Genomic DNA, 172,905 nt, shown 5'->3' with positions numbered 1-172,905 from the left:
ATCGCGACGATGAAGAATATGAAGACCTACATGCTGACCATGTATCAGACCCAGAAGGGCATACAGGATCAGATGTCGGCGATGCAGGACAACTCGTCGGCGATGGGCGAAGCGTTCGACGCCTCACGCAACGACGATTCGTTCTACCTGCCGCCGGAAACCTTCGACAACCCCGAATTCAAGAGGGGCATGAAGAGTTTCATCTCCCCCGACGGCAAGTCGGTGCGCTTCATCATCAGCCACGACGGGGATCCGATGAGCCCCGAAGGCATCTCGCATATCGAGGCCATCAAGAAGGCCGCCAAGGAGGCGATCAAGGGCACCCCGCTGGAGGGTTCCAGGATCTACCTGGCCGGAACCGCCGCCACCTTCAAAGATATGGCCGACGCGTCCAAATACGACCTCATGATCGCGGGCATCGCCTCCCTGTGCCTGATTTTCATCATCATGCTGATCATCACCCGCGCCGTGGTCGCCGCCGCCGTCATCGTCGGCACCGTGTTGCTTTCGCTCGGTACATCATTCGGCCTGTCGGTGCTGATCTGGCAGCACATCATCGGCCAGCCGCTGCACTGGCTGGTGCTGGCCATGTCGGTGATCATCCTGTTGGCGGTGGGATCCGACTACAACCTGTTGTTGGTGTCCCGGTTCAAGGAGGAGATCCACGCCGGGCTGAACACCGGCATCATCCGGTCGATGGGCGGCACCGGATCGGTGGTCACCTCGGCCGGTCTGGTGTTCGCCTTCACCATGATCTCCATGTCGGTCAGCGACCTGATCGTGATCGGACAAGTCGGAACGACCATCGGTCTGGGTCTGTTGTTCGACACGTTGATCATCCGGTCGTTCATGACGCCGTCGATCGCGGCGCTGCTGGGCAAGTGGTTCTGGTGGCCGCAGCGGGTGCGTCAGCGTCCGTTGCCGGCACCGTGGCCGGCGCCCGCCCACAAGGAGTCTGAGGAGGTTTCGTCGTGAAGTCTGTCGTCACAGCCGTGATCGTCGGTGCAGCACTGGGATTGGCGGCCCCGGCGGCCGCGGACCCGGCATATGACCGCGATCCCGACACCAACTTCGCCCACGAGTTGCACACCTACGGCATCTACGGGCAGAAGGACTACAACGCCTGGATCGGCAAACTGGTCTGCACCGCCACAACACCACCGAGCAGAACTGGCAGTTCCTGGGCTCGGCACTGAACTACTACTGCCCCGACCAACGCGTCATCCTCGACCAGGTCGCGGCCGCCCAGCACTAGGAAGGAACACCACCATGCACACCACACTTCGCCTGGCCGCCGCCACCGCCGCCCTCGTCGGCGCCCTCGCCACCGGCATCGCCACCTCCGGCATCGCCTCAGCTGATGCCACCGACGACTACCCCATCCCCAACCGCATCCTGCGCACCCCGTGCACCGCCGAACAGATCATGGCCGCCGCCCGCGACGTCGAACCCGTCTACTACGAGCGCTACATGATCGACTACAACAACAAACCCGCCGCCGACCAACAAGGCACCCAAGACCGCATCCACGTCCTGGCGCTGGCCCAACTGGGCCAAACTGTTCTTCAACAACAAAGGCGTCGCCGCCCACACCACCGACATCTGCCAGAACTACCCGCCCAACGACATGTCCGTCTGGGACTGGCACTAGCCACGACCCGAAAGCCCGTGAATTCCCAAGGAATTCACGGGCTTTCGCGTGTTCCGAGGCACTCAGCGCACCGCCGTCGCCACCTCGGGCTCAGGCGTGTCGGCCGGTTCCGGCCGATGCCCGCGGGTGAAGACCATCAGTGCGATCGCGGCCAGCACGGCCGCACCGAACATGGCGATGCCCATGGGTACCGCACTGTGCTCACCGGCCAGGCCGACCAGAGGGGACGCCCCGGCGCCGAGGGCGTACTGCAGAAATCCCAGCACAGCCGAACCGGTCCCCGCCGCATAGCGGACCTCGGCGGTGGCCAGCGCCATGGCGTTGGCCACGATGAAACCCATACTGGCCATGAAACAGGCCATGAGTGCGATCGTCGGCACCGGCGCCACGCCGCCGGCGGTGACGGTGATCAACAGCAGTCCGGTGACGACGACCATTGCCGCCACGCCGGCCGCGAGGAGCGTGCGGGGCTCGACACGCGTCACCAACCTGGCCGACAGCGCGCTCATCACGGCCATCACCACCGCGCAGCCCCCAAAGGTCAGCGAGTACACCCGAGGGGACAGCCCGACGATGTTCTGCAGTACGAACGGAGAAGCAGATATATAGGAGAACAGCGCGGTGAATACGAAGGCCAGTGCCAGCGTGTAGCCGAGGTATCGACGGTTGGACAGCACGGTTCGGGCGCTCGACCGCAGCGCCGCCAGTCCGCCGGGCCGCCGCCGGTCACGAGGGAGCGATTCCGGGGTGAAGAAGACGACCCCGAGCAACATCAACGCGTTCAAGACAGCCAGCGCGGCGAACACCGCGCGCCAACCCAGGTCGGCGACGATGAATCCGCCGAGAACCGGCGCGATGACCGGTGCCAGCGCGCCGATGACCATCAGTACGCCGAACAGCCGGGCAGCCGCCGCCCCGGTGGCTCGGTCCGCCACGATGGCGCGGGAGATCACCACCCCGGCGGCGCCGCCGAAGCCCTGCGCAAACCGCAACGCGATGAGGACCGGCGCCGTCGGGCTGACGATGCAGAGCAGACTGGCGACAAGGCAGACCAGGCTGCCGACCAGCAGCGGTATGCGCCTGCCGTAGCGGTCGGACAACGGGCCGATCACCAGCTGACCGACCGCCAGGCCGATCAGCAGCGCGGTCAGCGTGAGCTGGATCATCGACGCCGACGTACCGAATTCGGCCGCCATCTCCGGAAACGCCGACAGATACATGTCGATGGACAACGGCGTGACGGCGGACAGCAGTGCCAGGACAGCGATCAACATCGCCGGGGTGGAACCACGAGTCGATGTGGTCAAGGAGGCACCTCAATCCCAAGTTGAATATTTATCGATATATATTGGAACATATGTATTGGAGAATATGTAATCTGACGTGATGGAGACCACTCCGATGACCGGCACCCGCACCCGAGAACTCGCCCTCGCGCTGCACGAGCTGTCCTGGCGGTTGACGCGCTTTGGCCCGCACCGCGCCGGCCTCGATCCCCTGCCGGCATCCGAGCTCGCGGTGCTGCGTGCCGTCGTGGACGAACCCGGCCTGAGCATCTCCGATGTCGCGAGCATCGTGGCCATGCAGTCGAGCAATGTCAGCGCCGCCGTCCGGGCCCTGATCAACCGCGGATTGGTCTCGAAATCGCCACACGAAGATGACCGGCGCGTATCGGTATTGCACCCAACGCCCAAGGCCCGCACCGATAAACGCGCGATCGACGACGCGCTCTCCGACGGCATCGCAGAAGTCCTGGCGGAATTGCCGACCGAAGCCGTCACGGCGCTACTGTCCGCCGCACCCGCCATGCACGCCCTGGCGGCCGCACTGGCCAAGTCCGGCGGATCCGCCAGAACTCCGATTGCCAGAATCGACAACCACGACGCAGATCTGTGAATCTCATTGTCCGGAAAGCGATTTGGAAGTGATCACGGACAACGCTCCAGGCCAACATGATTCACGGCATCGGCCCATTCCTCGCACCGCAGAGCAGGCAGTAGCCGTGGCCGACAACATCTTTGCGAAAACTCCATGCCACCTCCGCTAACAAGGTGAATTACGGCTCCCGCCAACACCGTTCACCAGCCGTTTTGTGAGTTTTCCGATAGGCTTGTTGAATTGTGAAGGGAGTCACAGAATTTTGCTCCCTTACAAAATGCTCTGTTACTGTCCGTCCGCATGTTTGCTCTTGCGTCGCTACTGGCGCTCGTCAACCAGGTTTCAGGAACGCCGTACATTCCGGGTGGGGACAGCCCAGCAGGAACGGATTGCTCGGGTCTGGCATCCTGGGTCAGCAACGCCGCGACCAACCGCCCGGTCTTCGGGGACCGCTTCCACACCGGGAACGAAGAACGTGCACTGCTGGCGCGCGGCTTCAAGTACGGCACCGCGCCCGGCACCCTGGTCATCGGCTGGAACGGCGGTCACACCGCGGTGACGCTGCCCGACGGCACGCCGGTCTCCTCCGGTGAAGGCGGCGGTGGAGTGCGGATCGGTGGCGGCGGCGCCTACCAGCCGCAGTTCACCCACCACATGTACCTGCCCATGCCCGCCGATGCGGCGCCGACCGACCCGAACGCTCCGGTCGACGCGCCGCCGATCCCGGTCGAATTCCTGCCGCCCGCTCCGGCGGACATCCCGGCGGTGCCCGTCGACTTCGCCCCGCCGGCGCCGCAGGATGCCGCGCCACCGGCGCCGGCCGATATGCCGCCTGCACCGGTGAACCCGCCGGCTCCGGACACCATCCCGGTCTAACCGGCGCGGGCTACACGTACCGGTTCCGGCCCGCCAGCGCGCCCGTCACCATCTGAACGGCATAAACCACCAGCACCACGGCCCAGGACACCGTCCAGCCGCCCGTCAGATCGTGCAGCAGGCCGAACAGGAACGGTCCGACCCCGGCCAGCAGATAGCCGATCCCCTGCACCATGCCGGACAGCGCGGCGGTGTCGGCGGCATCGCGGGAGCGCAGTGCGATGACCGTGAGGGCCAGCGAGAACACGCTCATCCCGAGGCCGAGCAGCACGCTCCACAACAACGGCGCCACGTCCGGCGCCACGGCCAGTCCGGTGACGCCGACGAAGCCCAGCGCGCCCAGACCGACGATCCAGCCGCTCTGGCTGGGTCTGCGGGCCGCAGCGGGTGCGATCACGATGCTCACCGGGACTGCCAGCACCGAGATCAGCCCGAGCAGTAACCCGGCGGTCGTCTTGCTCATCCCACTGTCGATGAACACCGCCGGCAGCCAGCCCATGACCACATAGGCCAGGAAGGCCTGGCAGCCGAAGAACAGCGTGATGATCCACGCCAGCGGACTGCGCAGCATCGATCGGCGCGGCGGCGGGTCCTCGTGGCCGGCCACCCGCGGCGCCACCGCGGCCGGGACCCCGCGTCGTCCGGTGGCGGCGAGCCACAGTGCCAACGCGAGCGCCGCCAGCGCCGCCCAGGCGCCAAGGGCGGTACGCCAGCCCGAGACCGCATCGAGCGCCGGCGTGACGGCCGAACCGAGGGCGCCGCCGCCCTGCAGCGCCGCGGTGTAGATACCCGTCATCGCACCGATCCGCGCTGCGAAGGACCGTTTGATGACGACGGGGATGAGCACATTGATCAACGCGATACCCGCGGTCGCGACGAGCGTGCCGCCGATGACCACCGCCGGCCCGTCGAGGACCCGTGCCAGCAGACCCACGCTGAGAACCACCAGCGCCACCGTGATCGCGCGGTCGACGCCGATCCTGGCGGCCAATCGCGGCGCTGCCAGGCCCGCGGCGGCGAAGCACAAACCGGGCAGGGTGGTGAGTAATCCGGCCCACGTCCCGGAAGCGCCCAGTGAATCACGCATATCGCCCAACAACGGACCCACACTGGTGATCGCGGGGCGAAGATTGAGGGCAGTGAGTACGACAGCCACCGTCAACAGCAGCCCACCGGCTGCCGGTTTCCTCTCCAGGACACCGGCCGCCGGCGGCCGGTCGATCGTGTTGCGGTGGCGAGAGTCGATCACCGGAATTAGCATGCCATACATCCCATGATTGGATGAAAGGGGCTTTGAGTGCCACTAGCCACCACACGTCGAACCGGATTGGTCGACCAGGTCATCGACCAACTGCGCGCGTCGGTGACCGCCGGCGAATACCCCATCGGCACCAAGATCCCCACCGAACCGGCGCTCTCCGAAACACTCGGGGTGGGACGTAACACCGTGCGGGAAGCCGTCCGGGCGTTGGCGCACGGCGGCATCCTGGAGGTCCGGCAAGGCGACGGCACCTATGTGCGGGCCACCAGCGAGGTATCGGGGGCACTACGCCGACTGTGCGGATCCGAGCTGCGGGAAGTACTGCAGGTCCGGCGATGCCTGGAAGTCGAGGGCGCCCGGCTGGCGGCGTCCGCCCGGACCGCGGACGATCTCGCCGAGCTCTGGCAGTTGTTGCACCGCCGCGATGAACTACAGCGGGAGAACGCCATCGAAGACTTCGTTCGCGCCGACGCCGATCTGCACTTCGCCGTGGTGCGCAGCGCCCACAACACCGTGCTGACCGAGCTCTATCGTGGCCTCACCGAGGTGGTACTCGCCAGCGTCGCCACCACTACCCACGAGACCGCAGCCGCCGCGCACATCAGGCACCGGGGGCTGGTCGAGGCGATCGACGCAGGGGACGTCGACCGCGCGGCGCAGGAAGCAGGCGGTTTCCTCGACGAATTGCTCGGCGAGTTACCCGACCAGGCCTGACCTCTACTCGGGACGCAGCGCGTCGCTGTTGACGAAGGTCAGTGACCCGCTGTCGAGCTGGACCGCCCAGCGGCGGGCCGGGTCGGCAATCACGTTATCGCCGACGGAAACCGCATAACCAGCTGCATCACCGAAGTCGTCGACGATGATCCCGCGCGCCTCATCGTCGGTATCCGGGTGGACCACCACCCGCACATTGACGCCGAGACCTCCTTCACGACCATCGTCCTCGGTATCGGCATCCACGAGTTCCTGAGCGGTCACCGGAGTTCCCCTGTCGTTCCTGGGGCTGACCAGAGCCAGCCGCGTTCTATAGCCTTTTCCGGAATCGAAGATTGCGGCACTTGTAATGCTAAACGATCAGGTATGTGAAGCGGCTAACGATCGAGATACCCGTGCGCTGGTCGACAGACAACGCACCGCACCGATTTTCGTGCGATTCCACCCGCCGCCCGGTTCGGTGCCGGGAGCCGTGCGGCGGCGTCCAGGAAATCGCAGGTCCGGCCAGTTTCATAGGGCGCGGCGGAAAATCGGCCGAACGGTCGATTGCACACCGATGTGTGTATTCTCAGCAAACCGCGCGGCGGTCGATTCGGAAATCGGTCACACGCCGCGCACATTCGGAAAATCATCCCGCAGCAACGCATGCTCAACCATTCCCGCGCTCACTGACACACCTGCGAGCCCGTCACAATTCGACGCACAAATGCGCCCGCGCCGGACCGTGGCGCTCCCGAGACGCCCACCCGGTGCCCCACCGGCACCGAAGTCGACTCGGCTACCCTCTCTGCGGTGATCGTGCTGTTACCTCCGTCGGAGACCAAACGTGCGGGGGGCGACGGCCCATCGCTGACCATCGACGCACTCAGCTCCCCCGCGCTACATTCACTGCGCGCCGCGCTGGTCGGCGAACTCGTCGCGCTGTCCGCCGATCGCGAGACCTGCCGCCGCGCGCTGGGCATCACGGCGGCGCAGGACGGCGAGATCGACCGCAATGCAGCACTTTTGACATCAGGGACTGTTCCGGCGATTCATCGCTACACCGGAGTCCTTTACGACGCACTGGATGTCGACTCCCTGCGTGGCGCCACCGCGGCCCGCGCCCGGGCGCGCCTGGCGGTCGGTTCGGCACTGTTCGGGCTGCTGCGGGCCGACGACCCGATACCCGCATATCGCCTCTCGGCGGGGTCCAAACTGCCCGGGCAACCGACGCTGGCCGCCCGCTGGCGACCTGTGCTCGAACCCGTACTGGCCGATATCGCCGCAGCCGAATTGGTGGTCGATCTGCGATCCGGATCGTACGCGGCGCTGGGCCGGCTGCCCGGTGCGGTCACGGTTGATGTGTTGTCGGAGAACAGTTCTGGCAAGCGGACCGTGGTGAGCCATTTCAACAAGGCCCACAAGGGCAGGCTGGCCCGGGCCCTGGTGTCCAGCCGGTCCGAACCCGACGATGCCGGCAAGGTCGCAGCGCTCGCCCGCCGGGCCGGGATGCGGGTCGAACGCAGCGGCAACGAGCTGACCATCGTGGTCGCGGCCTGAGCCGTCGGCCCGTCGATAAACCGTGACATCACAACGTGATCACGGCCCGCGTCGATGCGGTGCGGGCACCCGCCCGGCTGCTAGCTTGCGGTACATGCCCCTGCTCCGCCGCATCCTGGGACTGGTGACCACCGCCGTCCTATTGGCCGGATCGGTGTCCGTCGGCGCACCGAACGCTGCGGCGTTCTCCAGTGCCGGCGGGCCGATCGAACTGCTGCAGGTGCCCTCACCCTCGATGGGCCGCAACATCCCCGTGGGGTTCCAGGGCGGCGGACCGCATGCGGTGTACCTGCTGGACGGCCTGCGGGCCCAGGACGACTTCAGCGGCTGGGATATCAACACCCCGGTCTTCGACTGGTTCTACCGCTCCGGGCTGTCACTGGTGGTACCGGTCGGCGGGCAATCGAGCTTCTACACCGACTGGTATGCACCGGCGAAGGGCAATGCGGGCACGACCACCTACAAGTGGGAGACGTTCCTGACCCAAGAACTGCCCGCGTGGCTGGCGGCCAACCGCGGGATCAGTCCGACCGGCAATGCGGTGGTGGGATTGTCGATGTCGGGCGGGTCGGCCCTGACCCTGGCGATCTGGCATCCCACCCAGTTCATCTTCGCCGGCTCGTTGTCCGGTTTCGTCAATCCCTCACTGGGACTGTGGCCCACGCTGATCGGTGTGGCGATGCGAGATGCCGGCGGGTACCGGGCCACCGACATGTGGGGACAGAGCACCGACCCGGCGTGGCGGCGCAACGACCCGATGGTGAACGTCGCCACGCTGGCCGCCAACGGCACCGCGGTCTGGGTGTATTGCGGTAACGGCGCCCCGTCCGAACTGGACTCCGGATCCGACTTCGGCGGTCTGTACAGCGCCCAGTTCCTGGAGAACATCACGCTGAACACCAACAAGGAGTTCCAGAAGCGTTACGTCGCCGCCGGCGGCCGCAACGGGGTGTTCAACTTCCCCCCCGACGGGACACACAGCTGGGGCTACTGGGGGTCGCAGCTGCAGGCGATGAAGCCCGATCTGCAACGTGTGTTGGGTGCCACTCCGACTGCCTGAGCAAAGCGCGTCGGGCTCGCGGCCGGATCGGTAGCGTCATCCGCATGAAGTTGATCTCGCCAACCGATGCGATGTTCCTGCTCGGTGAGTCCCGCGAGCATCCGATGCATGTGGCCGGGCTGCAGCTGTACCGGCCACCCGAGGGGGCGGGCCCCGAGTTCGTCACCGACATCTACGAGTCGATCGCCAAATGCGACGAATTCCAGCCCGCCTTCCGTAAGCACCCCGCCAGCATGTTCGGCGGAATCAGCAATCTGACTTGGGCTTTCGACAACGACGTCGACATCGACTATCACCTGCGCAGGTCGGCGCTGCCCCGCCCGGGTCGAGTGCGTGAGCTGCTGGAGCTGACCTCACGACTGCACGGCACGCTGCTGGACCGGCACCGTCCGCTGTGGGAGGCGTATCTCGTCGAGGGTCTGCACGACGGACGATTCGGCGTCTACACCAAGATCCACCACTCCTTGTTGGACGGGGTTTCCGCGCAGCGGCTGATGATCCGCACCCTCTCCGCCGATCCCGACGACAGGCAAGTGCGGGTGCCCTGGGCACTGCCGCCGCGCACGCGCCCGGCCACGCCGGCGCGCCGCGGGTCGTCATTGCTGGGAGCCGCCACGGGTGCGGTCGGCGCGATGGCCGGACTGGCGCCCTCGGCGCTCACGCTGGCCCGTGCCGCTCTGGTGGAGCAGCAGCTGACGTTGCCGTTCCGTGCGCCCAAGACCATCTTCAACGTGCCGATCGGCGGCGCACGCCGGTGCGCGGCCCAGTCCTGGCCGTTGGCCAGGATCAAGGCCGTCAAGGACGCCGTCAGCGGCGCCACCGTCAACGACGCCGTGCTCGCGATGGCTGCCGGGGCGTTGCGCGCCTATCTGTTGGAGCAGCAGGCGCTGCCCGAAACTCCCTTGGTGGCAATGGTTCCGGTGAGTCTGCGCGGTGAGCACGAGCAGGACGCCGGGGGGAACATGGTCGGCACCATCCTGTGCAATCTGGCGACCGATATCGCCGATCCGCTCGAGCGACTGGAGAAGATCAGCGCATCCATGCGCGACAACAAGCAGGTGTTCGCCGAGCTGCCGCGGCTGGAGGCGCTGGCCCTGTCCGGCTTCCTGATGTCGGGTATCGCGCTGGGCCTGCTCCCCGGCTTCGTGTCCTCGGCGCCGCCCCCGTTCAATATCGTCATCTCGAATGTGCCCGGTGCCAGGCAGCCGATGTACTGGCAGGGAGCGCGCCTGGACGGCAACTATCCGCTGTCCATCGCGCTGGACGGCCAGGCACTGAACATCACGCTCACCAACAATGCCGACAACCTGGATTTCGGCTTGGTGGGGTGCCGGCGCAGCGTGCCGCATCTGCAGCGGCTGCTGACCCATCTGGAGGATTCGCTGGCCCTCATGGAACACGCTGCCGGTCAACGTTGACCCCGTAAATACCTGCCGTGTCACAGAATTGACTCTGCTTGACAACGGATCGACATCCACCGAATCGGCGCCTTGTGCGAATTCCGATTCGCGATAGGTTCTCTTTGTCGCCGCCGCAAGGAGAATCGGATTCCATGTCGCACGTCTCGAATCGCTCTGCGCTCACGGCGGTGGCGGCAGTCGGGCTCTACTGTTCGATGCTGATCATCAACCCCGCGGCGATCGCCGATGCGGAGTCCGCGGCGAGCCCCGGGGTGCCGTGCCTGGACATGGTGCAGCAGCTGGCGGCCTCCCCCGAGATCGTTCCGGAGGCGCTCATGGCGCCGCCGCCGGACGTCGTCGTGCCGCCGCCGCTTCCGGCTGCCCCGGCGCCGGCGGAGCCGCTGGTCGAGGCCTCGGCGGTGGTACCCGAAAGCGCCGCACCCGTCGTGGCTGCCGCACCCGATGCGGTGCCGGCGGTGCCCGTCGTCGCTATCCCGGCTCCCGAGGCGATGGCTCCTGAGGCACTAGTTCCTGAGGCGATAGCCCCCGCGGCCGTCCCCGCCGTCCTTCCGGCTGCGGACGTCGTTGCCGTCGATGCGGCACCCGCGGCAGCTGCCGCGGCGGCCCCCGCCGCTCTAGCCGCTCCTGTCGCGGCGCCGGCCGTGCCGCTCGCGGTCCCACCGGTACCGCTGGGCGTCCCGATTCCCCTTGGCGCTGCACCGATTCCGGCAACGGCACCCTTGATCGAAGCCGCCGCACCGGTACCCGATGCGGCGCCGGTGGCCGCGCCCGCGGTAGTCGACGCCACACCGGCGGCCAATGTGATCGCGGTGGCTCCCGCGCCCCCCGTCGTCGATGCCGCTCCTCCGCCCCCGCCCGTGGCAGCCGCACCGATGGTGGCGCCCCCGCCTGTCGAAGAGGTTCCCCCGGCGCCCGCGGCGGTGGCAGCGCCGCCTCCGCCCACCGATATCGCCGCGATCCCGGCACCACCTGCCGACGCGGCACCGTTGGGCGCCGCCGCGTCACCGGTCGATGCGGCGGCGATCGCCGTCCCGCCGGCCGTGGCCGCGCCGCCGGTAGCCGCCGCGTTACCGATTGATGCGATGGGAAGCGTGCTTCCGATGCTGGCTTCGGCGCCGGCGGTGGTCGCGGCCACCCCGCCACCCCCGCTGGCACTGCCGGCGGTGCCCGGCTTACCGGATTTCCCGACCGAACTGACGCTGCCACACGATCTGGTCTGCGCGGGCACGGCCTGGTCGGCGAATGCCGATGGCGCCCATCACGATACCGATCCGAGTATCAGCTCAGACCGTGCACGCTGGGACGACGGGCGCCATGAGGACGGCTGAGCGTCAGGCGCTCGGGGCGCGGACGACGACGGGCGCCGCCGGAAAGTAGATCGCCATCTCGGAGCGCGACTTGCGAAGGGCCGCAGTGCCGTAACCCTTCTTGCGATGCTCAGGGTGAATCCAGATCCGCACCTCGACCTCGTGGCCGTTGAGTTCACCGAACACCAACCCGACCTTCTGGTCCCCCTCCAGCGCGACAAACCACGCGGCTTCCTCGGCTTCGACCCTGGCCAGCGCCGAAGCGATCTCGTCGTCGAGTGCACCGGCAGGCGCACCGGAACCGTCGCCGGCGGCACCCTGGTCCTGGATGCGCACCTCGAAGATGTCACGGTCCTCGGCACCCGAAAACGCGCGCAGCGCCAGGGTTTCGGCCGAGGACGCGGGGCGCTCGTTGAGGGTGAACGTCAGCTGGCTGTTCAGATCGTCGAGTTCCTCGGCGATGATCCGGCGCGATTCCTTGGTGAGCCGGTCGAAGGACAGCCCGATGACCGCCTCGCCGCCGGCGTGGCTGGTGCCCAGCAGGGTTGCGATGGCGTCGACGGCAGCGTCGCGGTCTTCGGCGTCCACGATGATGTCGAGCACCTCGTGCCGGCGATCGAGCGCCTTCACCAGGGCATCGGCGATGTCACGACGGGCTGCGGCACGATCCAGATCGGTCATGCCACCAGCCTAGTCCAGCCTCACGTCGTGGCGAACTGCTTCGCGTCGTAGAGGCGCGCCCATTCCGCACGTGGCCGGATGGAGACGTCCACATCGGTGGCTTTCGCGCGCAGCGCCCCCGACGTGGCTTGATCTTTCGGGGTCAGCTTGAACGGATCCCAGCCGAAGAAGCGGCAGGAGTTCTCCCAGGTGATCTTGTTGATATCGGAGTCGGACGCGCCGGCCGCGTTCAGCTCGGCGAGCACCTGCTCGGGGGCGTCGGGCCAGAAGCAGTCCGAGTGCGGGTAGTCGCATTCCCAGGCGATGTTGTCGATACCGATCTCGTGCCGCAGTTTCAGCGAGGTCTTGTCGGTGACGTAGCAGGCCAGCGAGTGCTCGCGGAAGACATCGCTGGGCATCTTGTCGCCGAAGTCCCGGCGCAGCCATTTCTGGTTGGTGTAGTGCCGGTCGCTGCGGTCCAGATAGAACGGGATCCAGCCGATGCCCCCTTCGGAGAAGGCGAACTTCAGGTCCGGGTAGTTGCGCATCGCCGGGCCCCACAGCAGGTCCTGGGCGCACATGGCCGATACCTGGGTCGCGAGGATGATCAGATTGTCGATCGGGGCATCCTTGGCCATCGAGATCGCGCCGAAGCCGGTGCCGATGTGCAGGCACATCACCACGTTCTCCTCCGAGAGCGTGCGGAAGACCGGGCCCCAGTAGTCCTCGTCGAAATAGCTGGGCAGCCCTTCCAGGTGGGGCAGTTCCGGCATCGTCACCGCGCGGCAACCCTTGGCCGCCACCCGCCGGATCTCCTTGGTCATCGCCTCGGGATTCCAGGTGGGCAGGATGGAGATCGGGATGAACCGGTCCGGATACGATCCGGCCCACTCGTCGATGTGCCAGTCGTTGTAGGCCGACACCATCACCAGTGTCGCTTCTTCCCTGTGCATGTTGAGATGCCGGGCCGAGAAGCCGGTGAACGTCGGGAAACACATCGAGGCCAGGATGCCGTTGCGATTCATATCGCGGACCCGCTCGTGGACGTCGTAGACCCCGGGACGCATCTCGGCGAAGCCGGCGGGATCGCGACCCCATTCCTCGGGCGGCCAGGACACCACGGCGTTGAGTCCGCTGACACCCTGCGGCCGGCCCTGGTACATCCACTGGTCGACGCCCTTGTCATCGGTCACCACGATCGGCGCCTCCGGCTTGTACTTGGCCGGCACATGGTTGAGGAACATGTCGGGCGGTTCCACGACGTGGTCGTCGATGCTCACCAGGATGAGGTCGTCGGTCTTCATACCTAACTAGTACCCTCGGAACTCGTGACCGTCTCTGCGCTATCGGACAGACGTTTACCTGTTTCGGCCAATATCGACGCCCCGCGCCGGCCGGTGATCGAACTGCGCCGCGGCGGCCAGGCGCTGGCCGGGAGCTACCTGTACGAGGGCGACGGCCTGATCACCGGATGGCACTCCCATGAGGTCCACCAGATCGAATACGCCGTGGCCGGCGTGGTCGAGGTGGAGACGGACTGCGCGCACTATCTGCTGCCACCCCAGCAGGCCGCATGGATACCGGCCGGCCTGGAACATCAGGCGGTGATGAATCCGGACGTCAAAACCGTTGCGGTGATGTTCGATCCGTCGATGATTGCCGAGCCCGGTGATCGCGCCCGGATCATCGCGGTGTCGCCGTTGATCCGGGAGATGATGATCTACGCCCTTCGCTGGCCGATCGAGCGGCGCCCCGGCTCCGCCCAGGACGAGCGTGTCTCGGACGGCTTTTTCGCCACGCTGGCCCACATCGTCACCGACGCACTCGATCACGAGGCGCCGCTGAGCCTGCCGACCTCGGACCATCCGATCGTGGCGGCCGCGCTGGCGTACACGAAGGAGCACCTGGATTCGGTGACCGTCACGGATGTCAGCCGGGCGGTCGCGGTGTCGGAGCGCACCCTGCGCCGGCTGTTCTCCGACACCTTGGGACTGTCCTGGCGAACCTACCTGCTGCACGCCCGGATGCTGCGGGCCATGGCGCTGCTTGCCGGGCCGGGCCAGTCGGTCCAGGCGACTTCTTCCGCGGTCGGGTTCGACAACCTGAGCTCGTTCACCCGCTGCTTCACCCAGTTCTGTGGCGAAACGCCGTCGGCCTACCGGCGGCGCGTTGCGGGCAGTCCCGGCTGAGGTCCAGCGGCCGCGTTTTTCATGTTTCGGTCAGGTAAACGCTATAGTCAGGCCATGCGAGACAGAGCGGTCTCCGCCGAAACCGAGACCTTGTACGCGCGCCACATCGCGCGTGACATCACCCGCGAGGCCCTGCGTCTGCACGTGCTGGCCGTCGCACACAGTGTCCACACCGTGCACCCGCAATTCATCGCCGATATCGCCCTTGAGCGCATCGTGCCGGACGCGACCGTGCCCGCCTTCGAGCTGTGGGTGAACGGGCTGTGGGAACGCATCGACGGCGGCTACGCGATCATGGACTCCGAGTTCATCGACCACATGACCCAGCGCGCGGCCGGGCATCACCTCAGGTCGGTGCAATGGCGGCTGCGCCAGCGGGCCGTCGCGGCATGCCGGCGGTCCTGGCGGGCACTCAACAGCGAGAGCGTCATCCCGCTCTGACTGTTCACTGCGGCGGTGCGCCCGCACTGTCCGGATCGACCTGCACGGCATATGACGTGATGGCGGCGATCCGATTGTCGGCGAACTCGAAGATGTCGCAGCCTGCCACCGCCGTCACCCCATTGGGCCCGCTGTAGCGGGAGAACATGTCCACCGCGACGACGTCACCCTGGGCCGCCACCACACATCGGTCCACACTCGTGACGGTGTCGGCCAGGCCCTCCCGGGTTTCGCGGCACGTCCGGATGACGGCGTCGGAACCTTCGAGCACCATGAATCCCACGATCGTCCAGCGCACGTCTCTGGCCAGATGGCCGAGCGCCTCCTCGAAACGATGTGTGGAGAACGCCAGCGCGACAGCGCCTGGGTCGATCGGCTGATCGCTTGGCTCGGCCATGAGCTCCTCCTTGAACGTGATCGATCGATTAGACCAATGACCGCGAACCTTATCCGGTGGGTGCACAGCCGAGTGGTGAACCGCGGTGCTGCCGCAAATCCGTTGCGCCGGACTACCCGTCAGTCCGCCGCAGGCTCGGGTTGCCACCCACACCCCGGCACCGCAGGATGGACGGCCATGGATGCACGCACCGCGAGTGAACTGGCCGGGGTCGACGCGATCGGGCAGGCGGCGCTCGTGGCGGCCGGCGAGCTCTCGGCGACCGAACTGCTGGACGCGGCGATCCTGCGCCTGGAGTCGGCCCGGCAACTCAACGCCGTGATCACCGATCTGTTCGAGCGCGGCCGCGACCAGGCCGCTGCGCTGGATGCCGGTGGGACCCTGCGTGACGGCAGCGCGGGTCCGCTAACCGGAGTTCCGTTTCTGCTCAAGGATCTTGGAGCGTCGCTGGCCGGCGCCCCGGAAGCCATGGGGTCGCGCGCGCTGCGCACCCATGTCGCCGCGGAATCGGCGTGGATAGTCGAGCGCTACCTCGCGGCGGGACTGGTGGTGTTCGGCAAGACCAACACCCCGGAATGGGGTAACCACTGCACCACCGAGCCGTCTCTGTTCGGCCGCACCGTCAACCCGTGGTCACCGGATATCACTCCGGGTGGATCGAGCGGCGGATCAGCGGCGGCGGTGGCCGCCGGTGTGGTCCCGGCGGCCTCCGGTGGCGACGGCACCGGTTCCATCAGGGTGCCCGCCGCATGTTGTGGACTGGTCGGGCTCAAACCGCGGCGTGGCCGGACGTCCTTCGCCCCCGGTGCCGGGCACGGACTGGAGGGTCTGGTCAACGAGCACGCGCTGACCCGGACCGTGCGCGACAGCGCCGCACTGCTGGATGTGGTGGCCGGCGGCGCGCCCGGCGACCCGTACGGCGCTCCGGCTCCGGCGCAGCCGTATCTGACGGCGATCGGCCACGCACCCGATCCGGTGCGCATCCTGCTCGCGACGGAGTCACCGTTCCCCGGACCACGGACCGATCCCGAGGTCGTCGCGGCGGTGCAGGCCACCGGGGCACTGCTGACGGACCTCGGACACCACCTCGAATCCGGTGCGCCCACAATCGATCCGGATGCGGTCGCCGACGCCATCGCGGTGCTGCACACCGTGAGCAACGCAGAGTTGCACGCGCTGGCCACGGCGCATCTCGGCCGAGAACCGCGCGAGGACGAATTCGAGCCCAGCACCTGGGTGATGGTGCGCGAGGGTTTCCGGACCACCGGCGTCGAGTACGCAGCGGCGATCTCGGCCGTGCACGCCCAGACCCGCCGATTCGTGGCGGGCCTGGGCGCCCACGATGTGCTGTTGGTGCCGACACTGCTCACCGGTCCACCGCCCTACGGTCTGCTGGACCAGCCGCGGGGCACCACCCGCGCGTTCTTCGACGTCGAGTTCGCCACCACTGGATGGACCACACTGGCGAATGTGACGGGCTGGGCGGCGATCTCGTTGCCCCTGGGCACGACATCGACCGGTCTGCCGATCGGTGTGCAGTTGATGGCCCCCGACGAGACGGTGCTGCTGCAACTGGCTGCCCAACTCGAAGCGGCCGCCCCGTGGGCCGGCCGGTATCCGCCGGCCTGGTTCGGTCAGTGACCGGGCAGGTGCCCACCCTCTGATTGCTGGCCACCCTGCTGGAACTGACCGTTCTGCTGGGGACGTTCCTGGTGCGTCTGGGGAACCTGCACCGATGTGGTGACCGTCTCGGTCACCGTGGCCGGGGCCTCGATCCGCTGCGGCTCACAGTGGGATCCACAGACCAAGGAACCAGAAGCCCCACCCGTGGTGGTTGTCGTCCCACACCGGGTTCACGCGCTGGCCGTTGTAGTTGAACGGCTGGTGGTCCTGCCGGCCCTGGTCGATGCCACGACCGTTCCAGTCCGGCCCCGGGCCTTGATCCGGTCCCCCGCCGGGGCCGCGATTCGGTTCCTGGCCAGGATGCTGCTCGCAGGCCCCCGGCTGGGGTCCGCACGGACCAGGTCCGGGATCCGCGGCAGCGGTGCCGAGGCCGAGCAGCCCGCTGAGACCGACGCCGACCGTCAGTGCCGAAGCGGCGGCAATGTGCTTGAGATTCATCGTCAACTCCTGTTCGACGGGCACACCGTGGAAGCCGACCGCGAAACGAGTCTCAAAGCCCCAGCTTGTTTTTTGCTGTGCCGCCCGTGTGCCCCACATATAAAACGTTTGTGCAGCCGAACCGATCACGGTGTGACGTCGGATCGGAGTGTCTGGTTGACGTCTGACACCCGCACAGCTGGGGCGCGTAAGCGCGGCTCGCCAGGCGTGATGTGAACGATGATTGGGTTCCGCGGTGGCACATGACACACTCAGCTCATGGTTCCAGCTATTGCACGCCCGAAACTCGAGGGCAACATCGCGGTCGGTGCAGCCCGCCAGATCGGGTTTGCCGAGTTCGGCGACCCGCAGGGCCGGGCCGTCTTCTGGTTGCACGGCACTCCCGGGGCCCGCAGGCAGATTCCTGCCGAGGCCCGTGCGTTCGCCGAACTGGAGCGCATCCGGCTGATCGGCGTGGACCGCCCCGGAATCGGCTCGTCCACGCCCCACCAGTACCCGAACGTGCTGACCTTCGCCGAGGACCTGCGCGTCATCGCCGACACGCTGGGCATCGACAATTTCGCGGTCATCGGCCTGTCCGGCGGCGGGCCGTACACCCTGGCGACCGCGGCAGCCATGCCCGAACGCGTGATTGCGGCGGGCGTGCTGGGTGGGGTCGCGCCGTATGTGGGTCCGGACGCCATCAGCAGCGGACTGATGAATCTGGGATCGACGGTCGCCCCGGTGCTGGAGGTGGCCGGGCTGCCCATCCGTCTGGTGGCCGGCACGTTGATCAAACTGCTCAGTCCGGTCGCCTCCCCGGCGCTGGAGATCTACGCCAGGATCTCACCGGAGGGCGATCGCCGCCTGCTCGGCCGGCCGGAGTTCAAGGCCATGTTCCTCGACGACCTGCTCAACGGCACCCGCAAGCAGCTCGCCGCCCCGTTCGCCGATGTCATCGTGTTCGTGCGGGACTGGGGTTTCCGCCTCGACGAAGTCAAGGTGCCGGTGCATTGGTGGCACGGCGACAGGGACCACATCGTCCCGTTCGAGCACGGCGCGCACGTGGTGACCCGGCTGCCGGAAGCAGAGATGACGGTGCTGCCCGGCGAGAGTCACCTGGGCGGGCTGGGCCGGGCCGAGGAGATACTGCGTACGATGCTGGAGATCTGGGATCGCGACGGCCGCGCCTGACCTGAAAGGAACTCAGCCAGTGGATCTTTCGGGCATCGGAATCTGGAGCGCCCAGCTACGGTACGGCGACGCGGCCGCGGCCGCCGACGCGGCGGCGGAGCTCGAGGAACTCGGCTACACGGCGTTGTGGATCCCGGACGTCGGCGGCCCGGTGATCGACTCGGTGCAGAATCTGCTCGCCGCCACCACCCGCGTGGTGATCGCCACCGGCATCCTCAACCTGTGGATGCACTCCCCCGCCGACGTCGCGGCTGCGCACGCGCGGCTGTCCGCCGATCACGGCAGGCGTTTCCTGCTCGGCATCGGTGTCAGCCACGCTCCGCTGATCGACTCGAAAACTCCTGGCACATACCGCAAACCGCTCGCAGCGACGGCCGCCTTCCTGGATGGACTCGATGAGGCCGACGTGCCGGTGCCCGCCGGCGAACGGGTGCTCGCCGCGCTTGGGCCCAAGATGCTGGCGCTGGCCGCGCACCGCTCCCGCGGTGCGCATCCCTATCTGGTCACTCCCGAGCACACCGCCACCGCGCGGGCCGCGCTGGGTCCCGGCCCTCTGCTTCTGCCGGAGCAGACCGCGGTCCTCAGCACGGATGCCGAACACGCGCGCGCCATCGGGCGGGACTGGCTGCGCAGCTACCTGGCGATGCCCAACTACTACAACAACTTGCTGCGGTCCGGCTTCACCTCCGACGAACTCGATTCCGTCAGCGACCGACTCGTCGATGCGATCGTGGTGTGGGGTGACGAGGACGCCATCCTGGCGCGGATCGACGAGCACCGCGCGGCGGGGGCCGACCATGTGTGCGTGCAGGTCCTCGACAGCGATCCGCGCGCGCTTCCGCGCGAACAGTGGCGCAGGCTGGCCGCCGCACTGCAACGATGACCGGCGGGCTGGGGGCACCTCCCGCTTGTGAGGGAGAGCGTAGCGACCGGGGAGGTCGGCACAGCCTGGATATCGGGGTCTACGTTCCCCAGATGGGCATGGCGTATCCGGATGTCCTGCACCGCGCGCAGCGCTGCGAGGAACTCGGCATCGAGTCGCTGTGGCTCTACGACCACCTGTGTGGGCCCGGCGCGCCCGAGATCGACTCGCTGGAGGCCTGGACCCTGGCCACGGCACTGCTCAGCAGGACAGAACGACTGCGGGTCGGACATCTGGTGTTGTGCAACCAATTTCGCCATCCCGCGGTGCTGGCCAAGATGGCGACCACCCTGGATCAGATCTCGGCGGGCCGGCTGCAGCTGGGGCTGGGCAGCGGATCCATCGAGGACGAGCACCGGCGTACCGGGCTGGACTGGGGAACGTTCGCCGAGCGCTCCCGGCGGCTCGGCGAATCCCTGGAGATCCTCACCCAGGCGTTCGCAAGCGGTCGGGTCGACTTCGCCGGCGAGTACTACCAGGTCCGTGAGATGCCGTTCAGGCCCGGGCCGGTACAGCAGCCGCGTCCGCCCATCGTGGTCGGCGGCGTCGGGGAGAAATACACGCTGCCGTTGGTGGCCCGCTACGCCGACGTGTGGAATGTGCCGACCTATGCGCTCGGCGAACTCGAGCGCAAGCTGTCGGTGCTGCGGGCGCTGTGCGCCGATATCGGCCGGGATCCGGCGACGATCGTGATGTCGGTCGAAGCCGTGATGGCGTTGTCGCCCGATGAGGCCACCCTGCCGGAAGTGCGCGCACTTGCCGAAAAGCGGTTCGGCGGGCCGGGTTTCGGGTTACAGGAGGGCGGACTGATCGGCACCGCACCGATGATCGTCGAGCGCCTGCAGCACTGGCGTGAGCTCGGCTTCGGGCAGGTGGTGCTGTTCACGCACGACCGCGGCAGCGACCGCACCCTCGAGCTGCTCGCGTCGGGCGTGATCAGCGAATTCGCGCGTTAGTGGGGTCGTACAGCGCCTTGCGCGACACCGTGACCGGATACCGGGTGCCACCCACGTTCACCTCATACGCGCCCCCGTCGATCCATTCGGCGTCGATCACCCGACCGTCCTCGGCGCGCAGATAGGCCAGACCGACACAGGCTCCGGTCGTCGCGCCCCACGCCGCCGAGGTGACCTGACCCGCCACCACACCGTCGCGCAGGATCAGCTCGCCACCCCACAGCATCGGCTCCGGCGAGGACACCGCGAATCCGACCAGCCGGCGCCGAGGACCGTGCGCCCGCGCCTGTTCGACCGCGGCCCGGCCCAGGAAATCGATATCGGTGCCCAGCTTGCAAGTGAACAGCTGACCGGCTTCCACCGGACCGTCACCGGGCGTGAGCTCACGACCGAACGCCCGGTAGCCCTTCTCCAGCCGCAGCGACTCGATGGCGTAATAGCCTCCGCGCACCACTCCCAGCGCCTGCCCCGCCGCCAGGAGATCCTCGTACACACCGACCGCGAACTCGGCGGGTACGTAGAGCTCCCAGCCCAACTCGCCGACATAGGTGAGGCGGGTGGCGCGGACCGTCGCATATCCCAGCGAGATCCGCCGGCTGGTGCCGAACGAGAAGGCGGCATCGGCGAGGTCGGCGTCGGTGAGCACGGCGAGCAGGTCCCGCGAGCGCGGGCCCATCACACCGAAAACGGCCAGCGCCGAGGTGATGTCGACCAGATGAGCATTGACCCCGGCCGGCAGGTTGCGGCGGATGTGGTCCTGATCGCGCTCGGTGGTCGCCGCACTGCTCACGATCAGGAACTCGTCGGCAGCCGTACGGGTCACCGTCACGTCGGATTCGTAGGTGCCGCGGTCGTTGAGCATGCCGGTGTACACGGTGCGCCCCACATCCACGCCGATATCGGCGGTACACAACCACTGCAGGGCCGACTCCGCACCCGCACCCACCATCAGGTACTTGGAGAAGGAGGTCTGGTCGAAGACCGTGACCGCGGTGCGGGTGGCGATTTGTTCGGCAGCCGAGAACGGCAGCCAATTCTGTTTTCCCCATGAGTATTCGATGTCCGGAGCCACCCCGGGCGGGGCGAAGAAGTTGGCGCGCTCCCAGCCCATCCGACTGCCGAAGTTCGCCCCGGCCGCGGCCAGCAGGTGATGTACCGGTGAGCGCCGGAACGGTCGGGCACTGGCCAACTCCCGGTTCGGCCAGGGGATCTCATAGTGCAGGCCGAGGATCTCCCCGACCCTGTCGTGCAGCCATCGGGTGTTCCCGTTGAAGGACGCGAAACGCCGGATATCGACACTGGTGAGGTCGGAGGTCGGCGACCCGTTGACGATCCATTCGGCCAAGGCACGACCCGCCCCGCCGGCCGAGGCGATCCCCACCGAGTTGAACCCGGCAGCGACGAAGAAGTTCCGACACTCCGGGGCCTCGCCGAGGATGAACTGATTGTCCGGGGTGAAGCTCTCCGGTCCGTTGTAGAACTTCTTGATCCCGGTCTCCTCGAGAGCGGGGATCCGTAACATGGCGTTGTCCATGAGGATCTGGAAATGATCCCAATCCTCCTCCAGCAGCTGGAATTCGAAGGGGTAAGGCAACGCGTCGGGACTGACCCACGGCTTCGCTTCCGGCTCGAACCCGCCGATCACCAGACCGCCGACCTCCTCCTTGAAATACGTGTAGCCGTCCGGGTCGCGCAGAATCGGCATATCGGTGTGCACACCGGAAATGGTCTCGCTCACGACGTAGAAATGTTCGGCCGAATGCAGGGGCACGTTCACCCCGGCCAGTGCGCCCACCTGTTTGGCCCATTGGCCGGCGCAGTTCACGACGATCTCGGTCTCGATATCGCCGTGGTCGGTGCGGACGCCGGTGACCACACCGTCGCGCAGATCGACGCCGGTCACCCGGACATGCTCGAACACGCGCGCACCGCGCAGCCGAGCCCCCTTCGCCAGCGCGAGGGTCAGATCGGTCGGGTTGGCCTTACCGTCTCCGGGCAGCCAGATCGCCCCGGCCAGATCGTCCACCCGCATCACCGGATAGTGCGCCAAAGCCTCTTCGGGGGTGAGTATCTCGCATTCCATGTCGAATGCCGCCGCGTTCGCCGCGGTACGGCGCAGCTGGATCAACCGATCCTCGGTGCGCGCCACCGTGACACCACCACACCGTTTGTAGCCCGCCGACAGTCCGGTCTCGCGTTCCAGTTCGGCATACAACTGGGTCGAGTACTGCACCAACCGGGTTCCGCTCTCCGAGGCACGCAGCTGCCCGACCAGACCCGCGGCGTGCCAGGTGGTGCCGCACGACAACTGCCCCTGCTCCACCAGCACCACGTCGGTGTGACCGAGCTTGGTGAGGTGATAGGCCACGCTGGTGCCGATCACCCCGCCGCCGATGATCACCACCCGAGCCCGGTCCGGTAGCGGCTTGTTCGTCATCGTTGTCCCCTCATGGTCAATCGGTGGCCGCGACATCGTCGAGAAGTCGGTCGAAGTCGGGCCCGGCGAACTCCGCCACGGCCGCCTCATAACGCTGCATGGCCCATTCCCAGAAGTCGAATTCCAGCTCGCTGGAACCGTTCTGGATGCATCCCCACAATGTCCAGCCGTACTGGGAAACCGTGCCCTGCAAGCGGGCCCGGGCCAGCTTGTGCCGGAGGGACCGCCCGTAATACGCGGTGACGAGCTCTTCGAGCTGATCCAGCGAGAGCCGGCATTCGCGCCAGATATTGCCCAGTTCGAAACACGGGTCGTTGTTACCGGAGTACTCGTAGTCGATGATCCAGATCTGCTCTGGGCCCTCGACGAAGTTGGCGGCCAGCAGGTCGTTGTTGCACGGTACCGTCGCCGTGTCCGCGGCCCGGAGCACCCGGCGGATGTCGTCGAACCGGCCGGCGTGGTCCAGGTAGTCGGCAGGGATGCGGAATCCGTTGTCCGTCACCACCTTCAGATAGCCGGCCTGCAGCGCGAACATGTCGAAGTCATTGCAGAACCGCGGCCCGGCGTGCAGTTTCCTGCAGCTTTGCGCGACCTTCGCCACCAGACCCGGTCGTGCGAAATCCGCGTCGTGCAGGGCGTCACCCTCGAGATAGCCGATCAGCAGGACGCCCAGATCCGGGCGATAGTCCCACACCGGGGCCCCGACACCCGCCCGGTGCGCCGCGACGCTGTTGTGGAATTCCGCGTCCCGGTCGATGCCGAGGAGGTCACTGGAAGGACCCGAACAACGGGCGACGTACACCCCGTCCGCCGTGGTGATCTTGACGTTGCGATTGGTCAGCCCGCCCGGGAGGTCCTCGACGCGGCGGGAGCGACCGGACAGCAGCGGAAGCGCGTCGAGCAGCGCATCGAGCGCAGCATCACTGAGCCGGTACGCCATCGCTCGAACATAACGACTACCGCGACGGCGCGCGCCCCTAATCGAGTCCGAGCAGTTCCCGGCGCAACAGGTGCATGGCCACCGTGGTGGCGCGCTCGCGGACATCGCTGCGGTTACCGGGCAGCCGCAGCGTCCTGGTCAGCGGCTCACGGCCGGCCAGTGCGACGCTGAAACACACGGTGCCGACCGGCTTCTCGTCCGAACCGCCGCCCGGCCCCGCGATACCGGTGATACCGACAGCCGTGTCCGCGCCGAACCGGCTGAGTGCGCCCCGCGCCATGGCGATCGCCACCGGTTCGGATACCGCACCGTGGACGGCGATCAGCTCGGAATCCACCCCGAGCAGGTCCACCTTGGCCTCGTTGGAATACGACACCACACCCCCGGCCAGGTATGCCGAGGAGCCGGCGCGGTCGGCCAGCCGCGCGGCCAGCATGCCCGCCGTGCAGGATTCCGCGGTGGCGATGGTGCGCCCGGCCAGCAGCGCCGCGATCTGTTCGTCGATCAACACGCCGTCCTCGGAGAACAACTCGCGTGGGTAGCGCTCCCGCAGAAAGTCGATCAACGCCCGGTAGGCGGCGGCGTCCTGGGGCTCGTACCGGGTGACGATCTCCAACTCACCCCGGCGCAGACAGGTGGTGATCTCCAGCCCGGCGAACCCGGGGATGCGGGTTTCGGCTTCCCGCAAGGCTTCCGCCAGACCGGACTCGGCCAGCCCGAACATCCGGACGGTCGCCTGCCGGTACTCGGTGCGGCCCGCGATCGCGCGTTGCGCGGCGGCCGAGGCGATGGCCCGCGACCACATCGGCTGCAGTTCACGAGGCGGGCCGGGCAGCACGATGACGACGGGTTTGCCCTCGGCGCTGCCGTCGACCACCACACCGGGTGCGGTGCCCTCCGGCTCGAGGATCTCCGCACCCACGGGTACCAGCGCCTGTTTCCGGTTGGCCGCCAGGACCGCTTCGAAATCGACGCCGGCGGGCATCCGTGACATCAGTCCGCGCAGGATGTCGGCGATCCGCGCCTCCAGTTCGGTATCGAGTACCAACTCGCGCCCGCAGAACCGGGCCACCGTCGCGACCGTCAGATCGTCGGCGGTGGGCCCGAGACCGCCGCTCGTGATGATGAGGTCGACCCCCTCGGTGGCGAGGAAGCGAAGCTGGGCCTCGACATCGTCGGCGCGGTCACCGCAGATGGTGATATGCGCCAGCTCGACGCCGAGCTCGAGCAGCCGGTCGGCGATCCACGGGCCGTTGAGATCCTGGATCCGGCCGGTCAGCACCTCGGTGCCGGTGACGACGATTCCGGCACGCACCGTCACCGGGTCAACCAGCCCTGCACGGTGGCGAGGTCGCGCGAGTACTGCTCCATCACGTCGTCCTGATACCGAGAGCTGCCGCTGAGGTCATCTCCCGCCCAGATCACCCGCACCCTGGTCGCACCGCGCAGGTAGACGTCGGCCCGGTCCACGATGCGGCGTGACCAGCCCTGCTGTTCGGTGAGCTCGGCGAGTTGCTCTCGCGCACTGGTCTCTGACATCTGTCGTCCTCCTGATTTGTCCGGTCGCTTCGCTCGCCTGGGTCTGTACCCGGCATCTGGGATCAATCCTGCCCCACGCGCGCGATCACCCGACCGGCACCACCACGGGTGCGGTGTTGTACCCGGTGACCCGCACGAAGTTGCCCCGGTCACCACGGGCGATCACGGTGCCCCGCAGGTCGACGGTCTCACCGGGGAACACCGTGACGTAGTTGTCGGTGTACTCGATGGGCAAGATCTCGTCGCCGTCGGCGGTGTCGGTGATCTCGGCCCGTTCGAAGAAGGCGATCTGCTTGCCGGGGTTGTGCAGCCTGATCGCGATATCCCGATCGCCGGTGCGTGTGGCGCTGACCTCCAGCGGCGCCTTGGCCAGATAGTTCAGTGCGGTCATATCGGCCCAGCCGACCTGTTTGAGGTCGAAGGCGGTGTCGTTGACTGGGTCGCCGAGGTCATCGGGCTGCTGGGACTGCCAGTACACGTTCTGCGAGACGACCGCGCCGGCGGCGTCGAGCAGTTCGGCGCGGACGAAGAACACCCGGGAATCGCGCGCTTCCCGCGGCAGCGTCAGCACGGTATGGGCGCCCCCGGACCCGACGGCCACCCCGTCGACCGTGCGGTCGTCGCGGACCCGGCCGGCCAGATCGTAGATCCGCACGCGGGCCCGCAGATCGGACACGTCGTTCGGGGTCTGGTTGACCACTTTGACCTCGGCGGTGCTGTGATTGCCCAGCGCGTAGGAATCGAACACCAGCGACAGCGGGCGCAGACCCGCCTTCGCCCCGTAGTACGCGCCGCCGGGGCGCAGGTAGAAGTCGAAGATGTTGCCGAAGAACGACGGCCAGTGACTGTTGAGCATCCAGTAGATGGTCATCTTGTGGTTGGCCCAGCCGTTGGCCGCGAACGCCTCGAACTGCGCACGCGTCGATTCATAGTGGGCGAGTTGGGCTTTGCGGGTGAACTCCTCGACACCGGCGGACGGCCCGTAGCGACGGTTGATGGCCCGCTGGATGCTGCTCAGTTTCGCGTTGCCCGGGTTGGAGCCAGCGTGAAAGGACCACGTGTCGTTGATCGGCCACAGCTTGTCGGGCGGAATGAACTGCTTGATGCTCGCCAGCGGCGGGATGTGCTCGTTGTCGCCCTGTTCGGCATTGGAGCCGCGGGTGGCGCCGTATCGGCCGCTGAACCAGTAGCTCGGCGGCCGCCAGGTGTACGGGCCGGCCATATGGATACCGTCCCACTGCGGCCGGCCCTGCTCGTCGTCGTGCCCGAACGACGAGACCGTGTCCACCACCGCGTTCTGCCAGTGCAGATCCCGCAGTACCGCGTGGTACTGGCCGCGCAGCGGTTCCGGTGGTAGACCGTCGCTGCCGTTGGCCCAGATCGCGACGGAGGGGTGGGAGCGCAGCATCAGAATCTGGGACCGCAGGCTGTCCAGGGCCACGCTGCGGTCCTCGTCGTTCCACTGGGCCCATTTCTCCCACTGGTTGCAGCACATCCAGCCGACCATCAGTGGGATGCCCAGTTCGTCGGCCCGCTCGATCAGCCGCTCCCCCGGGATCTTCGCTTCCAGCCGCAGCAGATTCAGGCCCAGATCCTTGGCGTAGCCCAGGATCGCGTCCTCGCGGTCGGGGTCGTTGTCGAACAGCAGATCCGGCGTGTAGACCGCACCGCGCACCAGGAAGTCCCGGCCGTTCACGGTGAGATAGAAGCTGCCGCCGGAACCCAGTTCCGGGAACTGCTCGTCGGTGTCCCGATGCTGGACGATGGTGCGGATACCGAAGCGCTGGGTACTGGTGTCGATCACCCGGTTGTATTGGCGGAATTCCAGTTTCAGGTCGTACAGGCTGGGATCGCCCATGGTGTAGGGCCACCACAGATCGGGGTGCTCGACGGTCAGCTGGGTGAACCGCGCGGGACTGAAGGTGACTTCGCGTCGTTCACCCGGGGACAGCGTGACCGGCTGTTCGACCTCGATCTGAGGTTTGCCCGGCCGGCTGATGGTGGCCCGCACCACGCCGTTGATCCGCCGGTCCGAGGAGTTGTGCACGTTGGCGTACACCGTCAGTCGCGCGGAATCCGTTCTGGGCAGCGGTAGTTCGGTGTTGACGGTGGCGTAGCCGATCTCGGCCGCACCGGCGGTGCGCAGGTAGACGGGTTTGAAGATGCCGGCATTGCGGTCCGGGATGAACGAGTTGCCGGCCGCCGGGTTCTGGCCCGGCCCCTGGTAGCCGAGGTAACGCCAGTTGATCCAGTCCCACCAGCTGTCGGCCAGCTCGACACCGTCGACATCCTGCAGAGCGCGTTCCGGGATCACCTTGACCGCAAGCACGTTGGGCCCGGCGCGGATCCAGCGGGTGACATCGAGCTGATGGGCGGTGTACATGCCGACGATCTGGCTGCTGTCGGCGACCAGCTGCCCGTTGAGCCAGATCTCGGCCCGGTAGTTGATCCCGGGGAACTCCAGCTGATAGTTGCTGTGTCCGGCCGGTGCATCGAAGGTGGTGCGGTACCACCAGTCCTGTTTGTAGAGGTCCTGCGGAACCTTGTCGAGCAGGTTCGTCCCGTAGTACAGGTCCGGGTATGTGCCGTCTTTCTCCAGCACGTCGAGCACGGTGGCCGGCATGTGCTGCACCTGGTGCCACGCGCTGTCCTGGTAGCCGGGGGTGGAGATCGTCCGGCCGTCGGCGGGCAGGCCGGTCGCCGAGACCAGCTTCCAGCCCTGCGCGAGTTCGGTGGTGGTGGCCGCGGGCTCCGGCCGCGCGAAGGACGCGAAATCACCGGCGCCGAGCATCAGCACGATCAACAAGAGGGCGACGCTGAACAGGGCAGTACGACGCTTCGGTGCCCCGATGGTGCCGCTCCCTCCGGTGGCTGTGTGCTCAAAGTGGCTGCCGGCCCGCCGGCCGACACCACATTGTGCCTGCCCGCCGGGTCACCGGTCGGCCCGGGGAGCGGGACCGGCGGGCTGGAGCGAAGCGACCGGGGAATTTACATCACGCGGTCAGAAGACGTTGTCCTTGTGGTTGACGTCGGTGACCAGTCCGCCGTCGACGACGAACTCCGAACCGGTGGCGAACGACGACTCGTCGCTGATCAGGAAGACCACGAACGCGGCCACCTCCTCGGACTGCCCGGGCCGGCCCAGCGGCGCGGTGACCATGTCCTCGGGGAAATGCTCGGTCATCGGGGTGCGGATGAAACCGGGATGCAGCGAGTTGACCCGGATCTTGTGCCTGCCCAGTTCCAGGGCCGCCGACTTGGCCAGACCGCGCACCGCCCACTTTGACGCCACGTACGGGTGCACCATCGGGGCACCCCGCAGGCCCTCGACCGAGGACACGTTGATGATGGAGCCGCTGCCGGCGGCTTTCATCGATGCGACGCTGGCCTGCATGCCCAGGAAGGTCCCCGTCAGGTTGACGTCGATGACCTTCTGCCATTGGGCCATGTCGAACTTGCCGATCTTGCCCAGCGCGACGATGCCCGCGTTGTTGACCAATCCGGTGAGCCCACCGAAGGCCTCGTTGGCCGTGGCAACGGCGGCATCCCACTGGTCGGCCTGGGTGACGTCGAGGTGTACATAGCGGGCCGCGTCACCGAGTTCGTCGGCCAGCGCCTGCCCCGGCTCATCGAGGATGTCGCCGATGACGACCTTGCCGCCTTCGGCCACCAGCGCTCTGGCATGAGCCGCACCCATGCCCTGTGCACCGCCGCTGATCAGTACAACTTTGCCGTCCACGCGTCCCATGACGCGTGAGGCTACCCCATCAGGAACGCAAAACTAGAACCTGTTCCAATTCCCGTCCGGACCGCTCATACTGCGATAGACCAAACACCTGGAGGAGAATCGTATGGCCATTCGCGTGGCGCTCGTCGGCACCGGAAATTGCGGCCGGTTGGCCCTGATCCAGCTCATCGAGGATCCCCGGTTCGAGCTGGTCGCGGTCGGCGTCTCCACCGATGAGAAGGTCGGCACCGACGCCGGCGCACTGGCCGGACTCGACATCGTCACCGGTGTCACCGCGACGAAGGGCATCGACGCCGCCCTGGCCGCCCAACCGGACGCCCTGGTGTACTGCGCGATGGGCGACACCCGCCCGGTGGAGGCCACCCGTGACGTGATGGCAGCACTGTCGGCGGGCATCAACGTGGTGGGCTCCGCACCCGGTGGCCTGCAGTACCCATGGGGCGCCATGCCACAGAAGGCCATCGACCGCGTGGAAGAGGCGGCACGCAGCGGCAATTCGAGTGTCTACATCACCGGGGTGGATCCCGGCTTCGCGACCGACCTCGTACCGTTCGCCATCGCCAGCACCTGCCAGCGCATCGAACAGATCAAGACCATGGAGATCGCCGACTACGCCACCTACGACGGCGCGGAGGTGATGTCGATCGTGATGGGCTTCGGCAACCCGATGGACCAGCCCGGCATGTTGTTCTATCCCGGGATCCTCAGCGCCGCCTGGGGTACGGCGATCAAGATGCTGGCCGCCGGCCTTGGCGTCGAGGTGGACGAGATCACCGAGAGCTACGAGCTGGAACCGGCCCCGGAAGACATCGAGGTCGCCACCGGGGTGATCGCCAAGGGCACGGTGGCCGCCATGCGCTTCGAGATCAACGGCATGGTCGACGGCAAACCGGTGATCGTCGTCGAGCACATCACCCGGGTGCGCGAGGACCTGCGCCCCGACTGGGCCCAGCCGGCCCAGCCGGGCGGCTCCTACCGGGTCGAGATCACCGGCGAACCGTCCTACGTCGTCGACATCTGCCCGACCAGCAGTCGCGGCGACCACAACTACGCGGCGATCCTCGCCGCCGCCGGCCGGATCGTCAACGCCATCCCCGACGTGGTGGCCGCGGCGCCGGGCATCCGGACCACCCTCGACCTGCCGCTGGGGACCGGCAAGGGACTGGTGGCGCGCTAGGTCCGCACACATCGCCACAATGGAGTGGTGCCCGACCCGATCGAGGAAATCCGCAGCGCGCCCACCGGTCCGTCGGTGGGTGCGTTCTTCGATCTGGACGGCACCCTGGTCCGCGGATTCACCGCGACCGTGCACGCCGGGCACCGGTTCCGGCACGGCCAGGCCAGATTCGGTGAGCTGACCGGCATCATCGAGGCCTCGGTGCGCTACAAGCTGGGCCGGATGGAATTCGAGCGCCTGCTGCAGCGCGCCGGGGGCTATCTGGCCGGCGACGTCCTGACCGAACTCGACGACCTCGGCGAGGACCTGTTCCGGCGCCGGACCATCGGACGGTTGTTCCCGGTGATGCGCGAGGTGGTGGCAGCGCACCAGGAGTGCGGCCACACCGTCGTGATGAGTTCCTCGGCCATGACGCTGCACGCCGAGCCGGTGGCCCGTCACCTCGGGATCACCCACGTGCTGTGCAACCACTTCGAGACCGACGGCGACGGCAGGCTGACCGGACAGATCGTGAAGCCGATCATCTGGGGCAGGAACAAGGCCCGTGCGGTCCTGCAGTTCAGCGCCGCCCACGGTATCGATCTGCCGCAGAGCTTCGGCTACTCCGACGGCACCGAGGACCTGCCGGTACTGGAAGCTGTCGGACACCCTCGCGCGGTCAACCCGCGCCCGGGCCTGGCGGCGGCGGCCGCGCAACGGGCGTGGCCGGTGTTGCGCGTCAGTTCCGGCGAGGGTCGGCGCTGGACCGCGCGGATGCGGCGCGACGCGCATCGATGATGGCCCGCACCGTGCGCCGGCAGCGGCCGCAGTCGGCTCCGGCGCCACAGACCGATGCCACCTCATTGGTGGTGCACGCCCCGGCATCCACCGCATCAGCCACCGCATGGCTGGTGATCCCGTTGCACAGACAGACGAACATCAGTGCCGGGCGCCCGGGTCGGTGGGGAGGTCGATCGCCATCATGTGGCAGAACCTGCCGATGAACACCGGCGGGTAGGCACCGACGCCGGCCTCGGTCAACCAATCGGCCGCGTCATCGGAGTCGTGCAACCAGCGCCGCGCGCTGGACTCGTCGTCGACCTGCTGCAGGATCAGCATCTCGTGCGGGTCGTCGAAGGCCTTGAAGCTCCAGAATCTGCGCACCCCGGTCGCCCGGAACGCCGCAGCCGACTCGCGGACCCGTACGCTCAGCGCCGACACATCGTCGACCGGCGTCACCATCGACACGATGATCGGCGGTGCACCGGAGCGCAGATCGCCGTCCAGGTCGATGCGATCGAAGAGTTCGCCGGCGAAGACCGCGGGCAGATCGGTCACCCCGACCGCGTCGAACCAGTCGAAGAACGTCCGGGACCGAATCAGGTCGCGCAACGGTTCATGGGCGTGCAGGACCAGGATGACCAGAACGCGCTCGGGATCGGTGGTCGAGGTGTACACCAGAACGTGGTGGGCGCCGAGGTCGGCCAACGCGTCCACGCGGCGCTGCAACAGCGGCCACACCTGTGCCGGATCCGGTACCGAATAGTCCGAGACCAGGACGAGCGAACCCCTGAGCCAATCCGTCATGGCCGGCAGTCACCCCCAGTTCCCGACAGAACACGCACTGTTAATATGACTTTCAGAAAACGGTAATGCGATTCTCGGTCACTGTCGAGGCACGGAGCTACGCCAACGGTTGCCGGGGTCTTGCCCTGGGCACCCCGGCGTCGCCTAAACTAGAACACGTTTCAGTCGTCCGTTTCGCGATCGTCCCCAAGGAGAAGGCATGCATACCGCCCTCTGTGACCAACTCGGCATCGATCTGCCGATCTTTGCCTTCACCCATTGCCGCGATGTCGTCGTCGCCGTGAGCAAGGCCGGCGGCTTCGGCGTGCTCGGCGCCGTCGGCTTCACCCCCGAACAGCTCGAGATCGAGCTCAACTGGATCGACGAGCACATCGGCGACCACCCCTATGGTGTGGACATCGTCATCCCGAACAAGTACGAGGGCATGGACTCGAACATGTCCGCCGACGAGCTCAAGACCACCCTCAATTCACTCGTCCCGCAGGATCATCTGGACTTCGCCAAGAAGATCCTGGCCGATCACGGAGTGCCGGTCGATCACAGCGACGACGATGCGCTGCAGCTGCTGGGCTGGACCGAGGCGACCGCGACCCCGCAGGTCGAGGTGGCGCTGCGGCACCCCAAGATGACGCTGATCGCCAACGCGCTGGGCACCCCGCCCAAGGACATGATCGAACACATCCACGCCGAGGGCCGTAAGGTCGCCGCGCTGTGCGGATCCCCGTCGCAGGCCCGCAAGCACGCCGACGCCGGGGTGGACATCATCATCGCCCAGGGCGGCGAGGCCGGCGGGCACAGCGGTGAAGTGGGCTCGATCGTGCTGTGGCCACAGGTGGTCAAGGAGGTCGCCCCGGTACCGGTGCTGGCCGCCGGCGGTATCGGCAGCGGCCAGCAGATCGCCGCGGCGCTGGCGCTCGGCGCCCAGGGCGCGTGGACCGGTTCGCAGTGGGTGATGGTCGAAGAGTCCGAAAACACCCCGGTTCAGCACGCCGCGTACGCCAAGGCCAGCAGCCGCGACACCGTGCGCAGCCGGTCGTTCACCGGCAAGCCGGCCCGCATGCTGCGCAACGACTGGACCGAGGCCTGGGAGAACCCGGACAACCCGAAACCGCTGGGCATGCCGCTGCAGTACATGGTGTCCGGTATGGCCGTGGCCGCCACCCACAAGTACCCCAATGAGACCGTCGATGTGGCGTTCAACCCGATCGGCCAGGTCGTCGGTCAGTTCACCAAGGTGGAGAAGACCTCCGCCGTGATCGAACGCTGGGTGCAGGAATACCTCGAGGCCACCAGCACGCTGAATCAGATCAACGAGGTGGCCTCGGTCTAGCCCCGCCGAACCAACTCCCCGGGTCGCTGCGCCCCCGCCCGCCGAAACCCGCGAATCCCGCCGGCCTCCGTTCTCCCGGACCGGCGGGATTCGTGCATTTCGGGGACGGGTCGCGCACCGTTTTCCACGCCACGGTCGCGATTCCCGTGCAGCCACGACCCTCGTGCAGAAATCGGCGGACGCCGACTCTTGCCCGACGCCGTTCTATGTATGATGCTCTACATAATCGAACGTCCGAAAGGACTCCGGCGCTATGGCCAGCCCACGTGACCGCATGATCGTCTCCGCAGCGCTGCTGATCCGCGAACGTGGCGCGCATGCCACCGCCATCTCCGACGTGCTCGAACACAGCGGCGCGCCCCGCGGCTCGGCGTATCACCACTTCCCCGGCGGACGTACCCAACTGCTCTGCGAGGCCGTCGACTTCGCGGCCGAGCACATTGCGCGCCGGATATCGTCAGCCACCACTGCTCTCGAGGCACTCGACCTCATCGTCGAGGACTTCCGGAACCAGCTGACAGACAGCGGGTTCCGAGCCGGCTGCCCGGTGGTGGCCGTGGCCGTGGAAGCGGACAGCACCGATGTCATCGCCCGCGCCGGCGCCGCGTTCACCAGGTGGATCGCACTCATCGATGAGCTTCTGCAAGCTGACGGCGCGTCGCCGGACCATGCCGCCGAGCTCGCCATGCTGGTCACCACCTCGATCGAGGGCGCGGTACTGGTGGCCCGCACGACCGGCAACAGCACCGCGCTCGACCTCGTCCACCGGCAGTTACGCGCCCTCGTAACCGCCGCATCCGGCGAACGAAAGGCCTGATATGACCGACACAGCCGAGTGGCACCCCAGCGCCTGCATTCTCTGTGAGTGCAACTGCGGCATCGTGGTGCAGCTGGACGGCCGTACCCTGTCCAAGATCCGGGGCGACAAATCCCATCCCGCTTCGCAGGGGTACACGTGCAACAAGGCCCTGCGGCTGGACCACTATCAGAACAACCGGGCCCGGCTGACCACACCGATGCGCCGCCGGCCCGACGGCAGCTACGAGGAGATCGACTGGGACACGGCGATATCCGAGATCGCCGAAGGGTTCGCCCGAATCCGCGACACCGTGGGCGGGGACAAGATCTTCTACTACGGCGGCGGCGGACAGGGTAACCACCTGGGCGGCGCCTACAGCGGGGCGTTCCTCAAGGCGCTCGGCGCGCGGTATCGGTCGAATGCGCTGGCCCAGGAGAAGACCGGCGAGTTCTGGGTGGACAGCCAGCTCTACGGCGGGCACACCAGAGGCGAATTCGAGCACGCCGAAGTGTCGGTGTTCGTCGGGAAGAACCCGTGGATGTCACAGAGCTTCCCGCGGGCCCGCACCGTCCTGCAGGACATCGCCAAGGATCCGGACCGCGCGATGATCGTCATCGACCCCGTGATCACCGATACCGCCAAGCTCGCCGACTTCCACCTTCGCGTGCGCCCGGGTACCGACGCGTGGTGTCTGGCCGCGCTGGCCGCCGTCCTGGTGCAGGAAAACCTGTGCGACGAAACCTTTCTGGCCGAACACGTCACCGGCACCGAACCGGTGCGCCAGGCACTGGGCGCCGTCGACGTGGACGATTTCGCGACGCGCTGTGGCGTCGACGCGGACCTGCTGCGGGCCGCGGCGCGCCGGGTCGCAGCCGCGTCGAGCGTGTCGGTGTTCGAGGATCTCGGTATCCAGCAGGCACCCAACAGCACCCTGTGCTCCTACCTCAACAAGATGCTGTGGATCCTGACCGGCAACTTCGGCAAACGCGGTGGGCAGCACCTGCATTCGACGTTCGCGCCGCTGTTCGGTAGCGGCGGCGTCGGGCGCACCCCCGTCACCGGCGCCCCGATCATCGCCGGGCTGGTGCCCTCGAATGTGGTGGCCCAGGAGATCCTGACCGATCACCCCGACCGGTTCCGGGCCATGATCGTCGAGAGCAGCAACCCGGCGCATTCGGTCGCCGACTCGGCCGCGGTACGCGACGCGCTGTCCGCGCTGGAGCTGCTCGTCGTCGTCGATGTCGCGATGACCGAGACCGCCCGGCTGGCCCACTACGTGCTGCCTGCCGCCAGCCAATTCGAGAAGGCCGAGGCGACGTTCTTCAATCTGGAGTTCCCGCACAACACCTTTCACCTTCGCCATCCTCTGCTGCAACCGGCGCCCGGCACGCTGCCCGAACCGGAGATCTGGGCCCGGCTGGTGCGCGCTCTGGGCGTCGTCGACGACGCCGAGCTGCAGCCGTTGCGCCGGGCGGCCACCGAGGGACTGGATGCGTACACGCAGGCGTTCTTCACCGCCGTCGGGGCGAATCCGGCCTTGGGCCGGGTGCTGCCCTACGTCCTCTACGACACGCTCGGGCCCACCCTGCCCGACGGTCTCGCCGGCGCTGCCGCGCTGTGGGGGCTGGCGCAGAAAGCGGCGCTCACCTATCCCGAGGCGGTGCGCCGGGCCGGCCATGCCGACGGCAACGCGCTGTTCACCGCGATCCTGGCCAGCCCGTCCGGGCTGACCTTCACCGAGCACGAGTATGCCGACGACTGGGACCTGATCAGCCACGCCGACCACAGGATCGCGCTGACCATCCCCGAACTGCTCGAGGATCTGAAAGCGCTGGCGTCGGGCCCATCGCCACTGACCAGCGCCGAGTTCCCCATCGTCCTGTCGGCCGGCGAGCGCCGCGCGTTCACCGCCAACGACATCTTCCGCGACCCGGGCTGGCGCAAGCGCGATGCCGACGGAGCCTTGCGCCTCAGCGTGCAGGACGCCGATGTGCTCGGACTCGCCGACGGCGACCGGGCCAGGATCACCACCTCGGCCGGCAGTGCGGAGGCCTCGGTGGAGGTCAGTGCCGCGATGCTGCCCGGGCATGCAGCGCTGCCCAACGGGTTCGGTCTGGATTTCGTCGCGGCCGACGGCTCAGCGGTGGTGCCGGGCGTGGCACCCAACGCGCTGACCTCGGCGGACTGGCGCGACGCCTACGCGGGGACACCGTGGCACAAACATGTGCCGGCCCGCATCGAGGCCGTAGTAGCCGTCAGGGCGTGACAGGAGCCGGCGCGGCGGCCGGGTCGCCCGGGGTGAGCGGCGTGTTCGGGCCGGGCACCGGCGCCGGGTTCGGAGTGTCCATACCGCGCTGCGCGAGCCCCAGCACCAGCGCTTCCTTACCGCTGATCTCGCGGTTCTGCACCGCGTTCCACAGATCCCGCAGGTAGCTCACGCGCGGTGATTCGGCGCCGGCCATCACGCTCGGGTCCATCGTCGAACCCGGCGGAAGGGCATCGGGGCTGGCCAGGTGCGGCACCCCATCGCCGGACGCGCCCGACGCGACCGGCGCATCCGCGACGGGCACCGGCGGCTGCGGCGGTGCGTCCGTGGGATCGGCCGCGGCCGGCGCGGCCAGCAACAGTGCCGCCACGCCACCGACGAGCGCGGTCAGTATTTTCGTCTCGACGTCGATCGCCACCGATGCCCCCTTCCCCACTGCCGGACCGGACTGGTCTATGGGTAGTTCTCCCCGGGTACCGAAATTGTTACACCTGTGCCCCCTGTGACTTTGGGGATTCGGCTGGGAAATGCCGTTGTGTCAGGAGGTGCCACCTTGTCCGACTCCGAGACACCGGGGCGTCGCGTGGTGTCCAATGCGGGTAGGGGGACCCATTATCTACCGTCGCCATGGGAGTGCATCGATGCCGAGCCCGAATCTGCCGCCTGGGTTTGATTTCACCGATCCCGATATCTACGCCGACCGGCTACCGGTCGATGAGTTCGCCGAGATGCGCCGGGTGGCGCCGATCTGGTGGAACGAGCAGCCCGACGGTGTCGGCGGGTTCGGCGACGGCGGCTACTGGGTGGTGACCAAACACAAGGACGTCAAAGAGGTCTCGCGGCGCAGCGATGTCTTCTCCAGTCTGGAGAAGACGGCCCTGCCCCGGTACAAGGACGGCACCGTGCAGGCCCAGATCGACACCGGCAAGTTCGTCCTGCTGAACATGGATGCCCCGCATCACACCCATCTGCGCAAGATCGTGTCGCGTGCGTTCACGCCGCGCGCGGTGGAGCAACTGCGCGCCGACCTGGCCGAGCGGGCCCGCCAGATCGTGGCCGCGGCCGCCGCCGAGGGCAAGGGCGACTTCGTCGAGCAAGTGTCCTGTGAGCTGCCGCTGCAGGCCATTGCCGGTCTGATGGGCGTGCCGCAGGAGGACCGGATGAAGTTGTTCCACTGGTCCAACCAGATGGTGGGCGATATGGATCCGGAGTTCGCGAACAACGACGCGATCAGCGCGTCGGTCGAGCTCATCACCTACGGCATGCAGATGGCCGCTGAGCGGTCGGCGAAGCCGGGCGAGGACCTGGTCACCAAACTCGTCCAGGCCGATGTCGACGGGCACAAGCTCTCCGATGACGAGTTCGGGTTCTTCGTCATCCTGCTCGCGGTCGCCGGGAACGAGACGACGCGCAATTCGATCACCCAGGGCATGATGGCGTTCACCGATTTCCCGGACCAGTGGGAGCTGTTCAAGCGGGACCGGCCGGGTACCGCGGCCGACGAGATCGTCCGCTGGGCAACGCCTGTCACCTCGTTCCAGCGCACCGCACTCGTCGACACCGAGTTGGCCGGCGTGCCGATCAAGAAGGGCCAGCGGGTGGTGATGTTCTACCGCTCGGCCAATTTCGACGAGGAGGTTTTCGAGGAACCGCTGCGGTTCAATATCCTGCGCGACCCGAATCCCCACGTCGGCTTCGGCGGGACCGGCGCCCACTTCTGCATCGGGGCCAACTTGGCCCGGATGACGATCGATCTGATGTTCAACGCCATCGCCGACGCGATGCCCGACCTCACCTCGCTGGCGAAGCCGGAACGGTTACGTTCGGGCTGGCTCAACGGCATCAAACACTGGCAGGTCGACTACTCGGGGGCAGCCAAGCAGGCGGTGCCCACCTGAGCCTCAGCGTTCGAATTCCGCCGGGTCCGTCGTGGAGATGAGCTCATCGATGAGGTCCACCACCACCTCCGGCGCCTCCACCTGCGCGAAATGCCCGACATTGGGCAGGATTTCGAGCCGGCAATCGGGCCTGGCCTGCAACGCCGAGTAGGCGTGATCGACGGGGATGATGTCGTCCTTCTCGCCCCAGATGGCCAGGACGGGCAGCCCCTCGCGCAGGTTCAACCGATTCAAGGCACTGACGGACTGGCCGCGGTAGTCGACGACCGATCGCAGGGTGCGGATGAACGCCTCCCGGGTGCCGCGGTCGGCGAACGACGAATACGCGTTCCAGATCTCGGCGCCGCGCGGCGAGCGCAGTCCCATCGAACTGAACCACGACCTGGCCGCATTCCCCGCGCGCAGCACCGGGGCGGGCGCGATCACCGGCATCACGAACTCGGCCCCCGGCGCCGCCAGCAACCGCAGGATCCAGCCCACATCCGGGCCCAGTCCCCCACTGCTGATCAGCACCAGCCGGCGACAGTACTCGGGATGCTGGTAGAGAAACTGCATCGCGACACCGCCGCCCAGGGAATGTCCGACCACCGTCGCCGAAGCCACCCCGAGTTCGTCGAGCAGATCCCGCAACCCCACCGCGAACGCGCCGAGTGAATAGTCGGTGCGCGGCTTGGACGACTGACCGTGACCGATCAGATCGGGTGCGATCACCCGGTACTTCTTGGCCAGTTGGGGCAGCACCGCGCGCCAGGTGTGGGCACTGCCCGCCATCCCGTGGATCAGCAGCAGGACTTCCTCGCCCTCACCCACGTCCAGCACGGCCTGACGCATGCCATGGATCTCGACGAACTTCGGTTCGATCACTCCAGCTCCCGCCTGTTCCTCCCAAGCCTACTGATCGGTAACTTGATCTGACAGCCCCGGTCCGGCGTGGCGGCCGATGAGGGTGGGCGCGACGTCGGGATAGTCGATGATCGAGCGCCAATAATCCTCTCCGAGTTCGATATCCGAGCGCAGCACGATCGAGAGCCCGGCCGCCATCGCGATGCCGAGCAGCCCGAGCCACAGGCCGGCCAGGGCGATGACGACCCACAGCACCGACGTGAGCGTCGGCCACGGCGACACCACGGCCAGCGCGGGCGCGAAGAAGAAACCAGTACCGATGTACCAGGATGACCCGGCGCGATCGCATCGCAGGACGAACCTCAGCCAGCGTGGGACGGTCCTTCTCGGTCATACCCTCAGCGTGACCACCGCAGGTAAGTGCGGCAATTACCGCACAGGTAATGGTGCAGCGCGGTTGGTTGGCCGACACTGACAGTCGTGACCACCGCCCACGCGCAGAATCCGCCGTTCGGGACACTGATGCGGACCTGGCGGCAGCGCCGCCGACTCAGCCAGCTCGACCTCGCCCTGGAGGCCGACGTTTCGGCCCGGCACGTGAGCTTCATCGAGACGGGCCGGTCGGCCCCGAGCAGGTCTATGGTGCTCAAACTCGCCGCGGCACTCGACGTGCCCGCGCGTGAGCAGAACCAGCTGCTGCTGGCGGCCGGGCTGGCGCCGGTCTACACCGAACGCACCCTCGACGATCCCGGGATGTCAGCGGTGCGTTCCGGTGTCGAACGAGTTCTGGCCGCCTACAACCCGTTTCCCTGCCTCGCGGTGGATCGCGGCTGGAATGTGCTGCAGGTCAACGCCGGAACCGCACTGCTGCTCGAGGGCGTGGCGGCGCACCTGATGGAACACCCCAATGCGCTCCGGATCTCGCTGCACCCCGACGGCCTGGCACCGCGTATCCGCAACCTGGCCCAGTGGCGCCACCACGTCATCGGCCGGTTGCGGCGCGAGGCGGCGGTCAGCGGATCGGCGGAGTCGGCGACCCTGCTGGCGGAGATCGAGTCGTATCCGGGCGGGGATTCCGGCGCACCCGATCTCGGCGGGGTGGTCGTCCCACTGGAACTCGACGGTGACGACGGTGCGGTGCTGAGATTCCTGAGCACGGTGACCACCTTCGGCACCGCGCTCGATCTGACCGCCGCCGAGCTCAGCATCGAGGCATTCCTGCCCGCCGACGAGTCCACGGCAGAAGCCCTGCGCTGACGACGCGTTCATCGTGCGCCGCACATCGGCGTCCTGGATACCGAATGACTGGTCTTACCATTTGACCTCTGACCGCTTACCTGTGATGCTCGGGCCATGGCATTGCAGCCCATCAACCGCCGGTCGGTCTCCGAGGACGTGTTCGACCAGATCATCGCCGACGTCCTCAGCGGTGAGATGCAGCCAGGTGACGCGCTGCCCAGTGAACGTCGCCTGGCCGAAGTGCTCGGCGTGTCCCGGCCGGCCGTGCGCGAAGCGCTCAAACAGCTGACCGCCGCGGGCCTGGTCGACATCCGCCAGGGCGACGCCACCACGGTGCGCGACTTCCGCAAGCATGCCGGTCTGGACCTGCTCCCCCGACTGCTGCTACGCGGCGGGGAACTCGATCCGGCGGTCGTGCGGTCCATCCTGGAGACCCGCCTGCACAACGGTCCGAAAGTGGCCGAACTGGCCGCCTCCCGGCACCGGCCCGAACTGCGGGGGCTGCTCGATGACGCCATCGCGGCCCTGACCGTCGAATCCGATCCCGTCGAACAACAGCGCCACGCGCTGAACTTCTGGGACCACCTCGTCGACGGAGCCGACTCGATCGCGCTGCGGTTGATGTACAACACCCTGCGCGCCAGCTATGAGCCCGCGCTGCCGGCACTGGCCACCTTGATGGCCGCCGAGGTCGGCCGACCCGATGCCTATCGTGCCGTCGCGTCCGCCGTCACCGCAGGCGATACCGAAGCGGCAGCGCGGGCCGCTCACGAACTCCTCGAGCCCGCCACCACCGCACTGCTCGACGCGCTGGCAGCCCTGGAGGCAGCGGGGGCTCAGTCATGACCACCACCCCGACCCGGCGCGGGCCCACCCTCACCGGCGCCGCACGCGAGTTCGTCCGACACCCCTCCCCGTGGGTCCTCTGCGCGACCCTGCTGGCCGCGCTGACAATACGAATTCTGTACGGCCACTGGGGAATCGGCGATGCCGTCGTTCCATTGGCGATGCTGGCGCTGTTCCCGCTGCTGGAGTGGGCGATCCATGTGGTCATCCTGCACTGGCGGCCGCGTCGCCTCGCCGGTATCACCGTCGATCCCTTGCTGGCGCGCAAGCACCGCGAGCACCACGTCGAACCACGGGACATCCCACTGGTTTTCATCCCGTGGCAATCGCTGCTGTGGGTGCTTCCGCTGGTGGTGTTCCTCGCCGTCGTGGTCATCCCCGCCACCGGCGCCGGCCTCGGCCGCGGCCTGACCTTCCTGGCCTGGATGTCGCTTCTGGGCCTGGGCTACGAGTGGTGCCACTACCTCGTCCACACCGACTACAAGCCGAAAACCGCTCTGTACCGAGCCATCTGGCGCAACCACCGGCTACACCACTTCAAGAACGAGCACTACTGGTTCACCGTCACCACCAGCGGCACCGCCGACCGGCTGTTGGGCACCTACCCCGACCCGGCCACCGTCGCCACCTCACCGACGGCCAAGAACCTGCACGGTGTGGCGGATCAGGCCTGAATGATGATCGGGTCGCCGATGCTGACGTTGTTGTAGTACCAGGCCGCGTTGTCCGGACTCAGGTTGATGCAGCCATGGCTGACATTGGAATTGCCCTGGGAGCCCACCGACCAGGGCGCGGAGTGCACATACACGCCACCCCAGGTGACCCGCACGGCGTAGTTGACGGTGAGTTTGTAGCCCTCGGGATCGCTCAGCGGAATGCCGATGGTGCGTGAGTCCATGATGACGGGGTTCTGCTTTTCCAGCGCCGTGAACGTACCGACGGGCGTGGGGTGCTTGGGCTTACCCATCGAGGCCGGCATCTCCCGGACCACCTGACCGTCGATGCTGACGGTGAACGTGTGCGCACTGATGTCGGCGACACCGACCACCTGGGAGCCGGTCTCGAAGGTCGTCTTGAACCCGCCCACCGACATCGCGATGGTCGAATGGGCCGGCCAATAGTCACTGGGCGTGAAGCGCACCGTCGAATCATCCAGCCAGGCAAAGGATCCCGCGGGCACCTTGGCCGGCGCGAGCGAAGGGTCGGCCGCAGTGTCCACCGAGAACCTGATGCCGCGTTCGACCGCGTCGCGGTCGGACATGGGCCCGTCGAAGCTCAGGGTCACCGGATAGGCCACCCCGACGACTTCGCCAGCTTTGGGCGACACGGACACCAGGTGGGTGGATGTACCGGCCACCGCCGCACCGGACACGCCGGCCGAGGTCGTCGCCATCAAGGCGATCCCGGCGATGACGAGCACATACCGAAATACTCTGCGCAAGCTCCCAATCCTCCCTGGCGAACCAGAACGGCGATAGTGGACTACATCGTAGTTCGTTTCCGGCGGGACGAATGTTAGCCAGGTGCGCGGCGCGCGGGTCAGCCCTGCGGCGCGAGGATCACCGGGGCCGGGGCTTCGTTGTCCCCGCCGATCCGAAGCCGGTCACGGATCCGCTCCAGCAGCGGCTTCTTGGTGGGCGGGGCGATCACCTGCGGCGGCGCCGCGGGAATGATCGCCTGCGGCGGCACTGCGGCGGCAACCGCGGCATCCGGGGTCAGCTGTGACGGTGCGGCCTCCATCGGGGCGGCGGTGTTCACATCAGCAGGCGGCGCCGTGTCCGCGATATCGGCGGGAGCGGCCGCGGGCACGTCGGCGCTCACGTCGACCGGCGCCTGCGGTTCCGGCGCCGGGGGCGGTGCCTGCGGGGCCGGGGCCACCACGGCCATCGGTGCGGCCTCGGGCACCACCGCTTCGGGCAGCGCCGCAGACGCCGCCACCGGCCGCGGTGCTGCCACCGTCTGTTCGGGTGAGAGCGCGACCGCGAGCGCGACCGACGCCGACACCACGAAGGTGAGCACACCGGCTGCCAGCACACCGGTCAGCGCACCGGCCGGCGATACCCGGCGGGCGGGTGCGGCGTGCCGGCGGGCGCCCGCCGGCAGCAGGGCCAGTTCGTCGAACGGTTGGGACAGGCTGTATGACGAGGCCAGCGCGGCACCGCGAGCCAGCGCGAGTTGCGCCTCGGCGGGCGCGAAAACCGGGACCGACAGCGCCTCCTCCAGGCGCGGCAGCACCGACTCGAAACCACCGGAGGATCCCACCAGCACCAGAGCTTCGGGCTGCCAGTCGGCGCGCGTGAAGACGGTGCTCAACCAGCGGATGAGGGACTCGTCACTGTCGATCCCGTGATTGATCGCGGTCTGCACAGCGCCGTCGCCGGTGTGCACGATCAGCGCGATGACGGTGTCGGGCTCGACGACGCACACCGCGGTGGTCCGGTAGCCGATCACCTCGGCCGTGCCGCGGGCCAGCGCCTCGGTGGCTTCGGGCAGGCGGATCGGCACCACATTGCCGAATCCGCTCTCACTCAACGAGTCCATCAGCATGGACGCGTCGGCCCCGGCCTCATCGCTCCAGGTCACACCGATGGACTTGAGCCGGTGACCGCGCGCCGCCGAGATCGCCTCGACGGCCGCCGTCACCCGTTCGGTGGCTTCCCGCACGTCCGTCGTGCCGTCGACACTCAGCGAGAACGCGTCCCGGGCAGCACCGTCCTCGAGTGCGTCATCACCACCCACGACCACCAGACCCAGCGACGTAGGTGTCATCGACAAGCCGAGCACCGCGTCCACATGTACCCCTTCGGACCGAGACGGCCACAGAGCAAGGCGACCGCGCCGAGGCGATGCTGTCATCGTCTCGTTATCGGGCTGAGACTACCTCCGCGGCCCGCCTTCGGCCCAGCCCAAACCCGATCGCTTCCGAGTGCGCGTTTGCCCGCAGCCACCTCTGCTGTTATCAGCACCCGGTCGGTCCTTTGCTCGGCGAATGCCGCCAGGCGACACACGTGGCCGAACGGCGGTGCCGGCGACACCGCGCGTGGCAGGGTGACGACATGACGGGACAGCGAGAATTGCAGGCGCCGGGCACCCGAACCATCTTCGGGCACCCGATCGGGCTGACGAATCTGTTCGGCGTCGAGTTGTGGGAGCGGTTCTCGTTCTACGGGATGCTCACCATCCTCGGCTACTACCTCTACTACACAGCCGCAGAAGGCGGCTTGGGCCTGTCAAAGGCCACCGCCACCGGCATGGTCGGCGCGTACGGCGGGCTGGTCTATCTGTCGACGGTGCTCGGCGGCTGGATCGCCGACCGCCTGCTGGGGATGGAACGCACCGTCTTCTACGGCGGGGTCGTCGTGATGCTGGGTCACATCGCACTGGCGGTGCTGCCGGGGCTGAGCGGTGTCGGCGCGGGCCTGGTTCTGGTCGCGCTGGGTTCCGGGGCGTTGAAAGCGAATGCGTCATCACTGCTGGGCACGCTCTACGAGAAGGGCGATGCCCGCGCCGACGGCGGGTTCACGCTGTTCTACCTCGGCATCAACCTCGGTGCGTTCGCCGGCCCGCTGATCACCGGACTGCTGCAGACCAGGATCGGCTTCCACTACGGCTTCGGCGCCGCCGCCATCGGGATGGCGCTGGGTCTGACGCAGTACGTGGTGTTCCGCCGCAATCTCGACGGACACGGCCGGCATGTCCCGAACCCATTGCCCCGCAAAGCCATCGGAAAGACCGCCGGGGTCTTCGTGGCCGTCATCGTCGTCGTCGCCGCGGCGGTCGCGCTGAAACTGGTGACGCTTGCCAACCTGTCTCAGGTCACCACCGGTGTGATCGTCGTGGCCTCGGGCGCCTATTTCGCCATCATGCTCACCAGCGCCAAGGTGACCGGACCGGAAAAGGTGCGGGTGCGGTCGTTCATCCCGCTCTTCATCGCCAACGCGGTGTTCTGGTCGCTGTTCCAGCAGATCTTCACAGTGCTCGCGGTGTACTCCGACGAGCGGATGAACTGGTCGATCTTCGGGTGGACGGCACCGTCGAACTGGATCGGCTCGATCGAACCCGTATGGATCATCCTGCTGTCGCCGGTGTTCGCGGTGCTGTGGACCAAACTGGGCAACCGTGCGCCGACCACGCCACGCAAGTTCAGCTACGGCGTCATCGGCATGGGTGTCGCGTTCCTGTGTTTCGTCCCGCTGGCCGGTGTCAAGGCGGTACCCGCCCTGCTGATCGCCGTGATCCTGGGGGTGTTCGCGGTGTCCGAGCTGCTGCTGTCCCCGATCGGGTTGTCGGTCACCACCAAGCTGGCCCCGGATGCGTTCCGCGCACAGATGATGGCGCTGTACTTCTTCTCCGTGGGACTGGGCACCTCGATGTCGGGAGTGCTGGCCAAGTACTACGACCCGTCTCGCGAAGTGGCCTACTTCGGGATCCTCGGCATCGTGGCGATCGTCGTCGGAGTCGTCGTGTTCGCCGTGTCGCCGTGGATCAGCCGGCAGATGGACGGCGTGCACTGAGGCGTGTTCCTCGTCGCTTCGCTCGCCCCGCAACCAATCCCCCGTCGCTTCGCTCGCCCAGGATAGTTACGGCTACTCCACCCGATCTCTGCGAATCTGTGACCTTGCACGGCGCGGTTTCGGCGCGCGCTGCGGGAGAATCGAGTCACGGATCCCGTCCGGCCCAAGGAGGTGCCGATGAGCATATCCCTGCTTCACGACCCGACCGTCGACGTGCACGCGCACGGCTTGACCACGGTGTGCCGTCGCGGGATCGGACACTCCACGGCCTGCTGTTCATGCGGCTGGACCGGTACCCGACGCCGAATGAAAGCGGTTGCCGCACAGGATGCGTGGACGCACTGCCTGCAGCGGGGCTGCGACGTGTCAGTGCCGTTGGTCTTCGGCGGCTGACTGATCGAACAGGATATCCCGCAGCAGCGCCGGCTCGACATTGCCGCCGGACAGGATGATGACCGTGGGTCCCGGCGGTAAGGGGTGCCGACGGTAGGCGGCGAGTGCGACCGCGCCGCTCGGCTCACTGACCAGCTGCGCCTCGAACGTCAACTCCCGGACCGCCGAACGGATTTCGTCCTCGGTCACGGTGAGCACCCCAGACAGCACCTGTTGCAGATGCGCGAAGGTCAGCGCCGAAGGTTCCGACCGCAATCCGTCGGCGATGGTGCGGTTCCGATCGGCCACCGGCATCGACACGCGGTGCCCGGCCTGCAGGCCGGCCGCGGTGTCCGCGGCGAGTTCGGGCTCGACACCGAAGATCTGCGCGCGCGGGCACAGCGCTTTGACCGCCGTACCGATCCCCGAGGCGAGACCACCCCCGCTGACCGGGACGAGCACATTGGCGACATCGGGCAGATCCTCGGCGATCTCCAGACCGATGGTGCCCTGCCCGGCGATGACATCGGGGTGGTCGAACGGCGGGACGAGCGTCGCCCCGGTGCGCTCGACGAGTTCGGCGGCCACCGTCTCCCGTTGTCCCGCACCGCACAACACCACCTCGGCGCCGTACGCACGGGTCTTGCGAACCTTGATATCCGGCGTCTCCTGAGGCATCACGATCTGCGCGGTGATCCCGAAAGTCGCTGCAGCATAGGCCACGGCCTGTGCATGGTTGCCGCTCGAATAGGCCACCACGCCGCGCGACCGGACCGACTCGTCGATACGACCGACGGCGTTGAGGGCACCCCGCACCTTGAAGGCACCGATCACCTGCAGACTCTCCGGCTTGATCCACAACGGACGGTCGGGGTCACCCCACTGTGCGGGGACCAGCGGTGTGCGCACGATGCCGCCGTATAACCGCCGTGCCGCGGCGCGGATGTCCTCGAGTGTCACAAGGGTGGGGGGAGTCATCGGCGACCACGCTTCCATGGCGTCCTCACCTCAGGCAAGGTGAGCGGGTGAGTTCACCGACCGACCGGCCGTTCTCGTTTCCGATCGTGCCCCGCTATGCGGAGGTCGACCAGCAGGGCGTGGTGTTCAACGGCCACTATCTGACCTGGTTCGACGAGGCGTGCACGGCGTTCCTGGACCGGCTACCGGTGCACTACGAGGAACTGATGGCCGCAGGCTTCGATTTCAAAGTGGTGCACAGCGAGATCGACTACCTGGCATCGGTGCGCTGGCGCGACTCGGTGCGGATCGCCGTGGAGTGCGAGCAGATCGGCACCACCAGTTTCACCCTCGCATTCACCGTGTTACGCCACGGGACCGGCGAGGCCGAACATGCCGCGGTGCGCGGCCGCAACACCTACGTCGTGGTGTCGACCGACGACTGGACCAAGCGCCCCATCCCCGACGGGTTCCGTGCATCCCTGGCCTCTTGTGCGCGGGCGGCCACGCGCTCACAGTGAGAAGATGACCGAACAGTGGATCCAGGGGCACGTCCTGCAGCGGATCATGTTCCGCGACGGTCTGGTGCTCAACCTGGATCATTACAACGAACTCGTCATCTCCGCGCCGATGGAGCTGACGGTGCCCCCGATCGCGGGGGAAACGCGTGAAGTGTTCCCGATCGACCCGATGGCGGTGCGGCGGGAACAGAAGCCGCTCTTCGACTTCGCCGGCACCACCTGTACGCACGCCGAATGGGACGACGACGGCAGCCTGCACCTGCGGTTCTCCGGTGGGCAGGGTATCGATGTCCGCAGCGACGACCAGCACACCTCATGGGAGTTGTACGGCAAGTACCACGGCTATGCCGCATGCCTGCCGCACGGGCGCGTTCGGGTGGTCCGCCACGACCTCCCCGAATCGGAGACTGCTACACCCGGAGCGGGATGAGGTGTTGTCCCCCATCCCGCGTCCGGCTCAGTTGAAACCCACCCCGAAGATCGGGATCCACAACCCGAACAGCCAGATCCCCCATTGATGGAACCCGTTGTCCCATACCGGGTTCGCCTGGTAGCCCCAGTAGTTCACAGTCTGCGGGAGCGGGCCGCCGTTCCACTGGAACGCGGGCGGCGGGCCCCAGCCCCAGGGCGGCGGGCCCTGGCGGTCGTCCCACCAGTCGTGGCGGTTGTTGGCCCACCACACGCCCTTGTCCCAGTGATTGTCGAACCCCGGTCCGTTGCACCATGGACGGCAGTCGTTGCCGTGCCCATTCCCGTGCCCATTTCCGTGTCCGTTGCCATTTCCGTTCCCGGGTTGCGCCGACGCCACCGCACCCCCGAGGGTGGCGCCTCCCAATCCCAGGCTGCTGACGATCATGGCGCTCGCCACGATCTTTGCTACCTTCACCGTGCTCTCCCCACCGTGTTGCGTGCACCGTTCCAGGAAGGCGGCACACCGGCGACAGGCAGATCGAAGGCGGAGCAGGTCACTGCCGATCGGCCGCCATTCCTACCAAGGGTATCGGCGGTCGCCGCGGCGGTGTTACCCGCTCAGAAGTATCCACTGCCATCCGGCCGCGACGTCATGACGTCGCCAGGTAGCGGTTGCGCTCCCAATCGGTGACCTGGCTCGCGTACGCCAGCCACTCGCTGTGGGCGATGACAGCGAAATCGGCGACCGAATCCGCCCCGAGGATCTCGGTGATGGTGTCATCGCGGGTCGCCAGCGCGACCGCCACGGCAAGCGAATCGGGCAGTGGGGTGCCCGAGCCGTAGAGGTTGCCGGATCCGGCCGCGGTGGGCGGCCGACCCGCCTCGATCCCGGCCACGACGGCCGCCAGCGCGGCGGCCACCAACCAGTACGGATTGGCATCCGCGGACCCGGTCCGCAGCTCGATGCGGGTCGCCGCTGGGTCGGCTTCGATCAGCGAACGCACTGCGGCGCTGCGGTTGTCGCGACTCCAGGTGACCGTCGCCGGGGCGAATGAGTCGGGAACGAAACGGCGATACGCGTTCACCGAGTGCGCGCCGAACAAGGTGATCGACGGGAGGTGTTCCAGCAGGCCGGCGATCGCGTGCAGGGCGAGGTCGTTCTCCGCCCCGTTCACCGCGGCGAAGGCGGGCTCGCCGTCCCGCCACAACGAGATGTGCAGATGCGCAGAGCTTCCAGAGTGCTCGGCGAACGGTTTGGCCATGAAGCTGGCCAGTTTGCCGTGCTTACGGGCCACCTCCTTGGCCGCGTATTTGAGCCGGGCGCTGTCATCGGCGGCCTCCAGCGCGTCGGTGTAGACCAGATTGGTCTCCACCTGGCCTGGCCCGTACTCGGTCTGGATACCCTCCAAACGGGTGAAGGCACCGAGGACGTCGTAGAGGTCGGCCAGCACCGGATCCAGCGCGTTGGCATTCTCCAGCGAATAGGCGTGGATATCGTCCTGGTAGGTGGAACCGTCCGCACTGAGCAGGTAGAACTCGAGTTCCACGCCCACCTTGGCGGTGTAGCCCAGCCCGGACAGCCGGTCGAGCACCCGGCGCAGGACGGCACGGGGATCCAGCAGCGACGGCGACCGGTCGTGGCTGACGATATCGGAGATCACGTGCCCCACCCCGGGCCGCCACGGCACCGGGCGGAAAGTGGCGAGGTCAGGCACCGCGAACACATCCGGATAACCGCCGTCCCAATTGGTCAGCCGCAGACCGTCGATGACGGTGCCGTCGGCGTTCCAGCCCAGCGAAGCCTCGCAGAACGCGAACCCGCTGCCCTGGGCACGGTGCAGGAACTGCGCCGCCGGGATCCGTTTGCCCTGGGCGTGCCCGAACGGGTCGCTCCAGGCCACCTCGATCTCACGCAGCGACCCGTCGGCGAGCCGCCGCAACAGTTCTCGCTCGGCGGGGGCCTCGACGGTGCGGGTCACGACGGCACGACCTCGACCGGGTCGCCGACCCGACGGCCCACCACCGCGCCGACGAGGAACGACACCGCCAGCAGGCCGACGATGCCCCAGCCCAGCGCATTCGAGGTGGCCAGCCCCTCCAGATTCGTCAGGATCAACACCAGCGTGCCCACCAGTCCGACCAGGCCGATCGCGGGCGCGATGCGCACCCGCCACTGGGAGTAGCCGCGGCGGTCCCGGGCGAAGAACACCAGGACCGCCACGCTGGTGGCGATCAGCAGCACCACGAAACCGACCGTGGTCGCCGCCGCGAACCATGTGTAGAACTGCGTGATCGGATCGAGCTGGAACAACACTGCTGCCGCGATGCTGATCGCGACGACACCGGAGATCCACAGCGACGCCTTGTGCGGTGACCCGTGCGCGGCGTGCGCGACGCCGAGCGACTGCGGCAGCACGCGATGCTGCGAGAGCGCGAACACGTAGCGCGACGCCACATTGTGGAACGCCAGGATGCAGGCGAACAGGCTGGTGAAATAGAGCACGGTGATGATGTCATTGCCGGCGGTGCGGATGTAGGTCTGCGCGATATCGGACAGGAACGTGCCACCGGAGTCCGTCGCCTTGGCGACAGCCTGGCTGTCACCCCACGCCGAGATCAGTGCCCAGCTGGTGACGGCGTAGAAGGCGCCGATGAGGATGAGCGCAGCGTAGGTGGCGCGGGGAATGGTGCGTTCCGGGTCCTTCGCCTCATCGCGGAAGATCGCGGTGGCCTCGAAGCCGATGTAGCTGAGCATGGCGAACAACAGCCCGATCCCGAGCGATCCGGAGAACACCGTCGACGGCGTGAACACGCCGCCGGAAAGCCCGTGGTCGCCGCCGCCACGCACGACGATGACCAGGTCGAGGATGAGGATGATGGCGATCTCGGCCGTCAGCAACACACCCAGCACCCGGCTGGACAGCTCGATGTTGCGGTACCCGAGGTAGGTCGTCACCGCGAACGCGACCGCCGCGATGACCCACCACGGGATCTCGGGTCCGCCGAACAGCGTGACGACGCCGCCCCCGGCCGGCCCGAGCAGACCGTATACCCCGGCCTCCAGGGCGACATAGCTGACCAAGGCCAGGAAGCCGAAGCCGATGCCGATCGAGAAGCCAAGGGATTGGCGGATATAGGAGAAGAAGGCACCGGCCTCCTCGACGAACGGGGTCAGTGCGGTGAAGCCGACCGCGAACAGCAGCAGGATGACCGTCGACACGATGAAGGTCGCCGGGAACCCGGCTCCGTTGCCGTTGGCGATCCCCAGCGGAAAGACGCCGCCGACGACGCCGAGCGGGGCTGCCGCGGCGACCACCATGAACACGATGGAAGCCACGCCCAGATTGCCGCGCAGCTTGCGGGCCGACGGCGCCGGTCCGGTGAGATCGTCGGGTACCGCGGTGATTTCGGACATGCGTGACCGTGCTTTCGTGAGGTCTTCGATATTCGTTGAGCGGACCGTAGGCGGGGTCTTTCGCCGCGACCACGGCTGTGGTCAGCGTGCGTCAAAGGCCGTAACAATCGGACACAATCACGTGCCCGGGTGGCACATTGCGAACGGCGGCGGCATCAGTAGTGTTGCCGGACATGTCGACGAGTTCGGTGCGGTCGTTGGCCACCAAGGGTCTGCGACCGCTGCGGGTGGGTGCCACCCCGGTGCCGCACGCCGAGATCCTGGAGAATGTCCGTTCCGAACTCGCCGGCCACGGGATCGACCTCCAGGTCGCCGTGTTCGATTCCTTCGACGAGCCCAACGACTGGTTGGCGGCAGGACGGTTGCACGCCAACTACTTTCAGTACCTGCCGTTCCTCGAGGAGTTCAACCAGCGCACCGGCAGCGCGCTGGTGCCGGTGGTCCCGGTACATATCGAGCCGTTCGGCCTGTACTCCTCGCGATTCGACGCTGTCGCGGAGGTGGCCGAGTACGCCGAGGTGGCGCTGCCGTCCGATCCCGTCAACGCCGACCGGTCCCTGCGGATGCTGGACGGCCTGGGTCTGATCGAGTGCGCGGCCCGCCCGGGTGCGCTGGCCTCGGTCGCCGATGTGCGCGCCAACCCGCTGGGCCTGGTGTTCAAGGAACTGACCAGCTGGACGCTGCCCTCTGCGCGCGACGATTTCGATGTGGTGTTCCTGTTCGGGAACCAGGCGATGGAATCGAATGTCGACACCACCACCGCCCTGCACTGTGACCGCGCCAACCCGGCCTACGCCGAGTACCTGGTTGCGGCGGCCGATGGGGCGCGGCACCCCGATATCCAGGTGCTCGCGGCGGCCCTGAACAGCGCCTCCACCCGGGACTTCATCACGACGGCCTATGCCGGCCAGGTGATCGCCGCGTTCTGAGTTGGGAACATGGCGAGCCAAACCCTGGCGCGATCGCCACGCCGGCGGACACATTGGCACGATGTACCAAGCTGCCTCCCCGTCGCCTGAGGGTGTGGGCACGGTGCGGGTGGTGCTGACCTTTGAGGTGCCCGCCGGTTTCGTCGAACTTCCGATGCGCACGGCGCAGCTGGCCGACGAGTACGGCCGGATCATCGCGCGATCGGTACCAGGTGTGCGGGTGCGGCCCGCCGAGATCAGCACCGCCCGGTCCAGTCCACCCGTCGTGGTCACACCCCCGGCCGGTCTGGTCATCGGCCGCAATGACGCCTGGGTGGGCGGCGTCCGGCTACGGCTGACCCGTAGGGAGTTCGAGCTGCTGCGGCATCTGGCCGAGCGGCACGGACAGCCCGTTTCCCGCGGCGAGCTCATGGCGCAGGTATGGCGGGATCCGCAGGTGTCGGCCCGCACGGTGGACACCCATGTCCGCCGGCTGCGCACCAAACTCGGCGGCTACGCCCGGGCGCTGCGGACCGTCCGCGGATCCGGATACCGGTGGGAGCCGGCCGACCTGCCGGATCTCACGCATCACAACGTGACGGTCACCGGCCCGACGGCATTGCACACCGAAACCGTGGGACTGCCCGCCACCGCGCATCCGCGGCCGCTGGCCACGTAGGTCGCGCCGGGCCGATACGGCGCGAAGAAGACCTGGGCCGCGGCGGGGCCCTCGCTGGACACACACAGCGGCGCCGCGCCGGCACCCTTGAGCTCCAGGCACGCCACCTGCAACATTGCGTTGCTCTGGCGACAGGCCGCGACGGTGACCGTGGTGGTCACCATGGGGGTGCCCGACACCTGGGTCACCACCGGCTGCGCGAGCGTATAGGCGCAACCCGGTTGAGCCGGCGCAGCGGTTGCAGTGCCGACACCGCACACCCCCGCGCCGACCAGGAGCGGCAGAACACACGCAGCGCGACGTCTCACAGCTGGATCGTATGTCACTGCCAGGCATCGCGATCGACAATGAACAGCACCAGCGTGACGGCGAGAATCCCGGCGGCCACCCAGATGGCGTGCACCTCCCAGGCCCGGCTGAGCACCGCACCCAGGACCGCACCCGCGGCGAATGCGCCGATCAGCGCCGCATAAATGCCCCAGGCCTTCAGGGCGCCGGGCTTGTGGTCGACCAGTCCGTCATAGCCGGCCTCGACGAACCGCATCAGGTTTCCGGTGGTGGCCACCGGGAGGTAGGCCAGGTCGCCGATATTGCGGAACAACCCGATCTGCACGGCGGCCAGGAAGGAGATCGGCACGGTGACATAGCTGTGCGGCACCGACGACGGCACGAAGCCGATGATCACCAGCGCCAGCACCTGGACGCCCATCGTCCAGCGCAGCGGATGCGGAAGGTGACGTTCGGCGCGGCCGGACTTGATATGCGCCGCCACCGACACCCCGGCGATGAACGCCACGATCGGCCACACGTGGGCCATCGCCTCGGCGACGTGCCGTTGCGAGATGTCGAGTGCAAAGAAGATCACATTGCCGGTCTGCACGTTGGCGAACACGTGCCCGCGGACCGAGTAGGTGTGCGCGTCCATGAAGCCGTTCGTCACGGTGAGCAGCAGCGCGAACCACAGGGTGCGGGTACGTGCGGTGTCATCGATCCCCGGGTCGCTGCGCTCCTGCCCGCCGGGTGACATGGCGGTAAAACTACCCGCCGGCCGCGCCCAGCGCGTCGAGCATCCCCGCGGCCGAACGCGGCCAGGTGAACTGTTCGGCGCGGCGCCGCGCGCTGTGCCGGCGCAGCAGTTCCGGGCGGCTGATGACGGTGGCCACCGCGTCGGCGAGGGCATGCGGATCGTTGTCCGCGGTGGCACCGCTTTCGTCGGTGAGGATCTCGGCCAGTGCCGACGTCCGCGACACCACCGCCGGGGTCCCACACGCCAACGCCTCCAGCGCGGCGAGCCCGAAGGTCTCGTGCGGGCCTGGCGCCAGTGCGACGTCGGCGGACGCCAAGATGCCCGCCACCGTGTCCCGGCAACCGATGTACCCGGTGAAGTCGACCGGCAATCCCGCCGCCTGGCGTTGCAGCCGGGCTCGCAGCGGACCCTCGCCCACCACCACCAGCCTCGCGTCCAGTCCTGAATCACACAGTGCCGCAAGCGTATCGATGCTGCGGTGGGCATGCTTCTCCACCGACAGCCTGCCGCAGTGCACCAACAGGGTCTGCTGCGGCGCCGCCCACTGGCTGCGCACCTGCTCACTGCGCCGGCGCGGATGGAACTGCTCGAGGTCGACGCCGAGCGGGACGGTGACGACATTGCGGGCGCCGATCCGGTCGAACTCCGCGCGGGCGAATCCGGTGGTGCACACCACGGCGTCGTAGTTCGACGCGGTGCGACGGTTGGCGAAGTCGGCCACCCCACGGGCCGCACCGCTCGGAAGAACTTGCCCGACAAGGCGATCGAGCCGTTCGTGGGAGATCATCACTGTCGCGACGCCGTGCCGCCTACCCCACGGTCCGAGCGAGCGCAGGGTGAGCCGATCGGACACCTCCAGCGCATCCGGGGCCAGTTCCTCCAACAGTGCGGTCACCGGACCGGGCAGCACCGCGCGGTAGCCGCCGGTAAAGGGAATGAGCGCCGCCGGTAGGGAGAGCCGCACCACTCCCGACGCCAGCACCTGCCGGTCGCGGCGCGAACCCGGGACCACGAGGAAGACCTCGTGGCCGGCCGCGCAGTATTCGGCGCCGAGCCTGTCCACCGCGGTGCGCAGGCCCCCCGACCGGGGACCGTAGAAGTTCGCGACCTGGACAACCCGCATGTCACCATCAGATCGGCAGCCCGTGTGCGGACGAACACGCCCACTCGACGCGTCCCTTAACGGAGTGTGAACGCACCAGTTCAGGTGAGGTACTTCGAGAACCAGTCCTGTACCCGCTGCCAGGCGTCGGCGGCGGCCACCGCGTTGTAGCGCTCACCGGTGTCGTTGAAGAACGCGTGGTTCGCATCGGGTTCGGTGACCAGTTCGTGGACCATACCGGCCTTCTCCAGCGCCGCCCTGGCGATGGGTTCGGTCGCGTTCACCCGATCATCGAGGGCCCCGTAGAAGCCAAGTACCGCAGCTCCTTTGGAGCCGTCGAAATCAGCACCCTCGGGGGCCGGGCCGTAAAACGGCACGGCCGCCGCCAGGCGCGGCTCACCGGCGGCCAGCAACTGCCAGACCAGCCCGCCACCCATGCAGAATCCCACCGCGGCCAGTTTGCGCTCCGGTATGCGCCGGGCCAGTTCGTCGACGCCCGATTTGAGGTTGGCCACCAGGTCAGCGGCCGGGATCTTACCCAGGGCGGCGGTGGCCGCCGCCGGATCGGCGAAGCTGCCGGTACCGCCCTGCGGCGAGAGCAGATCGATCGCCAGCGCCGAGTACCCACTGCCCGCGAACCGGCCCGCCACCGATCGTGTCCAATCGTTGAGGCCCTTGTTCTCGTGCACGATCAGAACACCGCCCTTGGGTTCTGGTGCCTCGCTCCACGCCGCTTCGAGTTCGCCCTGCGGACCCGCCCAATTGACCGGCGCGGTGGGCAGGGTGTGCTCGGAGCCCGGCGGTGGGGCGATGGCGGCCGAAGTACCGGTGGCCGGCGTGCCCGCCGTGGTCGCCGGAGTGACCGCTTTCTTGTCGCTGCACGCGGCGATGAGCGCGCTCGCCGCGCCCGCACCGATGCCGAGCAGCGCCAGCCTGCGCAGTGCCTCGCGCCTCGACATGAGCCCGTCGACGTGGTCGGTGGCGATCTCTTCGGCGATGTATCGCTGCATCGGAGTCACCTCCGCGAGTATGCCCGCAGTTCCTTAAAGGCCACGAGCGATGGCACCGACGCGCGATACTCAGTCGATGACGCCTCGCTCGTTGCGCGGCCGGGTGGCGGTCGTCGCGGGCGCAACCCGGGGTGCCGGCCGCGGTATCGCCGCCGGGCTCGGCGAGGCCGGTGCCACCGTCATCTGCACCGGACGCAGCAGTGTGACCGGCAATGAAAGCTCCGATTACCGCCGACCCGAGACCATCGAACAGACCGCCGCACTGGTGACCAAGCTGGGCGGGACGGGACTGGCCATCCAGGTCGACCACCTCGATGCCACGCAGGTACGGGGCCTGGCTCGGCGGCTCGATGCGGAATTCGGCGCCATCGACATTCTGGTCAATGACATCTGGGGCGCCGAGGTGCTCAAGGGCCCGCCCTCGACATGGGGCAGACCGCTGTGGGAGCACGACCTCGATGACGGCTTGCGCATCCTGCGCCTGGGAATCGACACCCACCTGATCACCTCACACTGCCTGATGCCGCTGCTGGTCGCCCGACCCGGTGGGCTCGTCGTCGAAATCACCGACGGCACAGTGGAATACAATGCCGAGAACTACCGACTGTCGGTGTTCTACGACTTGGCCAAAGTCGCGGTGAACCGGCTCGCCTACAGCCAGGGCCACGAGTTGCGGGAATTCGGCGCCACCGCGGTGGCGGTCACCCCGGGATGGTTGCGTTCCGAGATGATGCTGGATGCCTACGGCGTGTCCGAGGCCGATTGGCTGCACGCCCTCGACATCGAACGCAGCGACGGATACCCGGCCGCACCGCCCGGCTTCGCGCAGTCCGAATCCCCCCGTTTCGTGGGCCGCGGCGTCGCCGCGATCGCTGCCGACCCGGCCCGGCAGCGGTGGAATCAGCAGTCGGTCACCTCGGCTGCCCTGGCCGCCGAATACGGTTTCACCGATATCGACGGCCGCCGGCCCGACGCCTGGGCGGTGTCCTGACCCGCGGCGATGTCCGGTCTGCGCGTTGACCGGCGGTTAGGGTGAGCCCGTGCCCGCCGACGCCTCATTCGCGGCCGGACCCGGGTTCGGCGCCCTGTTCCGGATGCGGCCGTCCCCGCCCCGTTGGCCGATGGGTGTGCGGGCCGCTGTCAGCGCCGCCGTCCCCATCCTGATCGGTTGGGCCACCGGCGATCTCGGCGCCGGCCTGATCGCCACCCTCGGCGCGTTCACCTGCCGCTTCGGTGGCGACCGGCCGTATCTCAACCGCGGCACACAGCTGGCCGTCATCGCGGTGACGCTCGCGGCCGCGGTGACGCTGGGCGCATGGGTGGCCCCGATCCCCTGGTTGGCGGTCACCGTCGTATCGGTCATCGCGGCGACGGCGGTGTGGTTGTGCGCAGCCCTGTCCGTCGGCCCTCCCGGTGCCTACATCTTCGTGATCGTCTGCGCCGCGGGAGTGGGGGTCTCGGCATCGCAGCTTCCGCCGTGGCAGATCGGATTGCTGGTGCTCGCCGGCGGCGCGCTCGCCTGGACCACGCAGATGGCCGGGGCGTTCCTCGATTTCCGCGGACCGGAGAAGGCCGCGGTGGCTGCGGCAGGAGATGCAGTGGCGGCCTGTGCCGAGCATCCCGAGGACCCCGCTGTGCGGGACCGCGCGGCAAGCGCCTTGTATCGGGCGTGGAACGTGCTGGTCAGCTACCAGCCGCTGGCGGCGCGCCCCGGTGGCACGCTGGACCGGCTGCGCGACGCCAATCATGCTCTGCACGTACTCTTCTCCACCACGCTGCGTGCCGCCGACGCGGCGCGGCCGGTACCACCGGAATGCGCGGCCACCGTACGGGCCGTGGCACGCCTGGACCTGGACCCTGCCGGTATCGCGGTCCGCGACCGTGACCGCCGCGCCCTGCGTCCGCCCCGCATTCCGGAGTTGCTGCGCCAGGCCCTCGCCCCCGGCGCGCACACCCGGCGGGTGATGTTGCGCGTGGCGGTGGCCGCTCCCCTGGCCGGCGCCACGGCGGCGATCACCGGTGTCGGGCACGTCTACTGGGCGGTTGCGGCGGCGGTGCTCGTCCTGCACACCGGTATCGACCGCACCGCGACCTTGCGACGCGGCACCGAACGGCTGGTCGGCACGTGGATCGGGTTGGTGCTGGCCGCCGCGGTCCTGGTGGTCCACCCGCAAGGTCCGTGGCTGGCCTTGGTGGTCGCCGCGCTGCAGTTCGTCATCGAGATCCTGGTGACCCGCAACTACACGCTGGCCAGTGTGTTCATCACCGCCGCCGCACTGACCGCCTCCACCGCGGCGCACCGCGTCGATGTCGGCCCGATCATCGTCGACCGCGGCTTGGACACCCTGATCGGCTGCGCGGTCGGGATCGCGGTGTACCTGTTCACCGCGCCGCGCCAGGAGGCGGGCCGCCTCGGCGCCGCGGTGGCCGACACCCTGGTTGAAGTGGCGGCCGTGGCCCGGTACCTGTGCGCCGACACCCCGGCCACCCTGGCCGCGCGCGCGGCCCGACGGGACCTGCAACGGGCCGTCCTCGACCTGGGTGCCGCATATGGCGCCGCACTCGGCGGGACCGCCGGCCAGACCGCGCTGGCACAGCAGCTCACCGCGACGGTCAGCGCCGCGGAGAGCCTGGGCTATCTCATGGTGACCAGCTGCTGGGCCGCCGAGGACGGCGCCACCACCCTGTTGGCCGAGGTCGACGGCGACAAGTATGTCGCCGCGCTGGGAGAACTCGCCCGAAAAGCGCGGACCGGAGCACCCATCGCGGAGGAACTGGCGCTGCTGACGCCGACGGTCAGCGCGGGTCCCGGCCACCCGGATGCCCCGCTCACCGAGTAGACAGGTTCTCAAATCTGTTCACGATTTTCGTTGACACCCGTCCGGTCGCGCTGTTGTGATGACGGGGTGAGCGTGAACGTGACCCACAACACTTTCGACACCATCATTCGCGGCGGCCGCTGGTTCGACGGAACCGGTGCCCCTTCGGCGGTGCGCAATATCGGCATCCGCGCCGGCCACGTCGTGGCCGTCAGCGCAGATGACCTCGACGCCACCGGGTGCGCCGAGGTCATCGACGCGGACGGCAAATGGGTGCTGCCCGGCATGCTCGATATCCATACCCACTACGACGTCGAGATCCTGGGCGGTCCCGCGCTCACCGAATCACTGCGCCACGGCGTGACGACGGTGATGCTGGGCTCCTGCTCGCTGTCGACCATCCACGTCGACGGGCAGGAGGCCGGTGACCTGTTCGGCCGGGTGGAGGCCATCCCCCGCGAACACGTCATCACCGCGGTCGACGGCAACAAAACCTGGGACAGCGCGGAGGGGTATGTCGAAGCGCTGGAGAAGCTGCCACTGGGCCCCAATGTGGCCGCGTTCCTCGGGCATTCCGATATGCGCACCGCGGTCATGGGTCTGGACCGGGCCACCCGCCACTCCGAGCGCCCGTCGCGGCGCGAGCAGGACCGGATGGAGCGGATGCTGGCCGAGGCGCTGAATGCCGGATTCGTCGGAATGTCTTCGCAACAACTTCTTTTCGACAAGATCGACGGCGAGGTGTGCCGGTCCCGCACGTTGCCGTCCACCTACGCCAAACCGCGCGAACTACGCCGACTCAAGTCGCTGCTACGACGCAGCGGACGCGTGTTGCAGTCGGGCCCCGATATCGCCAACCCGGTCAATCTGGCGTCGCAGCTGGCCCAGTCGCTGGGCCTGTTCCGCAACCCGCTCAAGACCAGCCTGCTCTCGGCCGCCGACGTGAAGTCCAATCCCTACGCCGTGAAGATCCTGGGCCCGCTCGCCCGGGCGGTGAACGCACTCGGCGGTAACTTCCGCTGGCAGCACCTGCCGGTCCCGTTCGAGGTGTACGCCGACGGAATCGACCTGGTGGTCTTCGAGGAGTTCGGCACCGGCGCCGCCGCCTTGCACCTACGCGATGAGGTGGAACGCAATGAGTTACTGCGTGACCCCGAGTACCGCAGGCAGTTCCGGAAGGACTACGAGAACAAGTTCGGCGTGCGGGTGTGGCAGCGTGACTTCTACGACGCCGATATCGTCGCCTGCCCGGATACGTCGGTGATCGGCAGATCCTTCGGACAGGTGGCCACCAACCGCGGGGTGCACCCCGTCGATGCGTTCCTCGACCTGGTACTCGAACACGGCCGGGCGCTGCGCTGGCGCACGACCATCTCCAACCATCGCCCCGATGTGCTCAAGAAGCTCGCCCGCGAGCCGGGGATCCAGATGGGCTTCTCCGATGCCGGAGCCCACCTGCGCAACATGGCCTTCTACAACATGGGTCTGCGACTGCTGCGGCATGTGTACGAGGCCGAGAAGGCCGGCCGGCCGTTCATGACGATCGAGGCAGCGGTGCACCGGCTCACCGGCGAGCTGGCCGATTGGTACCGCCTCGACGCCGGCCACCTGCGCGTCGGGGACCGCGCGGACGCCGTGATCATCGATCCGGCCCGGCTGGATGCCACGCTGGAGACCTATGCCGAGGAACCCGTCGAGCAGTACGGCGGGCTGTCCCGGATGGTGAACCGTAATGACGACACCGTATGCGCCGTGCTCGTCGGTGGCCGGTTGGTGTTCGCCGCCGGCGAGGCCACCGAGCTGGTCGGGCGGCGTCGCACCGGACGATTCCTGCGGGCCGCCCACCGTGCCCCCGCGCTGCCGGCCGAGAAGGGCGAATTGTCCAGTGTCAGCTGAGGATACCGTCCGCCAGATGTGGAAGGCGCTGTCCGAGCGGGACTGGGACACCGTCAAGTCACACCTGGCCGACGACTGCATCTACGCCGACATGCCGGTCGGCCCCGCCGCCGCGGCGCGCGGTCCCGAGGACATCGTCAAGCGGCTCAAGATCGGCCTTGAACCACTGGCCTCCTATGTCAACCACGACGGGCTGCTGGTCGCCGACGGCGCCACCGTGATGTACGAGCATTCCGAGACCTGGGAATGGCGCACCGGCGAGACCGCCGTTCTGCGGTTCGTCACCGTGCACCACGTCCAGAACGACCGGATCACCCTGTGGAAGGACTACTGGGACATGAGCGCGCTGGTGAACTTCGCGCCGTCGACGTGGTTGGACGACCTCGTCCGCGCCGATATGTCCTGGATCTACGACGCCACCGGCCAGATCTGACACTGCCGGGACTGAACCGGGCGGTATCCGGGTACGTGCATGCAGTATGACCTCTCGAATCCGCCACCTCGCGCTCATCGTCGCGTCAGCCGCGCTGCTGTTCGGTGTCACCGCTGCCCCGGCCCTGGCCGACGACCGCCTTCAGTTCACCGGGACCACGCTGTCGGGTAGTCCCTTCAACGGCGCCACCTTGCAGGGCCGCCCGGCCGTGCTCTGGTTCTGGACACCGTGGTGCCCGTTCTGCAATCAGGAAGCACCCAACGTCAGCCACGTCGCCGCGGCCAATCCCGGGGTGACGTTCGTCGGCGTGGCCGCCCGCTCCGATGTGGCCGCCATGCAGGGCTTCGTGTCCAAGTACAACCTCAACTTCACCAACCTCAACGATGCCGACGGATCCCTGTGGGCCCGGTTCAATGTGCCGTGGCAGCCCGCCTACCTGTTCGTGAAGCCCGATGGCACCTCGTCATTCGTCAACAACCCGACCTCGGCGATGTCCGAACAGGAACTCTCCGACCGGGTCGCCGCACTCAAGTCCTGATCGTATGAACCCAGACCTCGTCGGCCTGGCGTTCAGTGCCGGGCTGGTGGCCGCCCTGAATCCGTGCGGGTTCGCCATGCTGCCGGCGTACCTGGCGCTGGTGGTGCAGCGGGACGGGGGCCCCGGCCGGGCTGTCGGGAGGGCGCTGGGGGCCACGGCGGCGATGACGCTGGGTGTGGTGGTGGTGTTCGCGGGGTTCGGCACGCTCGCCGTGTCGGTGGCCTCCACCATCCAGCGTTATCTCCCCTACGCCACGGTGGTGATCGGAGTGGTGCTGCTGTTGCTGGGCCTCTGGATGCTGGCGGGCCGGCGAGTGGGTTTACCGATCGGCGCCGGTGCACGCTGGGCACCCACCGCCCGGGTCGGGTCCATGGTCGGCTACGGCGCGGGTTTCGCCCTCGCCTCACTGTCGTGCACGGTGGGACCGTTCCTGGCGGTGACGGCGGGTGCGGCGCGGGCGGGGTCGGCGCGTGACGCGTCCCTGGTGTACCTGGCGTACGCGGCCGGTTTCGCCCTCATCGTCGGGGCGCTGGCGGTGTCGGTGGCGCTGACAAGCTCTGCACTACTCGACCGAATGCGCCGAATTGTGCACTATGTCAACAGGATCGGCGGCGTGATACTCGTCGTCGTGGGTGCCTACGTGGCGTATTACGGCGTCTACGAGATCCGGTTGTTCACCTCCGGCGCGGGCCCTGCGGATCCGGTGATCACCGCGGCCGGCCGGGTCCAGTCCGCCGTGGCCGGCTGGGTGCATCAGCATGGCAGCTGGCCATGGTTACTTCTGCTCCTGGTGGGCGCGGTGCTCACCGCGACAACAGTGCGATACCGGCGACGATCAGACCGAGCACCTTGATCACCTCGAGCCCGACGTACGCGTGATGTGCGCGCGACCGGGGCACCTCGGCGCCGGCCAGCACCGCGTCGGAACGGCGGGTCAGGGGTGGACGCACGGCGATCAGCTGCACCACCAGCGCACCCGCCGCCGTCGCGGTCGCCACGACGGCGGCGACCGGCGGGTGCGACAGCGCGAGTGCGGCAATGACGACCAGGCCGAGCACCGACTCGGCCGCGTTGAGGGCACGGAACACCAACCGCCCGATTCCCAGTCCGATCGCCAGCGTGACACCGGGTGCCCGGAATTTCAGTGGCGCTTCCACGAACGAGATCGCCAGCACCATGCCCAGCCAGACGAACACGCCGGCGACCGCGGTCGCGACCCCACCGCTCATCTGGATCAGAGGGTGATCTTGCAGGCCTGGCCGATATCGAGGGTGCGCAGCATCCGGCCCATCCCAAGCCACATGGCGCAGGACAGCGCGAGATCGGTCAGCAGTTCGTCGTCGAATTCGGCCGAACAGCGCTGCCAGAACTGTTCATCGTCACGTAAGGCGGTGTGATCGCGCGCGAATCGTTCCGCGAACTCCGCGGCAACCCGCTCCTGTGCGCTGTAGCCGGGCCAGCTTCGCCACTCGTGGGCGTGGTCGTAGAGATCCTCGTCGACCCCGGCGGCGAGGCCATCCGAATCGCGCGTGTTCTGGCACACCACGCATTCGTTGTCCAGCGCGATCACCATCCGGGCCAGCTCGCGGACCCGCATCGGGAGACGGTTCTTGGTGTAGACCGCGTTCGTGAAACCGGCCATGGCGACCCCGATATCGGGAGATTTGCGCACCCATGCGGCGGCATCATCGTCGGCAAAATCTCCGATTCGACTCATCCTGCGAAGCGTACGCGCGCCGAGAGAGAATTGGAACATGTTCTAGTTTTTCGACGCCGCCGGCCGCCGACGGGATGTCGGCGGCCGGCGGGTGTCGGTATCGGGATTACTTGGGTGGACGCGACACGCACTGCGCCGAGTACAGCGCCTCGCCGAGCTTGTCCATCAGCTCCAGCTGCGTCTCCAGGTAGTCGATGTGCTTCTCCTCGTCGGCGAGGATGTCCTCGAAAAGCTTGGCCGACACCGCATCCTGCTTCTCACGGCACATGATGACGCCCGGCCGCAGTCGGGCCACCACCTCGTACTCGATCGCGAGGTCGGCCTCGAATTGCTCGCGCAGCGTCTGGCCCACTCGCAGGGAGAACAGTCGCTGATAATTCGGGAGACCGTCGAGGAGCAGAATGCGGTCGGTGATCCATTCCGCGTGGTGCATTTCCTCGATGGATTCTTCGCGCGTGTGTTGCGCTAATTCACTGAATCCCCAATTGTCCTGCATCTTCGAATGCAGAAAATACTGATTGATCGCCGTGAGTTCGCTTGTCAACTGCTCGTTGAGCAGTTTCAGAACTTCCGGATCGCCTTGCATATCACTCCTAAGCACCTTGAGGGCTGGTCAAGTGTTGCTATTGCCGTGCGCTTCGAATCTAGTGCAGCGCGAACACCGGGGCGAGGGCTTCGGCGGCGATTCCGCGCGACATCGGACGGGTTTGCGCTGCGCATAGGTGAGGCTAACCCTAGTCAGCGATACGGAGATGGACTGGCTTGCCTAACTAAGGCTACACTCACCTAACTATCAACGGCAGCGCCGGGAACCCGGCTGCCATGGCGGCGGAGGCGGTGTGCAGATGAGCGAATACCATTTGCATTCACTTATTCTGGCCGCCGACTATCGCGTCGCCGATCCCGAGTCGATGTGGAATTCGTTGAAAGGCCGCCAGCAATCGCTGGTGAATATCGACGCCCGTCATGTCGTTCTCTACACGTCGATTTGGGAACCGGGACGCATTCTGGTGACCATCGGCGTATCCCATCCCAATTCAGTGCGCGACGTTCTGCGTTCGCCGGCGATATTCGATCTCTTCGATGTCGCGGGCGTCGACGACATTCCGGCGATCTTCGCGGGCGAGGTCGTGGAGAAGATCGACCTGTTCGACACTGCGCCGGGCAGCGCCGGGGAAACCGTCGCCGGCGTGATCGTGGGCGTGGTCGCCACCGTGGACAGCGTGGAGGACCTGATGGTCAAGGTGCACGGCGCCTCAGACCGGTTCCGGCAGTCCGGCGTCCGCAAGATCTGGGTGTACCGCGCGTTCGACGACGGACACGAAGTGCTCATCCTGCAAGAGATCGAGAACGAGGCCAGTGCACGCCGCTGGATCGACCATCCCGACGCCGCCGCGGAGTGGCTGTCCCGAGCCGGATTCGGGGCCTACCCCGCCCTGTTCGTCGGAAAGTTCGCCCATCTGATGACGGTCGGGGGCTGAGCCGATGTTTGTCTGTCTGTGTACCGGCGCCACCACCCAGGCCGTCCACGACGCCGTGGCTGCGGGTGCCACCACGTCCAAACAGATCGCCGATGCGTGCGGGGCGGGATCGGACTGCGGACGCTGCCGCCGCACACTGCGCGCGATCCTCGCGGCCTCCCGCGAGTGCCCGGTGCATGCGGCCAGTTAGCCGCGCTTGTCGACGAACGAGGCCAGCGCGTCGACGTTGGCGGCCTGACCCAGAAGCTCGGCGAACAACGCGTTCTCCCGCTCACTGGCCTCGGCGATGCCAGGCCGAATCGGCTCCAGCATGGTCTTCTTCACCGCCAGCAGGCTGCCCAGCGGACGCGAGGCCAATACCTCGGCGTGCCTGCGCGCCTCGGCCAGGAGATCCTCGGGCTCACAGACCTTGAACACCAACCCCATTCGCTGCGCCTCGGCCGCGTCGATCCACTCCGAGGACAACAGCAGCCACGCCGCGTTCTGCCTGCCGATCAACCGCGGCAGCAGGTACGACGAAGCCGCCTCGGGCGGCACGCCGAGGCTGGTGAACGGGCACTTCAGCCGCGCCGTGGACGACATGAACGCCAGATCCGCGTAGCCGAGGATGGTCGTGCCGATACCCAGCCCGACGCCGTTGACCGCACAGATGAACGGTTTCGGGAAGGCGGCGAGGGCCTCGATCATGCCGCGGAAACCGTACTTGCCCGGCTTGTAGTCGGGGTCGGTGACCAGCTTCTGCATCTCCACCAGGTCGTTGCCCGCACTGAACGCGCGACCCGCTCCGGTCAGCAGCACGACCGACACCTCGGGGTCGTCCGCCGCTGCCCACAGCGCCTCGGTGGTGGCGTCGTACAGCGCCTCGCTGAAGGCGTTGAGCGCTTCGGGCCGGTTCAGGGTGAGCGTGCGTACCCGGTTGTCATCGGAGATCAATAATGTCACGCCGGTAGCGTATCCACCTGGCCCCACAGCGGGTACCGGCTGGTGGGCACCGTGTCGATATCTCGGTCTGCGCCGAACCGTGCCACGCTGGCCGCCATCTTCCCCATCCGGTCCCCGAGATCGGCATCGTCGGCCGCACCGAAGAACGCGTGCAGGTCGGAGACCGCCTCGATCGGGAAGAGCTCTTCGACGATGGCGTCGATCCGAGGTGCACCAGCGGTGAGGGGCCGCACCACCGTGTTCTGGGTATAGCCGAAAGTGGCCTGGGTGGCGATGGCCACCGGGGTGTGGTCGATATGCCATCGAGTGAGCCACGTGGCCTGGTCCAGGTCGGCGGGCCTGCGCAGCAGAGCCACGTTGGCCAGGCCGGGGGTACGCGCACTCGGCGGCCCCGCCGGTCCGGGCAGGGGCACCGACTCGGTCACCAAATATGCTGCCAGATCATCACATTCGGCGGCCAGCAGCTCGAGGGCCGCGGTGAGGGCCGCGCCGTAGTACTGGTGGGTCCAGATGCTCACGACCGCGGCCACCGGTGGATCCAGCGTGGTGAGCGTCATCAGCGAGGCCCGGACGGCGTCATCCCTGACGTTGACGGTCAGGCCGGGTAGGTCCAGTTCGGACAGCGCCGATGCCACCCCGGTCCGCAATCGCCGACACCATTGCTCATCCGCTTCGGCCCGCCGCAACGTGACCATCACCTTTTCCACTCCCCGAAAGTAACAACCGCCGGGACGCGATAGGGGCCGGATCACGTCGCGGTCAGGGCGCGATTTCGGGAACGCCTCAGTTACCCCCGGCGGGCCACGCGGGGGACAACAATGAGTAGGTGGCGAAGGGTAAGCCCCTGGGGCTGACACTCTACGAGTTCGGCGCGGTGATGCGCAGCCTGCTCGGCGTGCTGGGGGTGGCCGCCGTTGCGCTCTACCTCGACTCGCCGGGAGCGGCCATCGCCGCCGGGGGCGCCGCGGCAATGGCCGGTGCGACAGCCCTGCAGGACAGTCCGCGCAGCCGCTTACCACTGGTCGTCGCCGTGTCGGCGGAAATGGCCCTGGCGGTGGCTGCCGGCGGACTCAGCTCCACCTGGACACCGGTGTTCCTCGCGGTGGTCGCCGTGTGGTGCTTCGCGGCCGGCATGCAGTGGGCGCTGAGCGCCAACGCCGGAATGGTGGCCTCGGGTGCGGCAATTCTGCTCGTCACCGCCTCGCCCGCGGCAGTCAGCCTCACCACGGTGTCGACCGCGAGTGGCCTGGCTCTGGTCGGCGGGCTGGCTCAGGGGGTGCTGATCTCGCTCTGGCCGCAACGCCGATGGCGCGACCAGCGGGAGGCGCTTGCCGTCGCATACCGTTCGCTCGGCGCCGACGCCAAACGATTGGCGTCGGACCCGGGGGCACAGGTGGACCGGCAGCCGTTGATCCGGCTGCGGGAGGCGTTCACGCTCAGCGAGTCCCAGGCCCGACTCCGGCCACCGGCCTACCGCGGCTGGTACGGGTTGCCGGAGCGGATCATGGTGACACTCACCGCACTCGGTCGCGAGGGGCCCCGGGACGGGGCGGCCGCCGACGTGCTGCAGGCCGGCGCCGACCTCCTCGATCTCATCGCCCGGCGCGCGCACCGACGCCAGGTCGGTCCGGCGCTGGCACGGGTGGACGGGGCGGCCGAGCAGCTCAGCGGGGCGACCCGAATTGTCGCCCAACGACTTTCGCACCAGCTGGCGGAGGCCGTCGAGCTGCATCTCGGCCTGTTCGAGCCCGAACAGATCGCCCCGCTGCGTCGGCCCGGGCTTCCACATTCCTGGGCGGTGGCGGCCGGCCTGATCCGTGCGCAACTGAGCTGGCGGTCCCCCATCCTTCGGCACGCTGTGCGGCTGACGATCGCCGCGACCGCCGGGGTGGCGATGGGCCGCGCGGCCGGCGCCGAATCCGGTTACTGGATCGCGGTCACGGTCCTCATGGTGCTGCGCCCGGAGACTGCGCACACCTATACCCGGTGCATCGGCCGAATCACGGGCACCGCGATCGGCGTGGTCGCCGCCTCCACATTCACCGCACTGCTGCACCCGGGCGGGCCCGCTTCGGCCGCACTGGCGGTGACGTTTCTGGGAATCGCCTACCTGGCAGCGGACTTCGGTTACCTCGTGGTCAACGCCGCCCTGGCGGCCGCGATCATCTTCCTGCTGGACGTGAGCGGCGGGGTCGACACCAGTACGGTCGAGCAGCGCTGGTTCGCGACCATCATCGGCGGCGCGCTGGCGGTGATCGTGCATGTCGGCCTGCCCGACAGCGCCCTCGTGCGGCTGCACCAGCGGGCCGGCGAATTGCTGAAGACCGAGATCGATTACGCAGCCACGGTGATCAAGGCTTTCGTCCACGACCTCGACCATCCCGCCGAAATGCTGTCAGCCGCATGGCAGCGAGCGGCCAGCGCGCGCACCGCCTTCGAGGCCGCCGAAGGTGCCACCCGCACCGATGATCCCGAGATTCGACGGTGGTTGCGCACCTACCGCGCCTCGCTCAACGCCGTCACCACCAGTTGCGCCACTCTGGAATCAACCCTGCCCTCGCATCCGTCACCCACCCTGAACCGTGAGTTCACCAGTGCCATAGACGGTTACGTCAAAGCCCTGATGGGCAATCCGGCGACGCCGGCGGCGCCCTGGCGGGTGGATGCCGAGCAACTCGCCGCCGCTGCCGTCGCGGTACGCGACACCGCCCCGCTGCTCAGCTCCGATGACGGCCCCGCCCGCGTGCTGGTCGGCGAGTTGGCCACCATCACCCGGGTGGTGGTGGATATCGCCCATGTCAGACCGGTGGGTCAGTCAGCTGCTCATCCCTGGCCCACTTCGGCCGAATGAACACACCCTCGGCCTCGACGGTGGGACCGTGCGCGTCCGCGATGATTCCGGCCGCGAAGGTCTTGACCCCCTCGGTCCGCACGATCCTGGCCTCGGCGTGCAGCCGTCCGAGCGGGGTGGGTCGCAGGTACCGGACCGTGATGGTGCCGGTGAGCCGCGGACTGGTGGCCGGGCTGGCCACCTCGCCGAGGATGTGGTCGAGCAGCATCGCGGCCACACCGCCGTGCACGTGCCCCGGCGGCCCCTCGTAGGGCGCACCGAGCTCGAAGTCGGCGAACACGCTGCCGGTCTCGTCCCGTTGCACCGACAACGGCGGAGCGATCGGGTTGCGCAGCCCGATCACCGCGTTACCCCATGGCATCCGGTCGCCGTGTGCGGTGAACCGGACACCGAACGGGCCGTCGAGCTGACGGCCGCGCAGCGCCGCGGTCGCCGCGTCGATCTGCGCCTTCGCCTCGGCCACCACATCGGCGTCCACCTCGGACCTGATCGTGGCATCGATCAGTTCGCGGACGGCCTCGGTCAGTGGCCGGTAGACGGTGCGCAAGCGCTCGACGTCCTCGGCACTGAGGTCCTCGAGTGTGAAGTCCAGCATGGGAGAACTAGAACATGTTCTAGGTGTGGTGTCGACCCTGCACGACGCACTCGCCGGCAAAAGTTCCTACGATGGCGTGGCATGGCGGCACCCCGGGTGGACGGACCGAGGCAGAAGTTGCCTGCGACGCTCGTCGATGTCGCGGGCAACCGGCTGCGTGACGCCATCCTCAGCGGGACCCTGGGCCCCGGCGAGAAGATCGTCGAAGAGCAGCTGTGCGCCGATCTCGGCATCAGCCGCGCCCCGCTGCGCGAGGCCCTGCGACTGCTGGCACAACAAGGCCTGGTCGAGCATCTCCCCCGGCGTGGATCGCGGGTCACCGACTGGTCACCGGCCGATATCCTGCAGCTGTTCGCGTTACGCCATGTGCTGGAACGGCACGCCATCGAGATGGCCATGCCGCTCGCCGACCCGGTGTCGGAACTGGAGCCGGTGCGCCACGCCCTCCGCGAAATGACCTGTGCACGGACCGCACTGGACCGCGACGACGCTCATCGCCGTTTCCACGCCGCCGTGGTCGGGCTGGCGGCGAACCGGCAACTCGACATCGTCCTGGCGCCGATCCTGCTGAAACTGCAGCTGCCGATGGCGATGAACATGCGCGAGGAGGCCCGCCACCACCGCGCCGGCGACGGGATCGAACGGCACCGGGCCATCCTCACGGCACTCGAGTCCAACGACGCCGCCACGGTGATCGCCGCGCTGGAGGATCACGGACACCTGAGGTACCTGAATCTCCCCGCCGACCTCACCGAACATCGCTAACACGATCGACACACGCGCGTACCGCGATCGCCATCATTCTGTCGACAATCGACATTCATGGGTTCAGATGTACGCGGCGACCACGGGATCAGCAGGGGTCCGTCGATCGGGCCATCGATCGCCGAGATTCTCGATTCGCATGCCGGCGGCACCGGTTCCCCGGTCAAGACCGCGACCCGAGTCGCCGACGCCATCGCCGCACGCGGGGATGACGGAACCTGGTTGTCCACCGTTCCCCGCGACGAACTGCTGGCCGCCGCGGCCGCGATCGAAAGCCGGCCAGGGGCACGGACCTTGCCGCTCTACGGCGTCCCGTTCGGGGTCAAGGACAGCATCGACGTCGCCGGGGTTCCCACCACGCTGTCCTGCCCGGACTACGCCTATATCCCCGAGACCACCGCACCGGCCGTGCAGCGACTGCTGGACGCGGGGGCCTTGTACGTCGGGAAGACCAATCTGGACCAGTTCGCCACCGGCCTCAACGGCACCCGCACCCCGTATACGGTGCCCCGCAGCGTATTCGGCGGGGAACTCATCTCGGGCGGCTCCAGCTCGGGATCCGCGCTGGCCGTCGCGCTGGGACAGGTGCCGTTCGCCGTGGCCACCGACACCGCGGGATCAGGCCGGGTGCCCGCCGCCCTCAACGGCGTGGTGGGCTTCAAACCCTCGCGAGGACTGATCAGCACCGTCGGTCTGGTGCCGGCCTGCAAGTCCCTGGACTGCCTGAGCGTGATGGCCGGCTGCATCGACGATGTGGACCGTGTTTTCGATGTGATGGCGGCACGCGACGACGCGGACTCATGGTCCCGGGACCGCGGGCCGCGGCACGCGGGCGGACCCATCCGGGTCGGACTGCCGCCAGTGGCCGAGTTGGAGTTCTTCGGCGACGACGCGATGCGTGCGGCACATCTGGGGTTCCGGGAACAGCTGGAACGTCAGGCCGTCATCGTCGAGGTGTCACTCGCGCCGTTCCTGGCGGCGGGGGCGCTGCTGTATCAAGGTCCGTGGGTGGCCGAGAGATTGGTCGAATTCGGCGATTTCCTTGCCGAGAAACCGGATTCGATCCACCCCGTGGTCCGCGAGATCTTCCGCAGTGGACTCAACTACACCGCGGTGGATGCGTTCGCCGCGTTGCAGAAGCTGCAGGATCTCAAGGCCGAGGTGGCCCGGCTGTGGCAGCACATGGACATCCTCGTGGTCCCCACCATCGGCACCACCTTCACCGTCGAGCAGGTGCTCGAGCGACCCATCGACTGCAACACGATGCTCGGTCACTACACCCATTTCGGCAATCTGCTCGATCTGCTGGGCGTTGCCGTGCCGCTCGGCGTGACCAGCGACGGGCGGCCCTACAGCGCGATGCTGCTGGGCAACGCACTCTCCGATGACACGGCCTTGACGCTGGCCGCCCAGATCCTCGATGAGCCCCGGGCCGCCGCCGCGGCGGCCACTTCCGCGGTAAAGGAGCAGGTATGACCGTCCCCGTCCCCGCTGAACCGTCAGCCTTCTCACTGGTGCCGGGACAGACCGCCCTTGTCGTCATCGACATGCAACGGGATTTCCTGCTGCCCGGCGGGTTCGGTGAGAGCCTGGGCAATGACGTGGATCAGCTGCTCAAGGTGGTCCCTCCACTGGCCGCGCTGATCGCCGCGGCCCGCGAGGCGGGAATCCTGGTGATCCACACCCGGGAAGGCCACCGGCCCGATCTGTCGGATTGTCCGCCCGCCAAGCTGACGCGCGGTGCGCCGTCGAAGCGCATCGGCGATCCCGGCAAGTACGGACGCATCCTCATCCGCGGCGAGTACGGCCACGACATCGTCGACGAACTGGCCCCGATCGAGGGCGAAGTGGTGATCGACAAGCCGGGTAAGGGGGCGTTCTACGCCACCGAACTCCAGGACGTACTGACCGCCGCCGGTATCACGCAGCTGCTCGTCACCGGTGTCACGACGGAGGTGTGCGTGCACACCACGACCCGCGAAGCCAACGACCGCGGTTACGAGTGCCTGGTGGTATCCGACTGCGTCGGTTCGTATTTCCCGGAGTTCCAGCGGGTGGGGCTGGAGATGATCAAGGCCCAGGGGGGCATTTTCGGGTGGGTCGCCGACACCGCTGCGGTCATTCCCGCGTTGCAACAACTCACCACGAACGCCGCCTGAGCGTCCGCCCGAAAGGATCCAGCCATGTCCACCGACGTCACCGATCCCCCCGCCAGCTCCGATCCCCCCGCCGAAAAGGCCCAGCCGGGGTTGTCCATCCCCTGGTGGACGCGAGGCGACACCAACGCGTTCTTCGGACTCGGATTCAACATCCTGGTCAACGTCCTGACGTTGACCGGCTTGATGATCGGTGTCGTCAACGTGCCGCCGGGCGACGTGCTCGGCACCATCCTGCCCGCGCTGGGCGTGGCCCTGATCCTGGGCAATCTGTACTACACGTTCCTGGCCCGCCGGCTGGCCAAGCGCGAAAACCGAACCGATGTCACGGCTTTGCCGTACGGCCCCAGTGTGCCGCATATGTTCATCGTCGTATTCGTGGTGATGCTACCGGTGTACCTGAACACCAAGAACGCGATGGCGGCCTGGGAAGCCGGGCTGGCGTGGGCGTTCATGATCGGCGTCATCGTGATGATCGGCGCATTCGTCGGCCCCTATATCCGTAAACTGACCCCGCGTGCCGCGATGCTCGGCACGCTGGCCGGTATCTCGATCACCTTCATCTCCATGCGACCGGCCGCACAGATGTGGGAAGCGGCCTGGATCGGCCTACCGGTCATGGCGATCATCCTCATCGGCTTCTTCACCGATATGAAGCTGCCGTTCGGCATCCCCGTCGGCCTGGCCGCCCTGCTGGTCGGCACCGCGATCGGGTGGATCGGCGGGTTCATGTCGGCACCCGATGTGGGACAGGCGGTTTCGGATATCGCCATCGGCGTCCCCGACCTTCGGGTGGACATGTTGTTCTCCGGCCTGTCGCATCTGGCCCCGCTGCTGGGCACCGCGATACCGCTGGGCGTCTACAACTTCACCGAGGCGATGAGCAACGTGGAGAGCGCCGCAGCCGCCGGCGACAACTACAACCTGCGCAGTGTGCTGCTCGCCGACGGTGCCGGTGCGGTCATCGGGTCGGCGTTCGGTTCGCCGTTCCCGCCCGCGGTCTACATCGGCCACCCCGGCTGGAAGGACGCCGGCGGCCGCGCCGGTTACTCGCTGGCCAGCGGCGTGGTGATCGGTATCTTCTGCTTCCTCGGGCTGTTCGGGGTGTTGGATGCGCTGTTACCGGTTCCGGCGATCGTGCCGATCCTGCTGTACATCGGTCTGCTGATCGGCGCGCAGGCGTTCCAGGCGGTGCCGCGACTGCACGCCGTCGCGGTCGTCGCGGCCATCCTGCCCAACCTCGCGCAATGGGCCAGCGGGCTGATAGACAACGCCCTCAACGCGGCGGGCACGTCCGCATCGAAGGTCGGGTTGGAGGCACTCAACGGTGCGGGTGTCGTCTATGACGGCCTGTTGACCCTCGGCGAGGGTGCGGTGCTGGTGGGCCTGATCCTGGGCACGATGGTGACGTTCATCCTGGAGAAGAAGTTCCTCTACGCGGCGATCGCCTCGGTGGTCGGTGCGGCCCTGTCCTTCATCGGGCTGATCCACGCGCCGCAGGTGGCCTGGGCCGCGAATCCTCAAGTGGCCCTCGGCTATCTGTTCTTCGGCGTGGTGTGCGCGATCTACCACTTCCTACCCGGGGCGAAAGATCCCGTCGAGGTCGACGAGGCCGATATCGTCGCCGGCCACTAGCGAGAGGCGGCGACGAACGGGACCTCGGTGCCGGGCGCGAGCACGACGTACATCCGGCGCCACGGGTCGCTGTCGATCAGTTCCCACTGGTGGCCCGAGCCCGTCGTGTCCTCGGCGAGCAACACGTCGCCAGGCGCCAGTGTGAACTCCTCGCCGTCGCGGGTGCAGAACCGCAGCGTGCCCGCCAGCGTCACCACCAGCTGGCGCACGGGCGCGGTGTGCCAGGCGAGCGACCCACCGCCTGCGGTCTCCTCGACGGTGACGTGTGCGGCCGACATCGCCACCGACACCAGGTCGGCATTGCGGCCCGGCGCCATGTCCAGAGTTCCCACCTCCGCGTGGGATCCGCCGTCGTCACCGGTCCACAACCGGACACATCTGATCATGGGGTCACGCTAGTCGCAGGCCGGCCGGTTCGCCTCAGGCCTACACGCAACGCTTCTCGCTGCGGCCCCCGCTCAATTAACGTGCGTGCCATGAGCGCAGCCATCGAGCCGTACTACGACCTGGGCACCTACCACCGGCCGGTCGACTCCCCCGAACCGGAAGCCCAGGTGTGGTTCGACCGCGGCATGGTCTGGGCCTACGCGTTCAACCACGAGGAAGCCGTGCACTGTTTCGAACGGGCGCTGGCACTCGATCCCGAGCTGGCCATCGCCCGGTGGGGCATCGCCTACGCGGTCGGCCCCAACTACAACAAGGCATGGGAGGCTTTCGACCCGGTCGATCTGGCCACCTCGTTGGACCGGGCCCGCGCCGAGCTCGCCCGCGCCGGCACCGCCCGCGCCTCTGCGGTGGAACGCGCCCTGATCGACGCGCTGGCCGTGCGCTTCCCCACCGACGATCCGCAGGACACCGAGGCGCTGGTGGCCGGCCACGACGCCTACGCCGATGCGATGGCCCGAGTCGCCGCGGAACACCCCGGCGATATCGACGTCGCGGCGCTGGCGGCCGACGCACTGCTCAACGTCACCGCATGGGCGTTGTGGGACAGCGCAACCGGAGATCCGGCACCGGGCTCGCGGGTACTTGAGGCCATCCGAATCCTCGGCGATGCACTGACCACACCGGCCGGACGGGCACATCCGGGCGTGCTGCACCTCTACCTGCACGCGTGCGAGATGTCGGCGCACCCCGAGGACGCGTTGCCCGCCGCCGATCTGCTGCGCGGTCTGGTGCCCGATGCCGGCCACCTGCAACACATGCCCAGTCACATCGACGTGCTGTGCGGTGACTACCGTGCCTCGATCGTGGCCAACCAGGCCGCGGTGCGGGCCGACCGGCGCTTCGTGCAGCGCGAGGGCCCGCTGAACTTCTACTCCCTGTACCGGGCGCACGACCTGCATTTCGTCGTGTACTCGGCGATGTTCGAGGGGCAGTCCCGCGTGGCTCTCGATGCGGCCGACGAATTGTCGGGTCAGCTGACCCCGGAGCTGCTGGCCATCGAGTCCCCGCCGATGGCCGACTGGCTGGAGGCGTTCGTGCCGCTGCGCGTCCACGTACTGGTCCGGTTCGGACGCTGGGACGAGCTGATTGCCACCCCACTGCCCGAGGACCAGCAGCTGTACTGCACCACCACGGCCACCATCCACTACGGTCGCGGTGTCGCGCACGCCGCCAAGGGGCAGCTCGCCCAGGCGTATGCCGAACGCGAGGCACTGGCCGCCGCGTACGCCGGCATCCCGGAGACGCGCTATCTGTTCAACAACACCAGCCGTGACATCCTGGCTATCGCGGTGGCGATGCTGGACGGCGAAATCTCCTACCGCGAAGGGCATTTCGACGAGGCCTTCGCGCACCTGAGGACGGCGATCGCGCTCGACGACGCCCTGCCCTACGACGAACCGTGGGGCTGGATGCAGCCCACCCGGCACGCCTATGGCGCCTTGCTGCTGGAGCAGGGCCGTGTCGAGGAAGCGGCCGCGGCGTATGCGGCCGACCTGGGACTGGACGACACTCTGCGCCGGTCCTGCCAGCATCCCGGCAACGTGTGGAGCCTGCACGGCTACCACGAATGCCTGCAGCGGCTGGGCCGTGACGCCGAAGCCACGATCATCGGGCGTCAGCTCGACCTGGCGCGGGCACGCGCCGATGTCCCGGTTAACGCATCGTGTGCATGCCGTCTCGGTGCGGTAACAACTGGGAAAGACTGCTGCCACTGAGGCGCGTCCCGTGCGCGCGGACACGTCACGGTACTAAGGTGTTGGGCAGGCAGGGGTTTCGCGCCTCGCAACGGGGCGACTGCGCGACGGCCCCTCGCCGTTTGGGGGAACAGTGTCCATAGCCACGACGAGGTCCACACCTGTGTCGGACGAACCGTTGTCCGCTCTGGTCGACATCATCAAATTCGCCGTCGCGGAATCGGTCCGCTCAGCCGGCGGATCCCAACGAGACATCGATCGCGTCGCGGTTGCCGCCGCTTACGCAGCCTGGTGTTGGGGCTCCGCTGCGGCGTTCGAGACCGTTCCGCAGGTATGCCGTCAGACCTAGCCGGTAACCGCCTGCGCCGCTTCGTATTGAGCGCACCCTTCACCTTCTCCTGGTTGACGGTGCTGCTGATCACCACCGTGATTCAGCACAGCCTCAGCCAGCACGCGCTGAACCGGTTCCTGCAGGCGCGCTCGACCAACCTGCACCATCTGGCCGGCGACCCGTTGCGGGTGCTGTTCACCAGTCTGTTGTGGATTGACGGCCATCACTGGTGGCCGTATCTGCTGCTGTTCGCCGCCTTCGTCGCCCCCGCCGAGCGCTGGCTCGGCCCCCTGCGCTGGTTCACCGTCGGGATACTCGCCCACATCGGGGCCACGTACCTCAGCGAGGGCTACCTGTACTGGACCATCCAGGAGGCGATGGTGTCACCCCGGTACATCGACGCCAGGGATATCGGGGTCAGCTACTTCCTCGTGGGTCTGATCGGCGTCCTGACCTATCACGTCGTGCGGCCGTGGCGGTGGTTCTATCTCGCGGCGGCGGTATCGACGTTCGGCCTCGCGGTCGCCCTGCAGCTGCAGTTCACGCCGATCGGCCATGCCTGCGCCCTGCTGATCGGGTTGGCCTGCTATCCACTGACCCGCAATCGTCGCCGCCCGCCCTGGGATCCGGCGAAGCTGCTACACCGATGGCACCGTATCCGGGTTGAGTAGGCTCCCAAGCGTGGCGATCAGCGCGCGAGACCTCGAATGCCTGCGCCGCTGCGTCGAACTCGCCGCGGCGGCACTCGATGACGGCGACGAACCCTTCGGGTCCATCCTGGTCGACGCGACCGGGCAGACCGTGTTCGAGGATCGCAACCGCGTCAAGGACGGTGACGCCACCCAGCACCCGGAGTTCGCGATCGCCCGATGGGCCGTCGACCATCTGACATCCGAGCAACGCCGCGCCGCGACCGTCTACACCTCCGGCGAGCACTGCCCGATGTGCGCGGCCGCGCATGCCTGGGTCGGGCTCGGGCGCATCGTGTACGCCGCCTCGGCGGCCCAACTGAGCCGGTGGTCCACGGAGTGGGGCGCCCCGCCCTCGCCGGTCGCACCGCTGCCCATCGCCACCGTCGCCCCCGGCATCGTCACCGACGGTCCTGCCGGCGAACTCACCGACCGCATGCGTGCGCTCTACGAAGCGAAGTTCAAACCATGACCGATCCGGACTGGGTGACACACGCGATCTGGTGGCAGATCTACCCGCTGGGGTTCGTCGGCGCCTTTCCCGCCGACCCGCCACCACCACCGGACGAGCACCGTCTGTTACGCATCGTCGAATGGCTGGACCACGCCGTCGAACTCGGCTGCTCCGGCATCGCGCTCGGTCCGGTGTTCGCTTCCCGCACCCACGGTTACGACACCACCGACCACTACCGCATCGATCCGCGGCTGGGCGTGGAGGCCGATTTCGACCGGCTCGTCGAGGAATGCCATCGGCGCGGACTCCGGATCCTGCTCGACGGGGTCTTCAATCACGTCGGCACCGACTTTCCGCGGTACCGGGCGGCACTCGACGGTGGCGACACCGCCTGGTTCCGCAGGGCGCGCGACGGTTTCGCCACCTTCGAGGGGCACGGCGAGTTGATCGCGCTCAACCACGGCAACCCCGACGTCGTCGACTACACCGTCGAGGTGATGGCGCACTGGCTGGACCGTGGCGCCGACGGCTGGCGGCTGGACGCCGCCTACGCCGTGCCCGACCGGTTCTGGGCTTCGGTGCTGCCGGCCGTCCGCGAACGCCATCCACAGGCCTGGTTCGTGGGCGAGGTGATCCACGGCGACTACCCCGCGCAGGTGCGGTCCGCCGGGTTCGACTCCGTCACCCAATACGAGCTGTGGAAGGCGATCTGGAGCAGCCTGAACGACGGCAACTTCCACGAATTGGACTGGGCGCTGCAACGCCACAACGACTTCCTGGACACCTTCGTACCGCTCACCTTCGTCGGCAACCACGACGTGACCCGGATCGCCAGCCGGCTCGACGATTCCCGACACCTGGAGCATGCGCTCGTGCTGCTGCTCACCACCGGGGGCACGCCGTGCATCTACGCCGGCGACGAATGGGGGTGGCGCGCGGTCAAGGAGGAACGGGTGGGCGGCGACGACGCGGTCCGCCCCGAATTCGACCAGCGGCCGACCGGCGACAACGACATCCTGCAACTGCACCAATATCTGATCGGATTGCGGCGCCGCCAGTCCTGGCTGCACACCGCGCGTACCGACGCGGTCGAGGTGAGCAACACCGGCCACGTGTACCGGACCGTCGCAGACGGCCGCGAGCTGACGGTGGCGCTCAACATCGGCGACGATCCGTTGCCGGTCGCCTTGCCCCGGCCCGGCCGGATCACCGCCGGCTCGGGCGCCCCACCGCCGGATCACGTTGCCGACCTGGTGGTTCCGCCGCACGGATGGGTCATCGTCGAGCCGCAGTGAACTGGCCGCCGGGTGGCGCTGCACCCGGTGCGATCGCGGTCGGTGTGGCCGCCGGTGGGGTATCGATATCGGCCGAACCATTGCCGAATTGCGTTGGTGTGCAACATATATCGACAATCCCTCGGCCGACAGACTGCGCGCAGCCCCGGCCAGATCACGGCGGATCACGGCGAGGTCTCAGGGCTGAGTCTCAATCGTTAGCCAACCGCGATATCACGACGCGGCCGTGTTACACGTGTGGCATTTGGGGCGCGTGATTCACTACCGACGAAGAAAAAGCAGCGGCAATTGCTTTGGGTCCCGGACGGGACACGCAAGAGGAAAGGTGGGTTGGTTGCCGTTATGAAGTTCATCAGAAAGATTCGTGGAGAGTGGCTCCGTCGAGCGGCGGTGGTCGCCGCGACCGTCGCCGCACTGCCCGGGCTGATCGGCTTCGCGGGGGGTTCGGCGACGGCAGGAGCATTCTCGCGGCCGGGCCTTCCCGTCGAGTATCTCGACGTGCCCTCGGCATCCATGGGCCGCGACATCCGTATCCAGTTCCAGGGCGGCGGGCCGCACGCGGTGTACCTGCTCGACGGTCTGCGCGCCCAGGACGACTACAACGGCTGGGACATCAACACCCCGGCCTTCGAGTGGTACTACCAGTCCGGCCTGTCGACGATCATGCCGGTCGGCGGCCAGTCCAGCTTCTACACCGACTGGTACCAGCCGTCCAAGGGCAACGGGCAGAACTACACCTACAAGTGGGAGACGTTCCTGACTCAGGAACTGCCGGCCTACCTGGAGGCCAACAAGGGTGTGTCGCGCACCGGCAACGCCGTGGTCGGCCTGTCGATGGCGGGCAGCGCTGCCCTGACCTACGCGATCTACCATCCGCAGCAGTTCATCTACGCGGGCACGTTGTCGGGCTTCCTGAACCCGTCCGAGGGTTGGTGGCCGATGCTGATCGGCCTGGCCATGAACGACGCCGGCGGATTCAACGCCGAGAGCATGTGGGGCCCGGCCTCTGACCCGGCCTGGCGTCGCAACGACCCGATGGTCAACATCAACCAGCTGGTCGCCAACAACACCCGTATCTGGATCTACTGCGGTACCGGAACCCCGTCGGATCTCGACGCCGGCGCCAACGGCGCGAACCTGATGGCGGCCCAGTTCCTCGAAGGGTTCACGCTGCGCACCAACGTCACCTTCCGCGATCGCTACATCGCCGCAGGCGGCACCAACGGCGTGTTCAACTTCCCGCCCAACGGGACTCACACGTGGGCGTACTGGGGTCAGCAACTTCAGATGATGAAGCCGGACATCCAGCGTGTGCTCGGGGCGCAAGCCGCGACGTAACACACCAGAACCACAGGGAGCCTGCCGCAACCCCCCGAGCGGCAGGCTCCCTGCTTTTGTCTGATCAGTTCTGGACGGTCGGACGGATGGTGATATCGCCGATCTCGACATCCCGGGGCTGCTCGATCGCGAACGCGACCGCCCGAGCCACCGCCTCCGGGGCGATCGCCATCTCCGCCATCCTGGAACCGATTTCGGGATCACGATCCGGCCCGCCGAGTTCGGTGCGGACGTAGCCCGGCGAGATGCCGGTCGTCCGGATCACCCCGTCGGTGGACTCCTGACGCAACGCCTCCAGCAGCGTGCGCACCGCATTCTTGGTGGCCGCATACACACCCATGTTCGGCACGATCTTCAACCCCGCCGTCGAGACCGTCGTGACGAAGTCGCCGTGACCCTGGCGCAGGAACACCGGCATCGCCGCCGCGATCCCGTTGAGCACCCCCCGCAGATTCACATCGATCATGGCCGACCAGGCACCGAGGTCGCCGTCGGCCAACGGGCCGAGCGCCGCGATCCCGGCGTTGCTCACGAACACATCGAGTCGGCCGAAATGCTCGACCGCCGCCGCGACCAGTCGCTCGACCTCCTCAGGCCGCGTCACGTCGACAGCCACGTGCACCACGTCGGCGCCGTCGGCCCGCAGCGAATCCTGCAGCGCCGTCAGCAGATCGACACGCCGCGCGCCCAGCACCACCCGGGCCCCGCGTCGCGCCAGCAGCCGGGCCGTCGCTGCCCCGATCCCACTACTGGCCCCGGTGATCACCACGACCTTGCCCTCGATCGGGTTCACGGGCGCAGCACCAACTTGCCGCGAGTGTGCCGCTCCTCCAGATCGCGATATGCCGCGCGGACCTCAGCCAGCGGGTACACCTTCGCGATCGGGACCTCGAGCTCGCCGGATGCCACCAACGCGGCGAGTTCGGCCATGACCGCGGCAGTACTGGCCTCGGCACTGCCGACGCCGAGGACACCGAACTGCTCGATCGCCGCGAAATCGATGACGGTGTCCACCCGTTCGCGGGGTACGCCCAACTCGTCCACGGCGAGCGCGACGTAGCCGCCGCCGAAGAAATCGAGGAACGCGTCCACCCGGCCCGGCTCAGCTGCCGCCCGCAGCCGGTCCGCCAGACCATCGCCGTAATTCACCGGAGTCGCACCATGCTCACGTAGCCAGTCGTCGTTGGCCGGTCCCGCGATACCGAGCACCCTCGCCCCGGTCCGGGCCGCCAACTGCACGGCGATACTGCCGACACCACCGGCCGCGCCCGCGATCGCCACGGTCTCCCCGGCTTTCAGACCGACCGACCCGACGGCGGCGTAGGCGGTGGATCCGGCGACATACAGCGATCCGGCCACCTCCCAGGACACGCCGGCCGGTTTGACCGCGAGCTGATCGGCGGGCACCGTCACGTACTCGGCGTGGCTGGACCGTCGCATCGAGAACCCGAGGACTTCGTCGCCCACGGCGAACTCGGTGACACCGCTCCGTTTCCCGTCGCTTCGCTCGCCTCGGTCACCCAATTCGACGATCACTCCGGCCAGATCACTGCCCTCACCCGAGGGGAACGTCGCCGGCCAGATGTCGTGCAGAAAGCCCCTGCGGATCATCGCCTCGCCCGGATTGATACCCGCCGCCTTGACCTCGACGAGCACCTCACCAGGGGCGGGCTCGGGCCGTGGCACCTCGCGAACCTCCAGGACGTCGACGTCTCCGTACCGATCGAACTGCACAGCTCTGCTCATGAGGGCTACGACGACCCGTGGCCGGTGAGTATTCCGCCGCACCGCGATTTCTCGGCCGACACGCGGATACGCCCTTCAGCGACCTCACAGCTTCGCGACCTACCGTCGGCCCGGTGAGCGAGCCGCCCGCGCGACCACCGTCCCTGCGTCCGGTCCTGCGCGGCATGCTGCTCGACTTCGGGCCGCCGTTGGGCGCCTACTACGGACTGCGTGCCGCCGGGGTGTCCGAATATATTGCGCTCCTGACCGCGACCGTGCTGGCCGGGATCAAGGTGGCCTATGACGCGATCAGGGCGCGCCGGCTCGATCCCTTCGCCGGCTACCTGATGCTCAACTTCGGCCTGAGCCTCGCCGTCGGACTGGCGACCTCGAATGCCCGGATGCTGATGGTGGGCGACACCCTGGTGGGCGGGATCGGCGCCTTGATCTTCCTGGGCAGCTGCCTCATCGGTAAGCCCCTGACCCAGGTGGTCGCCGAGCGCGTCCAGCCCCCCGACGAGCGCTCAACCGAGCCGGGCGCGGCGGCCTACAGACACCGCGTGCACGTTCTGCTGTCAGCGATATGGGGAGTCGGCCTGCTACTGGGCATGTTCCTCAGTCTGGGCATCATCTTCTCGCTGTCCGTCGACGTCGGGAAGGGTGTGAACACGGTGGTGTCCCTTGCGCTGACCGGCCTGCTGATCCTGGCGACCGTGGTGGTGGCCAAGGCCGCCAGATCGCGGTGGGAACAAAGGATCGCCCCACAGGGTTGAGCCCATCAGGTTCAACTTTGGAGGATTGATGACTGAAGCCATCGCAGTCCCGGTGTTGTTTGTCAGCGAGCCGATCGTGCTGCCGGGCATGGTCGTGCCGATCGAACTCGACGATGCCGCCCGCGCGGCCGTCGACGCGGCGCAGGCAAGCGAATCCGGCAAGCTGCTGATCGCGCCACGCCTGGACGACCGCTACCCCACCTACGGTGTGATCGCGTCCATCGTGCAGGTCGGCCGCGTCCCGGGCGGCGGTGCCGCCGCCGTCGTGCGCGGTGAACGCCGCGCCCACATCGGTTCCGGGACCACCGGACCCGGTGCCGCGTTGTGGGTCGAGGTCGAAGAAGTCGCGGACGCCGAGTCCACCGATGAGACGAAAACCCTTGCCGCCGAATACAAGAAGCTGCTGTTGGCGATGCTGCAGCGGCGCGAGGCGTGGCAGATCGTCGATGTGGTCAACAAGATCACCGATCCGTCGCAGCTGGCCGACACGGCCGGATACGCGTCGTACCTCAGCGATGTGCGCAAGCGTGAGCTACTGGAGACCGAGGACGTGGCCGCGCGGCTGCGTCTGCTGATCGAGCTGACCGGGGAACACCTGGCCGAGGTCGAGGTCAACGACAAGATCGCCGAGGACGTCCGGGAGGGAATGGACAAGCAGCAGAAGGAGTTCCTGCTGCGCCAGCAGCTGAATGCGATCCGCAAGGAGCTCGGCGAAGGCGAGCCGGAAGGGTCCGATGATTACCGGGCCCGGGTCGAGGCCGCCGATCTGCCCGAGAAGGTCCGTGAGGCCGCGCTGCGCGAGGTCGGCAAGCTGGAGCGGTCCAGCGAGCAGAGCCCCGAGGGCGGCTGGATCCGGACCTGGCTGGACACCGTGCTCGAGCTGCCGTGGAACCTCACCACCGAGGACTCCACAGACCTCAAGTCGGCCAGGGAGATCCTGGATGCCGACCATCACGGGCTCGACGATGTGAAGGACCGCATCGTGGAGTACCTGGCGGTGCGGGCCCGGCGCGCGCAGCGCGGGATGGCCGTCGTCGGTGGACGCGGATCCGGTGCCGTCATGGTGCTGGCCGGTCCGCCCGGAGTCGGCAAGACCTCGCTGGGTGAATCGGTGGCCCGCGCCCTGGGCCGCAAGTTCGTCCGCGTCGCCCTCGGTGGCGTGCGCGACGAGGCCGAGATCCGTGGCCACCGGCGCACCTACGTCGGTGCCCTGCCGGGCCGCATCGTGCGGGCCATCGGCGAAGCGGGCTCGATGAACCCCGTCGTGCTGCTCGACGAGATCGACAAGGTCGGCTCGGACTACCGCGGCGATCCGTCGTCGGCGCTGCTGGAGGTGCTGGACCCAGCGCAGAACCACACGTTCCGCGACCACTACCTGGAGCTGGATCTGGACCTGTCCGATGTGGTGTTCCTGGCGACGGCCAACGTCATCGAGAACATCCCGTCGGCCCTGCTGGACCGCATGGAGCTGATCCAGATAGACGGGTACACCGAGGACGACAAGGTCGCGATCGCACGCGACTACCTGCTGCCCCGGCAGGCCGAGCGTGCGGCGCTCACCTCTGATGAGGTGACCTTGACCGACGCGGCGCTGCGCAAGATCGCCGCCGACTACACCCGCGAGCCGGGTGTGCGCCAGTTCGAGCGACTGCTGGCCAAGGCGCTGCGGAAGGTGACGACCAAGCTGGACTCCGGTCAGGCGTCGCTGACCATCGATGAACCCGATCTCGTCGAGTACCTGGGCCGTCCGCGGTTCACCCCGGAGTCGAACGAGCGCACGGCGGTGCCCGGTGTGGCCACCGGTCTGGCGGTCACCGGACTGGGCGGCGATGTGCTCTACATCGAGGCGGGCGCCACCGATGGCGATGCCGGGTTGAAGCTGACAGGTCAACTGGGTGACGTGATGAAGGAGTCGGCGCAGATCGCGCTGTCCTACGTCCGGGCGCACGCCGAGCAGCTGGGCGTCGACCCGAAGGCGCTGGACCGCCAGATCCACGTACACGTGCCCGCCGGCGCGGTGCCCAAGGACGGTCCGTCGGCCGGCGTCACGATGGTCACCGCACTCGTGTCCATGGCGACCGGCAGGCAGGTCCGCGGCGATGTCGGCATGACCGGTGAGGTCACGCTGAACGGCCGGGTGCTGCCGATCGGCGGTGTCAAGCAGAAACTGCTTGCGGCGCAACGGGCCGGGCTGAAGACCGTCTTCATCCCGCAGCGCAACGAGCCGGACCTCGACGACGTGCCGGCCGAGGTGCTGGCCGCACTGGAGGTCAAGCCGATGACCGATGTGGCCGAGATCGTGGCCCAGGCGCTGGAGCCGGTTGCCGAGGCGGCGACGGTCGCGGCATAACCACGCGAGCGTGCGTGTTTGTACGGCCTGACACGGTGTGTCGCGTGCAAACACGCACGCTCGTGTGAGGAGGAGAACATGCGCAAGCTCGGCTTCCTGACCATCGGCCGCTTCGACGTGGACCGTCCGGGTCCGGGTATCGAGGAAACGCTGCAGGTGATCGAACGGGCCGAGGCGCTCGGTTTCGACAGCGTCTGGTTGCGCTGCCGGCATTTCCAGCCCGGCATCTCCTCCCCCGTGGCGATCATGGCGGCGGCCACCCAGCGCACGTCCCGCATCGAGCTGGGTACCGCCGTCATCCCGCTCGGTCTGGAGAACCCGGTGCGGCTCGCCGAAGATCTGGCCACCGTCGACATCCTGTCCGGCGGCCGGATCAACCCGGGGGTCTCGGTGGGCACACCGATGCTCTACGACCACTACAAGACCGCGCTGTACCCGGAATCCCATGATGTGCAGGATTTCTCGAAGGAGCGGGTGCTGCGGCTGCTGCGCAGTCTGCGCGGGGACCCGGTCAGCGATTTCGAGGGCGTCACGGGGATCGAACAATTCGTGCGCCAGGTGCAACCGCACTCCCCCGGGCTGGCCGGGCGGGTCTGGTACGGCGGCGGCCGGGAGTCGGCGATCTGGGCCGGCCAACAGGGGATCAACTACATGACGAGTTCGGTGGTCAGCGTCGAGGGAACCGAATCCCGCGACTTCGCGACCATCCAGGCTGAACACATCGACGCCTACCGGGCACACCATCCCGAGCCCGGGAAATCCCGGGTGTCACAGGGATTGGTGGTCATCCCGACCGACTCGGCCACCGACGACCAGATCCGCCGCTACCGTGAGTACGCGGCGAGCCGGTTCGAGCGGACCAAGAGCCCGCAAGGCGCGCGCGGCATGCTGTTCTCCCCCGACTACGTCGGCACCTCCGACGAACTCGCCGACCAGCTGTTCGCACACGCCGGATTCACCCGGGCCGACGAGGTGACCTTCGCGTTGCCGTTCACCTTCGCGCCCGCGGATTACAACCAGATCATCACGGACATGGCGCAGAAGCTGGGACCTAGACTGGGTTGGACACCGACCCAGGAGGCCTGACGTGCCCGACCTGAACACGCTGAAACGCCGCATCGTGCACACCGCCCAGCGCTACCTCGTGAACCCCGTCGGCCGAAAACTCCCGGTCACCATGCTGGAGACCACGGGCCGCAAGTCCGGCCAGCCTCGGCGTACCGCCGTGGGTGGGCGCGTCGTCGGCAATGCCTTCTGGCTGGTCTCCGAGCACGGCGCCCAGTCCGACTACGTGAAGAACATCAAGGCCGATCCCGCGGTGCGGGTGCGGATCCATGGACACTGGCGCACCGGCACCGCGCATCTGCTGCCCGACGACGATGCAGTGGTCCGGCTGGGCGAACTGCCCCAGCTCAACAGCGCGGTGGTCCGCGTGATGGGCAGTGACCTGCTCACCATCCGAGTCGACCTGGACTGAGATGTCCTACGACGAGGACCTGGCCAACCGGATCCGCGAGATCCTGGCCACCACCGCGAATGTCGACGAGAAACGGATGTTCGGCGGACTGGCCTTCCTGGTGAACGGCAATATGGCAGTGGCCGCCAGCGGCGGGGGCGGGTTGATGGTGCGCGTGCCGCCGGAGGAGACGGCCGCGCTGCTCGACCGCGACCATGTCGAGCCCATGGTGATGGCCGGCCGCGAGACCCGCGGCTGGCTACGCGTGCGCGCCGACGGTGTCCGCACCACCCGCCAGCTCCACCCGTGGGTGAGTCGCGGGGTGGACTACGCGTCGGGACTGCCCGCCAAACAGCGCCGTTAGGCGGCAACAAGGAGCGGGTATGCCTGATCTCATGCCTGGCGCACACACCCTGGCTGCGCGGCTGCTCCGGCAAGCCGGAACCACGTTCGCCGACGAAGCCGGCATCACGTTGCGCGACAAACCCAAGCCGTTGTTCCAGCTCCTGGCGCTGGCCATGCTGGCGGGCAAACCGATCAGCGCGGAGGTCGCCGTGGCGGCCGCAAGCGAGGTGTTCCGCAGCGGCATCCGGACCCCTGCCTCGGTACTGCACGCCGATCGCGCGACGCTGATCGAGGCGTTCGGCCGGGCCGGCTACGCCCGTTACGACGAAAGCTCGGCGACCCGGCTGAGCGGGCTCGCCGCCCGGGTGCAGCAGCGGTATCGCGGTGATCTGCGCAGACTGGCCGACGAGGCCGCCGGCGATGTCGCGGCGGCGGCGCATGCCCTACAGGAATTCGACGGTATCGGGCCGGTGGGCGCCGACATCTTCCTGCGCGAGGTTCAGAACGTGTGGCCTTGGGTGCGGCCCTATTTCGACGATCGCGCCCTGGCCGGCGCACACGAACTGGGCCTGCCCGAGGACCCAGAAGCACTGCTCGACCTGTCCGGTGGCCACCCCGCCCAGTTGGCCGCCGCGCTGGTCCGCGTCTCGCTCGACCACCACCTGCGCGAACACGTCACGGCGTAGCCGCTCATCGAAGGAGAACTGCCATGACCACACCGACCTATGTCATCGTCGGCGCCGGCCTTGCCGGAGCCAAGGCCGCAGAAGCCTTGCGGGACCGGAACTTCGGCGGACAGATCATCCTGTTCGGCACCGAGGACCATCTGCCCTACGAACGTCCGCCGCTGTCGAAGGACTACCTGGCAGGCAAGAAGGAACCCGACGAGTTCACCGTGCAGCCCGCGGCCTGGTACCGCGAGCACGATATCGACCTGCGGCTGAACACCACGGTCAAGACCATCGATCGAGCGGCCCACGCCGTCGGCTACCAGGACGGCAAACTCGAGCACTACGACAAACTGCTGCTGGCCACCGGGTCGGCATCGCGCCGCCCACCCATTCCCGGATCCGACTCCGACGGGGTGCATTACCTGCGGACCGTCGATGACGCGGCAGCCCTGCGCGCGCTCCTCACCGGGGGTGCACGGCTGGCGGTGGTCGGCGCGGGCTGGATCGGGCTTGAGGTTGCCGCCGCCGCCCGCGAATTGGGCGCCGAGGTCACCGTCGTCGAATCGGCGGATCTGCCGTTGGCCGCGCTCGGCCGCGACGTCGCGCAGGTGTTCACCGACCTGCACCGCAACCACGGTGTCGACCTCCGGTTGGGCACCTCGGTCGAGGAGATCACCACGGCCGGGGGCCACGCGACCGGCCTGCGCCTCGGTGACGGTTCCACCGTGTCCGCGGACGTGGTGCTCGTGGCGGTGGGCGCCCGACCTCGTATCGAACTCGCCGAGAAGGCGGGGCTGACACTGGCCGACGGCGGCGTCGCCGTCGACGCGGCACTGCGCACCAGCGATCCCGACATCTTCGCCGTCGGCGATATCGCCGCGGCCCAGCATCCCCTGCTGGACACCAGGATTCGTACCGAGCACTGGGCCAACGCACTCAAACAGCCCGCCGTGGCCGCGGCCGGGATGCTCGGCACACCCGGCAGTTACGACGAGTTGCCGTACTTCTTCACCGATCAGTACGACCTCGGCATGGAGTACGTCGGACACGCCCCGCCGGACGCGCGGGTGGTATTCCGTGGCGACGTGCCCGGCCGCGAGTTCACCGCATTCTGGTTGGACGGCGACGCCCGGGTGCTGGCGGGGATGAACGTCAACATCTGGGAGGGCCTGGACGATATCAAGGCGCTGGTCCGCGGCCGGCAACCGGTGGACGCCGCGCAGTTGGCCGACGTCGACACACCGCTCGGTGAGGTCGGCGGCTAGGTCGTCGACATCGTCACTCGAGGGTGGCGATGCCTTCGGCGGTGACGGTGACCTTCAGCCCGGCGATGTCCTCGGTGACGGTGGCCGCGGCTTGCGAAGGGTCGGTGATCACGGCCAGGGCTCGACTGCCCGTCGGGGTCCGCACCGCCAGGAACGCCTTCTCCGCGGTGTCCTCGCGGGTGTAGGGCGTGGTCCAGGTCTCCACGGTGCCGACCCCGGCCCACACGTCCTCGGCCACCACGGTGGGCTCCGCATCCACGGCCGATTGCACGTCCTCCCAGCGGAATTCGCCGGTGGGCGGCTCGGTGCCGTAGATGCCGAAGCTGTGCTTGGTGAGGTAGCCGCCGTTGGCGGTGATGAGCCCGACCGTGCCCGGTTGCGCGGTGAGGCGTTCGGCCATGGTCGCGATGGAGTGCGAGACGTAGTTGTTCCACGGTCCGCCCGCGAAGGTCAGACCGCCGGTGACGGTCAGCGGCCGCTGCAGGTCGTCGGTGGGCAGGCCGAGTTCGTTGGCCGCGACCTGGACCGCGCACGGGAAGCACGAGTAGATGTCGATGAGGTCGATATCGTCGATGCCGCGGCCGGCCAGTTCCAGCGCACGGCGACCGCCGATGCGGATCGCCGGTGACCCGTCGAAGCGGGCCCGCTCCCCGATCAGGTAGGTGTCGTGGGCATCGGTGCCCGCGTAGGGGAAGACCCAGCGGTCCCGCGGAATCTGCAGGGCCTGCGCCTTCTCCACCGAGGTGAGGATCAGTGCCGCGCCCTGGTCGACCATATTGTTCGAGTTCATCAGCTTGGTGTAGGGCCAGCTGATCATGCGGTTGGTCGGACCCGGCTGCCAGATCTCCTCGGCAGACACCGCATTCCGGTTCCAGGCATGCGGATTGTCCTGTGCCACTTGGCTGAACCGCGACCACAGCGCACCGATCCGGCGACGGTGCTCCTCGGGCGACTCCCCCGAGGCGATGCGCAGTGCCTGCTCGAACATCGGGTACACGTAGGCGGGCCGGTCCAGTTTGATCCGGATCTCGGCGGGGCCCGACATCTGGAACTCGTCGTCGGCGCCGGCGGGTAGCGGCACAGAATCATCCTGGACGGTGCCGGTGAGCTTGTGTCCCTGCGCCCTGATCCGGGTGCGGCTGCGCCAGGTTTCACCGCCGGCGATGAGGACCACGTCATTGCGGCCCTGCTGGATGTCCAGGCAGGCCTGGTTCACCAGCGACTGCGGGATGTTGCCGCCGATGCTGGTATACCGGGTGGCCGCGGTGGGCGCGCCGATCCGTTGAGCCAGCAGCAGCCCCGGATCCCGGTAGCGCCAGGACAGCAGGTTGACGATGCGCACGGCGTCCACCGCTTCCAGCACGCGTGGGTCGGCGGCGGCGCGCGCGGCACGCTCCATCAGGTCGACGGGTTCGGTGGTGGCGCTCTCCTCGCGCTGGTTGACCTGGCCGTAGCCGACGAGGACCGGGGTGCGTGGATCGAGAGACATTTGGTGAATCATCCTGTCTTGTAGAGGTTTTCAGGCCGGGCCGACGCGGTAGATGGACTTCAGCTGCTGGTAGGCGGCCAGCCCCTCCGGGCCGAGCTCGCGGCCGAGACCGCTGGACTTGACCCCGCCGAACGGGGCCGCGACGTCCAGTTGGTAGTCATTGACGCCGATGGAGCCGGTGTGCACCCGGCGGGCGATCTCGGTCCCGCGATCGGCGTCGGTGGTCCACACGGTGCCGCCGAGGCCGAACTCGCTGTCGTTGGCGATCGCGACGGCCTGCTCCTCGGTGTCGTAGGGAATCACCGCCAGCACGGGACCGAAGACCTCTTCCTGAGCGATCCGCGACGAGTTGTCGACATCGGCGAAGACCGTCGGCGAGACGAACCAGCCGTGCGGCTGATCGGCCGGAACGGCGCCGCCGGCAACGAGTTTCGCCTCCGCTTTGCCGATGTCGATATAGTCGAGGACCCGCCGGCGCTGACGATCACTGACCAGCGGACCGACGTCGGTGGCCTTGTCCAGCGGATCACCCACCGTGAGCCCGTCGGCCAGGGCTGCCACCGCGTCGACCACCTCGGCATACCGTGAGCGGGGCGCCAGGATCCGCGAACTGAGGTGGCAGGTCTGGCCGTTGTTGACGAAGGATGCGTTCTTCAGTCCTTTGACCGTGGCGGCGAGGTCCGCATCGTCGAGGATGATCGCGGCGGACTTGCCGCCCAGCTCGAGGGTGACCGGACGCAGCAACCGGCCGCACATCTCGGCGATGGTGCGGCCCGCGCCGGTGGAGCCGGTGAAGGCGACCTTGTCCACGCCCGGGTGCGCCACCAGGTGCGCACCGGCGGCCGGGCCGCCCGCCACCACGTTGAGCACACCGGCGGGAAGCCCGGCCTCTGCGGCGGCTTCGGCGAAAACGAGTGCATCCAAGGCGGTTTCGGGCGCGGCTTTGAGCACCATGGTGCAGCCTGCGGCGAGCCCGGGGGCCAGCTTCATGGCCGCCAGGGCTTGGGGATAGTTCCACGGCGTGATGGCCGCCACCACACCGACGGCTTCCCGGCGCACGATGGTGTGCCCGATCAGCGCGGGCCGGATCTCCTCGTCACCGCCGGCGGCGATCAGGTCGGCGTAGTAGCGCAGCAGGACCGCCGGGAACATGCCATTGGCGCCCTTGGACAACCGGATCGGCATGCCGTTCTCGCGCGTACACAGTTCGTTGGTGGTCGCCGAGCGGGCCAACAGGGCGTCGGCGAAGCGCAGCAGCAGCGCCGCCCGTTCGCCGGCGGGGGTGGCACTCCAGGCCGGCAGCGCTGCGCGGGCCGCCGCCACCGCATCGTCGACCTCGGATTCGGTGGCCGAGGAACCGTGCCCCAGCAGCTCACCGGTGGCGGCCTCGAGTACCGGTTCGGTGCGTTCGGCGGTGCGGAACTGGCCGGCGATGAAGACAGAAGCGGTGCTCACAGCGAACTCCTCGGGTCGTTCGGGTCGGTTCCGGCGAACAGCACGCCGTCGGTGATCAAGCGGTCGATGGCGGTGTCGTCCAGCGCGAGCACCCGATGGCAGATATCGCGGGTGTGCTCGCCGGGCAACGGGGCCGGGCGTAACGGGGCGGGCGGGATGTGGTGGTAGCGAGCAGGTCCGGTTTCGGTGGGCATCGGTTCCTCGAACAGCGGATGTACCAGGTCCGTGTAGAGCCCGCGATGACGGACCTGCGGATCGATGAGGATGTCGGCGGCCCGGTTCATCGGGCCGGCCGGGACACCGGAGTGCTGGAGCACCTCGGCGACGTCGTGCTTGTCTCGTTGCATGGTGAACGCGCTGAGCACTGCGATCAGTTCCGGTGCAGCCGTGGGCATCTCGACGCCGACGATGCCGGCCAGGGCTGCCCGGTCGGCGTCATGGCGTACCGAGATGACGCACCATTCGTCCTCACCGGCGCACGGACATACCGCGTGTACGGCGGTGTCGGGTACGACGGGCAGACCGGCCACCCGGGCGGCCTCGATGACGTAGGCGGTGGCCAGTTGGTTCACCGCCACCTCTGCCTGCGAGATGTGCACGTGGGCGCCCTGTCCGGTGCGCTCCCGGCGGATCAGGGCGGCCAGCGTGGCGAGCGCGGTGATACGGGCGACCACGTGGTCGGGGAAAATGGTGGTGGCATCGAAGAACTGCGCGAGTTCGTCGTCAGAACCGCCGGGTGCCCGCCACAGTCGCGTCACCCCGGTCGTGGCGCGCACCAGCGGCCCGTATCCCATCCGCTGACTCCACGGTCCGCGGTCACCGAATGCGCTGCTCTCGGCCAGGACGATCCGTGCGTTGATGTCCGTCAGCTGCTGATACGAAAAGCCCAGGGCCGCCAGCGTTCCCGGCTTGAAGTTGGCGAACACGGCATCGGATCGGGCCACCAGCCCGGTGAAGATCTCCGCGCCGCGCGGGTGGCGCAGGTCCAAGCCGAGACTGGACTCGTTGCGGTGGGTCAGCGCCCAGGACCGGCTCATCGGCCGTCCCGGCGGGGCCTGGCGCAAGCCGTCGGGATAGGCGGCACTCTCCACCTTGATGACCTCGGCGCCCAAGTCGGCGAAGAGCCGGCCGAGTTCGCCGCCGGCGACGATGACGCCGAGATCGAGGATGCGCAGGCCGTCGAAGGGCCGGTCGGCGGCCGGGAGTTTCACCGCCGAGCGAGCGGACACCCATTCGGCCCGGTCGGCGCCCGGCTGCGGCGCGGTGCGCGCGAATCCGTGGTGGAGGTCGTCGATCACGAACGCGCCCACCGGGACGACAGTGTCGGTGCCCGGCGCGAGCTGCGCGTCGACCAGGGCGCCGACAGCGCGGAAATGATCGGAGGCCAGCGCTTCGGCGGGGCTCTGCACGGCCGCGATCGGTACCCCGCGGGCCTGCCCTTCGGCAACGAGGTCGGCCATCGTGCCGCGGGCGAACAGGTCGGCGATGACCGCGTTGAGCTCTCTCGTCGCCGCATAGCGTGCGCCGATGGAGTCGAATTTCGGGTCGGAGAACTCCTCGGGTTCGCCCAGCCAGGCCCGCATCCCGCGCCATTGCCGGGGGGACAGCAGGCAGATCCGGACGAAACCGTCGCGGCAACGGAAGGTCGGATAGATCTGTTGGTTGCGCGGTCGCCCACGCCAGGTGGAGCGCTTCTGCCCGGACGCGGCCTGGCCCTCGGAGCCGAAGGGCGGGTCGAGTGCCTGCAGGACCGCTTCGAACCGGGAGAAGTCGATGCACCCACCGCGGCCGGTACGCAGCCGGTGGTAGTAGGCCACCAAGATCGCCCAGGCCGCCTGGACTGCCGCGGTGGCCGACGCGATACCCGCCGGCGGCAGCACCGGGGTTCCGGTCGGCGGGCCACTGCGGGACAGCGCCGTCGACATCGCGTAGAGGACGGGGTCGGTGGCCGTCCACCATGCGTGTGGTCCGTCGGTCCCGAAGTCGGTGATCACGGCGGCCACCAGCTCGGGATGTCCTGACGCCAGTTCGGCGACGGTGGTGCCGAACGCCGAGACGAACTCGTCACCGATGAGGATGTCGGCACCTGAAGCGAGCTCGTCGAGCCGGCGCCGGTCGTCGGGGTCCAGCGGATCCAGGATTGCGCTGCGTTTGTTGGCATTGTCGAGGGCGAAGGACACCGATGCGCCGGCGAGTGTGGGGGCGCCCACGCGGGCCGCCCCGCCGCCCGGGCGTTCGATCTTGAGGATGTCGGCACCGAGGTCGGCGAACAGTCGGGCGATACCGTCGGCCGGCCCGTCGGTGAGTTCGAGGACCCGCACCCCGGCGAGTGGATGGCTCACTGCGTCATACCCCGGCACGACGGACACCTTAGTGCCCACTTCTATAACTTAGGTAGACAACCCACGCCAGTACACTGGAGAACGATGTCTGACCTCGGCGTGGTGGCCTCACCGCTCTCCCCTCCAGCCCATCCGCTGGCGGGAACTCTGTCGGCGTTGCACCACGCCCGCGTCTACATCGACCTGGCGGTGGTGGTGCTCGTCTTGGTCGCCACCAATCTCATCGCCCACTTCACGACACCCTGGGCCAATATCGCGACGGTGCCCGCCGCGGCGATCGCCCTGGTGGCGCTGGTGCGGGTGCGCGGGCTGGGCTGGACCGAGCTGGGCCTGGGGCGCGAGCACTGGCGCTCCGGCGCCCGCTACGCCGCGGCCGCGATCGGCATCGTGCTGGCGGTCATCGCCATCGGAGTCGCGCTGCCGTGGACCCGGCCGATGTTCATGAACAACCACTACGCGACTGTCTCGGGCGCCCTGATCGCCTCGATGATCATCATTCCGCTGCAGACCGTCATCCCCGAGGAACTGGCCTTCCGCGGTGTGCTGCACGGTGCACTGGACCGGGCCTGGGGTTTTCGCGGGGTGGCCGCCGCCGGATCGCTACTCTTCGGCCTGTGGCATATCGCCAGTTCACTCGGCCTGACCAGCGGTAATGCCGGATTCAGCCACCTTCTCGGTGGCGGCGTGTTCGGTATGGTCGCGGGTGTGGTCGGCGCCGTGGTGGCCACCAGTGCCGCCGGTTTCGTGTTCACCTGGCTGCGCCGGCGAAGCGGCAGCCTGCTCGCGCCGATCGCCCTGCACTGGTCCCTGAACGGGATGGGAGCGCTGGCCGCGGCGCTGGTCTGGCACGCGTCGTTCTAGCGGCTCCGCCGGCGCGCCCGGAACTCGCGGTTCTTGAGCTTGTTACCGCAGCTGGCCATATCGCACCACGTGCCGCCGTGGTTGCGCGAGCGGTCATAGAACGCCCACCGGCAGTCTTCGTTGGCGCAACTCTTCAGATGCACCCAGCTGCCGTCCCGCTGCGCGTCCGCCACGATCAGCAGCAGGCCCAGCAGCCGGTCCGGTACCGAGCCGCCCACCGGGGCCACCTCGACCGCACCGGCATCCCCGACGATGAGCCGGGCCGGCGCACTCGCCGCCAGCCGGCGCAGCGGATCCAGCTGCACAGCAGTCGGCGCCGGTCCACCGGTGTTGTGAATCACCAACGCCCGCAAGCTTTCCCGTACCTCCGCCAGGTCCGCGAGATCAGCCCTGCCCGGTACGGCACCGTTGTCGAGTAGACCCGCAGCGATCAGCCACTCCGCCGCGTCGGCCGGATCCGCCAGGCGGTCCTGCCCGCTCTCCCAGTCCAGGGTGTTGATGAACGCCTGCACCCGGAGCAACGGACCCGGGGCAGGTTTCGCCTCGACATCGCCATACCACTGCACGCTCGGCAGCTTACTCCCAAAGTGACCGGCAAAACATGTTGACTGGTCATTCATGACCGGTATAACGTCTTTGTAGGTCACGTTCGTGGGAAGGACACCGATGATGACGACCTCGGTTGAGCCGCGGACAAGCAGGCCCGTCCACATAGGAGTCGGGACGCGCATCCGCGCCCGGATGTTCGCCGCCCGGTGGGATCAGCAGATCGAACGCGCCGCCCCCGGCACCGCGGTGATCGCCGACAGCCCGCTGGCGGCGCACATGCGGCGGATCACGTCGCGCGGTGAGCGCGAGCAATTGGCCGACGCACTGAGCCCGACCCGGCGATCCAGCGCAGGCGGCGTCAGTTTTCGGGTCCCGGTGCACGCGGCAGCTTTGTCCGCCGCGGCGGACCTGATCGACGAGCTGACATTCCGGCTGCGTGGGCCGCAACCGGTACGCGTTCGCGGCATGGCCCGCTTGCGCATCCTGCTTGCCGACGGCCGCGGGCCGTTCTACCGACCCGGGCCGGCCAGTCTCAACGCCGCCCTGCGCGGCGTGCTGGCCGCCCTGTGAGTCAGTTCTTGCGGACCAAACCGACGATCCACAGCAGGATCACCGATCCGAGGACGGCGGTGAACAGCGTGAACCACCAGCCGCCCGCCGCGGTGTCGAGGAAGAAGCTCAGCAGGAATCCACCGATCAAGGCGCCGACGACACCGATGACGATGTTCAACAGAATCCCGGAGCCGCCGCCCTTGACGATCTTGCCGGCGATCCAGCCGGCGATCGCTCCGATGATGATGTAGCCGATCCAGCCCACGCTGGTCTGCGTGGTCGAACGGGCCAAGAACTCAGTAGCTGCAACGATTTCCATGTGCTGGTCTCCTGCCTACCACCGGCGGACCCGGCCGAATGCCGAGTCGCTCTCCGGTCTACCCGGATCAGGTCACGATTAGGCCTGTGAAACGGGCACATTCGTCACATATCAGCCCTGCGACTCAGCCCTGCGGCATCATCTCCGGCGGTGCGTTCGTCACGGGCACCGGCACGCCGACACCCGGCCTGGCCGGCGGCGCGTTGGGATCGACCGGCGCTGGCGGCGCATTCGGGTCCGGCGCCGGCGGCGGCGGCGGGCTCCAGGGGCGGATGGACTGCGCCAGAGCGGTGGCGGCAGCTTTGTCCACGGGATGGTTGGCGGTGCCCAGCCACACGACGAACCAGCGCGAGGGGGCACGCTGCCCGCGCGGCACGCCGGCCGGGGTGGGCGCACCGACGACGCCGGCCCAGATCTGACCGGTCGGCTTGGTCGTGTCGGTGAACTTCACCTCGTAGTAGGACGCGGAGCCGGTCAGATCACCCGCGGCCAGCGGTGTCGTCTCCTGGCCGATCCGGGTGCCGGGGAACGGCATGAAGAACTCGCCCATATCGGAAGCCAGCCGCGCGGCCGCCTTCCCGTTGTCGGATTCAGCGCCGGCGAAAAGCTTCAGGTCCAGCCGGCCGAGCAGCACGCTGGTGTCGTTGGCCGGCTGCGCCGCGGTGCCCTGCGCGGGCGCAGGCTCGGTGCCGGCGGGCGGAATCTTGGTCAGCAGCGCCTGGCCGTAGGACAGCTGGGTGGCGTCGGCCACCTTCCAGCCGGGCGGCACGACGTAGCTGAAACCACCGGCCGCATTGTCGACCCGGCCCGGCTCCGGTGCAGGGGGTGGCGGCGGGGCCGGCGCGTTCGGATCGACCGGGGGCGCGTTGGGATCGACGGGCGCGGGTGCCGGTGGGGCGTTCGGGTCGGCGGGCGCAGGCGCGGGCGCCGGTGTCGCATTCGGGTCCGCAGGTGCCGGCGCGGGCGTCGGGGCCGGGGGTACCGGGTCCGCATGGGACACCGCGATGGGGAGCGTCAGTGCGGCCGCAGCCGCAATCGCCAGTGCGGTCGATAGGCGCTTGCGGTGTGACGAGCGCACGTCCGGCTGATTCATGGGGACGAAAATACCGTGTTACAGCCGTGACGCAAGTGTGAGTTGCTCTTATAGTGCCCATCTGGGAAGTAGCTGACCGCAATGAAACTCGTGAGAAAGTGCACTACCACATGTAGCTGTCCGGATGCGGCCACGGCTACGCCACCCCGTGCCGGCGGGGTGGGTTTCATCCGGTATTTCGCCGCCATCGAGCGGGTTGTTACGACGCCGGCTGGATTCTCAGTTCCTGTGCCTTCACCGTGAAGTAGACCCGCTCCCCCGGCGCCAGGCGCAATTCGGCGGCCGCCTCTGCGGTGATATCGGCCGCCAGGCCAGGCGCGCCGTCGGGTTGCGGCGTGGCCCGCACCCGGATCGACGGTCCGCGGCTGTCCAGCTCGGCCACCGTCACCTCCACCGCATTGCGCGGGCTACCGTGCGGCACCTCGCGGTAGACGGCCACCGCCGCCGGCGCGAACACCGCCACCGCCGGATCACCGGCCGCCATCGCAGACTCCGGGCAGCCGTGCCAGTGCGTATCCCAGTCGGTACGCAGCGCCCCGTCCGCTTGCCAGCGCCCGCGGACCAGATTCACCCCGGCGAACCGGGCACCGAACACGCTGCGCGGAGCGGCCAGGATCTGCGCGACGGGACCGAACTCCACCAGCCGGCCCGCCTCCACCACCGCCACCTGATCGGCGAGCGCCACCACGTCCAGGAGGTCGTGGGTGACCAGGACCGCCGTCCGCCCGTCTCGGGTGAGCACCCGGCGAAGGACGGCGCGTATCGCCGTCGCCACCGAGACGTCCAGGCCGGCCATCGGCTCGTCGAGCAGCAGCAGGTCGGGTTCGGCGGCCAGTGCGCGTGCCAGCGCCACCCGCTGCGCCTGTCCCCCGGACAGCTGCCGCGGCATCCGCCCGGCCAGCTCACCGGCCCCCACCTCGGTCAGCCATGATTCGGCAACGCCCCGGGAATCCTTGCGGCTCAATCGTTTTCCACTGCACGGGCCGAACGCGACGTTGTCTCGCACGTTCAGGTGCGGGAACAGCAACGCCTCCTGCATCAGCAACCCGACCCGCCGGTCATGGGTGGCCACGTGGATACCGCCGGCACAGTCGGTCAGCGTCCGGGCACCGACGCGCACCGTCCCGTGGTCGGGCCGCACCACACCGGCCAGCACCTGCAGCAGCGTCGATTTACCCGCCCCGTTGGGGCCGAGAACGGCGAGTACCTGGCCCGCGGCGACGGTGAGGTCGAGCCGAACATCGCGGCCGGTGACCTGCACGCTGACCTCGAGCCCGCTCATGTGGCCTGCCATGAGCTGGGCCGCAACCGCCGTGCGCCGAGTCCGATCACCACCAGTGCCGCCACCAGCACCAGCAGCACCGACAGCGCCACGGCCGCGTCGGCATCGCTCTCTCGCTGCAGGTAGATCTCCAGCGGCAGGGTTCGGGTGACGCCCTCCCGCGATCCGGCGAAGGTCAGCGTCGCACCGAATTCACCCAGGGACCGCGCGAAGGCCAGCACCGAGCCGGACAGCAGACCGGGCGCGAGCAAGGGCAGTGTGACCCGCCGCCACACCGTGGTCGGGCGGGCCCCGAGGGTCGCCGCAACCACCTCGTAGTCGGCGCCCGTGGTGCGCACCGCCCCCTCCAGGGCGATCACGAGGAACGGCAGCGAGACAAAGGTCTGCGCCAGCACCACTGCCACGGTGGTGAACGCGATCTGGACACCGGCCGCCTCCAGATAGCGGCCGAGCAGACCCAGCCGGCCGAATGCGTACAGCAGCGCGATTCCGCCCACGACGGGTGGCAATACCAGCGGAAGCAAGATCACCGGCCGGAGCGCCCCGATCAGTCGAGACGAGCTCCGGGCCAGGACGAGCGCCATGGGGACGCCCAGCACCACGCATATCGCCGTGCTCGCGACCGAGGTGCGCAGGCTCAGTTCCAGCGCGGTCAGCGAGGCGTGGCTGCTGATCAGCGACCAGAAGTGCAGCCAATCGACCTTGGCCGCCATCGCCACCAGCGGCAGCAGCACGAACAGGGTGCCCACCGCGGCCGGGAGGTAGATCCAGCGCGGCAGCCCCATGGGCCAAACCCTAGGCGACCGACCAGCAGCCGGCGGGCTCATGTGGCGCGTCAGATTTCGCGGCCTAGCTACTGTCCAGTAACATCGTTTCGACTCGCTGCGTTCAGCGCTGAACAAGGAGGTAACCACATGGAGGTGCTGCTCACCGGCGGCGATACCGAGCTCGGCCGCGTGGTCGCCACCGGCTTCCGGGATGAGGGCCACAACGTGGTGCTCGCGGGTGTTCGCCGCGACGATCTCGAAGTCCTCGCCAAAGAGCTCGATGCGAACTTCGTGGTCGTCGACAACACCGATCCGGCCAGCCTCGAAGCAGCGCGCGAAGCGTTTCCCCTGCACCTGGACTGCATCGTCAACGTGCCCGCACCGGCACAGGTGGCCAAAGACCCGCGCACCTTCACCCTTGCCGACCGCGCCGCGGCCTGGCGCCAGACGCTCGACGCGACGCTGCTGTCCGCGGTGTTGACCGTCCAGGTGCTCGGCGATCAGCTGAGCTCGGGCGGATCGATCATCAACGTCGTTCCCGGCAATCCGGCCGAGGGCAGCGCCGACGCCGCGATCAAGGCCGCGCTGTCGAACTGGACCGCCGGCCAGGCAGCCCATTACGGGATCCGTGGGATCACCGTGAACGCGGTGGCCACGGGCAAGAGCGCCGAGCCAGGGTACGACGGTGCCGCCGAGACGACACCGTCGGTCGCCGACGAGATCACGCGGTTGGCGCTGTTCCTCACCACCCAGTCGGCCCGGCACATCACCGGACAGACGCTGCACGTGAGCCAGGGCGCGCTCGCCAACTTCGGCTGAGATATTCCCGCGTTCGCCCGCAGCTAAACGGGGTGCCCTCTCCGCTTCGGTGTGGTTACGTAAGTCCCATGGCGATTCGACTCGGACTTCAGATCCCCAATTTCTCCTACGGCACAGGCGTTTCCGAACTCTTCCCCACCGTCATCGCGCAGGCGCGCGAGGCCGAACAGGCCGGGTTCGACTCCGTCTTCGTGATGGACCACCTCTACCAACTACCCGGCCTCGGCGCGCCCGAGGAGCCGATGCTCGAGGCGTACACCACGCTCGGCGCCCTGGCCACCGCCACCGAGAAGGTGCAGCTGGGCACCTTGGTGACCGGCAACACCTACCGCAACCCCACGCTGCTGGCCAAAGCCATCACCACCCTGGACGTGATCAGCCAGGGCCGCGCCATCCTGGGCATCGGGACCGGCTGGTTCGAGTTGGAACACGACAGCCTCGGCTACGAGTTCGGTACGTTCACCGAGCGGTTCAAGAAGCTCGACGAGGCCCTCGAGATCATCCTGCCGATGCTCAAGGGCGACCGTGTCACATTCGACGGCACCTATTACAAAACCCAGGAAGCCTTCGCGAATCCCCGCTTCCGCGACCACATTCCGCTGATGATCGGCGGCAGCGGCGAGAAGAAGACGATCCCGCTGGCGGCCCGGCACTTCGACCACCTCAACATCATCGCCGGCTTCGACGAGTTGCCCCGCAAGGTGGCTGTGGTCAAGGAGAACTGCGAGAAGATCGACCGCGACCCGGCGACGCTGGAGACCAGTGTGCTGGCCATCGCCCTCATCGGCGAGCAGTACACCGCGGACATCATCCCTGACGAGTTCAAGCAGCAGGCGGTGTACGGCTCGCCCGATCAGGTGGCCGAGCAGCTCAAGGAGAAGGTGTACGACGCGGGCGTCGACGGCGTCATCCTGAGCGCCTTCACCATCGGTGGTTACACCCCCGGTGGCGTGGCGGCGGTGGGCGAGGCGCTGCGGCCGCTGATCGCGGGGTGAACAGTCCGGCGGGCAGGAGCGAAGCGACCCGGGGGGGTGAACAGTCCCGAGGGGCAGGAGCGAAGCGGCTCGGGGTGAACAGTCCGGCGGGCAGGAGCGAAGCGACTCGGGATGAACAGTTGGTGCAGTGCGCCATCTCACCGCACTGACTGAATCGGTACCGACTACCCTAGAGGTTGTATTGACAAAGTACGTCCGCTAGGAGCAGCAATGAGCCACCCCGGAGCTACGGCATCGGATCGGCATAAGGTCGTCATCGTCGGCTCGGGGTTCGGTGGATTGAACGCCGCGCAGGCGCTCAAGGGCGCCGACGTCGACATCAAGTTGATCGCGCGCACCACACATCACCTGTTTCAGCCGCTGCTCTACCAAGTCGCCACCGGCATCATCTCCGAGGGTGAGATCGCCCCGCCGACGCGCCTGATCCTGCGCAAGCAGGACAACGCGCAGGTGCTGCTCGGGGATGTCACGCATGTCGATCTCGAGCGCAAGACGGTCGAGTCGGTTCTGCTGGGCCACACCTACAGCACCCCCTACGACACGCTGATCCTGGCGGCCGGCGCGGGGCAGTCCTACTTCGGTAACGACCACTTCGCGGAGTGGGCGCCCGGCATGAAGACCATCGACGATGCGCTGGAATTGCGCGGCCGCATCCTCGGCGCCTTCGAGCAGGCCGAGCGGTCCAGCGACCCCGAACGCCGCAAGAAGTTGCTGACGTTCGTCGTCGTCGGCGCCGGCCCGACCGGAGTGGAGATGGCCGGCCAGATCCAGGAGCTGTCCGACCAGACACTCAAGGGCAGCTTCCGGCACATCGACCCGACCGAGGCGCACGTCATCCTGCTCGACGCCGCACCGGCCGTGCTCCCGCCGATGGGCGAGAAGCTGGGCCTGCGGGCCAAGGAGCGCCTGGAGAAGATGGGCGTCGAGATCCAGCTCAACGCGATGGTCACCGACGTCGACCGCAACGGCATCACCGTCAAGGACAAGGACGGGTCGATCCGGCGTATCGAGTCGGCGTGCAAGGTGTGGTCGGCCGGTGTGCAGGCCAGCCCGCTGGGCAAGGAGCTGGCTGCGCAGTCCGATACCGAGATCGACCGGGCCGGGCGCGTCAAGGTCAATCCCGACCTGTCGATCCCGGGCCACCCCAATGTCTTCGTCATCGGCGATATGGCCTTCGTCGAGGGCGTTCCCGGTATGGCGCAGGGCGCCATCCAGGGCGGCAAGTACGTCGCGGCCATCCTGAAGAACGAGGCGAAGGCCCGCCAGCACGGCACCATCCCCAAGCCGCGCGTGCCGTTCAAATACTTCGACAAGGGCTCGATGGCCACGGTGTCGAAGTGGAATGCGGTGGCCAAGGTCGGCAAGCTGGAGTTCAGCGGTTTCATCGCCTGGCTGGCCTGGCTGGGGCTGCACCTGATCTATCTGGTCGGCTTCAAGACCAAGGTCGCCACGCTGTTGTCGTGGGCGGTGACGTTCCTGAGCCGGCAGCGCGGCCAGCTGACCATCACCGAGCAGCAGGCCTACGCCCGCACCAGAATCGACCAGCTCGAGGAGATCGCCGCGGCGGTCGAACAGGAGCGGGCGAGCTAGCGACCCGGGAATCGGTCAGAGTCGCGCGCCCTGCCACGTCGCCAGGCAGCCACCCGCGGCGAGTTCGAGGACCGTCCCTGGGCTCTCGAAACTCGTTTGCGGGTACCGCAATTCGCTGACACATGCGCGGGGACTGCCGAGTTCGTCATCGGCCACCGTCGCCGCGCCCAACTCGACGCGGTGCCGCAGTAGCGGCACACCGTCGACATCGGCGTGCAGCGCTCCCGTCCAATACCCGTCGGACTCCCCCGATCGGCCGATCTGGACGCTTTCGCGCACCCTGGCCCGGCCCGTGGTTCCCAATCGGAGCCGGGTCCCCGCCGCATGGCGGGAGCCGCCCGCGATGACGGTGGGTTGCAGGTCCAGGTCGAGTTCGCCGTCCACCTGCAGGTCCCATGCACTGTGCGACTCGACGGTGGTCGCACTGGGGAGCACCATCGTGGCCGCCGCCGATCGCACCCTTAGCCGGGCCCCGGCCTCCACCACGATCCGCACCGAAATGGTGTCACCCCCGAGCGGGGTGGCCGCCGCGGACAGCAGATGCACGGTGTCGGCGGCGGTTCGACGGGCCGCCAGTGCGCCACTGCATTCGATGCGCGGACCACGGTCGGGCCGTGCCACCAGCAGGATGTCGGAATGCATGGGCTAGCTCGAGACCGGGACCTGCAGTTGCTCGTGCACCCAGCGCAGCACCGGCCCGGCGGTGGGGTCCTCGGTGAGCGAGATGAGGACGAACGGCCGGTCTCCCCGCACCGTGGTGGAGTCCCGGCGCATCACCTCCAGATCCGCGCCGACCATCGGAGCGAGATCAGTCTTGTTGATCACCAACAGATCTGAGAACGTCACCCCCGGGCCGCCCTTGCGCGGCACCTTGTCCCCACCGGCGACGTCGATGACGAAGATCTGCACGTCGATCAGACCTGAGGAGAAGGTGGCCGTGAGGTTGTCGCCGCCGGATTCGACGAGGATGAGATCGAGACCCGGATTCGTCTCGATCAGATCGTCGATCGCGTCGAGATTGGCGGTGATGTCGTCGCGGATGGCGGTGTGCGGGCAACCGCCGGTCTGCACGGCGGCGATGCGTTCGTCGGGCAGCACGGCGTGGCGGCGCAGGAAGTCGGCGTCCTCGGTGGTGTAGATGTCGTTGGTCAGCACCGCCAGCGACAGCTCGTCGCGCAGCTGCCGGCACAGGGCGGCGGTCAGCGCGGTCTTACCGGAGCCGACCGGGCCCCCGATGCCGATGCGCAGCGCCTCCCCCGCGTGCCGTACCCGCTTGGGCCGGTCGGAGTGACTGTGCGGTTGTCCGTCGATGAAATGCGGTGGCATATCGGTCCTCATCAGCTCTCGAACTTCAGGAAACAAACAGGGGTCGTTCGCGGGCGGCGTGCTGTTGTGCGAGCACGTCGAGCAGGGGGTCGGACAAGTCGGCGAGCTCCTTGACCGCCGCCGCTGCGGTCTGCTCACACAGTGGTGACAGTGCGAAGGTCAGTGCCGCGACGTCGGCCGGGTCCAGGGCCAGCAGTCGCTGTGCCGCGGTCGCCGAGCCGGTCATCGTCGTGTAGACCAGTGACAGCGCCGTGTGCTCGGGGGCCACCGACGCCGCGATGCCGACGACGCCGGCGGCCACCGCGAGATGCGGTTTGGTGCCCACCGGCCGCCAATCATGCTCGGGCCACACCCGTTTGGCCAGCCGGGTCAATCCGCGCCCTTGCGCCCGGGAGGCCGACCGCGCGGCCGGTGCCGGGGTGCGGGCGTCGGTTTCGGCATCGGCGGCCGCGACGGTCAGTGTGCCCGTCTGCACCGCCACCGCCAGCGACGCGGTCACCAGACCCTGGCTGCGGATCCGGCGCCGCAGGTAAGCCCGTAACGTCGCCAGGTCGATCACCAACCCCGCGGTGATCGCCTCTTCCATACCGCCGGAATGCACGTGCCCGCCGGTCGGCAACCGTGAATCCGCCAGTGCCAGAAGGGTTGCCAACCCGGGCGAGTGAAGCGACGGGAAATCGAAACTCATCAGAACAGGAAGTAGCGCTGCGCCATGGGTAGTTCGGCCGCGGGTTGTTCGGCCCACACGTCACCGTCGATACGCACCGTGAAGGTGTCCGGATCCACCTCGATGCGGGGCAGCGCATCGTTGAGCGGCATATCCGCCTTGCCGATCTTGCGGACGTTCTTGACCGCCACCAGGTTTCGTCGGATGTCCAGGCGGTCGGCCAGGCCGTCCTCGATGGCCTGGGGGGCCACGAAATGCACCGAGGTGGCGGCGGCCGCCACCGGAGTCGCACCGAACATCGGCCGGGGCAGCACGGGCTGCGGCGTCGGGATCGATGCATTGGCATCCCCCATCGCCGCCCAGGCGATCATCCCGCCCTTGAGCACCGCGTGCGGGCGCACCCCGAAGAACGCAGGTTCCCACAGCACCAGGTCGGCGAGCTTTCCGACCTCGACGGAGCCGATCTCGTCATCCAGGCCGTGCGCGACGGCCGGGCAGATCGTGTACTTGGCGATATAGCGCCGCGCACGGTTGTTGTCATTTCCCTTGGCACCGGCGATATCTCCGCTGATCGCACCGCGGCGCTTCTTCATCACATGGGCGGTCTGCCAGGTGCGCAGCACCACCTCGCCGATGCGGCCCATCGCCTGGGCGTCACTGCCGATCATCGAGATGGCGCCGATATCGTGCAGCAGATCTTCGGCGGCGATCGTCGACGGCCGGATCCGGCTCTCCGCGAAGGCCAGATCCTCCGGAATGCTGGGGTTCAGGTGGTGGCACACCATCAGCATGTCCAGATGCTCGTCGAGGGTGTTGACCGTGTGCGGCCGGGTGGGATTCGTCGAACTCGGCAGCACATTCGGGTGCGAGGCAACGGTGACGATATCGGGAGCGTGGCCGCCGCCGGCGCCTTCGGTGTGATACGCGTGGATACCTCGGCCCTTGATGGCGGCCAGCGTGTCCTCGACGAAGCCGGCCTCGTTGAGGGTGTCGGTGTGGATGTTGGCCTGCACGCCGGCGGCCTCGGACACCGTCAGGCAGGCATCGATCGCGGCCGGCGTGGTGCCCCAGTCCTCGTGCAGTTTGAACCCGGCTGCGCCACCGCGCAATTGCTCCCACATGGCCTCGGCGCTGACGGTGTTGCCCTTACCCAGCAGTGCCACGTTCAGCGGCCAGGAATCCAGCGATTCCAGCATCCGGGCCAGGTGCCAGGACCCGGGGGTGACGGTGGTCGCCTTGCTGCCCTCGGCAGGTCCGGTACCCCCGGCGATGATGGTGGTGATGCCCCCGCCGAGGGCTTCCTCCATGATCTGCGGGCAGATCAGGTGCACGTGACAGTCGATGGCCCCGGCGGTGAGGATGCGGCCGTTGCCCGCGATGATCTCGGTGGACGGACCGACGACAAGGTCCGGATGCACCCCGGACATGATGTCGGGGTTGCCCGCCTTCCCGATCGCCACGATGCGGCCGTCGCGAATGCCGATATCGGCCTTGATGATTCCCCAGTGGTCGAGGATGACCGCACCGGTGATGACGGTGTCGGGCGCCCCGTCGGCCCTGGTCGCCCTGGACTGCCCCATCGATTCGCGTAGCACCTTGCCGCCCCCGAACACGGCCTCGTCACCGGCCAGGCCGGGCCCACCGCTGCGATCCTCGGTGATCTCGATCAGCAGGTCGGTATCGGCCAGCCGGATCCGGTCGCCGGTGGTGGGACCGAACAGGGCGGCGTAGCGCTCGCGGGACAGTGAGCTCACTGGTGCGGGTCCAATCTGCCGGGCGGGGTCAGGGACAGCCCGTACACCTCGCGGGTGCCGCTCAGCGGGACCAGCGAAACCCGTTGGGCGATGCCGGGTTCGAATCGGACGGCGGTGCCGGCCGGGATGTCGAGTCGGTGCCCGTGTGCGGCGGCACGATCGAAGTCGAGTGCGGCGTTGGCCTGCGGCAGGTGCACGTGGCTGCCCACCTGGACCGGACGGTCACCGGTGTTGACCACGTCGAGGGTCAGCCGAGGCGCATCGGCGTTGAGCGCGATCTCGCCGTCGCCGTAGAAGAATTCGCCGGGAATCATGCGTGATCCGCCTTCGGCTTCTCACTTGCGGGAATCATGCGTGATCCGCCTCCGGCTTCTCACTTGCGAGAATCATGGGACCGCCTCACGGAATCGGATGGTGGACGGTGACCAGCTTGGTGCCGTCGGGGAAGGTCGCCTCGACCTGCACGTCGTGCAACATCTCCGGCACGCCCTCCATCACCTGCTCGCGGGTGAGCACATCGCGTCCGCTGACCATGAGTTCGGCCACCGAGCGCCCGTCGCGGGCACCTTCGAGGATGTGATCGGTGATCAGCGCCACCGTCTCGGGGTGGTTGAGCTTCAGACCGCGCGCCTGACGTCGCCGTGCCAGGTCGGCCGCGTAGGAGATGAGTAACCGCTCTTGTTCATGCGGCGTTAAACGCATAGTGCGCGATATTGCCATGGCGCGCGGCAATCAGCAGCGCTCATGGCAATCGATCGGGTTTGTCGCCCGCGTCTACCCTTCGACGTTCTGCAGCCGGACCTGCCCGCGGGCGACCAGCTTGTCGTTCTCGTCGGTGATGGTGATGAGCCACAGTTGCTGGCGTCGGCCCCGGTGGATCGGTGTGGAGACCGCGGTGACGGTGCCGGAGCTGATGGCGCGCAGGAAGTCGGTGTTGTTGTTGACCCCGACCACGGTGCCGCCGCCGTGCTCGGCGAGCCAGACGTGGCCGGACACACTGGCCAGGCTCTCCACGACCGCGCAGTACACACCACCGTGCACGATGCCCCATGGCTGGAGCACCTTGTCGGTGATCGTCAGCTGGGCGCGTCCGCCGTCGGGCGTGACCTCCAGATACTTCAGTCCGAGTTCGTTGTCGAAGCCCTTGCCGAGGGTGTCGAGTCCAGGTGCCGTCACAGCACTCTTGTCTACACGGGCCGCAGACCGAAATGCGGATGGGCCCCGCGCACGGTGTGCGCGGGGCCCATCCTTCGAGTGGACCGGGGGTCTCTGCAGCCCTCAGGACTCCGGCTCGGTCCGTTAGCCTCGCATGAACATAGTAGGCAAGGCTTGCCTAATTTTGCAAGGCCTTCCCGATCGACACCCGGCTCGTGCCGCGGACCGGCAGACCGAATCCGACGAGCGCGTCCAGGATGGCCTGGCTGCGACGCATGCTCGTCAGCTCACTGGAACCGGCCAGCAACGGCACCTGCGTGGCGGCACTGACCACGGCCGTGCCGACCACGTTCCACATGGCGGCCACGGACATCGCCCCCTCGGTCACCTCGACGAGCTTGGCGAACAGCGGGCTCAACGCGCGGTGACTGCGATGGGCCACCCATGTCGTGAGCGCCCCCTCGCTGGGCAGCATCACGATCCCGTCCCGGGTGGTGCGCACCGCGCCCACACTCGAGCGGGTGGCCAGGTGCGGGTCATCGGGCAGCGCGCGCAGCGTCGGATCGACCACGCCCACCCAGTCGATGGCACCCTCGGAGTCGACGTGCACCCACAGGTTCTCCAGTCCCGTGTCCCAGGCCCGGCCTTCCAGCACGATCAGCGGGACCACGCGGCCGACCACGACGTGGGCCAGGGTGGCGGCCAACTGCTGAGCCACCGCCGCACGGCTGTCGGTCTCGGCCACTGCCGCGTCGAACATGTGCTGCAAACGGTCGGTCGTGAGCACTTCCGCCAGCGGCCACCAGCGTCGCCGGGACAGGTCACCCATCACCGCGACGCCGTAGACACGCGGACACTCCGGATACAACTCGCGAAGCCGCCGGCTCGATTCATGCAGCGGCAGGGCCCGCCGAATCGACATCCGGGCAATCAGCGGGTCGTCGACCACGACCGTCATCCGCACCTCCTCGTTCAGTTAGGTTAGCCTTACTATAGTCACACCTAACAAGGAGGCCAAAAGCTGTGACTCGACTCACAGACCACACGGAAACGCCGCGTGACCGGGAACGGAGAGCGCAGTCCCACACGTTGGACCAGGCACGTAAATCGGATACGACGCTCGGTAGTAAACGCGTAGTAGGCTTGTTTGATTGCTCAGGAGTGGAACGGAATATGGCCAAGTTGACGCGGCTCGGTGAACTCGAGCGTGAGGTGATGGATCACCTCTGGACCTCGCGCGAGCCGCAGACGGTCCGGCAGGTGCACGAGGCGCTCGCGGCACGCCGCGATCTCGCCTATACGACGATCATGACCGTGCTGCAGCGGCTGGCGAAGAAGAATCTGGTCATCCAGCATCGCGATGACCGGGCGCACCGCTACGCCCCCACCCACGGTCGGGACGAGCTGGTCGCGGGCCTCATGGTCGATGCGCTGGACCAGGCCGCCGACTCCGGCAGCCGCGAGGCCGCACTGGTGCATTTCGTCGAACGAGTAGGCGCCGGTGAAGCCGCCGCGCTGCGCCGTGCGCTGGCCGAGTTGGAGGCCAAGCACGATATTGCGCCGCCCGCTGGTAATTCGACCACCGGCTGAGAGACACTAGCGGCGTGTCCGCGCTGGCCTTCTCCATCGTCGCGTTGTTGCTCGTCGGCCCCGTGCCGGCGCTGCTCGCGCGTGCGTCCTGGCCACAGCGCGCTCCCCGCGCCGCCATCGTGCTCTGGCAAGCCATCGCACTGGCCGCCGTCCTGTCGGCCTTCTCGGCGGGTATCGCGATCGCCAGCAGGCTGTTGGTGCCCGGACCGGACGGTAAGCCCACCGCCACCCTGACCAGCGAGATCGTCGCCCTGGGTTGGCCGCTGTGGCTGCTCTACGTCGCCGTGTTCGCCGTGACCCTGATGATCGGCGCCCGGCTCATCGTGTCGGTGCTCGCCGTCGCGGTCGCCACCCGGCGGCGCCGCGCGCACCACCGCATGCTGGTCGACCTGGTGGGCATGTCCCGCGACGCCATCCCGGCACCGGCTCGGCGCCCCAGTGGCCTGCGCGTACTCGGGGTGGCCCAGCCGATGGCCTACTGCCTGCCCGGCGTGCGCAGCCGGGTCGTCGTCAGCGAAGGCGCCCTGACCACCCTCTCCGAAGCCGAGATCGACGCCATCCTCAGCCACGAGAGTGCGCACCTGCGGGCCCGGCACGATCTGGTGCTGGAGATGTTCACCGCGGTGCACGCCGCGTTTCCGCGGTTCGTCCGTAGCGCCAATGCCCTCGACGCCGTCCGGCTGCTCATCGAACTGCTCGCCGACGACGCCGCCGTCCGCGTCACCGGGCCGACTCCCCTGGCCCGTGCGCTGGTCGCCTGCGCTGCCGGCCGGACCCCATCGGGTGCGCTGGCCGCCGGCGGACCGACGACGGTCCTGCGCGTCCGGCGGCTCGGCGGCGAGGGCAATAGTCTGGTGCTGGCGGTCGCGGCCTATCTGAGCGCGGCGGCCATCCTGGTACTGCCCACGCTCGCGCTGGCCATCCCGTGGCTGACCGAGTTGCATCGGTTGTTCGCCAACTAGGCATGAATTTCCGCGCAGCACTGCCCCTGTTCCATCGAGCGCGTCGTACAACAAAACAACGAAAGGCGTCTGCATGACCCAAACCGGCACCGCCCAAATTGGAGTCACCGGCCTGGCCGTGATGGGCTCCAATCTCGCCCGCAACTTCGCCCACCACGGCTACACCGTGGCGCTGCACAACCGGTCGATCGCCAAGACCGACGCGCTGCTGGCCGAGCACGGCTCCGAAGGCAAGTTCGTGCGCAGCGAGACGATCGCGGAATTCCTTGACGCCCTGGAAAAACCACGCCGGGTGATCATCATGGTCAAGGCCGGTGACCCGACCGATGCCGTCATCAACGAGCTCGCCGACGCCATGGAGCCGGGCGACATCATCATCGACGGCGGCAACGCGCTCTACACCGACACCATCCGCCGCGAGAAGGCTATCCGCGAACGCGGCCTGCACTTCGTCGGCGCCGGGATCTCCGGCGGCGAGGAAGGCGCCCTCAACGGGCCGTCGATCATGCCCGGCGGACCGGCCGAGTCCTACAAGTCGCTGGGCCCCCTGCTGGAGGAGATCTCCGCCCACGTCGACGGCGTGCCGTGCTGCACCCACATCGGTCCCGACGGGGCCGGTCACTTCGTCAAGATGGTGCACAACGGCATCGAGTACTCCGATATGCAGCTGATCGGCGAGGCCTACCAACTGCTGCGCGACGGGCTGGGCCTGGAGGCCGGCCAGATCGCCGATGTGTTCAGTGAGTGGAACAAGGGCGATCTGGACAGCTACCTGGTGGAGATCACCGCCGAAGTACTGCGCCAGGTGGACGCCAAGACCGGCAAGCCGCTGGTCGACGTCATCGTGGACGAGGCCGAGCAGAAGGGCACCGGACGCTGGACGGTGAAATCCGCGCTCGATCTCGGTGTGCCGGTGACCGGTATCGCCGAGGCGGTGTTCGCCCGCGCGCTGTCGGGTTCGGTCGCCCAGCGCAAGGCGACGACCGGCCTGGCGTCCGGCGAACTCGGGGCCGCACCCACCGATGCACCGCAGTTCATCGAGGACGTGCGCAAGGCGCTGTACGCCTCGAAGATCATCGCGTACGCCCAGGGGTTCAACCAGATTCAGGCCGGCAGCGCCGAATACAACTGGGGCATCACCCTGGGCGATATGGCCACCATCTGGCGCGGCGGCTGCATCATCCGGGCCAAGTTCCTCAACCGGATCAAGGAGGCCTACGACGACGATCCCGACCTGGCCACGCTGATCGCCGCGCCGTACTTCCGCGACGCGGTCGAGGCCGGGATCGACAGCTGGCGGCGGGTGGTGGTCAAGGCCACCGAACTGGGCATCCCGGTTCCCGGCTTCGCCTCGGCCCTGTCCTACTACGACGCGCTGCGCACCGAGCGGCTGCCCGCGGCCTTGACCCAGGGGCTGCGGGACTTCTTCGGCGCGCACACCTACGGCCGCACCGATGCGCCCGAGGGCCAGAAGTTCCACACCTTGTGGAGCGGGGACCGCAGCGAGGTCGAGGCCTGAGCGAGCGGAAACCTAGACTGGGCACGTGAGGTTTCGATGAAGTTCTTGCCTGGACACACGCCGCCCTATGACCTGACCTACAACGACGTCTTCGTCGTGCCGGGACGTACCGATGTCGCGTCCCGGTTCGACGTCGACCTGTCGACCGTCGACGGTTCGGGCACCACCATCCCGGTGGTGGTCGCCAACATGACCGCGGTCGCCGGTCGCCGGATGGCCGAGACGGTGGCCCGCCGCGGCGGAATCGTCGTGCTGCCACAGGATGTGCCGCTGGCCGCGGTCGCCGGGACGGTCGACTTCGTCAAGAGCCGGGACCTGGTGGCCGACACCCCGGTCACCCTGGCCCCCGACAGCGCGGTCTCGGATGCGATGGCGCTGATTCACAAGCGGGCCCACGGCGCCGCGGTCGTGGTCGACCGCAACCGCCCGGTCGGCCTGATCACCGAGGCCGGCTGTGCCGGCGTCGACAGGTTCGCCCGGGTCCAGGATGTCGCGCTGACCGATTTCGTCACCGCACCCGTGGGCACCGACCCCCGCAAGGTGTTCGATCTGCTGGAGCACGCACCCGTCGATGTCGCGGTGCTCACCGGGCCCGACGGCGAACTCGCCGGCGTACTCACCCGCACCGGAGCCATCCGCGCCGGGATCTACGCCCCCGCCGTCGACAGCCGCGGCCGGTTGCGCATCGCCGCCGCGGTCGGGATCAACGGTGACGTCGGCGCCAAGGCGCGCGGGCTGGCCGAGGTCGGGGCCGACCTGCTCGTCATCGATACCGCCCACGGCCACCAGGCCAAGATGCTGGACGCGATCGCGACGGTGGCGGCCCTCGACCTCGGTCTGCCCATCGTGGCGGGCAACGTGGTGTCCGCCTCCGGTACCCGCGACCTGATCAACGCCGGCGCCACCATCGTCAAGGTCGGGGTCGGTCCCGGCGCCATGTGCACCACCCGGATGATGACCGGCGTCGGGCGTCCCCAGTTCTCCGCTGTCGTCGAATGTGCGGCTGCAGCAAGGGAACTCGGCGCCCACGCGTGGGCCGACGGCGGTGTGCGGCATCCCCGCGACGTGGCGCTCGCGCTGGCCGCGGGCGCGTCCAACGTGATGATCGGTTCATGGTTCGCCGGCACCTACGAATCGCCGGGCGATCTGCTGCGCGACCGCGACGGCCTGCCGTACAAGGAGAGCTACGGCATGGCGTCCAAGCGGGCCGTCGCCGCGCGCACAGCCGGTGACGGCGCGTTCGACCGGGCCCGTAAAGCGTTGTTCGAGGAGGGCATCTCGACCTCGCGGATGGCGCTGGATCCGGCCCGCGGCGGTGTGGAGGACCTGCTCGACCACATCACCTCGGGGGTGCGCAGCACCTGCACCTACGTCGGCGCCGCGTCCCTGCCCGAGCTGCACGACAAGGTGATCCTCGGGGTGCAGTCCGCGGCCGGGTTCGCCGAGGGGCATCCGCTACCCAGCGGTTGGTGAGCCCGGGCCGCGGGCAGGGCACGCTACCATTGAGTCTTCCCGGCGCAATGCACAGTGCTGCGCCGATTTAGCGAAAGGGATCCCGTGCCACAGGCACCCGTGGAAGCCCACGGTCTCGACATGGGCTCGGGGGTTCCCGGGGCTCCAGACCCCGCCGGCGAATCCGGTGACGCCGACCCCTCCACTAGTCGGCCGGGCGCGTGGCCCGGCCTCAGTACGGTGAGATCGCGATGAGTCCCACCATCACGTTGTTGTCCCTGCTCGCGTTCATCGCGCTGACGGCCGGCACCGCGCTGTTCGTGGCGGCCGAGTTCTCCCTCACCGCGCTGGAGCGCAGCACCGTCGAGGAAAACGCCCGCACCGGCGGCCGGCGTGACGAGTTCATCCGCAAGGCCCATCGCACGCTGTCGTTCCAGCTGTCCGGTGCGCAGCTCGGTATCTCGATCACCACGCTGGCCACCGGTTACCTGGCCGAACCGGTCGTCGCCCGGCTGCTGCACGCCCCGCTCGCGGCGATCCGGATTCCCGCCGGAATGATCGACGGCATCGCGCTGGCGCTGGCGCTGCTGATCGCCACCTCCGTGTCGATGATCTTCGGCGAGCTGGTGCCCAAGAACCTCGCCGTCGCCAAGCCGTTGCCGACCGCACGCTTCGCCGCCGCCCCGCAGTGGTACTTCGCCAAAGCCCTGACCCCGGTGATAAACGCGACCAACGGCACCGCCAACTGGATCCTGCGCCGGCTCGGTATCGAACCGGCCGAGGAGCTGCGCTCGGCGCGCTCCCCGCAGGAACTCGTGTCGCTGGTACGCAACTCGGCGCGCAGTGGCTCGCTGGACCAGGACACCGCCTTGCTGGTCGACCGTTCCCTGCAATTCGGTGAGCGGTCGGCCGAAGAGCTGATGACCCCGCGCCAGTTGATCGAGACACTGGAAGCCGACGACACGGTGGCCGATCTCGTCGAGGCCGCGATGCGCACCGGGCACTCGAGATTCCCGATCGTCGAGGGTGACCTCGACCAGACCATCGGCATGGTGCACGTGAAGCAGATCTTCGAGGTGCCCCCGGGCGAACGAGCCGGTACCCGGCTCGCCACCTTGGCGCTCCCGGTGCCGACCGTCCCGTCCACCCTCGACGGTGACGCGGTGATGACCCAGATCCGCGCCAACGGCCTGCAGACCGCGATGGTGGTCGACGAATACGGTGGCACCGCAGGCATGGTCACCGTCGAAGACCTCATCGAGGAGATCGTCGGCGACGTCCGCGACGAACACGATGACGCCACCCCGGACGTGGTGCACGTGCGCACCGGATGGCAGGTGTCCGGCCTGCTGCGCATCGACGAGGTCGACTCGGAGACACCGTTCCGGGCCGCCGACGGCGACTACGAAACCATCGGCGGACTCGTACTGCAGGAACTGGGCCGCATCCCCGAAGTCGGCGACACCGTCGAGTTGCGCGCCTTCGATCCCGACAGCGTGGACGAACCGGTGCTCTGGCAGGCCACGGTGCTGCGGATGGACGGTCGACGGATCGACCTTCTCGAACTGACCGAACTGGGCCCCAAGGACGACACCGGAAACCGGGAGCCGCGCCATGGGTGATCTGCTTGCCGTCGTCCTCACCGTGCTGTTGCTGGGCGCCAACGCCTTCTTCGTGGGCGCCGAGTTCGCGCTGATCTCAGCCCGCCGTGACCGCCTGGAGGCGCTCGCCGAGCAGGGCAAGAAACGTGCGGTCACCGTGATGCACGCCGCGGAGAACCTGTCGCTGATGCTGGCGGGCGCGCAGCTGGGCATCACCATCTGCTCGATCCTGCTGGGCCGGGTGGGCGAGCCCGCCGTCGCGCACCTGCTGGAGAAACCGTTCACGCTGTTGGGCGTCGATGAGGCGGTGCTGCACACCGTTTCGTTCGTGGTGGCGCTGGCCGTGGTGGTGACCCTGCACGTGCTGCTCGGTGAGATGGTGCCGAAGAACATCGCGATCGCCGGGCCGGAGACGGCGGCGATGCTGCTCGTGCCGCCGTACCTGGCCTACATCCGGCTGGCCAAACCGTTCATCGCGTTCTACAACTGGGCGGCCAACACCACGCTGCGCACGCTCGGCGTGGAACCCAAGGACGAACTCGACGTCGCGGTGTCGACCGTCGAACTGTCGGCGATGATCGCCGAGTCCCGCTCCGAGGGTCTGCTCGACCACGAGGAGCACACGCGGCTCACCCGGGCCCTGCAGATCAGCAACCGCGTCATCGCCGATATCGCCATCCCGCTCAGCCGGATCCGCGCGATACCGGTGGCCGCCCCGGGATCCGGACCCACCGTGGGAGCGGTGCAGAGCGCGCTCGCCGAGACAGGCTATTCGCGCTTCCCGGTGACCGACCCCAGCGGGACCGTGCTCGGCTATCTGCACATCAAGGACGTGCTGGCGCTGATCGACGATCCGGACGCGGTGCTCGACGCGTCGATGGTGCGCCCGCTCATCAAGATGCCGGCCTCGCTGTCGGTGCCCGAAGCGCTGTCCCGGATGCGCCGCAACAAGAGCCATCTGGCCCTGGTCACGGTCGAGGACAGGATCACCGCGGTGGTGGCGCTGGAGGATCTGGTCGAGGACCTGGTCGGGACCGTGCGCGACGGAACCCACCGTGTCTGATGTGCTCGACGAGGCCGAATGGACTGCGCGCGAACGCCGGCACACCGACCGGGTCGACCGGCTGCTCGGCCCGCACCGCACCAGGGCACAGACCGGCCAGAGTCATCCGGTGTGGGATTTCCTGTTCACCTACTACAGCTTCCGGCCGCGTCAGCTGGCCCGATGGCATCCGGGGTATGGGACCGCACTCGACGGTGCGGCCGCCGGGAAATTCCTCCGGCGCACCGGGTACCGGCAGGCCGGGTCCGCGGTCGCGCTGAGCGCAGATGTCCTCGCGTCACGTCTGGGCACCGTCACCTTCATCGCCGATCTGTTGACCGCCACCGCGGACCGGCCGGCCCGGCTCAACTGTTTCGGGATGCACGAGTGGGCCATGGTGTATCGCAGCCGGGAGGTCCGCCACAACGGCGTCCCGCTTCGCTTGGACCCCCACCACACCGATCAGGTGCTGGAGTCGATGCCGTTGCGCTGCAGCCATTTCGACGCCTACCGGTTCTTCACCGACGCGGCCGTGGGACGCAACGCCGAACAGCTCAGCCGGGACGCGCAGCTGCGGCACGAGCAGCCGGGGTGTGTGCACGCCAACATGGATTTGTACAAGTGGTGCTACAAGCTCGGCCCGCTGGTCCCGTCGGAGATGCTGATGGACTGCTTCGAGCTCGCGTGTACGGCCCGGCTGCTGGACATGCGGGCCAGTCCGTATGACCTGACCGGGTACGGAATCACGCCGATCCGCATCGAGACCGCTTCCGGCAGAACCGATTACGTCCGACACCAGCAGGAGGTGGCCCGGCTGGCCGCCGAACTGCGGACGGCCTTGCGCGACCACTGCCGCGGGATGATCTCGGGCGACCGGGTGGAAAGGGTGCCGGGGTGAGGCGTACCCGCACGGCCGTGGCCGTGCTGATATCGGCGACCTTGCTGCTGGCCGGTTGCGGGCATCCGGCGCCCGCAGCCAAGCCGACACCGACGTTCGGCCCTGCACTGCCGGGTGATTTCGGCGGTTCCGGCCCGGGCACCCTGGTGTCGGCCAACACGCTGTCGAACCTCGATCCGGTGCTGCGCGAGAAGACCGCGCTCGCGGCCCGCATCGTGTACACCTCCACATCCGGTGTCGGCGACACCGGGGTGAACGTGTCCGGCACCGTCCTGGTGCCCAAAGGCACTGCGCCTCAGGGTGGCTGGCCGATCCTGGTGGTGGGCCACCCCAACACCGGCAGCGAGACCGAATGCGCGCCATCATGGTCCCCGACGCTGCGCGGTCTGGCGCCGACGGCCGAGACCTTCGTCGATGCCGGATACGTCGTCGCGGTGCCGGACTACCAGGGTCTCGGACTGGAGGGCTCTCCGCATCCATTCCTGGATTCGACCACCGCCGGCTACAACGTGATGGACGCGGTGCGCGCCACCGAGAAACTCGTGCCGGGCACCTCCGGACGCTGGGCCGGCTACGGGACCGGACAGGGCGGCCAGGCGGTATGGGCGGCCGACGAACTCGCGGCCGACTACGGCCTCGGCGGACAGTTGGTGGGCGTGGTGGCCGTGGCGCCCACCGCCGCCATCGAGGGTCTGGCCGACAGCGCTGCGGCGGGCAGCCTCACCAAAGACCAGATGCTGACCCTGCACCAATACCTGTCCGCGCTGGCCAACCAGTACAACGATTTCCACATCGACGACTACCGCCGCGGCGTGGTCAAGGCCGACTGGGACGCGCTCAGCGGCTGCACCGGCGGGTCGTCGGCGGAACGTACCAAGGTCATCTCGGAGATGACCCCGGACGATCTGCGCCCGGCCACCACCGACGCCGCGGACGCGTTGCGCGCCTATCTGAAGAAGACCTCGCTGCCGCAGGGACCCATCGCGGCACCGATGCTGGTGGTACCCGATGGGCCCGATGCGTTGATTCCGCAGGCGTGGACCGATCGCGCCCTGGCCCGCGCATGTGGGATAGGCGACACCGTGATGTTCGGCACACGCGCCCAGGCCGACCCCGCCCAGGCACTCGGTTGGCTTGCCGATCGTTTCAATTCGGTTGCCGCCCAAAATGAATGCCCACAGTAAACACCGAGCGACATCACAGCAGATCCGATGCCGGTGCACCGGCTGCTGCGCAAACCCTGTCGCTTTGCCGGGCTACCTTGGGCTAGGTGAATGACCTGCCTTTGACCCACGGATGGCTGCCGATCGTGATCCAGGCAGTCGCGGTGTTGGTCATCGTCGTCGTCATCTGGCGAACGCCGAGCAGGTTCTGGCTGCACTGGATCCTGCTCGGAATCACCTGCGGCGCCGCGCTGGCGGGCCTGACGTACTGGTTCATCCACTCCCAGGCCCTGGCCGACGGGCCCGCCGTTCCGGCGCTGTGGGTGTGGGTGGCCGCGACCGGCCTGGTGGTGGTGCTGGCGATCACCAACTGGCGCACCACCCGATGGGGCCGTCGTAGCGCCGCCCTGGCCGCCATCCCCCTGTGCGTGCTGTGCGTCGCGATGACCGTCAACGCATGGACGGGCTACCTTCCGACGGTCGGCGCCATGGCCGATCGGGTGACCGGAGCGCACCTACCCAACGAGGTCGACGAGGCGACGGTGCAGGACATGCTTCGCCGCGGGGAACGGCCGACGGCGGGAATCGTGGTCTCGGTCAAGATTCCCGACGACGCCTCCGGTTTCCGGCACCGCGACGAACTGGTCTATCTGCCACCCGCCTGGTTCGCCAGCAACCCTCCCCCGGCGCTGCCCGCCATCGTGATGGCCGGCGGCGAATTCGGGACGCCACGTGACTGGCCGACCACCGGCGAGGCCAGGGCCACCGCCGACGCCTTTGCCGACAAGCACGGCGGCAACGCGCCGATCCTCGTGTTCGTCGACACCAGCGGCGAATTCATCAACGACACGGAATGCGTCAACGGACCGCGCGGCAACGCGGCCGACCACCTGATCAAGGGTGTCGTGCCCTACGTCGTCGCCCATTTCGGCGCCAGACCACAAGCGGCGCACTGGGGTTTCGCCGGCTGGTCCGCCGGGGGCACCTGCGCGCTGACCACGACGCTGATGCACCCGGACATGTTCTCCACGTTCCTGGACATCGACGGCCAGATGGGACCCAATGCCGGCTCCAAGACGCAGACCGTGGCGCGGCTGTTCGGCAGTGACCTCGACGCCTACCTGGCTTTCGATCCGCAGACGGTGATGGCCCGGCACGGCCCATACGACGGTGTCGCGGCCTGGTTCGCGGTATCCGGGCCGGGGCAGCCGACGTACCGCCCGTCCGCGGTGACGGACACGCCGACCGCTCCGGTCGACCCGGACTCCCTCGATACCGAGCACGACGCCGTGGCGCAGCACCTGTGCTCGATGGCCGGCGGCTACGGCATCGAGTGCGCCGTGGTGCCCGGAAACGGTGGTCACAGCTTCACCACCGCGGCCCGGGTGTTCGCCGATGCACTGCCCTGGCTGGCCGGCCGGCTGGGAACGCCGGACGTTCCCGCCGTCGCCCTCCCCGGTGCTCCGCGATGACACCGGCGGTGTGACCACGGACTCAACGCAGGTCCTGCTTCTCTGGGTGCGGTTACTCACGGGTAAACTCGATCGACGTTTAAGGGAGGAAATATGACCGAGCGCGTGACCGTCGGGAATCTTCGGGTTGCCAAGGTGCTGCACGATTTCATCACCAACGAGGCGCTGCCCGGCACCGGAGTAGATCCCGACAGCTTCTGGGCCGGCGTCGACAAGGTCGTCACCGACCTGGCGCCGAAGAACCAGGATCTGCTGGCCCGTCGCGACGACCTGCAGGCGCAGATCGACAAGTGGCACCGCGCCCGGCTGATCGGCGAGTTCGACGCCGCCGGCTACAAGGCTTTCCTCGCCGAAATCGGTTATCTGCAGCCCGAACCCGCGGACTTCACCATCACCACCTCCGGGGTGGACACCGAGATCACCAGCACCGCCGGCCCGCAGCTGGTGGTGCCGATCCTCAACGCCCGGTTCGCGCTGAACGCCGCCAACGCCCGCTGGGGCTCCCTGTACGACGCGCTGTACGGCACCGATGTGATCAGTGAGGACGACGGCGCCGAGAAGGGCACCGGTTACAACCGCGTTCGCGGTGACAAGGTCATCGCCTACGCCCGCAACTTCCTCGATCAGGCCGTGCCGCTGGCGTCGGGCTCGTGGTCGGAGATCACGGGGCTCAAGATCGACGACGAGCACCAACTCGAGGCGACCCTCGGCGACGGCCTCTCGGTCGGCCTGGCCAACGCCGACCAGTTCGTCGGCTACACCGGTGAACTGGGTTCGCCGTCGTGGTCGGTGCTGCTGGTCAACCACGGCCTGCACATCGAGATCCTGGTGGACCCCGAATCGCCCGTCGGTTCCACCGACGCGGCCGGCATCAAGGATGTCGTGCTGGAGTCGGCGATCACCACGATCATGGACTTCGAGGACTCGGTGGCCGCCGTCGACGCCGACGACAAGGTGCTCGGGTACCGCAACTGGCTGGGGCTCAATCGCGGCGACCTGGCCGAAGAGGTGAGCAAGGGCGGCAAGTCCTTCACCCGCGTGCTGAACCCGGACCGCACCTTCACCCGCCCCGACGGTGCCGGCGAGTTGTCGCTGCCCGGGCGCAGCCTGCTGTTCGTCCGCAACGTGGGCCACCTGATGACCAATGACGCGATCGTCGATGCCGAGGGCAACGAGATCCCAGAAGGCATCCAGGACGCGTTGTTCACCGGTCTGATCGCCGTCCACGGCCTGAAGTCCTCGGACGAGAACGGACCACATCTCAACAGCCGCACCGGCTCGGTGTACATCGTCAAGCCCAAGATGCACGGGCCCGACGAGGTCGCGTTCACCTGCGAGCTGTTCAGCCGCGTCGAGGACGTGCTGGGCCTGCCGCAGGCCACCCTCAAAGTGGGCATCATGGACGAGGAACGCCGCACGACGCTCAACCTCAAGGCGTGTATCCAGGCGGCGGCCAACCGGGTGGTGTTCATCAACACCGGTTTCCTGGACCGCACCGGCGACGAGATCCACACCTCGATGGAGGCCGGCCCGATGATCCGCAAGGGCGCCATGAAGTCCCAGCCGTGGATCAAGGCCTACGAGGACGCCAACGTCGACACCGGCCTGGCCACCGGGCTGTCCGGCCGGGCCCAGATCGGCAAGGGTATGTGGGCCATGACCGACCTGATGGCCGATATGGTCGAGCAGAAGATCGGCCAGCCCAAGGCGGGCGCCACCACCGCGTGGGTGCCCTCCCCGACCGCAGCCACCCTGCACGCCATGCACTACCACGAGGTGGACGTCTACGCGGTGCAGGCCGAGCTCAAGGGCAAGACCCGGGCCACCATCGACGAGCTGCTGACCATCCCGCTGTCGGGCGAGCTGGCCTGGGCCCCGGAGGAGATCCGCGAGGAGGTCGACAACAACTGCCAGTCCATCCTCGGCTACGTGGTGCGCTGGATCGACGCCGGCGTCGGCTGCTCCAAGGTGCCCGACATCCACAACGTCGCTCTGATGGAGGACCGCGCCACGCTGCGCATCTCCAGCCAGCTGCTGGCCAACTGGCTGCGCCACGCTGTCATCACCGAAGAGGATGTGAAGGCCAGCCTGCGCCGGATGGCCGCCATCGTCGACGAGCAGAACGCCGGTGACGCCGACTACCTGCCGATGGCCCCGGACCCGGATGCCAGTATTGCCTTCCAGGCCGCTCAGGAGCTCGTGCTGTCCGGCTGCCAGCAGCCCAACGGCTATACCGAACCGATCCTGCACCGGCGCCGCCGCGAGTTCAAAGCCCGCGCTGCCAGTTCGTGATTCGATAGCGGCTTGCCCCGGAAGACTTTTCGGGGCAAGCGACGCGACGGGTAGCCGATCGACACGACGAGTACAAAGGTGAGGGATGGGCAGGCACAGCATTCCCGGACCGGACGATTCCGCCGACGACTACCAGGACCCCGGACGGCGGGACTCCGGACCCGTCGAGCCCGACGCGTCACCGCTGGGCAGGTTCGGGTACGAGGACGAGACCGGTGACGGCGGGGCTGCCCCGGGTGACGGCTTCTTCGCCGGCGGCCCGGGCGAGCCCGACGAGCCACCCACCCGTGCGCTGACGACGACGGGCTCGCAGCGCACCTGGGACTCCGGCGAATGGACCGGTAGCCACCGGGCCATCACACCCGGCCGGCGCAAGGTGAGCCCGGCCGTGATCGCCGCCCTGGTCGCCGTCGTCGTCGTGGTCGGAGCCTTCATCCTGTGGCGCTTCTTCGGCGACGCGCTGTCCAGCCGCAGTCAGCAGGCCGCGGCCCGGTGCGTGGAGGGCGAGGTCACCGTCGCGGTACTGGCTGATCCCACGATCGCCGATCAGGTGCGCACACTGGCCGACGCCTACAGCAAGACCGCCGCCCCGGTGGGCGACAAATGTGTGAAGGTCGCGGTGAAGCCGGCCGATTCCGACGCCGTCGTCAACGGCTTCGTCGGGCAGTGGCCCGGCGACCTCGGCGAGCGCCCGGCCTTGTGGATCCCGGCCAGCTCGGTATCGGAGGCCCGGCTGGAGAGTGCGGCAGGGGCCAAGACGGTGAGCAACAGCCGCCCGTTGGTCACCTCCCCTGTCCTGCTGGCGATCCGCCCGGAACTCAAAGCGGCCCTGTCCCAGCAGAACTGGTCGACGCTTCCGGCACTGCAGAACAACCCGTCCGGGCTGGACGAGCTGAACCTCCCCGGGTGGGGCGCACTCAAGTTGGCGCTTCCGCTGACGGGCAACGCCGACGCCACCTACCTGGCCGCGGAAGCCGTCGCGGCCGCCTCGGCACCGCAGGGTGCGCCGGCCACCGCCGGGGTGGGTGCGGTGCACACGCTGCTCGCCGGTCAGCCCAAGCTCGCCGATACGAATGCCACCACCGCGTTGGATGCGCTCGTGAACGCCGCCGACCCGGCCGGTGCCCCCGTGCACGCCGTGGTCACCACCGAACAGCAGTTGTTCAAGCGCGGCGCCGACCTGCCCGACGCGGCGCAGAAACTCGGCTCCTGGACACCCCCGGGACCGGCGGCGGTCGCGGACTATCCGGCGGTGCTGCTCGGCGGTGACTGGTTGTCGCAGGAGCAGATCAGCGCGGCCAGCGAATTCGACCGCTTCATGCGCAAACCGGACCAACTGGCCGAATTCGCCAAGGCCGGTTTCCGCGCCGAGGGCGCACCGGCCCCGCAGAGCCCGGTGACCGATTTCGCACCCGTGGCCCAGCCGCTGTCGGTCGGCGACAGCCAGACCAGGGCCACCATGGCTGCCGGGATCAGCGCACCCGCCCAGGGCCAGACCGTGACGATCATGCTGGACCAGTCGATGAACACCGACGAGGGCGGCAAGAGCAGGCTGGCCAATGTGACCAGCGCACTCGATGCGCGACTGCAGGCGCTGCCCGCCGGCTCGGCCGTCGGCTTGTGGACCTTCGACGGCGTGGCGGGCCGGTCGGAGGTCAGTACCGGACCTCTCTCCGACCCCGTCGCCGGCCAGCCCCGCTCGGCCGTCCTCAAATCCAGCCTGGAGGGGCAGACCGCATCCGGTGGCGGCGCAGTGTCGTTCACCACGCTGCGCCTGGTCTACGGGGAGGCGCTGTCCGCATTCCGGGACGGCCAGCCCAATTCGGTCCTGGTGATCACCGCCGGACCGCACACCGACCAGAGTCTGGACGGCTCCGGTCTGGTCGACTACATCAAGGGCGCCGCCAACCCGGCGAGGCCGGTCGCGGTGAACGTCATCGATTTCGGCTCCGACTCCGATCGCGCCACCTGGGAGGCCGTCGCCCAGGCCAGCGGTGGCCAGTATCAGAACGTGCCCAACTCCGCCGGCCCCGAGTTGGCGGCCGCAGTCGCCTCGGCCCTGGGCTAGGGAGCAAGCAGGTCGAGCGCGCTGCGGGCGAACAACTCCGGCACCTCGACCTGTGGGTAGTGCCCGACACCGGGCAGTTCGGTGACCCGCGCGGCGGGCCGCAGCTCACGCAGGCCGTCGAGCACATTGACGGTGGCCACCGGGTCCTGCAACCCCCAGAGGAAACTCAGCGGTTTCGGCCAGTCGGCAACTGCGCCGTGCCAGCGCCGGGCGTATCGCACCCGCTCGTCGAGGTAGGCGCAGAGCAGATGGGCGATGCGGTGACCGTCGTTGTAGGACAACAGCTCCCATTGCGCCCGGGCCTCGTCGGGGCTCAGCGGATGGGCCGCGCTGAACAGCCTGGCGAAACCACGGGTGAAACCGGACCGGTTGGTCAGCCGGGACACCAACGGCCCCAACGGGCCACGCAGCAGTTTCTGGGCCGGACGCAGGCTGGCGCGCTCGAGAATGACGCTGCCGTTGGTGAGCACCGCTCGCTGCAGATCGAACGGCAGCGCCCCCTCCATGTCGCGGGCCAGCAGTTCGGTGGCCACCGAGGTGCCCATATCGTGGGCGATCAGCACCACCGGACCGGTCGTGGTCGCCGCGACGACCCGCTCGACCAGGTCGGCCTGCTCGAACAACGAGTAGCGATGCGGGTGCGGCTTGTCCGACAGACCGAACCCGAGAAAGTCCAGCGTCACCCAGGCCCGGCCACCCAGGTGTCCGACGACCTCCCGGTAGTCGAACGAGCTGGACGGAAAGCCGTGCAGCAGCAGGACGGTCGGGCCGGTACCGGGTGCCGATCGGACGAAGATCCGGCCGGCCCGGGTGTCCAGTAACCGGCCGCCCTCACGCCACTGGGCGACGGTCGGCGACAACATGCGCTATCCGTCCTCCCGTCGCTACGCTCGCCGCCTCAGGCTAGGCGAACGCCTCGACGGGCGGGCAGGAACACACCAGGTTGCGGTCACCGTAGGCGGCATCGATGCGCCGCACCGGCGGCCACACCTTGGGCCGGAAGCCCTTGCCGAGCGGGTAGGCCGCCTGTTCCCTGGTGTAAGGGTGCGACCACTGCTCGGTCAGCAGGCATTCCGCGGTGTGCGGGGCGCCGCGCAGCGGGTTGTCGTCCGCGGGCCACACCCCCGAACCGACCTTGTCGATCTCGGCGCGGATGGCGATCATGGCGTCGCAGAAGGCGTCCACCTCGGCCAGGTTCTCGCTCTCGGTGGGCTCCACCATCAGCGTCCCGGCGACCGGGAAGCTCATGGTCGGGGCGTGGAAACCGAAGTCGGCCAACCGCTTCGCCACGTCGTCGACGGTGACGCCGGTGGTCTTGGTGATCGTGGTGAGATCCAGGATGCACTCGTGGGCCACCATGCCGTTCTCCCCGGTGTAGAGCACCGGGTAGTACTCGTCGAGCCGGCGGGCGATGTAGTTGGCCGAGGCGATCGCGGTCAGCGACGCCTTGCGCAGGCCCACACCGCCCATCATCCGGATGTAGGCCCAGGTGATCGGCAGGATCGAGGCCGACCCGTACGGTGCGGCCGACACGGTCAGCTCGTCACCGAGCTCGGCAGCCAGGGGATGTCCGGGCAGGTACGGCGCCAGGTGCGAACGCACCGCGACCGGCCCCACGCCGGGGCCCCCGCCGCCGTGCGGGATACAGAACGTCTTGTGCAGGTTCAGGTGACTGACATCGCCGCCGAACCTGCCCGGCCGGGCCAACCCGACCAGGGCGTTGAGGTTCGCGCCGTCGATGTACACCTGGCCGCCGGCGTCATGGGTGGCCGCGCAGATCTCGGCCACATCGTGTTCGTACACGCCGTGCGTCGAGGGGTACGTGATCATCAGGGCCGCAAGGTTTTCCGCGTGCTGGGCGATCTTGGCGCGCAGGTCGTCGAGGTCCACGTCACCGTTGCCGCGGCAGGCCACCACCACCACCCGCATACCCGCGAGCGCCGCCGAGGCCGCGTTCGTGCCGTGCGCACTGGACGGGATGAGGCACACGTCGCGCTGTGCCTGGCCCCGCTCGGCGTGATAGGCCTGGATGGCCAACAGGCCGGCGTACTCCCCCTGCGACCCGGCATTGGGCTGCAACGAGATCTCGTCGTAGCCGGTGACAGCCGTGAGCCAGTCCTGCAGATCGGCGATCAGCCTGCGCAGGCCGGGGGTGTCCGACGCCGGCGAAAAGGGATGCTGGCGCGCGAATTCCGGCCAGGTGATGGGTTCCATCTCCGCGGTCGCGTTGAGCTTCATGGTGCACGAGCCGAGCGGGATCATGGTGCGATCCAGGGCCAGGTCCTTGTCGGCGAGGCTGCGCAGGTAGCGCATCATCGCCGTCTCGGTGCGGTACGTCGTGAAGGCCGGGTGGGTCAGGAATTCCGTCGTGCGGGTGGCGATATCGGCTGCGCCTGGCTCGGCGGCCGGCACGCCGAATGACTCCAGCACCGCGGCGACGTGCGCCTCGGTGGTGACCTCGTCGCAGGCGACCGACACGTGGTCGGCGTCCACCCGCCACAGATTGATCCCTCGGTCCTTGGCCGCGGCCACGATCTCGTCGGCGCGGCCCGGCACCCGGGCCAGCACGGTGTCGAAGAAGTCCGGGTGCACCAGCGCCTCGCCCAGACCGGCGGCGATCGCGGAGGCCCGGCCGTGCACGCGGCGCGCGATGGCGGTGAGCCCGTCGGCGCCGTGGTAGCTGGCATACATGGCGGCCATCACCGCCAGCAACACCTGAGCGGTACAGATGTTGCTGGTGGCCTTGTCCCGGCGGATGTGCTGCTCGCGGGTCTGCAGGGAGAGCCGGTATGCCGCGTTCCCGTCCACGTCCTGCGAGACACCGACGAGGCGCCCGGGCAGCTGGCGAGCGTGCTTGGTGTGCACCGCGAGATAACCGGCGTGCGGGCCGCCGAAGCCCATCGGCACCCCGAATCGCTGGGTGGTGCCGAAGGCGACGTCAGCGCCGATCTCGCCGGGCGGGGCGATCAGGGTGAGCGCCAGCAGATCCGCCCCGACCGCGACCAGGGCGCCACGGTCGTGGGCCTCGGTCACCAGCGCGGTCCAGTCCCGCACCGCACCGCTGGCCCCCGGCTGCTGCACGATGACACCGAAGAAATCGCCGTCGGGCAGACCGTGCTGCAGGTCGGCGGTGACGATCTCGATGCCGAGCGGCCGGGCGCGGGTGGCCAGCACCGCCGCGGTCTGCGGGTAGACATCGGCATCGACGAGAAGTCGGGTGGCCGAGCCTTTCACCGCGCGGTGCATCAGCGTCATGGCCTCGGCGGCGGCGGTGCCCTCGTCGAGCATCGATGCGTTCGCCACGTCCAGCCCGGTCAGATCGCTGACCATGGTCTGGAAGTTGAGCAGTGCTTCGAGGCGGCCCTGACTGATCTCCGGCTGATACGGCGTGTACGCGGTGTACCAGGCCGGGTTTTCAAGAATGTTGCGGCGCAACACCGGTGGGGTGAAGGTGTCGAAGTAGCCCTGCCCGATCATCGACACGGCCACGGTATTGGAGTCGGCCAGCGCACGCAGTTCGGCGAGGGACTCCTCCTCGGTGGCGGGTGCGGGTAGCTGATCCAGCCCTGGCGCCAGCCCGTCCGCGCTCACCGCGTCGAGAATGCCGGCCGGCAGCGCCAAGCCGGCGAGTTCGTCCAGTGAGCCGACACCGATGACGTCCAGCATCGTGGCGATGGCGGCGGCGTCGGGTCCGATATGGCGATCGGCGAAGCCGAAGTGGTCGATAGACACGAGATCTCCCCTGGGTCGAGGGCGCAGGCGGGCGCGTAAAACCGCGTCCTCTCCCTCTGTCGGGGCGCCTGAGAGATTCGGCGGCGGCTCGCTGCCTTTCCCCATGGGCGGATGCGCAGGGCGCACCACTTTCCAGAGGCATCGGGGCCATGCGCGGTCCGGGGTGCCTGAGAGGTTGACGGAGAGGTATTGCTCCTTCGGCGTCCGTGACTGGCCGTCACGGAACTCTCCCGCACAAGGGCGATGCCCCGACAGCTTAGCCGATCTTGCGGTCGCGGCTCTTTCGCCGGGAAGCCAGTTCGTCCTCGGGGGCGGCGATCGACTCGCCGCCGTCGGCGCGTTCGCCCGGGAAGTCGGCGATGGCGCCGGTCAGTTCCCGCATGGCACCCGAGACCGCGATACCGAACACACCCTGACCACCCTGGAGGAGGTCGACGACCTCTTCGGCGGAGGTGCACTCGTAGACGGTGGTGCCGTCGGAGAACAGCGTGATGTTGGCCAGATCCTGCACACCGCGCTGACGCAGATGATCGACCGCGACGCGGATGTTGTGCAGGGAGATGCCGGTGTCGAGCAGGCGCTTGACGATCTTCAGGACCAGGATGTCCTTGAAGGAGTACAACCGCTGGCTGCCGGAACCGGCCGCACCGCGGATGGAGGGCACCACCAGCGAGGTGCGGGCCCAGTAGTCGAGCTGGCGGTAGGTGATACCCGCGATCTGGCAGGCGCTCGGACCGCGGTAGCCGACCAGCTCATCCGGTACCGAATCATCCGGGAACAGGCCACCCTGCACGGGTTCGCTGACGCTGCCGCTCACCGCCGGCACGGGGTCGCCACTGGTGGACAGATCCAACTCCCCCTGATGTGGCGTGCGTGGCGTGTCGCCCACAATCCATCCTCTCCGCCGATCGATTCCGGCCCCATGACCTGCACAGCGTCACGTTTGCCCAGTTTCGAATGTGTCGAGCATACGCTCAACACGCTCCTGTCACTGCTCGTCGTGTCAAAGTATGGCTGCCCGTTTCACAGTCGGCCCACACACGGCCCGCGTGTCGACGTCACGAGACGTATCCGTGATCTGGGCGACTCGCATGTGCCTCACCGACTTAGCGGGCGGCGACCCGGTGCGACGTCACAATGACACCGTGATACCCCGTGGGGTATCACGGAGATATGCCCGTTTTCCCGCACCACTCACCGTCGGCCGCGATCGGTGTCCGGCCATGAGCGGGGTCACCGCGCCTCTCGGAGTTGCTCTGCCGATCGGAGCCGCCTTCGGCATGGTCGCCGGGCTCTGGGGAATCGGTAACCCTGAGACCGTCATTCGCGCCGCCCGGTTGGTCGACCGGTTGTTACTGGGCTGCTTCTTGTTCGTCACGGCGGTGGGCGCGGTAGTGCTCTACGGCCTGCACGCACTGGGAGTGCCCATGCACTTCGCGCCGAAGCCGCTCTACGTCTTCGGTGTCATCGCAGGTGGCGTGCTGTTCGGCACCGGGGCGGCGATCAGCGGGTACTTCCCGGGCACCGCGCTGATCGCGCTGGGCGAAGGTCGGCGAGACGCGCTGGCCGCGGTCCCCGGCGGGTTGCTCGGAGCGGCGGCGTGGACGGCACTGTTCGGAACACCGGTCGGCCAGTGGCTGACGACGACCGCGAACTACGGCGGCCTGGTCGCGGGCGGATACCTGAATGCGCAGGCCACCGGCCGAATGCTGGCGGTCGCGGTCGGCTACGCGGCGCTGGCCTTCATGCTGCTGAAGTATCTGCCGCGGTTTCGCGGGGGGCAGCGGTGTTGCCTTCGTGAGCTCGGCGGGGCGACGCCCTCCGCATTCGAGCGCCGCATGATGCGCGACACCATCGCCTATCTCTACGAGGGCACGAAAGAACGGCCGGGCCGTCGCAGGCCGTGGTTCGAGCGGGTCTACCGCGCTCAGGTGGCGCACCCGGCCTTCTTCACCCGCACGATCGCCGTGGTCGCCACGGGAGTGGCCGCGCTCGTGGTGTTGTCGATATTTCTGCGCCAGCCGTTCGGCCAGTCCACCACCTACTCGTGGGTGGTCGGCGAGTTGTTCATGCCCCACTTCGCGTACTCACACCAGGTGATCCGCAGTATCGGCTGGGAACCGCTAAGCGACCTCGGAGTTCTGATCGGGGCCTTCCTCACGGCCAGGTTCCTCAGTGGCCGGTTCACCGCGTTCCGGCCGGTCGTCCCGCCGTCCTGGCGACACCGCTTCGGGCCGGGGCGCACCACGCGAGCGGCCGCGGTGTTCGTCGGCTCGTTCCTGACGTTGTTCGGCGCCAGGATGGCCGGCGGATGCACGAGCGGACACACCCTCAGCGGCGGTATCCAACTGTCGGTGAGCGCCTGGCTGTTCACCGCCTCGATGCTCGCGGCGATGGTCATCACCGCCCGACTCGTCTACCGGAATGCGGACTGGTCGATCACCCCGGAGACAGAAGACCACGCCGTGGGCAGCACGACCGGGTCCTAGGGAGTGCCCGGGTGGCGCCTAGGTGGCCTTGAAGTCGTCGGGCGACACGCTGTCGAGGAACTCCTTGAACTTCTCGACCTCGTCCTCGCGCACCGCGCCGGTGGGCTCTTCGTCGCTCTCGTCCGGGATCAGCAGTCCGGCCTCGGCCAGCACGGCTTCCTCGACGTAGATCGGGACGCCCACCCGCAGCGCGATGGCCACCGAGTCCGAGGGACGCGCCGAGACCTTGATATCCCGATCGAAGATCAGGTCGGCGTAGAAGGTGCCCTCCTGCAGATCGACGATGCGCACCTCTTTGAGCGAATGCCCAAGCGCAGCAATCAGATCCCGGATCAGATCATGGGTCAGCGGTCGTGTCGGCTCCACACCCTGCTGCTCGAGGGCGATGGCGGCCGCCTCGGACTGCCCGATCCAGATCGGCAGGTAACGGTCGCCATTGGACTCACGCAGCAGCAGCACAGGCTGATTCTGAGGTTGCTCAACGCGAATACCGACTACCCGAACCTCACCCATCTGCGTCTGCCCTCCATGACGATGTCGCCACCGAAAAGTCTAGTCCTCAGCGGTCGAGAACGTCGCGCACAGCCGACTTGATCAGCGACGTGTGCAACGTGATCGCGAGTGCGGCCACCTCGCGGGCCAGGTCATCGGCCCGGTCCCGGGCACCCGCGTTACCCGCGGCCGCCACCGGACCCGCGATCTGCGCGATCAGATCGGACTGCCGGTCGGCGGCCGACCGGAAGGCCCGTAGATGCCGCGGCTCGACTCCGTAATCAGCCAAGGCCCGCGCGCACTGGGCGATCAGCACGGAGTGCTCGTCGAAGAACCCCGCCGGGCCGGGCCGGATGATGCCGGCCGTCACCAGCGCCGCCAGCAGCGCGCCATCCACTCCGGAGCGGGCCAGCAGGTCCTCACGGCTGAGCCGGACCTGCGCCGGGGCGACCGCGGCGGCCACCTGTTCGGAATCGGCGGCGGTCGCCGCCTGCACGGCCACCGCCAAACGCGGTACCGCGTAAGCGGTTCCGCCGGAAGGCAGCTCACCGTCGGGCAGCGCGTCGAGCTGAGCCTTGATCACCTTCAGCGGCAGGTACTGATCCCGCTGCGCGGTCAGGATGAAGCGCAGGCGGGCGCAGTCGTATGCAGTGAACCGCCGGTACCCGGCCGCCGAGCGGTCCGGTGTGACCAGACCCTCGGCCTCAAGGAACCTGATCTTCGAGATGGTCACATCGGGGAAGTCGGGACGCAGCAGGTCGAGGACCGCTCCGATCGACATCCCGGTGAATCCCGGGTCCGGCTGGCTCATCTGCTCGTCGGGTGAGGGTCTCAGGCGTCGTCGGACTTGGGTCCGGTCAGGAACACCAGCCTGAACTTGCCGATCTGCACCTCGTCGCCGTTGGCCAGCACCGCCGAATCGACGGGCTCGCGGTTGACGTAGGTGCCGTTGAGGCTGCCGACGTCGACGACCTGGAACTCGCCGGTTTCCAGGCGGAACTCGGCATGGCGGCGGCTGACCGTCACGTCATCGAGGAAGATGTCGCTGTCGGGGTGGCGGCCCGCCGAGGTGGTGGGCTGGTCGAGCAGGAAGCGCGAGCCCGCATTGGGGCCGCGCTTGACGACCAGTAGCGCCGACCCGGCGGGAAGTCCCTCGACCCCCGACACCGAGCTGTCGCTGCTCGTCGCCGCCGGGGCATCCAGTTCGTTGAGGAAATCAGCGCGGAAAACCGAGGTCGTCTCCACGGTCACTTCGTCGGACGTCTGGTCGGCCCCGGTGTTGCTGTTCTCCGTCACCCGCTGCTCCTCTGCTGGCTGCTGTGGCGTGTTACACGGTGGCCGGGCGTTGCTTCCCAGCCGTGTCGCGTCGCGTCAAACTTCATTGTCGACCGTACCGCGCCGTGCGACCTGTTGGGTCCACCACGGCCGGATCCGGTCACGCGGACCTGGCCACGCCGATGTGTGCCTGTTGATGCCCGTCGGTCGTCTGGACCGACGGGCGAAACCCTAACAACTCGCTACTCGGACACGTTGCTTCGGTAGGCATCCGCGTCGAGCAACTCGGCCAAACCGCTGGCCAGAGCGGCGGCGTCGACCTCGAGTTCGACCAGCCAGCCGGCGCCGTAGGGATCGGAGTTGACCAGCTCGGGGCTGCCCTCCAGGTCGCCGTTCACCGCAACGACTTTCGCGGTCAGCGGGGCGTAGAGATCCGACAGCGATTTGGTCGACTCGACCTCACCGAAAGACTCGCCCGCGGTCACGTCGGCGCCGACCTCGGGCAGCTGCACGAAGACCACGTCACCGAGCGCCGACTGCGCGTAGTCGGTGATCCCGACCCGGACGGTGGTGTCACCGGTGCGCTGCACCCACTCGTGCTCGGTCGTGTACTGCAGGTCGGCTGGGATGTCGCTCACGGCGCTCCTTCGGTGCGGGCTGGTGGCGGGTACTGCTCATTTGACTGGCTGAGCGTATTGGCGTGGTTTCGGTTGTCGCAAGGCGGTCACGTCGACACGGTCGGATTGGGAGACCGTCATGGTGCCACCGACCCGCTCCACGCTGTCGATCGCGCCACCCGGAATGTTCAGCGCGGCGGCCAGGGTCGGTGGATCACCAATGGCCAGAACCGAATACGGCGGGCTCACGGTGGTGCTGTCGATGATCAACGCCCCGGGCGCTCCCACCACCCAGGTGTCCACACCCACCCGCACCGATCCGTTTCCCGCCTGCCCTCCGCCGCCGACCTGCATGGCCTCGGCGCCCGCGGCTCGTAATTCGTTGATCACGTCGAGCATGGTTTCCGGTGACACACCGCGCGCCGCGTCGTCGATGGTGATGCTCACACCGGGCCCGGTCGCGGCGACCGTGCCGATGAGGATGGACAGCGCCGCCAGCCGCGCCTGCGCGTTCTCGATGGCGGCCTGATCGCTGCTGCCGGACGCCTGCAACGACGACAGCGTCCGCTGCAGATCGCCGACCTCGGTGTTCAGTGCGGCCTCGCGCTGCTGCAGAGAATCGAGCAGCACCAGTAGATCCGCGGGCCGCGCCGTTTCCAGGGAATCACCCGACTCCGTCTGGCGCACCTGCGTGACAATCGCCACACCGAGGAGCAGCACCAGCAGCGCGGCCAGCGCACCGAACATCCGTTGCGAGCGGGTGCGGCGTCTGGGCGGCTCGGCACCGGGCGCCCGCTCGTGGCGTCCGTGTTCGGGTTGCTCGGCCGCCACGGTCATGCCCCGAACAGCCGGCGCCGCAGCGCGGCCGCATTGCCGAAGATGCGGATACCGAGCACCACGATGATCGCGGTGGACAGCTGGGTACCGACGCCGAGTTGATCACCGACGAAGACGATGAGCGCGGCCACCAGCACGTTGAACACGAACGACACGACGAACACCTTCGCGTCGAAGATCCGCTCCAGATAGGCGCGCATACCACCGAACACCGCGTCCAGCGCCGCCACCACCGCGATGGGCAGATACGGCTGGATCGCTTCCGGAACGCTGGGGTGGAACACCAGGCCCAGCACGATGCCGACGGCGAGTGCGGCGATTCCGATCATGGCTGTCCCTGGTTCGATCGCATGTTCTAGGGCCCAATCTGCTTGGCGAAGCGGAGCTCTCGGACCGAGCTGGCTGCGACGGTGAGCGCTTCTCCGGTACTGACCGTAACGCCGACACCGTAGGACTTCTCCAGCAACGCGAGCCGCTGCCGGCCCGTGCTGTGACCGAACGCCTCCTGCATCGCATGCGGCGGCCCGATCGCGATGACGGTGTACGGGCTGCCGATGGGCTGGTTGTCGACCAGGATGCCGCCGCCGGCCTGCCGAATGGTGACGTTCGGCCCGATCCGCACACCCCCCACCGCGATGGCTTCGGCGCCGCTGACCCACAACGAGTTCACCACCAATTGCAGATCGCGGTCCAGGATGACCTGCTGGCTGCCCGCCACCCGCTGCTTGGACACATCGGTGAGGTCGCGGGACACGCCCGGATCGGTGACGACCACCGTCACACCCGGTCCGATGACCGGGGTCGCGGCCGCCGCGAACGAATCCCGGTCCAGGTCGGCGAGCAACGCGCGGCCACGCTCGTCACCGGCCAGCCGGCTGCGACGCTCCCCCTCCACCCGCGAGGTGAGCGCGTCACGGCCGGCGGCCAGTGCGTCGGTACGGGATTCGGCGGCCCGGACGCTGCCGGAGAGGACCTGCTGGGCGGCCCGATTCGCCGGGGCCGCCGTCTGTGCCTGCGCCACCGCCACCGCGAACACCGTCGCCACGCCCAGACCGGCCAGCAACTGCCACGCCCAGTCCATTCGGCGGGTGCCGCCCTCGGCGCGCCGGCGGGCGGCCGCCGCGTAGCCGGGGTCGAGATGATCCGACAGCAGCGACCGCAGCAGCGAGGGGACCGGGATGCGTTGCGGCGCACCCGCTTCGTGGGTGTTGAGCCCCACGTGCGGCTCATACCCGCCGAGCGAGCGCGACGCCTCAGCCACGCCGGACCACCAGGACGACCTGGAACAGGTAGAGCACGGCCGACCACAGGTACAGGGCCATTCCCCAGATCAGGAAGGCCCATCCGATGGCCAGGATCACCCGGCTCCACAAGGCGTCGAACTGGCCGAGCAGCACCAGCGGAAAGCCCGACATGAGGGCGAAGGTGGCCGCCTTGCCGATATAGGTGACGGGCAGGGCGGTGAGACCGTACCGGCGCAGCACCGGCAAGGTCGCGGCCAGCATCAGGTCGCGGCCGATGAGCGTGACGACGAACCACCAGGGCACCACGCCGGCAGCGGCCAAGGCCAGTGGCGTCACCAGCATGTAGATGCGGTCCACCGCGGGGTCGAGCAACTCCCCCAGCCGCGACGACTGGTTGTCGAACAGGCGGGCGATCTTGCCGTCGGCCCAGTCGGAGAAGCCGCTGAACATCAGGACCGCCACCGCGAATCCGTTGGCGTGCAGCACCAGAAGCAGGTACAGGAACACCGGCACGAGGGCCAACCGCAGCACGCTCAGGGCGTTCGGGATCGTCAGTACCCGGTCCGAGCCTGCCGGCCGAGCGCTTTCCCGGGTCGCTTCACCGTCCCCCGCACGCGGGAGGTGCCCCTTGCCCTCCGGTGCCCCCATGCGCCAAACCTAGCGGAACACGCCAGGCAGGCTGAGCGCCGACATCGCGTTATCCGCCAGCGGGTCATCGTGAATCATGTACGTCCACGTCGAGGTCGGCCGGGCCAGCTTGGACAGGTCGAGACCGACATCGCCGCCGACGATGTCAGCGGTGTCGAACGTCTGCTGGGCGGCCTCGATGGCGTCGGCGGCCAGCGACGCGAACGCGTCGACCGCCATGCGGTGGAACTCGTCGAGCGGACTCTGGTTGCCCAGCGCGCGCAGGCTGATGCTCTCCCGGATATCGGCCAGATACGCCAGGTGGTCGGCCCAGCCGCGGTCCAGGTGGTACAGCATGATCAGCCGGGCGATCTCCTCCAGCCGCTCCTCCGACACCTGCTCGGCGATCTCCTCGTAACGCTTGGGTGAGCGCTCGGCGAGCTCCTCACGGGCGGCCGCCGTCCGCAGCAGCGTGTCGCGCCGGTCCACCAGGATTGCCCGCTGCTGCGCGGTCAGCTGGTTATAGCGCCACGTATTGGCATGCAGGTCAAGCAGTTTGCCCTCGGCGATGCGCTGTGCGTGGTCGAGCAGCGCGGCGGCCTTGGGGCTGGTGATCCGGCCGCTCTCATCGATCTGCAGCGGCAGCTTGTTCGGTTCCAGATGGGCGACCACCACATCGTCCTCCCAGCTGGCGAAGAACACCGACGACCCCGGGTCGCCCTGGCGCCCGGCGCGGCCGCGCAGCTGGTTGTCCAGCCGCTCGGTGTAGTGCCTGCCGGTGCCGATCACGTGCAGCCCGCCGAGTTCGGCGACCGGATCGTGCTCGGATTCGTCGGAACCACCGAGGCGGATATCGGTACCGCGGCCGGCCATCTGAGTCGACACGGTCACCGTGTTCAGGGTGCCGGCCTCGGCGATGACGGCCGCCTCCTCGGCGTCGTTCTTGGCGTTCAGGACGACGGCGGGCACCCCGGCCTTCACCAGCCGCTCGTGCAACTCCTCGGATTCGGCGACGTCGCGGGTGCCCACCAGAATGGGCTGGCCCGTCGCGTGCACCTCGGTGATGTGCTCCACCACGGCGTCGTTCTTGGCCGCGGCGGTGATGTACACCCGGTCCGACTCGTCCTCACGGATGTTGGGGGTGTTCGGCGGAATCGGTGACACACCCAGCTTGTAGAACTGGCGCAGCTGCTCGCCGGCCGCCAGGGCGGTACCGGTCATCCCGCACACCGTCGGGTAGCGGTTGATCAGCGCCTGCACCGTGATGGTGTCCAGCACCTCACCCGTCTCGGTGATCTCGATGCCCTCCTTGGCCTCGACCGCCGCCTGCAACCCGTCGGGCCAGCGTTGCAGCGAGGCGATCCGCCCGCGCGACGCGTTGATCAGGTGCACGGCCTTGTCCCGCACGATGTAGTGCACATCGCGCTCGAGCAGCACGTGCGCGTGCAGGGCGACGTTCACTTCGGTGAGCGTGCTGCCGACATGGTGCTCGGAATACAGGTCGATACCGCCGAGAGAGGCCTCCAGCTTGCGGGCGCCGGTATCGGTGAGCTGGACGTTGCGCCGTTCGGCGTCGGTCTCGTAGTCGACACCGGACTTCAGCTCGCCGACCAGCCGGATGATCTCCAGGCGCGGGGTCTCGCGGTGCGAGGTGCCGGCCAGCACCAACGGCACCAGCGCCTCGTCGACCAGCACCGAGTCGGCCTCGTCGATCAGTGCCACGTCCGGACTGGGCGACACCAGATCGTCGACGGAGGTCACCAGTTGGTCGCGCAACACGTCGAACCCGATCTCGTTGACCGAGCCGTAGGTGACATCGCAGGCGTAGGCCTCCCGGCGCTGCGCGGGCGTGGAGTCGGCGGTGAGCCAGCCGACCGTCAGGCCCATCGCCTCCAGCAGGGGGCCCATCCATTCGGCGTCGCGGCGGGCCAGGTAGTCGTTGACGGAGATGACGTGCACCTTGCGGCCTGCGATGGCGTAGCCGGCCGCGGCGATGGCACCGGCCAGCGTCTTGCCCTCGCCGGTGGCCATCTCCACCACATCGCCGGCCAGCATGCGCAACGCCCCGAGCAGCTGCACGTCGAACGGACGCAGCGCGATCGCCCGCTCACCCGCCTCCCTGGCGATGGCCAGGAACTGCGGGATGTCGGAGGATTCCGCGAGCTCGTCCAGATTCAGCAGGCCGGCAGCCTTGCGCAGCTGCTCGTCGTCGAGGCCCGCGGCCTTCTCCTCGAAGCTCTCCGACGCGCGGACCAGCGTCATCGACTTGGCCTGGTCCTTGTCGGTGCTGGCGCCCAACAGCTTCCAGAACCGGTTACTCAGTCGTCCGGACTTCGGAATGGCGGTCTTCGGGGTCTTAGCACTCACACGCACAGTCATACGGTACGCGGGCCTCCTGTCGGTGCGGACACGGCGCCACCTGCGGCGCTGGGGCCGCCGCGCGCGGTAATTTCACCCGATGGACGGGGTATTGCTCGGCCCGGCGATCGACTGGAGCACCGAATTCCTCCGTTCGTCGCTGTGGATCTGCAACGCCGCGGGGATCTCCGCGGTGAGCCTGCTGGTGGTCGCGATGCTCATCGGCCGGACCTGTGAATGGGGCCGGCAGTTCTGGCGCGTCACCGGCGCCTACTTCACCGGGCCCGGGCGCCTGCGGGTGTGGCTGGTGCTGGCCGCCCTGCTGGTCTCGACGGTCACGGCGGTGCGGATCAACATCCTGCTGAGCTACTACACCAACGACCTGTTCACCTCGCTGCAGCAGGCGTTCCGGGCCGACGGATCGGCCGAGACCGGGGTGCACGGTTTCTGGGCGGCGATGCTGATCTTCGCGATCCTGGCGTCGTTGTACGTGGCGCGGTTCTTCCTCGACCTGTACCTCACCCAGCGTTTCCTCATCGGCTGGCGGGTGTGGCTCACCCGGCGCACCCTCGGCGACTGGCTCGACGGGCATGCCTACTATCGGTGCCGTTTCAACCGGGATCCCGACGGACGCGCCGACAATCCGGATCAGCGCATCCAGGCCGATGTCGACATCGTGACGACCGGTTCCCGGGAACCGAACAACCCGACCTTCGGATCCGGGCACATGCTCGTCTTCGGTGCGGTCGAGGCGCTGCTGACGGTGGCGTCGTTCGGGGTGATCCTGTGGGGCCTGTCCGGCCCACTGACCGTGCTGGGCGTGACGGTGCCGCGGGCCCTGTTCTGGGTGGTGATCGGCTACGTGGCGGTGGCGACGCTGGTGGCCTTCGTCATCGGCCGGCCACTGATCCGGCTGAGCTTCCTCAACGAGGTCCGCAACGCGGGTTTCCGCTACGCGATGATCCGGATGCGCGAGGCCGGCGCGGCCGTGAGCCTGTACCGCGGGGAGGACGCCGAACGCGAGGCCCTGGTCGGGCGGCTGGGCTCGGTGATCGACAACTACCGCCACTGGCTGCACCGCAGCATGCTGTTCCTCGGCTGGAACGTGTCGGTGAGCCAGGCCATCAACCCGCTGCCCTATATCGTGCAGGCGCAACGCCTGTTCGCCGGTGAGATCTCGTTCGGCGGTGTCATGCAGTCGGCGACCGCGTTCCACGCCGTGCACGACGCGCTGTCGTTCTTCCGCAACGCCTACGACGAGTTCGCCGGGTTCCGGGCGGCGCTGATCCGGCTGGACGGGTTGTACGACGCCAACGCCCGGGCGCGGGCGCTGCCGGTGCTGCCCCGCACGGGCGCACCCGTCGGGGCGAGCGAAGCGACGGGAAACAGACCCGGGGCGAGCGAAGCGACGGGAAATAGACCCGGGGCGAGCGAAGCGACGGGGAATCGATGCGGCAGCCTGCGGCTGCACCATGTCGAGGTGCGCACCCCCGCGGGTGAACCGCTGATCGGCGGGATCGAGCTGAGCCTCGACCCCGGTGACTGGCTGGTGATCACCGGCCCGTCGGGCTGCGGGAAGACCGCCCTGTTGCAGAGCCTGGCGGGACTGTGGCCCTACACGTCGGGCCGGGTGGACTTCCCGGCCGGCGAGACGATGTTCGTCCCGCAGCTGCCCTACCTGCCGCTGGGATCGCTGCGCACCGTGCTGTGTTATCCCCGGCTTGCAGGGACCAGCCCCGACGACGAGATCCAGCGGGTGCTGCTCAAGGTGGCGCTGCCGCAGCTGGTCATCCGGCTCGGCGAGGTGGCCGACTGGGCCCGCACGCTGTCCCCCGGCGAGCAGCAGCGCATCGCCTTCGCCCGGGTGCTGCTGACCCGCCCGGATGTGGTGTTCCTCGACGAGGCCAGCTCGGCGCTCGACGAGGGCCTGGAGCTCACGCTCTATCAATTGCTGCGCACCGAGCTGCCGGGAGCCACGGTGGTGAGCGTGAGTCACCGCCGCAGCGTCGAACGGTTCCACGGCCACCGGCTGGAGCTGCTCGGCGGCGGGCGGTGGAAAACCGGCCGGCTCGTACCGAGCTGACCACCTATAAGCAGCCCGGCCAGGGTTGTGCGGGTACCTTGCCGGGATGGAGATGTTCACCCCATCGCTGGATTGGGGCGCCGAGCTACCGAAGTCACTGTGGTGGATCGCCACCGTCTGGGTGTACACCGCGATACCGACGCTGATCATCCTCACGCTGATCGGCCGGTACACCACCTGGGGCCGGCAGTTCTGGCGGATCACCGGCGGATACTTCACCGGCCGCGAGAGCGTCGTGGTGTGGGTGTGGTTGTCGGGAATCCTGCTCTCGGTGATCATCGGCGTGCGCCTGGACGTGCTGCTCAGCTATCAGGGCAACGACATGATGAGCGCCGCCCAGACCGCCTTCGAAGGCATCGGCGGGGGCGATCAGGCCGTCAAGGACTCGGGCGTGAGCGGTTTCTGGTGGGCCTGGGCGCATTTCGCCGTGCTGGCAACGGTGCACGTGACGCGCATGATGCTCGACCTGTTCGTGACACAGCGGTTCCTGATCCGGTGGCGCGCCTGGCTCACCGATCACCTGACCGGGGACTGGCTCGACGGCAAGGCGTACTACCGCAGCAGATTCATCGACGACACCATCGACAACCCGGATCAGCGTATCCAGTCCGATATCGACGTCTTCACCAACGGCGCGGGCCCCCTGCCGGCCAATCCGAACACCCTGAGCGCGAACATGTTGCTGTTCGGTGCCATCGAGGCCATCGTGAGCGTCGCGTCGTTCGCGGTCATCCTGTGGAATCTGTCCGGCGAGCTCACGATGTTCGACGTCACCCTGCCCAGGGCGATGTTCTGGATCGCCATCGTCTACGTCGTGGTCGCCACCATCATCGCGTTCTGGATCGGTCGGCCCCTCATTCAGTTGACCTTCAACAACGAGAAGTTCAACGCCGCCTTCCGGTATGCCCTGGTGCGACTGCGCGACGCCGCCGAATCGGTGGCCTTCTACCGCGGCGAGAACGCCGAGCGGGTGCAGCTGCGGCAGCGATTCGCCCCGATCGTGACGAACTACAAACGCTTCATCAACCGCTCGGTGAAGTTCTACGGCTGGAACGTCTCGATCAGCCAGATCATCGTGCCGCTGCCGTGGATCGTCCAGGCCCCGCGGATGTTCGCCGGCCAGATCAAACTGGGTGACATCTCGCAGACCTCCTCGGCCTTCAGCCAGATCCAGGGCGGGCTGTCGTATTTCCGCAACACCTATGACCAGTTCGCCGGGTGGCGGGCGTCGATCATCCGTCTGCACGGACTGGTGATCGCCAACGAGGAGGGTCGGGCGCTGCCCGAACTGACGGTCGAGCCGAGCCGGGACTGCCTGGTCGAACTCGACAACGTCGAGGTGCGCACCCCTCTGGGTGATCCCCTGGTCCAGGATCTGAACCTGCGCCTGGAAAGCGGTGACACGCTCATCGTCACCGGCCGCTCGGGGTCGGGTAAGACGACGCTGCTGCGCAGCCTGGCGCAGCTGTGGCCGTTCACCACGGGCACCTTCCGGTACCCGCAGGCCGGCCACGAGACCATGTTCCTGTCCCAGATGCCGTATGTGCCGCTGGGCGATCTGCGTGCGGTGGTGTCCTATCCGCAGGAGCCCGGCAGCATCCCCGACGAGCGGCTGCACTGGGCCTTGAACAAGGTGTCGCTGCCGCAGTGCTCCAAGCGACTGGGTGAGGTCGCCGACTGGGTGAAGGTGCTCTCCCCCGGTGAGCAGCAGCGGATCGCGTTCGCGCGGGTGCTGCTGACCCGGCCGCGCGCGGTGTTCCTCGACGAGGCCACCTCCGCTCTCGACGAGGGCTTGGAGTACACGATGTACGACCTGGTGCGCAAGGAGCTGCCGGAGACCATTCTGGTGAGCGTCACGCACCGCAGCACCGTGGGCCAGCACCACGAGAAGTACCTGCATCTGCACGGTGGCGGGCGCTGGTCCCTCGGCGATATGGACGACGCGGTCGAAGACGAAGTCAGCCCCGTCTGAGGACTGCGGTCGGGTAGCTTCCCGGCATGGAGATGTTCAGCCAGTCCCTGGACTGGGGAAACGAGATCCTCGCGTCGCTGTGGTGGATCACCAAGGCGTGGGTGATCAGCGCGGTAGTCGCGGTCGCGGTACTTGCGTTTCTCGCCCGGTTCACCACCTGGGGACGGCAGTTCTGGCATGTCACCCGCGGGTATTTCGTTGGGCGCCAGAGCATTCCGGTGTGGGGCCTGCTGGGTGTGCTGCTGTTGTCGGTCATGGTGTCCGTGCGGATGGACGTGCTGTTCAGCTATTACGCCAACGACCAGTACACCGCGCTGCAAGTCGCGTTCGAGGGGGCCGGGGCCGGGAACGAGGCCGTCCGCAACTCCGGTGTCGACGGATTCTGGAAGTCGATCCTGATCTTCGTCGGCCTGCTCATCGCCGATATCACGCGCACCGTGGCCGATCTGTATCTGATGCAGCACTTCATCATTCGCTGGCGGGTATGGCTGACCGATCACCTGACCGGTGATTGGCTCGGCGACCGCGCCTACTACCGCAACCGGTTCGTGGCGGCGTTCGGCGGCGTCCCCATCGACAATCCGGACCAGCGCATCCAGCAGGACATCGATGTGTTCACCACCGGGACCGGACCGGAGACCAACACCTTCACCGTCGGCACCGCGCAGACGCTGTTCTTCGGCACGGTGAACTCGGTTCTGTCGGTGGTCGCCTTTACCCCGATCCTGTGGAATCTGGCCGGCCCGCTGTCCTTGTTCGGGGTGACGATCCCCAAAGCGCTGTTCTGGCTGGCCCTGCTGTGGGTCGCGATGACCACCGTGGTGGCGTTCTGGATCGGTAAGCCGATCATCCGGCTGACGTTCCGCAACGAGCTCACCAACGCGGCGTTTCGCTATGCGCTGGTGCGCATCCGGGACGCCGCCGAGGCGGTCAGCCTCTACCGCGGCGAGGACACCGAGCGTCGCGCGCTGTCGGAGCGCTTCGGCCGGATCATCGCGAACTACCGCAGACTCGTGCTGCGGGGTGTCGCGTTCATGGGCTGGAACCGCTCGGTGAGCCAACTCGTCTCCCCGCTGCCGCTGATCGTGCAGGCGCCACGGCTGTTCGCCGGCGAGCTCAACCTCGGGGATGTCACGCAGTCGGCGGGGGCCTTCGGCTCGGTGCAGAGCTCGCTCAGTTTCTTCCGCGCCGTCTACGACTCGTTCGCCGGCTATCGCGCCGCCATCATCCGGCTGGACGGGCTGGTGACGGCGAACGAACAGGCCAGGGAGCTACCGCGGTTGGCCGCGACGGTGAGTGCCGATGGCGCCGTCGAGATCACCGATGTCGAGGTGCGCTCGCCGCACGGGGTGCCGCTCGTCGACGATCTTCAGGTGCGACTGCGCCCCGGCGACTCGCTGGTCATCACCGGACCGTCGGGCACCGGCAAGACGACGCTGCTCCGCAGCGTGGCGCAACTATGGCCGTACGCCACGGGTGCTGTCGCTCACCCGGCGGAGACGATGTTCCTGTCCCAGCTCCCCTACGCCCCGCTCGGAGATCTGCGCGCCGTGCTCAGTTATCCCGCCGCCGCGGGCACCTTCCCCGACGACGCGATCCGCGACACCCTGGCGGCCGTCACGCTGGGGCATCTGGCAACGCGACTCGACGAGGACTCCGACTGGGGTAAGGAACTCTCCCCCGGTGAACAGCAACGCATCGCCTTTGCCCGGGTGCTGCTGGCGCGCCCCAGAGCGGTGTTCCTCGATGAGGCCACCTCAGCACTGGACGCCGGGCAGGAGTTCGCGATGTACACCACGTTGCGAGACCGGTTGCCCGACACCATCGTCGTGAGCGTCAGCCATCGAGACAGCGTCGACCGCCATCACGAGCAGCGGCTGGAATTGCTCGGCGAGGGCCGCTGGAGTTTGACTCCGCTGGCCGCCGCCCCCTGACTCAGCGCGCCACGGCGTGCGCCGCGGCCCGGCGCGCGGCGTGCCCGCCGGCCCGCCGCCCGAAGAACGAACCCTCGCCCAACTGCGTACCGCTGGCGTAGCCCTCACCGTCCTGGGCGATGTTGGACGCGCACGCCCCGGCGGCGTACAGACCGGGCACGGCGCCGCCGTCCTCGCGCAACACCTCGCCATCCAGCGACACGACCAGCCCGCCCATGGTGAAACCGGAGTACATGGCGACCCCCAGGGACAGGTCGAAGGCGGCGAACGGCCCGGTGTCCTGTGCCGCGATGTAGTCGGGCTGCTTGTGGAAGTCGGGATCCTCGTGGTTCGCGGCGTTGGCGTTGTAGCGCTCCAGCGTCGCGGCCAGGTTCCCGGCCGGGATGCCCAGGGCCGCTTCGACTTCGGCGATGGTCTCGTAGCCGTCGATGAACTTGATCAGCGGCATCTCGGGCATCTGCATATGCGCCTCGTCCACGATCAGGTAGGCCTGCTGGTCGGGTTGCTGCAGCACGAAGGCCGAGGTGCGCGAATGGTAGGAGTCCTCGGCGACGAACCGCCGGCCCTGGTTGTTCACGATGACGCCGGTCAGCAGGATCTCCGGCGGGTAGGCGGCCGCGGTGATGAACAGGCCGTCGAGGTTCTTGGCGACCCCACCGGCGGAGACACCCAGCCCGATGGCGAGACCGTCGTCGTGCGGGTTGCCCAGGATGTAGGGCTCGACCTCACCGTGGTGCTTGGTCTTGCGCTTCTTGCCCAGCGCCGGGGTGTACTCGGCGACCATCTCGGGGTTCATCGCGAAACCGCCCGCCGCGATGACGACGGCCTTCGCCTTGACCGCGCCGGTGTTGCCGAAGTTCTTCCAGCGCACGCCGACGACCGCGCCGTCGTCGACGATCAGGTTGGTCGCCCCGGTCTCGTAGCGGATCTCGACGCCGAGTTCGGCGGCCCGCTTGAGCAGCAGCTGGATCACCATGTCGGCGCCGCCGAGTTCACCGGGCACGGGCACCGAATGCCCGCGCGGGGCCGGCTTGGCCTGTTCGTTGAACGGCCAGACCTTCTCGTTGCCGGTGTAGGAAAGTCCCTCGGTGCCCGGGGGCACCACCACCTTGCCCGGGTAGTAGCTGCGCTCGAACTGGAAGCCGAGGGCCTCGAGCCAGGTGAAGTGCTCGACGCTGCCGTCACAGTAGGCGCGGATCTTGTCCAGCTCGGGGTCCTTCGACACCGCGACGAGGTACTTGTACATCTCCTCGGCAGAATCCTCGTGCCCGGTGGCCTGCTGCACCGCGGTGCCCCCGCCGAGGTAGAAGTGGCCGCCGGCCATCGAGGTGGTGCCACCGGCCGCGGCGGCGCGCTCCAGCACCAGGACCCGGGCGCCGGCGGCGGCCGCGCTGACGGCCGCGCTTCCGCCCGCGATACCGAATCCGACGACCACGACGTCGAATTCGTCGGACCAGTCGGTGACATCGCCGGCGTCGACGGTGTTCGGGATGTCAGTCATGTGCTCTCCTGCTGCTGGCGTTTCACGTGGTCGAAGAATGCCTGGATCTCGGGTGGGATGAGGGCGATCTCGATGAACGGGACACCGGCCGCGCTGACGTAGGCGAACTTCATACCGCCGGGCATCACCCCCTGCTGCACGACGGGTGCGCCCGCGGCTGTGGCGTCGCGCAGGGCCGCCTCGTAGCCGTCCGCATCGGGCGCTGCCACGCAGATGTGGTGTAGTCCGGGGCCGACGGTGTCGAGGAATTCGGTGTAGATGCTGTCTCCCCGGACCGGGGTGATCAGCTCGAGCTGGGTGTCCCCGGCATAGCTCAGCGAGATGTCGGCGACGAAGTCAGCCGGCGCGCCACGGTACTCACAGCTGTCCGGCCCGAAGTGCACGCCGGGCATCCGGACCCAGCTACGGGCACCGAGCAGCGCGGTGAGCGTGCGTTCGGTGGTGTCGAGGTCACGCGTCACCCACGCAATCTGGACAGGTGTCTGATTGAGCATCGATGTGAGGATATCCCCACCGCGCCACCGTGGCTAGAACGTGTTCTAGTTCTGCCGCAGCGTGTCGATCACCAACCGGATCTGGCCGTCGAACACCAGGGCGGCATCCGACACCGTGCCGGGCCCGTACTGCCCGAAGACCTCCATGCTGATCGCACCCACCAGGGTGGCCCACAGCAGAAAGCACTTGAGCAGGGCGCGGTCACCGCCGGGAAAGCCGTACTCCGTCCGCAACGCCGCGAAATCCTCGGACAGCGGTTGCAGCAGAGCCTCTTTCGGGTCCGGAACATCCCCGGCCAGAATCCCCTCGGCCACCACGGCGAGCACCGACACGATCATCCGGGTGCCGGGGCCGACCGTGATGTCGGCCGGGGCGCGATACCCCGGCACCGGACTGCCGTAGAGCAGGGCCCACCGCGCGGGCTGATCGACGGCCCAGGACCGGGCGGCATGCGCCATCGCGACCATCCGGTCCGGCCAGTCGGCGCCGGAATCTGCGGCGGCGGCCTCCACGGCATCGGCGAGTTCGTCGTACGCGTCCACCAACAGCAGGGTCAGCAGATCGTCTCGACTGGCGACGTAGCGATAGATCGCCGAGGACACCATGCCCAGGTCACGGGCGACGGCGCGCAGCGACAGTCCCGCCGCCCCCTCGGTGATCAGGTGCCCCCTGCCGATCTCGATGATCTCGGCCTCGATCCGGTCACGTGCGTCCCGCCGCTTGCCCATGACGCCAGTCTGACACGAAACGAGATCACTGCTCTTGATTTATGCGGCGCGCCATGACATGGTGAAAACAAGAGCACCGCTCTCGAAAACTCGAAGGGACATCGCATGACGACTCGTTACGACGAACCGAACCGCATCGCCAAGGCGGCCAACACCGTGATTCGCCGCTTGGCCGAAGCAGGTATCAGCATTGCGGGCACCCGTGCCCTGCGGGTCCGCGGCAGAAGCACCGGTCGCTGGCAGGGCGTGGTGGTCAACGTCCTGACCGTGGACGGCCGCGACTACCTCATCTCACCCCGCGGCAACACCCAGTGGGCGCGTAATGCCCGCGCCGCCGGTTCGGTGCAGATGGGACCGTGGTGGCGCCGGCGGCAGGTGCAGGCGGTGGAGGTCGCCGACAGCGCCAAACCCGAACTGGTGCGGCGCTACATGGACCGCTGGTTCTGGGAGGTCAAGACTCACATCGGCGGTTTGACGCCGGACTCCACCGATGCCGAACTGCGGGTGAAGACCGTCGAGATCCCGGTGTTCGAATTGGTCGGCTGAACCGCCACCGCCTCGATGATCTGCTGACCGGTCGACTGGAACGAGACGGCGGCGGGCAGCTGGCCCCAGGTGCTGTTGAACAGGCCGATGATCGCGGCCCGGCCGTCGGCGGTCGGCACGTACACCGGCCCGCCGGAATCGCCCTTCTGACTCATCACCCCGTTGGTCATGGTGAACCAGCCGTTGTTCACCGAATCGATGGTGCCGCAGGTCTCCCCGGTGATGATGCCGAAGTGGCAGACCGTCTGGCCGGCCTTCTGGACGGCCAGTGCCGGATCCGAGATCAACGGGCGGCCGCCCGGCAGCACGTTGAGCATCTGGACGTCGGGTGCCAGCGCGATGGCCTCCCAGTCGGTGATCTGGTAGTCGGTGGTGACGGTCGTGCCGTCGGGGGTGTTGTCCCTGGACATGGTCACCACGCCGATGACGTTGCCGTCCCGGTCGGTCACCGGGCCATCGGCGCGGCAGTGACCGGCGGTCAGGGCGGACCGGGACGCCATGTCGACAAAGCCCAATGTGCACATTGTCGAGCCCTGCCGGATCTCCATCCCCGGATAGACCGTGGGACCGGGCGCCGGAGCCACCGGGCTCGCGCCGGCCGGCCCGGCGGCCAGCAAGGCCGGCCCGGCCATCAGCACACCCACAAGGACGCTGAACAGACGTGCGCGCATGACTTCCTCCCGATCCCTCCACCCTCGGTAAGTCTGACGCTACCGGGATGCTGAGGTGTAGATCGGGTAACGGTCCGATCCCGTTACAACAACGCCGGCCCGGATTTCAAGAATCCGGGCCGGCGTGTCGCGAAGAGAATTACGGGATGGTCAGGACCTGCCCCGGGTGGATCAGATCGGGGTTCGCCACCCCGCTCGCGTCGGCGATCCGCTGATACTGGTTGCCGTCGCCGTAGAACCGCTCCGAGATCGCCCACAGGGTGTCACCGGAGACCACAGTGTAGGTGCGCGGGGCGGGCGGGGCAGGCGGCGGTTCCGGCGCGGGAGCCTCGGGTGCCGGAGCCTCCGGGGCCGGCTCTGCCGCCGCGGCCAATTCCACCTCGGGTTCGGGGGCCGGAGCCTCCTCGGCCGGCGGGGCCGGCGGCGCCTCGTCGGTATCGGTACCCGACGCCCACGCCACACCGTCGAAGCCGTACAGCACCAGATTGCGATCGTCCTGCAGGATCAGCCGGACATCCTTGGCGCCCTTGGTGTCGGTGTGCCAGACCGGCTTGTCCGGGGTGTACAGCACGAAGTTGCCGTCCTCCTGCACCTCGGCACGCACGACGTCCTGCCCGTTGGTCTCGGTGGACCACACGGCGGTGTCCCCGCTGTAGAGCACGAAGTTGCCGTCGTCTTGCAGCGTCACCCGGTAGGCACCGTTGTCGGACGTCAGCGACTGGCCCCGCTCCAGCTTTTCGCCCTTGTGAAGTCTGTCTCCCATGCTGTTCTCCCCTGATCGACGTTGACTTCACCGAGCCTAGTGACCAACGTTTGCCGGCGGGGCGGTTGTGCTCGCGAAAATCAGAACACTTGGCGAACACTGCGTGTGCTCAGGAATCGAACCCGAGCCCCAGCCGGTCCAAGGTGCGCAGCAGGAGGTTGCGCCGGCCCGCCGAATGGTCCGCGCGGTCCAACGACCAGCGGGTGGCCTGGATACCCACGCTGGCCAGAGGCTCCGGCGGGAACGGCAGCGGCTTGCGCCGCACCATATCCAATTCTGTTCGCGGCGTGGGCTTTCCGTCCAGCAGGTCCAGACACACATCGGCGGCGAACCGGGCAGCGCCCACGCCCAGACCGGTAAATCCGTTGACGTAGGCGACCCGGCCGCCGCGGGCGGTGCCCCAGTGCGCGCAGAACCGGGTGTTGGTGTCGATAGCGCCGGCCCAGCGGTGCGTGAACCGGATGTCGTCGAGCTGCGGAAAGGTGAGGAAGAAGTGTTCGGCCAGCCGGCGATAGGTCTGCGGCCGGTCCTCGTATGCCGGGTCGACCCGGCGCCCGAAATGGTAGACGGCGTCGTAGCCGCCCCACACGATGCGGTTGTCGGCAGACAGCCGGTAGTAGTGGAATTGGTTGGCGCAATCGCCGACTCCCTGCCGATTGCGCCAGCCGATCCGGTCCAACTGGGCGTCGGTCAGTGGTTGGGTCGCCAGTACATAGTCGTACACCGGCACCGTGTACGGCCGGTTCCTGCGCAGCAGGCTTCGAAACACGTTGGTGGCCAACACCACCCGTTGCGCGGTGAGCACCGCGGCACCGGTGTCGACCCGAAGCCCGGCCCCCGACGAATCCAGGGACAGGGCGCGGGTGTGCTCGTGGATCACCACCCCGGCTTCGGTCGCCGCCCGGGCCAACTCGAGAGCCAGCTTGGCCGGGTGCACGATCGCCACACTGTGGGCCTCGAAGAGTCCGGCCAGATACGTCGGCGAGGCCACTTCCGCACGAACCTGTTCGCGGTCCAGGAACGTGCCCTTGTCCGCGGCCGCCAGCCCGCTCACCTGATGCGGTTCGGTGGCCACCGTCAGCATCCCGGTGCGCTCCCACTCCACATCGAGGCCCAGCCGTTCGATATCGGCCGCCATCCCGTCCAGGTTTGCCGTCCCCATGGTGTCGAGCAGGTCGATCTCGCCCGGCCACCGCGACTTTCCGTTGTCGTGTCCGTGGGTCAGGCTGGCGTCGACGAAGCCCCCGTTCCGGCCCGAGGCGGCCCAGCCGATCCGCTCGGCCTCGATCAGCACGATGCGCTGTCCGGGGTGGCGTTGCGCGGCGTGCACCGCCGCCCACAATCCGGTGTATCCGCCGCCGACGATCAGCAGGTCGCACGTCACCGCGCCGGACAGCGCGGGATGCTCGGGGCGGGGCAGGTCGAGCCACATCGAGCCGAATGCGCTCGCGGCCAGCGACCGCGTCACCAATCCGGAGTCGACATGCGCATCGAAGGCGGTTTTCACCCCTGCACACTACGCGGGGCGCGCCCACCGATAAACCTCGTCAGTACGGGTCCGGCGATGGCCAGGATGAACACGTAGGGGGTGGCGATCGCCTCGAGGGCGGGCAGCGTGGCGCCCACCAGACCGATGATGACAAGGGAGAACTCACCGCGCACGATCAGCGCCGTCCCGGCGCGCAACTGGCCGGGTCGGGCCACCTGGTCACGACGGGCGGCGAACATCCCGGTCGCGACCTTGGTGCCGGCGGTGACGACGGCCAGGGCCAGCGCGGCGGGCAGCATCGGGACCAGATCACCGGGGTTGACCGACACCCCGATGGCCAGGAAGAAGATGGCGGCGAACAGATCCCGCAGTGGGCTGAGCACCATGCGGGCACGATCGGCCGCCTCCCCGGTGAGGGTCAGCCCGACCAGGAAAGCCCCGACCGCCGCGGAGGCATGGATGAACTCGGCGAGCGCGGCCACGATCAACGTCAGCCCCATGATCCGCAGCAGCAACTGCTCGTTGTCCGGATGCGCGACCAGCCGGCCCACCAGATGTCCCCAGCGGTAGGACGCCACGAACGCCAGCACCAACGCCGAGACGGCGACGCCCATCCCGAACAGGGCGTGGGCCCAACTGCCCCCGGCCGCCAGGACGGCCAGCAGCGGCAGGTAGGCCGCCATCGCGAAATCCTCCAGCACCAGGATGGACAGCACCGCCGGCGTCTCGCGGTTACCGAGCCGGCGCAGGTCGTCGAGCAGGCGCGCGATCACCCCGGACGACGAGATGTAGGTGACCCCGGCCAGCGCCAGGATGCCGACGCCGTCCAGCCCGAGCAGCCAGCCGGCGATCGCACCGGGGACGGCGTTGAGCACGAGATCGACCCAGGCCGACGGCAGATGGCGGCGGAGGCTGGCGGCGAACTCACCGATGGAGAACTCCAGGCCAAGGGTCAACAGCAGCAGCACCACGCCGATCGACGCGCCGGTCGTCACGAACTCGTCGGCCGCCGGGATGTGGGCCACCCCGCCTTCGCCGAGCGCCAGGCCGGCGGCCAGGTACAGCGGGATCGGCGACAGTGCGAACCGGCGGGCGGCCGTGCCCAACACGGTGAGCACCGCCAGGACGATGCCGAGCTCGAGCAGCAGCGCGGCCGATACCTGCACGCCTTCAGCCCTTGTCGACGATGCGCTCGACGCCGGAGATCCCGTCCTCGGTACCGATCACCACCAACACATCGCCGGCACGCAGCGGCTCGGCCGGACCCGGTGAGGCCAGCACCTCCTCGTCTCGCACGATCGCGACGATCGATGCGCCGGTGCGGGTGCGCGCCCTGGTGTCACCGAGCGCCCGGTCGACGAACGGGCTGTCGGCGCGGATACGCACCTGGCCGGCGTCCAGCCCCGGCACCGCCCGGGTCAGATCGGCGAATCGTTCGGCGATCCGGGGCGCGCCGAGGATCTGGGCCAGCGCCTCGGCTTCCTCATCGCTGAGTCGGAACGCCTCCCTGGCCTGGTCCGGATCCTCCTTCGGGTACACCACCAGTTCGAAATCTCCGGTGCGCCGGGCCACCACACCGATCCGGTCACCGTCGCGGGTATCGAATTCGAAGCGCAGCCCGACGCCGGGGAGCAGGACCTCTTTGACATCCATCCGTCCATCCTGGACGAATGCTGTGGGCCGGCGTCGCTACTTCTGTAAAACGGGCGCGTCCCGGGGTGCCCAGCCGGGCGGGCCGAACGCGTAGCCGAGCTTGTCCCGCCAGCGCTTCGCGGCCCGGACATCTCGTCCGATGGCCACGTACTCGTGGGTCTGCAGTTTCCAGATGTTGTAGGTGTCCACCTGCTTGGTCAGGCCGTAGTGCGGGCGGAACTCCTCGTCGGCGTAGCTACCGAACAGTCGATCCCACAGGATGAGGATGCCGCCGTAGTTGCGGTCCAGGTACTGCTTGTCCATGCCGTGGTGCACCCGGTGGTGCGACGGGGTGTTGAACACGAATTCGAAGGGCCGCCAAAGCTTGTCGATGCGCTCGGTGTGCACCCAGAACTGGTAGATGAGGTTCACCGAAAAGCTCGCGAACACCATCCACGGCGGAACGCCCAACAGCGGCAACGGAATCCACATCAGGATCTCGCCGCTGTTGTTCCATTTCTGGCGCAGTGCGGTGGCGAAGTTGAAATACTGACTGGAGTGGTGGGCCTGGTGGGTGGCCCAGATCAGCCGCACCCGATGCGCGATGCGGTGGTAGGCGTAGAAAAGCAGGTCCACGCCGACCAACGCGATCACCCAGGTGTACCACTGCGTTGCCGGCAGATGCCACGGCGCGAGGTAGGCGTAGATGGCGGCATAACCGAACAGCGCCAGCAGCTTCCAGACCGCTGTCGTGAACACGGACACCAGGCCCATCGATACGCTGGCCCACGCGTCGCGGCGCAGATAGGCCCCGGGCCGCGTGCGCTCGCTCGCCCCGCGGACATCTCCCGTCGCTTCGCTCGCCCCGCGGACATTTCCCGTCGCTTCGCTCGCCCTGGTCAGCGACTCCAGTTTGCGGGCCGCGGTCCACTCCAACACGAGCAGCAGCAGGAAGAACGGGACGGCGAACAGCACCGGATCACGCATCTGCGGTGGCAGCGCGTCGAGTAACGCCCGGATACCGTCCATGCCGCTCAGCCTAAACCGGCCCGCTACCGGAAACTCAGCACCTCGGCACCCCAGGTCAGCCGCTGTTCACGGTCGGGGTCGGCGACCACCTCGTCCTCGCGGCCGATGATCAGGGTGGCCCGCTCGTCGGGCCGATACGCCGGCCAGACCGGTGCGCCCGGTCCCGCGCTCGGGTCGGCGCCGGCGGCGAAGCGGGTCCAGCGTGCCCGCATCCGCTCCGATACCGCGGTGCCGGCGGCCAGACCGCCGAGTTTGAACGTCGGGTCCTTCGGGCCCATCACCAGATTGCCCCAGACATAAGGCAACTCGGTGGCGTGCGCAGCATCCAGGCGCAGCAGTTTGAGCACCGGGGTGGCCCAGTCGAAGCGGTACATGTACACCGGTGCGACGGCGCTGTGCCCCTCGGCGAACCAGATGGACGGCATCCGGAAGCCGACGTCGCGGGCCACGCCGAGCGCGGGTTTGCGGCCCCGGCCCCGGTAGACGGCGGTGATCTCGGCCTCTGTCGGGATCTGAAGCCCCGGCTGTTCGCTGGCGATCGCGGCGAACATATCGCGCAGGGTGTGCGGGGCGATCGGCATCAGCGGGGAACGCATCCAGCGGAACAGCGCTGCCTCGTGCCGGTTCGTCCCGATGATGAGCGGTACCGGATGGGTGCGGCCGGCGCGGGCGGCCTGCACGGGGTAGTCCGGCACCAGGTCGCCGTCGACGATCGGCACGAAGGCCAGCGTCCCGGGAAAACGCCGCGGCACCTCGTTGTACAGGTGTTTGGAGGCGGCGATGATGCTCTCGATCGGGGCTTCGCGCAGGCGGTGCGTCTCACCGGGATGCACTCCGATCCGGTCCAGGAACTGCTCGGCGATCCTGCGGGCGCGGTCGCGGTCGTAGACCGACGTGACCGGGGCGCTCTGCGCGATGGCCCGGTGGAACAGTCCCGCCGCGGCGGGACTGGCCATCAGCGTGGTGAGAATGCCGGCGCCGGCGGATTCACCGAACAGGGTGACATTGTCGGGGTCACCACCGAACGCCGCGATATTGGCCTGCACCCAGTTCAAGGCCGAAAGTACGTCGCGCACACCGATATTGGTCTCGAATCCGGACCCGAATGACGACAGGTCCAGGAAACCCAGCGCACCCAGCCGATAGTTCATCGTCACCACCACGACGTCACCGCCGGCGGCGAGCTCGCGACCGCGGTACAGCGGCTGCGCCGACGAGCCCAGCGCATAGGCCCCGCCGTGCACCCACACCATCACCGGCTTCGGTCCCCCGGAGGTCGACGGCGCCCACACATTGAGGGTCAGGCAGTCACCACCCTGCGGGGCGCCCAGGTCGAGCGGGATGTGCGGATCGGTCTGCTGCGGGCAGACCGGGCCGAAGCGGGTCGCGTCGGCCGGTTCGGTCCAGCGCTGGGGCGGCTGCGGAGCCCGCCAGCGCAGCTCGCCGACCGGCGGCGCGGCATAGCGGATACCCAGCCACTGGCGCACGATGCCGTCATCGGTGCCACGGACCGGTCCGTACCCGGTGATGGTGTCGGTATCCGGGATCACACGTGCCTCCCTCGATCGAGTGCTGAACCATTCCACGCTACCGGCGTTCGTCGATTCCCAGTGCGGATGGAGATTCATTCGCCCTGGACACAACCCTGTCGGGGCTGTCACAGTGGCCCTAACGTCGCCGGTCATGGCCGTAGACATCGCTGAGCCGATCACCCACGTTCCCGTACTCGACTCCCCCGCCGCTGCCCTGGCCGCCGCCGATGCCGTGGCCACCGAGGTCGCGGTGGGCAGCGCCGAACGTGAGCGTTCCGGCGCATCGTTGCTGACGCAGCTGCGGGCGGTCGCCGAGGCCGGACTGCTGGCCGTGCCGGTACCCGCCAAACACGGCGGCCCCGGTTTCCCGGCGTCGGTTCAGGTCGAGGTGCTACGCCGGCTGTCCCGCGGCGACGGCGCGCTCGGCCAGTTGCTGCTGGCGCATTTCGTGATCTCCCAGGCGATTTCGGCGCTGGACGCCGACGCGCCGCAGGCCGTCCGGATCTACGGCGACGTTCTGGCCGGCGGACAGCTGGGCAATGCCACCGCCGAACGCGGAACCGCGTCGCCACTGCACCGCAACACGACGGTGCGCCGCCGCGACGACGGCTCATGGGAACTCAACGGCACCAAGTACTACGCCACCGGGGCGCTCGGCGCGACCTGGATCGCGGTCGCCGCCGGCATCGCCGGCACCGACGGGGAGACCGCGACCGTCTTCATCCGGCCGGATCAGGACGGTGTGACCCTCAACCTGGAGAAATGGTCGGCGTTCGGCCAGCGCGGCACCGCCAGCGGTGAGATCCGCCTGGAGGGCGTGCTCGTGGACGACGATCTGGTCATCGAGGAGGGCGCCCCGCCACACCCGGTCGACGGTCCGCCGACGGTGCTGGGCGCCTACGACCAGGCGCTGCACGCGGCCATCGACATCGGAATCGCCCGCGCCGCACTCGAAGACGGCGCGGAGTTCGTCCGCACCACATCGCGGCCCTGGAAGGAAGCCCTGGACGCGGGGATCGACCGCGCCGACCACGAGCCGCATATCGTGCGCCGTTTCGGCGAGCTGACCGCGCGGCTGTACGCGCTGGAGGCACTGCTCGCCGCGGGTGCGGCCGTCGTGGACGAGGGCCAGGCGCAGCCGGATCTGTCGCGGGACACCGCGGCGGCCGCCTCGCTGAAAGTGGCGGCGGCCAAGGCGCTGGCGCAGGAGTTCGCCGTCGAGATCGCGAGCGGCATCTTCGAACTCACGGGCACCTCGGGCACCGACGGCGAGGCGAATCTGGACCGGCACTGGCGCAACATCCGCACCCACTCCCTGCACGACCCGGCCCGGTGGAAGTACGTGCACCTGGGCAACCACACTCTGCACGGCACCCGGCCGCCCCGGCTCGGTCTCGTGCTCTGAACGCACGGAGCGAAAATTGAGCTACCACACCAGCTTCTATCTCACCGGCAGTATCAACGCACCCACCGTCGAGGACGCGCTGCGGTTCGTCGGGCAGCGGTTGCAGCCGTCGGTCACCCGGGTGCCCGACGGTGAGCCCGGTGACCGAGCGAACTGGGTACTCACCCAGACCCGGCATTTCCTGGAGAACCCGACCATGGACGTCGTGGAGAGCGACGGCCGCAAGGTGGCCCGGCTGCGGCCCGGAACCACGCGTCGGTGATCGTCGCGGTGTCCAACGGATTGTCCCGGCACGTGCCGCGCCGTATCGACGCCATCCAGGCGGCGACGGTGACCACGTGGAATCGGCTGACGCACTGGCAACCGCTGGCCGACCTCGCGACCGAGCCGGAGACCGAGTTCTATCTCGGGTTGGTGCACGCTGCAGATGGTGCGGTCGGTGCTCGTCACAGGGCCGCGCTCGCGGCAAGGTTCCTGCCCCGGTTCGGGCTGTCCACCGAGTGCGGCCTGGGCCGGCATTCGACCGACGAGCTCGACCTGGTGGAGGGCACGGTGGCCGAGCTGTTCGAGACCCGGGAGGCCGCGCCCGCGTGATCGCCCGATAGCGTCGTCGGCGTGCGTAAGTGGCTGCTGCTCAGCGCGGCGATCGTCGTCGAAGTCGCGGCGACGTTGTCGTTGCGAGCGTCTCAGGACGACTCCGCGTGGCTGGTGGTCGTGGTCGTCGGCTATACCGGTGCCTTCGCGTTGATGGCGGCGGTGATGAGGGCCGGGATGCCGGTGGGCGTCGCATACGGTATCTGGGGCGCGGTGGGCACCGCGGTGACGGCTTCGCTCGGCGCCGCGCTCTTCGGTGACCCGTTCACCTGGCCTATCGCGATCGGCATCGGGCTCATCATCGCCGGTGTGCTGCTCGTCGAATTCGGCTCGCACACAGAGTCTTCGACATGATGTGGTGGGCGCTGGCCGGCGCCATCGGCAGTGAGGTGCTGGCCACCCTGGCGCTGCGCGCATCCGATGGATTCCGCCGCAAGGCGTGGCTGTTGCCGATTGCCACGGGCTACGTGCTGTCGTTCTATCTGCTGTGGCTGACGCTGTCGCTCGGGATGCCGGTCGGTATCGCCTATGGCGTGTGGACGGCGTGCGGGGTGGCACTGGTGGCCGTCGTGGCCCGGGTGCTGTTCCGGGACCCACTCACCTGGCGGATGGGGCTGGGTATCGCGCTCATCATGGCGGGGGTGCTGACGATCGAGCTGGGAGCCGTCGCCCGCTGAGTGCCCCGGCCATCAGCAGCGCGACCACCCCGGCGACCGGCACCAGCACCAGGCCCGCCCGAAGTCCCGCGGCGTCGGCGATCAGCCCGACCACCGGAGGCGCGGCCACGAACCCGACCCGCATCAGCCAGGCCACGATCGTCAGCCCACTGCCGGGCCGCAGCCCGGGCAGACGGTCGGCCGCGTGCATGGCTGCGGGTACCGCGGTGGCCATCCCGAGGCCTGCCGCGGCGAATCCCGCGACGCTGGACACCACGGACGGGTAGGCCAGCGCCGCGCCCATTCCCACCGCGACGATCACCCCGCCACCGCGCACCACGGCGCGCTCACCGAACCGGTCCACCAGCCGGTCACCGAGCAACCTGCCGACGAACATCGCGCCGGCCAGCGCGATGTACCCGGACACCGCGACCGCGTCGGATGCGCCGAGGGATCGCAGATACAGCGTCGCCCATGAACTTCCGGCGTCCTCGACGATCGCGCCGGCGATGGCCAGCGCCACCAGCGCGGCCAGCACGGCGTACACAGCGGGTCCGGCGCGCGCACCGCTCCCCTGCCGGGCGCGGGCATGCTCATCGTGTTCGGCGCCCTTGAGCAGGAACGGCCACACGAGCAGGGCCACCGCGGCGAACAGCACCGCCGACAACCCCAGGTGTGCGGCCCGGCTCATGCCGAGCGCCAGCGATGCCGCGCCGAGCAGGCCGCCGAGCACCGCACCGGCGGCCCACACCGCGTGCAGCGAATTGATGATCGAGCGGCCGTAGCGGCGCTGCACCCACAACCCGTGCGAGTTCTGTCCGACATCGGCGAGGGCGTCACAGCAGCCGCCGGAAAACAGCACCACCGACACCAGCACCGGCGAGGGCGCCCAGCCGACCAGACCCACCAGCACCGCCAGCGCGGCCGAGGCGAGCACCGCAACGCGCGCCGAACCGAACCTCCGGATCACCACACCGGCGGCCAGACCCGCCACCAGCGCACCACCCGGGAACGCCGCCACCATCACGCCGTAGGCCGCATTGCTCAGCCCCAAGTCGGCCTTGATCTCGGGAAACCGCGGGAGCAGGTTGGCGAACGTGGCTCCGTTGATGAGGAACAGCGCAGCCACCGCGATCCTGGCGTGCCGCACTTCCCGTCCGGACTTCACGGACGCCGACGATACTGGGCTCATGTCGGCCGCCCCCTTGCTCGCCCTGTTCCCACCGGGCTCGACGCTGGATACCGACGGCACCCTGATGGTCGGCGGTTGCCGCCTGGACCTGGTGGCCGCGGAATTCGGAACGCCTGCCATCGTCGTGGACGAGGACGCCCTACGCGCCCAGGCGCGGGCCTACCTCGACGCGTTCCGCACTCGCTGGGCTCGCAGCGAGATCGCTTTCGCTTCGAAATCGTTCCCGTGCACCGCGGTTCAACGGGTGATGGTCGAAGAGGGACTGCATCTGGACGTCGCCGGCGGCGGGGAGATTCTCTCCGCCCTCAAGGCGGGCGCCGATCCCGCCCGATTGGTGCTGCACGGCAACGCCAAGACCGACGAGGAACTCACCATGGCGGTCGAGCACGGCGTGGGGCTGGTGGTGATCGACAACTTCGACGATATCGACAGGCTGGAGAACATCGTGCCGGCCGGTCGCAGGCAGCCCTGCCTGGTGCGGGTCATCCCCGGCGTGCAGGCCGATACCCACGCCTCACAAGCCACCGGGCACGCGGGGTCCAAGTTCGGGCTGGCTCCCGACGATGCCAGGCGGGCGATCGCCCGGGTCCAGGCCAGCCCGCGGCTACGGATGGACGGGGTGCACACCCACGTGGGTTCGCAGCTGCTGCACACCGAACAACTGGCTGCCGCAGTCGCCCCGATCGCCGCGCTCGGCACGTTCGACACCTACGACCTCGGTGGTGGGCTGGGCGTGCGCTACACCTACGCCGAGCACGCACCCACCATCGACGAGTACGCCGCCGCCATGGTCGAGCAGGCCCGCACCCTGCTGCCCACGGGCAGCCGCATCATCGTCGAGCCGGGACGCAGCATGGTCGCGGCGTCGGCCTGCACGCTGTACCGCGTCACCACCGTCAAGCGCGGGCAGATCACTCATGTCGCCGTCGACGGCGGGATGGGCGACAACCTCGAGGTGTCACTGACCGGGCAGCGGTTCGAGGCCACCGTCGTCAACCGAGTGGGTGGGGGCCAGACCGTCACCGTGGTGGGACGGCATTGCGAGTCCGGCGACCGGCTGGTCGATGGGGTGGCGCTGCGCGATCCCGTGGTGGGTGATCTGCTGGCCGTCCCGGTCACCGGTGCGTATTGCTACACCATGTCCAATCAATACAACGGCGCACGCCGAGTTCCGGTGGTGTTCACCCGCAACGGATATGCCCGCCTGGTCGTGCGCCGCGACACCTGGGCGGATCTGCTCGCCCGCGACGTGGAGCCGTGAATCCGGCAAGATTGCCGGCATGACTGAACTAGCCGACCTGGCCGTGCGGTACCGGGTGGCGACGGAGTTCGTGGACTGGACCGGGCAATGGCATCCGGTGCCGGAGTCGACGCTGGTATCAGTCCTTGACGCCCTCGGTGTGCCCGCCGGCACGGACGACGAACGCCGGGCCGCGTTACGCGCCCACGACCGCGAGTACTGGGAACGCACGCTGCCGCCGACCGTCGTCAGCACGGCAGGCACCGCAACACCGTTCTGGGTGCACGTCACCCACGGCGACCCGATCGGACTGTGGCTGCGACTGGAGGACGGATCGGTGCGCACCGGTCTACGTCAGCTCGAAAACAACCGCCCCCCATACGATCTGGATGGCCGGCTGATCGGGGAGGCCACCTTCGAGCTGCCTGCCGATCTGCCCCCGGGGTACCACCACCTGCACGCCCAGACCGGCGGCACCGACACCAGCACCCTGCTCATCGTCTCCCCCGCGTCGCTCACCCCGCCGCCGGGACGGCAGTGGGGCCTGGCCACCCAGCTCTACAGCGTGACATCGGAAAACTCTTGGGGAATCGGCGATCTGACCGACCTGACCGACCTCGCGGTGTGGTCCGCGACCCGCCACGATGCCGGGTTCATCCTGGTGAACCCGCTGCACGCCGCGGCTCCGGTGGCGCCGATGGAGCCGTCGCCGTACCTGCCGACCTCGCGGCGGTTCGTCAACCCGCTGTATCTGCGGATCGAGGCCATCCCGGAATACGCGTTCCTGCGCAAACGCGCCCCCCTCGGTAAGGCGCGCGCCGAACTCGCCGCCCGGTCGCGCCGCAAGAAGCGCATCGACCGCGATGCGGCGTGGAAGGTCAAACGGGCCGCACTCGCTCAGGTGTACCGGGTCAAGCGTTCGGCGGGCCGCGAACTGGCCTACGCCGCCTACGTCGCCCGGGAGGGCCGCAGCCTCGACGACTTCGCCACCTGGTGCGCCCTGGCCGAGGAGTACGGCGCCGACTGGCACACGTGGCCCGAAGCGCTACGGCATCCCGCGAACCCGGCCGTCGCCGAGTTCGCCGCCGGCCACGCCGCGGCCGTCGATTTCCATCGCTGGCTGCAGTGGCTCCTCGACGATCAGCTCACCGCCGCCCAGGCCACCGCCGAGCAGGCCGGGATGACGCTGGGCATCATGCACGACCTGGCGGTCGGGGTCGATCCCGACGGCGCAGACGCCTGGGCACTGCAGGATGTGCTGGCCCTCGGCGTCACCGCGGGCGCACCGCCCGACGAGTTCAACCAGCTGGGCCAGGACTGGTCGCAGCCGCCGTGGCGGCCCGACCAGCTGGAGCGCGCGGGCTACGCGCCGTTCCGGGCATTGGTCAATGCGGTGCTGCGGCACTCGGGCGGGGTGCGCATCGACCACATCATCGGTCTGTTCCGGCTGTGGTGGATCCCCAAGGGTGCCGCCCCCACCGAGGGCACCTATGTGCGCTACGACCACGAGGCGATGATCGGCATCGTGGCACTGGAGGCGCAGCGGGCAGGCGCGGTGGTGGTCGGCGAGGATCTGGGCACGGTGGAGCCGTGGGTGCGTGACTACCTGCGCGAGCGCGGACTGTTCGGTACCTCGATCCTGTGGTTCGAACTGGACCGCGACGGTTCCGGCGGGCAGGAGCGCAGCGACTCGGGGAATCATTCCGGTGAGAACACACCGCTGCCCGCGGAACGCTGGCGCGAGTACTGCCTGGCGTCGGTGACGACGCACGACCTGCCACCGACGGCGGGCTATCTGGCCGGTGAACATGTCCGGCTGCGCGACGAACTCGGGCTGCTGACCCGGCCCGTCGAGGAGGAGTTGGCGGACGACAAAGCCGAGCTGGCCGCCTGGCTGTCGGCGCTGCACCGGCTCGGGCTGGTCGGAACCGACCCGGACACCGACGAGATCATCCGCGGGCTGTACGCCTACCTGGGCCGGACGCCGTCGCGGCTGCTGGCCCTGGCTCTGCCCGACGCGGTCGGCGATATCCGCACCCAGAATCAGCCGGGGACCACCGACGAGTACCCGAACTGGCGGGTCCCGCTGGCCGGGCCGGCGGGCAATCGGCTGCTGCTGGAGGACGTGTTCACCGATCCGCGGGCCGCTGCCCTGGGCGAAGTAATGAAAGCGCAGGTACGGACGATCAACCCGTGACTGAAGTTTCTACGGGTGCTCAACTGCGATATCTTCGCAACGCACCGCGATAACCCGGAGGTCACGTGAAGAAGCAAGTTGTTCTCGGCATCGGCGGGTTCGCCGTGCTCACGGCGGCCGCCTCGGCCACCCTGGTCGGCGCCGGTGTCGCGAGTTCGGACCCCACCAGCGGAGCCAACCCCTACAGCGTGATCGGGGAACCGTACGGCAAGGCCGTGGCCATCCTGAAGAGCCAGGGTGTGCGCTCCAGCTTCGGCGGATCCATCGGCAGCGATGTTCCCCAGGCCCAGTGCATCGTCAGCGGGCAGAAGGCCACCTCCGCCGGAAAGATGATCCTGGAGCTGAACTGCACCCAGAAAGCGTATGAAGACGCTCAGGCCTCGACCCCGTCCCGAGGTGGTGGCGCATCCGCCGGCGTGCCCGGTGCGCCGAACGTCGGTGCCAACGGTGTCACCACGGTGACGCCGACCCCGGTCGGCCCGCAACCCGGAATGTCGGTCCCGGGGGCCTGATACCGCGGGTCGCGCGGCGGTGACGGGCTACCGTGACCACCGTGACATCTGCGAGCGACCGGTCCGGCTACTCCCATCCCCGTTCCCTGCAGGGTCGCGTGGCGATCGTCACCGGCGCCGCGCGGGGCGTCGGGAAAGGCATCGCGACCGCCTTGTTGCAGCGCGGGGCATCGGTGCTTCTCACCGATATCCTCGACGACGTCCTGGAAGCGACCACCGCTGGCTTCAAAGAGGCTGGGCTGCAGGCTCATTCGCTGGTCGCCGACCTTCGTGACGCCGACACGCCGCAACGGATCGTCGATACCGCGTCGCACACCTTCGGGGCCATCCACGCGCTGGTGAACAACGCCGTGGCATGCAACGAACCCAAGGCCTTCGGTGACATCAGTGCGGCCGACTACGACCTCGTCTATGACACCGGTCCACGTGTCACCTTTGCGCTGATGCAGGCCGTTCATCCGCACCTGCTCGCCGCGGGCGGTGGCGCGATCGTCAACATCGGGTCCGCCGCCGGCACCGCGGGCGAACGGAACTTCGGGGCGTACGCCGGCGCCAAGGAAGCTATCCGGGGCATGTCCAAAGTCGCCGCGCTCGAATGGGGCCGGGACGGCATCCGCGTCAACGTCGTGTGCCCATTGGCCGAGACGGACGGGCTGAAAGTACTGCGAGACCTGGATCCGAAGCGTTACCAGCAGGTGGTGAGCACGACCGCGCTGAAGCGTATCGGCGATCCGGCCACCGACATCGGCCCCGCCGTGGCGTTCCTGATCGGGGACGACGCGGCCTACATCACCGGACAGACCATCCTGCTCGACGGCGGCGCGGGTTCGTTCAGATAGCCGGCCCCGTTCCCGCAGCAGATCCGGTCAGCTCTTGGAGCAGCCAATCCAGCAGCGGCTGTTGACCTTTCAGAATTTTCAGCCGTGCCGTGGGCACATCGAACCAACCGACCCGGTCCAACTCCGGGTAATCCTTGAAATTCCCCGAACCCCGGGGCCATTCCAGGGTGAAGGTGTTGCTCACCGCGCGGCCGGTATCGAGGTCACCCTCGACCGCGAAGGCGGTGACGATCTTGCCGCCGGGCTGCTTCAACGGCGCGAACGCGATCGGCGGGCCGTCCGGCACCGCGACACCGACCTCCTCGGCGAACTCCCGGCGGGCCGCCGCCCAAGGGTCCTCCCCGTCGAGGTACTCCCCTTTGGGGATCGACCACGCGCCCTCGTCCTTCCGTGCCCAGAACGGCCCGCCCGGATGGCCCAACAGCACCTCCAGGACACCGCCGGTCGTGCGGTACAGCAGCAGGCCTGCACTCTGACGGGGCATCGCCTCACTGTAGGGACCGGGGTCAGCGTCCGCAGAACCGCCGTGACATCGCCCACACGGTCGGTGAACACGGGATGAATGCGCCGCCACCGGGCGGCGTCCATCTTCCGCATCGGGTGTGAAGCACCGCGTTGACCTGCACCGGAAGCGCGGTCCGCCCACGGCAGGTGTGGTGCGCCGCGGGCGAATCGGGGCGGCGGAGCACTACAGTCACCACCGTGGTCGACGTCCACTACTCACGTTATGTCGCCCTGGGTGACAGCCAGACCGAGGGACTCTGGGACACCGATGACACCGGCGCCCTCATCGGCTTCGCCGATCGGCTGGCCTGGCTGCTCGACGGCTACTCCCCGGGTATCGAGTACGCCAATCTCGCGGTCCGGGGCAAGCGGATCCGTGACGTGCTGGAGGTGCAGCTGCCCGAAGCCGTGGCCATGCGGCCGGACCTCATCACGATGTGCGTGGGCATGAACGACGTGACACGGCCGGGTCGCAAGTTCGACCAGGCCCTGGTCGATCTGGATATCCTGCACGACCGGCTGGCCCTCACCGGCGCGACCGTGGTGACGACGACCTTTCCAAATCTGGCCAGGGTCCTGCCCGCCGGCCGGATCCTGGTGGCGCGCGTGCTGCGGATCAACGACGTCATCCGCGCCGCGGCCGACCGGCACGGCTTCCGGCTCATCGATCTGTACCACGCCGATTCGATGACCGACCCCGAGAACTGGAGCACCGACCGCGTGCACGGCAGCACCAAGGGGCACCAGCTGTTCACCGCCGCAGCGGCGGAGGCGTTGGGATTACCGGGCAGCAGCCACGACTGGGCATACGCGGCGGCGGCGGACACCGAGCAGTCGCTGCGCTCGCGGCTGTACTCGCAGGCCATGTGGACTCAGAACATGCTGATGCCATGGATCTGGCGGCATCTGCGCGGGCGGTCGGCCAGTATCGGCGGCGGCCCCCGGCATCCGCAGCTGAGCCCCGTGGTGGCCCGGTCAGACGCCCGCTAATCCGGCTTTCGCGCTGAGCACGCGCGCAAGGGTACGGATCAGATACCGGTCCATGTCGAGTCGATCATCTCGGCGATGTTGATCACCTTGGCCTGCTGCGCCGCAGGGTTGTCGATCTCACCGCCCACGTGGATCGCGATGAACCGCTTGATCTCGGCATCGATACCGGCCATCACCCGCAATACCTCGGCGCGCAGGGTCCGCGAGGTGACGTGGATGGCGATGTCCCGGGAGTGCGGCTTGCGCACATCGAGCATGAGGACCAGCGGCTCGGCCGCCCGCGCGACGGCCTGCAACGCGATCTCGCCGAAGACGCTGAACTGCGGTTTGTCGATCTTCAGGTCGACGACCATGTTGATCTCCAGCGGGATCCTGATGTCGAACGTGAAGTTCTCCCCGAAATGGCGGGTGACGCGGGGGTTCTGGACCCTGACCTTCGCGGTGACCTTGGCGATCCCGCCCGGCCCCTGGCTGATCGGACCCATCTGGAACTCGTCACCGGCGATCGCGCTGATGGCGTCGCCGACGCGCCGCTCACTGACCGCGACATCGAAGAACTTTCGGCCGAACTCTTCGTAGGTCATGTACCCCATCGGGTACTCAATGTCAGACATGGTGAACCTACCGTCTCACGTCCGCGGTGCGGCGTCGCACAACCCACCCCGGTTATCGATCGTCGGCGAACACCCGAAGCCCGCGCAGCGCCGTCGGATGAGTGCCGAACTCCGCGATGAGCACCAGATCCCGACCTCCCCCGCTCAGGCGAGCCGCGACGGACCGACCCGCCGCCAGCAGCGTGCGGACCCGGGTGCCGGCCAGCAGACCGACCAGCTCCGACTGTGGCAGCACCGCATCGTCGCCGGCCGTCACCCGCGGTGTGGAGCCGAGCCGGCGTTTCACCGCCACCTCGTCGCCGGCTGCGGCGTCGGCCAGGAGATCCGAGACCAGCCGTTTACCGCGGGTTCCCACACCGGGTATGCCGGCCATGAACCCGGCAGCCCCCACCAGACCCTGATTGCGCAGCAGCGTGGCCGTCAGCCGCAGGCCTGCCGGCACCGCGGCCACCCCGCAGCGGGCGAACTGGACGGCCATCGCGGGCAGTTCCCAGTAGGCCCGCAGCGCGGCGATCCGCAGTTCACCGCCGTGTGATTGCACGTCGTAGCGCAGGATCGCCGGGATGTGCATGGTGACGGAGGCGCTGTCCCGGGAGCCCATCGCGACCTCCAGCACCAGATCGCGCAGCACCGTGGAACGCGTGCCGTTTCCCGGGTCGCTTCGCTCTCCCCCGCGAGCAAGAGGTGGCCCCAGCCCTCCGGTGACGATGTCCACGTCCCGGTGGAAGGTGATGGTCCGCGGACCGATGAAGGTGTCGTAGAACCGCGCCAGCTGATCCCGGCCGATATGCGGCCGCGAGCCGACCGGATCCTCCACCCGTCCGTCCGCGGTGAACAACCCCACCCAGGCCTGGCGATCGTGGCCGGCGACGGCAGCCGGGGAGCGCTCGACCGTGGCCAGAACCGCCGCTGGTGTTGTCGACATATCCTTTCCTTTACCACCCCGGTGTGAAGGAGGACGGCAATGAGCCAGAACGGGCCGTTCGGAATCGACCCCGAAGAATTCGATCGCCTCGCCCGCGAGGCCGGCGAAGGACTGCGCGACGCGCTCGACCGATTCGGCAAACGCGCCGGCTGGTCCACGCTGATCGATCAGTTCACCGCTCAGTCCCGCCCGGCCGGACCGGAGGCCACCGGGGAGACCGGGGACGGCGTCTGGGCCATCTACACCGTCGACGAGGCGGGCGGCGCCCACATCGAAGAGGTCTACCCCAGCGAACTCGAGGCACTGCGGGCCAACAAGAACAACACCGACGCGGCCCGCCGCGTGCGGTTCCTGCCGTACGGCATCGCCGTCAGCGTGCTCGACGCTCCCGAATAAGCCGTGACCGCCCCGCTTCGGGATTAAGCTTTGCCGCGGCGGGGTCGGGACGGCAACTTCGAGGGTGGGGACATGATTCGTGAACTGACCGTGGCGGCGACCATTGCATGTGCCGCGTTCGGGACGGCCGCACCGGCGCTCGCCGATGACGAGCCCGGCCGCTACCCCAGCGACGTGCCCGGGATGAGCTATGACGCCTCCTCGGGCGCACCGTGCGACAACTATCAGCTGTTCACCTTCGGGCGGGGCCCCGGCGGCCAGGCGATGATGTGCCGCTGGGTGCCCAACCAGTGGCCGCCGGTGTACACCGGATTCTGGATGCCGTCCTATCCGCTGTACGGCGTGCAGCAGACCGGTGCGCCGTGCCCGGGGCCGCAGGCGGCGGCCCAATCGCCGGACGGGAAGCCGATGCTGTGCCTCGGTGCGCAGGGCTGGCAGCCCGGCTTCTTCACCGGTGACGGGTTCTTCCCGGCCTGACCGTTCAGGCGATGCTGGCGGCGACCGCATCACTGACGTGGCGCGCCCACTCGTCGATGCTGCGGCGAATGCCCGGTGAGCACGCGCACACCGATACCTCCGGGTCGCTGGGAGCCACGATCGAGTAGTGCCGGGTCAGCACCGGTGCGAGTACGGCCCAGGCGAACAACCGCTCACCGTGATCGTCGGTGCTGGACATCTGACTCCTTGTCTGGGGATGCGGATTTCGGGCGTTCGACCAGTTTGGCGAGCGCGCGGATGACGCCGCCGAGGACGATCGCACCCGCGAACAGGGCGGCGACGGCGGCGTCACTGGTCAAGCGGATCATTCGAGGTTCCGGGGCTTCCGGGAGGTGCCGCCGGCTTTGACGACCTGCAGGAGGGTGCGCGTCGCGACTGCGGAATCGCCGGTGGCCTGGGCGATGTGACCGCATGTCGCGTCGACTGCGCCGATCACCTCACGCACAGCGGCCGGATGGGCGACGGTGACGGTCAGTTCGACGGTCGCGGTACCGCGATCGGTGACCGCCTTTCCCTTGGCGGACTGCACGTTCGGGTCCTGTTCCAAGGCCGCGGCCGCCGCCGAGGCGACACCGTTCAGGTTCACCGTGACGAGTCCCGGGTCAGTCCCACCGGACACGCGCAGCACCGGTGCTTTGCGGGTCGGGATATGAGACACCACCCAGAGCAGCCCGATCACCACCAGCAACGCCCCCGCCCCGGCCAGTGCCCACGGCCACCAGCTCGACGTGGTGGCGTGCGCGGCCGGTTCCGCGGTGATGCGCTCCGGGACACCGCGCACCACATGGAGGGGCCACAGGACCGCGGCCGCACCGATCGCGGCCAGCACGAGGCCTACGACCAGCGTCGCAGCACGGTCGAGCACATCGGTCGGGCGCAGGCTCATGCCGACCCGCTCGTCACGATCCGCACCGCGACCTGCGGCGGCGGCAGGAGGATCTCGGTGGCGCTGCCGACCGCGGCGGTGATCGCGCCCTTGGCGCCGGCATCGGATTCGGTGCCGGACACACCGACATAGAGAATCACCTTGCGGCGGGTCGCCTCCGAACGCAGCACCTCGACACCGGACACGGAGGTGGCCGCGTGGGACGCCAGTCGTGCCACATCCCGCGGACGCATCCAGACAGCCGCTCGGGCATCGACGGCGACGGCGGTCTTGCGCCGCGGCCGCAAGGCCGAGAACACCATCCATGCGCCGACGATCAGCGCGACCGCGCCGGCCGGGACCATCCACCACTCACTGGACAGACCGTCCACCGCCGTGAGGGCGGCCCCGATCCACGACGTTCCGGCCATCCAGCCCAGCGCGACCCCGGCCTCGCGCAGTGCGAACACCCCGGCGCTCAGGACCACCAGGGCCAGCGCCACGCCGATATGGCGAGCGGTCGCGGCGGCGACCGGTACCCGGCCAGGTGCGGGCAGCCCCGCTGTGTCGGCGGTCGTCATCGGGTCCTCTTCGCGTCGGTGGTGGTGGTGCTGAACTGTTCGACCGTGACGTCGACACGGTCGACGTGCAGCCCGGCCATGGCGGAGAGGGTCTGCGCGACATTGGCCTGGACGGCACGGGCCACCTCGACCGCGGATGCCGGCCACCCGACGGTGACCCGCAGGTGCGCCGCGACCCGGCTTCCGGTGACGGTCAGCTGCGCCTGGGGCAACGACCGGCCCGCGACCTTGGCCAGGCCGGCCGAAAACGGCACCACACCCGGTGTGTCGAGCGCGGCGCGGACCGCGAGCCGCTGGGCGACCTTCTCCCGGACCGTCAGGTTGCCCCGGGTGGCGGCGTCGTCGTCCTCGTGCACCTCACTCACGGCCGCGGCCCCGCAGTAATGACCCGAGATCCAGCTCGCCATCGCGGTGGGCACCGATCAGGTAACCCGCCACCCCGAGCAGGAGCGCGATGAGGAAACCCCACAGTCCACCGGCGGCCGCGGCCACTCCAAGCAACAATCCCGCAACCAGCCCCAATGTCGACGAGGTCATGACGCGCACCTTCCGGAAGGAAAATCTCACTGGCACAAATGAATTCATAAGAGGTGTGGCGGCGCGCCCCTCGTCGCGCCGCCACACCGCGCACTATCGCAGTTCTCGCCCGGACGCCGGTGTCACAGGCACGAGATCCTCGACAGTGACGTCGACGGGCAGATCGGTGATCGCGGCGACCGCTCGCTGGATGGCGGTGGCCGTCGGCCGCACCGGCGCATCGAGCGCCAGGCTCACGTGGACATCGACCCGGTCCGGCCCCAGCCGGATCCCCGCCACCCGGCGGCCGGGCAGGTAGGTGGCCACCTCGCCGAACATGCCGGCATGCAACCCGGCGACGCCGTCGATGGCGATCACCGCCGAGGCGATGCGCTCCGCTTGCTCCTCGGCCGGGTCGGCCGCTGCCGGTACCTCACTGGACACGCGCGGGCGCCGCATCGGCGTCGTCGGCACCGTCGCCGTCGAGGTACACGTCGTGCACCGTGATGTTGACCTCGGTGACCTCGAGTCCGGTCATCCGCTCGATCGCGGCGATGACGTTGCGCCGGATGCCCGCGGCCAGATCGGCGATCGCCACCCCGTATTCGGCGACGATGTCGATGTCGACGGCCGCCTGCTTCTCCCCGATCTCGACCGACACGCCCTGGCTCTGGTTGACGCTGGCACCCGGGATCCGCTCACGCAGCGCGCCGACCACCCTGGATGCGCCGGCACCCAGGTCGTGCACGCCGCTGACCTCACGGGTGGCGATCCCGGCGATCTTCGACACCACCACCCCGGCGATCGTGGTCTTGCCCTGCGAACTCACCAACGGTGACCCTTGATACGGGCTGACCTCTTTGCCGGCTGCATCTGTACCGAGCTGTGCGCTGGTCATCGCCTCTCCCCTCTGATCCGATCTGACGAGCAACTCATGGTTAGTCGGGGCGAACACCCCGAACCGAACGTCCTTCCGGCGTGATACATGACACACACCGGACCCCCAGCTAAGGCCGGCGCAACGGGCATAGCATGCTTGCCTGCGGCGCCAGAGTCGATATCTGGGGCAGCAGTCAAGCGTAACTGGGAGCGGGGTGGGGTGAGAGCGCCAACCGACGGCGACCTGCGCGACGCCGATGACGAGGCCCTTCGGGTCTCGGCCGCTGTCGGTGACCGAGAGGCCTTCGACGCCATCGTGACCCGGTACGGCCCGGTCTTGTACCGGTACGCGCGGCGGATGTTGGCCTCGGAAGCAGATGTCGCGGACGTGGTGCAGGACACCTTCGTTGCTGCGTGGCGGCAGATCGCCGGCTTTCGCGGGTCCTCCTCGCTACGGACGTGGCTGTTCGCGATCTGCTACCGCAAAATCGCCGACACGCACCGGCTCAAACGTGCCAATCCGGTCGAGGATTGGGTGCTGGAGCCGTTGGCAGGGCCGGACACCACGGCGGACCCGTTCACCGCCGCATCGAACGCCGCTTTTCTGGATGCGCTCGAAGTTGCGCTCGGCGAGTTGCCCGTGCGCCAGCGTGCGGTTTGGATGATGCGTGAAATCGAACTGATGACGTTTCCTGAGATCGGCGAAGTTCTGCAACTCAGTCCCGACGCCGTGCGCGGTCACCACATCCGGGCGACGAAGGCCTTGCGAGTTCTGTTGAGGAGGTGGCAGTGACGGAGTCAGATCCTTTCCTGCACCGCGCGGCCTCGTACCTGAGAACTGCGCCCGAGCCCGGGTGGGATGCCATCAGCGCGAAGGTGCGTGCCGCCGTGCATGCGGCGTCGCTCCCCGGCTGGCCCATCCGCGCCTCACGCGACCTCGGGCACGGCGTGGTCTACATCAGCGATCACGCGCTGCGCAGCCTGCTGGCGCGGGAGTTGCGGCGCAAGTTCGTCTGCCAGCCCACGCGCATCGCCTTCACGCTCGAGGGCAACGTACTGCGCGCGATCGATATCGACGTCACCGGAAGCTACGGCACTCAACTGCACGAACTCGGGGACGATATCCGCCGCACCGTGATCGACACGGTCCGCCTGATCCTCGATGACCTCGACGACGACGGGCGTACACCGTCGGGTCCGATCGACGTGACCATCAGCGATGTCGTCGACGGTGATCCGCTGGGCTGACCGGGATTCCCGAAGCGCCATAGCGGGTTTCGGGCCGGTCACCGAACCGAGCGCGACGGTCATGGGGGTGTATCAGGTGCATAACGAAACGATCACGGCCCGAGGGCAGTACTTTCACCCGCCGAAACGGGTCTGACCTGGCGATTCACGGCCTCCACCGGGGTCCAACCGGTCACCTGCCGCCACCCGGAAAGCCGTCCCAGCCGGTAGACTTCTGCACACGGTGCCGCAGCGGTACCAGTGAATTCGCTTCATCGAAGACAGCGACAGCCGACAATGCCCGCAGAGGTTCGAGTTGAGCAAGCGACTGTTTTCCGGCTTTGAAGATGCCGGATGGGACCACGCCCCTTGGGATGACGAACCTTGGTTCTCCCCTGCCGAATTGGAGATTCTGCTCGATCCGACGCTGTCGGTGGCAGAAGCCGCCGACCGCGTCGGCTGCGTCGAACGAGACGTGGTCGCACTGCGCCGGATCGCGTAGCACCGCGGCCGGCGGGCGGTCCGGCTCCCGTCAGATCGGGCCTGTCCGCACCCGTGGCGGAGCCGCCGCCGCGCCGGACAGATCGGCCGTCGGATCCGCCGATATCTGGTCGTGATCGGTGTCGTAATCGAACAACTCCGCGTAGCGGCCCCAATCGATCGCGATGTCCAGTTGCCTCTTGGCATCGTCGGGACCGAACCCTCGGCGCAACAGGTCGAGGAAGAACCCGGCACGCAGGTTTCCGTCCGCGCTGGACTGCAGCGCCGTGCAGATCGTCCGGACCAGCGGCGCGCGGGTGCGGGCCAGTTCGGCGAAGATCTGCTTGCTGCGCTGGATGCCGGCGGTGGTGAATCCGGTTCCCACCGTGGTCAGTTCGATGTCGCCACGTTCGACATCCAACAACCCCAGTAGTTCGGCGGCATCCACCAGCGGGAGCAGGTCGTCGATCTCGAAGTTCAGCGCCGCGGCCAGCTCCGGCAGGTCGACGTGCCCGCCTCGGGCATAGACGATCTCCACCAGTCCGGCGAGGCCGCCGACCGTCGCGTCGGGCAGTGGGGTGTCGGTCGGTGTCGCATCGGTCGATTCGGTGACGGCGCCGGCCGCCGTTCCGGTGAGCAGTTGGTAGAGGCGGTCGACGTGTGCGGCGAAGGCCGGCGAACGACGGTCCCGCGGGCGTGGCAGGTCGATGCCGACCTCGGCGCGGATCCGGCCCGGATTCGCGCCGAGGACGATGACACGGTCGGCGAGCAGCACGGCCTCCTCGATGTTGTGGGTCACCAGGCAAATCGACCGGGTGGGGAAATCCTGTCCCCGCCACAGCGTCATCAGCTCGGTACGCAGGTTCTCCGCGGTGAGCACGTCGAGCGCCGAGAACGGCTCATCCATGAGCAGTACGTCCGGCTCGAGCACCAAGGCGCGGGCGAACCCGACGCGTTGACGCATCCCGCCGGAAAGCTCCTTCGGATAGGCCGATTCGAATCCGTCCAGGCCGATGGTGTCGATCGCCCGCAGCGCCTGCTCGCGCCGCCTCGCGGGCGGCACTCCCCGTGCGGCCAGCCCGAGCTCGACATTGTCCTGCACCGTGAGCCACGGCATCAGCGCAAATGTCTGGAACACCATTGCGGTGCCGGGATTGGCGCCGTTGAGCTCGTGCCCGCGGTACCGCACCGACCCGCTCGACGGGGCGATCAGACCGGCGATGGTGCGCAACAACGTCGACTTGCCGGAGCCGGAACGTCCCAGGAGCGCGACGATTTCACCGGCTCGCAGATCCAGCGTGATGTCGTCGAGCACCAGGAGCGTGTCGCCGCCGGCACCGGTGAAGCTCTTGCTCACCCGCTCGACGCTGACCAGGATGTCCTCGTTGATCGTCATGGGTGACCTCCTCGGAGAAGTGGGGGTAGTCAGGACAGGGCGAAGCGTCGTTCGGATATCGCGTACAACCGGTGCCACAGCAGCCGGTTCATCAGCACGACGTAGAAACTCATCACGATGACGCCGACCAGGATCCGTCCGGTGTCACCGCTGGAGGTGGCGTCTTTGATATAGGCGCCGAGTCCGGTGGCGGTCAGCGTCGTTCCGTTGTACGTGACGACCTCCGCCACGATCGACGCGTTCCACGCCCCACCTGCGGCAGTGATTCCGCCGGTCACATAGCTCGGGAAGACCGCCGGAAGGATAAGGCTGCGCCACAGCGCTATTCGCGGCAGACGTAGGCTCGCCGCAGCCTCGCGGAGGTCATTGGGTATGGCACTGGCTCCGGCGATGACGTTGAAAAGGATGTACCACTGCGCCCCGAGGGCCATCAGTAGGACGCCGCCGATATCGAGGCTGATCCCCGTCGCCAGAAGCACCGCCGCGACGAGCGGGAAGAGGAAATTGG

178 protein-coding genes, 2 pseudogenes and 1 riboswitch (1 of these 181 only partly in view) are annotated in these 172,905 nt (G+C 68.2%); of the genes and pseudogenes, 91 read left to right on the top strand and 89 right to left on the bottom strand.

Features of this window, described 5'->3' with window-relative positions; genetic code table 11:
• The 3 genes and pseudogenes from H7J86_RS03050 to H7J86_RS03040 form a co-directional block, all read left to right on the top strand.
• A partial coding sequence (locus H7J86_RS03050) for an MMPL family transporter (RefSeq protein WP_267289275.1) occupies window positions 1-975 on the top strand: 975 nt, incomplete at its 5' end.
• Window positions 972-1,255, top strand: a pseudogene (locus H7J86_RS03045) (DUF732 domain-containing protein). The gene H7J86_RS03050 and the pseudogene H7J86_RS03045, both read left to right, overlap by 4 nt.
• A 14-nt stretch (window positions 1,256-1,269) precedes the next feature.
• A pseudogene (locus H7J86_RS03040) lies at window positions 1,270-1,651 on the top strand (DUF5078 domain-containing protein).
• 62 nt (window positions 1,652-1,713) lie between these two features.
• Here the strand turns inward: H7J86_RS03040 and H7J86_RS03035 are convergent.
• On the bottom strand, window positions 1,714-2,925 hold the full coding sequence (locus tag H7J86_RS03035; RefSeq protein ID WP_267289307.1) for a multidrug effflux MFS transporter: 1,212 nt from the start codon (window positions 2,923-2,925) through the stop codon (window positions 1,714-1,716).
• A gap of 112 nt (window positions 2,926-3,037) precedes the next feature.
• Here H7J86_RS03035 and H7J86_RS03030 point away from each other — a divergent pair, with 112 nt between their 5' ends.
• Window positions 3,038-3,547: a MarR family winged helix-turn-helix transcriptional regulator gene (locus H7J86_RS03030; protein ID WP_267289273.1), complete on the top strand. Its 510-nt coding sequence runs from the start codon at window positions 3,038-3,040 to the stop codon at window positions 3,545-3,547.
• Window positions 3,548-3,829: 282 nt separating this feature from the next.
• Window positions 3,830-4,405 carry a glycoside hydrolase gene (locus H7J86_RS03025; protein ID WP_090360627.1) on the top strand — a complete coding sequence of 192 codons (576 nt, stop codon included), beginning with the start codon at window positions 3,830-3,832 and terminating at the stop codon, window positions 4,403-4,405.
• A gap of 10 nt (window positions 4,406-4,415) precedes the next feature.
• Here H7J86_RS03025 and H7J86_RS03020 read toward each other — a convergent pair whose 3' ends face one another.
• Window positions 4,416-5,654 (bottom strand): CynX/NimT family MFS transporter, encoded by a 1,239-nt coding sequence (locus H7J86_RS03020; RefSeq protein ID WP_372517213.1) that lies wholly within the window; start codon window positions 5,652-5,654, stop codon window positions 4,416-4,418.
• Window positions 5,655-5,702: 48 nt separating this feature from the next.
• Here H7J86_RS03020 and H7J86_RS03015 point away from each other — a divergent pair, with 48 nt between their 5' ends.
• Entirely contained in the window at window positions 5,703-6,380 is a 678-nt protein-coding gene (locus tag H7J86_RS03015) for a FadR/GntR family transcriptional regulator (RefSeq protein WP_090360629.1), read from the top strand.
• A gap of 3 nt (window positions 6,381-6,383) precedes the next feature.
• On the opposite strand, the gene H7J86_RS03010 is transcribed toward H7J86_RS03015, so the two are convergent.
• Window positions 6,384-6,644, bottom strand: coding sequence for a hypothetical protein (locus H7J86_RS03010; protein WP_090360632.1), 261 nt, complete (start codon window positions 6,642-6,644; stop codon window positions 6,384-6,386).
• A 528-nt stretch (window positions 6,645-7,172) separates the two neighbouring features.
• Here H7J86_RS03010 and yaaA point away from each other — a divergent pair.
• The 4 genes from yaaA (at window position 7,173) to H7J86_RS02990 (ending at window position 11,728) form a co-directional block, all read left to right on the top strand.
• Window positions 7,173-7,919 carry a peroxide stress protein YaaA gene (gene yaaA / locus H7J86_RS03005; protein WP_267289271.1) on the top strand — a complete coding sequence of 249 codons (747 nt, stop codon included), beginning with the start codon at window positions 7,173-7,175 and terminating at the stop codon, window positions 7,917-7,919.
• A gap of 94 nt (window positions 7,920-8,013) precedes the next feature.
• The gene (locus H7J86_RS03000; protein WP_267289269.1) at window positions 8,014-8,979 is read left to right on the top strand and encodes an esterase family protein; all 966 of its coding nucleotides are present in this window, start codon (window positions 8,014-8,016) and stop codon (window positions 8,977-8,979) included.
• A 44-nt stretch (window positions 8,980-9,023) separates the two neighbouring features.
• Entirely contained in the window at window positions 9,024-10,397 is a 1,374-nt protein-coding gene (locus H7J86_RS02995) for a WS/DGAT/MGAT family O-acyltransferase (protein ID WP_090360637.1), read from the top strand.
• A gap of 134 nt (window positions 10,398-10,531) precedes the next feature.
• Entirely contained in the window at window positions 10,532-11,728 is a 1,197-nt protein-coding gene (locus H7J86_RS02990; RefSeq protein WP_267289267.1) for a hypothetical protein, read from the top strand.
• 3 nt (window positions 11,729-11,731) lie between these two features.
• Here the strand turns inward: H7J86_RS02990 and H7J86_RS02985 are convergent, their stop codons facing one another.
• Window positions 11,732-12,388 carry a GNAT family N-acetyltransferase gene (locus H7J86_RS02985; protein ID WP_090360642.1) on the bottom strand — a complete coding sequence of 219 codons (657 nt, stop codon included), beginning with the start codon at window positions 12,386-12,388 and terminating at the stop codon, window positions 11,732-11,734.
• Between the two features lie 20 nt (window positions 12,389-12,408).
• Entirely contained in the window at window positions 12,409-13,671 is a 1,263-nt protein-coding gene (locus H7J86_RS02980; RefSeq protein ID WP_090360643.1) for an amidohydrolase family protein, read from the bottom strand.
• Between the two features lie 24 nt (window positions 13,672-13,695).
• Between H7J86_RS02980 and H7J86_RS02975 the strand changes: the two genes are divergently transcribed.
• A complete protein-coding gene (locus H7J86_RS02975; RefSeq protein ID WP_090360646.1) occupies window positions 13,696-14,556 on the top strand; it encodes an AraC family transcriptional regulator in 861 nt (286 codons plus the stop codon).
• A 54-nt stretch (window positions 14,557-14,610) separates the two neighbouring features.
• The gene (locus H7J86_RS02970) at window positions 14,611-14,997 is read left to right on the top strand and encodes a hypothetical protein (protein ID WP_090360648.1); all 387 of its coding nucleotides are present in this window, start codon (window positions 14,611-14,613) and stop codon (window positions 14,995-14,997) included.
• 4 nt (window positions 14,998-15,001) lie between these two features.
• Here H7J86_RS02970 and H7J86_RS02965 read toward each other — a convergent pair whose 3' ends face one another.
• Complete coding sequence (locus H7J86_RS02965; protein WP_090360651.1) at window positions 15,002-15,394, bottom strand: nuclear transport factor 2 family protein; 393 nt, start codon at window positions 15,392-15,394, stop codon at window positions 15,002-15,004.
• Between the two features lie 177 nt (window positions 15,395-15,571).
• Between H7J86_RS02965 and H7J86_RS02960 the strand changes: the two genes are divergently transcribed.
• Window positions 15,572-17,035, top strand: a complete 1,464-nt coding sequence (locus tag H7J86_RS02960; protein ID WP_187095634.1) for an amidase — start codon at window positions 15,572-15,574, stop codon at window positions 17,033-17,035.
• A 144-nt stretch (window positions 17,036-17,179) separates the two neighbouring features.
• Here H7J86_RS02960 and H7J86_RS02955 read toward each other — a convergent pair whose 3' ends face one another.
• Window positions 17,180-17,515 carry a hypothetical protein gene (locus H7J86_RS02955; protein ID WP_090360656.1) on the bottom strand — a complete coding sequence of 112 codons (336 nt, stop codon included), beginning with the start codon at window positions 17,513-17,515 and terminating at the stop codon, window positions 17,180-17,182.
• Window positions 17,516-17,773: 258 nt separating this feature from the next.
• Here H7J86_RS02955 and H7J86_RS02950 point away from each other — a divergent pair, with 258 nt between their 5' ends.
• The 3 genes from H7J86_RS02950 (at window position 17,774) to H7J86_RS02940 (ending at window position 20,566) form a co-directional block, all read left to right on the top strand.
• Window positions 17,774-18,688, top strand: a complete 915-nt coding sequence (locus H7J86_RS02950) for an alpha/beta fold hydrolase (protein WP_090360659.1) — start codon at window positions 17,774-17,776, stop codon at window positions 18,686-18,688.
• 19 nt (window positions 18,689-18,707) lie between these two features.
• Window positions 18,708-19,571, top strand: a complete 864-nt coding sequence (locus tag H7J86_RS02945; RefSeq protein ID WP_267289265.1) for an LLM class F420-dependent oxidoreductase — start codon at window positions 18,708-18,710, stop codon at window positions 19,569-19,571.
• Window positions 19,572-19,663: 92 nt separating this feature from the next.
• A complete protein-coding gene (locus H7J86_RS02940) occupies window positions 19,664-20,566 on the top strand; it encodes an LLM class flavin-dependent oxidoreductase (RefSeq protein ID WP_267289264.1) in 903 nt (300 codons plus the stop codon).
• Here the strand turns inward: H7J86_RS02940 and H7J86_RS02935 are convergent.
• From H7J86_RS02935 to H7J86_RS02910, 6 genes are all read right to left on the bottom strand, one after another.
• Window positions 20,547-23,003 carry a GcvT family protein gene (locus H7J86_RS02935; protein ID WP_267289262.1) on the bottom strand — a complete coding sequence of 819 codons (2,457 nt, stop codon included), beginning with the start codon at window positions 23,001-23,003 and terminating at the stop codon, window positions 20,547-20,549. The genes H7J86_RS02940 and H7J86_RS02935 overlap by 20 nt on opposite strands.
• Before the next feature lie 16 nt (window positions 23,004-23,019).
• Window positions 23,020-23,943: a choline kinase family protein gene (locus tag H7J86_RS02930; protein ID WP_267289260.1), complete on the bottom strand. Its 924-nt coding sequence runs from the start codon at window positions 23,941-23,943 to the stop codon at window positions 23,020-23,022.
• Window positions 23,944-23,980: 37 nt separating this feature from the next.
• Window positions 23,981-25,264 carry a competence/damage-inducible protein A gene (locus tag H7J86_RS02925; protein ID WP_267289258.1) on the bottom strand — a complete coding sequence of 428 codons (1,284 nt, stop codon included), beginning with the start codon at window positions 25,262-25,264 and terminating at the stop codon, window positions 23,981-23,983.
• Window positions 25,261-25,482: a hypothetical protein gene (locus tag H7J86_RS02920; protein ID WP_090360672.1), complete on the bottom strand. Its 222-nt coding sequence runs from the start codon at window positions 25,480-25,482 to the stop codon at window positions 25,261-25,263. The genes H7J86_RS02925 and H7J86_RS02920 overlap by 4 nt, the downstream gene beginning before the upstream one ends.
• An 85-nt stretch (window positions 25,483-25,567) precedes the next feature.
• Window positions 25,568-28,279, bottom strand: coding sequence for a glycoside hydrolase family 2 protein (locus H7J86_RS02915; RefSeq protein ID WP_308204817.1), 2,712 nt, complete (start codon window positions 28,277-28,279; stop codon window positions 25,568-25,570).
• Between the two features lie 204 nt (window positions 28,280-28,483).
• Window positions 28,484-29,230 (bottom strand): glucose 1-dehydrogenase, encoded by a 747-nt coding sequence (locus H7J86_RS02910; RefSeq protein WP_090360675.1) that lies wholly within the window; start codon window positions 29,228-29,230, stop codon window positions 28,484-28,486.
• 103 nt (window positions 29,231-29,333) lie between these two features.
• On the opposite strand from H7J86_RS02910, the gene H7J86_RS02905 reads away from it, so the two are divergent.
• Together H7J86_RS02905 and H7J86_RS02900 are read left to right on the top strand one after the other, a co-directional pair.
• Window positions 29,334-30,407, top strand: a complete 1,074-nt coding sequence (locus H7J86_RS02905; protein ID WP_267289256.1) for an NAD(P)H-dependent amine dehydrogenase family protein — start codon at window positions 29,334-29,336, stop codon at window positions 30,405-30,407.
• Window positions 30,408-30,431: 24 nt separating this feature from the next.
• Window positions 30,432-31,184: an HAD family hydrolase gene (locus H7J86_RS02900; RefSeq protein ID WP_372517212.1), complete on the top strand. Its 753-nt coding sequence runs from the start codon at window positions 30,432-30,434 to the stop codon at window positions 31,182-31,184.
• On the opposite strand, the gene H7J86_RS02895 is transcribed toward H7J86_RS02900, so the two are convergent.
• Together H7J86_RS02895 and H7J86_RS02890 are read right to left on the bottom strand one after the other, a co-directional pair.
• Complete coding sequence (locus H7J86_RS02895) at window positions 31,126-31,326, bottom strand: (2Fe-2S)-binding protein (RefSeq protein WP_090360679.1); 201 nt, start codon at window positions 31,324-31,326, stop codon at window positions 31,126-31,128. The two genes, H7J86_RS02900 and H7J86_RS02895, sit on opposite strands and share 59 nt — an antisense overlap.
• Complete coding sequence (locus tag H7J86_RS02890) at window positions 31,326-31,973, bottom strand: fatty-acid--CoA ligase (protein ID WP_090360681.1); 648 nt, start codon at window positions 31,971-31,973, stop codon at window positions 31,326-31,328. The genes H7J86_RS02895 and H7J86_RS02890 overlap by 1 nt, the downstream gene beginning before the upstream one ends.
• A gap of 199 nt (window positions 31,974-32,172) precedes the next feature.
• Here H7J86_RS02890 and H7J86_RS02885 point away from each other — a divergent pair, with 199 nt between their 5' ends.
• From H7J86_RS02885 to H7J86_RS02875, 3 genes are all read left to right on the top strand, one after another.
• Window positions 32,173-33,303, top strand: a complete 1,131-nt coding sequence (locus tag H7J86_RS02885; protein WP_267289254.1) for a nitronate monooxygenase — start codon at window positions 32,173-32,175, stop codon at window positions 33,301-33,303.
• A 253-nt stretch (window positions 33,304-33,556) separates the two neighbouring features.
• Complete coding sequence (locus H7J86_RS02880) at window positions 33,557-34,120, top strand: TetR/AcrR family transcriptional regulator (RefSeq protein WP_267289252.1); 564 nt, start codon at window positions 33,557-33,559, stop codon at window positions 34,118-34,120.
• Between the two features lies 1 nt (window position 34,121).
• A complete protein-coding gene (locus H7J86_RS02875) occupies window positions 34,122-36,368 on the top strand; it encodes a molybdopterin-dependent oxidoreductase (RefSeq protein ID WP_090360690.1) in 2,247 nt (748 codons plus the stop codon).
• Here the strand turns inward: H7J86_RS02875 and H7J86_RS02870 are convergent.
• Window positions 36,358-36,786, bottom strand: coding sequence for a hypothetical protein (locus tag H7J86_RS02870; protein WP_267289250.1), 429 nt, complete (start codon window positions 36,784-36,786; stop codon window positions 36,358-36,360). The genes H7J86_RS02875 and H7J86_RS02870 overlap by 11 nt on opposite strands.
• Before the next feature lie 223 nt (window positions 36,787-37,009).
• On the opposite strand from H7J86_RS02870, the gene H7J86_RS02865 reads away from it, so the two are divergent.
• Window positions 37,010-38,266, top strand: a complete 1,257-nt coding sequence (locus H7J86_RS02865; protein WP_267289248.1) for a cytochrome P450 — start codon at window positions 37,010-37,012, stop codon at window positions 38,264-38,266.
• Window positions 38,267-38,269: 3 nt separating this feature from the next.
• Here the strand turns inward: H7J86_RS02865 and H7J86_RS02860 are convergent, their stop codons facing one another.
• Together H7J86_RS02860 and H7J86_RS02855 are read right to left on the bottom strand one after the other, a co-directional pair.
• Entirely contained in the window at window positions 38,270-39,130 is an 861-nt protein-coding gene (locus H7J86_RS02860) for an alpha/beta fold hydrolase (protein WP_090360695.1), read from the bottom strand.
• Between the two features lie 27 nt (window positions 39,131-39,157).
• Window positions 39,158-39,475 (bottom strand): hypothetical protein, encoded by a 318-nt coding sequence (locus tag H7J86_RS02855; RefSeq protein ID WP_267289301.1) that lies wholly within the window; start codon window positions 39,473-39,475, stop codon window positions 39,158-39,160.
• A 156-nt stretch (window positions 39,476-39,631) separates the two neighbouring features.
• Here H7J86_RS02855 and H7J86_RS02850 point away from each other — a divergent pair, with 156 nt between their 5' ends.
• The 3 genes from H7J86_RS02850 (at window position 39,632) to H7J86_RS02840 (ending at window position 41,868) form a co-directional block, all read left to right on the top strand.
• On the top strand, window positions 39,632-40,366 hold the full coding sequence (locus tag H7J86_RS02850) for a helix-turn-helix domain-containing protein (RefSeq protein ID WP_267289299.1): 735 nt from the start codon (window positions 39,632-39,634) through the stop codon (window positions 40,364-40,366).
• Between the two features lie 96 nt (window positions 40,367-40,462).
• Window positions 40,463-41,194: a FadR/GntR family transcriptional regulator gene (locus H7J86_RS02845; RefSeq protein ID WP_187095647.1), complete on the top strand. Its 732-nt coding sequence runs from the start codon at window positions 40,463-40,465 to the stop codon at window positions 41,192-41,194.
• Entirely contained in the window at window positions 41,191-41,868 is a 678-nt protein-coding gene (locus H7J86_RS02840) for a sterol desaturase family protein (protein ID WP_267289246.1), read from the top strand. Before H7J86_RS02845 ends, H7J86_RS02840 begins: the two co-directional genes overlap by 4 nt.
• Here the strand turns inward: H7J86_RS02840 and H7J86_RS02835 are convergent.
• Together H7J86_RS02835 and H7J86_RS02830 are read right to left on the bottom strand one after the other, a co-directional pair.
• Window positions 41,859-42,587, bottom strand: coding sequence for a L,D-transpeptidase (locus H7J86_RS02835; protein ID WP_276064952.1), 729 nt, complete (start codon window positions 42,585-42,587; stop codon window positions 41,859-41,861). The genes H7J86_RS02840 and H7J86_RS02835 overlap by 10 nt on opposite strands.
• Before the next feature lie 146 nt (window positions 42,588-42,733).
• On the bottom strand, window positions 42,734-43,987 hold the full coding sequence (locus H7J86_RS02830; protein WP_267289242.1) for a DUF7159 family protein: 1,254 nt from the start codon (window positions 43,985-43,987) through the stop codon (window positions 42,734-42,736).
• Window positions 43,988-44,250: 263 nt separating this feature from the next.
• On the opposite strand from H7J86_RS02830, the gene H7J86_RS02825 reads away from it, so the two are divergent.
• Complete coding sequence (locus tag H7J86_RS02825; RefSeq protein WP_090361516.1) at window positions 44,251-45,708, top strand: peptide MFS transporter; 1,458 nt, start codon at window positions 44,251-44,253, stop codon at window positions 45,706-45,708.
• A 366-nt stretch (window positions 45,709-46,074) separates the two neighbouring features.
• Here the strand turns inward: H7J86_RS02825 and H7J86_RS02820 are convergent, their stop codons facing one another.
• On the bottom strand, window positions 46,075-47,058 hold the full coding sequence (locus tag H7J86_RS02820; RefSeq protein WP_267289240.1) for a threonine ammonia-lyase: 984 nt from the start codon (window positions 47,056-47,058) through the stop codon (window positions 46,075-46,077).
• 47 nt (window positions 47,059-47,105) lie between these two features.
• Between H7J86_RS02820 and H7J86_RS02815 the strand changes: the two genes are divergently transcribed.
• Together H7J86_RS02815 and H7J86_RS02810 are read left to right on the top strand one after the other, a co-directional pair.
• Window positions 47,106-47,558, top strand: a complete 453-nt coding sequence (locus tag H7J86_RS02815; protein WP_090360708.1) for an acyl-CoA thioesterase — start codon at window positions 47,106-47,108, stop codon at window positions 47,556-47,558.
• Between the two features lie 4 nt (window positions 47,559-47,562).
• Window positions 47,563-47,988, top strand: a complete 426-nt coding sequence (locus H7J86_RS02810) for a DUF6188 family protein (protein WP_090360711.1) — start codon at window positions 47,563-47,565, stop codon at window positions 47,986-47,988.
• A 27-nt stretch (window positions 47,989-48,015) separates the two neighbouring features.
• Here the strand turns inward: H7J86_RS02810 and H7J86_RS02805 are convergent, their stop codons facing one another.
• The 3 genes from H7J86_RS02805 to H7J86_RS02795 form a co-directional block, all read right to left on the bottom strand.
• Entirely contained in the window at window positions 48,016-48,444 is a 429-nt protein-coding gene (locus tag H7J86_RS02805) for a hypothetical protein (protein WP_267289238.1), read from the bottom strand.
• A 175-nt stretch (window positions 48,445-48,619) separates the two neighbouring features.
• A complete protein-coding gene (locus H7J86_RS02800; protein ID WP_267289236.1) occupies window positions 48,620-49,948 on the bottom strand; it encodes a glutamine synthetase family protein in 1,329 nt (442 codons plus the stop codon).
• Window positions 49,945-51,384 (bottom strand): APC family permease, encoded by a 1,440-nt coding sequence (locus H7J86_RS02795; protein ID WP_267289234.1) that lies wholly within the window; start codon window positions 51,382-51,384, stop codon window positions 49,945-49,947. The genes H7J86_RS02800 and H7J86_RS02795 overlap by 4 nt, the downstream gene beginning before the upstream one ends.
• Before the next feature lie 173 nt (window positions 51,385-51,557).
• Here H7J86_RS02795 and H7J86_RS02790 point away from each other — a divergent pair, with 173 nt between their 5' ends.
• Window positions 51,558-52,313, top strand: coding sequence for a MetQ/NlpA family ABC transporter substrate-binding protein (locus tag H7J86_RS02790; RefSeq protein WP_187095656.1), 756 nt, complete (start codon window positions 51,558-51,560; stop codon window positions 52,311-52,313).
• A gap of 61 nt (window positions 52,314-52,374) precedes the next feature.
• Window positions 52,375-52,971 carry a winged helix-turn-helix domain-containing protein gene (locus tag H7J86_RS02785; protein ID WP_267289232.1) on the top strand — a complete coding sequence of 199 codons (597 nt, stop codon included), beginning with the start codon at window positions 52,375-52,377 and terminating at the stop codon, window positions 52,969-52,971.
• On the opposite strand, the gene H7J86_RS02780 is transcribed toward H7J86_RS02785, so the two are convergent.
• The 4 genes from H7J86_RS02780 to H7J86_RS02765 form a co-directional block, all read right to left on the bottom strand.
• Window positions 52,881-53,279 (bottom strand): hypothetical protein, encoded by a 399-nt coding sequence (locus H7J86_RS02780; protein WP_235632983.1) that lies wholly within the window; start codon window positions 53,277-53,279, stop codon window positions 52,881-52,883. The genes H7J86_RS02785 and H7J86_RS02780 overlap by 91 nt on opposite strands.
• Window positions 53,280-53,293: 14 nt before the next feature.
• On the bottom strand, window positions 53,294-53,962 hold the full coding sequence (locus H7J86_RS02775; protein WP_267289297.1) for a YoaK family protein: 669 nt from the start codon (window positions 53,960-53,962) through the stop codon (window positions 53,294-53,296).
• Between the two features lie 46 nt (window positions 53,963-54,008).
• Entirely contained in the window at window positions 54,009-55,121 is a 1,113-nt protein-coding gene (locus H7J86_RS02770) for a glycosyltransferase (protein ID WP_090360723.1), read from the bottom strand.
• A gap of 80 nt (window positions 55,122-55,201) precedes the next feature.
• A complete protein-coding gene (locus tag H7J86_RS02765; protein ID WP_267289230.1) occupies window positions 55,202-56,119 on the bottom strand; it encodes a dienelactone hydrolase family protein in 918 nt (305 codons plus the stop codon).
• 67 nt (window positions 56,120-56,186) lie between these two features.
• Between H7J86_RS02765 and H7J86_RS02760 the strand changes: the two genes are divergently transcribed.
• The 6 genes from H7J86_RS02760 (at window position 56,187) to H7J86_RS02735 (ending at window position 62,649) form a co-directional block, all read left to right on the top strand.
• Window positions 56,187-57,101 carry an SDR family oxidoreductase gene (locus H7J86_RS02760; protein WP_187095659.1) on the top strand — a complete coding sequence of 305 codons (915 nt, stop codon included), beginning with the start codon at window positions 56,187-56,189 and terminating at the stop codon, window positions 57,099-57,101.
• A gap of 49 nt (window positions 57,102-57,150) precedes the next feature.
• Window positions 57,151-58,950 (top strand): FUSC family protein, encoded by a 1,800-nt coding sequence (locus tag H7J86_RS33340; protein ID WP_267289228.1) that lies wholly within the window; start codon window positions 57,151-57,153, stop codon window positions 58,948-58,950.
• 78 nt (window positions 58,951-59,028) lie between these two features.
• Entirely contained in the window at window positions 59,029-60,825 is a 1,797-nt protein-coding gene (locus H7J86_RS02750) for an N-acyl-D-amino-acid deacylase family protein (protein WP_267289226.1), read from the top strand.
• 16 nt (window positions 60,826-60,841) lie between these two features.
• Window positions 60,842-61,258: a limonene-1,2-epoxide hydrolase family protein gene (locus tag H7J86_RS02745; protein ID WP_372517211.1), complete on the top strand. Its 417-nt coding sequence runs from the start codon at window positions 60,842-60,844 to the stop codon at window positions 61,256-61,258.
• Window positions 61,259-61,304: 46 nt separating this feature from the next.
• Window positions 61,305-61,796 carry a protein disulfide oxidoreductase gene (locus H7J86_RS02740; protein ID WP_090360756.1) on the top strand — a complete coding sequence of 164 codons (492 nt, stop codon included), beginning with the start codon at window positions 61,305-61,307 and terminating at the stop codon, window positions 61,794-61,796.
• 4 nt (window positions 61,797-61,800) lie between these two features.
• The gene (locus H7J86_RS02735; RefSeq protein ID WP_187095670.1) at window positions 61,801-62,649 is read left to right on the top strand and encodes a cytochrome c biogenesis CcdA family protein; all 849 of its coding nucleotides are present in this window, start codon (window positions 61,801-61,803) and stop codon (window positions 62,647-62,649) included.
• Here the strand turns inward: H7J86_RS02735 and H7J86_RS02730 are convergent.
• The 3 genes from H7J86_RS02730 to bfr form a co-directional block, all read right to left on the bottom strand.
• Window positions 62,600-63,025, bottom strand: a complete 426-nt coding sequence (locus tag H7J86_RS02730) for a hypothetical protein (RefSeq protein ID WP_267289222.1) — start codon at window positions 63,023-63,025, stop codon at window positions 62,600-62,602. The genes H7J86_RS02735 and H7J86_RS02730 overlap by 50 nt on opposite strands.
• 5 nt (window positions 63,026-63,030) lie before the next feature.
• Window positions 63,031-63,513 carry a carboxymuconolactone decarboxylase family protein gene (locus H7J86_RS02725; protein WP_187095672.1) on the bottom strand — a complete coding sequence of 161 codons (483 nt, stop codon included), beginning with the start codon at window positions 63,511-63,513 and terminating at the stop codon, window positions 63,031-63,033.
• Between the two features lie 106 nt (window positions 63,514-63,619).
• Window positions 63,620-64,099 carry a bacterioferritin gene (gene bfr / locus H7J86_RS02720; RefSeq protein WP_090360767.1) on the bottom strand — a complete coding sequence of 160 codons (480 nt, stop codon included), beginning with the start codon at window positions 64,097-64,099 and terminating at the stop codon, window positions 63,620-63,622.
• Between the two features lie 259 nt (window positions 64,100-64,358).
• Here bfr and H7J86_RS02715 point away from each other — a divergent pair, with 259 nt between their 5' ends.
• Window positions 64,359-64,994 carry a fatty-acid--CoA ligase gene (locus H7J86_RS02715; protein ID WP_267289220.1) on the top strand — a complete coding sequence of 212 codons (636 nt, stop codon included), beginning with the start codon at window positions 64,359-64,361 and terminating at the stop codon, window positions 64,992-64,994.
• A 4-nt stretch (window positions 64,995-64,998) separates the two neighbouring features.
• Window positions 64,999-65,184 (top strand): (2Fe-2S)-binding protein, encoded by a 186-nt coding sequence (locus tag H7J86_RS02710; RefSeq protein ID WP_090360771.1) that lies wholly within the window; start codon window positions 64,999-65,001, stop codon window positions 65,182-65,184.
• Here H7J86_RS02710 and H7J86_RS02705 read toward each other — a convergent pair.
• Together H7J86_RS02705 and H7J86_RS02700 are read right to left on the bottom strand one after the other, a co-directional pair.
• Window positions 65,181-65,936 carry an enoyl-CoA hydratase/isomerase family protein gene (locus tag H7J86_RS02705; protein WP_090360773.1) on the bottom strand — a complete coding sequence of 252 codons (756 nt, stop codon included), beginning with the start codon at window positions 65,934-65,936 and terminating at the stop codon, window positions 65,181-65,183. The genes H7J86_RS02710 and H7J86_RS02705 overlap by 4 nt on opposite strands.
• Window positions 65,933-66,643 carry an EthD domain-containing protein gene (locus H7J86_RS02700; protein ID WP_090360776.1) on the bottom strand — a complete coding sequence of 237 codons (711 nt, stop codon included), beginning with the start codon at window positions 66,641-66,643 and terminating at the stop codon, window positions 65,933-65,935. Before H7J86_RS02700 ends, H7J86_RS02705 begins: the two co-directional genes overlap by 4 nt.
• Window positions 66,644-66,762: 119 nt before the next feature.
• On the opposite strand from H7J86_RS02700, the gene H7J86_RS02695 reads away from it, so the two are divergent.
• Window positions 66,763-68,787 carry an FUSC family protein gene (locus tag H7J86_RS02695; protein WP_308204815.1) on the top strand — a complete coding sequence of 675 codons (2,025 nt, stop codon included), beginning with the start codon at window positions 66,763-66,765 and terminating at the stop codon, window positions 68,785-68,787.
• Here the strand turns inward: H7J86_RS02695 and H7J86_RS02690 are convergent.
• Window positions 68,735-69,382, bottom strand: coding sequence for a PaaI family thioesterase (locus H7J86_RS02690; protein WP_187095674.1), 648 nt, complete (start codon window positions 69,380-69,382; stop codon window positions 68,735-68,737). The two genes, H7J86_RS02695 and H7J86_RS02690, sit on opposite strands and share 53 nt — an antisense overlap.
• A gap of 81 nt (window positions 69,383-69,463) precedes the next feature.
• Between H7J86_RS02690 and H7J86_RS02685 the strand changes: the two genes are divergently transcribed.
• The 4 genes from H7J86_RS02685 to H7J86_RS02670 are packed head-to-tail and all read left to right on the top strand — an operon-like array spanning window position 69,464 to window position 73,938.
• Window positions 69,464-70,147 carry a GntR family transcriptional regulator gene (locus H7J86_RS02685; protein WP_090360781.1) on the top strand — a complete coding sequence of 228 codons (684 nt, stop codon included), beginning with the start codon at window positions 69,464-69,466 and terminating at the stop codon, window positions 70,145-70,147.
• A gap of 57 nt (window positions 70,148-70,204) precedes the next feature.
• Window positions 70,205-71,623, top strand: a complete 1,419-nt coding sequence (locus H7J86_RS02680) for an allophanate hydrolase (protein WP_267289218.1) — start codon at window positions 70,205-70,207, stop codon at window positions 71,621-71,623.
• A complete protein-coding gene (locus H7J86_RS02675; protein WP_167160060.1) occupies window positions 71,620-72,306 on the top strand; it encodes a cysteine hydrolase family protein in 687 nt (228 codons plus the stop codon). The genes H7J86_RS02680 and H7J86_RS02675 overlap by 4 nt, the downstream gene beginning before the upstream one ends.
• A gap of 24 nt (window positions 72,307-72,330) precedes the next feature.
• Window positions 72,331-73,938 (top strand): SulP family inorganic anion transporter, encoded by a 1,608-nt coding sequence (locus H7J86_RS02670; protein ID WP_090360789.1) that lies wholly within the window; start codon window positions 72,331-72,333, stop codon window positions 73,936-73,938.
• On the opposite strand, the gene H7J86_RS02665 is transcribed toward H7J86_RS02670, so the two are convergent.
• Window positions 73,935-74,324: a cupin domain-containing protein gene (locus tag H7J86_RS02665; protein WP_187095676.1), complete on the bottom strand. Its 390-nt coding sequence runs from the start codon at window positions 74,322-74,324 to the stop codon at window positions 73,935-73,937. The two genes, H7J86_RS02670 and H7J86_RS02665, sit on opposite strands and share 4 nt — an antisense overlap.
• 90 nt (window positions 74,325-74,414) lie before the next feature.
• Between H7J86_RS02665 and H7J86_RS02660 the strand changes: the two genes are divergently transcribed.
• The 5 genes from H7J86_RS02660 to H7J86_RS02640 all read left to right on the top strand — a co-directional run bounded on the left by H7J86_RS02660 (window position 74,415) and on the right by H7J86_RS02640 (window position 80,186).
• Window positions 74,415-76,100 (top strand): tetratricopeptide repeat protein, encoded by a 1,686-nt coding sequence (locus H7J86_RS02660; protein ID WP_090360794.1) that lies wholly within the window; start codon window positions 74,415-74,417, stop codon window positions 76,098-76,100.
• Between the two features lie 312 nt (window positions 76,101-76,412).
• Window positions 76,413-77,081 (top strand): rhomboid-like protein, encoded by a 669-nt coding sequence (locus H7J86_RS02655; RefSeq protein ID WP_267289216.1) that lies wholly within the window; start codon window positions 76,413-76,415, stop codon window positions 77,079-77,081.
• Window positions 77,082-77,091: 10 nt separating this feature from the next.
• Complete coding sequence (locus H7J86_RS02650) at window positions 77,092-77,571, top strand: nucleoside deaminase (RefSeq protein ID WP_267289214.1); 480 nt, start codon at window positions 77,092-77,094, stop codon at window positions 77,569-77,571.
• The gene (locus H7J86_RS02645) at window positions 77,568-78,848 is read left to right on the top strand and encodes an alpha-amylase family glycosyl hydrolase (RefSeq protein WP_267289212.1); all 1,281 of its coding nucleotides are present in this window, start codon (window positions 77,568-77,570) and stop codon (window positions 78,846-78,848) included. Before H7J86_RS02650 ends, H7J86_RS02645 begins: the two co-directional genes overlap by 4 nt.
• Window positions 78,849-79,190: 342 nt before the next feature.
• Window positions 79,191-80,186 carry an esterase family protein gene (locus H7J86_RS02640; RefSeq protein WP_090360807.1) on the top strand — a complete coding sequence of 332 codons (996 nt, stop codon included), beginning with the start codon at window positions 79,191-79,193 and terminating at the stop codon, window positions 80,184-80,186.
• A 64-nt stretch (window positions 80,187-80,250) separates the two neighbouring features.
• Here H7J86_RS02640 and H7J86_RS02635 read toward each other — a convergent pair whose 3' ends face one another.
• Both H7J86_RS02635 and H7J86_RS02630 read right to left on the bottom strand, forming a co-directional pair.
• Window positions 80,251-80,979: an SDR family oxidoreductase gene (locus H7J86_RS02635; protein ID WP_267289210.1), complete on the bottom strand. Its 729-nt coding sequence runs from the start codon at window positions 80,977-80,979 to the stop codon at window positions 80,251-80,253.
• The gene (locus H7J86_RS02630) at window positions 80,976-81,932 is read right to left on the bottom strand and encodes an NADP-dependent oxidoreductase (protein ID WP_267289208.1); all 957 of its coding nucleotides are present in this window, start codon (window positions 81,930-81,932) and stop codon (window positions 80,976-80,978) included. Before H7J86_RS02630 ends, H7J86_RS02635 begins: the two co-directional genes overlap by 4 nt.
• Before the next feature lie 113 nt (window positions 81,933-82,045).
• Between H7J86_RS02630 and H7J86_RS02625 the strand changes: the two genes are divergently transcribed.
• From H7J86_RS02625 to H7J86_RS02595, 7 genes are all read left to right on the top strand, one after another.
• A complete protein-coding gene (locus H7J86_RS02625; RefSeq protein WP_235683289.1) occupies window positions 82,046-82,684 on the top strand; it encodes a VC0807 family protein in 639 nt (212 codons plus the stop codon).
• Window positions 82,685-82,712: 28 nt separating this feature from the next.
• Window positions 82,713-85,034: an endopeptidase La gene (gene lon / locus H7J86_RS02620; RefSeq protein ID WP_267289206.1), complete on the top strand. Its 2,322-nt coding sequence runs from the start codon at window positions 82,713-82,715 to the stop codon at window positions 85,032-85,034.
• Window positions 85,035-85,112: 78 nt separating this feature from the next.
• On the top strand, window positions 85,113-86,120 hold the full coding sequence (locus H7J86_RS02615; RefSeq protein ID WP_090360817.1) for an LLM class flavin-dependent oxidoreductase: 1,008 nt from the start codon (window positions 85,113-85,115) through the stop codon (window positions 86,118-86,120).
• 1 nt (window position 86,121) lies between these two features.
• Window positions 86,122-86,511, top strand: coding sequence for a nitroreductase/quinone reductase family protein (locus H7J86_RS02610; protein ID WP_267289204.1), 390 nt, complete (start codon window positions 86,122-86,124; stop codon window positions 86,509-86,511).
• Between the two features lies 1 nt (window position 86,512).
• The gene (locus H7J86_RS02605; RefSeq protein ID WP_090360819.1) at window positions 86,513-86,854 is read left to right on the top strand and encodes a TfoX/Sxy family protein; all 342 of its coding nucleotides are present in this window, start codon (window positions 86,513-86,515) and stop codon (window positions 86,852-86,854) included.
• A 19-nt stretch (window positions 86,855-86,873) separates the two neighbouring features.
• Complete coding sequence (locus H7J86_RS02600; protein ID WP_267289202.1) at window positions 86,874-87,521, top strand: endonuclease; 648 nt, start codon at window positions 86,874-86,876, stop codon at window positions 87,519-87,521.
• 23 nt (window positions 87,522-87,544) lie between these two features.
• Window positions 87,545-88,771 carry an NAD(P)/FAD-dependent oxidoreductase gene (locus H7J86_RS02595; protein ID WP_267289200.1) on the top strand — a complete coding sequence of 409 codons (1,227 nt, stop codon included), beginning with the start codon at window positions 87,545-87,547 and terminating at the stop codon, window positions 88,769-88,771.
• A gap of 13 nt (window positions 88,772-88,784) precedes the next feature.
• On the opposite strand, the gene H7J86_RS02590 is transcribed toward H7J86_RS02595, so the two are convergent.
• From H7J86_RS02590 to H7J86_RS02580, 3 genes are read right to left on the bottom strand one after another with little or no spacing between them, the layout of a single operon-like run.
• Window positions 88,785-90,260 carry an acetyl-CoA acetyltransferase gene (locus H7J86_RS02590; RefSeq protein ID WP_267289198.1) on the bottom strand — a complete coding sequence of 492 codons (1,476 nt, stop codon included), beginning with the start codon at window positions 90,258-90,260 and terminating at the stop codon, window positions 88,785-88,787.
• A 30-nt stretch (window positions 90,261-90,290) separates the two neighbouring features.
• Entirely contained in the window at window positions 90,291-91,715 is a 1,425-nt protein-coding gene (locus H7J86_RS02585) for an aldehyde dehydrogenase (RefSeq protein WP_267289196.1), read from the bottom strand.
• Entirely contained in the window at window positions 91,712-94,075 is a 2,364-nt protein-coding gene (locus H7J86_RS02580) for a CaiB/BaiF CoA-transferase family protein (protein WP_267289194.1), read from the bottom strand. The genes H7J86_RS02585 and H7J86_RS02580 overlap by 4 nt, the downstream gene beginning before the upstream one ends.
• 66 nt (window positions 94,076-94,141) lie before the next feature.
• On the opposite strand from H7J86_RS02580, the gene H7J86_RS02575 reads away from it, so the two are divergent.
• On the top strand, window positions 94,142-94,918 hold the full coding sequence (locus tag H7J86_RS02575) for a CPBP family intramembrane glutamic endopeptidase (protein WP_090360835.1): 777 nt from the start codon (window positions 94,142-94,144) through the stop codon (window positions 94,916-94,918).
• Here H7J86_RS02575 and H7J86_RS02570 read toward each other — a convergent pair.
• Window positions 94,915-95,484 (bottom strand): CGNR zinc finger domain-containing protein, encoded by a 570-nt coding sequence (locus H7J86_RS02570; RefSeq protein WP_308204813.1) that lies wholly within the window; start codon window positions 95,482-95,484, stop codon window positions 94,915-94,917. The genes H7J86_RS02575 and H7J86_RS02570 overlap by 4 nt on opposite strands.
• 103 nt (window positions 95,485-95,587) lie before the next feature.
• Between H7J86_RS02570 and H7J86_RS02565 the strand changes: the two genes are divergently transcribed.
• Window positions 95,588-96,037: a hypothetical protein gene (locus H7J86_RS02565; protein ID WP_267289190.1), complete on the top strand. Its 450-nt coding sequence runs from the start codon at window positions 95,588-95,590 to the stop codon at window positions 96,035-96,037.
• 1 nt (window position 96,038) lies between these two features.
• Here H7J86_RS02565 and H7J86_RS02560 read toward each other — a convergent pair whose 3' ends face one another.
• The 4 genes from H7J86_RS02560 to H7J86_RS02545 all read right to left on the bottom strand — a co-directional run bounded on the left by H7J86_RS02560 (window position 96,039) and on the right by H7J86_RS02545 (window position 99,540).
• On the bottom strand, window positions 96,039-96,338 hold the full coding sequence (locus H7J86_RS02560) for a GlsB/YeaQ/YmgE family stress response membrane protein (RefSeq protein ID WP_090360843.1): 300 nt from the start codon (window positions 96,336-96,338) through the stop codon (window positions 96,039-96,041).
• A gap of 124 nt (window positions 96,339-96,462) precedes the next feature.
• A complete protein-coding gene (locus tag H7J86_RS02555) occupies window positions 96,463-97,431 on the bottom strand; it encodes an APA family fibronectin-binding glycoprotein (RefSeq protein ID WP_187095701.1) in 969 nt (322 codons plus the stop codon).
• Window positions 97,432-97,630: 199 nt separating this feature from the next.
• Window positions 97,631-98,713, bottom strand: a complete 1,083-nt coding sequence (locus H7J86_RS02550) for a sulfate/molybdate ABC transporter ATP-binding protein (protein WP_267289188.1) — start codon at window positions 98,711-98,713, stop codon at window positions 97,631-97,633.
• Window positions 98,710-99,540: an ABC transporter permease gene (locus H7J86_RS02545; protein WP_372517210.1), complete on the bottom strand. Its 831-nt coding sequence runs from the start codon at window positions 99,538-99,540 to the stop codon at window positions 98,710-98,712. Before H7J86_RS02545 ends, H7J86_RS02550 begins: the two co-directional genes overlap by 4 nt.
• An 87-nt stretch (window positions 99,541-99,627) precedes the next feature.
• Between H7J86_RS02545 and H7J86_RS02540 the strand changes: the two genes are divergently transcribed.
• The 3 genes from H7J86_RS02540 to H7J86_RS02530 all read left to right on the top strand — a co-directional run bounded on the left by H7J86_RS02540 (window position 99,628) and on the right by H7J86_RS02530 (window position 102,884).
• Window positions 99,628-100,299, top strand: a complete 672-nt coding sequence (locus tag H7J86_RS02540) for an SDR family oxidoreductase (RefSeq protein WP_090360850.1) — start codon at window positions 99,628-99,630, stop codon at window positions 100,297-100,299.
• 68 nt (window positions 100,300-100,367) lie between these two features.
• Entirely contained in the window at window positions 100,368-101,294 is a 927-nt protein-coding gene (locus tag H7J86_RS02535; protein ID WP_267289184.1) for an LLM class F420-dependent oxidoreductase, read from the top strand.
• Between the two features lie 210 nt (window positions 101,295-101,504).
• Window positions 101,505-102,884, top strand: coding sequence for an NAD(P)/FAD-dependent oxidoreductase (locus H7J86_RS02530; protein ID WP_090360855.1), 1,380 nt, complete (start codon window positions 101,505-101,507; stop codon window positions 102,882-102,884).
• Between the two features lie 15 nt (window positions 102,885-102,899).
• Here the strand turns inward: H7J86_RS02530 and H7J86_RS02525 are convergent, their stop codons facing one another.
• From H7J86_RS02525 to H7J86_RS02490, 8 genes are all read right to left on the bottom strand, one after another.
• Window positions 102,900-103,526 (bottom strand): urease accessory protein UreD, encoded by a 627-nt coding sequence (locus H7J86_RS02525; RefSeq protein ID WP_090360857.1) that lies wholly within the window; start codon window positions 103,524-103,526, stop codon window positions 102,900-102,902.
• Window positions 103,527-103,529: 3 nt separating this feature from the next.
• Entirely contained in the window at window positions 103,530-104,210 is a 681-nt protein-coding gene (ureG, locus tag H7J86_RS02520) for an urease accessory protein UreG (RefSeq protein ID WP_267289293.1), read from the bottom strand.
• Window positions 104,211-104,235: 25 nt separating this feature from the next.
• Window positions 104,236-104,898: an urease accessory protein UreF gene (locus tag H7J86_RS02515; RefSeq protein WP_090360860.1), complete on the bottom strand. Its 663-nt coding sequence runs from the start codon at window positions 104,896-104,898 to the stop codon at window positions 104,236-104,238.
• A complete protein-coding gene (locus H7J86_RS02510; protein ID WP_267289182.1) occupies window positions 104,898-106,631 on the bottom strand; it encodes an urease subunit alpha in 1,734 nt (577 codons plus the stop codon). The genes H7J86_RS02515 and H7J86_RS02510 overlap by 1 nt, the downstream gene beginning before the upstream one ends.
• Window positions 106,628-106,945: an urease subunit beta gene (locus H7J86_RS02505; RefSeq protein WP_090360869.1), complete on the bottom strand. Its 318-nt coding sequence runs from the start codon at window positions 106,943-106,945 to the stop codon at window positions 106,628-106,630. Before H7J86_RS02505 ends, H7J86_RS02510 begins: the two co-directional genes overlap by 4 nt.
• Before the next feature lie 85 nt (window positions 106,946-107,030).
• Window positions 107,031-107,333, bottom strand: a complete 303-nt coding sequence (locus tag H7J86_RS02500) for an urease subunit gamma (RefSeq protein WP_090360872.1) — start codon at window positions 107,331-107,333, stop codon at window positions 107,031-107,033.
• Window positions 107,334-107,405: 72 nt separating this feature from the next.
• The gene (locus tag H7J86_RS02495; RefSeq protein WP_090360874.1) at window positions 107,406-107,807 is read right to left on the bottom strand and encodes a PaaI family thioesterase; all 402 of its coding nucleotides are present in this window, start codon (window positions 107,805-107,807) and stop codon (window positions 107,406-107,408) included.
• Window positions 107,808-107,964: 157 nt separating this feature from the next.
• Complete coding sequence (locus H7J86_RS02490; protein ID WP_090360877.1) at window positions 107,965-108,744, bottom strand: iron reductase; 780 nt, start codon at window positions 108,742-108,744, stop codon at window positions 107,965-107,967.
• A gap of 215 nt (window positions 108,745-108,959) precedes the next feature.
• On the opposite strand from H7J86_RS02490, the gene H7J86_RS02485 reads away from it, so the two are divergent.
• The 11 genes from H7J86_RS02485 to H7J86_RS02435 all read left to right on the top strand — a co-directional run bounded on the left by H7J86_RS02485 (window position 108,960) and on the right by H7J86_RS02435 (window position 123,845).
• Entirely contained in the window at window positions 108,960-109,376 is a 417-nt protein-coding gene (locus H7J86_RS02485; RefSeq protein ID WP_090360880.1) for a BlaI/MecI/CopY family transcriptional regulator, read from the top strand.
• A gap of 14 nt (window positions 109,377-109,390) precedes the next feature.
• On the top strand, window positions 109,391-110,338 hold the full coding sequence (locus H7J86_RS02480) for a M56 family metallopeptidase (RefSeq protein ID WP_267289180.1): 948 nt from the start codon (window positions 109,391-109,393) through the stop codon (window positions 110,336-110,338).
• A 73-nt stretch (window positions 110,339-110,411) separates the two neighbouring features.
• Window positions 110,412-111,857: an NADP-dependent phosphogluconate dehydrogenase gene (gnd, locus tag H7J86_RS02475; protein ID WP_090360886.1), complete on the top strand. Its 1,446-nt coding sequence runs from the start codon at window positions 110,412-110,414 to the stop codon at window positions 111,855-111,857.
• Between the two features lie 36 nt (window positions 111,858-111,893).
• Window positions 111,894-113,330: a GuaB1 family IMP dehydrogenase-related protein gene (locus H7J86_RS02470; protein ID WP_090360889.1), complete on the top strand. Its 1,437-nt coding sequence runs from the start codon at window positions 111,894-111,896 to the stop codon at window positions 113,328-113,330.
• A 230-nt stretch (window positions 113,331-113,560) separates the two neighbouring features.
• Window positions 113,561-114,931 carry a hemolysin family protein gene (locus tag H7J86_RS02465; RefSeq protein WP_090361560.1) on the top strand — a complete coding sequence of 457 codons (1,371 nt, stop codon included), beginning with the start codon at window positions 113,561-113,563 and terminating at the stop codon, window positions 114,929-114,931.
• Window positions 114,924-115,973 (top strand): hemolysin family protein, encoded by a 1,050-nt coding sequence (locus H7J86_RS02460; protein ID WP_267289178.1) that lies wholly within the window; start codon window positions 114,924-114,926, stop codon window positions 115,971-115,973. The genes H7J86_RS02465 and H7J86_RS02460 overlap by 8 nt, the downstream gene beginning before the upstream one ends.
• Window positions 115,966-116,850, top strand: coding sequence for a 3-methyladenine DNA glycosylase (locus tag H7J86_RS02455; RefSeq protein ID WP_267289176.1), 885 nt, complete (start codon window positions 115,966-115,968; stop codon window positions 116,848-116,850). The genes H7J86_RS02460 and H7J86_RS02455 overlap by 8 nt, the downstream gene beginning before the upstream one ends.
• Window positions 116,847-118,034 carry a lipase family protein gene (locus H7J86_RS02450; protein WP_267289174.1) on the top strand — a complete coding sequence of 396 codons (1,188 nt, stop codon included), beginning with the start codon at window positions 116,847-116,849 and terminating at the stop codon, window positions 118,032-118,034. The genes H7J86_RS02455 and H7J86_RS02450 overlap by 4 nt, the downstream gene beginning before the upstream one ends.
• Window positions 118,035-118,120: 86 nt before the next feature.
• The gene (locus tag H7J86_RS02445; RefSeq protein ID WP_267289172.1) at window positions 118,121-119,485 is read left to right on the top strand and encodes an alpha/beta hydrolase; all 1,365 of its coding nucleotides are present in this window, start codon (window positions 118,121-118,123) and stop codon (window positions 119,483-119,485) included.
• A gap of 93 nt (window positions 119,486-119,578) precedes the next feature.
• Complete coding sequence (locus H7J86_RS02440; RefSeq protein WP_267289170.1) at window positions 119,579-121,777, top strand: malate synthase G; 2,199 nt, start codon at window positions 119,579-119,581, stop codon at window positions 121,775-121,777.
• A gap of 85 nt (window positions 121,778-121,862) precedes the next feature.
• Window positions 121,863-123,845: a vWA domain-containing protein gene (locus tag H7J86_RS02435; protein ID WP_267289168.1), complete on the top strand. Its 1,983-nt coding sequence runs from the start codon at window positions 121,863-121,865 to the stop codon at window positions 123,843-123,845.
• Here the strand turns inward: H7J86_RS02435 and H7J86_RS02430 are convergent.
• The 3 genes from H7J86_RS02430 to H7J86_RS02420 form a co-directional block, all read right to left on the bottom strand.
• Window positions 123,842-124,708: an alpha/beta fold hydrolase gene (locus tag H7J86_RS02430; RefSeq protein WP_267289166.1), complete on the bottom strand. Its 867-nt coding sequence runs from the start codon at window positions 124,706-124,708 to the stop codon at window positions 123,842-123,844. The genes H7J86_RS02435 and H7J86_RS02430 overlap by 4 nt on opposite strands.
• Before the next feature lie 40 nt (window positions 124,709-124,748).
• Window positions 124,749-127,682: an aminomethyl-transferring glycine dehydrogenase gene (gcvP, locus tag H7J86_RS02425; protein ID WP_372517209.1), complete on the bottom strand. Its 2,934-nt coding sequence runs from the start codon at window positions 127,680-127,682 to the stop codon at window positions 124,749-124,751.
• Between the two features lie 39 nt (window positions 127,683-127,721).
• A riboswitch (glycine riboswitch) is annotated at window positions 127,722-127,820 on the bottom strand.
• A gap of 13 nt (window positions 127,821-127,833) precedes the next feature.
• Window positions 127,834-128,466, bottom strand: coding sequence for a MerR family transcriptional regulator (locus tag H7J86_RS02420; RefSeq protein WP_090360913.1), 633 nt, complete (start codon window positions 128,464-128,466; stop codon window positions 127,834-127,836).
• A gap of 334 nt (window positions 128,467-128,800) precedes the next feature.
• Between H7J86_RS02420 and H7J86_RS02415 the strand changes: the two genes are divergently transcribed.
• Window positions 128,801-130,066 carry a YeeE/YedE thiosulfate transporter family protein gene (locus H7J86_RS02415; RefSeq protein WP_267289165.1) on the top strand — a complete coding sequence of 422 codons (1,266 nt, stop codon included), beginning with the start codon at window positions 128,801-128,803 and terminating at the stop codon, window positions 130,064-130,066.
• A gap of 18 nt (window positions 130,067-130,084) precedes the next feature.
• On the opposite strand, the gene H7J86_RS02410 is transcribed toward H7J86_RS02415, so the two are convergent.
• From H7J86_RS02410 to secA2, 9 genes are all read right to left on the bottom strand, one after another.
• The gene (locus H7J86_RS02410; RefSeq protein ID WP_090360918.1) at window positions 130,085-130,579 is read right to left on the bottom strand and encodes a bifunctional nuclease family protein; all 495 of its coding nucleotides are present in this window, start codon (window positions 130,577-130,579) and stop codon (window positions 130,085-130,087) included.
• A 46-nt stretch (window positions 130,580-130,625) separates the two neighbouring features.
• Window positions 130,626-131,369: a transcriptional regulator FtsR gene (gene ftsR, locus H7J86_RS02405; protein WP_170847374.1), complete on the bottom strand. Its 744-nt coding sequence runs from the start codon at window positions 131,367-131,369 to the stop codon at window positions 130,626-130,628.
• A gap of 20 nt (window positions 131,370-131,389) precedes the next feature.
• Window positions 131,390-131,854: a glycogen accumulation regulator GarA gene (gene garA, locus H7J86_RS02400; RefSeq protein WP_090360921.1), complete on the bottom strand. Its 465-nt coding sequence runs from the start codon at window positions 131,852-131,854 to the stop codon at window positions 131,390-131,392.
• A gap of 221 nt (window positions 131,855-132,075) precedes the next feature.
• Window positions 132,076-132,471: a glycine cleavage system protein GcvH gene (gene gcvH, locus H7J86_RS02395; protein WP_090360924.1), complete on the bottom strand. Its 396-nt coding sequence runs from the start codon at window positions 132,469-132,471 to the stop codon at window positions 132,076-132,078.
• A gap of 36 nt (window positions 132,472-132,507) precedes the next feature.
• On the bottom strand, window positions 132,508-133,287 hold the full coding sequence (locus tag H7J86_RS02390) for a DUF881 domain-containing protein (protein WP_267289164.1): 780 nt from the start codon (window positions 133,285-133,287) through the stop codon (window positions 132,508-132,510).
• On the bottom strand, window positions 133,284-133,616 hold the full coding sequence (locus H7J86_RS02385) for a small basic family protein (protein WP_090360930.1): 333 nt from the start codon (window positions 133,614-133,616) through the stop codon (window positions 133,284-133,286). Before H7J86_RS02385 ends, H7J86_RS02390 begins: the two co-directional genes overlap by 4 nt.
• Window positions 133,617-133,642: 26 nt before the next feature.
• Window positions 133,643-134,548 carry a DUF881 domain-containing protein gene (locus H7J86_RS02380; RefSeq protein ID WP_090360933.1) on the bottom strand — a complete coding sequence of 302 codons (906 nt, stop codon included), beginning with the start codon at window positions 134,546-134,548 and terminating at the stop codon, window positions 133,643-133,645.
• Complete coding sequence (locus H7J86_RS02375; protein ID WP_267289162.1) at window positions 134,541-135,179, bottom strand: CDP-alcohol phosphatidyltransferase family protein; 639 nt, start codon at window positions 135,177-135,179, stop codon at window positions 134,541-134,543. The genes H7J86_RS02380 and H7J86_RS02375 overlap by 8 nt, the downstream gene beginning before the upstream one ends.
• Window positions 135,180-135,188: 9 nt before the next feature.
• Window positions 135,189-137,525 carry an accessory Sec system translocase SecA2 gene (gene secA2 / locus H7J86_RS02370; RefSeq protein WP_443677651.1) on the bottom strand — a complete coding sequence of 779 codons (2,337 nt, stop codon included), beginning with the start codon at window positions 137,523-137,525 and terminating at the stop codon, window positions 135,189-135,191.
• Window positions 137,526-137,616: 91 nt separating this feature from the next.
• Here secA2 and H7J86_RS02365 point away from each other — a divergent pair, with 91 nt between their 5' ends.
• Genes H7J86_RS02365 through H7J86_RS02355 form a run of 3 tightly spaced genes read left to right on the top strand, consistent with a single transcriptional unit; the run spans window position 137,617 to window position 143,505 of the window.
• Window positions 137,617-139,599 carry an ABC transporter ATP-binding protein/permease gene (locus H7J86_RS02365; protein ID WP_267289160.1) on the top strand — a complete coding sequence of 661 codons (1,983 nt, stop codon included), beginning with the start codon at window positions 137,617-137,619 and terminating at the stop codon, window positions 139,597-139,599.
• Window positions 139,600-139,645: 46 nt separating this feature from the next.
• Window positions 139,646-141,571 carry an ABC transporter ATP-binding protein/permease gene (locus H7J86_RS02360; protein WP_090360944.1) on the top strand — a complete coding sequence of 642 codons (1,926 nt, stop codon included), beginning with the start codon at window positions 139,646-139,648 and terminating at the stop codon, window positions 141,569-141,571.
• 26 nt (window positions 141,572-141,597) lie between these two features.
• A complete protein-coding gene (locus H7J86_RS02355) occupies window positions 141,598-143,505 on the top strand; it encodes an ABC transporter ATP-binding protein/permease (RefSeq protein ID WP_187095717.1) in 1,908 nt (635 codons plus the stop codon).
• Window position 143,506: 1 nt separating this feature from the next.
• Here the strand turns inward: H7J86_RS02355 and H7J86_RS02350 are convergent, their stop codons facing one another.
• From H7J86_RS02350 to H7J86_RS02340, 3 genes are read right to left on the bottom strand one after another with little or no spacing between them, the layout of a single operon-like run.
• Window positions 143,507-145,006: an FAD-binding protein gene (locus tag H7J86_RS02350; RefSeq protein WP_267289158.1), complete on the bottom strand. Its 1,500-nt coding sequence runs from the start codon at window positions 145,004-145,006 to the stop codon at window positions 143,507-143,509.
• On the bottom strand, window positions 145,003-145,500 hold the full coding sequence (locus H7J86_RS02345) for a VOC family protein (RefSeq protein ID WP_267289156.1): 498 nt from the start codon (window positions 145,498-145,500) through the stop codon (window positions 145,003-145,005). Before H7J86_RS02345 ends, H7J86_RS02350 begins: the two co-directional genes overlap by 4 nt.
• A 45-nt stretch (window positions 145,501-145,545) precedes the next feature.
• Window positions 145,546-146,229 carry a TetR/AcrR family transcriptional regulator gene (locus H7J86_RS02340; RefSeq protein WP_267289154.1) on the bottom strand — a complete coding sequence of 228 codons (684 nt, stop codon included), beginning with the start codon at window positions 146,227-146,229 and terminating at the stop codon, window positions 145,546-145,548.
• A 105-nt stretch (window positions 146,230-146,334) separates the two neighbouring features.
• Here H7J86_RS02340 and H7J86_RS02335 point away from each other — a divergent pair, with 105 nt between their 5' ends.
• Window positions 146,335-146,775: a nitroreductase family deazaflavin-dependent oxidoreductase gene (locus H7J86_RS02335; protein ID WP_090360955.1), complete on the top strand. Its 441-nt coding sequence runs from the start codon at window positions 146,335-146,337 to the stop codon at window positions 146,773-146,775.
• Here H7J86_RS02335 and H7J86_RS02330 read toward each other — a convergent pair.
• From H7J86_RS02330 to H7J86_RS02300, 7 genes are all read right to left on the bottom strand, one after another.
• Window positions 146,688-147,446 (bottom strand): Rv1815 family serine proteinase, encoded by a 759-nt coding sequence (locus H7J86_RS02330; protein ID WP_372517208.1) that lies wholly within the window; start codon window positions 147,444-147,446, stop codon window positions 146,688-146,690. The two genes, H7J86_RS02335 and H7J86_RS02330, sit on opposite strands and share 88 nt — an antisense overlap.
• 139 nt (window positions 147,447-147,585) lie before the next feature.
• On the bottom strand, window positions 147,586-148,209 hold the full coding sequence (locus H7J86_RS02325; RefSeq protein ID WP_267289152.1) for a LysM peptidoglycan-binding domain-containing protein: 624 nt from the start codon (window positions 148,207-148,209) through the stop codon (window positions 147,586-147,588).
• A 109-nt stretch (window positions 148,210-148,318) separates the two neighbouring features.
• Window positions 148,319-149,716, bottom strand: a complete 1,398-nt coding sequence (locus tag H7J86_RS02320) for an NAD(P)/FAD-dependent oxidoreductase (RefSeq protein ID WP_267289150.1) — start codon at window positions 149,714-149,716, stop codon at window positions 148,319-148,321.
• Entirely contained in the window at window positions 149,713-150,864 is a 1,152-nt protein-coding gene (locus H7J86_RS02315; RefSeq protein WP_090360964.1) for a cation:proton antiporter, read from the bottom strand. Before H7J86_RS02315 ends, H7J86_RS02320 begins: the two co-directional genes overlap by 4 nt.
• Window positions 150,865-150,868: 4 nt before the next feature.
• On the bottom strand, window positions 150,869-151,351 hold the full coding sequence (locus tag H7J86_RS02310; RefSeq protein ID WP_090360968.1) for a cation:proton antiporter regulatory subunit: 483 nt from the start codon (window positions 151,349-151,351) through the stop codon (window positions 150,869-150,871).
• 36 nt (window positions 151,352-151,387) lie between these two features.
• Window positions 151,388-152,359, bottom strand: coding sequence for a sterol desaturase family protein (locus H7J86_RS02305; protein ID WP_267289148.1), 972 nt, complete (start codon window positions 152,357-152,359; stop codon window positions 151,388-151,390).
• 23 nt (window positions 152,360-152,382) lie between these two features.
• On the bottom strand, window positions 152,383-153,909 hold the full coding sequence (locus H7J86_RS02300; protein WP_267289146.1) for a carboxylesterase/lipase family protein: 1,527 nt from the start codon (window positions 153,907-153,909) through the stop codon (window positions 152,383-152,385).
• A 133-nt stretch (window positions 153,910-154,042) separates the two neighbouring features.
• Between H7J86_RS02300 and H7J86_RS02295 the strand changes: the two genes are divergently transcribed.
• From H7J86_RS02295 to H7J86_RS02275, 5 genes are read left to right on the top strand one after another with little or no spacing between them, the layout of a single operon-like run.
• On the top strand, window positions 154,043-155,296 hold the full coding sequence (locus H7J86_RS02295; RefSeq protein WP_267289144.1) for an acyl-CoA dehydrogenase family protein: 1,254 nt from the start codon (window positions 154,043-154,045) through the stop codon (window positions 155,294-155,296).
• 16 nt (window positions 155,297-155,312) lie between these two features.
• Window positions 155,313-155,558, top strand: coding sequence for a hypothetical protein (locus H7J86_RS02290; RefSeq protein ID WP_267289142.1), 246 nt, complete (start codon window positions 155,313-155,315; stop codon window positions 155,556-155,558).
• Window positions 155,555-155,890, top strand: a complete 336-nt coding sequence (locus H7J86_RS02285) for a hypothetical protein (RefSeq protein ID WP_267289140.1) — start codon at window positions 155,555-155,557, stop codon at window positions 155,888-155,890. Before H7J86_RS02290 ends, H7J86_RS02285 begins: the two co-directional genes overlap by 4 nt.
• 21 nt (window positions 155,891-155,911) lie before the next feature.
• Window positions 155,912-156,244, top strand: a complete 333-nt coding sequence (locus H7J86_RS02280) for a DMT family transporter (RefSeq protein ID WP_267289138.1) — start codon at window positions 155,912-155,914, stop codon at window positions 156,242-156,244.
• Entirely contained in the window at window positions 156,244-156,567 is a 324-nt protein-coding gene (locus H7J86_RS02275; protein WP_170847398.1) for a DMT family transporter, read from the top strand. Before H7J86_RS02280 ends, H7J86_RS02275 begins: the two co-directional genes overlap by 1 nt.
• Here H7J86_RS02275 and H7J86_RS02270 read toward each other — a convergent pair.
• Window positions 156,521-157,738, bottom strand: coding sequence for an MFS transporter (locus tag H7J86_RS02270; RefSeq protein ID WP_090360986.1), 1,218 nt, complete (start codon window positions 157,736-157,738; stop codon window positions 156,521-156,523). The genes H7J86_RS02275 and H7J86_RS02270 overlap by 47 nt on opposite strands.
• On the opposite strand from H7J86_RS02270, the gene lysA reads away from it, so the two are divergent.
• The 4 genes from lysA to H7J86_RS02250 all read left to right on the top strand — a co-directional run bounded on the left by lysA (window position 157,737) and on the right by H7J86_RS02250 (window position 162,526).
• A complete protein-coding gene (gene lysA, locus H7J86_RS02265; protein WP_267289136.1) occupies window positions 157,737-158,999 on the top strand; it encodes a diaminopimelate decarboxylase in 1,263 nt (420 codons plus the stop codon). The genes H7J86_RS02270 and lysA overlap by 2 nt on opposite strands.
• Window positions 159,000-159,018: 19 nt before the next feature.
• Window positions 159,019-161,175, top strand: coding sequence for a 4-alpha-glucanotransferase (gene malQ, locus H7J86_RS02260; RefSeq protein WP_267289134.1), 2,157 nt, complete (start codon window positions 159,019-159,021; stop codon window positions 161,173-161,175).
• 65 nt (window positions 161,176-161,240) lie between these two features.
• The gene (locus H7J86_RS02255) at window positions 161,241-161,687 is read left to right on the top strand and encodes a hypothetical protein (protein WP_267289132.1); all 447 of its coding nucleotides are present in this window, start codon (window positions 161,241-161,243) and stop codon (window positions 161,685-161,687) included.
• 41 nt (window positions 161,688-161,728) lie between these two features.
• The gene (locus H7J86_RS02250; RefSeq protein ID WP_267289130.1) at window positions 161,729-162,526 is read left to right on the top strand and encodes an SDR family NAD(P)-dependent oxidoreductase; all 798 of its coding nucleotides are present in this window, start codon (window positions 161,729-161,731) and stop codon (window positions 162,524-162,526) included.
• Here H7J86_RS02250 and H7J86_RS02245 read toward each other — a convergent pair.
• Window positions 162,519-163,010 (bottom strand): NUDIX hydrolase, encoded by a 492-nt coding sequence (locus H7J86_RS02245; RefSeq protein WP_267289129.1) that lies wholly within the window; start codon window positions 163,008-163,010, stop codon window positions 162,519-162,521. The genes H7J86_RS02250 and H7J86_RS02245 overlap by 8 nt on opposite strands.
• Before the next feature lie 218 nt (window positions 163,011-163,228).
• Between H7J86_RS02245 and H7J86_RS02240 the strand changes: the two genes are divergently transcribed.
• Window positions 163,229-164,020 carry an SGNH/GDSL hydrolase family protein gene (locus tag H7J86_RS02240; protein WP_090361571.1) on the top strand — a complete coding sequence of 264 codons (792 nt, stop codon included), beginning with the start codon at window positions 163,229-163,231 and terminating at the stop codon, window positions 164,018-164,020.
• Between the two features lie 38 nt (window positions 164,021-164,058).
• On the opposite strand, the gene H7J86_RS02235 is transcribed toward H7J86_RS02240, so the two are convergent.
• Together H7J86_RS02235 and H7J86_RS02230 are read right to left on the bottom strand one after the other, a co-directional pair.
• Entirely contained in the window at window positions 164,059-164,634 is a 576-nt protein-coding gene (locus H7J86_RS02235) for a hypothetical protein (RefSeq protein ID WP_090361006.1), read from the bottom strand.
• Between the two features lie 52 nt (window positions 164,635-164,686).
• Window positions 164,687-165,559 carry a nuclear transport factor 2 family protein gene (locus H7J86_RS02230; protein ID WP_267289127.1) on the bottom strand — a complete coding sequence of 291 codons (873 nt, stop codon included), beginning with the start codon at window positions 165,557-165,559 and terminating at the stop codon, window positions 164,687-164,689.
• 39 nt (window positions 165,560-165,598) lie between these two features.
• Here H7J86_RS02230 and H7J86_RS02225 point away from each other — a divergent pair, with 39 nt between their 5' ends.
• Complete coding sequence (locus H7J86_RS02225) at window positions 165,599-165,955, top strand: Rv0313 family protein (RefSeq protein ID WP_267289125.1); 357 nt, start codon at window positions 165,599-165,601, stop codon at window positions 165,953-165,955.
• Between the two features lie 72 nt (window positions 165,956-166,027).
• A complete protein-coding gene (locus H7J86_RS02220; protein WP_090361015.1) occupies window positions 166,028-166,432 on the top strand; it encodes a hypothetical protein in 405 nt (134 codons plus the stop codon).
• Between the two features lie 4 nt (window positions 166,433-166,436).
• Here the strand turns inward: H7J86_RS02220 and H7J86_RS02215 are convergent, their stop codons facing one another.
• From H7J86_RS02215 to H7J86_RS02180, 8 genes are all read right to left on the bottom strand, one after another.
• Window positions 166,437-166,631, bottom strand: coding sequence for a hypothetical protein (locus H7J86_RS02215; RefSeq protein ID WP_090361018.1), 195 nt, complete (start codon window positions 166,629-166,631; stop codon window positions 166,437-166,439).
• Window positions 166,606-166,752, bottom strand: coding sequence for a hypothetical protein (locus H7J86_RS02210; protein WP_170847375.1), 147 nt, complete (start codon window positions 166,750-166,752; stop codon window positions 166,606-166,608). The genes H7J86_RS02215 and H7J86_RS02210 overlap by 26 nt, the downstream gene beginning before the upstream one ends.
• A gap of 5 nt (window positions 166,753-166,757) precedes the next feature.
• Complete coding sequence (locus H7J86_RS02205) at window positions 166,758-167,339, bottom strand: Asp23/Gls24 family envelope stress response protein (RefSeq protein WP_267289123.1); 582 nt, start codon at window positions 167,337-167,339, stop codon at window positions 166,758-166,760.
• Window positions 167,336-167,899 carry a DUF6286 domain-containing protein gene (locus H7J86_RS02200; protein ID WP_267289121.1) on the bottom strand — a complete coding sequence of 188 codons (564 nt, stop codon included), beginning with the start codon at window positions 167,897-167,899 and terminating at the stop codon, window positions 167,336-167,338. The genes H7J86_RS02205 and H7J86_RS02200 overlap by 4 nt, the downstream gene beginning before the upstream one ends.
• A complete protein-coding gene (locus tag H7J86_RS02195; RefSeq protein WP_267289119.1) occupies window positions 167,896-168,264 on the bottom strand; it encodes an Asp23/Gls24 family envelope stress response protein in 369 nt (122 codons plus the stop codon). The genes H7J86_RS02200 and H7J86_RS02195 overlap by 4 nt, the downstream gene beginning before the upstream one ends.
• On the bottom strand, window positions 168,257-168,436 hold the full coding sequence (locus H7J86_RS02190) for a hypothetical protein (protein WP_267289117.1): 180 nt from the start codon (window positions 168,434-168,436) through the stop codon (window positions 168,257-168,259). The genes H7J86_RS02195 and H7J86_RS02190 overlap by 8 nt, the downstream gene beginning before the upstream one ends.
• Before the next feature lie 93 nt (window positions 168,437-168,529).
• Window positions 168,530-168,874: an Asp23/Gls24 family envelope stress response protein gene (locus H7J86_RS02185; protein WP_267289115.1), complete on the bottom strand. Its 345-nt coding sequence runs from the start codon at window positions 168,872-168,874 to the stop codon at window positions 168,530-168,532.
• Window positions 168,849-169,313 (bottom strand): Asp23/Gls24 family envelope stress response protein, encoded by a 465-nt coding sequence (locus tag H7J86_RS02180; RefSeq protein ID WP_090361033.1) that lies wholly within the window; start codon window positions 169,311-169,313, stop codon window positions 168,849-168,851. The genes H7J86_RS02185 and H7J86_RS02180 overlap by 26 nt, the downstream gene beginning before the upstream one ends.
• Before the next feature lie 225 nt (window positions 169,314-169,538).
• On the opposite strand from H7J86_RS02180, the gene H7J86_RS02175 reads away from it, so the two are divergent.
• The 3 genes from H7J86_RS02175 (at window position 169,539) to H7J86_RS02165 (ending at window position 171,023) form a co-directional block, all read left to right on the top strand.
• Window positions 169,539-170,087, top strand: a complete 549-nt coding sequence (locus H7J86_RS02175; RefSeq protein ID WP_372517214.1) for an RNA polymerase sigma factor — start codon at window positions 169,539-169,541, stop codon at window positions 170,085-170,087.
• Window positions 170,084-170,542, top strand: coding sequence for a hypothetical protein (locus tag H7J86_RS02170; RefSeq protein WP_267289111.1), 459 nt, complete (start codon window positions 170,084-170,086; stop codon window positions 170,540-170,542). Before H7J86_RS02175 ends, H7J86_RS02170 begins: the two co-directional genes overlap by 4 nt.
• A gap of 295 nt (window positions 170,543-170,837) precedes the next feature.
• A complete protein-coding gene (locus H7J86_RS02165; protein WP_090361040.1) occupies window positions 170,838-171,023 on the top strand; it encodes a hypothetical protein in 186 nt (61 codons plus the stop codon).
• 30 nt (window positions 171,024-171,053) lie between these two features.
• Here H7J86_RS02165 and H7J86_RS02160 read toward each other — a convergent pair whose 3' ends face one another.
• Window positions 171,054-172,397 (bottom strand): ABC transporter ATP-binding protein, encoded by a 1,344-nt coding sequence (locus H7J86_RS02160; protein WP_267289109.1) that lies wholly within the window; start codon window positions 172,395-172,397, stop codon window positions 171,054-171,056.
• 29 nt (window positions 172,398-172,426) lie between these two features.
• On the bottom strand, window positions 172,427-172,905 hold the end of the coding sequence (locus H7J86_RS02155) for an ABC transporter permease (protein WP_267289107.1). It continues 1,264 nt past the right edge of the window; the window shows 479 of its 1,743 coding nt (coding positions 1,265-1,743); its start codon lies beyond the right edge, outside the window — the gene reads right to left on this strand; its stop codon occupies window positions 172,427-172,429.

This window comes from Mycobacterium hackensackense (genome assembly GCF_025822555.1).
GTDB lineage: Bacteria > Actinomycetota > Actinomycetes > Mycobacteriales > Mycobacteriaceae > Mycobacterium > Mycobacterium fluoranthenivorans.
This window is presented reverse-complemented; position numbering and strand designations above follow the sequence as displayed.

Excerpts from the sequence above, each read along its gene's own strand:
- H7J86_RS03035 (WP_267289307.1), bottom strand. The coding sequence starts at position 2,925 with ATGTTGATCGCTGTCCTGGCACTGCTGTCCGCCGTCACGCCGTTGTCC.
- H7J86_RS03030 (WP_267289273.1), top strand. The coding sequence starts at position 3,038 with ATGGAGACCACTCCGATGACCGGCACCCGCACCCGAGAACTCGCCCTC.
- H7J86_RS03025 (WP_090360627.1), top strand. The coding sequence starts at position 3,830 with ATGTTTGCTCTTGCGTCGCTACTGGCGCTCGTCAACCAGGTTTCAGGA.
- H7J86_RS03000 (WP_267289269.1), top strand. The coding sequence starts at position 8,014 with ATGCCCCTGCTCCGCCGCATCCTGGGACTGGTGACCACCGCCGTCCTA.
- H7J86_RS02995 (WP_090360637.1), top strand. The coding sequence starts at position 9,024 with ATGAAGTTGATCTCGCCAACCGATGCGATGTTCCTGCTCGGTGAGTCC.
- H7J86_RS02990 (WP_267289267.1), top strand. The coding sequence starts at position 10,532 with ATGTCGCACGTCTCGAATCGCTCTGCGCTCACGGCGGTGGCGGCAGTC.
- H7J86_RS02985 (WP_090360642.1), bottom strand. The coding sequence starts at position 12,388 with ATGACCGATCTGGATCGTGCCGCAGCCCGTCGTGACATCGCCGATGCC.
- H7J86_RS02980 (WP_090360643.1), bottom strand. The coding sequence starts at position 13,671 with ATGAAGACCGACGACCTCATCCTGGTGAGCATCGACGACCACGTCGTG.
- H7J86_RS02970 (WP_090360648.1), top strand. The coding sequence starts at position 14,611 with ATGCGAGACAGAGCGGTCTCCGCCGAAACCGAGACCTTGTACGCGCGC.
- H7J86_RS02965 (WP_090360651.1), bottom strand. The coding sequence starts at position 15,394 with ATGGCCGAGCCAAGCGATCAGCCGATCGACCCAGGCGCTGTCGCGCTG.
- H7J86_RS02960 (WP_187095634.1), top strand. The coding sequence starts at position 15,572 with ATGGATGCACGCACCGCGAGTGAACTGGCCGGGGTCGACGCGATCGGG.
- H7J86_RS02955 (WP_090360656.1), bottom strand. The coding sequence starts at position 17,515 with ATGAATCTCAAGCACATTGCCGCCGCTTCGGCACTGACGGTCGGCGTC.
- H7J86_RS02950 (WP_090360659.1), top strand. The coding sequence starts at position 17,774 with ATGGTTCCAGCTATTGCACGCCCGAAACTCGAGGGCAACATCGCGGTC.
- H7J86_RS02940 (WP_267289264.1), top strand. The coding sequence starts at position 19,664 with ATGGGCATGGCGTATCCGGATGTCCTGCACCGCGCGCAGCGCTGCGAG.
- H7J86_RS02935 (WP_267289262.1), bottom strand. The coding sequence starts at position 23,003 with ATGACGAACAAGCCGCTACCGGACCGGGCTCGGGTGGTGATCATCGGC.
- H7J86_RS02930 (WP_267289260.1), bottom strand. The coding sequence starts at position 23,943 with ATGGCGTACCGGCTCAGTGATGCTGCGCTCGATGCGCTGCTCGACGCG.
- H7J86_RS02920 (WP_090360672.1), bottom strand. The coding sequence starts at position 25,482 with ATGTCAGAGACCAGTGCGCGAGAGCAACTCGCCGAGCTCACCGAACAG.
- H7J86_RS02910 (WP_090360675.1), bottom strand. The coding sequence starts at position 29,230 with ATGGGACGCGTGGACGGCAAAGTTGTACTGATCAGCGGCGGTGCACAG.
- H7J86_RS02905 (WP_267289256.1), top strand. The coding sequence starts at position 29,334 with ATGGCCATTCGCGTGGCGCTCGTCGGCACCGGAAATTGCGGCCGGTTG.
- H7J86_RS02895 (WP_090360679.1), bottom strand. The coding sequence starts at position 31,326 with ATGTTCGTCTGTCTGTGCAACGGGATCACCAGCCATGCGGTGGCTGAT.
- H7J86_RS02890 (WP_090360681.1), bottom strand. The coding sequence starts at position 31,973 with ATGACGGATTGGCTCAGGGGTTCGCTCGTCCTGGTCTCGGACTATTCG.
- H7J86_RS02885 (WP_267289254.1), top strand. The coding sequence starts at position 32,173 with ATGCATACCGCCCTCTGTGACCAACTCGGCATCGATCTGCCGATCTTT.
- H7J86_RS02880 (WP_267289252.1), top strand. The coding sequence starts at position 33,557 with ATGGCCAGCCCACGTGACCGCATGATCGTCTCCGCAGCGCTGCTGATC.
- H7J86_RS02875 (WP_090360690.1), top strand. The coding sequence starts at position 34,122 with ATGACCGACACAGCCGAGTGGCACCCCAGCGCCTGCATTCTCTGTGAG.
- H7J86_RS02865 (WP_267289248.1), top strand. The coding sequence starts at position 37,010 with ATGCCGAGCCCGAATCTGCCGCCTGGGTTTGATTTCACCGATCCCGAT.
- H7J86_RS02850 (WP_267289299.1), top strand. The coding sequence starts at position 39,632 with ATGCGGACCTGGCGGCAGCGCCGCCGACTCAGCCAGCTCGACCTCGCC.
- H7J86_RS02845 (WP_187095647.1), top strand. The coding sequence starts at position 40,463 with ATGGCATTGCAGCCCATCAACCGCCGGTCGGTCTCCGAGGACGTGTTC.
- H7J86_RS02840 (WP_267289246.1), top strand. The coding sequence starts at position 41,191 with ATGACCACCACCCCGACCCGGCGCGGGCCCACCCTCACCGGCGCCGCA.
- H7J86_RS02835 (WP_276064952.1), bottom strand. The coding sequence starts at position 42,587 with ATGGCGACGACCTCGGCCGGCGTGTCCGGTGCGGCGGTGGCCGGTACA.
- H7J86_RS02825 (WP_090361516.1), top strand. The coding sequence starts at position 44,251 with ATGACGGGACAGCGAGAATTGCAGGCGCCGGGCACCCGAACCATCTTC.
- H7J86_RS02820 (WP_267289240.1), bottom strand. The coding sequence starts at position 47,058 with ATGACTCCCCCCACCCTTGTGACACTCGAGGACATCCGCGCCGCGGCA.
- H7J86_RS02810 (WP_090360711.1), top strand. The coding sequence starts at position 47,563 with ATGACCGAACAGTGGATCCAGGGGCACGTCCTGCAGCGGATCATGTTC.
- H7J86_RS02795 (WP_267289234.1), bottom strand. The coding sequence starts at position 51,384 with ATGTCCGAAATCACCGCGGTACCCGACGATCTCACCGGACCGGCGCCG.
- H7J86_RS02790 (WP_187095656.1), top strand. The coding sequence starts at position 51,558 with ATGTCGACGAGTTCGGTGCGGTCGTTGGCCACCAAGGGTCTGCGACCG.
- H7J86_RS02785 (WP_267289232.1), top strand. The coding sequence starts at position 52,375 with ATGTACCAAGCTGCCTCCCCGTCGCCTGAGGGTGTGGGCACGGTGCGG.
- H7J86_RS02770 (WP_090360723.1), bottom strand. The coding sequence starts at position 55,121 with ATGCGGGTTGTCCAGGTCGCGAACTTCTACGGTCCCCGGTCGGGGGGC.
- H7J86_RS02760 (WP_187095659.1), top strand. The coding sequence starts at position 56,187 with ATGACGCCTCGCTCGTTGCGCGGCCGGGTGGCGGTCGTCGCGGGCGCA.
- H7J86_RS02745 (WP_372517211.1), top strand. The coding sequence starts at position 60,842 with ATGTGGAAGGCGCTGTCCGAGCGGGACTGGGACACCGTCAAGTCACAC.
- H7J86_RS02740 (WP_090360756.1), top strand. The coding sequence starts at position 61,305 with ATGACCTCTCGAATCCGCCACCTCGCGCTCATCGTCGCGTCAGCCGCG.
- H7J86_RS02735 (WP_187095670.1), top strand. The coding sequence starts at position 61,801 with ATGAACCCAGACCTCGTCGGCCTGGCGTTCAGTGCCGGGCTGGTGGCC.
- H7J86_RS02730 (WP_267289222.1), bottom strand. The coding sequence starts at position 63,025 with ATGAGCGGTGGGGTCGCGACCGCGGTCGCCGGCGTGTTCGTCTGGCTG.
- H7J86_RS02725 (WP_187095672.1), bottom strand. The coding sequence starts at position 63,513 with ATGAGTCGAATCGGAGATTTTGCCGACGATGATGCCGCCGCATGGGTG.
- bfr (WP_090360767.1), bottom strand. The coding sequence starts at position 64,099 with ATGCAAGGCGATCCGGAAGTTCTGAAACTGCTCAACGAGCAGTTGACA.
- H7J86_RS02715 (WP_267289220.1), top strand. The coding sequence starts at position 64,359 with ATGAGCGAATACCATTTGCATTCACTTATTCTGGCCGCCGACTATCGC.
- H7J86_RS02710 (WP_090360771.1), top strand. The coding sequence starts at position 64,999 with ATGTTTGTCTGTCTGTGTACCGGCGCCACCACCCAGGCCGTCCACGAC.
- H7J86_RS02690 (WP_187095674.1), bottom strand. The coding sequence starts at position 69,382 with ATGCTGGACTTCACACTCGAGGACCTCAGTGCCGAGGACGTCGAGCGC.
- H7J86_RS02685 (WP_090360781.1), top strand. The coding sequence starts at position 69,464 with ATGGCGGCACCCCGGGTGGACGGACCGAGGCAGAAGTTGCCTGCGACG.
- H7J86_RS02680 (WP_267289218.1), top strand. The coding sequence starts at position 70,205 with ATGGGTTCAGATGTACGCGGCGACCACGGGATCAGCAGGGGTCCGTCG.
- H7J86_RS02675 (WP_167160060.1), top strand. The coding sequence starts at position 71,620 with ATGACCGTCCCCGTCCCCGCTGAACCGTCAGCCTTCTCACTGGTGCCG.
- H7J86_RS02670 (WP_090360789.1), top strand. The coding sequence starts at position 72,331 with ATGTCCACCGACGTCACCGATCCCCCCGCCAGCTCCGATCCCCCCGCC.
- H7J86_RS02665 (WP_187095676.1), bottom strand. The coding sequence starts at position 74,324 with ATGATCAGATGTGTCCGGTTGTGGACCGGTGACGACGGCGGATCCCAC.
- H7J86_RS02660 (WP_090360794.1), top strand. The coding sequence starts at position 74,415 with ATGAGCGCAGCCATCGAGCCGTACTACGACCTGGGCACCTACCACCGG.
- H7J86_RS02655 (WP_267289216.1), top strand. The coding sequence starts at position 76,413 with ATGCCGTCAGACCTAGCCGGTAACCGCCTGCGCCGCTTCGTATTGAGC.
- H7J86_RS02645 (WP_267289212.1), top strand. The coding sequence starts at position 77,568 with ATGACCGATCCGGACTGGGTGACACACGCGATCTGGTGGCAGATCTAC.
- H7J86_RS02640 (WP_090360807.1), top strand. The coding sequence starts at position 79,191 with ATGAAGTTCATCAGAAAGATTCGTGGAGAGTGGCTCCGTCGAGCGGCG.
- H7J86_RS02630 (WP_267289208.1), bottom strand. The coding sequence starts at position 81,932 with ATGAGCAGAGCTGTGCAGTTCGATCGGTACGGAGACGTCGACGTCCTG.
- lon (WP_267289206.1), top strand. The coding sequence starts at position 82,713 with ATGACTGAAGCCATCGCAGTCCCGGTGTTGTTTGTCAGCGAGCCGATC.
- H7J86_RS02615 (WP_090360817.1), top strand. The coding sequence starts at position 85,113 with ATGCGCAAGCTCGGCTTCCTGACCATCGGCCGCTTCGACGTGGACCGT.
- H7J86_RS02605 (WP_090360819.1), top strand. The coding sequence starts at position 86,513 with ATGTCCTACGACGAGGACCTGGCCAACCGGATCCGCGAGATCCTGGCC.
- H7J86_RS02600 (WP_267289202.1), top strand. The coding sequence starts at position 86,874 with ATGCCTGATCTCATGCCTGGCGCACACACCCTGGCTGCGCGGCTGCTC.
- H7J86_RS02595 (WP_267289200.1), top strand. The coding sequence starts at position 87,545 with ATGACCACACCGACCTATGTCATCGTCGGCGCCGGCCTTGCCGGAGCC.
- H7J86_RS02590 (WP_267289198.1), bottom strand. The coding sequence starts at position 90,260 with ATGTCTCTCGATCCACGCACCCCGGTCCTCGTCGGCTACGGCCAGGTC.
- H7J86_RS02575 (WP_090360835.1), top strand. The coding sequence starts at position 94,142 with ATGTCTGACCTCGGCGTGGTGGCCTCACCGCTCTCCCCTCCAGCCCAT.
- H7J86_RS02565 (WP_267289190.1), top strand. The coding sequence starts at position 95,588 with ATGACGACCTCGGTTGAGCCGCGGACAAGCAGGCCCGTCCACATAGGA.
- H7J86_RS02560 (WP_090360843.1), bottom strand. The coding sequence starts at position 96,338 with ATGGAAATCGTTGCAGCTACTGAGTTCTTGGCCCGTTCGACCACGCAG.
- H7J86_RS02555 (WP_187095701.1), bottom strand. The coding sequence starts at position 97,431 with ATGAATCAGCCGGACGTGCGCTCGTCACACCGCAAGCGCCTATCGACC.
- H7J86_RS02550 (WP_267289188.1), bottom strand. The coding sequence starts at position 98,713 with ATGAGCGGGCTCGAGGTCAGCGTGCAGGTCACCGGCCGCGATGTTCGG.
- H7J86_RS02545 (WP_372517210.1), bottom strand. The coding sequence starts at position 99,540 with ATGAGCCCGCCGGCTGCTGGTCGGTCGCCTAGGGTTTGGCCCATGGGG.
- H7J86_RS02540 (WP_090360850.1), top strand. The coding sequence starts at position 99,628 with ATGGAGGTGCTGCTCACCGGCGGCGATACCGAGCTCGGCCGCGTGGTC.
- H7J86_RS02535 (WP_267289184.1), top strand. The coding sequence starts at position 100,368 with ATGGCGATTCGACTCGGACTTCAGATCCCCAATTTCTCCTACGGCACA.
- H7J86_RS02530 (WP_090360855.1), top strand. The coding sequence starts at position 101,505 with ATGAGCCACCCCGGAGCTACGGCATCGGATCGGCATAAGGTCGTCATC.
- H7J86_RS02525 (WP_090360857.1), bottom strand. The coding sequence starts at position 103,526 with ATGCATTCCGACATCCTGCTGGTGGCACGGCCCGACCGTGGTCCGCGC.
- ureG (WP_267289293.1), bottom strand. The coding sequence starts at position 104,210 with ATGCCACCGCATTTCATCGACGGACAACCGCACAGTCACTCCGACCGG.
- H7J86_RS02515 (WP_090360860.1), bottom strand. The coding sequence starts at position 104,898 with ATGAGTTTCGATTTCCCGTCGCTTCACTCGCCCGGGTTGGCAACCCTT.
- H7J86_RS02505 (WP_090360869.1), bottom strand. The coding sequence starts at position 106,945 with ATGATTCCCGGCGAATTCTTCTACGGCGACGGCGAGATCGCGCTCAAC.
- H7J86_RS02500 (WP_090360872.1), bottom strand. The coding sequence starts at position 107,333 with ATGCGTTTAACGCCGCATGAACAAGAGCGGTTACTCATCTCCTACGCG.
- H7J86_RS02490 (WP_090360877.1), bottom strand. The coding sequence starts at position 108,744 with ATGACGGTCGTGGTCGACGACCCGCTGATTGCCCGGATGTCGATTCGG.
- H7J86_RS02485 (WP_090360880.1), top strand. The coding sequence starts at position 108,960 with ATGGCCAAGTTGACGCGGCTCGGTGAACTCGAGCGTGAGGTGATGGAT.
- gnd (WP_090360886.1), top strand. The coding sequence starts at position 110,412 with ATGACCCAAACCGGCACCGCCCAAATTGGAGTCACCGGCCTGGCCGTG.
- H7J86_RS02470 (WP_090360889.1), top strand. The coding sequence starts at position 111,894 with ATGAAGTTCTTGCCTGGACACACGCCGCCCTATGACCTGACCTACAAC.
- H7J86_RS02465 (WP_090361560.1), top strand. The coding sequence starts at position 113,561 with ATGAGTCCCACCATCACGTTGTTGTCCCTGCTCGCGTTCATCGCGCTG.
- H7J86_RS02460 (WP_267289178.1), top strand. The coding sequence starts at position 114,924 with ATGGGTGATCTGCTTGCCGTCGTCCTCACCGTGCTGTTGCTGGGCGCC.
- H7J86_RS02440 (WP_267289170.1), top strand. The coding sequence starts at position 119,579 with ATGACCGAGCGCGTGACCGTCGGGAATCTTCGGGTTGCCAAGGTGCTG.
- H7J86_RS02435 (WP_267289168.1), top strand. The coding sequence starts at position 121,863 with ATGGGCAGGCACAGCATTCCCGGACCGGACGATTCCGCCGACGACTAC.
- H7J86_RS02430 (WP_267289166.1), bottom strand. The coding sequence starts at position 124,708 with ATGTTGTCGCCGACCGTCGCCCAGTGGCGTGAGGGCGGCCGGTTACTG.
- gcvP (WP_372517209.1), bottom strand. The coding sequence starts at position 127,682 with ATGGGGAAAGGCAGCGAGCCGCCGCCGAATCTCTCAGGCGCCCCGACA.
- H7J86_RS02415 (WP_267289165.1), top strand. The coding sequence starts at position 128,801 with ATGAGCGGGGTCACCGCGCCTCTCGGAGTTGCTCTGCCGATCGGAGCC.
- H7J86_RS02410 (WP_090360918.1), bottom strand. The coding sequence starts at position 130,579 with ATGGGTGAGGTTCGGGTAGTCGGTATTCGCGTTGAGCAACCTCAGAAT.
- ftsR (WP_170847374.1), bottom strand. The coding sequence starts at position 131,369 with ATGAGCCAGCCGGACCCGGGATTCACCGGGATGTCGATCGGAGCGGTC.
- H7J86_RS02390 (WP_267289164.1), bottom strand. The coding sequence starts at position 133,287 with ATGACCGTGGCGGCCGAGCAACCCGAACACGGACGCCACGAGCGGGCG.
- H7J86_RS02385 (WP_090360930.1), bottom strand. The coding sequence starts at position 133,616 with ATGATCGGAATCGCCGCACTCGCCGTCGGCATCGTGCTGGGCCTGGTG.
- H7J86_RS02375 (WP_267289162.1), bottom strand. The coding sequence starts at position 135,179 with ATGGGGGCACCGGAGGGCAAGGGGCACCTCCCGCGTGCGGGGGACGGT.
- H7J86_RS02365 (WP_267289160.1), top strand. The coding sequence starts at position 137,617 with ATGGACGGGGTATTGCTCGGCCCGGCGATCGACTGGAGCACCGAATTC.
- H7J86_RS02360 (WP_090360944.1), top strand. The coding sequence starts at position 139,646 with ATGGAGATGTTCACCCCATCGCTGGATTGGGGCGCCGAGCTACCGAAG.
- H7J86_RS02355 (WP_187095717.1), top strand. The coding sequence starts at position 141,598 with ATGGAGATGTTCAGCCAGTCCCTGGACTGGGGAAACGAGATCCTCGCG.
- H7J86_RS02350 (WP_267289158.1), bottom strand. The coding sequence starts at position 145,006 with ATGACTGACATCCCGAACACCGTCGACGCCGGCGATGTCACCGACTGG.
- H7J86_RS02345 (WP_267289156.1), bottom strand. The coding sequence starts at position 145,500 with ATGCTCAATCAGACACCTGTCCAGATTGCGTGGGTGACGCGTGACCTC.
- H7J86_RS02340 (WP_267289154.1), bottom strand. The coding sequence starts at position 146,229 with ATGGGCAAGCGGCGGGACGCACGTGACCGGATCGAGGCCGAGATCATC.
- H7J86_RS02335 (WP_090360955.1), top strand. The coding sequence starts at position 146,335 with ATGACGACTCGTTACGACGAACCGAACCGCATCGCCAAGGCGGCCAAC.
- H7J86_RS02330 (WP_372517208.1), bottom strand. The coding sequence starts at position 147,446 with ATGCGCGCACGTCTGTTCAGCGTCCTTGTGGGTGTGCTGATGGCCGGG.
- H7J86_RS02325 (WP_267289152.1), bottom strand. The coding sequence starts at position 148,209 with ATGGGAGACAGACTTCACAAGGGCGAAAAGCTGGAGCGGGGCCAGTCG.
- H7J86_RS02310 (WP_090360968.1), bottom strand. The coding sequence starts at position 151,351 with ATGGATGTCAAAGAGGTCCTGCTCCCCGGCGTCGGGCTGCGCTTCGAA.
- H7J86_RS02305 (WP_267289148.1), bottom strand. The coding sequence starts at position 152,359 with ATGGACGGTATCCGGGCGTTACTCGACGCGCTGCCACCGCAGATGCGT.
- H7J86_RS02295 (WP_267289144.1), top strand. The coding sequence starts at position 154,043 with ATGGCCGTAGACATCGCTGAGCCGATCACCCACGTTCCCGTACTCGAC.
- H7J86_RS02275 (WP_170847398.1), top strand. The coding sequence starts at position 156,244 with ATGTGGTGGGCGCTGGCCGGCGCCATCGGCAGTGAGGTGCTGGCCACC.
- lysA (WP_267289136.1), top strand. The coding sequence starts at position 157,737 with ATGTCGGCCGCCCCCTTGCTCGCCCTGTTCCCACCGGGCTCGACGCTG.
- H7J86_RS02270 (WP_090360986.1), bottom strand. The coding sequence starts at position 157,738 with ATGAGCCCAGTATCGTCGGCGTCCGTGAAGTCCGGACGGGAAGTGCGG.
- malQ (WP_267289134.1), top strand. The coding sequence starts at position 159,019 with ATGACTGAACTAGCCGACCTGGCCGTGCGGTACCGGGTGGCGACGGAG.
- H7J86_RS02245 (WP_267289129.1), bottom strand. The coding sequence starts at position 163,010 with ATGCCCCGTCAGAGTGCAGGCCTGCTGCTGTACCGCACGACCGGCGGT.
- H7J86_RS02235 (WP_090361006.1), bottom strand. The coding sequence starts at position 164,634 with ATGTCTGACATTGAGTACCCGATGGGGTACATGACCTACGAAGAGTTC.
- H7J86_RS02230 (WP_267289127.1), bottom strand. The coding sequence starts at position 165,559 with ATGTCGACAACACCAGCGGCGGTTCTGGCCACGGTCGAGCGCTCCCCG.
- H7J86_RS02225 (WP_267289125.1), top strand. The coding sequence starts at position 165,599 with ATGAGCCAGAACGGGCCGTTCGGAATCGACCCCGAAGAATTCGATCGC.
- H7J86_RS02220 (WP_090361015.1), top strand. The coding sequence starts at position 166,028 with ATGATTCGTGAACTGACCGTGGCGGCGACCATTGCATGTGCCGCGTTC.
- H7J86_RS02215 (WP_090361018.1), bottom strand. The coding sequence starts at position 166,631 with ATGTCCAGCACCGACGATCACGGTGAGCGGTTGTTCGCCTGGGCCGTA.
- H7J86_RS02205 (WP_267289123.1), bottom strand. The coding sequence starts at position 167,339 with ATGAGCCTGCGCCCGACCGATGTGCTCGACCGTGCTGCGACGCTGGTC.
- H7J86_RS02200 (WP_267289121.1), bottom strand. The coding sequence starts at position 167,899 with ATGACGACCGCCGACACAGCGGGGCTGCCCGCACCTGGCCGGGTACCG.
- H7J86_RS02190 (WP_267289117.1), bottom strand. The coding sequence starts at position 168,436 with ATGACCTCGTCGACATTGGGGCTGGTTGCGGGATTGTTGCTTGGAGTG.
- H7J86_RS02185 (WP_267289115.1), bottom strand. The coding sequence starts at position 168,874 with ATGCGGCGCCCGCGCGTGTCCAGTGAGGTACCGGCAGCGGCCGACCCG.
- H7J86_RS02180 (WP_090361033.1), bottom strand. The coding sequence starts at position 169,313 with ATGACCAGCGCACAGCTCGGTACAGATGCAGCCGGCAAAGAGGTCAGC.
- H7J86_RS02160 (WP_267289109.1), bottom strand. The coding sequence starts at position 172,397 with ATGACGATCAACGAGGACATCCTGGTCAGCGTCGAGCGGGTGAGCAAG.